The following is a 221819-nucleotide window of genomic DNA, read 5'->3' as shown; positions in this document are numbered from 1 at the left end:
GGACATGGAGGCGCTGACTCGCGCGGCGGAGGAGGCCGCGCCGGACGTCATCATCCATCTCGCCGCGCAGGCGGGCGTGCGCTACTCGCTGCAAAATCCGCGCGCCTATGTCGACGCCAATCTCGTCGGCGCCTTCAACGTCATGGAGATCGCGCGACTGCTGAAGCCGCGGCATTTTCTCTGGGCCTCGACAAGCTCGGTCTATGGCGCGAGCCCTACCGTGCCATTTCACGAGAGCGATCGAACCGATTTCCCTTTGACCCTTTACGCCGCGACGAAGAAAGCCGGCGAAGCGATGGCGCATTCCTATGCGCATCTGTGGTCGATCCCGACGACGATGTTTCGCTTCTTCACCGTCTACGGCCCGTGGGGCCGACCGGACATGGCGCCGTTGAAGTTCGTCGACGCCATCGAGAACGACCGTGTCGTCGACATCTATAATCATGGCGACATGTCGCGAGACTTCACCTATGTCGCAGACCTCGTCGAAGGCGTCGTGCGGTTGATCGACTGCGTTCCCCAGCGCGATTCAGGCGACGATAGCGTGTCGCCTGTGGCGCCGTATCGCGTCGTGAACATTGGGCGCGGCGCGCCGGTGCAGCTTCTCGACTTTATCGAGACGATCGAACGAGCGCTCGGCAAAAAGGCCAAGCGCAACTATCTCGACATGCAGCCCGGAGACGTGCCGCGCACCTTCGCCAGCGCCGATCTCTTAGAGCGGTTGACCGGCTATCGCCCGCAGACGTCGCTTGAGGAAGGCGTCGCGGCGCTCGTCGAGTGGTATCGCGATTATCGCCGCGTTCACGGAGAATTGGCGTTCTGAACGGCGGCCGCGACGCTCGGCGTGGCGGCCTTCCAGTCGCCGCAGCGCGTCTGTTACTTCTTGTTGGCTGAGAGAAAGCTGTGCGCGGAGTCTTCGTCGAAGACCGGCGTGATGTGATTGACGTTGAGGTCCGTCCAGGACTGGAAGAGCTTGCCGAGGTCGGCGATGTCGTTGGCTTCGACGATGCTCCAGCCCTCGAGCAGCGTGACGGAAAGCCAGTTTCCGACGACTTTCATACCGTTCGGGGCGGCGTCGCCGAATTTCTGAAAGCGCTTGAGAACCTCGTCGCGACGTTCGGGCGTCATCTCATAATAGATCGCAAACAACATCGGCGTTTCTCCCTGCGGATTGGAAAGCGAAAGATGACTCAGAGCGCTTTTTTAAGATTTGCGGCTGGCCGCGCTCGAGGCTGCCTCAATTCGAAATTCCATACAAGGGCTCGGTCATTGCCGCGAGTCATTGCCTGAGCGGGCGCTTTCGCCCGCCGGCCGCATCGTCCTGTGCGTGACGTCAGGGAAATTGCCCAAGTCCCTTCAGGCCAGCGTCCTTCTCGGGCCGCTGCGGCGCCTGTCATATTGGCGCGTCTTCACCGATGGAAGAGAGCGCACCATGTCGCAGTTTACCTTCAACGATGGCAATATTCCATGGAAGAGCCTTGAGGGAATCGATCATCTGCTTTTTTCGGTCCTGGATATCGACGATCGAAACGTCCTCCATGTGCTGTTCAAGTTTTCAGCCAATCAGCGGATCGTGCTTCACCGACATTGCGCGCTCAACAAGACCTTCGTCATTCAGGGAGAACATCGGCTCTATCACGCGAACGGCGAACTCAAAGACGCCAGGCCGGCGGGCAGTTACACCGTGAGCGCTCCCGCGGACGAGCCTCATCGAGAAGGCGGCGGCGATCAGGACGTCGTCGTGCTGTTCACCATCTACGATCGTGAAGGCCCGCTCTATGAGATTCTCGATGACGATTCAAATATTGTGGCGACGCTCTCGACGAGTGATTTCGTAAATTTTTACGATCGCAAACACTAGAGCGCTTCCCGATCACATGGATCATGTGTTCAGCGGCGCTACGAAAGCCACGCCGGCACATGATCCTGCGCAATGAGCGCGGCGACGCTTGGACGGGGACGGATCACCGCGAAGCGGTCGCCGTCAACCAGGACTTCCGGGACGAGAGGCCTCGTGTTGTAGGCGCCTGACTGCACGGCGCCATAGGCGCCGGCGGTCAGCACGCAGAGCAATTCGCCGGCGCGCGGCTCCATGATCTCGCGTCCATGCGCAAGATAGTCGCCCGTCTCACAGACAGGTCCGACGACGTCGGCGACGATTTTTTGCCGATCGGCGCTCTGGCGCACGGGGATGATGTCGTGCCACGCGTCGTAGAGCGTCGGACGGATGAGATCGTTCATGCCGGCGTCGACGATCACGAAGGTCTTGGCGTCGCCATGCTTCACGTAGATGACGCGCGTGACGAGTATGCCGGCGTTGCCGACGATGAGCCGTCCCGGCTCCAGCACCAGCTTGCAGCCGAGCCCGCCGAAATGCCGGCGCACGATCTCGGCGTATTTGTCGGGATGGTAGGACTGCGGATCGTCGCCATCACGATAGGGAATCCCCAGCCCGCCGCCGAGATCGACATGCGAGATATCGTGCCCGTCGGCGCGCAGGTCGCGCACGAGCTCGGCGAGCAGCGAAAAGGCCTCATCGAAGGGCGCGAGGTCGGTGAGCTGGGAGCCGATATGCACGTCGGCGCCGGCGAGTTCGATTCCCTTGAGCTTGGCGGCGAAGGCGTAGACTTCCCGCGCCCGCGACAGCGGCACGCCGAACTTGTTTTCGGCGAGGCCGGTGGAAATCTTCTTATGGGTGCGGGCGTCGACGTCCGGGTTGACGCGCAGCGACACGCGCGCCGCACGCCCCAGAGCGACTGCGGCTTGCGACAGGGCTTCGAGTTCGGGCTCCGACTCGACGTTGAAACAGAAGATTCCGGCGTCCAGCGCCGCCACGATCTCCTCGCGCGTCTTGCCGACGCCGGAAAAGGTGATTTTTTCAGGCGCGACGCCGGCGGCGAGCGCCCGCGCCAGCTCTCCGCCGGAGACCACGTCCATCCCCGCGCCCTCGCGTGCGAGGAGTCGCAGCACGGCCTGATTGGAGTTGGCCTTCACGGCGTAGCAGACAAGCGCGTCGAGGCCGGCGAAGGCCTGCGAAAACACCCGGTAGTGGCGTCGGATCGTCGCCGCGGAATAGCAATAGAAGGGCGTGCCCACCTCATCGGCGAGCGTCGCCACGGCGACCTCCTCGGCGTGGAGCGCGCCGTTTCGATAGTCGAAAAGATGCATCGGTTTACAGCAGCGGGTCGAGCGGGAAGGGATATTGCGCCGGGGGTCGATTGCCGATGGTGCCCGGAATCGGTGGCGGCGGGAGAGAGGTTTCAGGAGCGCCGGCCGCCGGTCGGGGCGCCCCGCGGGCCGCTCTCGCTTCCGCCTCCGCCCGCAGGATCGCCCCGCGCGCCTGCGTTTCGGGCGGCAGCTCCACAGGCCCGCGCCGGCCGCAAGCGCCGAGGCTCGCGGCGACGAGCGCCAGCGCAAGAACCGCCAAGGGGCGGCGGGTGAGGAGCGGCAATGGAGGCGTCACGGCGATTCGTCCCAGGGGAGAGCCGGCGCACTATAGCGATGAAGCAAAAAAAGGCGAGGGCGCAGGCGTGACGAAGATCGGCTTCTTTGCGGGCGAGCGAAAGTCAGGCGCGCACTTTGAAACGCCGCCGCGCGCAAGAGCCCGAGCTCTGCTGTTCCAAAGAAACGGGCGCGGAGCTAATGGTTGCCGTCGACGTGACCACAACTCAGCTGCGCTGGACGCGGCGCTCCAAGGAGCCAAATTAACCGAGAAAGCCCAAAAGCCGGGCCATCCGTCGGTGCGCCTTTACGATTTGGCGTCTGCGTGTTTAGGTCGAGCATGGCCAGTTTTCAGCGACTATTCGCGGCGCTTGCCGCGGCTGTTTTCGTGACGGTGGCCCCCGCAGGCGCCGCGGTGCGCGTCCGCATCGACCTTGCCGCGCAAAGGCTCGAAGCGGTCACGCCGGAGGGCGAGACGGTCAGGTGGAGCATCTCCAGCGGCCGCCGAGGATATGAAACGCCGGCCGGAACTTACAGCGTCATGCGCATGGAGGCCGATCATCATTCCGACGAATATGATCAGGCGCCGATGCCCTACGCGATCTTCTTTTCGCCGCGCGGCCTCGCCATTCACGGGAGCTATGAGCGCGGTTTGGGCCGTCCGCTCTCGCACGGCTGCGTGCGGCTCGCGGTTCCGAACGCGCGGCAACTCTTTGATTGGGTTGAAAAGCACGGTGCGACGATCGAAATCACCGGCGGCGCCCGCCGCGCGGCCGGCCGCCAGGAAGCCGAGCGCCAGGAGGCGGAGCGCCAGGAGGCGGAGCGCCCACGCATGACGCGGCGACCACGCCCGATTTACGAAGAGCCCTCATTCGGCTTCGGCATGGAGAGCTTCTCCCCTTATTAGGTCAGCCAGATACCGCAGCGCCTGGCGTTGCATCTGGGCAACACTCACGGATTGAATCGACATGGATGCTGCGGCGCGTTTGCGGGGCTGCTTATTAACGGGTAATGCTCGGATTTCTGGCGCTTGTTGTTGACGAGCAGAGTAGAGACATTGACGACATCCAAAACCCCCCTTCTCGACCGCATCGCCTCCCCCGAAGATCTGCGTAAGCTCCGTCCCAGCGAGCTCAAGCAGGTCGCGGAGGATTTGCGGCGCGAGACGATCGACGCCGTGTCTGTGACCGGCGGCCATCTTGGCGCGGGTCTTGGCGTCGTCGAGCTGACGGTCGCCCTGCACTATGTTTTCGATACGCCGCGGGACAAGGTGATCTGGGACGTCGGCCACCAGACCTATCCCCACAAGATCCTGACCGGCAGGCGCGACCGCATCCGCACGCTGCGCATGGGCGGCGGGCTGTCCGGCTTCACCAAGCGCGCCGAAAGCGAATATGACGCCTTCGGCGCCGGCCATTCCTCGACGTCGATCTCAGCGGGACTCGGCATGGCCGTGGCGCGGGATCTCGCCGACGGCGACAATCACGTCGTCGCGGTGATTGGCGACAGCTCGATGTCGGCCGGCATGGCCTATGAGGCGCTAAACAACGCCGGGGCGCTGCACTCTCGCCTGATCGTCATTCTGAACGACAATGACATGTCGATCGCTCCGCCCACGGGCGCCATGTCCGCCTATCTCGCCCGCCTCGTTTCGGGCGGCGCCTACCGCTCGATCCGCGAGGCCGCCAAACAGCTCGCAAGCCATTTGCCGCGCTTCATCTACGACAAGGCGCGCAAGGCCGAGGAGTTCTCGCGCAGCTTCATCACCGGCGGCACGATGTTTGAGGAGCTCGGCTTCTATTATGTCGGGCCGATCGACGGCCACAACCTCGACCATCTGCTGCCCGTGCTCAAGAACGTCCGCGACAAGGACGACGGACCCGTCCTGGTTCACGTCGTCACGCAGAAGGGCAAGGGATTTGGGCCGGCGGAGGAATCGGCCGACAAATGCCACGCCGTCAATAAATTCGACGTCGCGACGGGCATCCAGATCAAGCCCAAGGCCAATGCGCCGACCTATACGAATATTTTCGCCAAGGCGCTGATCGCCGAAGCTGAACATGACGACAAGATCGTCGCCATCACCGCGGCGATGCCATCCGGCACCGGCCTCGACATTTTCGGCAAGGTCTTCCCGCATCGCACCTTCGACGTGGCGATCGCCGAGCAGCACGCCGTCACCTTCGCCGCGGGCCTCGCCTGCGAGGGCTATAAGCCCTTCTGCGCGCTGTATTCGACCTTCCTGCAGCGCGGCTACGATCAGGTCGTCCACGATGTGGCGATCCAGAATCTGCCGGTGCGCTTCGCCATCGACCGCGCCGGCCTCGTCGGCGCCGATGGTCCGACGCATGCGGGCGCCTTCGATCTCGCCTATCTCGGCTGCCTGCCGGGTTTCGTCATCATGGCGCCCTCCGACGAGGGCGAGTTGATGCATATGGTGGCGACGGCGGCCGCCTATGACGACGGCCCGAGCGCTTTCCGCTATCCGCGCGGCGAGGGCCTCGGCGTCGAGCTGCCGGAACGCGGCGAAATTCTCGAACTCGGCAAGGGCCGTATCCTGCGCGAAGGCTCGAAGGTCGCGATCCTCTCGCTCGGCACGCGGCTCGCGGACTCCCTAAAGGCGGCGGCGGAGCTCGAAAGTTACGGCGTCTCGACCACCGTCGCGGACGCCCGCTTCGCCAAGCCCATCGACCGTGACCTGCTGCGCCGGCTCGCCGCCAATCACGAGGCGCTTATCGTCGTCGAAGAAGGATCTATCGGCGGTTTTGGCTCGCAGGTCTTTCAGGCGCTTTCCGAAGATGGGTTGCTGGACGGCATGCGCGGCGCGTTCAAGTTCCGCAGCATGACTCTGCCGGACGCCTATATCGACCATGACAAGCATGAGTTGATGATCGCCAAGGCGATGCTCGACAGCAAGGCGATCGTCGGCAAGGCTCTGGAGCTGCTGGGCGACGAAAAGGCCGCGGCGCGGGTGATGATCGCCTAAGGCGCGTTGTCAAATCACCCCGATTGTCACTGACAGCCCGCCAACGCGGCGCGTCCGCCGGCGCGATGAATTCATCGAGATCGCTCGCGGGTCAGATCTCCCGCAATAATGCTTACGCCTGTGGAGGCGACTGTGAGTCCGGCGGAGCCTCCCGCATGACGTGCGAGCGCTCACGCCCTTGGGAAGGTTAGGGGTCGCGCCGTCGCCAAAAATTATGTGCAATGAATTGAAACACTTACCGCGCAGCAAAGGCGCAGCAATTTGCGCCGTGAGGAGTTTTTGTGCAGCAATTGCTGCGCAGCAATTTCCATCTCGCAATTCGTGGCGTCAAGGCGATTTCGTCGCGTAGAATGATTACGCGCTCATCCGGTCGCCTGCGGCTCCTTGCGGGAGAGGATCGCGCCCAGGGTCCGTGAGAAACCGATGATTTTCGTCGCCTCCGCCGCCGACGCGCCCGCGACGCCCGGGGCCTATGCGCTGGCGTTGCGACTCGACGCGCCGCTCGACGTTCGCGTCGGGAAGATCTTGGCGACGCTTGCCGCCGGCGATTATCTCTATTGCGGTTCGGCGCGCGGCTCCGGCGGATTGCGGGCGAGATTGGCGCGACACATGCGACCGCAAAAACGGACCCACTGGCATATTGACCAGCTCACCGCTGGGGCGAGCCTGCTCGGCGCCTTTGTCGAGGAACAGGGCGACGAATGCGCCCTCAACGCCGCGCTCGCCAATCTGCCAATCCCGGTCGCCGGCTTCGGCAGTTCGGATTGCCGCCGCTGCGCCGCGCATTTGCGATTCTGGCCGGAAGGCGCGGCCCTTCCTTCCCGGTGGGAAAATGCTAGGAAGGCGGCCCACCTCTCCCTCGAGGGGGGAGGTCGCGCGGCGTAGCCGCGCGGGAGGGGGCGGATTCCCCGATCGCGGCGGCTCACCGCACCCCGCGCTTCGGCGCGACCCCGGCCCTAAAGGGGAGAGCGGCGCGCGCATCGGAACAGGTCTGGGATGTCAAAAGAAGAAAACAAAACCAAAGTCGAAGCGCGCACGCCGCGCGGGCTCGCCGACCGCGAGGCCGGCGAACTCGCCGCCACGGGCCGGATGCTCGACGTCATCCGCGAGGTCTATGAGCTCTACGGTTTCGAAGCGCTCGAGACGCCGGCGATCGAATACACCGACGCGCTCGGCAAGTTCCTGCCCGATCAGGATCGGCCCAATGAGGGCGTCTTTTCCTTTCAGGACGACGACGAGCAATGGCTGTCGCTGCGCTACGACCTGACCGCGCCGCTGGCGCGTTTCGTCGCGCAGAATTTCGACCGGCTGCCAAAGCCCTATCGATCCTATCGCGTTGGCCATGTCTACCGGAACGAGAAGCCGGGGCCGGGGCGGTTTCGTCAGTTCATGCAGTTCGACGCCGATACGGTCGGCTCCGCCTCGCCGGCCGCCGACGCCGAGATCTGCATGATGGCCGCGGACGCCATGGAGCGCTTAGGGATCGCGCGCGGCGATTACGTCATCAAGATCAACAGCCGCAAGGTGCTCGACGGCGTGATGCAGTCGATCGGCCTTGCCGGCGAGGAGAACGCGGGCCGCCGCCTCGTCGTGCTGCGCGCCATCGACAAGCTCGACCGGCTGGGCCCCAACGGCGTCCGGCAGTTGCTGGGCGAGGGCCGCAAGGACGACAGCGGGGATTTCACCAAGGGAGCGGGGCTTCCTCTGCCGGCGATCGACACGATCCTGTCCTTCAGCCTCGGTGGGCAATATCGGGACGGCGCGCCGCCTTTCGATCTCTTCGGCCTGCTCGGCAAGAGCGAAGTCGGCGCTCAGGGCGCCGAGGAGCTTCTGGAAATCGAGGATCTCGCGCGCGACGCTGGCTTTGGGCCGGATCGCATCCGCATCGACCCCTCCGTCGTGCGCGGCCTTGAATATTACACCGGCCCCGTTTTCGAGGCCGACCTCACCTTTGAAACGAAAGACGAGAAGGGAAATCCCGTGCGCTTCGGCTCCGTGGGGGGCGGGGGACGCTACGACGGTCTCGTCGGGCGTTTCAGATCGGAAAATACGCCGGCGACCGGCTTCTCGATCGGCGTTTCAAGGCTCTTCGCGGCCTTAAAGCTCATCGGCAGCCCCATCGTCTCGGCGCGTCCGCATGTTGGCCCGGTGGTGGTGCTGGTGCTCGATCGCGACAGGCTCGCCGACTATCAGCGGATGGCGGCGCAGCTGCGGGGCGCCGGGATCGCCGCAGAAATCTATCTCGGCGCGGCCGGCATGAAGGCGCAGATGAAATACGCCGACCGGCGCAACAGCCCGCTTGCGATCATCCAGGGCTCCGACGAAAAGGCGCGAGGGGAAGTCACCATCAAGGATCTCGTCGCCGGCGCGAAGGCCGCCGCCAATATCGCCACCAACGAGCAATGGAAGGCGCTTCGCCCCGCCCAATACGCCGTGCCGGAAGCCGAACTGGTCGAAGAGGTCCAAAAGGCGCTCAAGGAACAAATTTAGCCTGCGGCGAAGCTGATCATTGCCAGGCGCGCAGCCGCGTATAGTTTTGCGAAGGGATAGAGGAGCAAACGCAGATGAATGGCGACACGCCCAAATCAATCGTCCATCCCACCGATCTCTCCTTCGCAAGCCAGGACGCCTTTGCACATGCGCTGCGCATCGCCGTGACCTGTAAGAGCATGTTTCATATTCTGCACATCGAAGCGCCCGAGACCGAGGAGGACGATTGGAGCCGCTTTCCGCAGGTGCGCGAGATGCTGGCGCGCTGGAAGATGATTGCGCCCACCGCGACGCGTGAGGACGTCGCCGAGCAGCTCGGCGTTAAATTCGTCAAAGCGTCGGTTGAATCGGAGTCGCCCGTCGTCGGCGTCACCGCCTACGTCGAGCGGCACCTGTGCGATCTTCTTGTGATGATGACCCGGCCGCGCAGCGCTCTGGAGCGGCTGCTCGCCAGCTCAGTCGCGGAGGAAACGGCGCGCGAGACGCATGTGCCGGCGCTGTTCCTGCGCGAGGACCAGAAAGGCTTCGTCGACCGCGAGACGGGCGCCGTCTCGCTCAATACGGTGCTGATGCCGGTCGAGGCGACGGTCTCGCCGCTCGACGCCTTCCGCCACGTCGCGGCAGTCGCGCATTGTCTCAACCCGGCCGCCGACGTCATGCTGCTGCATGTCGGCGAAGATCTGCCGCTTTTTGAAGGGCTGCTGCCGCACATCGAGTTGCGCCGCGGCCCCGTCGTCGAAACCATTCTCTCCTACGCGAAGGAGATTAAGGCAGACATGATCGCCATGCCGACGCGTGGCAGAAAGGGCCTGCTGGAGGCGCTGCGCGGCTCGACGACGCAGCGTGTGCTGCACGAGGCGCCCTGTCCGCTGCTCGCGTCGCCGGTGAAATAATCGCCGACGTCGCCGCTTGCTCCCGACAGGCCGAAGGCCTGATCGGGACGCCAGAGTCGCGGTCCGAGTCTTGAGAGCCTATTCGGAAATGTCGCTCAACGCGCGAGCGCCGGGCCGCCGTCGCACCGGTTTTACAGCGAGCGCTGGAAATGCAGCACGCCGCCCTGCGCGCCCTTCAGGATGAGGTCGTCGCCCTTGGTGTCCCAATAGGGGCCCGAGAGCAGGACCGCCCAATAGTCGCGCTCGAAGGCGGCGAGCGGGCCTTCACATTTGCGTTCGTTGACCGCCGGCATGGTGCGGGGTCCGAGCCGGTTGGGGCCGATGATGAAGATGCCCGACCAGTTCTTGCAGCCCGAAAAACCGTTGGCGCGGCCCGTTGAATCGATCGAGATCCACATCTCCACCGGCGGCGCTTTGCCGTTGATCTCCTTGAGCACGAAATTCTGATTGTGCGGGAACGGCTGATAGCGCGGAAGTCCGCCCGTCTCTTTGTTTTCTTCTTCCGGCTGCTTCTGCTCCGCGCCCTGAGGCGGCTTGGCGCTCTTCGCGCTCTTGGCGTCGGTAGGCCCGGAGGCGAGCGCGACGGCGCAGAGCGAGGCGGCTAGGGCGAGCAAAATCCTGTTCATCGCGTCAATCATCCTCCCCATAAAGCGACCCGCGCCAGGCGGTCCCGGCCCGCGGCGCAGCGCCTTATAACATGCTCGGCAGGACGCGGTCAGGCGGGCGGTGGCCGTCCATGAAGGTTTTGATGTTGATGATCACTTTCTCGCCCATATCGATGCGGCCTTCGATCGTCGCCGAGCCCATATGCGGGAGCAGCGTGACTTTCCCGGCCTTGGCGAGCTTCAATAATTTGGGAGAGACGGCGGGTTCATGCTCGAAGACGTCGAGGCCGGCGCCGGCCATCTCATCCGCTTCAAGCATGCGCACCAGCGCGTTCTCGTCGACGATCTCGCCGCGCGCGGTGTTGATCAGAATGGCGTGCGGACGCAGATGCGCCAGCCTGCGGGCGGAGAGAAGGTGATAGGTGGCTGGCGTATGCGGACAGTGGATCGACACGACGTCGACTCGCGCCAGCATCTGGTCGAGCGACTCCCAATAGGTCGCCTCCAATTGCTCTTCGAGATCGGCCGAGACTCGCCGGCGATTATGGTAGTGGATTGAAAGTCCAAAGCTTTTCGCACGCCGCGCCAAGGCTTGGCCGATCCGGCCCATGCCGACGATGCCGAGCCTCTTGCCGGTGATCCGGTGGCCGAGCATCCAGGTCGGCGACCAGCCCGCCCAAGCGCCGTCGGGAATGGCGCTCGCGCCTTCGACGAGACGACGCGCCACCGAAAGGATCAGCGCCATCGTCATGTCGGCCGTGTCTTCGGTCAGAACGCCGGGCGTGTTGGTGACGGTGATGGAGCGATCGAGCGCCGAGGCGACGTCGATATTGTCGACGCCATTGCCGAAATTGGCGATCAGCTTCATTTGCTCGCCGGCCTGGGCGATCAGATGGGAATCGATACGGTCGGTGATGGTTGGCACCAGCACGTCGGCCGTGCGCATGGCCTCGACGAGTTCATCATGAGTGAGCGGCTTGTCGCTTTCGTTGAGGCGCGTGTCGAACAACTCGCACATGCGGGTTTCGATGACCTCGGGCAGCCGGCGCGACACGACAACGAGCGGCTTCTTTTTCGGCATATCCCTGGTCGTGCCTCCGCGTTTATGTTGTGTTGCAGCAGCGTTTCTGCGATTGCGCTATGAGCTTCGCCGCGTCGCCGCGGCGGATGAAAAGACGCCGGCGTGTTTCGCCGGCTTCAACCGGGTCTTAACGACGGTCAGCGACAAAACCAATACGCCTCCTCGGCGGACGCATTCGACTTCCTAGCAGATGACGGGCCAAAGACAAGCGAGCGATCAGTCCATCATGTCGCGAATAAATGCAGAATCTGAGCCAGTTTCGGCAGCTTTCTCAAACGCTCAGGAACTTTTCCAAAAGCGTCGCCGCGGGTTTTTCGCCGCGCTCGTCTGCGCGGTTTTTTGCGCAGCGCACGCCGGCGCTCAGGAGCCGCAGAAGGGCCCGGTGAGCGGCTTGCCCTTGCCCCGCTACGTCAGCCTCAAATCGGATCGGGTCAATGTTCGCGAGGGGCCGAGCAAGGAACATCCGACCCTCTGGATCTACGAACGCGCGGCGCTCCCCGTCGAGATCACCGCCGAATTCGAAACCTGGCGCAAGATCCGCGATTCCGAAGGCGCCGAAGGCTGGGTGTTGCACTCGCTGCTCTCTGGACGGCGCACCGCCTTGGTTGCGCCGTGGAAAAAGGAGCCACAACTGCTCGTCGCCGCCGATCATTCGACGCCCGCGGCCAAGCTCGGCCCCGGCGTCATCGGCAATTTGCGCAGTTGCGACGGCAAATGGTGCCGCATCGCCGGCAAGGGCTTTGACGGCTACATGGAGCAGGAAAATCTCTGGGGCGTCTATCCGGGCGAGAAATTCGAATAATCATGCGGAGGGGTCAGCCGGCAGACGGCTTTTAAGCGCTTCCAGCGCCGTCGAAATGGCGTCCCGACTGAAGGGCTTGGTGACGACCGGCGCATCGGCATGCGCCTCGAGCACGCCTTGCTCGCCATAACCCGTCACGAAGGCGAAGGGCTTACGCCGGCGCTCCAGGACGCCGGGGAGAACATGAGCCTTCTGGCCATTGAGGTTGATGTCGAGAAAGGCGAAATCGAAATCTTCGCTCGTCGCCTTTTGCAGGGCGTCCTGCACATTGCCCGCAGTGGCGACGACCCGCGCGCCAAGCTCCTCGAGGAACATCTCGAGGGCCATGGCGATGACCGCCTCGTCTTCCACGATGAGGATACGCGGTTCACTCATTTGAGCATTTCCACTGTGAGGGGGATGTCCATTGCGCATCGCAATCCTTCAGGCGGGAATTTGACCGAGACTTGAGCGCCTGCTTCGGAAGCGAGCGTCCTCTCGATCAATCGCATGCCAAATCCTTTATCGGACGGAGGGGAGATCGCCGGCCCGCCGTGCTCGCGCCAGACGAGATGGAGCATAGGCGTCCGGCGCGCCGAGTCGACGCCCCAGTCGACGGCGACCCGTCCGCTCGGCGCCGAGAGCGATCCGTATCTGACGGCGTTCGTGCACAATTCATGCAGCGTCATCGCCAGGGCCGCCGCGATGCGCGGGCAGACGTCGACAGGCGGTCCTGAAACGTCGAAATTCTCCTGGCCCGCAGGGGCGATGGCAGTACGCACGAGTTCGTCGACCTGCGCCTTCGTCCAGTTTTCACGGGTCAGCACGTCATGGACGGCGGCAAGCGCCAGCAAACGATTCTCAAAGAGCTCCACCGAATTCTGCTTCAACTCGCGCAACGAATGCAACGCGATCGAGTGAACCGTCGCCAGCGTATTTTTGACGCGATGGTTGAGCTCGTGGATCAGAAGCTGCAGGCGTTCGCGGTCGCGTTCCTGTTCGGTGACGTCGGTGTTCGTGCCGAACCAGCCGACGACGGCGCCGTTCTCGCGCAGCGGTTCGATGCGCGTCAGGAACGGTCGATAGAGCCCGTCGGCGCCCTTGAGCGGAAAAATCATCTGGAAGAATTCGCCGTGCTGGATCGCATGCGTCCAGCGCTCCAGCATTTTGGGCAGCACGTCCGGATGATGGACCGATTGCCAACCCCATCCCGCCATCTCCTCGGGAGTCGTGCCGGTATATTCGTACCACCGGTCATTGTACCAAAACACCCAGCCGTCCGGTCGCGCCATCCAAGCAAGATTCGGTATGGAATTGGCAAGCGCCTTGAACTGCGCGTAGGTGATCTCGGATTCCTGTTCGGTCGCCCGCTGCGACATTGCTCCTCGCCCCACCCTGGTTTTCGAAGAGATCTCTACGGCCCTGTGGGCGACGTCGAGCTGCTTCGAAATTTGTCGTCTTTAGATTATAGGGCGGGCTTAGGCGCGGCGAAGACGCACCACGACATCTACGCGTGCGACCCGCAAACCGTCGGGCGGCTGGGGAAGATCGGAGACCGAGACATTCGCGCCGGCGATGTCGTACAGCTCTCCGTCGTCTTCGAGGAGGAAATGATGGTGGTCGGCGGTGTTGGTGTCAAAATACACCCGGGCGCCGTCGACGGCGATCTCCCGCAGCAAGCCCGCCTGGGTGAATTGGTGAAGCGCGTTGTACACGGTCGCGAGCGACACGGAGAGATTGGCGGCGAGGGCTTCCTCATAGAGCCGCTCCGCCGTCACATGACGATCGCCGCTTTGACCAAACAGCAGCTCGCCGAGCGCCAGTCGCTGGCGGGTGGGCCGCAGCCCGGCGTCGCCCAGCAACTCTGCGACCGGCTTGCGGGGCGCAGAGTCTGGCGGAACGGTCGAAATTGGCTCGGCGTCCATTGCAGCGGCTCGCGGTTTTCTACTCTCGCGGTTTTCTCCATGGCATCATAGGGGGAATGGCGGGAAATTCAACGCCGCTCGGGCGTTGCGACCCTGCTTGCGACGGCGCTTCCGGCCCGGGCGAGGCTATGTTACGGATCGCTTCGCCCAAAGAGCGGCGCCGCTGGCGGCGCAAAAAGATAAGGGCGCGCCTTTTGAGGGCGCTTGGGGAGGATGGGCCTTCAAGGGCTCCAACGCGAGGAATAAGGGACGATGAGCGAAAGGCGCTCCTCATTCGGCTACGAGGATTTACTGGCGTGCGGCGAGGAGAAGCTGTTCGGCCCGGGAAATGCGCAGCTGCCGCTGCCGCCGATGCTGATGTTCGACCGGATCACCGAGATCTTCGAAGACGGCGGCGAGCACGGCAAAGGCTACATGCGCGCCGAACTCGACATTAAGCCGAGCCTCTGGTTCTTCGACTGCCATTTCAAGGGCAATCCGGTGATGCCCGGCTGCCTTGGGCTCGACGCGCTGTGGCAGATGGTCGGCTTCTATCTCGCCTGGCTCGACAATCCGGGACGCGGCATGGCGCTCGGCGTCGGCGAGGTGAAATTCAGCGGGCAAGTTCGCCCGACCGTGAAAAAGGTGACCTACGGCATCGACTTTAAGCGCGTCTTCAAGGGCAAGCTTGTGCTCGGCATCGCTGACGGCTGGGTCGCGGCCGACGGCGAGCGCATCTATGAGGCGAAGGATTTGAAGGTCGGGCTCGCCAAGGCCGAGGCGCCGGCCGCCGCCTGACGCGCACAGAAAAGGCGCGGGAAAGCGCCGCCAAGGAGTTGGACAATGAGACGAGTCGTCGTCACCGGCATGGGAATTGTGTCGTCGATCGGCAACACCACCCAGGAAGTGATCGCTTCGCTGCGCGAGGCGAAGTCGGGCATCTCGCGCGCGGATAAATACGCCGAACTCGGCTTCCGCTCGCAGGTCTACGGAATGCCGACGCTCGACCCCTCGACGATCGTCGATCGCCGCGCCATGCGCTTCCATGCGACCGGCACGGCGTGGAATCATGTCGCCATGGATCAGGCGATCGCCGACGCTGGCCTGACCGAAGCGGAAATCTCCAACGAGCGCACGGGAATCATTATGGGGTCCGGCGGCCCTTCGACCCACACGCTTGTCGAATCTGCCGATATCACACGCACCAAGGGTCCCAAACGCGTCGGTCCCTTCGCCGTGCCGAAAAGCATGTCTTCGACAGCTTCGGCGACGCTTGCGGTCTGGTTCAAGATCAAGGGCGTCAACTATTCGATCTCGTCCGCCTGCGCCACGTCCAATCACTGCATCGGCAACGCCTACGAACTGATTCAATACGGCAAGCAGGACATGATCTTCGCGGGCGGCTGCGAGGAGCTGGAGTGGGAGCTCTCGGTCCTTTTCGACGCCATGGGCGCGATGTCCTCCTCCTACAATGATCGGCCGGCGACGGCTTCGCGCGCCTATGACAAGAATCGCGACGGATTCGTCATCGCCGGCGGCGCCGGCGTGCTGGTGCTCGAAGAACTCGAACACGCCAAGGCGCGCGGCGCGAAGATCTACGGCGAGATCGCGGGCTACGGCGCGACCTCTGACGGCCATGACATGGTGGCGCCCTCGGGCGAGGGCGCGGTGCGCTGCATGCGGCAGGCGCTCGCGACGGTGAAATGCCCGATCGACTACATCAACCCCCACGCCACGGCGACCCCCGTCGGCGACGCCAAGGAAATCGAAGCGCTGCGCGAAGTGTTCGGCGTCGGCGACAAATGTCCGCCGATCGCCGCGACCAAATCCCTGACCGGCCATTCGCTCGGCGCGACGGGCGTGCAGGAGGCGATCTATTCCTTGTTGATGATGCAGAACGGCTTTATCTGCGAGAGCGCTAATATCGAAGAGCTCGATCCGGATTTCGCCGACATGCCCATCATGCGGGCGCGCCGCGACAATGTGAAGCTCGGCGCGGTGCTGTCCAACTCATTCGGCTTCGGCGGCACCAATGCGACATTGGTGTTCAAGCATCCAGACGCGTAAGTCCGCAACAGCGAGCGTCATGGCCGGGCTTGTCAATCGCCGATACGGCCGGCCCATAGCGTCCGTTCTTCTTCGCTCGTCTGCTATCTTCGATAGGCTTAGGCCCAAACTTTCGATCTCTCCTACGATGACAATCGCCATATGACAGTTTCAACCGGTTTCATGCAGGGTAAGCGCGGCCTCATCATGGGCGTCGCCAATGATCATTCGATCGCCTACGGCATCGCGCGCGTTCTTGCGCGCCACGGCGCGACGCTCGCATTCACCTATCAGGGCGAGGCGCTCGGCAAGCGCGTCAAGCCGCTCGCGCAGGAGCTCGGGTCGAACCTTGTGCTGCCGTGCGACGCCGAGGATATTTCGACGGTGGATCAGGTGTTCGCCCGTCTCGAATACGACTGGGGCGATATGGATTTTCTCGTCCACTCGATCGCCTATTCCGACAAAAGCGAATTGAAGGGACTCTACGCCGACACCTCGCGCGAGAATTTCATTCGCACGCTCGTCATTTCCTGTTTTTCCTTTACCGAAGCTGCGCGGCGCGCCGCGACGCTGATGAAGAACGGCGGATCGCTGCTGACAGTGAGCTTCGGCGGCGGCACGCATGTCATGCCGAATTACAACGTCATGGGCGTGGCGAAGGCGGCGCTCGATTCATCGGTGCGCTATCTTGCCGCCGACTTCGGCGATCGCGGCATTCGCGTCAATGCGCTGTCGCCTGGCCCGGTGCGCACCATGGCGGGCGCCGGCATCACGGGCGCGCGGGCAATGGGCGCCTTTCAAAAAAAGCATTGTCCATTGCGCCGGATGATCACGCTTGATGAAATCGGCGGCTCGGCGCTTTATTTGCTGTCGGAGCTGTCGGGCGGCGTGACGGGCGAAGTCCATCTTGTCGACGCCGGCTATAATATCATGTTGCAGCCGCGTCCCGAGGATCTCAACGGCGAGGAGTAAGGCAATGAGGATAGCGCTGTCTTTGGGCTTGGTCTTCATCGCGGCGCCGGCGATGGCCGCGAGCGCGGATCCGACGACCGGCGCGCAAATCGCCAAAGCCGAATGCGCCTCATGCCATGCGGTTGGCGCCGACGCAGAGGCCAAGAGCCCGGATCCCAAGGCCCCGCGCTTTATCGATGTCGCCAACATGCCTTCGACGACGGAACTGTCGCTCAAAGTTTTCCTGCGCTCTTCGCACAAGAACATGCCCAACATCATTCTCGCCCGAGAAGAGATCGACTCGCTGGCGAGCTATATTTTGGGGCTTGGCGGCAAATAGCCGCCAAGCCGGTCGCAAGCTATTCGCAGTAAATTATGCGGCCATTTTTTGTTTGGACATTCTGCGGCATTCTTCGGCGCAGCGACGGCATTCGTCGGCGCATTCCTTCATGTCCGGAATCGGATCGCACTCCTTGGCGCAGGTTTCGCAAGCCTCGGCGCAAAGCGCGCACATCTGTTTGGCCAGCGGCGAATTCATCAGCATCATTTGCGTGCTGTTGCGGCACATATCGGCGCAGGCGATCATCGCGCGGAAATGTTTGGGCTTCACATGCTCGCCGCCTTCCTCGAGGCAATGGGTCATCGCCATGCCGAAGCACATCTGATAACAGTTCAGGCAGGCGTCGATACAGGCCTGCATTTCCTTCGGGATCATGTGCATGATGGATCGTTCCTCTTACAGGCTTTCCGCCTCCCGCCTCCCCGCAGGCAGCTAGTTCACCGGCCTCGCAGGTCAAGATTTGCGCCTAAGGCGCAGGACGATCGGTCACGCTTCAGCCTTTGAGTAGCAGGCGCAGACTTGACGTCCGATCGCCGAGCGCCAACCTTTTGAGAGGCGCGCGCGACTGAGATCGTGCTAGTCATCGCCATGCCAGTCATCGCCATGACATGATCGAGGGATTGAACCGGATGACGCTTGCAAGACGACAAAGGCAAGCTTCAAGCGAGATGATGAGGGTTGTGCATTGAGGGCTCCGAGATCCGAGCGTTGGGCGCGAGGGCGGCGTGACCTCGCGCGATAACGACGTGTTCGAAGCCACGACGCCGGGGTTGCCCGTCGTGAGGCCACAAGCAAGCGGCGGATTTTTTGAGTCGCTGCGTGCGCGGCTGCCGCGAGGCGCGCTCAGTGCGCTGGGCGTGGCGGCCAGTCTCGCCGTCTTTGCGCTGGCCGCTTATATTCTGGGCCGAACGCTCTCAAGCCTCAGCTACGCCGATCTGCTGAACGCTTTTCGCGCGACCAGCGGCGCGCAGATTCTCGCGTCCTTGGCCCTTTCGGCGCTCTCCTATCTTTTTCTGACCGGTTACGACGTCGTCGCGCTCTATCATATGAGAACGCGTGCGCCTTACAGGGTCGCTGCGCTCGCCTCCTTCGCAAGCTACGCCATTTCGTTCAACCTTGGATTTCCCATCATCACCAGCGCGGCCGTGCGCTACTGGATCTACTCGCGCGTCGCGTTGAACGCGCTGCAAGTCGCCAACATCACCGTCTTCGCCGGCGTCACGTTCTGGCTTGGGATGACGCTGGTGATGGGCATAGGCTTCATCTATGGCGCGGACGCGCTCGAGACGCTGGACGGCTTGCCGGCTTTCCTTCACATCATTCCGGGCGTGCTCATACTTGCAGGCGTGCTCTTTTATTTCGCCTGGGTGACGGTTGATCGCCGCAGTATTCGACTTCGCGGCCACGCTCTCGAGCTGCCGGGTTTCGTCCCGACATTGGCGCAGTTCGCGCTTGGGGTCGCCGACCTGTGCTGCGCCGCTGGCGCGCTCTATGTGCTGCTTCCCGAGGGCGTCCCCCTGGACTTTGTGCCCTTCGTCGCGGTCTATGTCGTCGCCTGCATCCTGGGCGTGATCAGTCACGCTCCCGGCGGCATCGGCGTCTTCGAGGCGACGATGCTGCATGCTATTCCGGCGGCTTCGCATGAAAGCATTCTGGCGTCGCTGCTTCTGTTTCGCATAATCTATTACTTTCTTCCATTCGTCGTCGCGCTTGCGCTTCTGGGCGCCGACGAGGGCGCGCGCCGCTGGGGGACGCTGCGGGATGCGATCGCGCGCATCCTGGAAGAGCGTTCGAATTGAGCGGCGCCGGACCCGTCGCGGTGACGCTGTCAACCCAGCGGCTCAAATGGCGCGATCAGGCGATCGATCTCCTCGCGCCGATCATCAACGCACTCCCGGAGCCGATCTTCGTTATCGACTCCGAGACTCATGTCATCGCCGTCAACGCCGCGGCGCAGGCGCTCTCGCCGGCCATTCGGTCGGGCGAACCGCTCTCCCGCAGCCTTCGCTCGCCGGACATGCTCGACGCTGTGGCGCGCGTGCTCGCCGGAGGCGAGACGGAGAAGACCGTCTGGGTCGAACGTCTGCCGGTGGAATGCTGGTTTGAAGCGCATGTCGCGCCAATGCAAATCGAAGGGTTCGAGCCGGCCGCCGTCGTGAGCCTGCGCGATCTGACTGAATCCCGGCGCGTCGAGCGCATGCGCGTCGACTTTGTCGCCAACGCCAGCCACGAGTTGCGCACGCCGCTCGCTTCGCTGCTGGGTTTTGTCGAAACCTTGCAAGGTCCCGCGCGCGAGGACGCCGTCACCCGCAACAAATTCCTCGGCATCATGCGCGAGCAGGCGCAGCGGATGGCCCGCCTCGTCGACGATCTGCTGTCGCTCTCGCGCATCGAGCAGCACATGCATCTGCGGCCCGCCACGCCCGTCGATCTCACGCTGCTCGTCGCGCATATCGTCGACACGCTGTCACAGATGGCCGAAGACAGGGGCGTCGCCATCAATCTCGATCTGCAGCCGAACGTCGTCGCCCCTGGAGATCGGGACGAGCTTGCCCGGGTGATTGAGAATCTTGTCGAGAACGCCCTGAAATATGGGTGCGGCGACGACGGCGGCTGCAAGCCCATCGACATTTCGCTGGTCCGTAAGGGGACGCTCGTCGTTCTCTCGGTGCGCGATTATGGTCCGGGAGTCGCGCCGGAGCATATTCCGCGCCTGACGGAGCGATTCTACCGGGTCGACGCGGGCAAGAGCCGCGCCAAAGGCGGCACGGGACTTGGCCTCGCCATCGTCAAACATATCGTGCTGCGCCACCGCGGCCGGCTCGGGATCGAGTCCGCGCTTGGCGAGGGAACGCTGTTTCGCGTCATTCTGCCGGCGAGCGATTCAGCCTAATATATATAAGTATTTAAAATGTAAGTGTATTCACTGTCATCATACTGTAATATTTTCGTCACAAAAAGCTGTTGTCGGACCAGTAGTTTCTGCCGCGCGATGACGCGGGGCGCATCGCAAGTCCGTTCTCGAGCAAAAGAGACCTTCAAATGATCTCGACGATTTTCAGGCGCGGCGCTGGCGCGGCGCTGGCGCTCGCCGTCATGTGCGGCGCCGCCGCCGCCATCGACATTTCCGGCGCCGGCGCGACCTTCCCCTACCCGATCTACGCCAAATGGGCCGAGGCGTATCGGAAGGATACCGGCAATGGCCTTAACTATCAGTCCATCGGGTCGGGCGGCGGCATCAAGCAGGTCAAGGCGCGCACCGTCACGTTTGGCGCGTCGGACCAGCCGCTCAAGGCCGAGGAGCTTCAGGCGGCGGGTCTTGTTCAGTGGCCGCAAGTGATTGGCGGCATCGTGCCGGTGATCAATCTCGAAGGCGTCGCCGGCGGCGACCTCACGCTCGATGGCGCGACCGTCGCGAAAATTTTCCTCGGCGAAATCGCCAAATGGGACGATGCGGCGATCAAGAAGCTCAATCCGAAGGCGAAGCTGCCGTCGCAGCCGATCGTCGTCGTGCATCGCTCGGACGGTTCGGGAACGACTTTCAATTTCACGAACTATCTCTCGAAGGTTTCGCCCGACTGGAAGTCGAAGGTCGGCGAGAACACATCGGTCGAATGGCCGGTCGGCATCGGCGCCAAGGGTAATGAAGGCGTCGCCAACAACGTCGCCAACACCAAAGGCGCAATCGGCTATGTCGAATATGCCTACGCCAAGCAGAACAAGCTTACCTATACCAAGATGGTCAATAAGGACGGCAAGGTTGTCCCGCCGAGCATGGAGACTTTCCAGGCCGCGGCCGCCGGCGCCGACTGGTCGCATGCCGAGGGTTTCTACGAAATTCTGACGAATGAGCCGGGCGCCAAGGCGTGGCCGATAACGGCGGCGACCTTCATCTTGCTGCCCAAGGAGCCTAAGTCCGAAGCCGATGCGGCCGAGGCGCTCAAATTCTTCTCCTGGGCTTTCGCCAATGGCGGCAAGATGGCGGAGGAGCTCGACTATATTCCCATGCCGAAGCCGGTGGTCGAGCTCATCAAGAAGAGCTGGGCGAATGTAAAGAGCGCCGACGGCAAACCCCTGTCGCATTAGCCGGACGGCGCTGATCGCGAATAGATCCCGACGGCCGTTTCATGCTGTCGTCGGGAAGGTCATGACGCCGAGGAGCGGCGCCGGGAGCGGGTGAAATGCTGTCGATCGAGCCGAGCCGGCGTGAATTGAATGGAGCGGGCGACGTGTCAGATGTAGCTTTGGAGCAGCAAGCCTCGCGGTCTGCTATCATAGATCGCACGCGTGTGCTGGCGCGCATCGCGCTGGTCGATCGAGTGTTTTATCAGGTGACGCGCGCGGCGGCCGTCGTCGTGCTTATCATCCTGGGCGGCGTCATCGTCTCACTGGTCCACGGCTCCTGGCCGGCGATGCAGGCATATGGCTTTAGCTTCCTCACGTCCCAGGCCTGGAACCCGGTCACCGAGAACTTCGGCGCCGCGGCGGCGATATATGGGACGCTCGTCACATCAATCATCGCCATGGTGATCGCGGTGCCGGTCGGCCTCGGCGTCGCCACCTTCCTTACCGAGCTCGTCCGCATGCGTTGCGCCGGCCGATCGGCGTCGCGATCGAGCTTCTCGCCGGCATCCCCTCGATCATCTACGGGATCTGGGGCCTCTTCGTGCTGGCGCCTTTTCTGCAATCGCATGTGCAGCCGGCGCTGATATCGGCCTTTGGCGACATTCCGTTTTTCTCGACGCTCTTCGCCGGTCCGCCTTACGGCATCGGCATGCTGACGGCGGGCTTCATTCTTGCGATCATGGTGCTGCCCTTCATCGCCTCGATCTCCCGCGACGTCTTCGAGACCGTGCCGCCGGTGCTGAAAGAAGCGGCCTGGGGCATCGGCGCCACGACATGGGAAGTGATGCGCTATGTCGTCGTCCCTTACACGCGCGTCGGCGTGATTGGCGGCATGATGCTGGGCCTGGGCCGCGCGCTCGGCGAGACAATGGCCGTCACTTTCGTCATCGGCAACGCGCACAAGATTTCCGGATCGCTGCTCGCGCCCGGCACGACGATCTCGGCGACCATCGCCAATGAGTTTACCGAAGCGGTCGGCGATCTTTACACCTCGGCGCTGATCGAACTTGGCCTCATCCTCTTCGTCATCACCTTCTTCGTTCTCGCTCTGGCGCGTTACATGCTGATGCGCATCGAGCAGAAGTCGGCGTAAGAAAGAACGAGCTCATGTCGCTTTATGCTTCACGCCGCGGCGCCAACTCAGTCGCCACCACGCTGTGCTGGGTGGCCGCTGTGTTCGGCCTTTCCTGGCTGGCCTTGATCCTCGGCTCTCTCGTTTACGAGGGCGTGCGCGGTCTGTCGCCGGCGGTCTTCACCGAAATGACGCCGCCGCCCGGCAGCAAGGGCGGCCTTCTCAACGCCATCGCCGGATCGCTTGTCATGACGATCATCGGCGTCGCCATCGGCACGCCGCTCGGCATGCTGGCCGGCACTTACATGGCCGAATATGGACGCTATACGAAGCTGACGATGATCGTGCGCTTCATCAACGATATCCTGCTCAGCGCGCCATCGATCGTCATCGGCCTCTTCGTCTACACCATCTTGGTGCATCCGATGGGCCACTTCTCGGCGATCTCAGGCGCCGTGGCGCTGGCGCTGTTGGTCGTCCCTGTCGTCGTGCGAACCACCGAGGATATGCTGCTGCTTGTGCCCGGTTCGATGCGCGAGGCGGCTTCGGCGCTCGGCGCGCCCCGTGCGCATGTCGTTGCCAAGGTCGCCTATCGCGCCGCCAAGGCTGGACTGATCACCGGCGTGTTGCTCGCTGTGGCGCGCGTCTCTGGGGAGACGGCGCCGCTGCTCTTCACCGCGCTCAACAACCAGTTCTGGAGCAGCGACCTCACCGCGCCGATGGCCAGCCTGCCGGTCGTCATCTTTCAGTTCGCCCTGTCGCCCTACAAGGATTGGCAGCAGCTCGCCTGGACCGGCGCGCTGCTCATCACTGTCGCTGTTCTCGCTCTCTCGATCGCGGCCCGCGCGCTCAGCGCCGGGCGGAGGAACTCGAAATGAACGCCGCTGCTCAAATTGCTCAAGTAAAGGCGCCGCTGACCAAGGTTTCAATGCGGAATCTCGACTTCTTTTACGGCGAGTCGCGTTCGCTCAAAGACGTCACCATGCCCTTATACGCCAATAAGGTGACATCCTTCATCGGCCCCTCGGGCTGCGGCAAGTCCACGCTGCTGCGCGTCTTGAACCGCATGTATGATCTCTATCCCGGCCAGCGCGCCGAGGGAGAGGTGCTGCTCGACGGCGAGAATATTCTCGATCCGGCGATCGACATTAACGCCTTGCGCTCGCGCATCGGCATGGTGTTCCAAAAGCCGACGCCCTTTCCAATGTCGATCTATGAGAACATCGCGTTCGGCATTCGGCTATACGAGAAATTGCCGCGCGCCGATATGGACGCGCGCGTCGAAGGCGCGCTGCGCGGCGCCGCTCTTTGGGACGAGGTCAAGGACAAGCTTCACACCAGCGGTCTCGGCCTTTCAGGCGGACAGCAGCAGCGACTCTGCATCGCGCGCAGCGTCGCGGTGCAGCCGGAGATCATTCTGTTTGACGAACCTTGTTCGGCGCTCGATCCGATTTCGACGGCGAAGGTCGAGGAGCTAATAGACGAATTGGCCAGCCGCTACACCATAGCGATCGTCACCCACAACATGCAGCAGGCGGTGCGCGTCTCTGATTACACGGCGTTCATGTATCTCGGCGAGCTCGTCGAATTCGGCGAGACGGACGACGTGTTCAACAAGCCCCAAGCGAAGCGCACGCTCGACTACATCACCGGCCGTTTTGGCTAAACCCGCGATTCAAGGACGGCGCTCATGAGCGATCATACTGTTAAATCCTACGACCGGGACCTTGAAGCCCTGGGACGTCGCATCGCTGAAATGGGCGGCGTCGCGGAGAAAATGCTGGCGGAGGCGATGGACGCCTTGTCGACCTTCGACGTCGACCTCGCCCACCGCGTCGTCTCCAGCGATCCTCGTCTCGACGCGTTGCAGCGCGAAATCGAGGAGAACGCCATTCTCACCATCGCGCGCCGGCAGCCGCTTGCGGTCGATCTGCGTGAATGCATCGCCGCGATCCGCATTTCCGGCGACATCGAGCGCGTCGGCGATCTGGCCAAGAACATCGCCAAGCGAACGCTCAAGATCGTGTCGGAGGCGCGCGTGCCGCGCGCGATCGTCGGTTTGAAGTCGATGCACGAAATCGCCGCGATGCAGCTCAAGGACGCGCTGGACGCCTACGCCTTGCGCGACACCGAGCGGGCGCGCGCGGTCTGGCTGAACGATTCCGATCTCGACGCGCTGGAGGATTCTGTGTTCCGCGATCTCCTCACCTTCATGATGGAGGATCCGCGTAACATCTCCTTCTGCACGCATCTCCTGTTCTGCTCAAAGAATCTGGAGCGGATCGGCGATCACACGACCAACATCTCGGAGACGGTCGTTTATCTGGTCACCGGCGAAGCGATGCCCACGGAGCGGCCAAAAACGCGCGCTCCCGACTTCGGCGTGAAGGATGAGGCGGCGCAATGAGCGACGTGTCGTCCGCGGTCCTACAGCGGAGCGGGAAAAGCGATCGGGCGCCGCGAATCCTCGTCGTCGAGGATGAGACGTCGCTCGCGACGCTGCTCGTGTATAACCTTGAAGCGGAAGGTTATCAGGTCGAGCATGTCGACAATGGCGATGAAGCCGAGCTGCGGCTCGCCGAGTCGCCGCCCGATCTCGTCATTCTCGACTGGATGCTGCCGGGCGTTTCGGGACTTGAAATCTGCCGTCGCCTGCGGGCGCGGGACAGCGCCAGAGACATGCCGGTGATCATGCTGACCGCGCGCGGCGAGGAAGGCGAGCGCGTGCGCGGCCTTTCGGTCGGCGCCGATGATTATGTCGTCAAGCCGTTTTCGACTCCGGAGCTGATGGCGCGGGTGCGCGCGCTGCTGCGCCGGGCGCGGCCCGAGCGCGTGGCCTCACGGCTCACGCTCGGCGATATCGACCTCGACCGCGACACCCGTCGCGTGCGCCGATCCGGTCGCGAAATCCACCTCGGTCCGACCGAATTCCGGCTGCTCGAATATTTTATGGAGAAGCCCGGACGCGTGTTCACGCGGGCGCAGCTGCTCGACAGCGTCTGGGGCATGTCGGCGGAGATCGACGAGCGCACGGTCGACGTCCATGTCGGACGGCTCCGCAAGGCGCTGATCCGCGGCCGCGAGAAGGATCCGATCCGCACGGTGCGCGGCGCTGGCTATTCTTTCGACGAAACGTTCGGACACGAGTGACGTGTCCGACGCGGTTCACGCGTAACGCTGCGCCCTGAACTGATCGCGCGCGCGGCGGCGATCTTGCGCAGGCTGATAGGCGACGCGCGCGTGATAGGCGCAGTAGGGGCCGCCGCCGATCGTCGACTTGCCGCCGCAGAAGCGGAATTCCGCCGACGTGGGGTCGCCCATCGGCCAGCGGCACATGGATTCGCGGAGCTCCATGAGCGTGACGCGCTCCGATATCGGGATCACCACCTCTTCTTCAGGCGCACGCCGCGGCGCCGCCAGCGCATGCGGCGCGAAAGCGAGCGCCAGATTGCCGTGCGACGAGACGCCGTTCATGCGCGGGTGCGTCGGGCGAGGAGTCTTGGCGACGCGAGGCCGCTGCGCGCTCGCCGTCTTGGCGCGTTCGGCGAGTCCCAGACGATGGATCTTTCCGATCACAGCGTTGCGGGTGATGCCCGGTCCAAGTTCCGCCGCCACTTGGCTGGCGCTGAGACCATCGCTCCAAAGCTTGCGGAGCAGTTCGACGCGTTCGTCGGTCCATGACATTAGGCTTCTCCATTCTTTCGGGTCGAGCGCGGATCGGATTTTCTTCCGACCGCTGCGCAGGCCTGAAGCCCTGCGGCGATGTGATGCGCATCAACACTCGAGAGAACACGCCCAAACGAATTACGCGGGCGCTGACTAGAAACTTTCTGTTTACTTTGAATCATGCGCGAGTCGCGCTGGCAAGCGCGCGCTGGCGTTCTCAACAGGCTTTCCGCGAGACTGTTGCCCGCAGGACTCACCCTAGCGCGGCCGCGCCAGGCGGCTTTGACGCCAATATCGAACCGCGCCATGGATTTGACCGCGTCGGGCGGCGCGCATAAAATCCCGTCCTGAACTGCCGCCCTAAACGGGCGGCGCTTTGTTTTTTTAAGCCTCCTCTGGCCGGAGCCAGCGACGGGAGCATGGAGCAGGGCTTTTGACGTCAGCGCTTTATCCGACCTATCCGCGCGCCGATCTCGCATTCAAACATGGCGAAGGCGCGTGGCTGATTGCGGAAAACGGCGACCGCTATCTCGATTTTAGCGCGGGCGTCGCCGTACTGTCGCTCGGCCACAATCATCCGCATCTTGTCGAGACTTTGAAGCGCGCGGCGGAAGAGCCGTGGCATGTCTCCAATCTCTTTCGCATCCCGCAGGCCGAGCGGCTCGCGGAGCGGCTCTGCGACGCCACATTCGCCGATCTGGTCTTTTTCACCAATTCCGGCGCGGAAGCGGTGGAGTGCGCGATCAAGACGGCGCGGAAATTCCATGCGGTCAACGGACAGCCCGAACGCTATCGGCTGATCACTTTCGAAGGCGCCTTCCATGGCCGCACGCTCGCGACGATCGCCGCGGGCGGCAACGCGAAATATCTTGATGGGTTCGGGCCGCCCGTCGAGGGCTTCGATCAGGTTCCCTTTGGCGATTTTGACGCCGTCGAGGCGGCGATCACGCAGGAAACCGCGGGCGTCCTGCTCGAACCGATACAGGGAGAAGGCGGTCTAAGAGTCTTTTCGCCGTCGTTTCTGGCGCGGCTACGGGAGCTTTGCGACGCGCGCGGGCTACTGCTGGTGTTGGATGAAGTCCAATGCGGCGTCGGCCGCACCGGCAAATTCCTCGCCTGCGAACATGCCGGCGTCACGCCCGACATCGTGGCGCTCGCCAAGGGGCTGGGCGGCGGATTTCCGCTCGGCGCGTGCCTCGCGACGCGCGAGGCCGCCAAAGGCATGACGCTGGGCGCGCATGGCTCCACCTTCGGCGGCAATCCGCTGGCGACGGCGGTGGGCGGCGCCGTTCTCGACGTCGTGCTTGCGGAAGGCTTCATGGCGCGCGTCGCGCGGCTTGGCGCGCTGTTGCGCCAACGGCTGGCGGAGCTCGAGGACCGCTTTCCGTCGCTCATCGAAGAAATCCGCGGCGAAGGGCTGATGTTCGGCCTCAAGATGCGGATACCGAATGGCGACTTCGCCGCCGCCGCTCGCGCCGAAGGCCTGTTGACGGTGCTCGCCGGCGACAATGTCGTGCGCCTTTTGCCGCCGCTCATCATCGACGAGAGCGACGTCGCGGCGGCGGCGTCGCGCCTTTTCGCCGCATGCGCCCGACTCGCCGCGCCTATTGAAAAGCTCGGAGCTGCGTGATGACCGCCCATTCGCTGACGCGGCCGCGCAGCTTCCTCGATCTTTCCGATCACTCGGGCGAAGAGCTGCGCCATATTCTTAATCTCGCCAAGTCGCTCAAGGCGCGCCGCGTCAAAGGCGTCGAGGCGGCCGAACGACCGCTCGTCGGCAAATATCTCGGCATGGTGTTCGACAAGCCGTCGACCCGCACGCGCGTCTCCTTCGACATCGCGATGCGCGAACTCGGCGGCGAGACGATCATGTTGACCGGCGCCGAAATGCAGCTTGGCCGCGGCGAAACCATCGCCGATACGGCGCGCGTGCTCGCGCGGTTTCTCGACGCAATCATGGTGCGCATTCTTTCGCATCCAGATCTCATGGAGCTGGCGCGTTATGGCAATCTGCCGGTCATCAATGGACTCACCAAACAGTCGCATCCCTGCCAAGTGATGGCGGACGTGCTGACCTTCGAGGAGCATCTCGGTCCGATTGAAGGGCGCACGGTGGCCTGGAGCGGCGACGCCAATAATGTGCTTGCAAGCTGGGTGCATGCCGCCGGCCGCCTGGGCTTCACGATCAATGTGGCGACGCCGGCGGACTTTGCGCCCTCGGAAGATCTGGTCAGCTGGGCGAAAGCCAATGGCGCGAAGATGAATCTGACGCGCGACGCCTATGAGGCGGTGGACGGCGCCGACGCCGTCATCACCGACTGCTGGGTGTCGATGGGCGACGCGGACGAGGACCAGCGCCGCGCCGCGCTCGCGCCCTATCAGGTCGACTCGAAACTGATGCGCGCGGCCGCGAAAAATGCCGTCTTCATGCATTGTCTGCCGGCGCATCGCGGCGAGGAAGTCACCGCGGAAGTGATCGACGGACCGCAGTCGGTGGTCTTCGACGAAGCCGAGAACCGCCTTCACGCGCAGAAAGGCGTGCTGTGCTGGTGTCTCGCGCCGGGGCAGTTCTGATGCCGCAAGGCGGGGGCTCGGCGCCGAGCCGGCCAGTCGCGCTCCATTCCGAGGATGACCGGGTGCTGCCCTTCGCGGTCGAAGCGCTCGACCTGCGCGGCCGCGTCGTGCGTCTCGGCCCGACGGTCGATTCCATCCTGAGCCATTACGCCTATCCGCCGCAGGTCGCGCGCCTGCTCGGCGAAGCGGTGGCGCTCGCCGCGCTGCTAGGCTCGATTTTGGAATCGCACGGACGCTTTCAGCTGCAGACGCGCAGCGACGGCCCGGTCGACATGCTCGTCGTCGACTATGACGCGCCGGGGAAGCTGCGCGGCTTCGCCCGTTTCGACGCGGAGCGCGTCGCCCAAATACGCGACGCTTCGCCGGCGGCGCTGTTCGGGCGCGGTCATCTGGCGCTCACCATCGAACGCGAGGAAGACGCCGCGCGCTACCAGGGCGTGGTGCCGCTGGAGGGCGAGAGCCTCGCCGAGGCCGCGCATATCTATTTCCGGCAATCGGAGCAGATCCCGTCCTTCGTCAGACTCGCCGTCGCCGAAATCGTCACGCCGCAGGGCGCCAGTTGGCGCGCCGGCGGATTGCTGCTGCAATATTTGCCGCCCGGCGGCGCCCGCGCCCGCGATCTTCCGCCCGGCGACGCGCCGGACGGGGCGGAGGAGCCTCCCGAGGACGACAGCGACCATTGGACCGAAGGCCAGGCGCTCGCGGCGACTCTCGAAGATCACGAACTCGTCGATCCGGCGCTGTCGAGCGAGCGACTGCTCTATCGCCTTTTCCATGAGCGCGGCGTCAAGGTTTTCACCGAACGCGCGCTTGAGGAATTCTGCCGCTGTTCGAACGAGCGCATCGACAAGCTCTTGAGGAGCTTCTCGCCGCAAGAGCGCAGCGATATGATCGGCGACGACGGCCGCATCGGCGTCACCTGCGAATTCTGCGGCACGCTGCGCAGCTTCAATCCCGCCGATTTCGACTGATCAGCCGCCAAGCGCGAAGCCAATAGAATGTCCGCTGAGTTCATCTTTCCGCCGCCGCCCTTCCCAAGCGTCGCTATCGCGCAAGACGCGCGGCGATTTCCCGTGCGGCGGATCTTCTGCATCGCGCTGAACTATGCCGCCCACGCCCGCGAAATGGGAAAGGACCCCGCGAAGGGCGGCGATGCGGAGCCGCCGGTGTTCTTCTCCAAGCCCGCCGACGCGGTGGTCGAGAGCGGCGCGACGATTCCCTATCCGACGCTGACACATAATCTTCACCACGAGATCGAATTGGTTGCGGCGCTCGGAAAGGGCGGCGCAGATCTTCCCGCCGAGCGGGCGCTCGACTGCGTCTTCGGCTATGCCGCCGGCATCGACCTGACCCGGCGCGACCTGCAGACGGCGGCGCGCGGCGCCGGGCGGCCGTGGGACATGTCGAAAGGCTTCGACCATTCCGCCCCCATTGGCGCGATCAGCCCCGTCGCCGCCATCGGCCATCCGACGCGGGCGCGCATCGCGCTGTCCGTCAATGGCGTGCTACGACAGGCGGGCGACCTTAGCGATCTGATCTGGAGCGTGCCGGAAATCATCGCGGCGCTGTCGCGAAATGTCGCGCTTGCGCCCGGCGATCTCATCTTCACCGGCACGCCCTCGGGCGTCGGACCGCTCCTTCCCGGCGACATCGTCGACGGCGAGGTGGAACATGTCGGCTCTGTGGCCGTAAGCATCGGAAAATAAGCCCGGTTGCGCCGGGCAGGGAAACCCGGCTATTTGCAGAAGCGTGAAACGCCTTCGCGCGATCTTTCGCAACCGTGGTTGCGCCTCCACTAAGCCGCCGGCGCGCGAGGCCCTGGACATGCCGGTTAATCTCGACCCCGAAAACTGGGACGAATTTCGCGCCGAGAGCCACCGGGCGCTCGACATGATGCTCGACAATCTGCGCGATCTGCGCGAGCGCCCCGTCTGGATCGAGCCGAGCGAAGAGGCGCGGGCCCGCTTCAAACGCGACCTCCCGCAAGAAGGCCGCGAGTTCTCCGCCGTGCTCGAGGACTTCGACCGCTACATCAAGCCCTTCGCGACTGGCAATACGCATCCGATGTTCATGGGCTGGGCCCAGGGCGCCGGCACGCCGGCCGGCATGATCGCCGAAATGCTCGCCGCCGGCATGAATTCGAACTGCGGCGGTCGCAATCACATCGCCATCGATGTCGAGCGCCAGATCGCCGCCTGGATGGCGCAGGCCTTCGGCTTTCCGCCCGACGCGAGCGGCATTTTTGTCACCGGAACCTCGATCGCCAACTTCCTGTGCCTGCTCGTCGCGCGCGACCAGGCCTATGGCGAGAAGGACGTTCGGCTAAACGGGCTCTGCGCGCTTCCGGGCCAGCTCATCGCCTATGCGTCGCGCGAAGCGCATAATTGCGTGCGCCAGGCGATGGAGCTTGCCGGTCTCGGCGCGCGGCATCTGCGCCTCATTCCTTCGGACGAGCGGCGCGCGATGAAAGTGCGCGATCTTCGCCGCGCCATCGCCGCCGACCGCGCGGCGGGCTTCAGGCCGTTTCTGATCGTCGGCACCGCGGGCACGGTCGACACCGGCGCGATCGATCCGCTCGACCGGCTCGCTGACGTCGCGCACACCGAGGATTTGTGGTTCCATGTCGACGGGGCGTTCGGCGCGCTGGCGGCGCTCTCGCCGGCGCTCAAGCCGTTGGTCAAGGGACTGGAGCGCGCAGACAGCGTCGCCTTCGACTTCCATAAATGGCTGCACGTCCCCTATGACGCCGGCTTCTTCCTGGTGCGCGACAAGGCGGCGCATAAGCGCGCCTTCGCTGCCAACGCCGCTTATCTTACACGCGCGCCGCGCGGCCTCGCGGCGGGCGACACCTGGCCTTGCGATCTCGGTCCCGACCTGTCGCGCAGCTTTCGCGCGCTCAAGACCTGGTTCACCATCGAAACCTTCGGCGCCAAGCGTTTGGGCCAATGTATCGAGCAAACCTGCCGCATGGCGAAGCGGCTCGAGGCGTGGATCGCGCAATCGGACGCCTTCGCGCTGCGCGCGCCGGTGACGCTCAACATCGTCTGCTTCGGCGTCAAGGACGATGAGGATGGTTCGCTGGCGCGCGAAATCGTCATGGAGTTGCATGAGCGCGGCGAGGCGGCGCCGTCGCTGACGATCCTCGACGGGATTCCGGCGATCCGCGCGGCGATCATCAACCACCGGACCGAAGAGCGCGACATCGACGCCTTCACCGAGTTTCTCGACGCGGCGCTTCGCCGCGCCCGCAAGGAGCCGCATGATTTCGGCGCGCTGATCGAACCGCATGGACCGGGCAAGACCCGGCTTTCCGAGGATTGACCCACAAGCGTCGTAAGGCTGTTATCAATAGCCCTGTTCTTTCTTTGCGCCTTCCCATGAGCGCCGCCATGAGCATAGATCGCCTCGCACAAGCGCCGCGCGCCGACATTCCGGGATGTCTTTGGTTCGTGCGGTTCAACCACGCGGGCGAGGCCGAGCCCGGAACGGCCGAAGATTTCGCAAACCTCGGGGCGCCGCGCGAGGGATTCTTGTGGCTGCACATGGATCTCGCCGACGTGCGCTCGCGCCCGTTGCTGGCGCGAATCCCGGCGCTTTCCGAAGACGCGCGCGACTCGCTCTGCGATCCCATAGACCACCAGCATCTGGAATATTCGGAAGGAATCGTCAGCGGCGCATTGCTCGATTACGAGCGCGACCTCGGCGGAACGACCTCGCGCACCGACTATGTCCGCTTCGCCGCTGGCGCAAGCTTTTTCATCAGCGCGCGACGGCTGCCGATGGACAGCGTCGAGGCGGCGCACATCGCCATCAATCGCGGCGCGCGCCTCACCTCGCCGATTGATCTGTTCGAAATGCTGACGGATGCGCTGATCGACGGGCTGGCGCGTAAGGCCGCCGAACTTGGCGCGGCGTTCGATCGCGTCGAGGATCGCATCATCGATCAACGCGGTCGCCAGGCGCGGCCGGCGCTCAGCGCCGCGCGGCGCGACGCGGTACGTTTGGCGCGCCAGATCAGCGGCCTGTCGTCGACGGTGGCGCGCCTCGAAACGATCGAGGAGGAGGCCGACGAACAGCGGGACAATGATCTGCGCGACGCGGCGGCAAGGCTCGTTCAACACGCCGGCGCGCTGATGCAGGACGTGACGAGCCTTCAGGAGCGCGCCCGTCTCCTGCAAGACGAACTCAACGCGCTTCTGAGCTTGGAGACCAATGACCGGCTTTACGTGTTGACGTTGACGACGATGCTGCTGCTGCCGGCGACCTTCGTCACCGGCTATTTCGGCATGAACACCAAGAATCTGCTGTTCGCGGAGGACGAGAACGGCACGCTTTACGCGACGATTCTCTGCATCCTGGCCTCGGCGACGGCGCTTTTTCTGATGCGCCGCTGGGGACTCGCCGGCGCGCCGGAGAGCGAGGACCACAGGCCGGCCGCGCCGGAGCGTCGCGACGACCGGCCAGCGGACAGGAGTTTTTGACGTCGGCGTCGTGAGTTGCGGGTTTACAGGCGCGCGCGCGCCGCCTAATTTCCGCGCCGAATGGGGCGAAGCCCTCCGATAAAACCCGGGAAATCCATGCGCGCCGAACCGCTTGCGCTGAAAGCCGACATCGAGCAGTCCATCGGACTGCTGAGGAGGCATCTTTGACGTCGACGCCTCGCAACGGCGCCTCGCCGAACTGAACGTCCGGGCGGAAGACCCGGCGCTCTGGAACGATCCCGAAGCCGCTCAAAAACTGATGCGCGAGCGCACCCAGCTCGAAGAGCAGGTGGGGGCGCTCTCTAGCCTCGAGCGCGAGCTCGAAGATGCGCTAACGCTTGTCGAGCTTGGCGAGTCCGAGGGCGACGCGGCGACCGAAAAAGAGGGCGTCGAGGCGCTCAAAAGCATCCTGAAGCAGGCGCGCGCGCGCCAGACGGAGGCGCTGTTCGCCGGCGAAGCCGACGCCAATGACACCTATATCGAGGTTCATTCCGGCGCCGGCGGCACCGAGAGCCAGGATTGGGCGCGCATGCTGTTTCGCATGTATGCGCGCTGGGGAGAGCGTCACAAATTCCACGTCGAAGTGATCGAGGAGACGCCGGGCGAAGAGGCCGGCATCAAGTCCGGCACGCTGCTCGTCAAGGGACACAACGCCCATGGCTGGGCGAAGACCGAGTCCGGCGTGCATCGGCTGGTGCGGATCTCGCCATTCGACTCGAACGCCCGCCGCCACACCAGCTTCGCCTCGGTCTGGGTCTATCCGGTGGTCGACGATCGGATCGACGTGAACGTCAATGAGTCCGATTGTCGTATAGACACGTATAGATCGTCAGGCGCCGGCGGTCAGCACGTCAATACGACCGATTCGGCGATCCGCATCACCCATATTCCGACCGGCATCGTCGTCGCCTGTCAGGCGGAACGATCGCAGCACAAGAACCGCGCGACCGCCTGGAACATGCTGCGTGCGCGGCTCTACGAGCTGGAGCTGGAAAAGCGCGAGGCCGAGGCCAACAAGACTGCGGCCTCAAGGACCGAGATCGGCTGGGGACATCAGATCCGCAGCTATGTGCTGCAGCCCTATCAGCTGGTGAAGGATCTGCGCTCCGGATTCACGTCGGGGACGCCTTCCGACGTTCTCGACGGCGAGCTCGACGACTTCATGCAGGCCTCTCTCGCCCAGCGTATATACGGCGGTCCGGAGAGCGTCGAGGACGTCGAGTAGCTGCGCTCACGCCCATTTCTCAATCGCGAGGCCGGGGATATCGTCAAAATCCTCACTGTTCGCGGCGATCAGCGTGAGCCCGAGATCGAGCGCCTGCGCGGCGATCATTCGATCGAGCGTGCGGCGGCGTTTCGGATCGAGCTTGCGCAGCAGCGCGCCATAGGCGTCGGCGGCGCCGCGGTCGAAAGGCAGCACGTCCAAATTTTCGGCGAGGAGCGCGATGTTCTCCGCGAGCCGTCCGTTATTTTCGGCGGCGGCTGCGCCAAGCGTTTCGGCGAGACTGATGGCCGAGAGCGCCACGTCGCCGATTTCGAGCGCAGAGAGCCGATCGAGCACGCCCGGGAGGCCGAGCGCCGCGGCGATGACGATATTGGTGTCGAGGAGGTAGCGCGCCATAGCGCTAGCGGGCGTCGAACAGCCGCTTCGGCGGCTTGAACTCGGGGCGCCCGATCGGCGCTGGCGGCGGCGTGGCTTTGAGCCGCGTGACGAGTTCGGCCATATCAAGCCGCGCCGGCGTCACCACGAGACTTCCGCCTTGCCGCCGCACGACGACTTCGGCGCCTTCATCAAACGCGATTTCGCGCGGCAGCCGAACCGCCAGGCTGTTGCCCGATTTGAAAATGCGCGTGGAGCTCATGACATCAGTCTGCCAAGGAATTCATGCTCTGTCAATCTGAGTATATACATTGGGTCTCAGGGCCGCCGTTCTAAACCGGACCGCATTGATCGGCCATAAGGCTTCGTTGAGGCCCGGGAGTAGCCCATCGGTCGAAGGCTAACGGGCGACCTGCGCACCAGGGGCTGACTCGATTCCAACTCGACTGCAAGAGGTAGGCTCAGCGCCTGGCGACCGCATCTGCGCCCCCGCGAATCCTCTTGGCGCAACCGGGCTGAGGAAACTTAGTTTCATCATGCACACGGCGCGCGCTTGATCCCTCGGGCGAGCGCGTGCTATCTGCGACGCGCCACGCATGAGCCGCGGAGAGGTGGCTGAGTGGTTGAAAGCACCGCACTCGAAATGCGGCATACGGGCAACCGTATCGGGGGTTCAAATCCCTCCCTCTCCGCCAGACACAACGGTCATCAGTCGGGAAGAGCGCGGCCGAAGGGTTGGAGCGAACCGCGGATCGCTTCCACGCCCCGAAGGAGACGCGAGAACTGCCGCGCTCTCGTGTCTTGTACGGATACCCGTGTCTCAGCCACAGACGTAGCTCAACTCGCTATTTTCGATTTGAGCGGCGAGCCATGCGGCGCCTTTTTTTCTGTTCGTTTCAACCAGGTCGGACGCGCGGCTGAGTTCGGACTCGGAGAGTGAGATATTGCACGCCTTTGTGATCTGACGATTGATTTCTGCTTTACGCGCAGCCGGGGTCCGCTGTGCAAGAACCGCGTTTACGGCGGAGACAGTCGGCGGCTTTGCGATCGCGAGCGATGACATCGCAGTGAACGCGCAGCATGTGAAGATGACGATCTTTCGCATTTGGTTTTCCTCGTTACAGGCGCTTTTTCGCCCAATCCCCCGGTAGCTGACGCCCATGATCAAGATCCAGTGCCGGCTAGAAGACACGTCGTTGATCTGGTCGTTCTGGGGGGAATGTTAGAGGTTGGTTTTTCGCTTTGGATTAGCAAGCGTCGCGGAAGAAGAGCGCAGAACTTAAACTTGCTTTACAGCGGAGGTCGTTAAGTAGCGGCTCGGAAAATCAAAGCGACTGCAAAACGTCCGGGCCACCGCGCAAATCGTCTCGACGACGGCTGGCCTTGCAGACGATCAAGCGCTTTATGCCGCTGTTTTGATTTTCGTTTGGGCGGCGAGACGTCCGCACCCGTTGCAGATGTTCTTGCCGCGGGCGGCGCGTCTTCGTATTTTATAGCCAGATGCTGCGATGACGCGCGGGATATTTGCTGCATTGCTGACGCCAGGCCTTGCTAATGACTCGAAAATTCAGCGGCGGCGAGTTTGAAGCTTTAAGGGCGCTGCTGCTGGCGCTGGAGGATGTGCAGCGCTCGCCTCCAGAGCCGATCTTCGTCGCCGTCGGCGAGCTCGCGCAGATCCTGCACAGGTCGCGGCCAGAGATCCTTGCGGGGCTCGACACGCTCGCCGGCCTGAATTTCATCGAAGGTCCAGGAGTCTATCGCGAGCGCGACTGGCTGTTTCGCCGCCTGACGCGCCGCGGCGCGGCCCTGGCCGACTTGATCCGCGACCCCGACGATTGGCGCAGAGCGCTCGACGCCTATGCGCCATTCTTTGCGCGTTGACCCCATTCGGCCCGCACGCGCCGCCAGCGGGCCGCAGCCTCCCGGCGTCGCGCCTTGATCAGCTGCGCAAGCTCTGTGCGCCGCAGACTGAAGCGGTCGTTCGGCGCAAGCGCCATATAGCGCTCGGCGATTTCGGTGATGACGATATCGGGCTTCAGGCGCTTAACGAGCCGCCAATCGACATTGGCTGACCACACAAAGACGAGTTCGCGCGCCGTTTCGGCGAGCTGCGCCGTCAGACGGTCAGACCCGACGCCGGCGAAGGAATCGCCAAAAAGCAAAATCCGCACGTCATTCGGCGCCGCGTCGTTTCTGTAGATCGCATGCGCGCCGACATGGATGTCGCCGCCGTGAACGGGATCTTCGAGGATGCGCACGACCGCATTGGCGTAAATGCGTTGCGCGTCAGCGATCCAATCGATTTCGCGAATCTGCTCCCAGCGCGGCGGATCGAATTTGCCGCCGAGATCCATGATTTTATGAATCGTGTTGCAGGGCCGGTTGGTGAGTTCCGCATTCGGCGTCAGCTGCAGCGCCTCGCACAAGAGGCGATAGGCGAGCAGACTGCCGTCCGGCGTCCAATGCGTGTCGCTGCGCCAGTAGAGTTCGACCTCGTCGCGCCGCTCGCGCATCGGCCAAACGAGATCGACCCATCCGGCCGCGCGTGCAGCGCCTGCAAAGAGCTGTTGCAGGCGGATCGCTGGCGCGAGGTCGACATTGACGAGCGGCGTCGCTTGTTTGTGCCCGTAGATCGTCAGCTTTTCCGGAGCGACGAGATGGGCGTAGGCGACGCCGAGCCCGTCGCAACGATGCTTCCGTTCAATGATGGCGTCCCGCCATCGGCGCAGGTTGACGTCCGGCAGATGGCCGCCGTTGCGCTCATAGAGCGTCGTGACGAAATTGGTTCCGCCCGTGAGGAACAGCCATCCGTCGTGACCTTCGTGAACGATGAGTTCGGTCACGGCGCGGACGTCGTGATGGGGTTCGCCGTGGAGTCCGGCTCGGGCTTGCGCGCGTAAAGGATCGTCGCGGCGGCGAGTTCGAAAAGTTTCTCGCGAGGCAATTCCCGCGCCCATGGCTTTTCGAGCAGCGGGCCGGGATAGGCGATCAGATCTTCGACGCGCGTGCGCAGGAATTGTTTGCGCGCGCGGGGCGAAAGACCTTGCGACCAGGAGCGCAGCTGCCAGGCGATCGCCCAGATCGGGTGCGTCGGATTGGTGACCTCCTGCCGTTCGATCGTCAAATGCCCCTCGAAAAGCGTGCGCAGTCCTTCATGCGTCATATTGAAATAGTGATGCGGATAGCCGTGCAGCGGCTGAAGGAAGGGCACGCAGCATTTCAACCATCCGCCCGGCTTGAGCACACGCGCGATTTCGGCGGCGCAGCGAAACGGATCCTTCACATGCTCCAAGACCGCGATCGAGATGACGCCGTCGAAGGCGTCATCCTTGAAGGGCAGCCGATGCGCCAGGCCGACCACATCGGTCGTTGCGTAATCCATCATCTCGAAGTTGACGACATTGCTGTAATAGACCGGACGGTAGCCCGCGCCGACGTCGAGGATCAAGCCGTCGGCGTGGCGCTCGATCAGTTCGACTGTTTCATCGTCATAGCCGTTCTCGCTGATCGGCATATCCTCGGCGGCGTCTTGCGCCTGAAGCGAGGGTTCATCCGAAAACACGAATTTGCCCGAACCCGACAGCGGCGTTTCCGGGTCGAGCAGCAGCGGTCGCACCGCGCTGAGCTTTCGTGCGCGAATTGCAGGGATGTCGCTCATACGCAGCTGACACCGTCCCTGGGCGCGACCGAGCTGATCGAAATGCGCGCGGCCCGAGACGAGCTGACCGAGTTCGATCGCCTGTCGCACGTCCGGGTTCGCCGCCAGATAGCGCGCCTCGTCGAAATTCTCTGGCGTCGCGGGCTCGTCATCGGCGACCTTCTGCCGGCGGCCCTCAATATGGCCGAATTTTTTGAAATGCCGCCAGCCCGAGCAGATTTTGCCGAGGCGAACGGCCTCGGCGACGTCGGGGTTGACGGCGAGATAGGCCTTTTCGTCAAAGGTTTGCGGCGTCGGCGTCTCTTGCAGCGCCGCCACCTTAAAGGGATTATTCATGCAGACGGCGAAATGATACTCAATAGCCACCTCCGCGGGATTGTTAGCACAAGCGGCAGTACAGGAAAACACGCGATCTGCTTTTCAATCGATGCGTTCCGTGGCGAGGTAGGGGCGATGATGTGATCAAAAGAGTTTCGAAAACCACAATGCAATCTGGTCAGGGTGAGATCGCCAACGCGGGCGAGGCGCCAATCGTGGTCGAGGCGTTCTATCGCTACGGCTACAGGGGTCGCTCAATGCTCGCCATTCGCGCCCCTTTTGCGATGGGCGCGGACGGCGCCGACATCATTGGGCGCGCCATCGAAACAGGCGCGCGCCATTATGTCGTGGTCTCAATCGCGCGCCAGATCTCCGGGCCGATTCATTCAGGCGAACCGCTCGGCGTCGAGCTGCGCGCCAGCGACGCATGTGAAGAGTCATCGGGCTGAAGAATGACCAAAATTTTGGGGCTTGGGCACAGTCATATCGTGGCGATCGCCAAAGGCTGTTACGAGCTGCAGCACGAGGGCTTTCGGCTTGGCGGCGCGCCGCTCCTTTCGCGATTTCTCTATCTCTATGATCCCGAGATAACGCCGACCTTAGCGGAGGAGGGCTCAGCTTCGCGCCTCAATGCCCGCCTTCGCCAAATTATCGACGAGGAGCGGCCGGATGGCGTCGTATTGTCGGTCGGCGGCAATGAGCATATCGCTCTTTCGGTGACGCAGCCTAAAGAGCGCTTCGATTTTATTCTCGGCGCGGAGCCCGAACTCGATCTTGAACCAGGCGCCGAGGTGCTGCCCGAAGCCGCCATTCGCGAGACTTTGCGGGAAAAAATGGCGCAAACGCTTTCAACCATCGAAGCGATACGAAACGAAACGGCCGCGCCAATCGTTTGCCTTGAACCCCCGCCGCCCTTTCCAAATTCACGCATCTTGGAATGTCCGCAAGAGTTTTTTCGTAAATCATTCGATCCAAAAAAACTGTCGGGCGAGATGTTTCGCTATAAAATGTGGCGTACGCAGTCTACGCTTTATCGTGAAGTTTGCGCGCGCGCAGATATTCTTTTTGCGGCCGTTCCGGCGGAGTTCATCGCGCCGTCGGGCGTGTTGGCGGAAGTTGTTTGGGGCGCCGACGCCTCCCACGCGAACGCGCTCTTTGGCCGACGCATGATCCAAAGCGCCTCAGAGCTGATCGAGCCGCGGCTGAGGGATGGACGGCAATGAAGACGCATCCCTATTCGAAACGTCCCGACTATGCCCTGTGGCGCCGCGCGGTCGCGGATGTCGCGCCCGGCGAACTCGATCCCGTCGTGGAGGCGCCTTTCAGGCTGGGCCTTCGTGAAAAGATTGCAACCGCCGGGAGCTGTTTCGCTCAACACATCGGCCGTTATCTGAAGTCGAGCGGCTGCAATTATCTCATCACCGAGTCGCCGCATTGTTTCATCGGTCAGCAGGCTGCCGACGCCCTCAATTACGGACTCTACACGGCGCGCTACGGCAATATTTACACGAGCCGCCAGCTGCTGCAGCTTTTCGAGCGCGCCTATGGGCGGTTCACGCCAAAAGAGAACTACTGGCCGGAAGGCGCCGCGCATGTGATCGACCCGTTTCGGCCGCAAATTCAGCCCGGCGGATTCAACTCGATTCGCGAACTCGATTATGATCGGGAACGTCATTTCGAAGCGGTGCGCCGTGCGTTCGAGACGCTCGACGTCTTTGTGTTCACGCTCGGACTGACAGAACTCTGGCGTTCGCGCGAGGATGGCGCGGCCTTTCCGCTCTGCCCCGGCGTCGCGGGCGGCGATTACTCTCTCGCGCGACACGAATTCGTCAACCTTGGCGTCGATGACGTCGTCGCGGACATGACCGCCTTCATCGCGCGTCTGCGCGCCGTCAATCCTGGCGCGCGAGTCATTTTGACCGTCTCTCCCGTGCCGCTCGTCGCCACCGCCGAGCCGCGTCATGTGCTGATCTCCACGATGTATTCAAAATCGGCGCTGCGCGTCGCGTGCGATATGCTTTCGCGCGCGCTTGGTCAGGTCGCCTATTTTCCTTCTTATGAAATTGTCGCCGGCGGCTATGCGCCGACCGATTATTTCGCGCCAGACAGACGCAGCGTCACGCAGGAGGGCGTGGCGCATGTTATGCGCGTGTTTGAACGGCACTTCATTAAGCGCAGCGCCGCCGGCGAAGCCTTGCGCGGGGCGCTGCGCGCGTTCGCCCCGGCGCGCGCGGCCTCGACCGAAGATCCGATCGCCGCCGCGATGCGCCTCATGTGCGACGAGGAAGCCCTATCCCTGGAGCGAATCGAAGCATCGTCAAGCGACGCCGAGCAGGCGGAAGTGGAGCCGGCGCCGCAGAACGAGTCAGGAAAAGAATTTGCCCCGCAGGAGCCGCTCGCCGATGAGACCGAGCATGAGGCTAATGCCGCCGACCCACAGAATCAGGGACTTGTTGATTAGCTCGACATCGTAGCTCGTATAGTAAGCGGAGCGCCGCGCGGGCCCCATGGCCGCCTGAGCGCGCCCGCCGCAACCCGGGCTCGCGTCTTTGGCGGATCAGTTGGTCAGCGCCGGACTTTCGCGATAGAGCGACGGAAAAAGGCTCTTGAGATTTTCGACCTTCGGCAGGTCATTGTAGACGATGTAAGGCTGCGCGGGATGGCGAAGGAGATAGTCCTGATGATAGGCCTCCGCCGGATAGAACGCCTTCAGCGGTTCGAGCGTCGTGACGATCGGCGCCGAAAGGACCTTTGCCTTTGAAAGCTGCGCAATATAGTCGCGCGCAATCTTCTCCTGGTCGGCGTTCGCCACGAAAATCGCCGAACGATATTGCGCGCCTGCGTCGGGACCCTGGCGGTTAAGCTGCGTCGGATCATGCGCGACGGAAAAATAGACGCGCAGCAGTTCTCCAAGACTCACGGTCTTCGGATCGTAAGTGACTTCGACTGACTCCGCGTGGCCGGTGTCGCCACGCGAGACGTCTTCGTAACGCGCCGTCTCCTTCGCGCCGCCGGCATAGCCGGATACGGCGCGCGAGACGCCCTTGACGCGCTGAAACACGCCTTGCACGCCCCAAAAACAGCCGCCGGCGACGACGAGCTTCTGTTCCTGGCTGCTCGTGGCAGGCGGATCGTCGGCGGGCGCAGGCAGCACGAATGCGCGCTCGGCGGCGTCCCCGCGCAAGGGAGCGAAAATGATCAGCGCGGCGACGAGAGCAGCGGCGGTGAATCTCATGGCGATATCTCCTACGCTTGTCCGCGCCCGATGAAACGCAGCGCGACGCCGTTCATGCAGTAGCGCAGCCCCGTCGGCTTGGGTCCGTCGGTGAAGACATGGCCAAGATGCGCGTCGCAGCGCTTGCAGGAGACGGCGACGCGTCTCATGCCGAACGCCGTGTCGGCGCTTTCCACGACATTGGCCTTGGAAATCGGCGCAAAGAAGCTCGGCCAGCCAGTGCCCGACTCATACTTTGTTTTTGAGTCGAACAGCGCCGTATCGCAGCAGACGCAGCGATAGAGGCCGTCGGCGTGATTGTCCCAGTTGGGCCCGGTGAAGGCGCGCTCCGTGCCGTCCTTGCGCGTGACCTCGAAGGCGAGCGGCGACAGTTGCGTGCGCCATTCGGCATCGGTCTTGACGATTTTTTCCACGCGCGAAAGACCGAGGCTCCTGCCGTTCGGGTCGAATGTTTCGATCTCGACCATTTCGGCGGCGGCATGCGCCTTCCGAGCGAAGGCCAAAAAAACGGCGCTTGAGAGAAGGCTGCGACGGTCCACGATCGGCTCCTTTGGTCTCATGCTCATTCGTGCGCGCCTTGGAAAACGTTACGGCGCCGCGAAAAACTTTCTTCACCTGCGTCCGAAAAGCTTTTCGATGTCGGCGAGCTTCAGCTCAATATAGGTAGGCCGGCCGTGATTGCATTGAGCGGCCCCGGGCGTCGTTTCCATTTCGCGCAGCAGCGCATTCATCTCGGGCGCTGAAAGCCGCCTGCCGGCCCGCACGGAATGATGGCAGGCGCAGGTGGCGAGCACGTGATCGAGCCGGCGCGAAAGTCCGCGCGCGTCGCCTTCCTCCGCCAAGATGTCGGCGATGTCCTCCACGAGACGCTTGCAGTCCACTTCGCCGAGCAGCGCCGGGGTTTCGCGCACGAGCATGGCGCCGGGGCCGAAACGCTCAAGCGCCAGACCAAGCGCCGCAAGTTCGTCCAGCGCCGGCGCAAGCGCGTTCATGCGCGACTCGTCGAGTTCGACAACGGCGGGGATCAGCAGCATCTGTCGCGCGACGCCCGTTTCCTCGCGCTGGCGTTTGAGCTTCTCATAGACGATGCGCTCATGCGCCGCGTGTTGGTCGACGATGACGAGACCGTCCTGCGTCTGCGCGATGATGTAGGTTTCATGCAATTGAGCGCGCGCGGCGCCGAGCGGCGACTCGGGCTCCTGTGCCGGCGTCTCATACGCGCGCGAATCGGCCATCGGCGCGCCGGCCTCAAAAGCGGCTTGTGCCGATTCTTCGAAGCCGGCGGGCGCGTAAGGCGAGCGCGGTAGGCTCCAGTTCGTCGGCGCCGGCGCGCGATATTGGGCGCCATTGCCGCGCGCCAGAATGTCAATCGCCACACGCGCGCGCGTATCGGCGCTGCGATGACTCTTCTCGGCAAGCGCCTGCTTCAACGCGCCGACGACGAGGCCGCGCACGAGCCCCGGATCGGCGAAGCGCACTTCCGCTTTTGCCGGATGCACATTGACGTCGACGCTGCGCGGATCGCAGTCGATGAAGAGCGCGACGATGGGATGGCGGTCGGAACTCAGAAAATCGAGATAGGCGGCGCGAATGGCGCCGGCGAAGAGCTTGTCGCGCACCGGCCGTCCATTGACATAGACATATTGCATCTGGGCGTTGCCGCGACTGTAGGTCGGCAGGCCGGCAAGGCCCGAAAGCTTCACGCCTTCGCGTTCCGCTTCGAGCCGAAACGCGTTGGCGGCGAATTCTTCGCCAAGAATCTGGAAGATGCGCCGCGCGGAATCGTCGCCGCAGGCGGAATAGTCGAAGAGCGCGCCGCTGTCGGCGGACAGAGAGAACCGCGTCTGCGGATGGGCCATGGCGAGTCTCTTGACGACATCGACGATCGCCGCGGTTTCGGTGCGCTCGGTTTTGAGGAACTTGAGCCGCGCCGGCGTCGCGGCGAACAGCGCGCGCGCTTCGATCTTGGTGCCGCTCGGCCAGTTCGAGGCGGAGAGTCCGCGCTTCTCGCCGGCGTCGACCCGGATTGAACAGCCGTGCGGGGCGCCCATCGCCCGCGTTTCGATCGTCAGGTCCGCCACCGCCGCGATCGACGGCAGCGCCTCGCCGCGAAAGCCGAGGGTGACGATGCTGGTCAGATCGCCGTCGGGGATTTTCGACGTCGCATGGCGCTCGATCGCGAGCGCCAGGTCGCGCGCGTGCATGCCGCTGCCGTCGTCGATGACGCGAATGAGTCCCTTGCCGCCGTGTTCGACCGCGATGTCGATGCGCGTTGCGCCGGCGTCGAGCGCGTTCTCGACGAGCTCCTTGACGGCGGACGCCGGGCGCTCGACCACCTCGCCGGCGGCGATGCGATCGACGAGGATGGGATCGAGACGGCGAATCGGCATGGGTGAATGGGCTCAGGCGGCCAGGGTTCTGCAGATTATAGCGGCTTTGGCGGAACAATCGCTATGCAGACCCAGGAGCGGTGAGCGCGTCGGGGATCGAAGCCGAAGGCCGCCTCCCAAGGGCGGGGGGTTCGGTTCACCGCAGCCCGCCGTCACTTTCGGCGCGAGGATGCCCAAAGAAGCCTCTTGAAACTATACCCCTTGGGGGTATATAATAGCGCCATTGGCTAGGGAGCGGATTTGCGGATTTTCAAGACCAAATGGTTTGCACGGTTTGCGCGAAAGGAAAAGGTCGGAGATGCGCGTCTGCGCGAAGCAATCGGCCGTGCGGAGAAGGGCGGAATTGACGCCGCGCTTGGCGGCAACCTTATCAAGCAGCGGGTCGCGCGGGATGGCGGGGGCAGGTCGGGCGGATTCCGCACCATCATCGCCTACCGCGTGAACGAGCGAAGCATTTTTCTCTACGGCTTCCCCAAAAACGAGCGGGACAATATCGCCACGGGGGATTTGGAGATTTTGAAAAAGCTGGCGCGGCAATTCCTGCCAATGCGCGCAGCGGAGATTGAAAGGGCGATCGAAGAAGGCGAACTCATCGAGGTGGAACATGACGACTAAGGCGAAGAAGAAATTTCGCAGCACGATCGCGGAAGCGGCGCACGAAACCGCAAGCGGCCTGTGTCGCATTGGCCTCATCGACGCCAAGACGATGCGCGAATTTGATGCGGCGTGTCTCACCACGATTGAGCCGCTGACGGGCAAGCAAATCCTCGCGCTGCGCGAACGCGAAGGCGTGAGCCAAGGCGTGTTCGCCCGCGTGTTGAACGTAAAGCCGAAACTGGTGAGCGAATGGGAACGCGGCGAAAAGAAGCCAAGCGGCCCCTCGCTCAAGCTGCTCTCTCTCGTGAAAGCGCGCGGCCTTGAGGCGATAATTTGAATGCACAAGGTATAGCTTTTGCAAGTAAGTCACCCGCTAGGGCGCGCAACCAAAATAACTCTAACACCAAGCAAATCTGCCAGGTTTCGGAGGTCAAGCGGAAGCCGACGTTCTATAACTAGCATGGCCAATCCGTAGGGAATTTTGTTTTCTGCCTTAAGCTCAGCTCTCAACAGGGCTTGATACTTTACGCATTGATAAATTCCACGTTCAAGTTCTGCATCGGATGCATCTAAGGATTTGACCTCGACCGCAACGCATCCGTCCTTATGCTCAAACATCACATCAGCACGGTCGGACGAAGCAAAAAGCCACTCTGTCGAGCCCGGCTTAAAAGAAATCTTGCTCTTGACGATGTGAGGATTTTTTGCGACCCAATGCTTTAGCGCCTTATGCGCCTCGCTCTCCGGCCCAATTGCCCAGCCGCTCTTCCTAGGTTTTTTGGGAGTGTCATCTAGTTCAAGGCTCGGAATACAATCTTTAATTAGCTTAAGTTTGTAACGACGTAAAATTTGTTCCCAGTTTCGGAAGCGCCAAACTTCTTCCATCGTTTCTTCAGCCATTGCCCTGCGCTGAGCATCGCTTAAATGCCTTTCCGCACTTTTCGTCAGATAACTGGAAAGGTAATAGTCACATCCATCCCCTGGAATACCTTTGTCAGCATTCACAATAAGAGCATTGAGTGGTGGGATTTTTTCGCCCGTTTCCTTCTCCGTTTGGAGAAGCGCATCGCCGATTGCTCCAGCTGGAAATCGATACGCCGCATAATGCACGTGATGTAGCAAGCCGCGCCTTTGAAGTTCCGCGTCCAATTGCCCGTAAATAATCTTTTTTTCGTGTTGAGCGCATCAGACCAGCAACGGAATGCTTTTGCGCGCTGCATCCTCCGTCCACCGATTCCCTTCAAGAGCCACGGGAAGCGTCATGTCATCCTCCAGTTCGTTCGTAACGCAGCCTCGAAATCGCGCTCCGCGACACGTTGAACCGCCGTGCAAGGTCGGCCTCCGTCGCCTTGCCTATGGCAAGCTCGCGCAAAGCCTCCTCGCGCTGACGGCGGGCGAGCTTGGGCGGTTGCCCATGTGAACGCCCTGCGCCTTGGTCCGTCAAACCGAATAGCGCGCTTTAAACGACAACATCTCCCCTCCAAGTCCGCGCCGGCGAACTTCAGGACAGCGGCGCCAGCACCAGCGCCAAGTTCTCCACCGCCACGATTCTCGCCCGCGCGCCAGGCGCAAGGCTCTCGACCGGCGAATCTTGCGCAAGCCGCGCCTGCCATTCGACGCCCGACCAGAACACGACGCCATGCCTCTTCGTCACCTCATGCGTCGTCGTCAGTTCGCGCCCGATCAGATCGCTGCTCTTATCTTCTTCGATGTCGGCGTTTTGAAATCGCTGGAGCGGCTTCCTGCCGACGATCGCGATCAGCAGGCCGGCGCCGGCGACGATCGCCGCCGTTTCGACGAGCGACGGCCGCCAGCCGGTGGCGTAGAGAACCGCGCTGGTCAGTAGCGCGCCCACCGCGACGAACATCACCGGCGACAGGCCGATCACGACGATGTCGAGTCCCAGCAGGATGAGGCCGGCGATCAGGCTCGCATTGGCGGGATCGTAGAGGAATGTGGGCTCCATCTTTATTCCGCTTCCCGCCAGGGCTGCGCGCGGCGCTGCTGCGCCTCGTTCGACGCAGGGCCGGCGTTGACGGCCTTGAGCACCGCCATCGCCTTGGCGATCCAGCCGGCGGGGTCGGCGCCGTCGCCCATCAGCACCAGCGAATTGCCGGCCTTGGCGAGGCGGCCATATTGCTCGATGGCGCTTTTGGCGACTTCGAGCTGCACCGCCTGATCGCCGCCGACCTGGGTAATTTGCGTGCGCACGAGCTCGATCGCCTTCGCCTGGCCTTCGGCGCGCAGAATCGCCGCCTGTTTCTCGCCTTCGGCGCGGTTGATCTCGGATTGTTTCACGCCTTCCGATTCGAGCACGGTCGCCCGCTTGTCGCGCTCGGCCTTCATCTGCCGCTCCATCGACTGGCGCAGCGATTCGGGCATGGCGATGTCCTTGATCTCGTAGCGTGTGACATGCGCGCCCCAGAGCTGCGCCGCGTCTGACACTGCGCGCACGACGCGCTCGTTGATCTCGCTTCGGTTCTCGAAGGTCTTGTCGAGCTCCATCGAGCCGATGGCCGAGCGCATCGAGGTCTGCGCCAGATTGATGATGGCGCGGCGGATGTCCTGCGCGCCATAGGCGGCGTCCTTGGCGTTGACGATCTTGTAATAGAGAACGCCGTCGATCGTGACGGTGGCGTTGTCCTTGGTGATCGCGTCCTGCTCCGGCACGTCGATCACCTGTTCGCGCAGATCGAAGGTGTAGGCCACCCGTTCGACGATCGGCCAGACGAAATTGACGCCCGCGGTCAGCGATCGATTGTAGCGGCCCAGCCGCTCGATGACGAGCACGGTCTGCTGGCGCACGAAGCGCACCATCGTCGACAGCGCCAGCAGCGCGACATAGGCGAACCAGAACAGCGGATTTTGGAAGAGGCCGATCGGCAGGCCGAGGTTGAAGGAGCGGTCGATGATCAAGAGGCCGATTGCGGCGGCGCCGACGACAAAAAGTGCGAAACCCATGGAATGAACCCTCCGCGACAGGCGCGTTGAGAGAATGTTATCGAGCGACAGAGACACGGGCGCTCCTATTCATGCCGCAGGGGGTAGAGACCTTCCCGCGAAGGCGAGCCCTGGGCGCCCATCGACGTCTAGCGCGCCAGACACGCCGAAAAAGTGCGCCGGCGCATGTCTGCCTCGATGCTCAGCGCTGTCTCCACCAGCTCTCGAGCGTCGGACTGAACATCGGCGATGCATAGCGCGGCAATCGCGCCGGGCGCGCGATGTCGGTCGAATGCGCGAGCCATTGGTCGGACGCATGATACAGCGGGACAACGTAGAAGCCGGAAAGCAGCACGCGGTCGTATGCGCGAACGGCGGTGATGAAATCTTCGTGACTTGTCGCGGCCAGCAGGGCGGCGATGAGCGCGTCGATCGCGGACGAAGCGGCGCCGGCGAGGTTGAAAGAGGCTTCCTGGTTTGCGCTCGCAGACCCCCAGCGCATGCGCTGCTCGTTGCCGGGCGAGGCCGAGGCGAGCCATTGGCCGAGCATCATGTCGAAATCGAACTTCTGCCGCCGACGCTGATATTGCACCTCGTCGACGAGGCGCACGCGGGCGTCGACCCCGATGCGCTGCAGCGAGCCGGCATAGTTGAGCGCAAGCCGCTCCTGATTGCGGTCCTTGACCATGATCTCGAAGGAGACTGGCTCGCCGTCCTTGCGCAAAACGCCGTTTTCGATGCGGTAGCCGGCGCTCTCGAGCAGATCGAGCGCGCGCTTGGCCATCTCGCGGTCGCGGCCTGACCCGTCATTGACGGGCGGCCGCCAGCGGCCTTCCAGAATGTCTTCGCGCACGGCGTCCGGAAACGGCGCCAGCAAGGCGCGCTCGCCGGGGGAGGCCGGACGGCCAGAGGAGGACAATTCGGATTCGTCGAAGAAGCTTTTCGTGCGGGTGTAGAGGCCGGCGTAGAGATTCGTGTTGACCCATTCGAAGTCGAACATCATGCCGAGCGCTTCGCGCAGGCGGATGTCCTTGAACAGGGGACGGCGCGTGTTGAAGACGAATCCCTCCATGCCTTTGGGATTTTCGTTTTTCAGCGTCTCCTTCACCACGCGCCCTTCGGTGAGCGCCGGGAAGTCGTATCCGCTCGCCCAGCGGGTTGTGCTGGTTTCGTCGCGATAGTCGAGCAGGCCCGCCTTGAAGGCTTCAAAGAGCGAATTGCCGTCGCGGAAATATTGAATGTCGATCTCGTCGAAATTGTAGAATCCGCGCTGGCTCGGCAGGTCGGCGCCCCAATAGTCCTCATTGCGGCGCAGCAACAGGCGCGCGCCGACTTGCGCGTCTGCGATCACATAGGGGCCGGAGCCGACGGGTTTGGCGAGCGTCGCTTCGGAAAAGCGTTCGACGTCGGTCGCGTGTTTGGGCAGCACCGGCATGATCGCTAGAATGAGCGGCAGCTCCCGGTCGCCGACGCCTGAGAGGTCGTAATGGACGGTATGCGCGTCCGGCGCGTCGATCGATTTGACCAGCCCATAGGCGATTCGCTGCTGCGGCCGGCCCTTGGTCTTTAAGAGATCGAACGAGAACAGCACGTCTTCGGCGGTGATCGGCTTGCCGTCGGAAAAGCGCGCGCGCGTGTCGAGATGGAAGGTCACTTGCGAACGCGCCCGATCGACGTCGACCGACTGCGCGATCAGGCCATAGAGGGTGAAGGGTTCGTCTTGCGAGCGGGCCATCAGGCCTTGAAAAACATTCCCGACAAGCCCCTGCGCCGCGGTTCCCGATTTGAGATTGAACGGGTTGAGGCTGTCGAAGGTGCCGGCGAGGCCTACGCGAAGTTTGCCGCCCTTCTTCGCGCCCGGATCGGCGTATGGGAAGTGATGGAAATCGCTCGGCAAAGCGGGCGCGCCATGCATGGCGATCCCATGCGTCGGACAGGGCGCTTCGGCCGCCCGCGGGGTCGGCGCGGCGCCCCAAGCGGGCGCGGAGATAAGGAGCGAGAGGGCGAAGGCGAGCGCGCGGCGCCCCCGCATTCGCTGTTCGCCGCCGCCGCTGGCGGGGCGTCTTGCAGGAATCGGGTCAATCTTCATCGGCGGACCATAATCCAACGTCCCGTCGCAAGAAGCGAGTCGCGCTTAAGTTTTCGGCCATTTTTTTGCGAATGTTGTGGGCAAAAAGCGCCCACGCCAAGCATTGAGCGCTCTGTCCGGCTGGAATTTACTGCCGCGACCATGTAAGAGCGGTGCCGTCGCCTCGTCGGCGTCTCGCGATCGCGCTGGAACACGGGCTGGTCAAGTTCCATGGCGCTGTGGCGCGAAGGCGGCTCCCGTTATGACGCGATCTCGAAACTATCCGGAGCCGGAGAGCGCCGGCCAGCAGGACAATCGAAAGGAACTTCCGATGTCGACCCATATCTCGCGTTCTTGCGCGATCGCCCTTGCGGGAGCGTTGCTGTTCGTCGGCGGCGGCGCATTCGCTCAGCAGGCGCCCGCGGCCGGCGCAGCGCAGCAGCAACAGCAGCCTCAGGGGCCGATTGCCGCCGAACTCGTCGCGGTCCAGCCGGACTGGACCAAGGTCTGCGGCACTGATCCGCAGACCAAAAAGGAAATGTGCTACACGACGCGCGACTTCGGCGTGTCGGCGAAGGAGGGCGAGGCCCCCCAGCCGCTGCTCGCGCTCGCGATCTACGATCCCAAGGGCGACGATCAGAAGATCATCCGTCTACTGCTGCCACCGGGCCTCATGTTGAAACCCGGCTTCCGCTTTTCGATCGATAAGGGAGCGCCGGAAAGCGGCGCGTTCGAAATCTGCTTCCCGAATGGCTGCTTCGCCGAGGCGAAGGTCAAGAAGGCGGTCGTCGATGGCATGAAGAAGGCCGAAAAGATGACCGTGGTGGTTAAGAATCAGGCGAACGGCGAGGTCACCTTCTATCTGCCGCTCGCCAATTTCGGCAAAGCCTTCGACGGCCCCGCCGTCGACCCGAAGGTCCTCGAAGAGCAGCAAAAGAAGCTGCAGGAAGAGCTGCAGAAAAAGGCCGAGGAAGAGCGCAAGAAGCTCGAGGCCCAGAAGGGCGCCGCCACGTCGCCCGCGCCGGCCGCTTCCAAGAAGTAAGGGTTGTAAGAACCCCGAGAGCAAGACCCGCGCGGGACACTGTCCCCGCGGGTTTTTTTATGGCCACGGACACGCGCGCGAATTGCGCGTGGAGCGGCGTCGCGCTTCCGCCCACGTCTTTTCCGGGGAGGTTCGCCGAGTCGCGCACAACGGCAGCGTCACTTTGACGCGCGGCGATTAGCCAGTCTATATAGGCCGTCGGGCCATATCGATCGCAACCACCGGCGAGGTCAAAGCACGCATGTCTATCGCCATCGCTATGGTCCTGGTCGTCGTGGGTTCGATCCTGTTTCACGTGTTGAGTCCCTGGCGGGCGACGCCGATCGCGTCGAACTGGGGTTTCATCGACGACACGATGGGGCTGACCTTCCTTGTCACGGGGGCCGGATTCGTCGCGGTCATCCTGTTCATGGCGTATTGCCTCTATCGCTTTCGCCATGTGCCCGGCCGGCGCGCCGCCTATGAGCCGGAGAATCAGAAGCTCGAAGCCTGGCTAGGAATCGTCACGACGATCGCCGTCATCATTCTCCTCGCGCCCGGCCTGCTCGTCTGGGGCCAGTTCATCACCGTGCCTAAGGAAGCGATGGTGATCGAAGCGGTGGGCGTCCAGTGGAGCTGGAGTTTCCGCCTGCCGGGCGCCGACAATCAGCTCGGCTCGAGCGATGTGCGCTACATCGACACCACCAATTCCATGGGTTTGAGCCCGGCCGATCCGAAGGGGCAGGATGATCTGCTGATCGCCAGCAGCGAATTGCACCTGCCGATCGGCAAGCCGGTCAAGGTCCTGCTGCGCTCGATCGACGTCCTACATGACTTCTATGTCCCCGAGATCAGGGCGAAGATGGACCTCGTGCCGGGCGTCGTCACATATTTTTGGTTTACGCCGACCAAGATCGGCGAATATGAGATACTCTGCGCCGCCTATTGCGGCACAGGGCATCCGCAGATGCGCGGCAAGATGGTCATAGAGTCGGAGGCCGACTTCGAGACCTGGCGCACGGCGCAGCAGACGTTCGAGCAGTCGCGCAAGAGCGACGCGAGCCGAGACAAGCGGGCCTCTGCTCAATGACGCTCACTGATGCGAGTCGCGCTGCTTTGACATTCATCGCCGCTGACAGAGCGCCGCCGCGACGGGGCTCGATCAATCGCCGGAAGCGCGACAGGGGCGAAGGGAGGATCGTTCCATGACCGACGCCAGCGTACCCCAGAACGTCGCGCCGCCGCCGGCGGAGGTGCCGGACGTCGACCTCTATCACGCGCACAGCTGGATCACGAAGTATGTGTTCAGCCAGGACGCCAAGGTCATCGCCATTCAATACGCCGGCACGGCCATCACCGTCGGCATTTTGGCCCTGGTGCTGTCATGGGTGATTCGCCTGCAGCTCGCCTTTCCGGGGGCGATCCCTTTCATTGACGCCAATGTCTATTACCAGTCCGTGACCATGCATGGCATGATCATGGTCGTGTATATGCTCACCGCCATCTTTCTCGGCGGCTTCGGCAATTATCTCATTCCGCTGATGGTGGGCGCGAGGGACATGGTGTTCCCTTACGTCAATATGCTCAGCTACTGGGTCTATCTGATCGCGACCCTGGTTCTCGTCTCGAGCTATTTCTTCCCTGGGGGGCCGACCGGCGCCGGCTGGACCCTTTATCCGCCGCAATCGATCCTGACAGGCACGCCGGGCCACGAATACGGCATCATCCTGATGCTCGTTTCACTGATCCTCTTCATCGTCGGCTTCACGATGGGCGGATTGAATTACGTTGTGACGGTGCTGCAGGCGCGCACCCGCGGCATGACGCTGATGCGCATGCCGCTGACGGTTTGGGGGATTTTCGCCGCCGCCGTGATGGCGCTTCTCGCCTTCCCTGGCCTCTTCGTCGCCTGCCTCATGCTGCTCCTCGACCGCACGCTCGGCACGAGCTTCTTCATGCCGTCGCTCGTCGAACTCGGCGAGCGCAAGGACTATGTCGGCGGCAGCCCGATCCTGTTCCAGCACCTGTTCTGGTTCTTCGGTCATCCGGAGGTCTATATCGTCGCGCTGCCGGCCTTCGGCATCGTTTCCGATCTGATCAGCGTGCATGCGCGCAAGAACATCTTTGGCTACAAAATGATGGTCTGGGCCATCATCGCCATTGGCGTGCTCAGCATGGTGGTCTGGGGCCACCACATGTATATCAGCGGCATGGACCCGTGGTTCGGGTTCTTCTTCGCGGTGACGACGCTCGCGATCGCGGTGCCGACGGCGTTGAAGGTGTATAATTGGGTGCTGACCCTCTGGCACGCCGACATCCACTTCACGACGCCGATGCTGTTCGCGCTGGGGTTCCTTGTCACCTTCGTCAATGGCGGCATCACCGGCCTCTATCTCGGCAATGTCATCGTCGACGTGCCGCTGTCGGCGACGCTGTTCGTCGTCGCCCATTTCCACATGGTGATGGGCATCGCGCCGGTGCTCGTCATCTTTGGCGCCATCTATCATTGGTATCCGAAGATCACCGGCCGCATGATGGATGAGCGGCTCGGCAAGATTCACTTCTGGATCACCTTCCTTGGCGCCTATGCGATCTTCTTCCCCATGCACTATCTCGGCGTGCTCGGGATGCCGCGGCGCTTCTACGAGATGGGCGAAACCGCCTTCGTTCCCGCGTCGGCCGCCACGCTCAACATTGTGATCACGGTCATCGCGTTGGCGGTCGGTTTCGCGCAATCGATCTTCTTCTACAATCTGTTCAAGAGCCTGAAATATGGCGCGCCGGCCGGCGGCAATCCGTGGCGCGCCGCTTCGCTCGAATGGCAGACTCCCGAAACGCCGCCGGGCCACGGCAATTGGGGTCAGCAGCTCCCGGTCGTTTATCGTTGGCCTTACGCCTATAGCGTGCCCGGCGCTCCGGAGGACTATCTGCCGCAGAACGCGCCGCCGATGAGAGGAGAGCATTCGCCATGAGCGTCATGGGGCTCTTCTTCGTCTTTATCGCCACTGTTGCGGTCATATGGTTGGTGCGCCAGGGGGTGCTGGAGTCGCCCTGGCTCGAGGAAGGCGAGGTTGCGCATTATCGTCGCGCCGGCGGCGCCGCCGAGCCGCCGACGGCCGGGAGAGTCGGGCTAGCGGTCTTTCTCGCCGTCGCCGGCTGTCTGTTCTCTCTGCTCGCCGCCGCTTTTTTCATGCGCGGCGACGCGCCCGACTGGCAGATGCCGCCGATCCCCGGCGTTCTCTGGGTCAACACTTTTCTACTGGCCGCCAGCAGCGTCGCCCTGCAGATCGCGGTCTTTGCCGCTCGACGCGCTGACGCCGAGCGGGTCAAGACGGCGCTGCTTGTCGGAGCGGTAACGGCGGCTCTTTTCCTGATCGGCCAGATCTGGGCGTGGCGCGAACTTCTCGAGCTGCGATTCTTCGCCTCGAGCAACGCCGCCAACGCCTTCTTCTATCTGCTGACGGGCGTGCATGCGCTGCATCTCATTGGCGGTCTGGTGGCGCTTGCGCGGACGACAGACAAGGTGCGCGGCGCCGAGCGAATTACCAAGGAACTGACGACGAGCGTCGAGCTCTGCGCCATCTACTGGCATTTTCTGCTGTTCGTCTGGTTGCTGATGTTCGCCATGCTCATCGGCTGGGCCGATGGTTTCGGCGCCATCTGCCGGCGTCTGCTTTCGTAAAGGGAACGCGCTATGACGGCGGAGCCTGTCACGACTGAACATGTAACGACTGAGTCCACGCTGCGAAGCAGCCTGCATGGCATGGTCGCTGACTGGTCCTCGGATCAGCGCTCTTTCAAGAGCGCGTCCTGGGGCAAGGCGATGATGTGGATTTTCCTCGTCAGCGACACCTTCGTCTTCAGCTGCTTTCTGATTTCCTACATGACGGTGCGCATGTCCACGACGGTGGAATGGCCGCACCCGAGCGAAATCTTCGCGCTCGAGATCGGCGGCAAGAAGATCCCGCTCATCCTCATCGCCATCATGACGTTCGATCTCATCACGAGTTCGGGCACCATGGCGATGGCGGTCAACTTCGCCTATGCGCGCGAGCGCAGGAAGGCGGCGATTTTGATGCTGGTGACGGCGTTCTTTGGCGCCGCCTTCGTCGGCATGCAGGCCTTCGAATGGACCAAGCTCATTCACGAAGGCGTGCGGCCGTGGGGCAATCCCTTCGGCGCGGCGCAGTTCGGCTCGAGCTTCTTCATGATCACCGGCTTTCACGGCTTCCACGTGTCGATCGGCGTGATTTTCCTGCTCATCGTGGCGCGCGCCGTCTGGCGCGGAGATTATGACGTCGGACGGCGCGGCTTTTTCACGAGTCGCAAGGGCCGATACGAGATCGTCGAGATCATGGGCCTATACTGGCACTTCGTGGATCTTGTGTGGGTCTTCATCTTCGCATTCTTCTATCTGTGGTGACGTCTCCGACAGGGGGAAATGATGACGGTGACGACGGACGATACGACCCATAGCCATGTTCAAGTCGCGCAAGCGGCGCAGCCTGCGGCGCAGGCGCATGGCCAGCAGCATCCGATCAAGCTCTATCTTTTGGTGTGGGGACTGCTCTTCGTTCTGAGCGCCTGCTCCTATCTCGTCGATTATTTCGACTTTCAGGGCTATTTGCGCTGGTTCCTGATCATCGTGTTCATGCTGCTGAAAGCCGGGCTCATCGTCGCCGTCTTCATGCACATGGCGTGGGAGCGGCTGGCGCTGGTCGTCGCCATTCTGCTGCCGCCGCTGGCGGTGCTGGTTCTGATGGCGATGATGGCGTGGGAAGGCGACTACACCAATTATCTTCGCGTGATCTTTTTTGGCGCGTGACGCGGGCTCGCCCGCTCCGCCTGAATGAATCGCGCTGATCTCGGGCCGTCGGAGAATGGCAAATGCGAGAGCACGATCAGCGCGTAGCCAATAAGGCGATCCTCATCGTCCTTTCGGCGCTCTGCCTCGTCATGATCATTTTTCTCGGCGCCTGGACGCTCGTCGCGCATCTGCAATAGCGCGGGGGCTATTCCTCGAGCGCTCCCTCCTCATTGACCGCATGCGCCAGGCCGGCCGTCGTCACGAGCCCCGCGACGCTGACGACGACCATGAGGGCGACGACGCCCGTGAGTCCCCAGCCGGCCTGCAGTTGCGGCACCACGAAGGTGCCGAAAGTCGCGCCGACCTTGGCGCTCGCCGCCGCGAAGCCGCTCGCCGAGGCGCGAATGGTCGTCGGAAAAAGCGTCGGCGCGAGGGTGAACGTCGTGGCGTTGGGTCCGGCGTTCATCGCGAAATTGAACAGCATGAAGCCGCCAATGACGAAGGCGAGATGCGCATTCGCGCCATTGTCCGACATCGCGGCGAAGAGCAACAGCAGCATGCCAAGCCCCATGCCGCTGAATCCTGCGACCTGCATCGTGATTCGGCCAAAACGCGGAACGGCCCAGAGGCTCGCCACAAAGCCGATGATGAGAAAAGCGTCGACGATGGCGCTGCCTTCCGCGTCGGCGAAGTCGGCCGCGATCGAGCCCGCGTCGGCGGCGCCAAGATGCATGGCGCCGAGAATGACCGGCGTGAACAGGCCAACGCCGTAGGTGGCGACGTCCATCAGCATCCATGGGAGAGAGACGAGCATCGTGCGGGCGCGATAGGCCTTGCGGAACAGCGTCGAATAGCCGACGTCCTGCGCATTGGGCGCGGAAGCCCGCTTGGACGTTGCAAGGGCGACTGCTTCCGCGCCAAGGTTCTCGGGCCTCTCGCCGAACTCGACCGATAATGTCTTGAGCAGCGCCATCGCTTCGCCGATGCGTCCCTTCGTGACCAGCCAGCGCACGCTTTCCGGCGCCCATAGGCGCGCAGATAAGAAAAGCAACGCAATCATGCCGCTGGCGCCGAACAGCAGCCGCCAGTCTTCTGTTGACGGTCGCAGCTTCAATAAAGCGAGGCCGGCGAGAGCCGCCGCCGCCATGCCAACCGATTGCAGGGCGATCGTCGCGACGGTCATTCGATTGCGCGTCGCGCGCGGCATGAGTTCCGACACATAGGCGCCGCTCGTCGGAAAATCGATGCCGACGCCAACGCCAAGCAGGAACTGCGAGAGCAGGATGAAGCGCGCGTTCGGCGCGACCGCGCCGATAAAGCACGCGAGGGCGATGATCGCCATGTCGGCGATGAAGACGCGCTTGCGGCCGAATCTGTCCGCGCCGATGCCGCCGAGAGCGGACCCCGCGACCGCGCCGAGCACCAGCGCCGATCCAATCAGGCCGACGAAAAGCGGGCTGATCGGAAAGTCGCGCTTGAGCAGCGGCAGCGCGACGCCCAATCCGGATACCGAGAAGCCGTCCAGAAAGGCGCCGCCGCTCGCTGCCAGCCAATAGGCGTAATGACGCCATGTCATCGGCGCCTCGTCGAGCGCCGAAAAAATTGAGGTGGCGTGCGCCGGCGACGCCATCACCGAGCCTTGCTCCGTTCCTCTTCGTTCTTTGCCTGTTGATAAAGCTTGCGGATGTCTTCGATGTCGACGGAGGGCTTCGGCAGCTTCAGATTAAGATCGTCGAGCGTATCGGCGATGATGTTGGAAACCGCCAGATTGCGAAACCATTTGTGATTTGCCGGGATGACGAACCAGGGCGCTTGTTCGGTCGAGCAACGCGACAGGGCCGCCTCGAAGGCCTTGATGTAGTCGTCCCATTTTTCGCGCTCGGAATAGTCGCTGGCGCTGATCTTCCATTGGTTCGCCGGATCGTCGAGCCGCGCCTTGAAACGCTTGAGCTGTTCTTCTTTGGAGATGTAGAGAAAGAATTTCAGAATGGTCGTCTTGTTCTCGACGGCGAGGAGCTTTTCCCATTCGTTGATGAAGTCGTAGCGCGGCTTCCACACTTCTTTTGGCGCGAGCTTGTGCACGCGTACGACGAGCACGTCTTCGTAATGCGAGCGATTGAAGATCGAAACGTAGCCGCGCTGCGGCGCATGCGGATGGACGCGCCACAGAAAGTCGTGCGCCTGTTCTTCGGGAGTCGGCTGCTTGAACCCGGTCACCTGCACGCCCTGCGGGTCCATGGCGCTGATGACATGCCAGCAGGTGCCGTCCTTGCCGGCGCTGTCGATGCCCTGCAAGACGATCAGCAGAGAATGCGTGCGGTCGGCGTAAAGTTTGCGCTGCAGCTCGGTGATGCGCGTGAGATTGCGCTGCAATTCCTGCGCCGTTTGGGCGTCATTGGCGAAGTCCCCATGAAAACCCGGATCGAGCGATCCGAGATCGACGTGCGAACCGGGCTCGACGCGGAACCTTTTGACGAATTTCATGTGCTCCGCCTCCTTCGACCTGTCGCTCTTGTTCAACGGGCGAGAGCGACGTGGCTCGCAGTCAGGTTCTTGTCGCGCCGCCCAGCCAGACGCCAGTAGATAAACTTCACAATCTCGGCCACGACGACCCAGAGCAGACAGTAAAGCCACACGCCGACGATCGCCGCGCCGGGAACGGGGTCGACGCCGACTCCGTAAAGGCAGAGCAACACGGCGACGACCTGCGTCGCCGCGATCGCCCAGAAAAGTCTGGCGCTGGGATAAGGCGGCGCAAAAATCGCTTTTTTGGTGCGCACGCTGAAGAGCAGCAGATGGCCGCCGACGGCGAGCTGCAGAAACAGCAGAGTCTGGAGCTGGCCGGGATCAATCGGGATCATCGCCTGCAGCGACTCGTCGAGCGTCCAGCGCATGCCGATCAACAAAAACCCGAAAGTCTCGGCGACCGCGATCAGTCCCATCAGCGAAGCGAAAATGAAGATGCGGTGCATGTCCCATCTCACCGGCTGCGGCGCGACGGGGACATTGTCGTAGGCGATCGTCATGATCGGGATGTCGTCGAGGAGCGCGAGCGCGACGATCATGATGGCGGTGAGGGGCTGAAAGTCGAAAAACACGATCGACGCGACGACGACGATCATGATGTCGAGCGTCATCGCGATCCGATAGTAAATGTAGCTTTCGATGCGCTGAAAAATCTGTCGCGATACGCGGATCGCGTTGATAATGGTCGAAAGCCCCGGCGCCGTGAGGATCAACGCGGCGGCGCTTCGCGCCGCATCGGTCGCGCCGCTGACGGCGATGCCGCAATCGGCTTGTTTGAGCGCAGGCGCGTCATTCACGCCGTCGCCGGTCATCGCGACGATATGGCCGACCGACTGAAGCGCCTTGACGATCTCATATTTGTGTTCCGGGAACACTCTGCCGAATCCATCGGCCCGCTCCACCGCGTCAACGACGCTGCGCGGCAGAGCGCTCGCCTTGACGTCGCCTTTGAAGACATCGCTCGCGACGAGAAGATGCGAACCCATGCCAAGCTGGGCGGCGATCTCATCGCCGATGGCGACGTCATCGCCGGTCACCATCTTGACTTCCAGGCCGAGCCCGCGCGCCTCCGCGATTGTCGCCTTGGCGTCGGCGCGCGGCGGGTCCATCAGCGAGATGAGTCCAACCAGTTGCCACCGTGCGCCATCTTCCGACATGGCGACGCCCAGCGCGCGCTGGCCTTTGACGGCGAGCGCCGCCACCTCGTTCTGATAGCGCTGCAGAGTCTGCGAGTCGGGCCGCACCAGCGCGGATATCGCCTGAGGCGCGCCCTTGGCGTAATGTCGAACGCCGCCAGAGGCGTCGGCGACTGTCGAGATGGTGCGTTTGCTGACGGGATCGAACGGCGTGAACGCCTTCTGCTTGAAACTGTCGAGCGCATCATGCGCCGGCAGCGCCGCCATCACGGCGAGGTCGATCGCGTCTTCGCTGCTTTTTTGGGTCGCCAGCGCAGCGAAGAGCAACACGTCGTCGCTCTTGAAAGCGCCATAGGAAATGGCGCTTTGCACCGTGAGCTTGTTCATCGTCAGCGTGCCGGTCTTGTCGCTGCACAGCACGTCGACTCCGGCAAGCTCCTCGATTGCGTTCAGACGCGAAACAATGGCCTTCTGCAAGGAAAGCGTATAGGCGCCGATCGCCATCGTCACCGACATGACCGCCGGCAGCGCGACGGGGATCGATGCGATCAGCAGCACCAGCACATATTGGGCGATGGAGCCGACGCGATCCCAGCTCCAGTCGTCCGGCGCGATGACTTCCCGATAGAGCTGCGCGCCGACGAGGATCAGCGCCAGAAAAAATGCAAGCACGAGGAGAAAATCGCCAACCTCGGTCACCGCGCGCTGCGAATGCGAAACGGCGCCGGCGGCGCCGACCAGCTTCGCAGTGCGGCCGAAGAAGGTGCGGCCGCCCGTCGCCGTGACCACGCCAGTCATGGCGCCTTGTTTGGCGATTGCGCCCGCATAGGCGTCGTCGCCGATTTTCTTTGAGACGGGCAGCGATTCGCCGGTGAGCGCCGCCTGATCGCAACTCAAATAATCGCCTTCAATGAGCAGGAGATCGGCGGGGATGATCTGGCCCGCGGCGACGCTGACAATATCGCCCGGCGTCAGTTCGGCGGCGGGGATCGTCGTCCAGGCGCCGTCGCGCATCACGCGCGCGCGGGGCGCGAGGTTTTTCTTTAGGGCCGCGAGCGCGTTCGCCGCCTTGTTATCCTGCCAGAAGCCGACCACGGCGTTATAGAGAAGCAGACCCGCGACGACGCCGAAATCCGGCCAATCCCGCCGCACGGCGGAGATGACGGCGGCGGCTTCAATAAGGAACGGCAGCGGCCCCCAGAAATAGTTCAGCAGACGGCGCCACTTGCTTTCCGTCTTGTCCTCTAGCGCGTTTGGGCCGTATTCCGCGAGCCGCCGCGCCGCTTCGGCGGTAGTGAGGCCGCTCTCTGTCGTCTTCAGCGTCTCAAGTCGCTGCGAGATTTTGACCTGCGCCGGATCGAGGGAAAGCGCTGGCGAAGATTGGCCCGCCGGCGGTTTCGCGCTGACGTCCGGCATGCTTGCTCTCCCCATCACATAGCTAAAAAATATCCGAACCGAATCTTACGGCGTGATCCGAGTCACGCCAATAGATTCGCTCAAAAAGGCAAGCGCGAGTCTAAATTAACCGTGCACAGTCTATTCGGCGGCTGGGCACGCGGCGCCGTCGTTCGACGCGCCTATGGCGTTGTCCTTGACGATCTTGTCGGCGCGCGCCTTCGCATCTGCGAGATCCTTGTCATAGACGTCGGTCAGATATTCATTCGTCGTCGTCTTGACGATCGAGTGATTGGGCGATTGCAGCGGGCCGGACACATTAATCGAGGCGACCGTCGACAGGCCGGGACGCAAGGGTTGCTTCTCGAGTTCGTCCGCCCGCAAGGAGATACGCACCGGAATGCGCTGAACGATGCGAATGAAGTTGCCAGTCGCGTTATCTGAGGGCAGAGCCGCGAAAACGGCGCCGGAGCCCGGAACAAGTCCCGCAACTTCGCCATGGTAGATCTGTTCCGATCCATAGAGATCGACCTTGATGATCGCCGCCTGCCCGGGACGAACCCGAGCCATCCTGTTTTCCCACAAATTCGCTTCGACCCAGAGATGGTCGAGCGGCACGATGTTGAGAATGGCGTCGCCGGGGCGCACCCGCTTGCCGACCTGAACGCTGCGTTTGGCGACATAGCCGGTCGCTGGCGCCCGGATGTTCTGGCGCACGAACTCGACGTAAGCGTCATTGTATCGCGCCTTGGCGGCCTCGATGTCGGGATGGTTCATCCGCGTCACGCCGACGACGCGCGCCTCGACCGACTGATATTCCGCCTGCGCTTCTCGCAGATCGGCTTCCAGCGCGGCGAGCTGGTCCTCGGTATTCTGCAGCACCTGTCGCGAAGCGGCGCCGCTCAGCGTCGCCTCGCGGTATCTTGCGAGATCGTGGCGCGTTCTGTCGCGAAGCGCGGCGCGGGAAATGACCTTCTGGCAGACCTGGCGGCGCTGCGCGTAAAGCGCGCCGACGGAACGAACCGCGCGGCCGAGTTCGGCCTCCGCCTGCGCGAGCGCCGCTCTTGCGCGTTGGCCGTCGAGGCGAACGAGCACGTCGCCTTTCTTGACGAGCTGCGTTTCTTCCGCGAGCACGGCGGCCACGACTCCCGTCGCGTCCGCCTGAACCGGGATGATGTTGCCGGTGATGAAGGCGTTGTCCGTCGTCACCCAGTCGCGGTCGTAAAAATACCATCGCGAGAAAGCGATCAGCGCGCCGACAAGTACCGCCGCAATGACGATCTTGAGCAGAAATTCTCTGCGGGAGCGGATGCTTTTGCGGGACAGCGCCATTGAGGGGTTCGCGTTCTTCTGAAAGGACGTGGCGCGTTCAGCCGCCGCCAAGGGACTGGATCGTCTCGACGGCCGGCGTCAAAGGGTCGGTTTCGGGCGCCGGCTTCGGCGCGGCCAGCGGCGGACCATCGGCATAGCCGCCGCCCAGCGCCTGATACAAGTCGACGGCGGCGATCAGCCTGTCGCCTTCAAGCGCGCGCTGCGCGAAGCCGGACTCGAGAAGATCAACGCGCTCGGCGACGGTTTCGCGGCGATCCTTCATGCCGTCGCGCAGCCGCGATTGCGCGAGGTCATATTGCACACGCGCCGCGCGCAGGTAACGGCTTTGCGCCTCATATTCGGCGCGCGCGCGCTTGAGATTGGCGATGGCGTCGGCGACCTGCTGCGCCGCTTGCAGCAGCGTCTCATTATATGAGTCGACCGCCTGATCATAATCGGCGCGCTGAAACTCCAGATTGCCGCTGAGGCGGCCGCCCTGAAAAAGGGGCAGGCGCAGTACGGGCGAGATCGCGTAGCCGATCGCCGAGGGCGTGAAGAGATAGCCCGCGAGTTTGCTGATCTTCGTCGAGGTCACCGAGCCTTCGAAGCCGCCGGCGATCGCAAGATCGATCGAGGGAAGAAACATCGTTTTGGCGACGTGAACCCGGGCCGCCGCCGCCTCGGCGCGGCGCAGCGCAGCGGCGAGATCCGGACGATGCGCGAGCAGTTCAAGCGGCAGGCTTCGTGGCAGCGGCGGCGACGCGGGCGCTGGCGCGTTCCGGCCGGCGTAAAGGTCGCGCGCCGCGTCGGGTCCTTCGCCCATGAGCCGAGCGAGCGCATCCTTCTGCAGCGTCACCAGCGCCTGCGCCGCCGCTTCGCGCCGGACGGCGTTTTCGAATTCGGCGCGGGCGATCTGCACCCCGTCCAAGGAGTCGAGTCCGGTGCGATAGCGGGTTTCAGCAAGCGCAACCAAATCTCGGCGCAGACGCGTCAAAGCTCTCGCGACCTCGAGCTGGCGCGCCGCGGCGTAGCCGCGCAGATAGGCGCGCGCGACCGAGGCGGTCAGCAGCAGGCGCGCCTGCTCCAATTCGGCCTCCTGCGCCGCGGACTCGCCGATCGCCGAGTCGAGCAGAGCCCGGTTTTTCTGCCAGAAATCCAGCTCCCAGGTCAGCGCAAGCGGATTGATAAAGGCCATGGTCTTCTGCAATCCGCCCTGCGCCGGATTGTAGGAAGCCACAACGCCATGCAGCGGGTTGCGCGACTGCCGCATGCCGAAGGTCGCCTGGACTTCCGGCAGGAGCCTCGCGCCGGCGACCTGCACGATGGCGTCCGCGCCGCGGAGAGTGTCTTCCGCTTTCTTGAGGCTTTGATTGTCGCGCAACGCCTTGTCGATGACGCCGTCAAGCTCCGCGCTGCGGAAGGCGCGCCACCATTTTTCACGGGGCCAGGCCGTCTCGCCCGAGGCGGCGTTCAGCCCGGATCTGGCCAGCGTGCGCTCCATGGCCGGCGCGCCGAGAAATTGAGCGCGCTCTACCGGCGTCGTGGGCGCGCAGCCGGCGAGAAAAAGCGCGACCGGGGCTCCGCAGCACATCCATCGCCGCCGTGTCCCGAGCCGAATCACGCCGATGCCCGAGGCGGCTATGGCTGCGCTGCGGCCAGGGCGCAGGCGGCAACGGCGGCGAGGCGCACGACGGGGTGCGGGTTCTTTAAGCAACAGGACACTCCTACCCTGCGCCGACGATCTTAAGAACGCGGCGGCGAGTTCGCAGGAGTCATCAGCCTTTCGGCGGTTATCGGGGGAACCCCATCCCCATCCGTTAAAACTTAGTTTACGACTTAGCTACCGGTCAATAAGTCCAGAGGGCGACCTCGCGGGCTATCCCCAGAGCTCCCGCGCCGGCGGCATGAGAGTCGATCCCTCGTAGCACAGCCCAGGAACGCGGTCGCGGGCCAGAAGCAGAGGCCCGTCGAGGTCGACGAAGGAGGCCATCTGCCCCACCAGGACGGCCGGCGCCATCGCGAGAGACGAGCCCACCATGCAGCCGGCCATGATGGAAAAGCCCATCTCCTGCGCCGCGCGCGCCAATGCCAGCGCTTCGGTCAGGCCGCCAGTTTTGTCGAGCTTGACGTTGATCGCATCGTAGCGGCCCTTGAGCGGCGCGAGCGACGCGCGGTCATGCACGCTTTCGTCGGCGCAGATCGGCACGGGTCGAGGCATGGTCGCGAGAATGTCGTCCCTGCCCGCCGGCAGAGGCTGCTCAATGAGCGAGACGCCGTAATCGGCGCAGGCGGCGAGCTGGCGGGGAAGGGTTTCCGCCGCCCATGATTCGTTGGCGTCCACGATCAGGGTTGAGTTGGGAGCGCCTGCGCACACTGCGGCGAGGCGCGCTTCGTCGCCTTCGCCGGCGAGCTTGATCTTCAAGAGCGGCCGGTCGGCAGCCCTTTCCGCCGCGGCGCGCATTTGATCGGGCGCGCCGACCGAGATCGTGAAGGCCGTCACAAGCGGCGAGAGCGCCTCGAAGCCTGCCGAGATATGGGCCGGAACGCCCGAAAGCTTGGCTTCAAGATCCCAGAGGGCGCAATCGAGCGCGTTGCGCGCCGCCCCCGCCGGCAGCAGGCGCTGCAGGGCGGCGCGATCGGCGCCGGCTTCAAGAGCGTCGCGCGCGCCTTCAATTGTGGCGACAACGCTTTCGGCGCTTTCGCCATAACGGGCATAGGGCACGCATTCGCCCCGTCCGACGCCGCCGCCTTGAACCAAGGTCGCGGTCACGACCACGGCTTCGGTCTTGGCGCCCCGCGAAATCACAAAGCTGCCGGCGATCGGGTAACTCTGTATGGCTACAGATAGTTTTCGCTTCAAATCTCTCTCCGGCGCCCGCGTCGCGCGGCCGCGATGGCGCAGTGATGTGCGCCGACGCGCTTGCTGACGTCAATTCACGAAGTTATGACGTTTTTGCAAGAGGCGGCTTTGCAGAGGCGGCTTTGGAACAGGCGGCTTTACAAGCGGCGGCGCGCCGACCGGCGTCAGCGGCGCGCCACAATCTTCGGATAGGATGACGCGATCAATGAGCCGATCACTGACTCTAGCGCGGAACGAAGCCCGATGACCGTCGCGGCGATGCAGCGTCCGCCCAAGGTCGCGCGCCAATCCGCCGCGCAGGGCGTGCGCCTTGCGCTTTCGGGCGACTGGACGCTCATCGCCTCTCAGCGCCTGGAGGAGGAGGGGCGTCGAATTGTCGAGGAAGCGCGTCTCGACCGTACGATCGCCATCGATCTTTCGCAAGTCTCGCAACTCGACACGGCCGGCGCCTGGCTGATCAATCGCGCGCGGCATGATCTCGCGCGCCGCGACGTCGCGGTCACGCTCGAACATGTGCGGCCTGAATATTCGACGCTGCTCGATGAAACGCGTTACCGCGACTTTGCTGCGCCCTCGCGGCCGCGGTTCAATGTCTTCTTCGTTCTGCTCGCGGATTTCGGCGAATCCATCGTGGATGCGCTTCGCGAATTTTACCGCGGCGTCGGCTTTCTCGGCGAATTCGTCTCCTCGATGATCTATGTGGCCGCCAATCCGCGGCGGTTCAGGCTCACTTCGCTCGTCGCGCAAATCGAGCTGGTCGGCTTTCGCAGCGTCCCGATCATCGTGTTGATCAACATTCTGGTCGGCGGCATCGTCGCGCAACAGGGCATCTTTCAATTGCTCAAGTTCGGCGCGTCCAGCTACACGGTCAGCCTGATCGGCATTCTTGTCTTGCGCGAGCTCGGCGTGCTGCTCACCTCGATCATGATCGCCGGCCGTTCAGGCTCGGCGATCACCGCCGAACTCGGCTCGATGAAAATGCGCGAGGAGGTCGACGCGCTGCTGGTGATGGGACTTTCGCCCTTCGAGGTGCTGATCGCGCCGCGCGTGCTCGGTCTGGTGATCTCCCTGCCGATTTTGACCTTCGTCGCCGACATGGCGGCGCTCTTTGGCGGCATGCTCGTGGCTTGGTGGTATGGGGGGATCAGCCCCGCGGCGTTCGCGTCATTGCTCAAAGAGGCGATCGCGTTGCATACGTTTCTTGTCGGCATCATCAAGGCGCCCTTTATGGCGCTGGTGATTGGCCTCATCGCGTCGATGGACGGGCTCGCGACGCAGGGCTCCGCCGAATCGCTCGGCCGACAGGTCACGTCCTCGGTCGTGAAATCAATCTTCATGGTCATTGTGATGGATGGGGTGTTCGCCGTATTTTTTGCGGCGATCGACTATTGAGCGCGGCGATGACCAACGCCTCGGCTCACGCCAACGACGCCGCTCAACCGCGTCCGAATCGCGACGTCATTATCAGCGTGCGCGATCTCGTGGTCGGCTTTGGCGACAAAACCATCGTCAAAGGGCTTAATCTCGACGTCTACCGCGGCGAGGTGCTCGGCGTCGTCGGCGGCTCCGGCCAAGGAAAATCGGTTCTCACCCGCACGATCCTTGGTCTCACGCCCAAGCGGAGCGGCTCCGTTCAGGTTTTTGGACAGAATCGTGACATGCTGCCGCCGCTTGAGCGGCGCGCGTTGGAACAGCGATGGGGCGTGCTGTTTCAGAACGGCGCGCTGTTTTCGGGCCTGACGGTGAAACAGAATATTCAGATGCCGATGCGCGAAACGCGCGACCTGTCGGAACGACTGATGGACGAGCTGGCTTTGCTGAAGCTCGAGCTCGTTGGCCTCAATCCCGACGCCGCGGACAAATTTCCGTCAGAATTGTCGGGCGGCATGGTGAAGCGCGCGGCCCTGGCGCGCGCCTTGGCGCTTGATCCCGAGCTTGTGTTCCTGGACGAACCGACATCGGGGCTCGATCCGATCAGCGCCGCCGAATTCGACGCGCTGATCGGCACGCTGCAGCAGACCCTCGGGCTGACCGTGTTTATGGTGACGCACGATCTCGACAGCCTGTATTCTATTTGCGACAGGGTGGCGGCGCTCGCTGAAGGTCGGGTCATCGCCGCAGGGCCGCTGGAAACCTTGCTCGCATCCGACCACCCGTGGCTGAAGGCCTATTTCCACGGCGTGCGCGGCGGCAGACTGACTGCGGCGCGCGTTGAGCAGAAGGACGAACAATGGAAACCCGCGCCAACTACGCCCTGATCGGCGCTTTCACGCTGGCGGTCGCCTTCGCCGCCTTTCTTTTCGTCTACTGGTTTTCCGGTCCGAGCCAGCTTGGCCGGCAGGATACATTCCAGATTGTGTTCACCGAGGTTTCAGGGCTGAGCCGCGGGTCCTCGGTGCTGTTCAATGGCGTGAAGGTCGGCGAGGTCACGCATCTTGGGATTTCCGAACAAGATCCGAGCAAGGTCGATGTGCTCGTCAGGATCGACAGCAGAACGCCGGTCAAGACCGACACGCGCGCGCGTCTCGAGACGCGGGGCTTTACGGGCGTTTCCGACGTCCTACTGGTCGGCGGCACGCCCGGCGCCCCGCCTCTGACGGCGCAAGTCGGCCAGAAGTATCCCCAAATTCAGGCCGAGCGCTCCGAAATCCAAAATTTGCTCGTCAATGTTCAGAGCCTGTCGAAAAAGGCCGCCGAAGTCCTCACGAAACTCGACAAGCTCATAGACGATAATGGTCCGGCCATCACCGCGACGCTTAAAAACGCTGCAACGGTCAGCAAGACTTTCGCCGATAACTCCGCTTCGATCACGACTTTCATCCACGACGCGACGGACGTCGCACGATCGCTTAAACCGGCGGCGGCGCGGCTCGATCAGCTGCTTGCGGCCGGCGAAAGGACGATCAAGGCGATTGATCCCAAGCAGATCAAGGCGATCGCCGGCAATATCGCCGGGGCCTCGGAACGCATCAATCGTTTCGCCGCGACGGGGCTGCGCGAATATGGACAGCTCGCTGTGGATGGTCGCAAGGCCGTCGACACATTCGATCGCACGCTGCATTCGGTTGAGAAAAACCCATCACAATTCATCTTCGGGCCGTCCCAGTCCGTGCCGGAGTATCAAGGGCGTTAAATCAATCCAAAGCGTGGCTTTGAGCCAATGCGCGGATCGGATAGAAGAACGACGCGCTCGACGGGGCGCGCGGGCGAAATGGGGCGACGGGTCGGCATGAAACTGAAGGCGTCCGCTTCGACGCAACGCAAGGTCGCGCAGGCGACGGTGATCGTGTCGGTCGCGTTTCTCGTGTCGGCCTGCGCCCAGGCGACGCGCGAGACGTTCGATCTGACGACCGAGACGGGCGCTTTGCGAAGCGTCGCTTTGCGCAGCGGCCCCGCGGTCTACGTGCCTGAACCCGCTGCGCTCGCGCCGACCTCCTCGGATCGGATTGTGGTTCGCGCCGGCGATGACAGCGTGGCCATTCTTCCCGGCGTGCAGTGGTCCGATCCGATGCCGCGTCTTTTCCAGCGCCGCTTGATTGAAGCGCTGCAGCAGTGCGGTCTTTCAGCCTCTTCCAACTTTGGCGCGCAAACAAAACTGCAGACGGACGTGCGGCGCTTCGAGATCGACCTCGCTCGTAATCTCGCCATCATTGAAGTTTCCGTCCAACTGGTCGACTCGGGCGGCGGCCGGGCGAAGGCGGCGCGGATCTTTGTCGAAGAGGCGCCGGCGCCGGAACACACCGGCTCGCCAGCGGCGCGGGCGCTCAGCGACGCCGCGGCGCGTATCGCGCTGCGCATCGGCCAATGGACGCGCGCCCGGTTATAGCAACGCTGGCAGGGCGCAACCGCTCAGTCCGGGATCGAACCTTCCCACAGCATGATGTTCAGGCACGCGAGAAACGCGCCGCTTTGGGACGCCGCTTTAGTCGCGCTCGACCAGTCTTCCGCCTCGTCTCGCGTTAAGACGCCCGCGGACAAGCAATTCTCCGTCACGCGCGTGAGGTCGAAGATGATCTCCGCCGCGTCGAGACTTCTGACGACGAGAGCATGCGCCCTGCAGCCGATGTTTTCGACGCCGCACTTTTGGAGCAGAACGCCGATCTCTCGGCCGATGTAAGGATTGGCGAAAGACTTCTCCCATAGTCGCGCCATCTTCGCCCCGGTTTCGAGTTTCCCGTTGTAGACGAAATATGTTCCCCAATCGGGCTCGGCCACGACGATTCTGCCACCCTTGCGCGTCACCCGGACCATTTCGCGCAGCGCCTCGATGGGAGCGCTGATGTGCTGCAAGGAGCGATCGATTCGAACGCCATCGAACACGCGATCGCCGAAGGGGAGGCCGCGGGAGTCGCCGCCGACGAAAAGCGCATTGGGAAGCCCCCGCGCCCGCTCTCGCGCCAAGCCAAGAAAGCCATGCGACGAATCGAGCCCGAATACGTCGGCGCGTGGGAAGCGCCGCGCGAGTCCGATGACGTCGAAGCCGACGCCGCAGGCGACATCCAATATCTTACTGTTTCCGGATATTTGCAGCGCGTCCCAAGTCTCCTGCTTGTAGCGCTTGAAAAAAGGCGTTTCGTTCATGAAATCGAGGCACCCGGTCAGCTCAGACCGTAGCGCGCCATCGGCGTTCCGGAACCCTAAAGCGATGTCCGTCATCTGCGCGTCTCTTTCGGCGGTTGCCGCTGAATTGCATCGAATGTGGCCTACGGTCGCGCGCGTCGGGAGGGGCTAGCGCCGCAAACGGACGGGTGCTAACTGAACGGCGACAATTTGGGCAGCGCTGGCGGAGCAACCGCACGACGCGCGGAAGAATAGCGGCCCGTGGCTTTCCTGCTTCAAGCACAGTCGGGAGCGCCGCGAAAGTCGAGCATGCATGAGGAAGAGACAGGCGTCATGGCGAAGATGAGCTTTGAGGATGCGGCGACCCGCTATGGCGCGGAACCGGGGGGCGGCGCGCCGACAAAGGTCAAGATCACCTTCGTCGATTCCCAGGGTCAAGCCCGATCCGTCGAGGGCGAGGTCGGTTCGACCGTGATGGAGACAGCCCGACGCAACGACATTCCCGAGATCGCCGCGGAATGCGGCGGCGCCTGCGCTTGCGCCACCTGTCACGTCTATGTTGATGAAAAATGGGCCGAAAAAACCGGCAAGGCGTCGCAGATGGAGGAGGACATGCTCGACTTCGCCTTTGACGTGAAGCCGAATTCGCGGCTGTGCTGCCAGATCACCGTAAGGCCGGAACTCGACGGGCTGGTCTTAACGACCCCCGCCCAGCAGGGCTGACGCGCAATTTTTCCAGACTACGCCCCAGCGGGTTTGAATCTCTCGACAAATGCGATAGACGAACCGGCAGGGCGAATTTGACGCCGGCCGCCGCGCAAGACGCGCCCGCAGCGCCGGCCGACGGCGCACACGCGACGCAAACGGCGTCTTCGATCTTCCGCGTTTGAGGAATTAGTCGGGAATTGGCGATGAACCAGCTTAAAGAAGCCGCGATCGAAACCGATGTGGTCATTGTCGGCGCCGGCCCAGCGGGTCTTTTTTCGGTATTCGAACTTGGCCTGTTGGATATCAAGGCGCATGTCATCGACATTCTTCCGCGCGCCGGCGGCCAGTGCTCGGAGCTCTATCCCGAAAAGCCGATCTATGACATTCCCGGCCTGCCGGTCTGCACCGGCCAGGAGCTGACGGACAATCTCCTGAAGCAGATCGAGCCGTTTCACCCGACCTTTCACTTCAACGAAATGGTCGAGACGCTCGTGTCGCTGGGAACGGCCGAAAAGCCGGAATTCCGCCTCAGCACCGACGCGGGAAAAATATTTCACGCCAAGGTCGTCTTCATCGCCGCCGGCGGGGGATCGTTCCAGCCCAAGAAGCCGCCGATCCCGAAGATCGAGTCCTATGAGGGGACGTCGGTGTTTTACGCCGTGCGCCGCATGGAGGACTTCCGCGACAAGAACGTCGTCATCGTCGGCGGCGGCGACTCGGCGCTCGACTGGACGCTCAATCTGCAGCCGGTGGCGAAAAGCATCACGCTCGTCCATCGTCGCGATCAGTTCCGCGCCGCGCCGCATTCCGTCTCGGCGATGCAGGAGCTCGTCGCGGCGGGCAAGATCGACTTCAAGCTCGGCCAGATCACCGCGGTCGAAGGCGAGGATGGCGAACTCGCGGGCGCGATCCTCAAGGGCAATGACGGCGTCGTAGAGAAGCTCGCCTGCGAGCGCCTGATGCCGTTCTTCGGCCTCACCATGAAGCTGGGCCCCGTCGCCGATTGGGGGCTTCAGCTCAATGAAAACCTCATTCCCGTCGACACCGAGAAATTCGAAACGAGTCACCCCGGCATTTTCGCCGTCGGCGACATCAACTCTTATCCAGGCAAATTGAAGCTCATCCTTTCGGGCTTCCACGAGGTCGCGCTCGCCGCGCAGAAGGCCCATCGTTACGTCTATCCCGACAAGAAGCTTCTGTTCCAATACACGACGTCCTCGACCAATCTGCAAAAGAAGCTCGGGGTCTCCTGACGTCGGCCGACGCTGAGACGTCCGCCGCCGTCGTCGACGTGTTCTTCATCGACGTCGCGAATATCGTCGACGATGAATGGCCGAAGCTCGCTGCGCTTCTCGACGAAGCCGAAACAGCGCGGGCGGCGCGTTTCGCGTTCGAATCGGATCGCGACGCCTATGTCGCCGCGCATGCGCTGTTGCGCGCCAGCCTTTCCGGGCGCGCGAAAGGGACTGCGCCCGCCGCGTGGCAATTCGGCGTGACGCCGCACGGCAAGCCGTTCCTGCTGTCGCCGCTCACCAGCCTTGACGTGAGCCTGTCGCATACCCGGGGCATGGCCGCCGTGGCGATCGCGTCGGGACGCGACGTCGGCGTCGACGTCGAGTCGTTTCTCAGGCCGCGAGACGCCCTGAAGGTGGCGGAGCGTTTTTTTGCGCCCGAAGAGGCGGCGGTCGTGCGCGCCCAATCCGATCCAGAGTCGCAGAGCGAAGTTTTCTTTGCGATCTGGACTCTCAAGGAGGCTGTCCTGAAGGCCGACGGGCGGGGGTTGGCGGGCGGGCTCGACAGCTTTGTCGTCAACCTGTCGCCGCTCGCCGTTAGCAGCGATTCCGGCGACAGTTACGGCGTCGAGCAGTGGCGGCGCGCAGGTTTCTTCATCGCCGCGGCGGCGCGCGGCGACGACGTCAATTTCCGAATCGAGGAAACGCACGTGCCCGCGCTGATCCAGGCTGCCGATTCATTTGAAGCCTGAGCCCGGCGCGCTAGTTGTGTCGCGGGTTCTCCTGGCGCACGCATTGGAGGGGTTTATGACTGGCTTGTTGCTCATCGTTTTGTTCTACGGCGCCGCTTTGCTCGCACTGGCCGTTTACCTCCAGCCGAATAGTTTCGTGGTGCGGCGCGAGGCGGTCATCAATGCGCCGCCGCGCCAGGTTTTTGCCGCGATCAACGATCTGCGCAATTGGCAGTCTTGGTCACCCTGGGCGAAACTCGATCCAAACGCTGACATCCAATATGAGGGACCCGCAGCGGGCCCCGGCGCCGCCTTCGAATGGTCCGGCGACAGAAGTGTCGGCGCGGGGCGCATGACCATCGTCGACAGTCGACCGAGCGAGCGCGTGGATCTCAGGCTCGATATGCGCAAGCCCTTTGCGGCGGCTAATGACGTGACCTTTTTTCTCGTTCCTGACGGCGAACTGACGAAAGGTCGCTGGCTCGCGCGCACGCTGGGCTTGGGCGGCGACTCCGCGGCGCGCAAGACTCATGTCGTTTGGAGCATGTCCGGCAACGCCAGCCTCGCGAGCAGGGCGATGAACATCTTCGTCAGCCGCGACAAGATGATCGGTGATCAATTCGAGAAAGGCCTCGAAAATCTCGGCGCGCATCTCAGCAGTTAGCGTCAGGCCTTTGACCGCACCCGGCTCTTGCGTCGCGCGCTGCGAAACGCCATCTGGATGGCGGCCGCTAGATTCATAGCGCGCTCGGCGCGAAAAACCGGATTCCACTTTTTCGCAGCACTCTAGGCGCTCTCCGACTTCCGCGGCGCGACTCGCCGATTGATGCAGGTGATTGACTCGCATGACCGAAATGTTCGAGGCCGCTTTGGCGGCGCTGCGCCAGATCGTGACGCCGCCGTTCCGCGCGGTGCTGCTCAAGAGCCTCGGCATGACCTTCCTGTTGCTGGCGCTCGCCTGGGTGGGTCTCGATAAGCTCGCCATGTCCTTCGTGATGGTCGAGCATCCTTGGCTGCGGACGGCGCTGACCTATGCGACGGGCGCCGGACTGTTCTTCCTGATGGCGTTTCTCATCGCCCCCGTCTCCGTGCTGGTGTCCGGATTATTCCTCGACGATCTCGCCGATCACGTCGAAGCGGATCTCTATCCGCCGGGACAGCACGGTCGCGCCATTCCGGCGACCCAGGCGATTCTCATGGGACTGCGCTTCGCTGGAATTTCGGCGATCGTCAATTTCTTTGCGTTGCTGCTGCTCTTTGTGCCGGGAATAAACGCCGCGGCCTTCCTCCTGGCCAACGCCTATCTTTTCGGGCGCGAATATTTTCTCTTCGCCGCGACGCGCTTTCGTTCGCTGCAAGAGTCGGAGGCGTTGCGCCGTCGCCATGCGCTATGGCTCTTCGTCGCCGGACTGTTCATCGCCGTCTTCGTCGCGACGCCGGGGCTGAACGTGCTGACGCCGCTCTTTGCCGTCGCCTTCATGACCCGCATCCATCGGATGCTGCCGCCACAGCCGCGTGGTGAAACGACGCCGTCCGCCCGCGGGCCCTAGTTCAGAACGCGACGTCGTCAACGCGACGCGGATTCGCCTAGCCGCTGCGTCTGATACTGCCCGACCTTGCGGAAGCGATAGAGATAGGTCGGCACGATCGACTCGATCGATTGCGGATCGGCGACTCCGAGACCTTGAAGCGTGCGCGCGTCGGCCTTCGCCGCGTCGCTGACGACATTGTCGTGCTTGAGCAATTCGACCTGATCTCGCGTCATGCGCAGGAGCTTCGGGAAAAGGCCCAGCGACAGCTTGGTCATCATCTGCGTCACGCTGGCCATAAGCTTGCCGGTTCCGAAGGAGAGTTTCAGGACGCGGCGCTGGCGCTGCGTCACCTTCAGAACATAGTCGACGATCTCCGCGAAGCTTTTGACCTCCGGACCGCCGAGTTCATAAGCGACGCCCGGCTTGGCGCGGCCGGCGAGCGCGATCGCCACCGCGTCGGCGACGTCGCCGACATAGACCGGCTGGAATTTCGTCTCGGCGCCGACGATGGGCACGAACGGGAAGTAGCGCGCCATGGTGGCGAAGCGGTTGAAGAAGTCGTCTTCCGGCCCGAAAATCACTGAAGGGCGCAGGATGACCGTGGCAGGAACCTCCGCAAGCATGGCGGCTTCGCCTTCCGCCTTGCTTCGGCCATAGGCCGAACGCGACTGCGGATCGGCGCCGATGGCGGAAATATGCGCGACATTGTCGATGCCGGCCGTCTTTGCCGCTTCGGCGATCGTGCGTGCGCCGCCCGCCTGGACGCGCGAAAATTTCTGCGCGCCGGTTTCAGCAAGGATGCCGACAAGATTGACCACCGCCGAGGCGCCGCGCAGGGCCGCCGCAATCGACTCCGGACTGCGCACATTGGCCTGCACCGCCACGACCTGGCCGACGCGGCCGAGCGGCTGAAGAAAGAAGGCAAGGTCGGGCCGCCGGCAAGCGACGCGCACGCGCCAGCCGTCGCGCGCCAGCGCCCGGACGACGTAGCGGCCGACAAAGCCGGAGCCGCCGAACACCGTCACCACCCGTCCTTCGCCAATGGTCTGGTTATTGTCGCCGATCATTGCGATTTGCTCCGCTTGCGCCGCGCCGGCTCCCGCCGGAAAAATGGTCGCTATGGCTCTAGCGAAATTTGACGACGAAGGAAATGCGCGAGGCTGGCGCCGCCGCAACCTGGGCGGCCATGTGGTTTTGCATAAAGCGCGCATTGACACGAGGCGTCCGCTGCCCCTATGAGACGCGCTCTAAGCCCAGGTGGCGGAATTGGTAGACGCGCTGGTTTCAGGTACCAGTGGTGAAAGCCGTGGAGGTTCGAGTCCTCTCCTGGGCACCAAATCAAAGGCTATTATCGTCGATAATCATCTGAAATTAATGATAAATCAAAGAGTTTTATTGAAATAGCGGCCCGACGCCTTCGCAGGTATCCTGCCGATTGTTGGTTTATTCATTGGTATTGCGCTGATGCCCGCCGGTCAGACAAAAATCATCCTATTCGATCTCGATAAATCGGTAGCCGACGCCGGGCTCGGTCACGATGATTGTGGGCGTTGCGGGGTTTTCCTCTATCTTCGCCCGTAGCTGGCCGATGAATACGCGCAGATATTGGCTGTCGTTCTGATGCGCCGGTCCCCAAACCGCTTTCAAGATTTCTCGTTGCGTCAAAGGCCGGCCGGCGTGTCGCGCGAGAAAGGCGAGGAGCTCGAATTCCTTCGGCGTCAGTTTCACCGGCGCGCCGTTTTTTGCGACGCTTCGCTTATACAGATTTACGACGAGCCCGTTGGCGACGACGCGTTCGGATTCAGAGGTCGCTGTATCCTGGGAGTGACGTAAGGCCGTGCGCATGCGCGCCAGCAGCTCTCCCATCGCAAACGGCTTCTCGACATAGTCGTCGGCGCCTAGGTCGAGCGCTGCAATCTTCTCCGATTCACGATCGCGCGCCGAGAGAACAATCACCGGCGTTCGCGTGATGATTCGCAACTTCCGCAACACCTCCTTGCCGTCCATGTCGGGAAGACCGAGATCGAGGATGATGAGATCGGGTGAATTGGCCGATATGGCGGCCAGCGCCTCGCGGCCTGTCGCCGCTTCTATGACCTCGTAGCCGCTCGCCGTCAGCGACGGCCGCAACACGCGCTGTATTTGAGGTTCATCGTCAACGACAAGAACGCTCTCGCCGCTCATGCCGCAACACCCTGCTTCGACAGGCTTGCGGCAGGGAAGCGCATGATGATCCTTGTCCCGCGTCGCCGAACGGCAGGGCTCTGAGCGACGATGGTTCCGCCCATGGCCTTGACGAGTCCGCGACAGATCGAGAGTCCGAGCCCGGTTCCAGCCTTGCGGCCATCCACGCGCCCGCTCCGATAGAATTTTTCGAAGATGCGTTCGAGGTCCGCCGCCTTCACGCCAGGCCCTTCGTCCGTCACGGTGATGACCACGTCAGCGCCCTCCCGCCGCGCATGAATGATCACGCCGGTCGGGCCGCCATATTTATGCGCATTGTCGATCAAGTTGAACAATACCTGACCCAGGAGATTGGCGTCGCCTCGGATAGGCGGCAAGTCCGGCGCGATGCTGATTGACGTGTCTTTTCCGGAGAAAGTTTTTCGAGATCTTTCCAGCACGTTGCGGATGACGTCGGCCACATTGACGAGATCGCTGCGCGGCGACAGACCGCCGGACTCGATACGCGACATGTCCAGCAGATTGGCGATGAAGCGCGATAGACGTCCGGCCTCTTCCTCGATCGAGAGGAGAAGGTCTTTGCGATCTTCGGGCGAGAGCTGCTCGCCAAGCTCGCGGAGGCTCGTCACTGCGCCCGTGATCGAAGTGAGCGGCGTGCGGAGATCATGCGAGAGGGCGGACAGCAGAATCGTCCGCAGTTTTTCATTCTCTTCGAGAGCCGCCGCCTTGACCGAGTCGCCGACGAGCATCGATCGGTCGATCGCAATCGCCGTCTGTTCAATCAGCGCCGCAATCGTGCTTTCCGTCGCAGCCGAGAACGGTTCCTGAGGCGTCTGGGGCTCGATCCCGCAAACGGCGACGACGCCGCGCGCCGTCGTGAGAGGCCGGAATTGGAAACGCACATTCGGCAGCGTATCCGTCCGCCATCCGGCGGGCTCGGCTTTCTCCAGCGCCCATCGCGCGGCGGCGAGTTCGCCGGCGTCCATTTGATCGACCGGCGGCCAGGCGGCAGCCAGTCTCAAACCGGTCTCTTCCGGCATCAGCAGCACAACGCAGGATACGCCGCCGGCTTTCTGAATTTGAGAAGCCGACACCCAGAGAATGTCGTCGAGCGTCGTTATCGTCGAAAGCTTGCGAGAAAATTCAAACAGCGACTGCATCGCCTGAGACCGCTGGCGCATGTTCTGTGCGTAGTTGCGCATCTTGCTCGCGAGCATTGCCGTTATGACGGCGACGACCAGCGCGACAAGGAGCGAAAGAAATTCCTGCGGTTGGGAAATGGTGAGTTCGTAGCGCGGATTGAAAAAGAAAAAGTCGCAGGCGAGAAAGGAAAGAACCGCCGCCATGATCGCGGACCACATTCCCAAGCCGACGGCGCAAAGCACGACCGGAAGGAGGAAGATCACCGACGGATTGGCAAGACCGAGCCAGCGGTCGAGCACATATCCAACCATCACCGTAATCGTGACCGACACTGCGGCGCCGCCGACCCCGCGCCACGTCTCTGACAGGGTCGGCAATTTCGGCGCGCGTCTGGCTTGAAGCGCGCCATCCTCCTGGACGACGACGTGAACCGCGATATCCGTCGATTGCCGAAGAATTTCGTCGGTCAGGGAACGTCGCACGAGTCGGGCGAAGGGCCGAGCTGGCGAACGGCCGAGCACAATCTGCGTAATATTTTCGCGTCTTGCAAAACGGAGCACTTCGCCAGCGAGATCGTCTCCCGAGACGCGCTCGATCTCGGCGCCAAGCCGCTCCGCCAGCCGCAACGCTTGATCAACATTTCTCACGACCTCGGCGGATCGCTCCTCCTGGCCGGCGCGCTCGACATAAAGCGCGATCCATGTCGCGTTGAGGCCTGTCGCCAGTCGTGCGCCGGCGCGAACCACGGCCTCGGATTTCGCATCGCGGCCAACGCAAACCAGTAAGCGTTCCGCAGTCGCCCAGGGGCCTTCAATCGCTCCTTGGCGAAGGAAATCGACCATTTGGTCGTCGACGCGTTCGGCCGTTCGCCGCAGCGCAAGTTCACGCAAGGCGGTGAGATTGCGCGGCGTGAAAAAATTCTGCGTCGCGCGCTTCGCGGTCTCGGGAACATAGACCTTGCCGTCCTTAAGTCTCTGGAGCAGTTCGTCTGGCGTGACGTCGACGAGGATAACGTCCGCAGCCTTCTGCAGGACTCGATCCGGAACGGTCTCTCGCACCGCGACGCCGGTCACGCGGGAAACGACGTCGGCGAGGCTTTCAAGATGCTGAACGTTGAGCGTCGTCCAGACGTCGATGCCGGCGTCGAGCAGCTCTTCGACGTCCTGCCAGCGTTTGGGGTGCCGGCTATCGGGCGCGTTCGTGTGCGCGAGTTCGTCGATGAGGATGAGCTGAGGCTTTCGCGCCAGCGCCGCGTCTATGTCGAATTCCTCTATGATCCGACCGCGGTATTCGCATTTGCGACGTGGCAGCGTCTCAAGACCGTTGAGGAGCGCTTGCGTCTCAGAGCGCCCATGCGTTTCCGCTACGCCTACGACAACATCGACGCCCTCGGCCTTTGCCGTTTGCGCGCGCGCCAGCATCGCGTAGGTTTTTCCGACGCCGGGCGCGGCGCCAAGGAACACGCAAAGCTTCCCTTTGCTCTCCTTATCGCTCAGGGCAAGGAGGGCATCGGGGTCGGGTCGGCGGTCGAAGTCTCCGTCGTCGCGGGCCAAAGACGTCTACCTTCTCGGGCGTCACCTCTATTGTAAGCGATCAAGAGCCAAATTCAGCAAGAGCACATTTACACGCGGCTCGCCGATCACGCCAAGAACGCGCCCTTCGAGATTCGCTTCGACAACGGCGCGCACTTGCGATTCACTGAGATTGCGCGCCTTGGCGACGGCTCCCGCCTGCGCCAGCGCGAACTGCGGCGAAATATGTGGATCGAGGCCGGAGGCGGACGTCGTCGCGGCGTCGGCGGCGACGACGTCGACGCGGCCGGCGGCGAATTCCGCCTCAATCGTCGCATTGACGCGGTCGACAAGCTTCTTCGACGTCGGCCCGAGATTGGAGCCCATCGAGTTCGATGCGTTGTAGGGCGCGTCGATGGATTTCGAAGGATCAGCTGGGTCGGGGCCTGTCGTCGCCGAAGGCCGGCCGTGAAAATAGCGATCGGAGGCAAAGTTCTGTCCGATCAGCGCCGAGCCGATCACTGTTCCATCGCGTTCGATCACGCTTCCATTGGCCTGCGCCGGCAGGGCGAGTTGCGCAACGCCGGTGATCGCGAGCGGATAGACGATTCCGGTCAGCGCGGCGAAAAGAACGATCATGACGACCGCCGGACGAATTTGGGAGAGCATCTGAGGGCTCCTTATGCGAGATGAGCGGCCGAGACGGCGAGATCGATAAGCTTGATGCCGATGAAGGGCGCGATCAGACCGCCGAGTCCATAGATCAGCAGATTTCGTCGCAACAAAGCGGCGGCGCCCACGGGCCGGTACGGGACGCCCTTCAGCGCGAGCGGGATGAGCGCGATAATGATGAGCGCGTTGAAGATCACCGCCGAGAGGATGGCCGACTGCGGCGAGGCGAGCTTCATAATGTTGATCGCCTCCAGTTCGGGATAGGCGACGACAAACAGCGCCGGAATGATCGCGAAATATTTGGCGACGTCATTGGCGATCGAGAAGGTGGTCAGCGACCCGCGCGTCATCAGCAGCTGTTTGCCGATCGCGACGATCTCGATGAGTTTCGTCGGATCGCTGTCGAGGTCGACCATATTGCCGGCTTCGCGCGCCGCCTGGGTGCCGGTCTGCATGGCGACGCCAACGTCCGCTTGAGCGAGCGCCGGCGCGTCATTGGTGCCGTCGCCGCACATGGCGATCAGGCGGCCGCCCTGCTGCTCCTTACGGATATAGGCGAGTTTATCCTCGGGCTTGGCTTGCGCGATGAAGTCGTCGACTCCCGCTTCTCCGGCGATCGCCGCGGCGGTGATCGGATTGTCGCCGGTGACCATCACCGTTTTGATGCCCATGGCGCGCAAGGCGGCAAAGCGCGATTTGATGTCGGGCTTGATGATGTCTTTGAGATGAATGACGCCGAGCAGCCTGCCGTTTTCTGAAACGGCCAGAGGCGTGCCGCCGGCGCGCGAAATCCGTTCGACGGCGCGTTCGAAATCGACAGGAACGCACTTGACTTGCGCCGCGACGGCGTCGACGGCACCCTTGCGCAGCATACGTCCAGGAAGATCGACCCCCGAAATGCGCGTGTGCGCGGAAAAGGGAACGATCTGCGCTTCCTGGCCGAGGTCCGGCGTCGAAAAGCCAAGGGCGCTTTTCGCGAGAGCGACGATTGAGCGGCCCTCCGGCGTTTCATCCGCCAGCGAAGCAAGCAGAGCGGCTTCGCCAAACGCATGCTCCGAGACGCCCTCGACAGGAATGAACTCATCCGCCATGCGATTGCCGAAAGTGATCGTTCCGGTCTTGTCGAGAAGCAGCGTGTCGACGTCGCCCGCCGCCTCCACCGCGCGACCCGAGGTCGCGATGACGTTGAAGCGGATCAGCCGGTCCATGCCGGCGATGCCGATCGCCGACAAGAGTCCGCCGATCGTCGTTGGGATCAGGCAGACGAGCAGCGCGATCAGCACGGTGACCGAAATCGCCGCGCCAGAGTAGATCGCGAGCGGCCAAAGCGTCACGCAGACAATCAAGAAAATGATCGTCAGCCCGGACAGGAGAATCGACAGCGCGAGTTCGTTCGGCGTTTTCTGCCGCTGGGCGCCCTCGACGAGCGCGATCATCCGATCGATGAAGGTTGAACCCGGCGCGGCGGTAACCTTCACCTTGATCCAGTCGGAGAGAACCGTCGTGCCGCCGGTCACGGCTGAACGGTCGCCTCCCGCCTCGCGGATGACCGGCGCGGACTCGCCTGTGATCGCCGACTCGTTGACCGAGGCGACGCCTTCGATCACTTCGCCATCGCCGGGGATGAGGTCGCCCGCTTCGACCAGCACCACGTCGCCGAGCTTGAGATCGAGCGCCGACACGCCTTCATAGACGTCCTTCATCCCGCTCTTGTCTTGCGGATCAATCAATCGTTTGGCGTGCGAATCGCTGCGTGTCCTGCGCAAGGCGTCCGCCTGGGCCTTTCCGCGTCCCTCCGCCACCGCTTCGGCGAAATTGGCGAAGAGCACGGTGAACCACAGCCAGGCGGCGATCTGGCCAGAGAAAAAGGCGGCGCCGTTCTGCGCGAGGAGATCGCGCACATAGAACGCCGTGACCACCGCCGACACGGCTTCCGTGACGAAGATCACTGGATTGCGGGCAAGGCGTCTCGGATCGAGCTTCCTGAAGGCGTCGACGGCGGCGCGCTTTGTGATCGCGGCGTCGAACAGACCGGGAGCGGCCACTTTATGCGACATCTAACAAGCTCCTTAGAAGGTTTTTCCTGCAAGCAGCGCGAAATGCTCGACGATTGGGCCGAGCGCGAGCGCCGGAAAATATTGCAGCAGATAGAGGACGACGATGACGCCGAGCAGCAGGCCGATGAAGAGGGGCCCATGCGTGGGGAAGGTGCCGACTGAAGCAGCGCCCTTCTTTTTCGCAGCGAACGCGCCGGCGATCGCCAATACGGGAATGACGAAGGCGAAGCGTCCGAGCAGCATCGCGACGCCGAGCGTCGTGTTGTACCAAGGCGTATTGCCCGTCAGGCCTGCGAAAGCCGATCCGTTGTTATCCGTCGCCGAGGCGAATGCGTAAAGGATTTCGGAAAGCCCGTGCGGGCCGGCATTGTTGAGACTGGCGAGACCGGTCTGAAGCATGACCGAAACGCCGGTGAAGGCAAGAACGCTGAGCGGATAGATCAGCACCGCGAGCATCGCGAGCTTCATCTCGCGCGCCTCGATCTTCTTGCCGAGATATTCCGGCGTGCGGCCGACCATGAGGCCGGCGATGAAAACCGCGATGATCGCCAACACGAGAAACCCGTAGAGCCCGGCGCCGACGCCGCCCGGCGCGATGCTGCCCATCAGCATGTTGAACAAGGGAACGAGACCGCCGAGCGGCATGAACGAGTCATGCATGGCGTTGACGGCGCCGCAGCTCGTGCCCGTGGTCGACGCGGCAAATAGCGCGCTCATCGCAGGGCCGAAGCGCACCTCCTTGCCTTCCATATTGCCAGGCGAAGGATCGACGCCGATCTCCGTCAGCAACGGATTGCCGCCTGCCTCGGCCCAGTAAGCGACTGATACGCCCGCGACGAGCACGATCATCATCGTGATGGCGATCGCGCGACCTTGTCGATAGTCGAAGACCGCACGCCCAAAGGCGAAGGCCGTGGCGAAGGGGATGACAAGCAGAGCCCAGATTTCCAGCATGTTGGAAAGGGCGTTCGGGCTCTCGAAAGGATGCGCGGAATTGGCGTTGAAGAAGCCGCCGCCATTGGTGCCGAGCTCCTTGATCGCCTCCTGGCTGGCGACCGGGCCTATGGCGAGCATCTGCCTGGCGCCCTCCAGCGTCGTCGCTTCGACCGATCCCTGAAGCGTCTGCGGCACGCCGAGAGCGACGAGGGCGAGCGCGACGACGATCGAGAGCGGCAGGAGCACGTAAAGCGTCGAACGGGTGAGGTCGACCCAGAAATTGCCGACGGTCGGCGATTCGGCGCGCGAGAAACCGCGCACCAGCGCAAACGCCATCGCAAGGCCGGTGGCGGCGGATACGAAATTATGCACCGTGAGGCCGAGCATTTGCGTCAGGTGGCTCATCGTCGACTCGCCGCCGTAGTTTTGCCAATTGGTGTTGGTGACGAAGCTCATCGACGTGTTGAAGGCGAGGTCGGCGGGAACCCCGCTAAAGCCCTGAGGATTGAGCGGCAGATAGGCCTGGAGCCGCTGCAGGGCGTAGAGCGACGCAAATCCAACGACGCTGAAGGCCAGCATGGACATCGCGTAGGCAAGCCAGTTTTGCTCGCGCGCTGGATCAACGCCGGCGAGTCTGTAGAAGACGCGCTCAAGGGGCGAGAGCACGGGAGAGAGCAGGCTGCGCTCGCCCGCTAAGACGGTGGCTATGTAATTGCCGAGCGGAATAGCGGCGACAATAACGGCAAGCAGGACGATGGCGATTTGCGCCAGCCCAATGGAAGTCATGGCGAACGCCCGGCATATGCCGAGCCTCCCTTTAGAATTTTTCGGGATGGAGCAGCGTATAGGCGAGATAGGCGCCGAGAAGAACGGCGACGATCAGTCCGATGACAGGTTCAAACATGCGGTTCTCCTAAAGGCGCCCGCAGGCCCGCGCATAGGCGCCAACGACCGCAAACAGGAAAAGACCGAGGCCAACGTACAGAAGATCGAGCATGTGTTCCTCTCCACGCTTACTGGCGCCGTGAATCAATGCGCGCACGCCGCGCGCGCATCTCGTGAACCAGATTGTTCGCGATCACAAAGATAAAGGCCGCGACGCCTAGGCCTATGAGAGATAGAGGCATGAGCGCATCTCACTTTAATGTCGCGTTCTCGCCTTGATGCTTCGCCAAACGAGAACCACGAACCGCAATTTGCGCGCAAATGATGTAAAGGCGCTATTAGGATTTTAGGTCGTCGTTGGACTGCGCTCACATCTGTGTCGTCCGAACGGGCGCAAATGCATTAGCAAGCAGCTAAATGGCGCATACCAGGTGAATACCCTCACCGGCGCGCCGCTGCCGGCATCGACCATCAATTTCACCCTCGCGGCATTGAAGGGCGCGACGAAAAGGCCTTTCGACCGGATGCCCCAGTCTTCCCGAGGATACGCGTTGCGCCGGGAGCGGACCTTCCATTCGCGGCGAGAGGTCTGCTCGTCCTCCGTCGGCGGAAATCTCGGCCTCTTCTTCAGTCCGAAGGGGCGACGGCAGGATCGGCGCCCGCGACCCTATCACTCGACTGGCCCTTATCGATGCGGGCGACGAAGCTGATCGGTCATCGGCGCTTTCTTCTTCGTCTCGTTCATAGCGAGCCCTCTGAGGCGGCCGCGAGACAAGTTTCACATCCTCTCATTGCGTACTCATGTCCAAACACGGACGTCGGACGGAAGACGTTTAGAAGGCCGCGTCATCACGGCAAACGCGGCTACAAGGACGAAGCGGCTGTCGCTGTTGGCGGCAGAATGCAAATTTTTTCAGCGCTCGTTGCCGCCTCGCAAGCAAAGCGCGCCACGCGAATGGTTCCTCGTGAACGCTTCGCGAGCGCGCGCGTGCAAGGGCGAACCCCTGCAAAAGCCTGTCGTCCAAAGCGGCTCAGCGACGCGCGCCATACAGCTTCGCTGTAGGTGGCGCCGCGATTGCATCCGATGGCGCGAGGGCGTCGCTTGCGACGTCACCCGGCCCACAGAAGGGCCCCCAGCATCGCCGCTGTCCTGAACGTCTGCTTCGCAGGCGTTCAGGCAGCGGCTTTTTTCGTTTCTGGGCGCGCACAGGCGAGATGCAGATGAGGTTCGCGATGAAGAGAGCACAGCCCCAGCGATCGATGCGCCGACAGCCGCCATGGCGCGGCGCAAGATTGATAGTCGTGGCGGCCGTACTCGTGGCGACCGGCGCGAGCGCCGCGCCCCGCAAGAGCGCGCCGTCCGAGGCGACTGCGATACAACTTCAAGCGCCGCCGCCATCCCCGGCGCCGGCCGCGCCGCCTCCGCCGCCAGCGCCCATGGGCATGTTTGGCGTCGACATGCCGGCCGCCGGCAAACTCGTTCTCTCCATTACGCCCGTCTTCGCTAATCTGTCGGGCATCAAAATGGGAACGCGCACGGTCTCCAACGAATATATCGTCACGACGGTGCCGTTCTTTCTCAATCCCCGCCAAACCGTGCGCATCATCCCGCAAAATATCGCGGTCGCGACGCAAATTGTCGGCCTGAACTACGGCGTGACCAAAGATTTCGCAGTGGTTCTCACGGCCGGCATGATCGAGAAAAATCTCAACGCCCTAACCTTCAAGGGCGCGTCGGGCATTCTGCCGCTCGGCAGGAGTTTGCCGGGAACGACGAGCCTTGCCGACGTCACTCTATCGGGCGTCTATCGCATCTATCAGGACGACGTCCACCGCATCCAGCTCTCTCTTGGCGTCTCCTTGCCTGCCGGCAGCTACACGGCCACGTTCAAGGACTTTCTCCTGCCCGACGGAACCCGCCGCAACATCCGAGGGTTCTATGGCATGCAGCCCGGCACGGGCACGTTCGATTTCCTGCCGGGCATCGTCTATGCCGGCTATCTGGGACCCTGGTCATGGGGCCTCGGCTATCGCGGGCGCTTCCCTCTGGCCGCAAATTCACTGGACTATTCCTGGGACTACTTGCTCGAATATCGCCTGCGCTTTCCGCTCGGCCCGAATCCTTCCGGGGGCTACCGATGGGGCGATCTGCATGAATTCAACGCCTGGGGCGGCTACACCTGGACGCCCGGTCTCACCACAACTTTGCGCGTAAGCGGTTCGACGCAGGGCCCGATTCGCGGCTTCGATCCGGAAATCCGCGGCCCGGCCGTGCCGGCCAATCCGGCCTTCTATGGCGGCCAGCGGGTCGAAGTCTTCGGCGGCGCGACGATCAGCGGCAAATTTATCGGCTATGACAATGCAACGGTCGCGGTCGAGGCCGGTCTTCCCGTCTATCAGAATCTCAACGGTCCGCAGATCATGAAGAACTGGCAGGCGGGCATGTCGTTGCGCTTCAAGATATAACGTGCGTTGGTCGCGGCCCGGCGGGCGGATCGCGGAGACTGACGGCGATGCGCCGCCGCTGGCGCGACCCATACATGCGCTCACTGGACGCCGTGAATTGAAGATCGTCATTGTCGACGAAAGCCCCATCCGCTCGCTGATCCTCGAGGAGGGACTGCGTGAAGCCGGCTTCACAGAGGTCGAGCGCATCAGCGAGATGCACAATCTGCTGAAGCACATCTACGCCAGCGACCCCGACGTGATCCTGATTGATCTCGAGAATCCTTCGCGCGATACGCTTGAGCAAATGTTTCAGGTCAGTCGCGCGGTGCGTCGGCCGATCGCCATGTTTGTCGATCAGAGCGATACGGCGTCGATTCAGGCCTCGGTCGATGCTGGCGTCTCGGCCTATATCGTCGACGGGTTGAAAAAGGAGCGCATCAAATCGATCCTCGATCTGTGCGTGTCGCGGTTCAATGCCTTCTCTAAGCTTCGGGATGAACTCGAACAGGCCAAATCCGATCTTGAGGAGCGCAAGACGATCGAACGCGCCAAAGGCATATTGATGAAGGCGAAGAAGTTTTCCGAAGAAGACGCCTACAAATTGATGCGCGGCGCGGCCATGCGCGAAAACAAAAAGATTATCGAAATTGCACGCTCGGTCATCACTGCGGCGGAGATGTTTAAATGACCGGCGAGGCGCATGTGAAAATCGGGTTCATTCCGCTCGTCGACGCCGCCGCGCTGTTAATTGCCGTGCATAAGGGATTCGCCAAGGCGGAAGGTCTCGACGTCGAACTGATCCGCGAAGCGTCGTGGGCGAATATTAGAGACAAGCTCGCCATTGGCCGTTTCGATGCGGCGCATCTTCTGGCGCCGATGGCGGTCGCTTCCACGCTCGGACTGGGCCATGTGCGAGTCCCGCTTGTCGCGCCGATGAATCTCGCGATGAACGGCAATGCGATCGCGGTGTCCACGGCGCTTTATGCCGAACTCGCCGCGGAAGGCGAGGTCGCGCATCCGGCGCAAACCGCGCGCGCGCTCGCCAAGCTCGTCGCGCGGCGACGGGCCGAGGGACGTGAGCCCCTGACCTTCGGCATGACCTTTCCATTTTCCATGCACAATTATCAGCTGCGCTACTGGATGGCGGAAGGCGGCGTCGATCCGGATGAAGACCTGCGGCTGATCGCACTGCCGCCGCCCTACATGGTGGAAAATCTGGCGCGCGGTCAGCTCGACGGTTTTTGCGTCGGCGCGCCCTGGAGTTCTGTCGCGGTCGACGCCGGCGTTGGGGTCATTCTGCATTTCGGCTGCGAGATTTTCGCGTGCGCGCCCGAGAAAGTCCTCGCTCTGCGCGAGAGCTTCGCCAACGATAATCCTGATCTTGTTGCGGCGCTGATCCGCGCGCTCGACAGGGGGGCCGCCTTCGTCGACGAGCCGCAAGACCTAGGCGAGGTTTCGCACATTCTCTCGCGCCCTGAATATGTCGGCGTCGACGCCGAGATTATCGGGCGCGTGCTCACCGGCCATTTGCGCGTCAAGGCGCGCGACGAACGAAGCGACGCCAACTACCTGATCATTGGACGAGACGGCGCCATGCGGCCGGATCCACGGCAAGCCGAATGGGTCTATGCGCAGATGCTGCGCTGGGGGCAGACGCGCCATTCGCCAGAGATGGCCGATCGCGCGAAGAGCGTTCTGCGCCCAGATCTTTTCGACGCTGCGATCGGTGGGCCGCATGTTCAGCGCGAAATCGGGGCTTTTGCGGGACCCTCGTTCGACGACCGCAGCTATGAAGCTTATCTCGCCGGCTTCGATATCGGACAGCGCCTATGAGCGCTGAACCTCTGTTCAAAAGCGCCAGCCGTTAGGCGCCTCGCGCCTAAGCATTCGGCGCCGCAAAATCCCGCCGGCTGCCGTCGGTCAGCGCCAAACGCCCGCATTCCCGGGGAAAAACCACGCCGGGGCCTCTGGCCCGAAAAGTGCAATCACCCCATCGGTCAACGACGACCGCCGGTCCGCCGGAACGAGCCCAAAGTCGGGCTCCGTCACAGAAGCGATTTCGCAATTTGCGTCGCGCTTTGGTCGTCTTGCCCGTTTTCATCACCCGTAAGGCAAAGCGACCTGTGACCGGACCGTTCGGCCGTTCAGCAGAGTCGAAACATGACTGTATTGCAGGATTGCAGAAGTCGCGAAAAGCTTGTCATCGTCGGCGCCGGCATGGCGGCTACGCGTTTCGTCGAGGAGCTGACGAACCGGGCGCCGGGTCGATACGACATTCTCGTGATCGGAGACGAACCGCGACTTGCTTATAATCGCGTGCTGCTGTCTTCGGTGCTCGCCGGGGAATTGTCGGTCGATGACATCGAACTCAAGCCGGCACAATGGTGGCGCGTCGCCGGCGTCGAGGTTCTGAGCGGCCGCAAGGTCATCAAGATCGACGCCGCGGCGCGGCGTCTCATCCTCGATAATGGCGAGAGCGTCGACTACTCGAAACTCGTGCTCGCTACGGGTTCGCGCGCGGCAAGGCTGCCGATCGAAGGCGCTGATCTTCCGGGCGTTCATACGTTTCGCGACGTGCGGGACGTCGAGGCGCTGTCGCGGCTGGGAAAGGAGATGCGCGCGCTCGTCATCGGCGGCGGCCTTCTGGGACTGGAGGCGGCCTATGGCCTGGCGCGCCGCGGCGTCGACGTCACGCTCGCCCATGTCATGGATCGGCTGATGGAGCGCCAACTCGATGCGGCCGGCGCCGACATCCTGCGCCGCCTCGTCGAAGAGAAAGGCGTGCGCGTGCTTCTCAACGCCAATACGACGCGCATCAGCGGCTCTGGCCGAGTCGAGAATGTAGAGTTCGCGGACGGACAAAAGATTCCGGCCGACGCCGTGATTTTTGCCGTCGGCATTCAGGCCAACGCTGACCTCGCGCGACAGGCGGGTCTCGACGTCGGGCGGGGCGTGAAGGTCGACGATGGCTTGAAGACAAGCGAATCCGACGTTTTCGCCATCGGCGAGTGCGCCGAACATCACGGCGCTTGTTACGGGCTCGTCGAGCCGGCCTATGAGCAGGGGCGCGTGCTCGCCATGCGGCTCGCCGGACAAGGCGCCTCCTATGGCGGCAGCGTCGTCTCCACCAATTTAAAAGTGTCCGGCGTGCGCGTTTTCTCGGCCGGCGATTATCTCGGCGAAGGCGATGCGCGCCGTATCGTCTGCAAGGACCCGCGCATGGGTCTCTATCGCAAGCTTGTCGTGCGTGACGACAGGCTCGTTGGCGCGATCCTGATCGGGGATACGAGCGGCGCGGCCGATCTCCTCGATCTCATCCGTTCCGGCGCGAAAGTTTCATCTATGCGCGACGAATTGATGTTCGGCCCGCCGATGCAAGAGGCCGCCTGAAATGTCCGTCGATTTCACGCTCGACCAGAAGCGCTATCTCGAAGGCTTTGCAGCCGGCTTTTCCGCGCGCGGTGGACAAAAGGCGCCGCCCTCGCCAGCGCAGCCGATGGGGCCCGACGCCGCGCATTTATCTGCGCAGGACCGCGTCGTCGCGGTAGGCGGCAAGCTGACCGATCAGGAAAAATGGAAGCGCGAGGAGCATCCATTCGACGCCTGGCCGCGCCTTGTCGCTCAAGCGAAAGAGAACGCGCCGCCAAAGCCCGCCGACAATTTCCGTTGGCGCTATTACGGACTCTTCTATGTCGCGCCGGCGCAGGACTCCTATATGTGCCGGCTGCGCATTCCCAATGGCGCACTGACGCATTGGCAGTTCGCCGGGCTTGCGGATCTCGCGGAAAATTACGGCGGCGGCTATCTGCATGTGACCACGCGCGCCAATATCCAGATTCGCGAGATCGCGCCGAAAAACGCCACGAATATTTTGGAGGCGGTTCAGGATCTCGGACTCTGGAGCAAGGGCTCCGGCGCGGACAATATCCGCAACATCACCGGCACGCCGACCGCCGGCGTCGATCCGCAGGAGCTGATCGACACGCGCCCCTATGCGCGCGCCATGCATCATCACATCCTCAACGATCGCTCGCTTTACGGACTGCCGCGCAAGTTCAACATCGCCTTTGACGGCGCGGGATTGATCGGCGCGTTGGAAGACACCAATGACATCGGCTTTCAGGCCGTTGACGTGAACGATGCGCATGGTGTCGCGCCGGGCGTTTATTTCCGCCTCGCGCTCGGCGGCATTACTGGTCACAAGGACTTTGCGCGCGACACGGGCGTGATCGTGCCGCCGGACGAAGCGGTGGAGGTCGCCGACAAAATTTTGCGGGTCTTCATCGAGCATGGCGATCGCACCAACCGCGCCAAGGCGCGGCTCAAATATGTGCTCGACGCTTTCGGCTTCGACAAATTTCTCGCCGCCGTCGAAGAAAAACTGGGTCGCAAGCTGCTTCGCATCGGCACGGACGCGATCGCCACTCGCCCGCGTCAGGATCGCGCGGCGCATATCGGCGTGCATCCGCAAAAAGACACGGGACTCAATTGGATCGGCGTAATGTTGCCGGTCGGTCGTTTTACCCCCGAGCAGGCGCGCGGTCTCGCCGAGATCGCGCGCCAATTCGGCGACGGCGGCCTGCGTCTCACGGTCTGGCAGAATGTGCTGATCACGGGCGTTAGCGACACACAGATTGCCGAAGCTGTCGCGATGATCGAGGCGCTCGGTCTTTCGACGCAAGCCTCGCCGATTCGCGCCGGGCTCGTCGCCTGCACGGGCAGTTCAGGCTGCCGTTTCGCCGCCGCTGACACCAAGCGGCATGCGGAAGAAATCGCGGCGCACTGCGAAAACGCGTCGCCGGTCGACACGCCGATCAACATTCATCTCACCGGATGCCACCACTCATGCGCGCAGCATTACATCGGCGACATCGGACTGATCGGCGCGCGCGTGCCGGTGAATGACGAGGGCGACACGGTCGAGGGCTATCACATTCTCGTCGGCGGCGGCTTTGCGGAAGACGCGCGTATTGCCTCCGAACTTTATCAAAATGTGAAGGAGGAAAAGGCGCCGGAAATGGTGGCGAAAATACTCCGCGCCTATCGAAAGAACCGCGCGAACGCGGACGAAACCTTTGTCGGCTTCGCGCGCCGTCACGACATCGAGACGCTGCGCCGTCTTGTCAATGAGGAGAGCATGGCGTGACTCATCAGTCCTCCCCGCCTTTTCTCATTCCGCCGAACGCGCCTTTCACGCCCGAGCAGCGCGCCTGGCTCAGCGGTTTTTTTGCCGGCTTCGCCGCGCCCGATGACAGCTCGATCACGCCGCTCACGCCAGAAGCGAACGCCGCTGTAATGGCTGGCGCCGATAACGACGATGGCGAGGCGCCGTGGCATGACCAGACGCTGGCGCTCGAATCGCGCATGCAGCTTGCCCAAGGCCGTCCGCTGCGTCGCCGCCTGATGGCGGCCATGGCGCAACAGGACTGCGGCCAGTGCGGCTACATTTGCGAGACCTATGCGGAGGCTCTGGCCACTAGAAAGGAAGCGCGCCTCAATCTCTGCGCGCCCGGCGGCAAGGACACGGCGCGCATGCTGAAGGCGCTTGCGGCGGAGCTGGATCAGCCTTCGCCGGCGCCGGCCATTGTTGCGCAAGTTGAACCCACTAACGTTGCGGCGCCCGGCTGCTCGCGGGATAATCCGGCACGGGCGACGTTCGCTTCTCGCCGTCGGCTGAACAAGGACGGTTCGGAAAAAGACACCTGGCATATCGAGTTCGATCTCGGCGCCACCGAACTCAGCTACAAAGTTGGCGACAGCTTCGGCGTGTTTCCCAAAAATGATCTCGGCCTCGTCGACCAGATCATCGCCATGCTCGGCGCCTCGCATGTGACGCCGGTGCGCGACAAAACTCTTCGCGACGCCTTGCTCAGTGACGTTTCGCTGTCTCCGGCGCCTGATGCGCTTTTCGAGTTGATCTCCTTCATTACCGGCGGCGCGCAGCGCGAGAAGGCGCGTTTGCTGGCGCAGGGCAAAGATCCTGACGGCGACGCGGCAACGCTCGACGTGCTCTCCGTGCTGCAGAAATTTCCAGGCGCGCGGCCACATCCGGAAGCCTTTGTCGAAGCGCTGGAGCCGCTGCAGCCGCGCCTCTATTCCATCTCCTCCTCCCCCAAGGCGACGCCGGGACGCCTCTCGCTGACTGTCGACGCGGTTCGATATGTCGTCGGCAAGCGAAAGCGTCTTGGCGTCGCCTCGACCTCTCTGGCCGAACGCATCGCGCCAGGCGACAGCCTTCCGGTCTATGTGCAGTCGGCGCATGGCTTCGCGCTGCCAGACGATCCCACGACGCCGATCATCATGATCGGGCCTGGCACCGGCGTTGCGCCGTTTCGCGCTTTTCTGCAGGAGCGCGCGGCGACCTGCGCGCCCGGCAGGAACTGGCTCTTCTTTGGACACCAGCGTTCAGCCTGCGATTTCTTCTACGCCGACGAATTCGAAACGATGAAGGCGACAGGTCTGCTCACGCGTCTGTCGCTCGCCTGGTCGCGCGACGGCGCAGAAAAATTCTATGTGCAGGACCGCATGCGCCAGTCCGGGCGTGAATTATGGGCGTGGCTGGCGGAAGGCGCGCATTTTTACGTCTGCGGCGATGCGCAGCGCATGGCCAAGGATGTCGAACGCGCGCTTGTCGACGTCGTCGCCGAATTCGGCGCCCGCAACGCCGATGAAGCGGTCGCCTTCGTCGCGCAGCTCAAGAAGAGCGGGCGCTATCAACAGGACGTCTATTGAGGCCGCTCATGCTCGATGAAGTCCTGGCGCCGGCGGCGCTTGAAAATCTGCACAACAGCATCGCGCCTGTTCAGGCGACGACGACGCGCTCGACCTGCCCCTATTGCGGCGTCGGTTGCGGCGTGCTCGCGTCCGCAAATGGCGCCGACGTGATTGGCGATCCGGCGCATCCGGCAAATTTTGGGCGGCTCTGCTCAAAGGGATCGGCGCTTGGGGAAACGCTCGGGCTCGAAGGGCGCCTTCTCCATCCGATGCGCCGACAGGCCGACGGCGCCGTCGCGCGCGTGAGCTGGGATGCGGCGCTGGATGAAGCCGCGGACGGATTTCGCCGCATCGTCGATGAGCACGGTCCTGACGCCGTCGCGGTCTATCTCTCGGGGCAGTTGCTGACCGAAGATTATTACGTCGCCAACAAGCTGATGAAGGGCTTTATCGGCTCGGCCAATGTCGACACAAATTCGCGCCTGTGTATGGCCTCCACGGTCGCGGGCCACAAGCGCGCTTTCGGCGCCGACGTCGTGCCGGGCTGCTACGAAGACCTCGACCAAGCCGACCTCATCGTTCTCGTCGGCTCCAACGCCGCCTGGTGTCATCCAGTGCTCTTCCAGCGCATCATGCGCAACAAGGAGGAGCGCAACGCCAAGCTCGTCGTCATCGACACGCGCCGCACCCCGACGGCTGAAAGCGCCGACCTGTTTCTGCAAATCGCGCCGGGCGCGGATCAGGCGCTGTTTTGCGGCCTGCTTGTCTATCTCGCGAAGCTCGGCGCCTTCGACGATGATTACATCCGCCGTCTTACGACGGGGCTGACGCAGGCCCTGAAGGCCGCACAGACCATCGCGCCGTCGATTGAAGGGACTGCCGCGTCGACCGGACTGCGCGAGGTCGACATCGCGTCCTTCTTCGAATTATTCGCGCAGACGCCGCGCACGGTCACTTGCTTCTCGCAGGGCGTCAATCAGTCGGCGCAGGGGACCGACAAAGTCAACGCCATCATTAATTGTCACCTCGCGACGGGCCGAGTCGGCAAACCTGGCGCGTCGCCCTTCTCCCTGACCGGCCAGCCCAACGCCATGGGCGGGCGCGAAGTCGGCGGACTTGCGAATAGCCTCGCCGCGCATATGGGTTTTGAGATCGAAAGCATCGACCGCGTTCGCCGATTCTGGAATGCGCCACGAATGGCGACGCGCGAGGGGCTGAAGGCGGTGCAGATGTTTGACGCCATCGCGCGCGGCGACATCAAGGCGCTGTGGGTCGTCGGCACCAATCCGGCGGCGTCGCTTCCAAACGCCAACGCCGTGCGCGCCGCTCTCGGCAAGCTCGAACTCTTCATCGTCTCCGACAATGTGGCGTCGAACGACACGATCAATAGCGGCGCGCATTTGCTCCTGCCGGCGCAGGCGTGGGGCGAAAAGAGCGGCACGGTGACGAATTCGGAGCGCCGCATCTCGCGTCAGCGCGCTTTTCTACCCCCGCCGGGAGAGACTCGCGCCGACTGGTCGCTCTTCGCCGATGTCGCGCGACGCATGGGCTTTGCAGGCTTCGCCTATCGCTCATCTGCAGATGTTTTTCGCGAACACGCCGCGCTTTCGGCTTTCGAGAATGACGCAACGCGGGCCTTCGATATTGGCGGTCTCGCGCGCTTAAGCGACGCCCAATATGACGCGCTCGAGCCGACGCAGTGGCCGATTGATGAGGGCGACGGCAAGGGCCGAGCGCGCCTCTTCGCTGAAGGGGGCTTCATCTCGCAAGATGGACGCGCGAAATTCATTGCGCCGGCGAAGCCGAACTTGGCGACCACATTGACGAAGGACTTTCCGCTTCGGCTCAACACCGGCCGCATTCGCGAACAATGGCATACCATGACGCGCACTGGCGCGAGCCCTCGCCTTGCGCGGCATCTTCCTGAACCCTTTGTCGAGGTTCACCCGTCGGACGCTGAACACTTTGGCGTAGAAGACGGCGGTTTCGCCCGCGTCGCGACGCCGTATGGGAGTTGCGTCTTGCGCGCAGTGGCGACTGTAAGACAGCCTGCCGGGCATATTTTTGCGCCGATTCACTGGACCGATGAAACCGCCGCGGATGCGCGCATTGGCGCACTTGTCGCGCCCTGTGTCGATCCTTTCTCGGGACAGCCGGAATCGAAGGCGACGCCTGCCATCATCACGCCTCTGCGCTTCGCGCGCCAGGGCTTCCTCCTCTCGCGCGGCTCGATCACGTTGCCCGAGGGCGTATGGTGGGCGCGCGTCGCCGTCGCCAATGGCTACGGCTATCGCGTCGCCGCCGACCTGTCGGATGACGCCTGGACAGACGTCATCCGCACAGCTGCCGCGAGCGAAGACGTCATACAATTGATTGACGAAACCAAGAGTCTTCTCTCGGGGGCAGCCTTCGTCGGGGACCGCGCAACGCTCATCTGGGCTTTGTCTCCCGTTGCACAATCCTGGGACCTGGCGCTCGAACTCTTCGCCCGCGATCGTCTTGATCAGTCAGAACGGCTGTCGCTGTTGTCCGGTCGCTCGAGCCGACAACTGACGAATGACGGTCCGCTCGTCTGTTCATGCTTTAGCGTCGGCCAAAAGCAAATCGAAGCGGCAATTCAACAAGGCTGCTGCTCGGCGCTCGACGTCGGGAAGGCCACTCGCGCAGGCTCCAATTGCGGCTCCTGCCAACCGGAAATTCAACGTCTCATCAAGATTTCTCTCGCCGCCGAGTCTGCGATCGATTTCGCGCGAGAGGACAAGCCAAACATGAAAGAAGGAGCATCTGATGAAACTGTCGGATTTTAAAAAGGCCGGTCATTGGCCGACGTTGCTTGCGGCCTTCCTCTACTTTGATATCAGCTTCATGGCTTGGGTCTCACTCGGCCCGCTGATGATTTACATCACCAAAGGCATGCCGATTTCCGTCGAGGACAAACTCTCGCTCGTCGCGATTCCAGTTCTCGGCGGCGCCTTCTTTCGCGTTCCGCTCGGCCTCCTCGCCGACGCGATCGGCCCGAAGATGACGGGCATCCTCGCGCAGGCGATCGTGATGTTCGCGGTATCTCTGGTGTGCGTCTTTGGCCTGAGTAGTTCGATCGCCATCGCGCTTTTCGGTCTGTCTCTCGGGCTCGCCGGCGCGTCCTTCGCCGTCGCCCTGCCGCAGGCGGGCCGCTGGTATCCGCCGCAATATCAGGGCCTGGTGATGGGCATCGCCGGCGCCGGCAATATGGGGGTCGTGCTCGACACGCTTTTTGCGCCCTCGATCGCCGAGGCTTACGGTTGGCAGACCGTCTATGGCGTACTGCTCGCGCTGATGGTTTTGGTGCTGCTGATTTATTCGCTGGCCGCCAAGGACGCGCCCGGCGGCAAAACGACGATTGCTCTTGCCGACTACGGCAGAATGCTCGCGGACTCCGACAGCCGCTGGTTCATGTTTTTCTACTTCATCACCTTCGGCGGCTTCGTTGGTCTTGCTTCGGCGCTTCCGCTCTATTTCACGACGCAGTATCACGCCACGGGAGTCGCCGCGGGCCTCATGGTCGCGCTGATCGTCGCTTTCGGTTCGGGTTTCAGGCCCGTCGGCGGCTATATCGCGGACCGCATCGGCGGGGTGAAGACGTTGTGCTTCCTCTTCGTTCTCGTCTCCGCCTGCTATTTCGCCGTCGCCTTTCTGCCAGTGGGACCGGCCCCTGCGAAAGGCGTTGCGGGATGGGGTCTGATGCAGTTGCCGCCCGTCGCCTTTGCCGCGGTGGCGCTGTTCTCTGTTGGCGTGTTATCGCTCGGCATGGGCAATGGCGCGGTGTTTCAATTGCTGCCGCAGCGTTTTCGCCGGGAGATCGGCGCGATGACCGGCCTCGTCGGCGCCGCAGGCGGTTTTGGCGGATTTTTCCTCGCCAAGACGCTCGCCTACTCCAAAGGCGCGACGGGCGGCTTCACCGCCGGGTTCGTCTTCTTCGGTTTCCTTGCGCTGCTCGGCCTCGTCGGTTTGATCTTCGTGAAGACGCGTTGGCGCACGACCTGGGGCGCCGTTTCCGGCGCGCGAATCTGAGCTGAGGAACAGCCGTGTCGGTCCGCGTCGTTCATGATCTTCGAATCGAAGCGGGCTTTGCGACGCAAAAAGGCAGACGGCCTGACAACCAGGACTATGTCGCATTTTGCCTGGGTCCAGGCGGCGCCGGCGCCGTGCAGGGCGTCGTCGCCGCCATCGCCGATGGCGTTGGCGGCCACAAGGGCGGGCGCGCCGCGGCTGAGACTGCTGTGCGCACCTTCATCGATGGCTACTATGCGCAGCCGGAGACCTTGGGCGTCAGTCGCGCCGCCGCCCGCTCGCTCGAAGCGGCTAACAGCTGGATCGCGGCGCAGTCGAGAGTCGATCCTTCATTGGAAGGCATGGCGACGACGTTCAGCGCGCTGATCCTGTCGCGTCGAAACGCCTTCATCCTTCATGTCGGCGATACGCGCGTCTACCGACTGGCTGGCGCCAGCCTCGAGCGACTGACGAAAGACCACACGATCGGTCGCGGTGATTTCGCCCATGCGCTCCTTCGCGCGGTCGGCTTCGACGATGCGCTTTTGTTCGACCAAGGCATGCATAGTCTCAGTGTGCATGATCGATTTCTGCTGTGTTCGGACGGCGTTCATGGGGTGTTGCCAGACGCCAAGCTTCGTGCGCTGCTCGCCGAAAGGGGCGGGCCGCAGGAGACGTCGGAGAGAATCGTTCAGACGGCGCTCGAGGCGGGCAGCCACGACAATGTCACTGCGCTTGTCGTTGACGTCATCGATGTGCCGCCGGCCGACGAGCGCGCTTTGTCCCGCGCCTTCGCAGCCTTGCCGATTGGCGAGCTGCCGGCAATCGGAAATCTTGTCGACGAGTTTCGAATGGACGGCCTTCTTTCTGAAGGGCGCTACAGTCGGCTGATGCGGGCGACGGATACGCAGAACGGAAAAGCGGTCGTATTGAAGTTTCCGCATCCGCGCGTCGCCGATGACGCCGCCTACCGGCTCGCCTTCGTCAATGAAGCCTGGGTTGCGGCGCGGGTGAGAAGTCCGTTCATCGGCGAAGTCGTCGAACTGCTCCCGGGCAGACAAAGCCGGCTGTATTCGGTGATGCCATATTACGATGGCGAGACGCTGGAGGGGCGCCTGCGGCGCGAGCCGCGCATCGATCTTGCCGAAGGCGTTTCGATCGCGACGCGTTTGTCGCGCGCGATCGCGACCTTGCATCGCTGCGGCGTCATCCACCGCGACATCAAACCGGACAACGTCATTTTGCTCAAGGATGGCGGGCTGCGGCTCGTCGATCTCGGCGTTTGCCGCGCGCCGAACCTCGAGAATTTGCCGGAAGCGCATGCGCCCGGCACGCCGAGCTATATGGCGCCCGAGCTTTTCGACGGCGCCGTCGGCGACGAAGCGTCGGATCTCTATGCTTTCGGGGTCACCGTCTATCGTATGTTCGGCCGTTGTTACCCCTACGGCGAGATCGAGCCGTTCAGTAGACCGCGCTTCACAAAGCCGCTTCCGCTTTCCCTCAAGCGAGCCGACCTCCCCGCCTGGCTCGACGCCGCCATCGTCAAAGCGATCGCCGTCGCGCGCGAAGATCGTTTCGGCGATGTGCTGGAGTTCGCCTTCGAGCTTGAAAACGGCGCGGCGCGGGGGCAACCGCTGGCGCTGCGCAAAAAGTCTCTCTACGAACGCAATCCCCTCATCTTCTGGCAAACGCTCTGTTTGCTGCTGGCGCTCTTCCTGGCGGTCGCGCTTTTCTATCGCTAGCAGCGGCGTAGGGGATCTCCTTGAGCCGGGCGATTTCCGGCCTTCAGGGCTTGTGCGACGGCGCACAGCGCCAGCGCGCGTCTCTCCTTAACTTCTGATTAACGCAGAAAGGAGAACGTCATGGGACCGATGATCACGACAGGAATTTTTGGAGTCGTCGCTATCGCACTGGCCGCCGAAGCGCTCAACATCGCGATGGCCCTTGGCGAATTCAGTCACGTCGCCGCCTATAACGCGGGCCTCTTCTAAGCTTTGCAGTCGCACGGCGGCGTCTCTGGCTGACGCTCAGAACGCAATCGTTATCGATCACGGCCGAGCGTCGGGAAGAAGCCTTTGCCAACATGCCGGGCGGCGACGTCGCCCAGAAGATCGCGCCATATGCGATAGGGATCGTTGAAAACGCCTTCTCCAAGATCCCTATCGGCGAGAGCCGCAGCCAAACACGCCATGGCCTGAGGCAAATCGTGGGCATTCTCGAGATAGAGAAGCCGCGTTCCGACCGACTCTTCGCCCATCAACGACATGGCGGCTGCGATTTCAATATTGTCGCGGCGCCCAAAGGCCACGCCGCAAACGCAGACGAGACAGGTCTCCCAGACGGCAGGGTCGGTCTCGTCGATGAAACTGTGCAAGCCTCTGACGATGGACGCGTAGACCGCTTCTCCCACCGCGGTGATGATCTTTTCAAGTTCGACCTGAACCTTTTCGACAGCCTCCGGGAGTTCCGCCGGCGTCGCCATCTGACCTGCGGCCCAGTTGACTGAGAGCTGAAGCAGCTGGCCCAGAACGATTTGCGCGGGGGACACGAGTTCGGCGGGCAGCTCACGCGACAAACGCGACACGGCCTCCTCCAGCGCCTTATTCAGGCGTACCGCCGCAAGCCGTGCGGACTCGAGGTCCCTGCCGCGCACCAGGCGCGCCCAGGTTCCCTGGACGCCGATTACCGCATGCATCAGCGACTTGACCTGCGAAAGCCACGGCGTCGGCGGATAGGACTTTACTACCGCGCCATGCTCGATGCGCCAGATTTCGCCGGTCCCGATCAATGTAATCGCCGAGACCGGCGTCGATGCGAACACCTCGTCGCGATTTGCGCCGTAGAGCATTCGGAAGGTGGCGTTAATTTCGCTGAAAGGATCGCTCTGCATAGATTTCAGTCTCCCAATATCGGACATCCATCAACAAGACAGCGCTCATCGCATCGCGCGCCGCAATCCTCAGCGCCCAACCACTTCGCGCGGCCATGTAACATGGCGCCAGGGGCAATCCAAAAATTATTGAGGAAACGCCCAATGGCGCGGCGATCGCGACGTCGTCATTTCCAGAACGGGCGGGTCTGCTCGAGATCTCTCCAGAGCGCCTTGGCGCCGGTCCAGCCCAATTCGGCGCGCGCCTGACTCGCCCCGATCATCCAGCCGATGGCGCGCTGTACCGATGGATCTTCGGCGCCGGGGACGTCCGTTCCCGTGAACGTCGCTTTCAGCGTCGCGGCGTCGTTGAGATCGCCAAATACGGTCTGCAGCTTCTTAAGACGCTTCAAGAAAGGATCGATTCGTTTCGCCGGAAATAAGGAGCAGAAGAACTCGACGGCATAGCGCAGCTTTTTGAGCTCCTTGCGCAACTCGTGGCGCTGTTCCACGGTCAGCGTCTCAAGTCCCTGGGCATGCTTCGCTGTCTTCTTCCAGCGTTTGTTAAGAGATGCGCGCGCGAGCGTTGTAATCGGCGCCGCCAGCCGCTCGGTCTGGACGAAATCCTGAGGCACAAGCCAACCGCGCGTCTCCACGAAGCGTGCAAGATCGATGAGGAACGCCTGCACGCGCGCGCCGACAAGAAGCTTGCGCAGCTGCTCGCGCCGTTCTTTCGCCTGCCGCGCGACCACATCGGCGAGCGCCGAAAGTCCGGGCTCGTCGGGATGAGTTTCGGCTTCGCGCCGCGCCATGTCGTTCGCCACCACATCGAGATCCCTCAGGCTCCCGACTTCTTGTCCGAGCCAGCGCGCCTCGGCGTCAAGCCGCTTCATCTCGGGGCTTCGCAGCACGGCGGCATAGACCAAAAATGCGCTGCGCAACCGCCGCAGACCAACCCGCAGCTGGTGCGGCCCCTCGTCGTCGTCCAGCTGGCGAACGACGAGCACATTCGTGGCGATCTGATCGAGGCACTCGCGCAAGACGTCACGGGCCGCTTGCTCGGCGGTTTGCGCCGGGTCAAGCGCAAGGTTCTGAGCATTGCGGGGCGCAAGCGGCGAATCGATCCGTCCCTCTTGCGCCAACAAATAACCGCGCGCGGCCTTGGAAAGACGGGAGAATTGCAACCCGCCATCGGGAACCAGGATAAGCGCAATGTCGAACAGTCCGCTTGCCTTGCCTGCGAGGAGTTCGATTTCCAACTCGGAGAGTTCAGCAGATCGTTCGCCAGCCCGAACCTCGCCAATGTCGAGCGCGAGCTCGGCGCGCGTGCCGTCGGAGAGCATCAACTCGCTCGTCCTGCGCGTGATCACGGTCTCGCAAACGGTTTGAAGCGGAGCGCCGTTGACGCGGTCAACGATCTCCTCACGAATCGATGAATCCGAAATTGCATCGAGACACAGGCGTCCGCCAGGCGCCGGGTTCTCTAGCTCGCCGACCTGCGATAGGCCGCCGTGCAACGTCGCCCTGGTTTTTACGCCCTGAATCCACCGCCGCCCATCGCGCCTGAGCCTCAGCGCAATTCCCGCCTTGTTCAGTGCGTGGTCGGGCGTATCGAGATAAATGCTTCTGAGCGTTTTCGTTACGGGAGCGCCGTGAGCCAGCTTCGACGCCTTCAGGCGCGCCCAAATCTCGCTCGACATCTTCTTGTCCAGCAAGAGTTTTAGCTCGATCTCGCTCATGTGGGGAATATATCATTTTGTAGCGCGCGTAGCGCTCGGTCGGCGCTGCCTCGGCGGGGTCGGTCCGGAGCGACTATGGCTGTGTTTGGTCGGACCCTTTTCTCTGCTTCTTTTTCTTCAGCACGATCGTCAACTTATCGCCCCTTTTTGACACCTCTACAGATTTCAACAGGCTCTCTCCAAGAGAGATGCCGCCGCCGACAGCCTCAATCCACTGCTGCAAAATTTCCGCTTCGGTTTTCTCGGGATCTGTCATGCCATCCTCTTGAACCGGACGATTGATCACACGCCCAACTTATTCGCCTTACGAAGCAGAATGGCAACGTCATAAATGGCGAGAACCGCAGCTTGGTCCTCTTGTTGTCGGGTGACCGCAATAAAAGCGCCTGCCGTCAAATCTCGTATTGTCGCCTCGGGACAATCTTCACAAAGTTGAGCGACCAGCTTCTCGCCACGAAACCCTTCGGTGGCGCGGCGAACAAACCGCGCCGCAATTGAACGGCGTTCAGCGCTAAACATTCGTCGCAGGACCAAGTTTCGAACTCCGCTTCCCTTGTCATCGAAACATTGGTGACAACGTCGGGGTTGAACGGAGTTCCTGGATAGCATGTAGGCCCACCTATAAATACGCGAGCGTTCCGGCAAGCGTCGCCTGACGCCCAGGTTTTGAGCAGTTTGAGCAGGAGACGCCCTCCACGACCAAGAGGATTTTTCAGCTTTGGTTGGTAGCAACGCGCCTATTCGTAACGCTCTCTCAGCGCAGCAAAAAACCCCGCCGACTCGGCGCCGGCGGGGCGAAAATGTCCGAGTTTTGAAAGCCGCATCCCTATGGCCTGTCGGTTACGCTCTCGTGACAGGCGAGTTCCACCGTTCGCCAACTGGCGCGCCGCGGGGTCGATTGCCGCCGTGCGAGTCGGGCGCCGCCAGCGGCGCGCGCGAGGTCGTCCCTTTTTGGATTGGCCTTAGTTTGGCGCCTGCCAATTCGCGATCCGATCGCGACCTGCGGCTTTGGCGGCGTGCAACGCCTGGTCGGCGCGCTCGATCGATTGCTCGACGGGAACGGATGGGTCGAGGAGCGTAAGCCCGAAGGAAGCCGTTACCGTGAGCGGCAAATAGCCTTCGACGAAGAATTCTCTGTCCGACAAGCCCTTTCGCAACTGCTCTGCGATCGCGCGCCCCTGTTCCAGGTCCGCATCCGCGGCGCAGTAGAGGAACTTTTCGCCTCCAAAGCGAAAAAACTCATCATGGGGCCGCAAGTGGGACATCACGAATTCTGCGTATTGCACGAGAAATTCATCGCCGAGCGTGTGGCCGTATGTGTCGTTCACCTCCCTGAAGTGATCCAGGTCCATCATCGCGAGACATGTGGGTCTCGGCGCGAGAGCCTGCCGCTCGCTCAACGCCGTCAACATCGCGATATGGTTCCCCGCGCCTGTCAACGGATCACGATTACGAAGCGCATCCTCGAGTTCGTGCTTGATGGTCACTAATTGGGCGCGAACCTGCTTCAGGGCCGACAGGAATAATTCATAGTCGTCGAGAGGAATGGACCGGTGCTCCGACGCGGTTCGGAGCATGATTGCCGCGTGCCGGTGCATAAGCTCATGCGCGAGCAAAATCTGGGAAAAACTTGGGTGCGAACCCAGACGACCGGCGCCAGCGCCATGCAGCCATTGTCCGAGCGGCCACCTGTGGTTCGCATCTTCTCGGAAGTCCCGCTCGTCGGGAACCTGATCGCAAATGATCGTTCTGTTGAAATTCTCGTACCAGAGTTCGTGCTGAAACAGCGCCTGCCGGAGCTCATTCAGGGTCGTCCGCTTTTGCTCGCGGCTCAATTTCGAAAAGGGCATGGGGCACCGAAGTTTTCAGCGTTTCTTGCGCCATTTGTTCCGAGACAGAATATTCCATTTCAGTGTCACATTCTTGAGAAGTGACTGTCGCTTTCGCGGCTTCGCAACGAGCGGGGAGGCAACCAATTGATTCGGCGGCTCTGACGAGAGAACGGAGACAGCGGTCTCCAACGCTTGTTCAGGCGAACAGCCGCAGGCCGCGCGGGCGTGGCCATCAGCGTCCAAACAAGCCGCGCATCGCGGCAAATAATCCCTTCGACCGCTCCTGAGCCGGCGGCGCCTGCGCGAGGCTTTCGGCTTCGAGCCGGGCGGCGTCGCGTTCGACGCCGGCGCGCGCGACGAGCGCGGCGAGAGTCGGCGCTTCGTGCGGCGGCGCCCAGCCGCCAGCCCGCCGTATGTCAAGATAGGCGTCGAGCATGTCGGCGGCGTCCATCGCGCCAGCTTCCGCGAAATGCGCGCGCGCCCGCTCGACCGCGGCGGCGTCGACGATGAATCGCGCCGCCTTCGCCGCTTCGCGCCGGACGCCGTCGTCGATCGCCAGAGCGACCCGCGCCTCGCGTAATGCGGCGACATCCGGCTCCTTCAAGAGCGCGCGCATGAGCCGCGCTTCTTGCGTGGCGTCAACGCCCGCCGGCGCCATGCCTTGGGCGCCGCAGGCGTCGAGATAGCGGGCAAGCAGAGAAGGCGCGCTGCGCGCGGGGGCGGCGTCGGCGGAGAGGCGCGCGGACTGCGCAAATTCGCCGCCCTCCGCGATCCCCGCCGCAAGCGCGGGATCGGCGCAAAAGGCGCCATATCCGCCGAGTTGCTGCAAGCGCGCGCGGGCCGGCCCCGTCTCGCCGATGACGAGCGCTGTGAAGCTCGCTTGCGCCAAAGGCTCGAGCGCATCCCACAGGCCCGGCGGCTCAAAACGCGCAGCGACTTCCGCCCGCGCCAGAGCGCCGTTCAGCGAAGCGACAAACTTGTCGCGCCGGCCTTTCAGCCCGGCGGCGCGTTCGGCAACGGCGCGAGCGGCCGCGCCGGTCCCGGCGCGCGCGGCGTCGGCGGCGCGGCGCATGAGATCGTCAAGAAGTCCCTCGTCATCCGTGGCGCGGCGCGGCGCCAGCCCGTCGCCTTCGACTCGAAAAAGCCGCGCGAAGGCGGGGCCGCCGGGATCAACCGGCGCGATGCCGAGATCGCCGGGCCCTGCCGCCGGGCAAACAAGGCCGACGTCATCGCCAAGCGCTGCGCCGTAAAATTCGATTTCCGCGGTTTCGCCCATGCCGGGAGCGGCTTTCTCGCGGCTGCGGCGCAAGGCTATGCCATCGACTTCCGCCTCTTCAGGATCGACAAGGAGCGCCAAAAGATTGCCGACGACGACCGGCTCCGCCGTTTCCGCCGCGTCGGGGTGTTCATGCGGATCGCCTGTCGCCTGCCGCAGGTCGTCGAAGGTGAGCGGATCGACGGCCGGTTCTCCCGCCGACCGCTGCTCGAGCGTCCAGCCTTTCAGCCGCCGGCGCTGGTTCATCGCCAGCGCCACGCTGCATCGGCCGAGCAGCGTGGCGCTCTCTTCGATCGAATCGGGAATTCGCAGGCGAAGAATAATGCGCGGCGCGCCGGGTTCGCGCAGCCAATGCTCCATGATGGCGAAGGGCGCCTCGCGCGCGTCGGCGGCCGCTGACGATTCGAACGGCGCCGCCTCCAGGACGAGTCGGCTCTGATAGGCCGGGAAGATGCGGCGCGCCGGGGCGAGGCGGATGACGACGGCGTTATCGGCGCGTTCGACGACCCGGCGCTGGCCGATCGCCCATACCAATCGCGCGCCGGCCGCCGCGGTCTGCTCGCGCGACAGCCGTTCGACGTCGCCGCGCGCCGGAAACGCCGCCAGCCGAAAGGCGACGGGGTCGGCGCCGCCGGCGTCTGGCAGCAACGTTAGGAGCAGACGCCAGTCGCCGCCCTGCGGCAGGTCGCGCTCCGCTGAGAGCGCCAGGATGAGTTCGGCGCCATCGGCCGCGGTCAATCGCACGAATCGATGCTCAGGCGGCACATCAACGACAATGATGCGGGCGCGCCAGCGCGCGGCGCTGATGACGTCGACGAGGGTGGGCGCGTTCGTAAAGCGCTCGTCGCGCGCCGAGATGACCGTGAGTTCCGGCCGGACCGCCGCGCGTTCGGCGCCCTCAAACCAGCCGATGGCCAGTCGGCGCCGCCCATCCCAGTAATAGTCGAACTGCTCTCTCCACATTGACGGCCGCGCCCAAGCGTGAGGCATGGCGCCGTCGCCATGCGAAGCTGAAGTCGGCAGGAGCATATCCGCGCGCGCCGCAATCGCGCAATTCAGCGCCGTCACGCCCGCAGCGGCGCCAAATTCTTACGCAGCGCCATGACGTTGTTCCGCCACATAGTCCGCGTAAACGGCTGGAGCGCCGACCTCCGCCTTGGCAGGCCGCCTTCGCAATAAGGCTCACCTGCGCGGGCGTGAAGGCGCGATTTCAGGGCGGAGCGATAGCGAAAAGCGGGGCTTTGATGAAATTATTGATCACCGGGGGCGCGGGGTTCATTGGCTCGGCGGTTGCGCGCGCCGTCATCGGCAAGAGCGTCGATCAGATTCTCGTTCTCGACAAGCTCACCTATGCGGGAAATCTCGCCTCGCTGCGGCCCATCGCCGACAGTCCCCGTTTTTCCTTTCTTCAAGCTGATATTTGTGACGCGGTGGCAGTCGCGCGCGCCTTCGAGGATTTTCAGCCCGACGTCGTCATGCATCTTGCCGCCGAAAGCCATGTCGATCGCTCGATCGACGGGCCGGCCGCCTTCGTTGAAACCAATGTCGTCGGCACTTTCGTGATGCTGCGGGCGGCGCTGGACTATTGGCGGCTGCTCGACCGCGCCCGTGCGGGCGCCTTCCGCTTCCTGCATATCTCCACCGATGAGGTATTCGGGGCCCTCGGCGCGGAAGGCCTCTTCTGCGAAGACACGCCCTATGCTCCGACGTCGCCCTATTCGGCGTCGAAGGCGGGGTCGGATCATCTTGTGCGCGCCTGGCGCCACACATATGGTCTTCCGACGATCGTCACCAATTGCTCCAATAATTACGGTCCCTATCATTTTCCGGAGAAGCTCATTCCGCTCACCATCATCAACGCGATCGAGGAGAAGCCGCTGCCGGTCTACGGCCGCGGCGAGAATGTGCGCGACTGGCTTTATGTCGAGGACCACGCCTCGGCGCTGATGCGCGTGGCGCGGGAAGGCGAAGTCGGCGAATCCTATAACGTCGGCGGACGCAATGAATGGCGCAATATTGACGTGGTCGAAGCGATCTGCGGATTGATGGATGAATTCCGTCCGCGGCGCGCCGGATCGCATCGCGATCTCATCACCTTCGTCGCCGATCGGCCGGGACATGATCTGCGCTACGCCATCGACGCCTCCAAGATCGAGCGCGAACTCGGATGGCGGCCGGCCGAGCGGTTTGAAACTGGTCTTCGCAAAACCGTGCGCTGGTATCTCGACAATTCAGCTTGGTGGCAAGCGATTCGCTCGGGCACATATCGGGGCGAGCGTCTCGGCGTGCTTACCGAGCAAGATGAAGAAGCCGTCGCCTGACGGGCGACAGGGGGGCTGTTTGTTTGAAGATCTCGAGCTTTCGGGGCTGAAGCTCGTCACGCCTAAAAAATTCGGCGACGAGCGCGGCTTCTTTTGTGAAACGCACAACGAAAAGACCTGGGCGAACGCCGGATTGAATTTCGACTTCGTCCAGGACAATCACTCATTGTCCCGCGACGTCGGGACGGTGCGCGGTCTGCATTTCCAGACCGCGCCCTTCGCGCAGGACAAGCTCGTTCGCGTGGTCAGCGGCCGCATTCTCGACGTCGCCGTCGATCTACGGCGGTCTTCGCCGACGTTCGGGCGTCACGTCGTCGTCGAGCTTTCGAAAGAGAACTGGCGTCAGCTGCTCATTCCGATCGGTTTCGCGCATGGTTTTGTCACGCTCGAGCCCGATACGGAAGTCATCTACAAGGTGACGAATTTCTATTCGCCGCAGCATGATTGCGGCGTCGCCTGGGACGACCCTGACATCGGCATAGCGTGGCCGGCCGCCGCCGAAAGCGCCGTGCTGTCGGACAAGGATCGCAAATGGCCGCGGCTGCGCGATCTGACGGAAGTTTTCGCGTAGAGTGGGCAAGATGAAGCGCATCGCCGTCACGGGGCTCACCGGCCAGGTCGTCAGCTCGCTCATCGAGCGCGCGCCGAGAGGCGTCGAAATGCTGGCGCTCGGCCGTCCGCGCTTCGATCTCTCCTCCCGCGACATGGTTCTTGCGTCTTTGCGCAGCGTGCGCTGCGACGCCATCATCAACGCCGCCGCCTATACTCAGGTCGACAAGGCCGAGAGCGAGCCTGACGTGGCGATGCGCGTCAATGGCGCGGGCGCGGGCTTCGTCGCCGAAACCGCCGCCGAATTGAAGGTGCCGCTGCTGCATCTTTCGACCGACTATGTCTTCGACGGCGCGCTCGATCGTCCCTATCGCGAAGACGACGAACCCAGCCCGACCGGCGCCTATGGGCGCTCGAAGCTCGAAGGCGAAAGGCAGATTGCCGCTCGTTGCGAGAATTGCGCCGTTTTGCGCACCGCCTGGGTTTACAGTCCGTTTGGAACGAATTTCGTCAAGACGATGCTGCGTCTTGGCGAGACCCGTGAGGAAATCGGCGTCGTCGCCGACCAGATCGGCAATCCGACGAGCGCGCTCGACATCGCCGACGCGCTGCTCGCCATCGCCGAAAGGCTGGTCGACGATTCCGATCCGCGCCTGCGCGGCGTTTTCCACATGACCGGGCAGGGCGAAGCCAGCTGGGCGGACATGGCTGACGCGATCTTCTCCGCAGCGGAGACGAAAGGCCGCCGGCCGGTGCGCGTCAAACGCATCGCCACCGCAGACTATCCGACGCCGGCGCGTCGCCCGGCGAATTCAAGGCTCGACAACGCCAAGCTTGAAGCCAGCTACGGCATCGCGCTGCCGAAGTGGCGCGATTCCGTCAACGCCTGCGTCGCCCGATTAATTCCAAACTGAATAGGATTCTCATGCGCGGCATCATTCTCGCGGGAGGAAGCGGCACAAGGCTGCATCCGATGACGCTCGTCACGTCGAAGCAATTGCTCCCCGTCTACGACAAGCCGATGATCTATTACCCGCTCAGCACGCTAATGCTCGCCGGCGTGCGTGAGATCCTGATCATCACCACGCCGGAGGATCTGCTTTCCTTCAAGCGGCTGCTCGGGAGCGGCGCGCAATGGGGCCTGTCGCTGTCTTATGCCGTGCAGCCGCGGCCGGAGGGGCTGGCGCAGGCCTATCTCATCGGCGGCGAATTCGTCGATGGCGAACCATCGGTGCTCATCCTTGGCGACAATATCTTCTACGGCCATGGCCTGCCGGAAGTGCTAAGCGAATCGTCGCGCAGCTCGGCGGCGGTGTTCGCCTATCATGTGCGCGATCCGGAGCGTTACGGCGTCGTCGAATTCGATTCCGCCGGCCGCGCGATCTCGATCGAAGAAAAGCCGACGCGCCCACGATCGAATTGGGCGGTGACGGGCCTTTATTTCTACGATGAGCGCGCGCCGGAATTCGCGGCGCAACTGAAGCCTTCGCCGCGCGGCGAACTGGAGATCACCGATCTCAACCGCATCTATCTGGAGATCGGCGAACTGCAGGTCGCCCGACTTGGTCGCGGATTCGCCTGGCTCGACACCGGCACGCCCGAGGCGCTGATCGAAGCCAGCGAATATGTGCGCGCCATCGAGCAACGGCAGGGACAGCGCGTCGCCTGTCTCGAAGAGATCGCCTTCCGCGCCGGCTGGATCGACGCCGCGCAGGCGCGCGCCGCCTCGTCAAAACTCTCCAAAAGCGGCTATGGTCAATATATCTCGCAGGTGCTCGCCGAGATGGAGCGGGAGGTTTCGCCGGTCGCATAGAGCGGCGAAGCCGCGGCGCGCCGCAGCTCAGCGGCGACGGTTTTGGGATCGAAGCGACGCATCGCATCGGCCGGCGGCGCTGAGGGACGCTGACGCGCAACGATGGCGCCGACGAAAGGCTCCATTTTCGCGACAGTGTCCTCGATGAGATCCGCAAGCGATGTGGGATCGAGCCGCGCGGGCGAAACGATGTTGTCGAACCGGCGGCGCAAATCCTTCCCCGCGAAAGCGTTGGTGATCGTCGCGAGCCCGGCTTCGGCCATTTCGAGCGGCGGATAGCTCGGGTGGGGAGAGATCATCAGCGAAACGCCGACAAGCGCGCGGCTGAGATGGTCGGCGTAGTCATCGAGCCGGGCCTTCCCGCCGACGGTGGCGTTCTGCACCGGATAGAGCAGCGAGTCTGGAAAATCCTCGCCGAGAAAAATGATGTTCCAGCGGCTCGCCCGAATCGGATCGCGCTGCTGCCAGATGAAAAGCGCCGCGCAAATCAACTCAAAGGCGTTGCGCGCGACGGTTTCCCGACCGTAAACGAGCATCGTCGGCTCCCGCGCGACGTTTTGAAGCCGCTCGCCAATGCGTTCGTTGAGCTCGTAGGGAACATAGTAGGCGTCACGGAACCGATATTTCTGGGTCATGACCGAGAAGAGCTCTTCGGAGTTGACGATCGCGATCGTCTGATCGCCGTGATGATAGGTCGCTTCGGCAAGACTGGACTTTGAGCCGCGGCCATAGAAGTTCGGCTCGTCGTCCTGAATGAGGTAAATGAACGGACGCTCGCCGCCGAAATAGCGGGCCCGCTCGCGCTCCATGGCCAGTGCGAATTCCGCGGTCCACCAGGCGGTCGCGAAAAAAATGTCGTTGGCGCGCACGTTCAGCCTGCCGCCTTCCCGCTCATTGGCGTCGACGAGCGCAGCTCTTTCAGTATCGAGACTCGCCGCATAGGGAACCGGCGTATAGCCGGACAGCGTCGCATAGGCTTCGGGTTCGATATCCGCGTCGGTCACCACGATGCGCGCGTCGAAATCATCGCCGAGTTCGGCGAGCAACGCCGAGAAGAGCTTCATCGCGGTGGCGATTCCGCCGAAGGTCTGCTGCGGATTGACCGTCGGGGTCAGCAGCGTCAGGCGCGGCCGATCATTGCGCGACGGATAGGAGAGCAGAGGCCGCGTTTCGGCGATCGGGGTTGCATAGGCATGAAAATTGGAGTCGACGCATGCGAGCGCGGGTTGGAAGACCTTAAGCCGATGCTCCGCGAGGTCGTCGACGCTGTGCACGGGCAGCAGCGTATGGCCCATGGGATAGAGATCGCGCTGCGCGACTTTGAGCCATTCGAAGCCGCGCGATTCAGCAATCATCAGCAGAGAACGTTCGATCGCGTGCGCAAGGGTGCCGTCAACCTGTCCGCTCTCTGGCGGAAAGTCAGCAAAGTCGATGTCGAGGTCGAGCAGCGGTCGGATCGCGGCGGTCCTGCCCCAGAACATCGAGCCGGAGGGAAATTCGAGCGTGAGGTTCTTGTCGATCTCTATATTCATCCGCTTCAACAGATTGCGCGCCAGATCGTAGTCGTAGCCCCAATTCAAAATGCCGCGCAGTTCGAAAAGATGCTGCGGAAACACGACGCCGAGCCGCGGATCGTCGAACAGCGAGAGAATCGAGCGCACGATGCGCTCTGATCCGAGAAGATTGTCGATGAGATAGTCGCGCCAGCGCGCCAGCGCCTCACCGCCGTGGGGCGAGCGCTTGGTGTGAACGTGGATGAACAGCTCGTAATTGGCGTAGACGTCGCGAAACCCGAAGAATTTGGCGGCGATGTCGCGCCCGCGATTCGGGCAGATGCGCGTCAAAACCTTGCCCTTGCGCCAGCCGGCGCAGACCTCGTCGACCGCCCGCTTCTTTTCCTCGGTGTCCGTCGAGACGCAAAGATCCAGCGCGCCGGGAACGTTATGCAGCTTTTCGAGGACAAGCGGCAGCACGTCCGGATAGAAGGCGTGGACGATGGCGACGATCGAATGCGCGCGCTTCGGGCCCACGTCAAAGGCGAAAGGCGTCTCGAGCGCGAAATCCATTTCATTGACCGGACGGCGGGAGGGAACGACCCCATCCGGCTTGGTCAATTCATAAGTGTAGTAATAGCTGATCGCCGCCTGACGCAGCGGGTCGTTGATCGGATTGCGTCGCCGGCCAAGCGGCGGATCATATTGCGCGGCGATCTGGCGCAATACGGCGCCGCAGGCGGCGCGCAACCCCTGTTCGCGCAGGAAGCGCGGACCGTCCCGAAAAAGATCGCGCGGTGCGAGAAACACGCCGACCGGCGAATCGATCAGCTTCGCCAGTTCGCGCATCGCCGCGCCGTAAAGCGCCACGGCGCCGCGTGTGGTCAGGATAATGTAGCCATTGCGCAGATGGCGGCGCGCCCATTGCAGCCTGGTTTCGGATTTCTTTTCCGTCATGCGGGCGCCTTCCAGTCGAGCTTGGGCAATTCGTGGCGGTGGAAATTTACGAAAATTCAACCGTCTCCGGCTTAAACGAAAACCGTTTGTCTCGCCATGACTTAGCCAAAAATTCGGCGTAACCAAGGCCCGCGGCGCGCTAGGGGCTGCGCCGGGGGAATGTGACGGAACGCCACCGTCCGCCGCTCGGGAATCATGATCAAGCTTGACAATGTCTTTAAGTATTATCGCTCGCACGGCCACAGGAAGGTCGTGCTCGATCATGTCAGCCTCGATTTCGCCGCTGGCCGCAGCTACGGCATTCTCGGCGTCAATGGGGCCGGAAAGTCGACTCTGATGCGCCTCCTCGCAGGCACCGAGCTGCCCAACGGAGGGCGGGTCGTGCGCTCCTCGCGCGTCTCCTGGCCGCTGGGGTTTTCCGGCGGGCTGCACCCGATGCTCAGCGGACGCGAAAACGTGAAGTTCGTCGCGCGCGTGTACGGACAGGACGCGCGCAAGGTTATCGACTTTGTCGAGGACTTCGCCGAGATTGGCGCCTATATCGACGCCCCGATTCGCACCTATTCGTCCGGCATGATGGCGCGTCTCGCCTTTGGCCTGTCGCTCTCGATCGAATTCGACTGCTATCTCATCGACGAGGTCACCGCCGTTGGCGACGCGCGCTTCGCTGCGCGCTGCCAAGAGGAGTTCTCCAAGCGCCGGCGAACGGCGGACGTTATCATGGTGTCGCACGCCATGACGACCATTCAGCAATATTGCGATCGCGGCATGGTGCTGGCGGGCGGGCGAATGCACGTCTTCAACAGTGTCGACGACGCGATCGAACTTTATAAGAAGCTCAATGCCTGAAGCCGTTCACGCCCAGCAGCCGGAGATCACGGTCGCGCTCGCCGACCCCGAGCGGGGGCCGCTGAGCCCGCAGGACGCTAGCTTTAAGGCGAAGTCGATCTCGCGCGCGCTGCGCAGGGCCGCGAACAAATCCCGCGCGCCGACGAGCGTCATCGCTGGGGGCGGCGGCTTCCAGGCGCGACGCGGCGACCGCGCGTTTCGCCTCGGCGTCCTCGCCAGCTTCGCCGCCTTCGTCATTGCCCCGTTCCTCGTCGCCTCGATCTATTGGGGGCTGATCGCCAGCAAGCAATATGTGACCGAAACCAAATTTTCGCTACGCGCCGGCGAAGCGTCGAGTCTCGATCTCTTGAGCGGAGGCGCCATGGGTTCGCAGGCCTCTCAGCAGATGCAGGACGCGCAGGTTCTCGTCAATTTCATCCGGAGCCGCTCGATGGTCGAAGCGCTCGACCGGAAGGTCGGCTTGCGCGCCATGTTCTCGCGTTCCGGAGTCGACTATTTTTCGAGTTTCGATCCGGAAGACTCGGTTGAGGAGCTGGAAAAATACTGGAAACGGCGGATCGACGCGAGCCTCGACATGATGTCCGGCATCATTTCCGTCAATGTGCGCGCCTTCACGCCAAGCGATTCGCTCGCCATCGCACAGAACGTCACGGACCTTTCGGAACGGCTGGTTAACGAACTGTCAACGCGCTCCAGGCGCGATGCGCTGGCGCAGGCGCGCACGGAACTGACGCGCGCCGAAGAACAGTTGAAGAATGCGACTGGCTCCATGCGCGACGCGCGCAATACCGAGGGCGTGCTTGACGCGCCCGCTGCGGCGGAGGCGATCAACAAGCTCATCACCACGCTTCGGCTTGAACTCGCGGCGACGCAGGAAGATCTCGCGCTGCACAGCGACTCGGAGACGTCGGACTCGCCTCAAGCGCGCCTACTCACCGCGCGAGTTCAGAGCCTCAAGAGCCAGATTGACGAATATTCGACGCAAATCGCCGGCGGCGGCGAGAGGGGGGAGGGCTCTCTGGCGCAGCGTGCGGGCGTGCTTTCCATGCATCAAATCGAGCTTGATCTCGCCCGGCAAAGATACGCGCTCGCCGCATCGATGTTTGAAAACGCCCGAGTCGATCTCGAAACGCAGCGCGCCTATCTCGTCTCCTTCCTTCGCCCGACGCTTGCGGAAAAATCTCTCTATCCCCGGCGTTGGATCGAATGGGGCATTATTGTCGCGCCGGCGACGATCGGCTGGCTGGCGCTCGTCGCCGTGGCCTTCCTTGTCCGCGATCATATGGCCAAATAGCGGGCGAGGCAGCGGGGCCGAAACGCGGATCGACGGCGCTTATCCGTTGAGATGGAGCGATCGTGTTTTTCAATATTGACGCCGACGACGGCGCCGCCATTCGTGGTTGGCTCGCGCCGGACAATCCTTCCGCTGTTCCGAAGATCCTGGTCCGCAGACCGGGAGAAGAAGACGTTGAAATCTCGGCGACCATTCAGCGTCCGGACGTGCGCGACCTCGGCATTCACGCCACCGGTCTCGTTGGCTTTCTGATCGACGACAAGATGATCCAGGGGCTGCCGGGCGTTGAGGATATCGAACTGCTCGAAGCCGACACCGGAATTCTGATCTACCGGCGATTCAAGAAGGGACGGCACATCGAGCGCAAATTTTTTCTGTTCGACGGTTCGATTCGCCCCATCGAGAAATTGGGCGGACGGTCGAGAAATCTGTTCACGCTCACCTACCCGTCGACCGAGCGCTACGCCTTCGAGACCATGCTCGTGCTCATTAACAACAGTTTCAACAAATCAATCTTCATGTCGGGGCGCTCGAGCTTCCCACGCTACGCGCATTTTCTTTCCAATGCGAAATTCACTACAGCGGCGCTGTTGAGCGACCCCTTCGAGGAGCTGGCGCAGCGACTGGTGATCCTCAGCCTGATCCAGAAGTCGGATTCGACGCATATGCTGCCGCTGCTCTTCACCGGGCTGACGGCGTTGATCGATTTTGTTCGCGACCTGCCGCTCGAAGATCCGAAAGGCATCCTTGCGAAATTCCGGAATGTTTCCGATGAGGAGCGTGAGGCGCTCATAAGCCCGATGACGCGAATGTTCGGCTGCATCCCGGGCGAGACGCCGGAGCGCCGTCACGTCCCGGCGGCGCTCGAGAACCTGGCGTCGATGGAGCTCGTGGGCGTGCGCAGCCGCTTTCGTGATTTCAGCGCGTTGCTGGCCGGCATTCTCGGTCACGATCTCACCGGCGATTATGAGCCGGTGGTGCACCCTTCGATCAGCGCGCTGGCCGATCGGCTGTCGCGCATCAGCCTCGTCGCGGACCTTCTTGAAGCCGATTTGGCGCTCTATTCCTTCGCTGAGGAATCGGTTGTCTCCGCGCTCTCCGATGACGCCGACGTCGTCGCGCGGGACACTCAAACCATGTGATCGTCGATGCTCGCAACGATCAGCGAAATCGCCGCCCAGGCGACGAGCAGCGCGCAAAACAGCAGGATGGTGTTCGCCGTGGCTTTCGGGTAACTCGCAGATTCCGGCAACGTCGGCTCGACGATCGTGAGGAGATAGAGCTGCTGTTTTGCAAGTTCCTGCCGCGCGTGATGGTAGGAGGTCTGCGCGATCGAATAGAGTCTTTCAGCGAATTGCTCGTCGAGCTTCAGGCGCTCATAGGACGCGATCTGCGAGGAAACGGCGTCGGCCCCTTGCGGGTCCGTAAGCTTCTTCTTGAGCTCCGCGATCTGCTGGTCGATCGCCGCAAGACGCGTGCGTTGCAGCCGTTGGCTGGGCGCATCGCTGGAGAGCGACGAAGAAAATGTCGAAAGCGCGTTGACGATGTCCATGCGCTCCATGGTGAGCTTGGCCAACAGTTCGCCAATGCTTGTAGCGCGCGAACCCGGGTCGATGATGACGTTCTTGTTGCGGAACTGAAGCGTCTTCTCGCGCGCGTCGGCGAGCATCTGACGGGACAGCGTCACTTCGAGTTCGGCGCGGCTCAATGCGTCGGTGCGATTGCGCACGGTGATCTTGTTGACGAGTTCCTCGCTGAGCCTGACGATATCGCGCGCGACGTCGAGCGCGTCCTTGGGCTGGAATGCGTCGGTGCGCACGGTCAAAATGCCGGAAAGGGTGTCGACGCTGGCCGAAATATGACTCAGCCAATATTTCCAGACTTCTTCGGCGTTGGCGTTTCTGCCGAGCCGTGAAAAATAGTCGACGCCGGAGCCCGCAAACTTTTTCTCCATGTAGTCGCGGCCGCCGAGGTCGGCGACAATGGCCCGGCTTTTCACGTAATTGAGCACCATGAAGGCGTCCTGCGAGGCCGTACTGGAACCCCCACCCGTCAGCTTGGTGATCATCGACGCCGCGTCGGTCCCCGATTTTTTTTCATGTTGGGCGCGCACGGTCAGCCGCGTCTCGGCGACGTAGCGCTCCGACTGCCAGAAGCAGGCGTAAAGCCAGAACAGGAAAGTCGGCAGAACAACGGCGAAGATGAAGCTGCGTCCGAGCAGCCCGCCGCCCGCGTCCGCCCTGGCGGTCGCCAGTTTCTCCGCCATGCCCTCGAAGCTTTCGCGAATCAGCGTCGGCAGGCGGCTTGCGGCGTCCTTTGTCGTCAGCGGCGCGAGAATCTCCACCGCCTTGGTCGACGAGAAACGCGCCACGTTCTGCGCGGTGGCGATCACTTCTGACAGTTTAGGCGGTCTCGGAGCCCTATGCGTGCTCATCTACCCTCAAGTCGCTGACCTGTTCATGCGCTACGCATGTTAACTGAGGCTGAAACGCCTAAGCGCGCTGACGCGGCGTCGGTCCCTGGCGGCCCTATCACTCGGGCGGAGTAGACAGTTTTCCCGCGCCGCAAACTAAGCGGGTCGGGGCCCCCGTGCAAGCGACCAACGTCACGGTAAAGCTTCGCTATTAGTGTAAAGAGACAGCCCCGGATGGAAATGCGGATCGTCGCGAATGACGGCGCGCCAGCGTTCGTAAAACGCGCGGCGCTCCGTCTCGTAGACGCGCTGCAGACGAAGCGCGCCGCCGCCGCGGCTCGCCGACTGACGATGGATGAGAATCGTCTGCGTGTGGCAGATCGTGCGCCAGCCTCGCGCCGCCAGTCGCAGGCATAAGTCGACGTCGTTCAGCTCGACGGGAAGATTGATCTCATCGAAGCCTCCGACGGCGTCGAATTTGTCTCGTTCGATCATCATGCAGGCGCCGGTCACCGCCGAGACGTCGTGCGGCAAGACATTTCGGCTCATCCAGCCGCGATCGTCTTCGGTCACGCCGGCGCCGAAATGGCCTGCGACGCCGCCCATGCCGAGCAAGACGCCGACGTGCTGAACGCGGCCGCCGGGATAAAGGAGCTTCGCGCCCACAGCGCCGACATCCGGCGCCGACGCAAAAAAGAGCAGCCGTTCGATCCAGTCCGGCGTCACCATTTCGGTGTCGTTGTTGAGGAAAATCAGGTAGTCGCCGCGCCCGGCGACCGCGCCGGCGTTGCACAGGGCGGAGAAATTGAAGGCGCCTGACTTGCGAAGGACTTTGAGCCGGGGGTCCTGCGCTTGCAGCCCATGCAGCAGCGCCTGCGTGCGCGGCTCGACGCTGTCATTGTCGACGACAATGACGTCGAATTGTGGATAGAGACTCTTGCGCAGCAGGCTGTCGAGGCAGGGCGCGAGTAGATCGATGCGGTCGCGCGTCGGAATGACGATGGTCACCGCAGGCGGCGGGCCGCGAAATACAGCGTCGATCGTCGTTCGCCGCCCGCTCACGGCGCGCGCAAGGCTAAACAATGGCCGGCGCAGCGCGCCGACGTCGTCGTTTCCCGCGCGTGACAGCAGCCGGTCGATCAGTGCGTCGGCGCCGGCTTCGATCCAGCCGGATTCGCCCGCCAGGAGGCTTGCGCGAACGCAGGCCGCGCGGCCGACATAATTTTCAAAACGATGAAGCGTCGGGCTCCAGCCGGGTTTGTAGATCGGGCGCAAGGCGTCGCCTTCGCCGACGGTTTCATCCGCATAGGCGATGGCGTGCTGCGGATGTCGGGCGAAATGTTCGACAAAGCAGGCGCAGGCGTCGGGCGCCAGACGATCGCCGGCGATGAGCGGCAACACGAGATCGCCAGCATCGAACTGCGTCCCGTCTGTCGTTGTGACGAATGCGCAATGCGGATAGGTCTGATCTACGACGCTCGCGCGCGTCGTTTCGATGTCGCGCGGCGCCGCGCCGCAGGCGTCGACTAGCGCGACCACTCTCGGCGCTTTTGCCCAGTCGGTCCGAGGCCGGTCTATGCGAGGATCGCTCCCGCGCGTCCGCGCGGCGCGCCAGAACGGGTACGTCGACATCGGCGCGGCGCCGAGCGCCCAGCGCCAGTTGAGCTCCGCTTCCTCGGTGAGCCCGACCATATCGGCCGACAGCGCGAAGAACAGACGCTTGGGCGCCGCCGACGCTTTGCGCAGCGCCTCGACGCGGCCCAGCGGCCGCGCGCTCAATATGCGGAAGCTGAAGGGACCGGGACGATTCGTCGGGCTGATCCAGACCTCGGTCGTCTCGCGCGGAACACGCCCGATCCAAACGCCCACGCCTTCGCAGGGCGATGGCAGAATGTGCTCTTTGAATTCCTCGCCAATCCAAAATCGCAGGATGGGCCGCACCGGCGCGTCATAGAAGCTCGCCGCATAGCGAAGTTCGACGAATCTCCCAGGCGGAAATCCCTTCAAGCCGCAAAAGCGCAGCCAAGGCTCCTGCGACAGCGCAAGGAAACCGTCTTGCTCGCGCCGAACGTTGCGCGCGGGCTCCAGAAACATGGACTCGCTCGCAGCGTCTGACGGCGGCAAATTCAGCGCCCCCCTGTGGCGCACGCGCGCAAAGCATGAGAGTCGACGACGATTCCAGCGTCGGAAAACGAACGCGCTTCGATAATAATCTCCACAATGTCGCATTTGGCGGCCGCGCCCGAACGACCGGAAAAAAGAATTACATCAGACCCGGCGCGAAACTATGGGCGCATCGCCGCAAGGTCAACACGCGCGCTTTCGTGCGATTCTCGCAAAAGAAGATGTGAATTCAAAGACCGCGAGGGCCGGGCTTCTTACGCCTTTGCGTACGGCGATTGGTGCAGCCGAAACGGGACGCGACGCCCATTGTTGGAGTGCCGCGGGGGCAGGGGTCTCGCGTTTACTGTGTTTGTATTCGGGTTCCTAGTAAAAGCAGCGGTAAAGAACTAATTCATAGACCGAACGGGAGAATTGACATCGCGACTCGGACTCTGACCTTCGTTGGTAGGCGACGATCGGCTGAGCGACTGGTTTCAAGATTTCTTGATTTTTCGCCCTTCCCCTGCCATATAGGGCCGAACTTCATCTCATAACGATCATTCTCGGATGATCGCCGATTGAGAGTGGGGCCCTCCGGGGACCCGCTCTTTTTGCTTTGATCGTTCGAGAGCTTCAAGGACAGCGCTTGACGCAAAACGCCGCCGCCAGCACGACCTTTGACGAACCGCGTCTCATCAGTGAGACCGGCGTCGCCGCGCGCGTCGCGCATCTTGTAGAGCCGGTGCTGGGGCAGTTGGGCTACCGACTCGTGCGCGTGCGGCTCTTGCAGCAGAACGGACCCATTCTGCAGATCATGGCGGAGCGTCCGGACGGAACGATGACCGTTAATGATTGCGAGGCGGCGAGCCAGGCGCTGTCGCCCGAACTCGACGTCGCCGATCTCATCGCCAGCGAATATCGACTGGAGATTTCTTCTCCGGGCGTCGATCGTCCGCTGGTGCGTCTGTCGGATTTTCACCGCGCCATCGGTCATGAGGTGAAGATCGAACTGACCCATCCCGTGGCGAGCGGACGCAAGCGTTTTCGCGGCGTCATTCGCGGCGTCGAAGGCGAGGGACAAGGCGCGACGCTTGCGCTGGAGCGCACCGACGCGCGCTCGGATGAGGAAAAAGCCGTGTCGCTGCCGCTCGCCGATCTCGACGAAGGCCGGCTGGTGCTGACCGAGGCGCTCATTCGCGAGTCGCTGCGGGCTGGAAAGCTCCAGCAGACTGAAGAGACTCAGGAGGAGGCGGACGCGGAGGAACGTCCGCGCCGCGGACCGGGACGCTTTCGCGGCCCCGCGCAACAGAAGCAGAAACCGCTGGCTCCGGCCGGCGTGCAAACCCAGTTCAAGAAGGCCGGCGGCAAACCAAAGCCCTCCGGCCGTTCGAGGGGAGACTAACAATGGCCGTCAGCGCCAACCGACTTGAGATTTTGCAGATCGCCGAAGCCGTCGCGCGCGAAAAGTCGATCGACCGTTCGATCGTCATCGCGTCGATGGAGGACGCGCTGCAGAAGGCGGCGCGCTCGCGCTACGGCCAGGAAACCGAGGTGCGCGCCGAGATCAACGCCAAGACAGGCGAAGTTCGCTTCTCGCGGCTGCTGCTCGTCGTCGACGAGGTCGAAAACGACTCGACGCAGATTTCGCTCGCCGAAGCGCGCAAGCGCAATCCGGCGGCGCAGTCCGGCGACTGGATCTCGGAGACGCTGCCTCCTTTCGACTTCGGCCGCATCGCCGCGCAGTCTGCAAAGCAGATCATCGTGCAGAAAGTGCGCGAGGCCGAGCGCGACCGCCAGTATGAAGAATACAAGGATCGCATCGGCGAAATCGTCAACGGCGTGGTCAAGCGCGTCGAATACGGCAATGTCGTCATCGACCTTGGCCGCGGCGAAGCCATTATCCGCCGCGACGAGATGATCCCGCGCGAAATGTTCCGCCCGGGCGATCGAGCCCGCGCCTATGTCTACGATGTGCGCCGCGAGCAGCGGGGCCCGCAGATCTTCCTCTCGCGCACCCATCCGCAATTCATGGCGAAGCTGTTCAAGCAGGAAGTGCCGGAGATCTATGACGGCGTGATCGAGGTGAAGTCGGTGGCGCGTGATCCCGGTTCGCGCGCCAAGATCGCTGTGGTGTCGCGCGATTCCTCGATCGATCCGGTCGGCGCCTGCGTCGGCATGCGCGGCTCCCGCGTTCAGGCGGTCGTCGGCGAGCTGCAGGGCGAACGCATCGACATCATTCCCTGGTCCGCGGACGCCGCGACCTTCATCGTTAATGCGCTGCAGCCGGCGGAAGTGGTCAAGGTCGTCCTCGACGAGGACAGTTCACGCATCGAGGTCGTGGTGCCTGACGATCAGCTTTCGCTCGCGATCGGGCGGCGCGGCCAGAATGTGCGTCTCGCCTCACAGCTGACCGGCTGGGACATCGACATTCTCACGGAGGCCGAAGAGTCGGAGCGCCGGCAGAGGGAATTCGTCGAGCGCACGAAGTCGTTCATGAACGCCATCGACGTCGACGAGGTCGTTGGCCGGCTGCTGGCGTCCGAGGGCTTCCGTTCGGTCGAGGAGCTCGCCTATGTCGAACTTCCCGAACTCGCGACGATCGAGGGCTTCGACGAGGATACCGCCGCCGAAATCCAGAACCGCGCCAAGAACTATCTGGAGCGCATCGAGGCGGAGAACGAAGAGCGCCGCAAGGCGCTGGGCGTCGCCGACGACCTGCGCGAGATCGAGGGCCTGACGACCGCGATGATGGTGAAGCTCGGCGAGAACGACGTGAAGACGATGGAGGATTTCGCCGGCTGCGTGCCGGACGACCTCGTCGGCTGGAGCGAGAAGAAGGATGGCGAGACGGTCAAGCACGAGGGCTATTTCGAGGGCATTGACCTGTCGCGTGAAGAGGCTGAAGCGATGATCATGTTCGCGCGGGTGCGCGTGGGCTGGATCGAGGAGCCGGTGGCGCCGGCCGAGGTCGAGGCTGAAGCTCAGGCGGAAGGCGAATAGCGGATTGATCGAGGGCATGACGCGCGAGCCGCATGTTTCGGAGAGGACCTGCATCGTGACGCGCCAGAGCGGCGCGCCCGAGGCGATGATCCGCTTTGTGCGCGGGCCGGACGGCGCGCTCGCGCCCGACATCAAGGCGCGGCTTCCGGGCCGCGGCGTCTGGGTGACGGCGCGCGCCGACGTCGTTGCGCAGGCGGCGCAAAAGCGTCTGTTTGCGCGCGCGCTGAAGACACAGATCGACGCCGCGCCGCAATTGGCCGAGGACGTCGACCGATTGCTCGAAGCTGATTGTCTGCAGATGCTGTCGCTGGCCAATAAGGCGGGCGCCGTTGTTGCAGGCTTCGGCAAGGTCGCCGACGCCCTCGCGCAAGGTTCTGTCCGCGCGCTGATCGAAGCCCGCGACGGCGGCGAAGACGGCAAGCGCAAGCTTGCCCAAGCTGCCCGGCGCGCCGGGTCGACGACCCCCGTCATCGGCTTATTTTCGTCGCTGCAATTGGATTTGGCGTTGGGCCGCACAAATGTGATACATGCTGCCCTCGCCGGGAGCGGTCCCACGACGGCTTTCATCGGGCGATGCCGTCGACTCGCCGCCTATCGGGGCGTATGCATCGACGGCGCGACGGCGGCGGGCGACGAAAACGAGGCGAAGCCGAACGGCTGCGCAGACTGAAGTTAACGGGTCGTAGCGACCCAGGATTGGGAACTGGATGAGCGAAGGCGAGAACAGCGGCGACAAAACTCTGACCGTCGCGCCGTCGAAGACGTTGCACTTAAAGCAACGACCGGTCGAGCACGGCATGGTCCGTCAGAGCTTCTCCCATGGCCGCTCAAAAGTGGTCGTGGTCGAGAAGGTGAAGCGCCGCGCGCCCGGACACGTCGAGCCGGCGAAGCCGGCCGGCGCGACGGCCCCGATTGCGGAGCCGCCGGCGCCGCCGCCGAAGGCCGCGCCGAGATCCGAGACACAGCGTTCGGCGCCTGCGCCGCGCTCCGGCTCGGGCGTTGTGCTGCGCGCGTTGACCGATGAGGAGCGCGAGGCGCGCGCCCGCGCGCTCGTCGATGCGAAATCGCGCGAAGAGGACGATCGCCGCCGCGCGGAAATCGACGCCAAGGCGCGCAACGAACGCGAGGAGCGCGAGCACGCCGAGCGCGCCGCCGCCGACGCGCGCAAGCGCGAGGAAGAAGAGCGTCTCGCGCGCGAAGCCGAATCGAAACGCAAGTCTGAGGAAGAAGCGCGTCGCCGGCTGCCCGGTGACGCCGCCGGCGTTGCGGCGCCGCGCAGTTCCGTCGGGGCTGCCGCGCCTGGTCCGGCCGGCGCCCGCGCGCCCATTCGCACAGAGGGCGAAACCGCGGTGCGACGACCGCCCGTGCGCACCATCGGCGGCTTCACGCCGCCCGCGCCGCCGCGCCCGACCCCCTCTCGCGGCGGGGCCATGAAAGATCGCGGCCGGCTGACGGTCTCCACCGCCACGGCCGGAACCGACGAAGAACGGACGCGCTCCGTCGCCTCCTTCAAGCGCCGCCAGCAGCGGTTGTTCCGCGGCCAGGTGGAGCAGAAGGAAAAAGTTCTGCGTGAGGTGATCCTTCCCGAGACGATCACCATTCAGGAACTCGCGAACCGCATGTCGGAGCGCGCGGTCGACGTCATCCGCCTGCTGATGAAGCAGGGCGAGATGCACAAGATCAACGACGTCGTCGACGCTGATACGGCGCAGCTCGTCGCGGAAGAGATGGGCCACACGGTCAAGCGCGTCGCCGAATCCGACGTCGAGGAAGGCCTGTTCGACACGCCCGACGTCGACGTCGATCTCACGGCGCGGCCGCCTGTCGTCACGATCATGGGCCACGTCGACCACGGCAAGACGTCGTTGCTCGACGCCATTCGCCAGGCCAATGTCGTCTCCGGCGAAGCCGGCGGCATTACCCAGCATATCGGCGCCTATCAGGTGACGGCCCCCAACGGTCACGCCATCACCTTCATCGACACGCCCGGCCACGCCGCCTTTACGGCGATGCGCGCCCGCGGCGCCAAGGTCACGGACATTGTGGTGCTGGTCGTCGCGGCTGACGACGGCGTCATGCCGCAGACGATTGAGGCGATCAATCACGCCCGCGCCGCTCATGTCCCGCTGATCGTCGCCATCAACAAGATCGACAAGCCGGACGCCAAGCCTGAGCGGGTGCGCACCGAACTACTGCAGTATGAAGTGCAGGTCGAATCCATGGGCGGCGACACGCTCGAAGTCGAAGTCTCGGCGAAGCAGCAGACCAATCTCGACAAGCTGCTCGAGCTGATCGCGCTTCAGTCCGAGGTGCTTGACCTCAAGGCCAACGCCGATCGCGCCGCCGAAGGCACGGTCATCGAGGCGCGGCTCGACCGGGGTCGAGGGCCTGTGGCGACCATGCTGGTTCAGCGCGGCACGCTTCACGTGGGCGACATTGTCGTCGCCGGAACCCAATGGGGCCGCGTGCGCGCGCTGCTCGATGACAAGGGCGCCGCGCGTCCCGAAGCCGGCCCGAGTTTCCCTGTCGAGATTCTGGGTTTCAGCGGCACGCCGGAAGCCGGCGACCGCGTGGCCGTCGTCGAGTCGGAAGCCCGCGCCAGAGAGATCGCCGAATATCGCGAGCGGATGAAGCGTGACAAGATCGCCGCGCGCGGCGGTTCGGCGCGCGGTTCGCTTTCCGACATGATGAGCCAGCTCAAGACGGCGGGCCGCAAGGAATTCCCGCTCGTCATCAAGGGCGACGTGCAGGGCTCGGTCGAAGCTATCGCCGCGGCGCTCGAAAAGCTCGGCACCGAAGAGGTCGGGGCGCGCATCGTGCATGCCGGCGTCGGCGGCATCTCGGAATCCGATATTTCGCTCGCCGAAGCCTCCAACGCCGCGGTCATCGGCTTCAACGTGCGCGCGCACAAAGAGGCGCGCGACGCAGCGGAACGCGCCGGCATCGAGATTCGCTACTACAACATCATCTACAATCTCGTGGATGACGTGAAGGGCGCGATGTCCGGCCTGCTGGCGCCGACGCTGCGCGAAACCCTGCTGGGCAATGCAACGATCCTCGAGGTCTTCGATATTTCGAAGGTCGGCAAGGTCGCTGGCTGCCGCGTGACGGATGGCAATGTCGAGCGCGGCGCCAATGTGCGGCTCATCCGCGACAATGTCGTCGTGCATGAGGGCAAGCTCTCGACGCTCAAGCGCTTCAAGGACGAGGTCAAGGAAGTCGCCGCTGGACAGGAATGCGGCATGGCTTTCGAGAACTACCAGGACATGCGCGCCGGCGACGTCATCGAGTGCTATCGCGTCGAGGAAATCAAGCGAACGCTGTAAGCGGCGCTCGCCGCCGCGAAACGTCATGGCCGGGCGCGTCCCGGCCATCCTCGTCGCGCTGAGCCGCGCTACCTTCATTCATTACGCTTCATGCGCGGGATGTCCGCCACAGGCGCGGGCGTGAGACGACTGCAATTACCGGGTCCAAAATGTCCAGAGCTCATCACTCACAGGCCGGGGCGCCGTCGCAGCGCATGTTGCGCGTCGGCGAACTCGTTCGTCACGCCGCCGCGCGCCTGCTCACGCGCGGCGAAATCAGCGATCCGGTGCTCGAACAGCATGTCGTGACCGTTTCGCGGGTGAAGATGAGTCCCGATCTCAAGCTCGCGACGATTTACGTCGTTCCGCTTGGCGGCAAGGATGAGCCTGAGGTGCTCGCCGCGCTGGATCGCCACAAGCGATTTTTGCGCGGGGAGATCGTGCAAGAGGTGAATTTGAAGTTCGCGCCCGAAATCCGCTTTCGCATCGACGACACATTCGACAATGTGTCGCGCATCGACGCGCTGCTCAGTTCCGACCGTGTGAAGCGCGATCTCGCCGATGGCGACGACGCCAAAGAGGATGGCGTTGAGGAATGAGCAAAAAAAAATCGGACCGAGTCGTCGTGGACGGCTGGTTGGCGCTGGATAAGCCTGTCGGCCTGACGTCCACGCAGGCGGTGTCGCGCCTCAAGCGCATCTATAACGCCCAAAAGGCCGGCCATGCGGGCACGCTCGATCCGCTCGCGTCCGGCATTCTTCCCGTCGCCTTCGGAGAAGCGACCAAGACCGTGCCCTTCGTTCAGGACGGCGAGAAGGCCTATCGTTTCACCGTGCATTGGGGCGTCGAGACCGACACTGACGACGCCGACGGTCGGGGCGTGCGGGAGAGCGCTGTGCGGCCGGAGCGCGCCGCGATCGAAGTTCTGCTGCCGCAGTTCGTCGGCGAGATTTTGCAGACGCCGCCGCAGTTCTCGGCGATTAAAATCGCCGGCGAGCGCGCCTATGACATCGCCCGCGAGGGCGAGCTGGTCGATTTGAAGCCGCGCGTGGTCAAGATCCGCTCGCTGACGTTGATCGACGCGTCTCGCGACGACGCGACCTTCGTCATGGAATGCGGCAAGGGCGCCTATGTGCGCGCGATTGCGCGCGATCTCGGTCGGGTTTTGGGCTGTTTCGGCCATGTCACGGCGCTGAGACGCACCCGCGTCGGGCCTTTTGTCGAGGACGACGCCTATACGCTCGACGAGATCGAAAATCAGAACATGGCCGCAGAGGCGCTGCTGTCGGTCGAAGCCGGATTGGCCGAACTGCCTTGCGTCGTTGTCGATCGCGACATGGCGGCGCGGCTGCGGCGTGGCGGCTCGGTGATTTTGCGGGGCCGCGACGCGCCGCATGAGGGCATTGTCTACGCCGCTTGCGGCGGCGTGCCGGTCGCCTTCGGCGAAATCGTCCAGGGCGCGCTCGCGCCGGCGCGGGTGTTTAATCTTCCGTTCTGAGCCTATTCGACAATCGCGACGCAGCCGGACGATGCTGCGGGCAATTCGTCGGCAAGCCGATCCAGCGAGGACCGGCGCATTCGACGGCGAAGCCAGCCGCTATTTAGGGTTTTGATGGCGCGCGCCCAAAACCTCGGCCAGCGGCGCCTTTCGCGTGGTTTCGCGAAAGCGCATGAGATCATCAATCGCGCGATTAATCTCCGCCTGTTTGACGCCAGGTTCCGCCGCTCGGCCTGTGATGCGACGCGCCTGCCTCGTGATTTCTTCAGAAGTTCCGCCAGCGCGGGCCTGAGGGTGTTTTACATCTCGCATGATGCCTAATCTCGACGGGTTAGAACAACCCGTCAAATATTGTCCTCGACCGACCGGCAGTTGATCTTGTCACGGGAATCCTGTCCTATTCGCTTCGAGATTCGCCGCACATGACCCCTCCGCCCAAACTCCTCGTCTTCGACTCAGGCCTTGGCGGCCTCACGGTTTTCGCCGAGACCGTCAAGCTGCGCCCGCACGGGGATTATGTGTATTGCGCGGATGACGCCGGCTTCCCTTATGGGTCCTGGAAGGAGCCGGAGCTCGTCGAACGCGTGATGGAACTGATGGAGAGGCTGATCGCCGAGCACGCGCCGGACATCGTGGTCATCGCCTGCAACACCGCGTCGACGATCGTTCTGCCCTATTTGCGCGTGCATTGGCCGGCATTGCCTTTCGTCGGCACGGTGCCGGCGATCAAACCGGCGGCGGAGCGCACACGGTCAAGGATGATTTCCGTGCTCGGCACGCAGGGCACGGTGGCGCGCGACTATACGCAAAACCTGATCGAGCAATTCGCCGCACATTGCTCGGTGACGCTCGTCGGCTCGAAACGCTTGGCGGGTCTCGCTGAGAGCTACATGCATGGGGAAGGCGTGAGAGACGCGGACATCGGCGCCGAGATCGCACCCTGTTTCAAGGAAGAAGGCGGCAGGCGCACGGACGCCATCGTTCTCGCCTGCACGCATTATCCGCTGCTGATCGACGAGTTCAAACGTCTTGCGCCCTGGCCCGTCGAGTGGATCGACCCCGCGCCGGCGATCGCGCGGCGCGCGGATCAATTGCTTGGCGAGCGCTTCGGCGCGGACGCGCCGGGACGCCAGCCGGTCTCCCGTAGCATCATCTTCACGAGCGGCGCTCGTCCCCCGGCGCCGCTCGTCGCAGCGCTCGCGCGCTACGGCCTTGCGTGGACCGCTGTTGTCCCTACCGCCTAGTGCGGGGCGTGGTCGAGTTTCGCCAAAGCGCTAATGTTCCAGAAGGCGTTATGGTTTGTTCCGATCGGTCAATGTTTCGAGAAACGCGACGATGGCGTCGATGTCCTTTTCGGACAGCCGCGGCTTTTGCCCGGGCTTGCGATCGTAGGGAACCTCGTCGACGTTGACGTTTTCATGCGCGGACGCCGGCAGGTCGTCATATTTTTCCGGCTTGCCGCTTCGGTCTTTCGGGTACCAGTGACCAGGATCGGTGTCGCGCGTCGCGTAAAAGGCGACGACGTCGCGCAGCTTGTCGAAGACGCCATTGTGCAGATAGGGGCCGGTGACGGCGATGTTGCGCAAGGTCGGCACTTTGAAGGCGCCGCAGACGCTCTCGACCTTGAAGCCCGCGGGAGCGACTTCAGCGAGTCCCGGTAGCGCACACAGGCCGAGATCGGGAGCTGAATCAGCCTTCGCCGCGCTCGGAATCGCTCTGTTTCTTGGACCGCCGAGCGCGTCATAGGTGAAATCGGTGAAGAGCCAGTCCTGCGGATTGCGCGAATCCTCCTTGCCGGCGTGGCAGGCGAGGCAATTGCCCTTCTTGGGGTCCTTGAAGAGTTCGAAGCCCTTCTTCTCCAGCGCCGTCAACTGCGCTTGCCCGCGCAGATAATCGTCGAATTTGGACGCGAAGGGATGAAAGCGTGCGCTCGCCTCGAAGGCGACGACCGCTTGCGCGAGCTTCACGAAAGCGGCGTCCGGATCGGCGAAAACTTTGTCGCCATAGACCTGGCGGACAAGGTCGGCGTAGGCGCCGCCCTGCACCGTGTCGACGACGAAGCGCTTCGAAGGCGCGTTCATTTCGAGCGGATCGAGCATCGGACCTTCGACCTGGGCGAGGAGATCGTGTGCGCGGCCATCGAAAAACTGTCCGCCAGCCGGAATTTTTTCGATCTTGCCGGTTTCTTCGTCCTTATCGTCGATGAATTCGAAAGGCGGCGCGAAGGACGCATACATGATCGACGGCGTGTTGCGCTTGCCCAGAGACGTCGGCAGCGAGCCCCGCGCCACGGCAGCGACGTTCGAACCATTATTGCCTTGAAAGGCCGTCGCAGCGTCATGGCAGGAGGCGCAGGAGACGCCCGCCGGTCGCGACAGGCTCGCGTCCTCGAACACCCGCTTGCCGAGGAGTTCCAGCGCCGTCAGGCCGCGTTCGTCCGCCGCGCCGGCGCGAGGTGGCGCAGGCTGCGCGTGGAGCGGGGAGCCGAGCACTGCGAAGACGGCGCAAAGCGCGGCTTGGCGCGCCTTGCGTAGACAGGAAAGGGTCACTTGAGCAGCCCGTTGGAGAAGAAAGCGCGTTTCTCCGCGCCTTCCGAAACTTTAGGAATCGCGCGGCGCAAAGGTCAATTTCGTTAATTTGGATATCTTCCAGCAAGGCTGCGAATTTACGCCGCATGCCGCGCGCGCCAGCAGCAAGCTGCGCCGTCAACTCACATCCAACAGACTGAAATTAACCAGTTTTAATGTCCTCAAAGCAACCCGGCGCAGTACAGCCACATTTTAACGTTTGTCTGGGCGCGGATGGTGCGACCGCGCGCGACTCATCGCGGAGTTTTTTGGCGCGCGCCAATGAAAGGGTTCAGGCATGATGGATATCGGCGACGATAAGGAGCTGATGGCTGAATTTGCCGAGTTTAAGGAGCTGCTGCGCCGCGACCTCGGCCACGCCCCCGAGCCAACTGCTGCGCCGGCTCAGGGCTTCGAGCGCCCGCCAACGAATGCAGCGATCAATCCGGGTCCTTCTCCTCAAGCGCCGCGCGCAGAGGAAGCTTGGAGCGCGGTCCATGCGACCGACGAAGAATTCTACGACGAGCCGGAGGACGAACGCGAAGGCGGCCGTCGGGCCTTGTTCTTCGCGGCGGCCGCGGTGGTTATCGCCGGACTGGCCGCCCTGACCTGGGTCTTGGGGCCGTGGAGCGCGGTCGGGCCGAGCGAGGATCCGGCGCTGGCCACGGCGCCGCCTTTGGCCGCTCCGGAAGCCGCTGAACCCGTTCTCGGTAGCGCCGCGCCGCAACCGCAGGACGCCGCGCCGACGGATGAGACCGCCAAAGCGCCCGCGCTTGAGGAAAGCGCCACGGCGCCGGCCGAGCCTGCGGCGGCCGCGGAGCCCGCGTCTGGCGCGGACCTCCAGTCGGAGCCAGCGCCGTCGGCAGGCGCGGCGATGATGCCGACCAATCCGGCGGCTGCGCCGCTTGGCGCGACCATTCCTGTTCCCACCGGCGCCGCCGCTGCGCCGCAACTCGCGCCACTGCCCACGGCGCCGCTGCCCACGACGGCGACGGCGCCAACGCCCATGAGGGCGACGACGCCAATGACGGCGACAGCGCCGGCGGCTCCTGCGCCGTCATCGCCGCCGGCGGCGGTTCCGCCCAAAGCCGCGGCGCTGACGCCGCCGCAAGCGGCTGCGCCCGCCGCGCCGGTTTCAACGCCGCCGGCCGCCGCTGACCAAACGGTTGAAACGCCAAAGCCCGCGCCGCGCGCAAAGGTCGTGAAGCAGAAGAAGCCGGCGAAGCCGGTGGCCAGCCGACCCAAACCAGCCGCCGAGGCGCCGGTGGCCGTGGCGGCGCCTGAGCCGGCGCCGGTCGCGCCGCCTCCACCGCCCGCGAGCGACGGACCTTTCGGCTTCGTCAAGCGCTCGGTGAACTCGGTCGGATCGGCCATCGGCGGCCTCGTACGCTGACCTGAGAACGGCTCCATTCGAAACGCCGGCGCCAGCGCGTCGGCGTTTTTCTTTTGGCGAATGGATCAGCAGTGGCCTTTGCCAAACGCCATAGCCTGTGACTTTATCCAGGGCTGGGCGGGCGCGTCCGCCTCGAAGATCCTGGAGAGCTGAAGGCATGGCCAAACCCACTCAAGCTGACGCAGAGGCGGCCGTGCGGGTTCTCATCGAATGGGCGGGAGACGATCCTAGTCGCGAGGGTCTGATCGACACGCCGGAGCGTGTGGCGCGCTCCTACCGCGAGCTTTTCGCGGGCTATGGAGTCGATCCGCGCGACTACCTCAAGCGCACCTTCGACGAGGTCGGCGGCTATGACGAGCTCGTGGTCCTCAAGGACATTCGCGTCGTCAGCTTCTGCGAGCACCACATGTTGCCAGTGACCGGGCGCGCGCATGTCGGCTATCTGCCGAACAATCGCGTGGTCGGCATCTCCAAGCTCGCGCGCGTCGTGCATGGCTTCGCGCGAAGGCTGCAGATTCAGGAAAAGCTCACCGCCGAGATCGCCGAAGCGATCCAGGATATTCTGGAGCCGCAGGGCGTCGGCGTCGTCATCGAGGCGGAGCACAGCTGCATGACGCTGCGCGGCGTCAACACAACCGGCTCGCTCTTAACGACGAGCCGCCTGCTCGGCGTCATCCGCGACGACCCGCGCACCCGCGAGGAATTCCTCGGCATGGTGCACGGGAAGTAAATCGCGCGGAGCCTGTTCTAGGACAGCGCCGTCTTCAGCTCCGCCACAATCGCGTCGCCCATCTCTTTCGTTGAGACGGTCGAGGGCGCGTCGCCCTTGATGTCGGCCGTGCGCAGACCCTTCGCCAGCACATTGGCGATCGCCGCGTCGATCGCGTCGGCCGCCTTTGGCAGATCGAAGCTGTAACGCAGGGCCATGCCGAGCGAACCGATCATGGCGATCGGATTGGCGATGCCCTTGCCGGCGATGTCGGGCGCCGAACCATGGCACGGCTCATACATCGCGTGACGCTTGCCCGCTTCATTCGCGGCTCCAAGCGAGGCCGACGGCAACATGCCGAGCGAGCCGGTGAGCATCGCGGCTTCATCCGACAGCATGTCGCCGAAGAGATTGTCGGTGACGATCACGTCGAACTGTTTGGGCCAGCGCACGAGCTGCATGCCAAGCGCGTCGGCGAGCATATGTTCGAGCGTCACGTCGGCATATTCGCGCTTATGCAGCGCGGTGATGACTTCGCGCCACAGATAGCCCGATTTCATCACGTTCGACTTCTCGGAGGAGGTCACCTTGTTGCCGCGCTTGCGCGCCAGTTCGAAGGCGACCCGGCCGATGCGCTCGATCTCGTAGGTCTCGTAGACCTGCGTATCGACGGCGCGCTTCTGGCCATTGCCGAGATCGGTGATCTCCTTCGGCTCGCCGAAATAGACGCCGCCCGTCAATTCGCGCACGATCATGATGTCGAGACCGTCGACGATCTCGCGCTTCAAGGAAGAGGCGTCGGCCAGCGCCGGATAGCAGATCGCCGGACGCAGATTGGCGAAAAGCCCCAAGTCCTTGCGCAGTCGCAGGAGGCCGGCTTCGGGCCGCACGTCATAAGGCACGCCGTCCCATTTCGGCCCGCCGACGGCGGCGAGCAGCACGGCGTCGGCCTCATGCGCGCGTTTCATGTCGGCTTCGCTGATCGCTTGCTTATGCGCGTCATAGGCGGCGCCGCCGACGAGCCCCCGCTCGACCTCGAAGCTGGCGACGCCCGCTTCGTTCAGAACGGCGAGAACCTTCTCGGCCTCGGCGGAAATTTCCGGTCCGATGCCGTCGCCCGGCAGGAGCAGAAGCTTGTAAGCGGCCATGAATACCTCGTCGTCGGCTTTGAAACTCGCGTCGTGAATAGAGCGCGCGACAAGGCGACGCAACCGCACGAAATTTCATTTTGTCGTGCGACAATTCGCCTGCCGCGCCGCCCTTGCCGCAGCGCGTTAAGCCGTGCAGCTTGAAAAATGTCAAACGCAAGGGGGCTTCGCGCGAGACGCGTCAATCAATGAGCGACGTCCGCGGGAAGCGATGCGCAGGCTCTGCGCAGTTGGGAGACGCTTGAGATGAAGAGCTACACAACCATCGTGCATATCATGGCGCTTAGCCTGTTCGGCGCCCTCGCCGGCGCGGCGCCCGCCAAGGCTTTCTGCCTCGTCAATTGCGAGCCCAAGCCCGAGCACGCGAAGCAGGTCTTTGAAAATCTCATCAAGAAGAAATTCGACAAGGACGTCGTGATCGAGGACTTCAAGGTTACGCGCTTCTGGCCGCTCGATGTCGAAGGGGCCGGTCACGCCGGTTACGAGTTCTACTACACGGCGAAAGTGCGCTTCCCGAAGGGCGCCAATCTCGAGTGCAAGCCGGAGGGCGGCGCGAAACCCGGCTGCTCCGATAACACGAGCTATTATTCGACGACGATCCAGAACCAGATGATCAAGGACAAGCAATATATCGAGCCGGGCAGGGTCATCGACTTCAGTGACGAGACGCGATTCGACGAAGAAGGCTCGAAGTGGAAGGGCCAGGACGGCAATTTTTATTGAGCGGCGTCCGAGGCTCTCATTGATCGCGAGCCGCCCGGCTCGCGATTCTTCGTTTAGGCGGCTGATCGCACGGTCTTATCCCCTTCCGCGCGCGCGGCGCTTGGTGTAAAAGGCCGCCCAACGATTGCGCGTCGAGTTCGGCTCAGGCGCGGCTGGAAGGGTGCACATGCAGCAGGTCATTATCGCGATCCACCTGATGGTGGTGACGGCGCTCGTCATTCTGGTGCTTTATCAAAAGTCGGAGGGCGGCGCGCTCGGCATGGGCGGCGGCAGCGGCGTTTTCACCGGCCGCGGCCAGGCCAATGCGCTCACCCGCGCCACGGGCATCCTCGCGACGATCTTCTTTATCACCAGCATCGCGTTGACCGTGCTGCCGGCCTGGGAACGGCGCAGCGAGGGCGGCGACGACTGGACCAAGGCGCTTGATCCAGGATCGATCCAGATCAAGGAGCTTCCCAAGACCGAAGGCAAGGGCGGGCAGGCCGCGCCTGAAACGGCGCCCGAACCCGGCAAGGACAGCATTTTCGAGCAGCTCCAGCGCGCCCAGCAGAAGCGCCAGCAGAGCGCGCCCGTAGAGGCGCCGCCCGCCGTCGCGCCGCCACCGGCCGCAACCCCGCCAGCGACGACTCCGCCCGCCGCCGAGGCGCCGGCGCTGCGCCCGTCGCAGGAGCCCGCTCCGCAGGCTCCGGCCGCTGAAGCGCCGAAGCCTGTCGCGCCGCCTGCCGAAGCTCCCAAGGCGGATGTTCCCAAGCCGGAAGCGATTGCTCCCGCAGCGCCGCCGGCCGCCGAAGCGCCCAAGCCTGAAGCCTCGAAGCCTGACGCCTCGAAGACTGACGGCTTGAAGTGGGAAGCGCCGAAGACGGAGGCCCCGGCGACGACGGCTCCGCAGGCCCCGGCCGCGGAAGCCCCCAAGCCCGTCGCGCCGCCTGTCGAAGCCCCCAAGGCGGAAACTCCCAAGGTTGCGCCCGCCGCCGAAGCGCCGAAGCCTGACGCCTCGAAGAGTGACGGCTTGAAGTGGGAAGCGCCGAAGACGGAGGCTCCAGCCGCGCCGGCTCCGCAGGCTCCGGCCGCGGAAGCCCCGAAGCCCGCAGCGCCGGAAACCAAGCCCGCGCCTTCGACGATCTGGAAAGCGCCGACCCAGTAGCGGGCGTCAAATCCGCCATCCGATGATCTTGGCTGGGGGCAACCGCCCCCGGCCCGATAGAATCCGCTATTAGAATCGCTGGAAAGGCGTTAGGCGTTAGGTCCCATGGCGCGGTACATCTTCATCACCGGCGGCGTGGTCTCCTCACTTGGCAAGGGTTTGGCGTCGGCGGTGCTCGGCGCGCTGTTGCAGGCGCGCGGCTATACGGTCCGGTTGCGCAAGCTCGATCCGTATCTCAACGTCGATCCGGGCACGATGTCGCCCTATCAGCACGGCGAGGTCTTCGTCACCGACGACGGCGCGGAGACCGATCTCGACCTTGGACATTATGAGCGCTTCACCGGCCGCCCGGCCTCGAAGCAGGATAATGTCACCACCGGCCGCATCTACCAGGACATCATCAGCAAGGAGCGGCGCGGCGATTATCTCGGCGCGACGATCCAGGTCATTCCGCATGTGACCAACGCCATCAAGGAGTTCGTCGTTGATGGCAATGAGAACGTCGATTTCGCGCTGATCGAGATCGGCGGCACGGTCGGCGACATCGAGGGCCTGCCGTTCTTCGAGGCGATCCGCCAGCTCAAGAACGATCTGCCGCCGCATCACTGCATCTATATCCATTTGACGCTGCTGCCGTACATCCCGAGCGCCGGCGAGTTGAAGACCAAGCCGACGCAGCATTCGGTGAAAGAGCTGCGTTCGATCGGCATTCAGCCCGACATTCTGCTCTGCCGCACCGACCGCGAGATTCCGCGCGAGGAGCGTCGCAAACTCGGACTCTTCTGCAATGTGCGCGAACAGGCGGTGATCGAGGCGCGTGACGCCGCCAACATCTATGACGTGCCGCGCGCCTATCACTCGGCGGGGTTAGACGCGCAGGTGCTCGCCGCCTTCGGCATCGAGCCCGCGCCAAAGCCCGACATGAGCCGCTGGAACGCGGTGACGCAGCGCATCAACAATCCCGAGGGCGAAGTCACCATCGCGGTGGTGGGCAAATACACCGAGATGAAGGACGCCTATAAGAGCCTCATCGAGGCGCTGGCGCATGGCGGTCTCGCCAACCGCGTGAAGGTCAATCTCGACTGGATCGAATCGGAGATTTTCGAGAGCGCCGACCCGGCCGCGCATCTTGAACATGTGCACGGCATTCTCGTTCCGGGGGGCTTTGGCCAGCGCGGCGCCGAGGGCAAGATTTTGGCCGCGCGTTTCGCGCGCGAGCGCGGCGTTCCCTATTTCGGCATCTGCTTCGGCATGCAGATGGCGGTGATCGAGGCCGCCCGCGCGCTCGCCGGAATCGACAAGGCGAATTCGACGGAGTTCGGCCCCTGCGCCGAGCCGGTCGTCGGCCTGATGACCGAATGGCTCAAGGGCAACGAACTCGAAAAGCGCGGCGTCGGCGAGGGGCTCGGCGGCACCATGCGTCTTGGCGCTTTTCCGGCGCTGTTGAAGCCGGAGTCGCGCATCGCCGGCATTTACGGCGCGACGGAGATCTCCGAGCGCCACCGCCATCGCTATGAGGTGAATTTCGCCTATCGCGAGCGCTTAGAGGACTGCGGGCTGTTGTTCGCGGGCTCTTCGCCCGACGGCCTCTTGCCCGAGACGGTCGAAATCCCCGGCCACCCCTGGTTCATCGGCGTGCAATATCACCCCGAGTTGAAGTCGCGTCCCTTCGAGCCGCACCCGCTGTTCGCAAGTTTTATCGCGGCGGCGAAGGCGCAGAGCCGGTTGGTGTGACATAGCAGTTCCATTCGGCCGGAATGCGTTTCAGCCCCGTCATGGCCGGGCTTGTCCCGGCCATCCACGTTGGGACGATTCGTGAATGCTGCAAGGCTCGCGCAACGGCGCCACGTGGATGCCCGGCACAAGGCCGGGCATGACGCGGAGAGAATGCGCCTCTCGAAATGCGCCGCGATTGTTGCGCCGATCAGTTCGCCAAGTCCTCATATAAGTCGCGCCACTCGGGATTCATCTCGAGAATGAGCCGGACCTTCCACGTGCGCGGCCAATGCTTCATCGTCTTCTCGCGCTGGATCGCCGTGCGGATATCGTCGTGCGGTTCGTACCAGACGAGGCGCTTGAGGCCATAGAATTGTGTGAAGCCTCGACTGCGGCCCTCGCGGTGCTCGAAGGCGCGGCGCGCGAGATCGTTGGTGACGCCGAGGTAGAGCGTCCCATTGGGCTGATTGGTCATGATGTAAACCCAGCCGCCCCGCATCAGGGGATGGTGACGGCATCGCGTTAGAGAAACAACCCACCGTCATGGCCGGGCTTGTCCCGGCCATCCACGCCGTGAGGCTGCGCAAATGCTGCGGGGTTCGCGCAGCGGCGCCGCGTGGATGCCCGCGACAAGCGCGGGCATGACGCGGAGAGGATGCGCCTCGCGCCGATCGAGACTCGATGCGGTAAGTGGGCTTTAACGCGAGAAGTTGGTCGTGATCGGCGCAACCGTTCAGTTCGTCATGGCCGGGCTTGTCCCGGCCATCCACGTCTAGAGGTTACGCGAATGCTGCGAGGCTCGTGCGGACGGCGCCGCGTGGATGCCCGGCACAAGGCCGGGCATGACGCGGAGAGGATGCGATAAGTAGAGCAACAAAGAGGGCCTTTCCAACAGCGCTCACCTCACCCCAACTCACTACACCTACCTCACCTCACCTCATATTCCTCATCGATCGGCACGCCGAGCGCGGTGACGAGTCGGTTCGTTTCCGACGCCATGCCGACGATCGCCACCACTTCGCGATATTCCTCTTCGCTCATGCCCTTCGCGCGGGCGTTCGCCGTGTGCGAATGGATGCAATAGGGACAGGCATGGGCGATGGAGACGGCGATGTAGATCATCTCCTTGACCTTCGGCTCCAACACGCCCGGCCCCATCACCTCTTTCACGCTCTCCCAGGTGCGCTTCAGCGTCACGGGATCATGCGCGAGCGCGCGCCAGAAGTTATTGATGAAATCGCTTTTGCGCGTCGCGCGAATGTCGGCGAAGACGGCGTTCGCTTCGGGCGAGAGGTCTTCGTCGGTGAGCAGTCGAACCGTGGCCATGATTTTTTCCGTTTGATGCGAAGACAGCACGCGTCATTTGTTGGGAGGGTTGGCGGCGGCGGGCCATGTGCGGGGGCCCGGATTGACATGATAGTTCACGCCGCAGCCCGAAAGCGCCGAGGCGATCACGGCAAGCAATATCAATTTGACAAGCGTTGTTCGCATCTTCCTCTCCTGCGCCATTGACGTTCCGTTTTTGTCAGAAAAACCCCACACGCGCCCTTTGAATCGCTGCGTTTTCGGCTTGTGACAATGGCGCGTGTTTTGCTTCTCGCGGCGAGCGACACGCGCGCGTGCAGGGAGAAGAACGCAGGACGTCAGCGAGCCCGGCTCGCCCGAGTTTTCTGCCTCATTTCAAGGCGGTGCGCCAATTTGACCGAGCCGCGCCCAATTGACGCGCGATATGCTGCAGCGCACAATGTTCGCCATATGGCTGCGCTACACGATTCGACCGGCGGGGCGCGCGCCCGTCGAATTGTCCGCGCGGCGAGGAGGTCACAATGGAATCGGTCAAACAGTGGTTTCAGGACTGGTCGGACGCGTGTGAATACGCCAAGGAATGCGCCCCCGACTTTTCCTTCCTGTCGTCTTTCGCCTTTGGCGAACCCTATACGGCGCTCTTCAGCATCGCCGGCGTCTGCTGGCTGGTCTGGGCGCTCAATGAGCGCGCGATCAAGCGCAAAGCCGCACTCCTGCGGGCAAGGGCCGTAAAGGCGGAAAGCTGCGCGGAGTCGCGCGACGCCGCGCTGCGGGATATGACGCGGGCGCCCGTCGAAGACGACAAGAAAGAAAAGCTCGCGGCGTGATGCGGCGAAGCGCGCATTGAACGCGCCCAGCCGCGCGCTATCCTTGCGTTAGAGCGCTCTTCGTAAAGGGGCGCGTAACGGCTGTCGGGCTTGTGACCCAACTCCCGCGAGGATATGACGCCCGCATGACGCGGCTGCGCGCCGCAGCCGAGCGGCCTCGCCTGACGTCCAGAATTGATGAGAACGACGTTGGAAGGCGAGGGAGCATCATGAGCGAATTTTCCGTCGGCAACGGCGCCTGGGTATTGGTCGGAGACGGCCGCCGGGCGCTCTTTTTTCAAAACCATGGCGACGCCGAGCTCCTCGACCTTCGCGTCGTCGAGACGCGGGTCGACGACAATCCGCCGACGCATGAGCAGGGAACGGATCGTCCCGGCCGCAGCTTCGCGTCCTTCTCGCCGGGCCGAAGCGCCATGCAAAATACCGACTGGCATGAGCTGGAGGAGGAGCGCTTCGCCCGCGCCATGGCGGACCGCATCAATCAGGCGGCGGAATCAGGAGAATTGGACGCCATCGCCATTGTCGCGCCGCCAAAGGCGCTCGGCGAAATCCGCAAGGAGCTGTCCGTCAAGGCGCAGAGCAAGGTCGTCGGCGAACTCGCCAAGGACCTGACCCGCCATCCGCTCAAGGATATCGAAAAGGCGCTGACCCGCGGTTGAGAGGCAGGGGAAAGTTTTTGAGGCTTTCCCCTGCGCAGTCGGAGGCGATTCGTCCCAGCCCCGCCTCCGACGCTCGCCTCTTCAGCGAGCGTGGCCATAATGGCGCATTCCTCTCAAGAAATCAGTGCGGCTGCGCACAACGCGCGAAACTGTCGCAATTGAGCCGCAAAGATGAGGGACGGAGCGTGTTTGGCTTCGCCTGAGCGGCGACGCTGCGGATGAACACTTGAGTACAGGCGGCGTATGGGGCGCGGGCGGATTATCTTGGCGGCGCTTCTGGCGCTCGCGTTCAGCGCTTGTTCGAGCCGGCCGCACGGCACGCTTGTCGCGACGCATCAGGTTGCGCCTGGCGCCAGCGTCGTCGATCTTTTGGTCGTCACCACCAGACAGCCGAATGACTCCGAGCCCGGCGTCATGTTTTCGGGCGAACGCGGACACGGCGTTCATTTCGCCGATATCGCCGTCTCGATCCCGCCAGACGCCTCGCGCGCGGTCGGGGAAGTGCAGTGGCCGGATGGGCCGACTCCCAACCCGGCCATCCAATTCGCCACCGTGCGCGCCGAGGTACTGAGCAGGGAGGCGGCGCTCGCGGACTTCAACGCCCGCATCCGCAAGACGCCCAAGCGGCAGGTGCTTCTCTTCGTCCACGGCTTCAACACGCGTTTCGAGGAGGCGGTCTACCGCTTCGCGCAGATCGTCCACGACTCGCGCGCGGACGTCACGCCGGTGCTGTTCACCTGGCCGTCGCGCGGCCGGCTGCTGCAATATGGCTACGACCATGAGAGCGCCAGCTATTCGCGCGACGCCCTGGAGCTCGTGCTGCAGGCGCTGCAGCGTGACCGGGACGTCGGCGAGATCTCGATCCTCGCGCATTCCATGGGCAATTGGGTGACGCTGGAAGCGCTGCGCCAGATGGCGATCCGCAACGGTCAGATCGGATCGAAAATCCAGAACGTCATGCTCGCCTCGCCGGACGTCGATTTCGACGTCTTCCGGCGTCAGATCGCCGAGATCGGCGGCGTTCGACCTTCGATCTTTACGCTGTTCGCCTCGCGCGACGACGACGCGCTCGCGGCGTCCCGCCGCTTCTGGGGCAATACGCGTCTGGGCGCCGTCGATCCGAAGGCGTCCCCCTATCAGGAGGTCCTCGACCGGGATCGGGTGAAGGTCGTCGATCTGACGGGCATCGCCACCAGCGATCCTTTGGAGCATAGCAAGTTCGCGTCTTCTCCCCAGGTCGTGCGCTCCATCGGCGCCAGGCTGGCGCAGGGTCAGCCGCTAAGAGACGGACAGGCGGGCATCGGCGATCACCTTGGAATCGCGACCGCGGGGGCGGTTTCGGCGGTCGGCGGCGTGGCCGGGGCGGCGGTCGCTGCGCCCTTCGCCATTGTCGATCCGGCGACGCGCGAGAATTTGAGCGAACATCTGGGCGCCGCTGGTCAAAAGCTTGATCTGCAATATTAATTTAACACAGCTGTGAATTCGATGCGTCTGGTGGTCCTATTTTGGAGGGCTGTTGCCGCAATGTCACAGCCAGCGAGGCTGAAGCCCTTTAGGGTCGACAGCTCGCGACGATCACCCACGGGACTACAATAGCAATGTCATACAAGCGTCAGCTTCTCGCCGTTCTGGCGGTCGCCCTCGCTGCGTCTTCAGCGCGCGCCGAGGGTCCGACCTGGTGGAAGGCTCCGCTCTCGGAAAACCCCGGATCCAAGCGCGCCGTCGACGGCGTCAACGGCAAGCTTGAAGGTTTTGGCGGCGGCTCTGACTGGGTGGGCTTCGCGCGTTTGAACAACGCCTCGGCCGGCGGGATGGGGGCGATCACGGCCCCCGTCGGCGACCGTTTCGGCCTTCAGGTCGACGCGATCGCGGCGGCGCATCGCGGCTTCTTCGTGAGCGGCGGCGCCGGACACGCCTTCTGGCGCGATCCGAGCGTGGGCCTCCTCGGCGGCTATGGCGCGATCGCTCACGACAAGCGTCTCGACGACACGCGTTTCCGCGTCGGCGCTGAAAGCGCCTATTACTATGGACCGTTCTCGCTCTCCAGCATCGCCGGCTATGAGGAGAGCGCGGGCCATTTCTTCACGCCGCTGGGCTATGGACCCGGATATCTCGCCTATCAGTGGCAGCCGCGGCGCGGGCGCTTCTTCGACATGTTCGATATCAGCGTCTATCCGACCTACAACGTCAAAATATCGGTCGGCCATCGTTACGTCGGCGGGCGGCATGCGGCCGCGCTCAGCGGCGAGGCGCTCATCTGGAATCTCGGCCATTCCGCGATCACCGGCTTCATCGAAAGCCGCGTGGGCGAGAATGATTATAAGGCGGTCTGGGGCGGCATTCGCATCTATCTCGGCGAGAGCGACAAGACTCTCATCAGCCGACACCGCGAAGACGACCTGCCCAATTGGCTGAAGGACGACATGTTCGCATCTCAGAACAGCGTTCGCGTCGGCGCGACGCCCGTCTTTTTCCCGACCCTGCAGCAGCCTTGAAGCCGCCGCGCTGCGCCCGATATGCGGGACGCAGCGTGAGCAGGCGCGAGGAGGCGCTATGAGCAGCTCGACGTCTTTTTCGGATCGGCGGCCGTCGCGGCTCGTCTTAGGAGTCGCCGCCGCGGCGCCTGTGCTCGCCGCCGCGGTGCTCGGCAGTTTCGCGACGACGCCGAACATCCCTTGGTACGATACGCTCGCCAAGCCGCCGCTGAATCCGCCAAATTGGGTGTTTGGTCCTGCGTGGACCACCCTCTATGTTTTAATGGCCTACGCCTTTTACCGCATTCTACGGCTCGAGCCGGCGACGCCAGGCCGGCGCGCGGCGATCATCGTGTTCTTTGCGCAGCTGGTTCTGAACGCGGCTTGGTCCTTCGCCTTTTTCTATGCGCGAAGCCCACAGCTCGGCCTCCTCGTCATCTTGCCGATGGCGGCGCTCCTCGTCGCCACGATCGTCTTGTTCTGGCGGCTGGACCGTGTCGCGGGATACGCGCTGGCGCCCACCGCCTTCTGGGTGGCCTTCGCCACCTATCTCAACGCCGGGATTTTCGTCCTCAATTCCTAGAATGGCGCTGATCGCGCCGCGCTGACATAGGCGTCGGCGTCCTGCTGCAGCAGCAGCCGCTCCTTGACGAGCTTGTCGGCGATGACGCGCATCGTCGCGACGAAATAGGCGCGCGACCCGTAGCGCTCGACGAGCGCGGAACGAGAGTCGGCGTTCTTCTCGCGATCAACCTTCGTCGCCGCGAAGGGAATCGCCGCGCCCGCGACGCAGAGCGGTCCTTTCTTGTCCTTTTGCGTATTGAAGCCGGTGAAGGTGGCGATCGGCAGCGCCAGATCGGGCAGCCGCAGGCCCGGAACCTCATTGCCATCCGCGTCGATTTTCGGGACGCGGCGCGCGCCCTCGGGCGGCGCCGGCAGGGCGGGAATTTTCGGCCATTTCAGATCCTGCGAGGGCGTCAGATCGACGTCGAGCGGCGCGCGCGAGGCTGGCGGCGCGACGCCCTTGGCCGTCCACTCGTCGAGGGCGGCGAACAGCGCGCGCAGCGCGGGGGCCGAGGGGCGCGCGTTCACGGGCGCGGCGCAATTTGTCGTCGCGGTCAACGCGGCGATTCCGGCAAGATAGAAGCGACGGCCGTTCGGCGGCGCGGCTTTGGTGAACTCGACGCGCGGCTTCTCGCGCCAATAGGCGTCGGCGCCCCAACTCGCGATAAAGCGCGTCGGCGCGGCGGGCTCGCGGCTTGCGTCGTGGAGCAACAATCCGTCGAATGCGGACGAGGCGTCCGACATCGCATCGGCGTCCGAGCCCTGCGCGCGGCCGAGCACGCGCTTCATCTTGAGCGCGCCGCGAAGATGGCCGAGAACATCGCGCAGGGCCGGCGCTCGAGCTTTGTCGGGGAGCTTGCCAAGATCGAGCGACAGCACGGCGAGCCCGCGCTCGAGCGCCAGCGGCTTCAAATCGTCGCTCGGTTGCGTCTGGAGCAGAAGCGCCTTTGCGCCGCTTGGCGGCTTCGCCGGCTTCGAGAGCATTCCTTTGATGTCGTAAGACGTTCCGTCGAGCTTCACCGTCGCGTGAACCGCCTCGTTCGCGCCGTCGGGACGCGTCTCAAATTTCAGCAGTTCGGCATGCGCCGCGCCGACCAGCGCCAGCGACGCGACCAGCGCCAGGCTCCTAGTCCAAAGCGCGCGCGTCCTTTTCGATCCAGCGGGCGATCTTTCGAAGATCGGCGAGGAATCCTCGCCATGCCTCGCGCTTATCCGATTCATCCTTCAAGCGTAGCAGAGAGGAGGGGTGAACGGTCGCCAGGAATTGCACGCCGTCCCCAAGGTCAATGATGTCGCCACGCAGACGCGACACCGCCTCCGAGCGGCCGAGCGCGCCGCGGATCGCGGTCGCGCCGAGCGCCACGACCAGTCCTGGGCGGAGCAGCGCGCGTTCGCGATCGAGCCACCAGCGGCAGGCGTCGATCTCGCCGGCGTCGGGCTTCTTATGCAGACGGCGCTTGCCCCGCAGCTCGAATTTGAAATGTTTGACGGCGTTGGTGACGAAACATTTGTCGCGGGCGACACCGGCGCGCTCCAGCGCGATGTCGAGGAGCTTGCCGGAAGGTCCCACGAACGGTCGTCCCGACACATCTTCCACGTCACCCGGCTGCTCGCCGATCAGCAGCACGCGGGCGCGCGGCGGTCCTTCTCCGGGAACCACCTGCGTGGCGTTTTTGTAAAGCGGGCAGCGCGTGCAGACGGCTTCTTGCGCAGCGAGCGCCGAAAGCGAAGTGGCTTCGGCGAACAGGCCGACTGCAGGCGGAGACTTCGCTCGGAGAACGAATTCGGATTTCTCCACCTGTCCCTTCCTCCGCGTCGAGCGACGCCAAGAAGGTCGATATAGGCGACCCCGCCGCGCGGAAAAGCAGACTAGGAAAAAGGGCGCCGCGTCGCTAGGAAGCGTCTCGGGACATTGCGTCCCGAGCTGCCCCGATCACAGCGTCTTCAGATATTCAAGCAGCGCGCGCTTGTCCGTCTCGCTCAACGCCGTTCCGAAGTCGTGGCCGCAATGGCTGACGCCTGAGCCTCTGTTGCAATCCGTTTTCATCAGGAAGGTCGACTTCGGCTGCTCCGCGGCCAAGCCGACAGAAGCAATGTCATAGGCCGGCCCGACTTTGAAATCCGTGACGCGATCCTGTGGCGGCTTCAAGAGTTCGGCGAGCGACGGAACCGAGGCGTTGTGCAGATAGGGCGCCGCCGCCCATATGCCTTCGAGGACGCGCGATTCAAATTTGAGTTTGCCCGGCGTCTCGGGCGCGCGGCGGCAAGCCCATCGTCCTGCGCCCGGCGTGCCCGGCATCTTGTAGACGCCCTTTAGTTCTTCGACCAAGGGCCGCAGAAGCGCCAGCGCCACGTCGGCCCTTTGACGCTCGACCGAATTCACCGTGACAGGAATGAAGTGCTGCAGGATTGCGCCGCGCGCCGCGGTCGCCAGCACAGAGACGGGCGCGTCTGTTCTGCCAAGCGGCTCAGATACGAAAGGAATGAAGGCGCCCGTCAGCGCGCCGGTGTCGACCTTCCACTCCGGCGCGAAATATTGATATTCGCGCGCGTCGGTGCCGACGTCCTGAACGGGCGTGCACCAGGTGTCCGGATTGAGCAGACGCGGCTGTCCTCGATCGATCCCATGGCAATCGGCGCAACCGCCCTCTTCATAGGGACGCTCGTAGATGAGCCGTCCCTGGGCGACGAGCATCGTGTCCACGGGCCAGGGCCATTTCGGCGGGCCGATCCGCTCGACGAGACGCTCCAACTCGATCAGCCCTTTGAAGTCGACCGAATTGGACTTGACGTAATTGAAGCCCAGAAGATGGCTGGCGTCTTTCTCCGGGAAGAATTCGCCGAAGACGCCATAGACCTGTCCGACGTTTCTGGCCATGGCCAGAATGCGGTCGCCATTGTCGGCGAAGCCCGGCCACTGCGTATGATCCTGCCGCGGCGCGTTCCACAGGAACGGCGGGCGCACCGGCGCGTCCGCCTTCCGCATATTTCCCAAAATGATATGCGTCGGGCCGGGGCCGATATCGAGGCCGGTGACGCGGTTGAGGATCATGCCGACGGCGTCGATGCGTCCGGCGCCCCAGGGCCTGTCTTTGGGCAAGCCCGCCTCGGTGATGGCGTGGTGGCGCGCATACCAGAGATCGACTTCGGCGCGCAGCTTTGTCTCTTTTTGCGGATCGTAGCCGCTTCCGAGAAGGGCCTTGGCGAATTCCGAAAAGCCCGTCGCATCCGAGAGTACTTTGCCTACGGCCGTATCGAGATCGGCCCAAAGCGCGCCCATGTCGGCGAGCGCCGGCCCGCCGTCGATCCGATAGGCCTTGCCCTCGACCTCGATCTGCCGCGTATGGCAGGCGGCGCAGCTCGGTCCCAAGACGCCATCGGCGACGACGAAGCCGACCGGGAGCCCCGGCGTCGGACTCGCGGGGTTTGCCAGATAGCCGTAGCGGGCGAGTCCATCCGCAAGAAAGGGTTGGCCGTCAGCCTGCTTGAGCGCTCTGATCCAATCCCAGGGGATGAGGCGAGAGCCTTGGCTCGTACGGTAAAAGTCGTTCCAGGCCTTTTCGTCCCAAGGGCCGGCTCCCGGAATGGAAGAGGGCTGTTCGACGCGTTCCAAGGCCATGGAAGCCGGCGCGCTTGCGAACAGAATGGCGACAGTAAGCGCCGCGGAGCGGAATGTCTTGGTGATGCTCATCTTGCAATCTTCTCAATGAACGGCCGTTACAAATTCGCGTCAACGCCGATGCAAAAACGCCTGGGAACAGCGCATTGCGTTAGAGTCGACGATCGCCAATAGCGTGTCAATACTCCGAACTGATGACGCGCGTTAGAGTTTCGCCATGAAATTGGCGAAGGCGAGCGACCCCTCCGGCCATGGCCCGTGGCCGCTGTCGACATTGATATGTCCGGCGGCGCCGGCGTCGATGAAGCGCGCGCCGATATCCTGCGCGAGTTGGCGCGCGAAGAGCAGATCGGCGTAGGGATCGTCGCTGCTGCCGACCAGCGCCGCAGGGAACGGGAGCTTCGCGCGCGGTATCGGCAGAAAGGCGGAATCGACCGACGGCAATTCGCGGATCACCGCCTCCGAGGGCGGCGCGACAAGAAAGGCGCCGGCGATCTTATCGCCGACGCGCTGCGCCGCATGCAGAGCGGCGATGACGCCGAGCGAATGCGCGACGATCACCGCGGGCCGCGCGCTCGCGAGAACCTCTTGCGCGATCGTCTCTTCCCATTCGGCGCGGATCGGCTTCTCGAAGTCGCGCTGAGTTACGCGTCGCGCTGTCGACAGTTTCGCCTGCCAGCGCGTCTGCCAATGTTCGGGGCCGGAGTCGCTCCACCCCGGCACGATGAGAATGTCGGCTTCGGCGACGCGCATCAGGCGGTTTCACGCGCCACAAAGGCGCCGTTGAGCGCGTCCTCGATCAGCTTGCGCGTCTCGGCGACGCCGTAGAGCGCGATGAAGGAGCCAAAGCGCGGGCCCTTCTTCTCGCCGAGCAGCACTTCATACAGCATGTTGAAGAAGTCGTTGGAGACGCCGGGACGCTCGGGCGTTGCGCCCTTGGCGGCAAAATCCTGGTAGCGCGGCGCGGCGCGGCCGACATCGTAAAGCGCCGACTGAATCTCTTCCGCGCTGGCGCCGTCCATGCCACGCAGCGTCTCGTCGATCTTTTGCAGCACCTCGCGCTCGACCTCGTCGGCGGGGCGATAGGTTTTCGCGGGCTTCACGAAATCGCGGAAATAGGCGACGGCGTAGCCCACGAGCTTGTCGAGCCGCGGATGATTTTCGGGCGTCGCGGATCGCGCATAGTGGCGCAGAAAGCCCCAAAGCACGGCCGGATCTTCGGCGTTGGCGACGGCGGCGAGATTGAGCAGCATCGAGAAGGAGACGCTCACGCCCTTGGCGTCGCCCTCATGCGCCAGCGTCTCGGCCTGCGGCGGGTCTCCGGCGTGGATGTGCCAGACGGGATTGCCGAGGCGGTTCTTCCAGTCCTGGCGCGGATAGGCGTCGAGAAAATTCAGATAGTCGTCGACCGCGCGCGGGATCACGTCGAAATAGAGCCGCTTCGCCGCCGTGGGCTTTTGAAACATGAATTGCGCGAGGCTCTCGGGGCTGGCGTAGGTCAGCCATTCCTCGATCGTCAGGCCATTGCCCTTCGACTTCGAAATCTTCTGGCCCTTCTCGTCGAGGAAGAGTTCGTAGTTGAAGCCTTCCGGCGGGCGCCCGCCAAGCGCGCGCACGATCGCGCCGGACAGCTTCACCGAATCGATGAGGTCTTTGCCGGCCATCTCGTAATCGACGTCGAGCGCATACCAGCGCATCGCCCAATCGGGCTTCCACTGCAGCTTGCAATGGCCGCCGGTGACTGGCGTGGTGAAGGCCTCGCCCGTATCGGGGTCGGTCCAGGAGATCGTGCCGGCTTGCGCATCATAGCCCGTCAGCGCGACCTGCATGACGATGCCGGTCTTCGGATGGATCGGCAGGAAGGGCGAATAGGTCGCCGCGCGCTCCTCGCGAAAGCTCGGCAGCATGATCTTCATCACCGCGTCGTAGCGCGTGAGCATATGCTTCAAGGCGGCGTCGAAGCGGCCGCTCTGATAATATTCCGTCGACGACGCGAATTCATATTCGAAGCCGAAGGCGTCGAGGAAGGCGCGCAGCCGCGCATTATTATGCGCGCCGAAGCTCGAATGCGTGCCGAAAGGGTCGGGCACCTGCGTCAAAGGCTTGCCGAGATTGGCGGCGACGAGTTCCTTATTCGGGATGTTGTCGGGGACCTTGCGCAGCCCGTCCAAGTCGTCGGAGAAGGCGAGGAGGCGCGTCGCGATCCTGCCCTCGGTCATGACTTCGAACGCGCGGCGCACCATGCTGGTGCGCGCGACCTCGCCGAAGGTGCCGATATGCGGCAGGCCGGACGGGCCGTAGCCGGTCTCGAACAGCACGCTCTTCTGACCGCTCGCCTCGACCCGTTTGACCAGCTTTCGCGCCTCTTCGAACGGCCAGGCGGGCGAGACGCGCGCGGCTTCGACGAGTTCGGGCGACAAGAGGAGCGGTGCGGACATGGGGTGCGAACTGGCCAATCTGTAGCGGGAAGCGCGGCACAGTAGGGAGAGGGGCTCGGGGCGTCAACGAAGAAGGAGCAGTGTCAAAACAATCCGATTGAAGCAAGAAGAGGCGCGACTCCCTCCCCTTGACGGGGAGGGGGTTCGCGAAGCGAACCGGGTGGGGTGATTTCTCGAAGCGCGCAGCAGGTATCCCCCACCCGCTCGCCTTCGGCGAGCGACCTCCCCGCAAGGGGGAGGTATTTGCGCCCTTCTTTCGAAGGGGCTTTGGCTTGGATGGACAAGCGCGGTCATGGCGCTAAGCTCGACAGCGCATGTGATTCACCGATCTGGCTGGCGGGAAGGCCGAAGAGAGATGTGGCGGCGGAGGGAATGGAGCGGGCCGGCCTCCCCGAAAAGGCGACGCGCGCGAGCGCGCAGCCTAATCGCCGCGGCGGTCGCCAGCATCGCAGCCCTGGTCGCGACGATGGGCGCGCCGGCTTCCGCCGAAGACAGTCTCGTCTCGCTCGCCAAGCAGAAATCGCTGACCGATACGCCGGGCGGCCCCAAGGATGAGCTGCGCCGGCTCGGCGTCGACGTCAACGTTTGGGTCACCCAGTTCTTCCAGGGCATTCCCGCGGGCGCGATCGACCGGACGGCGCGCTACGGCGGCAAGATGGACATGTTTCTGCGCGTCGACGGCGAAAAGCTCGGCTTTTGGAAAGGGCTCAAGTTCAACGCGCAATATGAGCACTACTTCGGCCGCAATTTGAACCGGCAGGATCTCGCGCTGCTGCCGGTCAATGTCGCCCAGGCGTTCATCGAGCGCGACGGCTATCACTCGGCGCTGTCGATGACGCTCACGCAGGAGCTCAGCGAAGAACTTTCGGTGACGATCGGCAAGTTCAACATGCTGACGCTCGCCGCGCAGACGCCGCTCGTCGGCGGCGGCGGCATCGACACCTTCATGAACCGCGCCTTCGCGCTGCCCTCGACCGGCATCGGCGTCAGCTCGCCGGAAAGCGTCGCCGACCGTCTGATTATCGCGCCGCCCTATCTCTTGGGCGGCGTCGCCGCGCTCAAGACCAAATATTTCGACCTTAGGGTCATGGTCGCCGATCCGCGCAACGCTCAGCAGGCGCGGGTCATCACGCGGCCGTTCGAGCGCGGCGTCGGCGCCGGTCTGATGGCGACCGTCCCCGTCGAGATCGGCGGCCTCAACGGATTCCATACGTTGCGCTTCGCCTACAGCAATGCGCGCGGTTTCGACCTCGACGACATCGGCGAAACCCGAGCGTCGATCGCCCGGCTCCGGGGATTGACGAAAAAGGGCTTCTGGTTCGCCTCCTACGCCGTCCAGCAATATTTCGTGCAGAGCGCGACGGACCCCAAACTCGGCTGGGGTCTGTTCACGCTCGCGACGCTGTCGGACGGCAATCCCAATCCGGTCAGATGGAGCATGCTCGTCGGTCTCGCCGGCTACAATCTCATGACGGGTCGTGAGGACGATCGCTGGGGCGTCGGCTATTACCATTACGGACTGACCCAGCCGCTGATCTCCGGCCTGGCGGCGCGGCGGATCAATCGCCGCAGCGAAGGCGGCGTCGAGGCCTTCTATAATTTCGCAGTGACCCGATGGCTGCGGCTCTCGGGCGACGTTCAGATCATTGATCCGTGGAATCCACTGCGGGCGCGGGCGAGCTATCTCGGCCTGCGTTTGCAGACGATATTTTAGGAAAAAAGCGTCTCAAAAAGAAAAAGGCGAAGACGTCCGTTTCCGAACGATCCTCGCCTCAGGCCAGCCCCTTGGCCTAATCCGGGTGCGCGACTCTCGGCGTCAATTGGCGCAGGAGACGCTACGCATGTAACGGACGCGACCCCGCTCGTCAGCTTTCGGCGTGATGACGAGCGTGCAATCTTCATCCTCGGCGCCGTAAGCGCGCCCCACTCGGATTGCCGGTCCGTGCGCCAGCGGACGCATGCCGACGTCACTAAGGCTCACGGCGGCTTGGACGCCAGTGGCTGCGGACTGAATCTTCGGATCAGACGCTGAGGGCGCAGCTGCGACAGCAGCAACCGCGCAGATGGCGACTGTGAATCCGAGGACGATCCGGGACGTGCGGCTTGCGAAAGGGCTTTCGCGCGAAACGGCCATTAATAGGGCTCCCACAGGGTGATCGGGAATTCTTCCCTGGCTCGCTACTCGAACGATGCGAACCTGGACGCTTCCTCTTTTGCCGGGGAGAAACGCAGCGGCCCCGCTAATGGTTCCGCCGCAGTCATAAAATTTTAAGACTTCGCCTTAAATCCGCCCTATCGCTCTAGCCGGGCGATGAGGCTCGACGTGTCCCAGCGCCGCCCGCCCATTCTCTCCACCTCGGCGTAGAACTGGTCGACGAGCGCCGCGACAGGCAGCCGGGCGCCGTTGCGCCGCGCCTCGCCAAGGCAGATCGCAAGGTCCTTGCGCATCCATTCGACGGCGAAGCCGAAGTCGAATTTATTAGCCGCCATTGTTTTCGTGCGATTTTCCATCTGCCACGATTGCGCCGCGCCGTTCTTGAGCAGATCGACGACGCTCTCGGGTTCGAGGCCCGCCGCCTTGGCGAAATGCAGCGCCTCCGCCAAACTCTGGATCAGGCCGGCGATGGCGATCTGGTTGACCATTTTGGTGAGCTGCCCCGCGCCCGGCGGCCCCATCAGCCGGCAGGCCCGCGCGTAGCAGGCGATCACCGGCTCCGCTTTGGCGAAGCTGGAGGGATAGCCGCCGCACATGACGGTCAGCGCGCCCTTTTCCGCCCCGGCCTGCCCGCCGGAAATGGGCGCATCGATGAAGCCGAATCCGCGCTCGGCCGCCGCGGCGTGGAGCTCCCGTGCGACCTCCGCCGACGCCGTCGTATGGTCGACGAAGATTGCGCCCGCCGACATGCCCGCGAAGGCGCCGCCGTCGCCGATCGTCACCGCGCGCAAATCGTCGTCATTGCCGACGCAGGAAAAGACAAATTCCGCGCCGTTCGCCGTTTCGGCTGGAGTCGAGAATCTTTCGGCGCCGGGGAACTCGGCCACGAACTTCTCCGCCTTCGCCACGGTGCGATTATAGACGCGCACCTTGTGGCCGGCGCGATGAAGATGGCCGGCCATGGGGTAGCCCATGACGCCAAGGCCGATGAAAGCGACGGATGTGGGCTCCATCACTCAGCCGCCTGTCATGCTCATGTGGCGGGAGACGGCGGGCGCCGGCGCGGTTCGGTCGATGATGAAGTCGTGGCCCTTGGGCTTGCGCAGGATCGCAGCCTCGATCGCCTGATGCAGCAGCGCGTCGTCGGCGCTTTCGCGCAGCGGCGCGCGAAGGTCCGCCGCGTCCTCCTGGCCGAGGCACATATAAAGCGTCCCGGTGCAGGTGACGCGCACGCGATTGCAGCTCTCGCAGAAATTATGGGTGAGCGGCGTGATGAAGCCGATGCGCCCGCCGGTTTCGCGCGCACGCATGTAACGCGCGGGGCCGCCGGTGCGATAGTCGATCTCGTCGAGCGTGAAGGATTCGCTCAATCGATCGCGCACCTCCTGCATCGGCAGATATTGATCGGCGCGTTCCGGCCCATCGAGCTCGCCGAGCGGCATCACTTCGATGAAGGTCATGTCCATCCCGCTGTCGTGGGCGAAGCGCACGAGCTGTGTGACCTCGTCCTCGTTGACGCCTTTCAGCGCCACCGCGTTGAGCTTCACCTTGAGGCCGGCGGCGCGGGCGGCGGCGATGCCCGCCAGAACCTGCGCATGCGCGCCGGTGCGGGTCAGCGCCTTGAAACGATCGGGGTCGAGCGTGTCGAGAGAGACATTGACGCGCCGGACGCCGCAATCGGCGAGTTCGGCCGCGAAGCGCGCAAGCTGCGAGCCGTTGGTGGTGAGCGTCAGCTCCTCCAGCGCGCCCGAGACAAGGTGGCGCGACAGAGCGCGAAACAGCTTCATCACGTCGTGACGCACCAGCGGCTCGCCGCCGGTGATGCGCAGCCTCTTGGTTCCGCGCGCGACAAAGGCGGAGCACAGCCTGTCGAGCTCCTCGAGCGTCAGCAGGTCGCGCCGCGGCAGGAATTGCATATGTTCCGACATGCAATAGACGCAGCGGAAATCGCATCGATCGGTGACGGAGACGCGCAGATAGGAGATCGTCCGGCCGTATGGGTCGACAAGCGGCGCCGGCGCGGCGGCCGCGGGCGTCGCAATTGCAGGCCCTCTGGCGTGGGCGTTCATCCTTACCTCGAACCGGCGGAAATTCGGCGTCCTCCATATATTGCCGGAACGCGGTCGCGTGAAGCCCACCCGTCGGGTCGCCGAGGGCCGGGACGCCGAGGCCGGGCCAGGAGCAAGGAGAGGTCTGCAGCGGAATGTCGCCTCTTAGCGGCCGGCGCCCCAGCCGAAATCCCTGCCCAGCAAAGCATAGAGCTCTTCATTGTAGGGCCGGAAGAACTCGGCCAAATTCTCCCGAAGTCCGTCCTCGAGCGTTCCGGGGGGACCCGGATTTTGCTCCTCGATCACCAGCGGCTCGACGTTGGGAAGGCCGAGAAACGCGTAAATCTCCTTCGCGGTCGATCGCGGGTCGCGAAAAAATTCCGCCGCATCGACGATGAAAACGCGGTCTCTGCCGAATTTCTCGAACAGCAGGCGCAGAAAGGGCGCGTAGATGCTGTGGCGCAGATAGCCGGCGCGCGCGCCGGAAAACGCGTGCGGCTCCATGCCGCCGCCGCGTATCATCGCCTTTTCAGCTTCGATCAAGGTTTGAAGGTCCGGAAAGCCCTTCCAATGCGGGTCCTGCGACTTGCGGCTGATGAACCGCTTCTGATCCCACCGCCAATGCGAAAACGTCCGTTCAACCGGATCGCGCAGAACGCAGATGATCCGCATGTCTGGAAACATCGACTGCGCCAGAAATATCCAAAGTGGATTGGGCATCACCGGCGTGCAGTAGCCGGTGATCGCGCCGCCGTTGCGCCGCTCCGCCGCCCTTTGCGCCGCGAGGGTCGGGAAATGCGCCATGAGTTCGCGCATCGTCTCCGTGAAGGAGATTTCCTTCGACAGCGGCAGCACGACGTGCGGATGCTGGAAAATATAGGAGGAGAGGAAAGACGTCCCGGAGCGCACCGCGCCGATCGATGCGAAGGACGGCGCCATGCGTTCGCCGGAGCCGAGCGAACGCGCCCAGACCCGCCATTTTGGCGGATTGAAAAAATAATAGGAGCGGAATTGACGCTTGGCCCGAAGGGGCAGGGCATCCAAAATCCCGCTGGCCCGCGAGAGGCGGTTGAAGTCTTGGTAGGGGGCCTGGATCGTTTCGAGCCGCTTCGGATCAACCGCCAGGATCGGTTCTGACCGGAAAGGCGCGTGGAGTTCCGGCGAAAGCATGGACATTCGACCACTCTCCTTTGCGAAGACTTTTCTTGATGCAGGATGAGGCGGTGCGCCTAGCTTGCGTCGGCGAACGCAGCCGCGTGACTGCCGCTGGATTGGCGCGTGTCGAAACCGCGCACGCGTGCAAAACTCGCTTCGAGCGTTGCGAGCGGATCGGGACTTCGGCCGCGCGAGCGCCAGGCGATGTAGCCGTCGGGACGCACGAGAAGCGCGCCTTCAGGCGAAATGCGCAGGCGCGGCAGAAACAGCCCTTCGGGATCATCGACGTCGAAGCCGAGGCGGCAGACGCCAAGCGGCGCTTTCGAGCGCAGGGCGATGCGCCGCGCCGCCTCGATCCAGTCGCCGCCATCGGGGCCGGTAAAAAGCATGAAATCGCGTCCGATCAGATCGTGAGAGGAGATCGTCTCCTCGCCGCGCCGCAACCAGACATGCGCCAGACGCGTTCCCGGCGCGCCGCTCGGGCGAAGCGGATCTTCGACGCATGCGCCGTCGTCGAACTCATCAGCGACGATTGCGTCGGAGCGGTAGCGATAACCCATAGATGTTTCGAGAAGGCCGTATTCGTCTTTCCGAATGCGGATGTCCTGACGATCGGGCAGGAGGCGCTCGACGTAATTGGCGATCGACCGCGCGATCGCGATCCGCGCCACGGGCTTGCGCTCGATCGCATAGCTGTCGAGCAGCGTGGGCGCAGCCTCGCCCTTAACGACGAGCGCAAGTTTCCACGCCAGGTCGGCGGCGTCCTGGATCGCGGTCTGTCCGCCGAGCCCGCCGACGGGCGGCGTGATGTGCGCGCAGTCGCCCGCAAGGAATACGCGGCCAAAAGACATGCGATCGGCGAGGAGAGCGGCCATCTGCCAGGGTCGAATGTCGAGAATCTTTACTGCAAGATCGGCGACGCCAAGCGATTGGCGAACGAGCTCTTCGCATCGTTCTTCATCGAAATCGGACGCCTGATCGCGCGTGGAATCATATTCGATGTTGATCTGGCCGTGATTGGGCTCGTCGCAGGTGACGAAGGCGCCGCTGAACGCCGGATTGCGAAGATAATAGAGCGCAAATCCCCTGCCTGGCAGGATCGCGTCGAGATCGGCCTCGAACAGCACAGAAATCGTATCGGCGAGAACGCCGGGGCCTTCCATTCTGACGCCGCCCATATCGCGGATCGTACCGCCGGCGCCGTCGGCGGCGATCAGGTAGTCGGCAAAAACCGTCGTCTCTTGTCCCGACGCTTCATCGCACAGGATCGCTTCGACGCCGTCGTCCCGCTGCGAGAAGCGCTCTAGCGTCGTCGAAAATCTGATATCGGCGCCGTTCTCGCGGGCGAAGCGCAGCAGCACGGGTTCGACGCGATCCTGGCCGGCGGTGCATATTCTGCTGGGAGACACGGGCGTTGCGTCGAGCGAGATCTTAGTGACGAGCGTTTCGATCGGCGGGCTCGTGACCGACTCCGCGATGATGAGCGTGGACTCATTGGCGCCGGCGCGACTTGCCGCGAACAGCGCATCCTCCAAGCCGGGGACGACGCGCAGAACTTCCATGCTGCGGCGGTTGATCCCATGCGCTTTCGGCAGTCGCGACGTTGACGCGCGTCGCTCGACGAGACGGCAGGGGACGCCGCGCCATGCAAGCAGCGTCGCCGCAGACAGACCGGCATAGCCGGCGCCGACGATCAGAACCGGGACTCGCTCCACGCTCATTGCACATGTCCTTTGGAGGGCCACGAGACGCCAAGAGGCTCTTCGGGAGCTGATCGAAGTCCGCGCCAGAGCAAGAAAACAGCGACGATTTCAGGCCAGATCAGCGATTGATAGGCGATCTCGGGACGGTTGACGGAGAGACCGAACAGAATGAACAGCGGCGCGATGAGCCACTGCGCAAGCACATCGACGGAGGTCAGCTCTGCGAAGGCGCTCCGAGCGAGCGTTAGTCCTCGGACGATGCTTCCGATGAATCGGATGGGTATGGAAAGCGCCAAGCAGGCGACGAAAACGGACCACCAGGGTCCGTGTTGGCGGTAGAGAGCGTCCCCGATCCAATCGCGCCCCAATAGCAGCAAGACGGCGGCCGTCAGCGCGATTGGCGCGCCGACGCGCATCACCGGTGCAAGCGCTGGCGTCCAATCCTCGGGAGATTGCTTGGGAAGGTAAATGGCGAGATAGCGCATCAGCGTAATGAGTGGACCAAGAACGAACAGCATGAAGGTTTGCGCGGCCGCGTAGGAGTCGAGGCGTTGGCCGTTCGCGGCGTAATGCCAGGGGAGCGAAAAGAGCGTCAGCGAGAAGAGCATCGCCGCCTGCGGCGACAGCACCCGCAACGCTTCCCAGAAGGTTCCGCTCAGAAAGGAGCGCGCAAAGGCGAGTTCGGGAAGGCGCAATTTGCGCGCGCCATGCGCGTGCAGCCGACTCCATAACCAAAAGGACGAGGCGGCGGCGACGACGCAGCCCGCGAGAAAACAGCCGGTAAAACCCAATCCGAGGGTCTGCATGAAGAGGACGTTGGCGCCGGCTTTCGCTGGAATTTCCGCGAGCTTCCATGTGAGAACCGAGCCGCCGCGTCCGAGGGCGTGCAATAGGAATCCTTGCGTGTTCGATAGAACGCGGAAGGGCGCGCCGGCGACGAGCCAAAGGATCGGGGCGCCGATATAGGGAGCGGCGGCGGCGTCGCCCATCAGGGCGTCAAGGAAGATCGGATAGGCGACGAAGCCGAAAATCGCTGTCGCGACGCCAAGCGCGAGGGAAAGCGCGCAGGTCTTTTCGATCGCGTCGGCCGTCTCGCCCTTCTTTTGCGCATGGCCGAGCGCGACGGCGGCGACGGCCGCGGAAGCGATGGTGACCGCGACATCGAGCAGCGTGATGCGCATCAGAATCGCGTAGGCGCCCGACGCGCGGCCGCCCAATCGCGCAACCATGGCGAGATCGATCTGCATGATGAAGGCGGCTGCGGACGTGCTGGCGAACAGGAACCAGTATCCGCGCCACAGCGGCGCGCTTGTCATCGCGCGAGGCTCTGCCACCCCGGAAATATGTCGAGTTCAAAGCTCGGCAGCGTAAAGTAGCCGAAGAGGTCTGGCGGCGCCGGCAACGGCTCCTCGGGTTCGATAAGCTCGATCTCTCGTCCGAGGCGAACGTTGCGGCATTTCCAGCCGATGACGAGATCCGTCGTATCAGCGCATCCGATCACGATCCCGCGGCTTCGACCGCGATCGAGGATCGCCCACCGCGCGGCGGAGGCCGCCATGATCGACCGGAGATATTTGTCGTCCGCCAACAGCCGTTCCTTGAACGGCGATTGGCGCAGCCAAACATAGACCCAAAGATAATAGGACCAGTCGAAGGCGAGCTTCTTTTCTTCAGCCCAGGCCATGAAAGGCCGGAAAATCGACATGCCGTCCGGACCGGAAAGCTCCAGCAGTTCTGGGCAGATGTCGAAGAGGGTGTGCCAATAGATGCGCAGGCTCACGTCGATCCGCACGAACGCCTTGTGGTCCGCAGGATATTTTGCGTTCAGCTGCGGCGACATCAGCGCAGGGTAGAGGTCGCGATCAGTCCGACTAGGCAGTGAGAGCAAGGTCATGACGCGTTTCTTCTGGTTGGCCGAACAGATCGCGCAACGCCTTCAGATCGACGACGATATCGTCGAACTCGATCTGATCGTCGCGCTCATAGGTCATCGTCGCGCCCGACTTGTCGAAGACCGATCGAAAATTCTGGAGGAAGGCCAGCGTGTCCGGCGCCAGCGCCTCGGCATGGGTGTCGAGCGAAATGAAGGGCTCGATCAAGGACTGCCTATAGCCGGCGACGTGGAAATGCTGGGCTTTCGCGATCACGTTGCGCCAGGCCTCGAACGGCGTCCCGCAATTGCGATTGGCGCAGACGGCGTTGGAGGCGTCGAACAGCACGCCCGCGCCTGTTTCCTTCATGAGGCGCTCGAAGAAAGCGGGCGCTTCCAACCCGCCGTCCATGATGGACGGGTAATTCTCGAAATGAATGCGCTGTCCGACCATCTCCTGCCATTGCACGACCTTGTCGCGCACGGATTCATATTCGGCGGAATAATCGATTTCGCCTAAGTGAAAGAAGGCGCGCCCCTCGTGAGAAAAGCGCAGAATATGGTCGGAGACGTAAATCGGGTTCAGCGCGTCGATGTAATCTCGAAGCCGAGCGGCGAAATCGACGAGCGTCGGCCGATCGGCTTCGAGAAACTTCGAATACATAATGTGCAACCCGACTGGACAATCGAACGCCTTGGCTAATTCGTCTGGATCGACGCAGAAAAAATTGTCGATAAGAAATTCGCAATAATCGATGTGCCCTTCGCCGATCAGCCTCTGAGCCATGTCATAGGTGTCGCCGAGCGTGAAATTGAAGCCAAGTCGCATCTCTTTGTCGCCTTCGTCTTGACGCGCCGAACGTTATTTGCGCCGCTGGCCGGGGGGCCAACGGCGCAAACAAACCGTCCTTAGCCGTTGGTGGCGGCGCAGGTCGACGCGCAGCGGGCGCTGGCGCGGCCAATGACATTGAGGGTGATGCGCTTGGCGATACGGATGGTCATGAAGGCCTCCTGTTTTGATTTCGTCTGGAGAGACCAGACGGGCTCCGCAGAACGCGGGACCCGAATGGTATGACGAGCGAGGCCGCAAAAATCGGACAGCTTGGGACGAGAATTTTTTCGAGCCGTCGAGATTTTGATGTTTGGCGCGTTTCGAAGGCGCGGCGCGGGCGCTTCGACCGAGAACTCGCGCGGAGCGTTCTTTCCCCTGGTGCGTTGCGCCTCAATCTCAACGCTCGAAGGCGCGACCTCGAAGGCGCGATCGAAATGCTCGAGCGCTCGACCCAGGCTGCGGTGGACCGTTCTCAAGGAAACGCCGATTTCCTGCGCGATCTCGGAATGGCTGAAGCCCAGGATTCGGCTCATCAAGAATATCTGACGACAACATCGCGGCAATTGCATCAAGGCCGCTTGAACGTCAGACGCCAGGCCGAATGCGTCGAGGGCCGACGTGATACGCGTGTCCGTGGCGGGCGACTGGAACCATGCGCCGTCTTCGGCCAGCGCTCTGGCATGCGTTTTTTGCCTTCGAAGATTGTCGATCGCGAGCGTGCACGTCATCTTCGACACATAACCGCGCGCATTCGAAATCAGCTCGCCGCGGTCGCTCTCCAGCATTTTTAGATAGGCTTCCTGGACCAGGTCTTCGGCGTCTCCCGAGCCGATCACGCGGCGCGCCCGCGTTATCAGATCGCGATGATGGCTTCTAAATAGTCGGTCGATCGTCTCATGGTGCTTCTGCATCAGCGCCTCCCCGCTTGTCTCCAAGCGCGCCGATTATCCAAAACGCATCACGCCGAGCGGCCCCAGGGGCACCGGCGATGCGTGGTTTCGATCCGCAAACGTCATTGCTTTCGAACGCGCGGATGTACGGCCGTGTCTTTAGACGGGGGAGGCGCGCGCCGGCGGGGTCGCCGATCGCGTTCGGGAAACGGGATGGATGGGAAGAGCGAGAACGCTGAGTCGCGCCGTTGGAAAGGACAGGCGCGCAACCTGATCATAGACGCATAAGATCTGCGGCTGAGCGTCGCAGCACGCGATACAGTCAACGCAAGAGCCGCCGTGTTCGCCCGGCGCGTGAGGCGCCGCGGGAATCGCATCGCTTTTGCAGACGACGGCCCGGAACGCCAAAGAATGAGATTGAGCGCGCGCGGCGACAGACGAAACGCCAGCGACTTGCAGCAAGATCGCAACGAAAAGAATGACCCGAACGAGCATGGATTGCCGCCAACCATTGCCTACGGTGCGCGGATCATAGGCGCGAAACAATCTTGCGGCAATACGAAAACTCGTTATACGGCACGCGCATGGCGGAACGACGAGGGTCCGTGAGGCGAAGACGCGTTGACAAACGCAAGGGTCGGCGAGCCTGATTCACTGTTTTTCAAGCCGACACTGGATCCTCATTGCGGGCTAAAGACTCTGCGCGCTCCGCCCGCCGTCGCGCGCGCCATTTGGATTGATGTCGGGGCGAACGGCTTCTTCGCGCCCGTCAATTGAAAGACAAAGCGAAATTGCAAAGACTAAGTGTGGCTACAGCGCAACAGTTTAAATTATTGCAAAATTTTGGCGCTTACCGTCGTTGACAAGTTAATCCTCGTGCACTCAGAATTCGCCATGCGGCAAGACAAGCGAAAACTACTGCGGTTCATGCGTCCGATTGTGGCGGCCGCTGTCGCTTGTCTGCTGTTTCAGCAAACTTTGGGTCTTATTGTTTCTCACGGACGCCTTGGCGGCGATTTCGGCGCGTTCCTAAGCTCTCCCTTAGCGATGGCGAACGAGCTTTGCGCCGATCAAGCCAATGGCGACGGCAAGGCCCCGCATGTTCAGCACATGCATTGCATGGCTTGCTTTCTAAGCGACCGAAGCGACGACCTCGGAGCAAAGGTTCTCCTGTCCGCCGTCGTCCTCGTGCTGGCGCCCTTGTCTGAGGCTCGTCCTCTTTGGCCGGAAGAGCGCGATCTCGCGCCGCCGACCACCCAGTGGCCCAGAAACAGGCTCTCTCGCGCACCCCCGTCGCTTCTCTCCTAAGAGAGCGCGTTAGCGGTCGGCTGCCGGGTCTTCGACCCCTCATCGCCATTTCCCTCGCGTTGGATTTCCGCGCGCGCCTCTGACGCGCCGCCGCCGACACGCGTCGCGAACGCGTGCAGCCAACAAACATCTCAAAAATCGTGCTGACAGGAGAGGAATCATGCGCGCATTCACTCGTTTTACGGCCGTTATCGCCGGTGTCGCAGCCGTTGGCGGCGCGCAGGCGGCGGGTAAGGTCGATGGCGGCGACAGGCAGCAGATCGCGATACGCTTTGCGCTTGCGGCGGGCGATCAGCCGGTCGAATGCGGCCGCGACATCGCCGGGCTCGGAACCGGCGGGCAGCCGGCGCAGCTCCACGACGCCAGGTTCTACATCGCCGCGCCGGCGCTGATCGACGCCGCCGGCCACGAAGTCCCCATCGAACTGGAACAGAACGACTGGCAATACGCCAACCTCGCTCTGCTCGATTTCGAAAACAAGACCGGCAAATGCGTCGGCAGCGCCGACATCAACGACACGATCAAGGGATCGGCGCCGCGCGGCCGATACAAAGGGTTCAGCTTCGTCATCGGCGTCCCGAGCGTCATTCAGGACAAGGACGGCAAGGACGTTATTCTCAACCACTCGAATTTCGCCACCGCTCCCGCGCCGCTCGATCTTCAGTCGATGACGTGGAACTGGCAGGCCGGCCGCAAATTCATAAAAATCGAAGTTGATCCCGATGGCGGCGTGACCCGACCGCCGCCCCCAGCGAAAAACCCCGCCCTAGCCGCCAATGGCCCCGGCGCGCCCGCCGGCGACAAGACTGACGGCCCGCCGCCGATGGCGGACGCGCCGAAGACGGCGCCGCTGCGCGTCAACTCGGATGGGACGATCACCGTCTCGACCTGGATGCTGCACCTCGGTTCGACGGGCTGTCGCGGCGACGCGACGAAAGGCGAAATCACCTCCTGCGCCAATCCAAATCGCGTTCCCGTGAAACTCGCGTCCTTCGATCCCGCGCGGCAGCGCGTCGTGCTCGATTTGAAGCCGCTGTTCGCCGGCATCGATCTTGGCAAAGACCAGGGGTTTTCGACCGGCTGCATGAGCGGTCCGGCCGATCCGGAATGCACGCCGATGTTCGAAAATCTCGGGCTTCGGCTCAAGGAAACCGCACCCGACGCCAATGACGCCGGCCAGTCCTCCGGCGCGTCGACGAAGATTTTCCGCGCGGAGGTCACGAAATGAAGCGCGAAGCTCTCATTCTCCTCTTCGCTGCGAGTCTGATCGCAGGCGGGGCGCAAGGCGACCCCATCCCGAGCGCGGAGTCCTGGCGCTGGACTTTGCCCGACTTCATGCCGCCGCCACGGGTTCCCGCCGACAACGCAATGTCGGAGGCGCGCTTTCAGCTTGGGCGCAAACTCTTCTACGACCCGCGTCTGTCCGGAAACGGCAAGGAGAGCTGCGCCTCCTGCCATGAGCAACATCTGGCGTTTACCGATGGCCGCCCGGTCGCCGTCGGAGCGACAGGCCAGCATACGCCGCGCAATTCGCCCAGCATCGCCAACGCCGCCTGGCGCGCCACGCTCACCTGGGCGAATCCGGCGATGGTGACCCTGGAAAGGCAGATGGAAGGCCCGCTCTTTGGCGAAGAGCCGATCGAGATGGGCGTCAATGACAAGAACCGCAAAGAGATCCTCGCGCGTTTCGACAGTGACGCAGAGTATCGCCGCGACTTCGCGGCCGCCTTTCCCGGCGAGGCGGACTCGATCAGCTTCGGCAACGTCATCAAGGCGATCTCGGCCTTCGAGCGCGGCGTCGTCTCGGCGTCCTCGAAATATGATCTCTATCTTGAAGGCAAAGCGACGCTCTCTCCAGAAGAGACGCGCGGCAAGGATCTCTTCTTTGGCGAGAAGGCCGAGTGCCATCACTGCCACGGCAGCGTGAATTTCGACGATCAGTTCTATCACGCCAAAACGCGCGAGATCGAGACGCCGTTTCACAACACCGGCCTCTATGATCTCGACGGAAAGGGCGCCTATCCCGAGCCCAATCGCGGCGTTTTCGAGAACACGCATAATCCCGCCGAGATGGGCGCGTTTCGCGCGCCAAGCCTGCGCAATATCGCTGTCACCGCGCCTTACATGCATGACGGCAGCGTCGCGACGCTCGATGACGTGATCGACATTTACGCGGCCGGCGGACGCAATGTCACGAGCGGTCCACTCAAGGGCGACGGTCGCTACAACGCAAACAAAAGCGCGTTGATCGTTCCCATCGATCTGTCGCCTCAGGAAAAGAGCGATCTGATCGCCTTTCTGAAAACGCTGACCGACGAGTCGTTGCTGACATCTCCACGTTTCGCCGACCCCTGGAAACCGGCGTCGACGGCAAGCGGGCCATCGCGTGCGTCCTCCCATTGAGTTTCACCCCATCAGGAAAGCAAAGAAAATGAGCTCCCGGTCGAAATTGATGCACGGAGTCGCGCTCAGCGCCCTCGCGCTTTTCTCCTCTGCCTCCGTCGCGCACGCGCAGCAGGCGCTTCCGCAGATCACGATCGGCGCCGCACGGCGGCCACCGCCGGTCGCGACTCCGGCTGTGAGAGAGTCGACGGCGGGCGAAGCGGGAATCGCGCCCGGCTTTAATCCCGTTCGCGCGAAACTGCCGATCTACCGGGACCCGCCGGGGCAGACGGTGACGATCGTCAACACGAAATTCCTCAAGCCGACACCCCTGGCGGATGTCCGTAGGGTGTTGGAATACAGCCCCGGCGTCTCCGTACAGCAAGGCAACAATCCGCGCGATCTGTTGATTTCGATTCGCGGCTCCGGAAACCGTCTCGGCCCCGGGTTCCCGACCGGCATCCGCAACATCATGCTGTACGAAGACGGGTTCCCAATCACGACAGCCGACGGCAATGGCCGCACCGACCTGCTCGATCCGCACTCTTATACCGCCATCGACGTCTATCGCGGACCTTCGTCGGCGCTCTTCGGCAATTACGCCTATGGCGGCGCGCTCAATTTCCGCACCTTTTCCGGCGCCGAAATCGACGGCGTGCACACAGGTTCGGAATTTGGCAGCTTCGGCTATGTCAACAATTACGTTCGGGTCGGAAAGGCGGTGGTCGACAGCACGCTCGGCGCTTTCGATCTGTCGTTTTTCGCCTCCGACGCCAACAGCAGCGGCTATGCCCGCAATTCTTTCTCAGGCAAACAAGCCAAGCTCCTCGGCAGATGGGACGTGACCCCTACCGATCGTGTGATCGTGAAATATATCGCCAACAATTTGAGATCGGAGTTCATCAACCGAGAAAATATCAATGTCTTCAATCTCAATCCATTTCAACAAAACTATGGCTGCTCCATCGCAGTCCCTCTGAATCTCAACTTGTGCAACAATCTGAATGTGCCGGCGAATGGCATATCCGGGGCGCTTACTCGCCAAAGCGTTTGGCAGCTTGGCACTCATCAAAACTCTCTCAGACAGATCGCCGGCGTTCAGTTCGAGCATGACTTCGACAACGCCACCACTTGGCGATCGCAATTTACGTACGACTATCTCGATAACATCAGTGGAACCTGGCCGCCGCCGATCGTCGGACCGGGCGGCCAAGGCGGCCCGGTCGCCCTAAGGGGCCCAACGGTGGGCATCACCGCACAGACCGACGTGACCAGCCACACCGATCTGTTTGGCTTCCCGGCGACGCATTTTCTGCAGTTCTTCTATAGCAACGCCAAAACCACCAATCCGCTCTTTAATCAGATCGCCAATACCTGGTACAGCGGCGCAATCGGCGCGCAGGTCGGCAAGCTGGATTACTATACGTCAAACATCGGTCTGCGCGCGCGTGAAGAGATTGCGCTCGCGCCGGGCCTGACTGGCGTCATCGGGTTCAGCGCCAATTGGAATCGCGTTTGGGGCGTCAGCACCGCCTATAACTATCCCGCCAATCTGGCGCCCAGATTTCCGACCCAGGTCGCCGTTGACAATGATTATTGGAACACGGCGCCGGAAGCGTCGCTCACCTATCGCTATAACCCCGAGTGGCAGGTGCGGGCGCGCTATGCGACGGGCTACAGCACCCCGACATTCGTGTTCCTCACCAGCACGCGAAACGGAATCGGACAAAATCCTTTGAAGGCTCAGACCAATATGGGCGTCGATCTCGGCATTGATTGGACCCCGAGCCCTGAGCTCAATTTCAGCGTGACCGGTTTCAACGAATGGCATCGCAATGAAATTCTGACATTGAACAACGCGCTCGTCAGCTATTCGCAAAATATTCCTTCCTCTCTTCACCGCGGCGTCGAACTCAACGCCGATTGGCGGCCCTTCGACGGATGGCGGCTGATCGCGGCCTATACGTTCAACAATCAGTTCTTCACCAATTACTGGGACGATCTCGGGACCGTCGCGGGGCGAGCCGTCTTATATAATCGCGCCGGCAACCGAATTCCCAACGTGGCGCCGCATACTGTGACGATGCGTCTTGGGTATGATCAGCCCTACGGCGACCTTTCGGGTCTCGGCGCTTACGCGGAATATGTTTTCAAAAGCAATTATACGATCGACAACGCCAATTTCACCACTCTGCCGAGCTACAGTCTGATCAATCTTAACGCGCACTATAACCACGACATAGACAACTTCTATGTCAAGAATATCGAGCTCTTTTTCGAGGTCTCGAACGTCTTCAATCGAACCTATGTCGCCGGCGCATTCGTGGTGGCCAACACGCTCCTTGCCGGCCCGATACAAACGCCGCTGGTCTGGCCGACAGGCGGCCTGGTGACGGCGCAAGGCGCCGGCATCCTCGCCGGCCAGCCGCGCGCCTTCGCCGGAGGCATCAAACTCAAGTTCTGAGGTGATCAGGCGTCGCCCCGTTCATTTGGGGCGACGCCGCCCGCCAGGCGCGCGCCATCGGCGAAGCGCGATCAGCAATTTTTTCGAATGGGACATTGCCCGGGCCGAATAGTTTCAGATCCGCCGATCTGGCGAAGGAGGCGATCAATGCTTCGCGCTGGCCACGCAGTCGGACGCATGATCGGCGCCGCGAGGCTCGCGGCGTTGATCCATGTCATCGCGGTCCTGCCGCCGATTCCGTCGCTTGCCGATAATCCTCTGCAAGCTTTCGCCACGCATGGCCTTGCGCTTTATGGCGACCCGGCGCTGCGCAAGGATTTCGATCATCTTCCCTATGCCAATCCCGAGGCGCCGAAAGGCGGGAGGCTTCGGCTCGGCCAGCGCGGCGGATTTGCGAGTCTCAATCCATTCAACGCGAGATTTGGAGACGCGCCGCAACTCATCATCGGCAATGTGCTGCAAAGTCTAATGGTGCGTTCGCAGGACGAACCCTATTCCTTCTATCCGCTGATCGCCGAATCCGTCGAACTCGACGAAGCGCGCCAACGCGTCACATTTCACATCGATCCTCGGGCGCGCTTTTCCGACACGACGCCCATCCTCGCGTCGGACGTTCTATTTTCCTTTGAATTACTCAAGTCGAAAGGTCGACCGAACCATCGTGCGATTTTTGCGTTGGTGAAGTCCGCCGTGGCGCTCGACGACCATACCGTGCGTTTCGATCTGACTGGCGTGCAGGATCGCGAAGCGCCGCTCATTCTCGCCGCGATGCCGGTTCTGTCGAAGAGAACCACGAAAGTTGAGCGCTTCGATGATCTCGATATGACGATTCCTCTCGGCTCAGGCCCTTATGTGATCTCGGAAGCGAAAGCCGGCGCGCGTCTGGTTCTGCGGCGTGATCCCGACTACTGGGCCCGCGACATACCGAGCCAGCGGGGTTTCTATAATTTCGACGAGATCGACGTCGATTATTATCGCGACGGCGCGGCGCTGTTTGAGGCGCTGAAGGCGGGCCTCCTCGACTATCGCGAGGAGACGAGCGCCGCCCGTTGGTCGACGGGCTATGATTTCCCTGCCGTTCGCAATGGCGTCATTGTGAAAGAAACCCTGCGGCCCGGCCGCCCGACGGGAATGGAAGGCTTCGTCTTCAATCTGCGCAAGGGCATTTTCCGCGACGTGCGGCTGCGCGAAGCGATCGCCATGATGTATGACTTCGAATGGATCAACGCCAATTTCTACAGCGGACTATACGTCCGCACGGAAAGCTACTTCGGCGAATCGGATTATTCTTCGGTCGGGCGTCCCGCAAGCGCGGCCGAGCGCGCTTTGCTTTCGAAGTATCCCGGCGCCGTTCGCGACGATGTTCTTGAAGGCCGCTGGCGACCTGTTCAGCATGATGGTTCGGGCCGCGATCGCACGGTCGCGAAGCGCGCGCAAGCGCTTCTCGCCGAAGCCGGCTTTGGCGTCGTCGAGGCGCGTCTAGAGAAGAACGGCGTTCCCGTCGTCTTCGAGATCATGATCCGCGACCGCGACGAAGAGCGGCTTGCGCTCAATTTCGCCGCCGCGCTGAAGCGCATCGGGATCGAAGCCAATCCGCGCGTCTACGACGAAGTCCAATACCAGCGCCGGCGTCAGCGCTTCGAATATGACATGATGATCGGGCAATGGCTGGCGTACGCCGTTCCCGGTCAGGAACAGATGCACCGGTGGAGCGCCGCGAGCCTCGACCGGGAAGATTCGCTCAATCTCGCAGGGGCGGCCTCGCCCGCGCTCGACGCGGCGATCGACACTCTGCTCGCGTCCCGGACGAAGGCGGACAGCATTTCGGCGGCGCGGGCGCTTGATCGCATCCTGCTCTCCGGATTCTATTTCGTGCCTCTGCAGCACGTGAACGCCATCTGGTGCGCGCATAGCGCGGCGATTCGCCATCCTGCGCATACGCCGCTTTTTCCGATGTTCCCTTACGGCTTCACTTTGGAGAACTGGTGGAGCGAGAAAGATCGCCCTCAGTGAGGATCATGTTGGCGCTCTTCGCGCGAAGACGATAGAAATCTTTGGCGACGGCCGGAGCTCGGCCCGCAAATCGCCTCGCACCAACAAAGGTCCTGGAGACGCACATGGGGCAGGAGCCCTGGCCGATCGAACTGCGCCTCTCGGAAGGCGGACGGATGCTGAACGTCTCCTTCGACGACGGCGCGCAATTCGCGCTCAGCGCCGAGCTGTTGCGCACGCAAAGTCCGAGCGCCGAAGTGCAGGGCCATTCTGCGAAGGAGCGCAAGACCGTCGGCGGCAAGCGCAATGTCACGATCATCGCGGTCGCGCCGGTCGGCAATTACGCCGTGCGGCTCGACTTCGACGACATGCACCGCACTGGGATCTACACGTGGCGCTATCTGCGCGAGCTTGGCGAGACGGCGCCGGAGCGGTTCTCGTCCTATCTGGAAGAGCTTGCAGCAAAGGGGCTGGATCGCGACCGGCCTGGAGAAAAATAGTCCTTCAAAAAATAGTCCTGCAAAATGAAACGGCCGACGCGAGCGCCGGCCGTTCAAATGCTTGCTGCAGAGACTTACCGTGTCACGACGACTCGGGTGCCGATCTTGACCCGGTTGTAGAGGTCGACCACGTCGTCATTGGTCATCCGGATGCAGCCCGACGACACGGCCTGGCCGATGGTCCAGGGCTCGTTGGAGCCGTGGATGCGGTACAGCGTGCCGGAGAGATACATGGCGCGCGCGCCGAGCGGATTGTTGAGGCCGCCCTCCATGTGCCGCGGCAGGTCGGGGCGGCGACGCAGCATTTGCGCCGGCGGCGTCCAATCGGGCCACTCGCGCTTGTGGGCGACGAAACGGGTGCCGGCCCATTCGAAGCCGGGGCGGCCGACGCCGACGCCGTAGCGAATCGCTTGGCCGTTGCCGAGCACATAATAAAGTCGACGCTCATTGGTGGCGATGATCACCGTGCCGGGCGCATATCTGGCGTCGAAGGCGACGGTCTCGCGCGGAACGGCGACCGCCTGCGGGCGGCCGTCGCTGGTTTGCGGGGCGAAGGAGCCGCCGCCGAAGAGCGCGCTGAAAGGGTCGACGACCGGCGCCGGCGCGGGGGCCGGCTGCGGGGCAGGGCTGCGCGCGGATGCTGGAGACCAAAGGGCGCCGAGCGCGCCGAATGCGCAAATCAGTGCAAAAGCAAGACGCCGCATGGTTTTCCCTTGTCCAAGTGTGGGCTGACGTCGCGCCGCCGCGAAATTGCGACGCAGACGCCCTGATGATTAGTCCCGCAGGCCGCTTGCGCAAGCAAGCGCGCCGACGCGCGAAACGCAGGACAAGCGGCGTTTTCTTGCGGCATAGTGGCAGACTTGCAACACTGCCCGCCGCGCCGACTCAGAATTTAAGCGTCGTCGCCTGCTTCACGCCGGGCAGGTTTTTCAGGGCGGCGAGCGCCTGCGGCGGCAGTTCGCCGTCGATGGCGACGAGCGCGACCGCGCCGCCGCCGGGCCTGTCGCGGCCTAGCGCGAACGTGGCGATATTGACCTCGGCTTCGCCGAGCACGCCGGCGAATTTGCCAATGAATCCAGGCCTGTCTTCATTTGTCAGATAGATCATCGACGGCGCGAATTCGGCGTCGACGCCAATGTCGCCGATGCCGACAATACGCGGCTTGCCGTCGTGGAATACCGTACCCGAAACGCAAATTTCGCCCTGCGCGGTATGCGCGCTGAGCGTGACTAGGGATTCATAGTCGCCTTGCGCCTCGCGGGTGATCTCCTCAATGGCCAAGCCGCGCTCTTTTGCGAGGATCGGCGCCGACACCGGATTGACGTCTTCGAGAATGGGTCGAAGCAGCCCCGAGATCGCGGCCGCCGAGATCGGCCTGGTCTTCTGCAACGCGACGGCGCCTTCGTAGACGATCGACAATGTGTCGACGCCGGCGACGGCGACCTGACCCACGAAGAGACCGAGCTTTTCGGCGAGTTCGACGAAGGGCTTCAGCCGCGGCGCCTCTTCGGCGCTGATCGAGGGAAAATTCACGGCGTTGGCGATCGCGCCTCTGGTGAGGTAATCCGCCATCTGCTCGGCGATCTGCAGCGCGACCTTTTCTTGCGCCTCGCTCGTCGAGGCGCCGAGATGCGGCGTGCAGACAACGTGCGGATGCCCGAACAATGGGTTTTCCGTCGCCGGCTCCTGCGCGAACACGTCGAAGGCGGCGCCGGCGACATGGCCGTCGTCGAGGGCCTTGCGCAGCGCGTCTTCGTCGACCAGCCCGCCGCGCGCGCAATTGATGATGCGCACGCCCTTGCATGTCTTGGCGAGGTTTTCCGCCGAGAGGATATTCTTCGTCTGCGGCGTGAGCGGCGTATGCAACGTGATGAAATCGGCTCTCGCCAAGAGTTCTTCGAGGTCCACTTTTTCGACGCCAAGCTCACTGGCGCGCTCTTGGGTGAGATAAGGGTCGAAGGCGATCACGCGCATCTTCAGGCCGAGCGCGCGTTCGGCGACATTCGCGCCGACATTGCCGCAGCCGACGACGCCGAGCGTCTTGCCGGTGATCTCGACGCCCATGAAGCGGTTCTTTTCCCATTTGCCGGCCTGGGTCGAGGCGTCGGCGGCGGGAATTTCGCGGGCCAAGGCGAACATCAGCGCGATCGCGTGTTCGGCGGTGGTGATGGAATTGCCGAAGGGCGTGTTCATGACGATGACGCCGCGCGCGGTGGCGGCGGCGACGTCGACATTGTCGACGCCGATGCCGGCGCGGCCGACGACCTTGAGCCGTGGCGCCCGCGCAAAGATGTCGGCGGTCACCTTCGTCGCTGAACGGATCGCGAGTCCGTCATAGTCGGCGATCGCGGCGGCAAGCTTGTCCTTGTCTTTTCCCAGCGTCGGTTCGAAATCGACATCCAGTCCGCGCAGGCGGAAAATCTGTGCGGCGGCCGGCGAAAGAGAATCTGAGATGAGAACGCGCGGCGGCATGGCGGGTCCGTTTGTTATCTTGCCGGCGGAGTTTTTTCCGCTTGTTGCATCTCAGGAGGCAGTCCGAGAAGCATGAATTTGAATTCGGGATTGTCTCGCGAATGCGAGGGTTCGATGTCGGCGCGGATCGCCCGTACGAGAAGATTAAACAGCCGATCATGCTCGGCGGAGCTTCGCTTATCGTTTTTGTATGAAATCTCCTCCTGAAACGTCCTCAGTGCGTTAAGAACGTTTATCGGAGCTATCAAAGACATTGCATTCACGGCGTCAGTATATGGACGCATTGCGTCTGCGGTACAACGACCTTCTGTTATGGCCGACAGAGTGGCCACAAATTGCTGATAATGCGCAAGTTTTAGTCTGCGCCAATCTGCTTCGTGTTCGCGTCTACGCGTCAGAACGTTTGTTACCACAACGGCGATGAGCGCGGTCACCGCTGATACTACCGTCGTGATCAAAAGGTTCATTTGGGCGAACGGCCATAGTCTGGTTCGTCGAGTTCGGGACGTTCCTGCATTGATGGTTGCTCGCGTCCGTCAGCTAAGAAGTCGTCGGAAAAAGTTCCGGCAATGGCGTCGAGCCACGACCAATTCTTTAGCGCACCTTTATCCTGTGGCGAGTCTGATTTTTTATTCATGCCTGCTTCCCGCTGTTTCACGAAAGCGTTTCGGGTATCTCACCCCGCTTGCGCGGCGTCGGCGCAAGCCTGCGCATAGGCCCAGTCGAGCCATTTGGTCAGCAGCGCCACGTCGGCGGTTTCCACCGTCGCGCCGCACCAGATGCGAAAGCCCGGCGGCGCGTCGCGATAGGCGCCAAAATCATAGCCGGCGCCCTCGCTTTCAATCATCGCCGCCATCTTCTTGGCGAGTATCGCTTGCGCGTCTGTGTCTTTTGCGGCGCTCTCCGCGGAGAAGATCAGGCAGACGCTGGTGTTGGAGCGGGTCGCGGGGTCCTTGGCGAGGAAGTCGACCCAGGGCGTCTTTCCAACCCAGTCGCCAACCGCCTGCGCATTGGCGTTCGAGCGCGCAAACAGCGCCTCAAGCCCGCCGATCGATTGCGCCCAGGACAGCGCGTCGAGATAATCCTCGACCGCGAGAAGCGAGGGCGTGTTGATCGTCTCGCCCTGGAAAATCCCTTCGTTCAGCTTGCCTTTTTTGGTCAGCCGGAAAATTTTGGGCATCGGCCAGGGCGGCGCATAGCTCTCGAGACGCTCGACGGCGCGCGGCGAGAGAATCAGCATGCCATGCGCGGCCTCGCCGCCGAGAACCTTTTGCCAGCTATAGGTCGTCACATCGAGCTTGGCGAAGTCGAGCGGCTGCGCGAAGGCCGCCGACGTCGCGTCGCAAATCGTCAGGCCCTTGCGATCCGCCGCAATGAAGTCGGCGTTGGGCGCGCGCACGCCCGACGTCGTGCCGTTCCAGGCGAAGACGACGTCATTGTCGAAGTCGATTTGCGACAGATCCGGCAATTCGCCATAGGGCGCGGCGAGGCTTCGCGCCTTTTCGATCTTCAACTGGTTCAAGACATCATTGACCCAGTCTTTCGAGAAGCTCTCCCAAGCGACGACATCGACCCCCCTGGGGCCGAGAAGCGACCAGAGCGCGATTTCCACGGCGCCGGTGTCGGAGGCTGGCACGATGCCGATGCGGTAATCGGCGGGAACACGCAGGATCTCCCGCGTCAGCGCGATGGCCTGCGCCAGCTTCTCCTTGCCGGCCTTCGAGCGATGGGAGCGGCCGAGCGCCGCGCCGGCGAGATTTGCAAGCGCCCATCCCGGGCGCTTGGCGCAGGGGCCGGAGGAAAAGCTGGGATTAGCCGGCTTGGCGGCGGGTTTCGCCATTTTGTCGGCGGCGGCCATGATGCAGCCCTCTCCATTGCGGCGCGGCGCCGCCGCCGTCCGCGCTACGCGCTGCCCAGCCGACCGTCAAGAGCCGCTGGCTTCAGCCGCGCGCGGCGGGAGCCATGTGGGGGAGCCATGAGGTTGGCGCGATTTTCTCGTACCAGCTTGCGCGGCGTCGCTTGAAGAAACGCCGGGGACCGGGGAGAGCGATGATGTCGGAGATTAATGAAGCGCCTAATGAAGAAGAATGCCGGTATTTTCTTTCCTACTCCGGGGTTCGGTTGCCATTGAAGCTCCTTGGGCCGCTCGAGGCGAGCGAGCTTAAGAACCGCAATACGTATTTTCGCGCGACTTATGACGCCGAGGGCAGGATCGTCAGTTGCGAGAAGCTCGTTTATGGCGAGGTGGAGCTGCGCCACGATTACGCCTATGACGCCGGCGGCGCGCTGGCGCGCGCCCGCATCGCCATGGGCGAGGACGTCTCCGAGATCGACTGCGGCGCTGACGGCGTCCCGCTGCGCAGTTGATGGCCTTAGACGGGCGCGGCTTCGTGCGGCGTTTTGGCGCTGATCGCCAGCGCGTGGACGCGGTCGGCCAACTCGTCGGAGAGAAGCGCATTGACGAGACGGTGCCGCTCGATCAAGCTCTTGCCCTCGAAAGCCGCGCTCACCACCTCCACTCTGAAGTGGGTTTCGCCGTCGGGATGGTGATGCCCATGCCCCGCGTGGCTGTGCGATTCGTCGATCACGTTGAGCGCCGCCGGCGCAAGGGCTTGGGTGAGTTTCTGTGCGATGCGCGTCTTGACGACGCCTTTACCCTGATCCGTCATGTTTATCTCCGGTTCGATCGCCGATTTAGCACATTGGCGCTTGGTTGCGCTTGCGGCGCGCTGCGGCGCCATCATAATGGAATGAAATGGACCTGAATTCGCCCCTCTTCGACCGCATCCGAACTAAGCGCCAGCCGCGCGAAACTCGGCGCGAGACCGTGACGCGGTGCGATTCTCCCGGCTGTGAGGCGGAGGGCGTCCACCGCGCGCCAATGGGCCGGCTGCGTGAGGGGCAGTATCTCTGCTTCTGCCTCGAACATGTCCGGGAATACAACGCCACATACAATTATTTCAACGGCATGGATGACGCTTCAGTCGCCCGCTACATGAAGGACGCGACGGTCGGGCACCGGCCGACCTGGTCCATGGGGACGAAGCGCGGACAGGCGGGCTTTCGCGAGGACACGATGACGGCGGCCGATCCGCTTGGCGTCTATCGCCAGCGCTTTCGCCGTCCGCACCCCGCCGCCGCCCGCCGCGCGCCGCAGCATTCGCCTGTCACGATCAGGGCGTTCGTCGCCATGGGGCTTGAGGAGACGGCGGACGCGGTGGCGATCCGCGCGCGCTACAAGGAGCTCGTCAAGCGCCATCATCCCGACGCGAATGGCGGCGACCGCTCCCGCGAGGAAAAATTGCGGGAAATCATCCATGCCTATAAGACGCTGAGGGCCGCTCGCCTGGTCTGAGCGCTCGTCGCGCGCGCAAAGCTTTCCGCGGCGGCGCAGACATATTCGGCGCAATCATGCGGGGACGAAACGGTCCGCGCAAGGAGGACGCATTTTGGTCGCTGCAGAATACGCCGCAACGGGCCTCGACGGCACGCCGGACATGAAGATCTCGGTGCGCCAGGTGTTCGGAATCGACTCCGATATGGAGGTTCCCGCCTTTTCCGAGCGCAACGAACATGTGCCGGACCTCGACCCGGACTACCTCTTCGATCGGCAGACGACGCTCGCCATTCTCGCCGGCTTCGCCAGGAATCGGCGCGTGATGGTGACCGGCTATCACGGCACGGGAAAGTCGACGCATATCGAGCAGGTGGCGGCGCGGCTCAACTGGCCCTTCGTGCGTGTCAATCTCGACAGCCACATCTCGCGCATCGACCTTGTCGGCAAGGACGCCATCGTCCTGAAGGACGGCAAGCAGGTCACCGAGTTTCGCGACGGCATCCTGCCTTGGGCGGTGCAGCACTGCGTCGCTTTGTGTTTCGACGAATATGACGCCGGGCGGCCCGACGTGATGTTCGTGATCCAGCGCGTGCTCGAAGTCTCCGGCCGCCTGACGCTGCTCGATCAGAACCGCGTCATCCGGCCGCATCCGGCATTCCGTCTGTTCGCGACCGCCAATACCGTCGGGCTCGGCGACACGTCGGGCCTCTACCACGGCACGCAGCAGATCAACCAGGCGCAGATGGACCGCTGGTCGATCGTCGCGACGCTGAATTACCTGCCGCATGACGCCGAGACCAATATCGTGCTCGCCAAGGCGAAATCCTATGGCGCCACGAAGGAAGGCCGGGACATCGCCAATAAAATGGTGCGGGTCGCCGACCTCACCCGCAACGCCTTCATGGCTGGCGACCTTTCGACGGTGATGAGTCCCCGCACCGTGATCACCTGGGCGGAGAACGCCGAGATTTTCGGCGACATCGGCTTCGCCTTCCGGATGACCTTTTTGAACAAATGCGACGAACTCGAGCGTCCGCTCGTCGCCGAATTCTATCAGCGCTGCTTCGGCAAGGAGCTGCCGGAAAGCGCCGTGAATGTGGTGATGACATAAAGAGGCGTTGCTTGGCTCCCTGCCTCCCCCGCTGAAGCGGGAGAGGGGGCCGGCGGCGTTACGCGCAATCTCTTGTGAAACGCGCAGTCTTTTCCACTCCCGCGAAGCGGGGAGGGCCGGGGGTGGGGGCATGACGGCGCTCAACCGAGTAGCCGCTTGATTGGAAATGCCGACGCCAAGCTCGAAAGGCTCACCGACACGTCGCGGGCGCGCAAGCATGAGCCCCGCATGCGGAACGAAAATTGCTCGCGTCAGGGACGAATCTATGTAACGCGAGGGGTTCATGCCGCTTTACGCCTATGTCTGCGACGCCTGCGCGGCGGAATTCGAACTGCTGGTGCGCGGATCTGACGTGCCAGCCTGTCCCGCCTGTGGAAGCGAGAAATTGCAACAGCAGGTTTCCCGCATCTCCAAGGAAATCAAATATCCCGCGATCGCGAAATCCTGGCGCCGGCGCGCCGCGGCGGAAGGCGATCTGTCGAACTTCAGCAAGGCCGAACGCAAATTGTAAGCTTTCCGCCAATCGGACCCTTCGACTTGCGGCCTTGCGCGCCCGCGCGCATATAGTTCCGTCATGTCAGCCCCGACAAACCGACGGCCCGCCTCGCCCAAGGAGGCGCCGCAGGAGCCGTTCAAGCGCGCCGTCGCCGGCGCCATGCGCGCCATGGCGCGCTCGCCAGCGCTTGAGGTGAATTTCGCCCCGGAGCGGCCTTCGCTCATTGCCGGGGCCGATGGGGCGAAGGCGCGGCTGACGGAGCCGCCGCGTAAGCTGAACGTAAAGGACGCCGCGATTCTGCGCGGCCAGGCGGATTCCCTGGCGCTGCGCCTCGCCTGTCACGATGACGCGCTGCATCGGCGCTATGCGCCGGAGCCGGTGGCCGCGCGCGCCGCCTTTGACGCCTTGGAGCAGGCGCGCTGCGAATCGATCGGCGCGATGCGGATGCCCGGCGTCGCCGCGAATATCGGCGCGATGCTCGACGACCGCTATCAGCGCAGCCACGCCGATCAAATCGAAGGCCGCGACGATGCGCCGCTCGAAGACGCGCTGGCGCTGCTCGCGCGCCAACGCCTGACGGGACTCAATCCCCCGCAACACGCGCAGAAAATCGTCGAGCTGTGGCGCGACACTCTCGAAGAGCGCGCCGGCGCGGATCTCGACCGGCTGACCGGGGCGGTGGAAGACCAGAAGCTTTTCGCCCAGATCGTGCGCGAGCTGCTTTCGCATCTCGATATGGCGAGCGGCGAAGCGCCGGACGAGACGCAGTCCGACGAGGAAAGCGAGGACGCGCCGCAAAATCCCGATCAGAGCGAGACCGACGATCGGGACGACGAAGAGTCGAAAAGCGCCGCCGAGATGGATACGGCGCTCGCGGCGGAAGACGCCGAGCAGGAAGGCGAAAGCGACTCCGCGGAAGCGCCCTATGGCGAGACCGAGCGAGAGGCCGACGCCGGAGACGCCGAAGAGGCCGCCGAGGCGCGTCACCCGGCGACGAACGCCGCCGAGCGCGCCGGCGCCGATTATCATGCTTACACCACCCGCTTCGACGAGATCATTCGCGCCGAGGAGCTCTGCGACGTCGAGGAGCTGGATCGGCTGCGTGCCTATCTCGACAAGCAGCTGCTGCATCTCTCCTCCGTGGTGGGACGGCTGGCCAATCGGCTGCAGCGCCGGCTGATGGCGCAACAGAGCCGTTCCTGGGAGTTCGACCTCGAGGAAGGCATGCTTGATCCCGCGCGACTGCCGCGGATCATCATCGATCCCCAGCAGCCGCTCTCGTTCAAGCGCGAAAAGGACATGGACTTTCGCGACACGGTGGTGACGCTGCTTCTGGATAATTCCGGCTCGATGCGCGGGCGCCCGATCACGGTCGCCGCCACCTGCGCCGACATTCTGGCGCGCACGCTGGAGCGCTGCGGCGTCAAGGTCGAGATCCTCGGCTTCACCACCCGCGCCTGGAAGGGCGGCCAGTCTCGCGAGGCCTGGATCGCTGAAGGGAAGTCGGCCAATCCCGGACGCCTCAACGACATCCGCCACATCATCTATAAGGCCGCCGACGCGCCCTGGCGCCGCGCCAGACGCAACCTCGGCCTGATGATGCGGGAAGGGCTGTTGAAGGAGAATATCGACGGCGAAGCCCTCGATTGGGCGCATCGCCGATTGCTCGCGCGCACCGAGCAGAGGCGCATCCTGATGATGATCTCGGACGGCGCGCCGGTCGACGATTCGACGCTTTCGGTTAACGCCGGCAACTATCTCGAACGGCACCTGCGCCAAATCATCCACGAGATCGAGAGCATGTCGCCGGTCGAACTCATCGCCATCGGCATCGGCCATGACGTCACCCGCTACTACAGGCGCGCGGTGACGATCGTCGACGCCGAGGAGTTGGGCGGCGCCATGACCGAAAAACTCGCCGAACTGTTCAGCGAAAGCGCCGCGCCCGCGCCGCCAGCGACCCAGCGCCGCACCCGGGCGCCGGTCGCCGCCGCGCGTCGGTGACAGAGCCGGCGCTTCAGCTTTTTTTAACGATACTGCAACGATTCGCCGTCTCGGGCGTTTTCTATGCGGGCGCGTCTTTTGCTGAGCCAAAGGCAGCGGCCCCGTGTGGAATGTAAGGGGATCGTGATGGCGTTCATCAACTGGCAGGACAAGGCGGCTCCGAGAGAACCGAGCGAAACGCAGCGCTTTTTGTGCGTTACGAGCGTTCTCGCGCTTGCGACGCTGCCGTTCGCGCTATGCGCGGCGCTGACGATTTGGGGCTCCTGACGGTCTAGCCACGCAGTCGCTGCAAGGTGCCGGCCGCGTATGATGCCCCGAGCCACGAGCAGGCGATCCTTTCTGCGAGGCGCAAGCCTTGGCCTCGCAGCTCTCTCCTCGTTTGATGGACGGAGCGCGTTCTCGGCGGAAGGCGCGAGACTGGGGTTCTCCAATGGCGACCGGCCCCTCGTGCGCTACCCCGGAAAGCGGGCGCTGATAGAGCAGACCGTCAGGCCGCCTCAGCTCGAAACTCCTTTCTCCGTTTACGACGAAGGCGTGCTGACGCCCAACGACGCCTTTTTCGTCCGTTACCACCTCGCCGGCGTCCCGCTCAGCATTGATCCGGAAGCGTTTCGCCTGGAGGTGCGGGGCCATGTCGAGACGCCGCTGTCGCTCTCGCTTGCAGCGCTCAAGCGCGACTTCGACCCGATCGAGATCGTCGCCGTCAATCAATGTTCCGGCAATAGCCGCGGCTTCGTCGAGCCGCGCGTCGGCGGCGGACAATTTGGCCATGGCGCGATGGGCAACGCCCGCTGGCGCGGGGTGTCGCTCAAAACTCTGCTCGAAAAGGCCGCACCGAAGCCGGGCGCCCTGTCCGTCGCCTTCAACGGGCTCGACGCGCCAGTGGCGCCGGAGACGCCGGATTTCGTCAAGGCGCTCGACCTCGGCCATGCCGGCGACGGCGAAGTGATGCTCGCTTACGCCATGAATGGCGAAGACCTGCCATGGCTCAACGGCTTCCCATTGCGGCTGGTGGTTCCCGGCTGTTACGGCACCTATTGGGTGAAGCATCTCAACGATATCGAAGTGCTCGACAGCGATTTTAGCGGCTTCTGGATGTCGAGCGCCTATCGCATCCCCGACAATGACTGCGTCTGCGTCACGCCGGGCGCGCCAAAGGGGGCGACGCGGCCGATCAAGCGGCTCAATGTCCGCAGCTTCGTGACGCGGCCGGCCGAAGACGCGAAGGTCGCGGCGCATGTCGCCTTCGAAGTCAGGGGCATCGCCTTCGACGGCGGCCATGGGATCGAAGCCGTGCTGCTCTCAGCCGACGACGGCGCGAACTGGACCGCGGCTCGGCTCGGCGAGGATCTCGGCCGCTATTCCTTCCGCGAATGGCGGACCGAATTGTCGCTGCGGCCCGGCGTGCATCATTTGAAATCCCGCGCCGTCAATCGCGCCGGCCAGTCGCAGCCCTTGGCGCCCTTATGGAATCACGCCGGCTATATGCGGCACGTGGTGGAGACGGTTCGGATAGAGGCGGTCTAACGAAAACATGCCGCGCTTTCGCAAAACGCTCATCCTGGTGGCGACGGCCGCGTCACTCGCGCCGGCGCTCGGCGCCGCCGAGACACTGACCTATTCGCTGCCGGAAGAGACGGCGGCGCTGCGCGCCGGACCAGGACAGGAAACCGCCCAGAGCAATTGCGCCGTCTGTCACTCCGTCGACTATATCGAGCGCCAGCCGCCCAAGATGGGCCGGGGTTTCTGGGAAGGCGTCGTCAAGAAGATGATCGCGTCCTACCATGCGCAGATCGACGAGCCCGACGCAGCCGCGATCGTCGATTATCTCGCCGCGACCTATTGAGCGCGGCCTTGAGCAGGTTCCGAAAAAGTTGACAGACTTTTTCGATGAGAACCTGCTCCAATGATTTTGAGAAATTCCTTATCGATCACATTGTTCGATGTGATCGGGAAGCGCTCTATGACGCCTCGCCGATCGGCCATTGGCCCTTGTAGACGCCGCCCTTGTTGTCATGCGCTTCGACGCGGATCGTCTTCGCGCCATTCGGCGCATAGGTGAAGCGGAAGGTCGGGTCTTCCGAGAGCGAAATGCCGCCTTCCATCTTGAAGATCGGCGTCTCGCCCTGAAAGACTTCGACCTGGTCGATGAAATGCGCGGGGAGATAGGCGCGCGAGACCGGGTCCATCTGCATGCCGGAGGCGTTGGGATGGCGGATCATGATCTGCGCTTCGCGCTTTGCCGGATCGGCGCTCTTGAACTCGCGATATTTCATCTTGCCGATATTGGCGACCGCCTCGTCCTGATCCTTGACGGCGGGCGCCGAACAGCCGCCCGAGGCTTTGACGAATTTGGCGTCGGCGCGAAGCTTGCCGTCGCTCGTCTCCGCCACCGCATGGACGTTGCTGTAGGAATTCACCCGCACGCGGGTTTCGATGAAGCCGACCGCCGACTTGTCGCCAAGTGTGAAGGCCGCGGCCATCGGCATCGGGTTCTGGTCGATGACCAGCGTAGCGACCTTGATCTGCGTCGGATCGGCGAAGCGCATGGTCATCGGCACGATCGCCGCGTCCTCGGCCCGCGCCGGCGCGTCGAGCGTAACGACGCCGTCAGCCGCCGCGATCGGGCGGCTGTGGAAAATATCGACGACGAGTTCCGGCCAGGGGTCGGGCGCGGTTTGGGCGAGCGCCGCGGTCGCAAGGAGAGCGAAGAGGGCGCCGGCGGCGGAACGGGCTGCTGTGTTCATATCCGGCATCCTCCAAACAAATCCGTGATTGCGAGCGTAGCGAAGCAATTCATCGAAAGGCGCCCCCGGCTCTGGATTGCTGCGTCGCCGCGCCCCTCGCAATGACGGCAAGAGCGCTGATCTATTGGCAAGAATAAGCGCGAACCCCGCTCGCCGTCACGTGACAAAGTCATGCTCACGGCCCCTCCCACTCCAGCTCGGCGAATCCCGCCGTGGCGTTGCGGGCATTGTAATCGTCGAAGAGCCGCCATTTCTCCCGCTCCTCGGTCCCGGCGGTTTTCGCGGCGGCGGCGACCCCCTCGCCCTTCTTGATCGCGGCCCGGAGGTCGGTGGTCAGCCGCATCAGATAAGCGCGCTGGTCTTCCAGCGCCTTCGGCCAGGGCGCAGGGACGGGCCCGTGCCCGGCGACGACCTGCGTCGCCTTGATCGCCGCGAGCCTGTCGGCGACGTCGAGGAAGCCGAGCAGGCTCCCGTCGACGACCGGCACATGCTGGAGAAAGAGCAGATCGCCGGAAAAGAGCACGCCGCTCTTCGGATCGAGAATGGTGAGGTCGCATTCGCTGTGCGCCGTGCGCCATGCTTGCAGCACGATCTCGCGATGGCCGAGATCGAGCGTCAGCGTCTGGTCGACGGTCTTCGTAGGGGGCACGATCGTCACGCCGTCGAGCGCGTCGCCCATCTGCGCGCGAAAGGCCGAAAGATAATGCGGGCCGCGGGCGGCGAGCGCGCGCGGCAGATTTTTGTGTCCGACGAAGGTCGCGCCGGTCTCGACGAAGGCGCCATTGCCGAATGTGTGGTCGGGATGGGCGTGGGTGTTGATGACGTAGCGAATGGGCTTTTGCGTCTTTTCGCGCAGCGCCGCGAGGAAGGCGCGGCCTTCGATCAGGCTGCCGCCGGTATCGATCACCGCGACCGCTTCGTCCCCCACGATGGCGCCGAGATTGGCGATGTCGCCCATATTTTCCCGGGTCATGAGGGAAGTTTCGCCCTGATGCGCATAAACCCCGGGGGCGATTTCGCTTAAGGAGAAGGCGCGGGCGGGATACCCGGCGACGAGCGGCGCGAGCGCCGCGACAAGCGCCAGCATGCGACGCAACATGTTGTTCGCCTTAACTGTTTCATGGGCAGGCCGATGCGCCGCATCGCACGGCCGCGCCATTGTTTTTTGCGATTGCGATTCAAGAGCTAGCGACATATTATCCCGCCGTTTCCGAGTTAAAAGACGTCTTCCGGACGGGAACCGGGAGCTTCTCGCCGCTGGCGGACGTTTTGTCCCGCCGGCATGAGACATAAACGGAAATCGCCTTCCCAATGTCGAGGCGCCTAGGAGGCACGACGTCGGCGGCGGCGCATAAAAATGCGCCCCGGGCGTCGTCAGGAGGAAAAGCTCATGCATAAACTGTTGTTGTCGACTTCGGTGGCCGTACTCGCGCTCGCCGGCGCGGCGAAGGCCGACGATTTGCAGACCCTGCAGAAAGACCCCAAGCAGTGGGTGATGCCGACGGGTGACTACGGCAACCTGCGCCATTCCGCTCTTAAGCAGATCACGACCGAGAACGTCGGCAAGCTCGCGCCGGCGTGGCAGTTCTCCACCGGCGTTCTGCGCGGCCATGAAGGCGCGCCGCTCGTCATCGGCGACGTCATGTATCTGCATACGCCGTTCCCCAACAACGTCTATGCGCTCGACCTGAAGGATCCGGACCACAAGATCCTCTGGAAGTATGAGCCCAAGCAAGATCCGTCGGTCGTGCCGGTGATGTGCTGCGACACGGTCAACCGCGGTCTCGCCTATGGCGACGGCAAGATTTTCCTGGCGCAGGCCGACACCACGCTCGTCGCGCTCGACGCCAAATCCGGCAAGCTCCTCTGGTCGGTCAAGAACGGCGATCCCTCCAAGGGCCAGACTTCGACCGCGGCGCCGCATGTCTTCAAGGACAAGGTGTTCGTGGGCATCGCCGGCGGCGAATTCGGCGTGCGGGGCCACATCACGGCCTATGACGTGAAGACCGGCCAGCAGGTGTGGCGCGGCTATTCGATGGGCCCCGACGCCGACACGCTCATCGAGCCGGGCAAGACCACCCATCTCGGCAAGCCTGTCGAGAAGGACTCAGGCATCTCGACCTGGGAAGGCGAGCAGTGGAAGATCGGCGGCGGCACCACCTGGGGCTGGTACAGCTACGATCCGGACCTCAATCTCGTCTACTACGGCTCGGGCAATCCCTCGACCTGGAACCCCAAGCAGCGTCCGGGCGACAATCGCTGGTCGATGACGATCTGGGCGCGCGACCTCGACACCGGCAAGGCGAAGTGGGTTTACCAGATGACGCCCCACGACGAGTGGGACTATGACGGCATCAACGAGATGATTCTCGCCGACCAGGACATGGGCGGCCAGAAGCGCAAGACTCTCGTCCACTTCGACCGCAACGGCTTCGGCTATACGCTTGACCGCGTCACCGGCGAACTGCTGGTCGCCGAGAAATTTGATCCGGCGGTGAACTGGGCGACCAAGGTCGACATGGACAAGTCGTCCAAGACCTATGGCCGTCCGCTCGGCGTGGCGAAATATTCGACCGAGCAGAATGGCGAAGACGTCAATACGCAATATGTCTGCCCGGCGGCGCTTGGCTCCAAGGACCAGCAGCCGGCGAGCTACGACGCGACGACGGGACTGTTCCTGGTTCCGACCAACCATGTCTGCATGGACTATGAGCCGTTCCGCGTGAGCTATACGGCGGGCCAGCCCTACGTCGGCGCGACGCTGGAAATGTTCCCGGCGGGCAAGGACAAGGGCGAGACCCACACCGGCAACTTCATCGCCTGGGACGCCAAGGTCGGCAAGATCGTCTGGTCCAATAAGGAGCAGTTCTCGGTCTGGGGCGGCGCGACGTCGACGGACGGCGGCATCACCTTCTATGGCACGCTCGAGGGCTATCTGAAGGCCGTCGACACGAAGACCGGCAAGGAGCTCTATAAGTACAAGACTCCGTCGGGAATCATCGGCAACGTCACCACCTATGAGTCCGGCGGCAAGCAGTATGTCGCGGTGCTCTCTGGCGTTGGCGGCTGGGCCGGCATCGGCTTGGCGGCTGGCCTCTCGAAGAGCAACGAGGGACTCGGCGCCGTGGGCAACTACGCGTCGCTGGCCAACTATACGGCTCTTGGCGGCGTCTTGACTGTCTTCGCTCTGCCGAACTAAGCGAGACGCGAAGCAATTAAAAGCCGGCGCTCGGCGCACCGTCAAGGTGCCGCCGAGCGTCGGCGTTTACACTGTGTGGGAAGAAAAGAGACCAAGGAGAGAGGTAATGAGATCGTCGCTTGCCGGAGCGTTAGCTCTGGGCGTCATCATGTGCGTGGGGACCTCCGCAATGGCCGAGGCGCCGGGAGACCCCAAGGCCGTCAAATCGACCGACGGCAAATATCTCGACGCCAAAGGCGACCCCACCTACAACGTCGGTCCCGACGGCAAGGTGGACTGGTACACCTTCTCCGGCTATCGCCGCTATCACGCGGAATGCCACGTCTGCCACGGCCCCAATGGCGGCGGCTCAACCTACGCGCCGGCGCTCAAGGATTCGGTGAAGCGGTTCGACTATGCCGAGTTCGCCGGCATCGTCATCGGCGGACGCCAGAACGGCAACAGCGTTATGCCGGCCTTCGCCGAAAACAAGAACGCCTCCTGCTACATCGACGATCTCTATGTCTATCTGCGCGCCCTCTCGACCGGCGCCATCGAGCCCGGCCGTCCGGGCAAGAAGGAAGACCGCCCGGAGGCCTTCGCCAAGGCCGAGACCGAGTGCATGAATCAGAAGTAAGAGCGTCGATACGATCGCATGATCCGCTTCACGCATCGGCGCGGTTTTTCCGCGCTGCTCTCGACGGGCTGGGCCGCCGCAATCCTCTTTGTGGCGGCCCCCGCCTCGGCGCAGCATATGGGGCCCGACGCCGGCGCCAAGGGCGACGATAATCAGGGTTCGATCGAACTCGTCGATCCCAAGACGCTGCGGGTGTGCGCCGATCCGAACAATCTTCCCTTTTCAAACGAAAAGGGCGAAGGCTTCGAGAACAGGATCGCCGAATTCCTCGCGAAGAGGCTCGGCAAGGATCTCGCCTATACCTATTATCCGGGCGCCACGGGCTTTGTGCGCAATACGCTTAACGCGCATCTTTGCGACGTCATCCTCGGCATGCCGCAGGGCAATGACCTCGTGCAGACCACCAATCCCTATTACCGGACGACCTACGCCATCGTGACCCGGGCGGGCTCGGAGCTTGACGGCGTCAAGACGCTCGACGATCCCCGTCTGAAAGATAAGCCGCATCGCATCGGCCTTGTCGCCAACACGCCCCCGGGCAATGTGCTGGCGATGAATGGTCTGATGGCGTCGGTGAAGCCCTATGCGCTGATGGTCGACACGCGCGTCGAATCCTCCGGCGCGGCGATGATGCATGATCTTGAAAAGGGCGAGATCGACGTCGCGCTGCTGTGGGGTCCGATCGCCGGCTACTACGCCAAACAATCGAGCGTGAAGCTCAATGTCACCCCTCTGCCGGAGACGCCCGGCGCCCGCATGGCCTTCCGGATCGGTTTCGGGGTTCGCCATTCCGATCAGAACTGGAAGCGCGAACTCAATACGCTGATCGCCCAAAACAAGAACGAGCTGGAGCGCATCCTTCGCGATTTTGAAGTCCCGTTGCTCGATGAGTCGGGACATGCGATCACGGCTCCGTGATGAGTCTGGCGAAACATTTGGCGAGCGGCCTTCTCGCGCTCTGCGCGGCGGTCGCGCTTTACGCCGCGCCCGCTTTCGCCCAAGCGCCGCCGGAGCCGGAAGGCTACCGCCTCGACAATTATCACGCGCCGACGCCGGCGACGCTCAAGGGCGCGACCGTCCTCGACACCCCGCAGGCGTTTGAACTGTGGAGCGGCAAGAAAGCGGTTTTCATCGACGCGCTTTCGCGGCCGCCAAAGCCGGAAGGCCTGCCGAAGAATGCGGTGTGGCGCGATCCGAAGCGCTTCGACATTCCCGGCAGCATCTGGCTTCCCGACACCGGGTTTGGAGAACTCTCCGAACCGATGGCGCGCTATTTCGAGCAAGGCGTGGCGCGCGCAAGCGGCGGCGACAAATCGAAGCCGCTCGTCTTTTATTGCCGCACCAATTGCTGGGCGTCCTGGAACGCCGCGAAACGCGCGCTCACCCTCGGCTATACGCATGTGCTGTGGTATCCGCCCGGCGCCGACGCCTGGGAGCAGGCGGGCCATCCGCTCGAGGAGCGCCAGCCCGAGCCGCGCGAGTAGGGCGCGATTTCAATTTAGGCTGGGGTCTTTCCCGACGCTTTGCGTGAGCGAAGCGATCGGGAATCCAGAGCAAGGCCAGCGCTCACTCACACTTCTGGATTCCCGGTCAGGCCGTGGGCCTGCCGGGAATGACACGCAAACCAGTGGATCAATGGGGTCCGCCCCTCACTCCATCGCCTGCTGGATGGCGCGCGCGAGCGTTCCAAAACGTTGCTCGATCAGCGCCGGGCTTTCGCACACATAGCCGACCATGCGCCGCTGCTCCTCGAAGAGGCGCAGCCGCCACTGCACGGCTTCACTCGCCTTTTTCATCGCTTCGGGGTCCAGGGGCTTTTGATCCTGAAGTTCGCGCAGCGTCTGCGTCTCCTGGCGCGCCGTCTCCGCCATGGCTTTCAGCCGCCGGCCAAAACGATCGAGACCGTTGACCAGGTCGCGCCGCTCGTCATTCATGCGCTCATAGACGCCGGCGAAAAGCGTCGTCAGGCGCTCCTTGCGCTTGTCGCCCGCCGATTTGGCGAATTGCGCGATAAGCGTCTCCGCTTCGTCCATCTGCGTGCGTCGCTGCGCGAGGCGCGTGACGAGATCGGCGATCGTCGCATCATCGCGCCAATGTTTCATAGCGGCGTCGAGCGGCGGACCGGCCCAGACGCCCCCGACCGCGAGCTCGGGCACGCGCACCTGTCGGCACGGCCAATCTGGCTGGCTTTGTTGGGGCGGCGCCTGCGCCGCAGCGGCGTCGGCGAAAACGAGCAAGAAAAGCGCAAGACGCAGGCTAAGATGAATCATGAGGCTCGCCGGACGTCGCGGGATCGCGACGCGCTATAATGCCCCATGCAGATCATCCCCGTCATCGATATTCGCAACGGCGCGGTCATGCGCGCGCGCGCCGGCGACCGCGACAGCTACAAGCCAATCTCTACGCCGCTTGCGTCGACAAGCGCGCCGGCCGATGTTGTCGCCGCTTTCCTGACGCTTCATCCATTCGAGAAAATCTATATCGCGGATCTCGACGCGATCGAGGGTCGCGGCGACAACCGCCGCGAGATCGCCGCGTTGACAGAGCGATTTCCATCGCTTCGCTTTATGGTCGACGCCGGCGCCGCGTCCTGCGACTGGCGCGGCGCAGCGCGCGTCGATTGTGTGATCGGCAGCGAATGCCTGCGCGACGGCGACTCCCTGCATGTCGCCAAGCATGACCCCAATGTCGTTCTGTCGCTCGATTTTCGCGACGAGTTTTTTTTGGGTCCCGATGCGCTGGACGAATGCCCCAAGCTGTGGCCGCGTCAGATCATCGTCATGACGCTTACGCGCGTCGGCGTCGGCGCGGGTCCCGATTTTGCGCGGGTTTCGCAAATCATTGAGCGTGCGGGCGATCGGCGCGTCTTTGCCGCCGGCGGCGTTCGCGACGCGGACGATCTTGAACGGCTTGAGGCGATCGGCGCCGCTGGCGCGCTTGTCGCGACGGCGCTGCACGACGGCGCTCTGACGCGCGCCGATCTCGATCGTTTTGCGTGGGCGCACAAAAAAAAAGGGAGCCCTGAGGCTCCCTTGGCAAGCGAACCGCCAAAGATCAGTTGGCGGCGAAAGGATGTTTCGCGGTGACGCGGGCCGACAACACGCTGCGCGCGCTCGGATCGCCCTTCATCGCGCGGGCGATGGCTTCCTTCGTCGCGGTGTAGTTGAAGTCCTGAATCTTCTGATCGTCGTTGGCGTCCCAATGGATGAACACGCCGACGCAGATGAAGAGATCATCCGCCTGGCTCATCGGAATGACGCCCTCGGCCAGGCTGTCGGCGACCGCTTTGGCGACGCCATATTGCGCCGGGCCGAACATCTGAACCGCCTGCTTGGCGTTCTTGATGGTCACCTTGTTGAACATCATCGTATAGGGCTTCACCAACAGGTTCGGCGCGACGACCGCGAGCAGCGTCGTAAAGCCGTCCTTGTTGTTGACGAGGCCGTTGGCGAAGGCCTTCTCGGCGGCGGAGCCGCGCGGACCCATGATCAGGTCGATGTGCGCGACCTCATTGCCGTCGCCGACGAGCGATTCGCCGACGCTGGTCTTGCCGGTGCTCGACGTGAAGCCGGATGACGGCTTCGGAAAAAGCGCGCCCAGTATTTTCTCAAAGAACGAAGCCATAATCCATCCCTTCCGGTGCGTTCGCGTCCCTGCGGCGTCTTCGACTTTGCGCGCGCGGAATGCCCCTATTGCTCGTTGCGTCTCCCCTCAGGGAAGACGAAATTTCTGCTGGCGGCCGCCCCCGCGCGCCAGACTTTAGAACTCTGCGGCGTCATCGTTTTGCAGCGTCGATGCTTGGCCGCTTAAGCGGCGGCGTCGGTCGGCTGCGAGCGCGGCGGCGGGGAGCGTTCGGCTCCCCGCTGCGCATGTTCCTACGCGGATCAGTTCGGCGCGAAGGGGTGCTTGGCTTCGTTGCGCTTGGCGACGACTTCCGAAGCCTTCGGCTCGCCCTTGACGGCGCGCGCGATCGCTTCCTTCGTCGCGGTATAATTGTAGTCCTGGATCTTCTTGTCGTCCGAAGCGTCCCAGTGAATGAACACGCCGACCGCAATAAAGATGTCGTCGGCTTCGTCGACCGGGATCACGCCCTCGGCGACCGAATCCGCAACCGCCTTGGCGACGCCATGCTGCGCCGGGCCGAACATCTGCACGGCCTGCTTGGCGCCCTTGATCGTCACCTTGTTGAAGAGGATCGTGTTGGGCTTGCACAGCAGGTTCGGCGCGACGACCGCGAGCAGCGTCGTGAAGCCGTCCTTGTTGTTGACGAGCGCATTGGCGAAAGCGAGCTCGGCCGCCGAGCCGCGCGGACCCATGATCAGGTCGATATGCGCAACTTCATTGCCGTCGCCGACCAGCGACTCGCCGACCAGCATTTTGTTGATTAAAGCCATGTGTTCCTCCCAGAATTCCTCATGATCGCGCGCGCCATTCGGCCCCGAGCGACTCTATCCCCTCTTCGGCGCCGAGCGAAAAAGCCCGATCCGACCGGTGGTCAGATAGCCGCGAGTCCATCCCGCGCGCGGCGGACTCAACCATTTTTGCGCGGCCTTGCCAAGATGGCCCCAAGATAATCGGCGAAAAGAACCGCGACGGTCAGATCGGCGCTTGTGCCGGGATTCAACCCACGCTGTTTGAGCGCGCGATCGAAGTCCAACGCCAGTTCGAACGCCGCCGCGCGGCCGTTGGCGCTCTTGAGACTCTTTGCAAAACGCGCCGCCTCGCCGCGGACCGCCTCGGCGGCGGCGAGCCCATGTTTGCGCGTAATATGGCTATCCGGAAAAGCGGCGAGAAAAGCCGCATAGACGGCGAGCGTTCCGAGCGGCGCATCGGCGCTTTGCGCGCGCGCCTCCGCGAGGGTATTAAGGCCAAGGTCGAAAATATCAACAAAGCCATTGGCGTATTGCCAGGCGATGCGGTCTCGGTCGGCGGCGGCCCGCATCGCTTCAAGGAGAGTCGTTTGCGCCGGCGCATGGACGTCATGCTGCGGCGCATCTCCAAGCCCCGCCGGCCGCGCGTGGGCGATGGCGTGAAAGGCGTCGTCGGCGTCGCTGATGTCGAGCGCCTGCAGCACGCGCCCGGTCTCCTGGCGCAGATCGGCGCTTTGTGCGGTCGCGGCGGCCTGGGCCAGCGGCGCGCAGAGCAAGATAATGCCGAGATTGGTGTTCTGCCCGACTCGCGCCTGCGTCGCCTCGACCGCGCCGGCGATGCGCGCGCCAACGGTCGATTGCGCCGCTGCGATGAAGGGCGCGGCGGCTTTGGCGCTGGCGAGGAAATCCCCCGTGGTCATGCCATGGCCGTCGGCGAAGACATGGACGTTGCCGGGTTTGGGCGCCTGCAGCTCCGCTTCGCAGGCGGCGATAAAGCCGGTCGCGATCTCCTGCGGGTCGGCCGCGAAATTCGCCACGTCAGCCGCGAAGTCGCATGCGCGTCATTTGCGCAAGCGCGTCGGCCGTGACTCTGTCGGCGATCGAGAAGGGCGTCACCCGCTGCAGTCCGCTCCAGCCCGCCATGCTGTTGACTTCAAGAATAAGCGGCGCGCCCCGGTCATCATTGATGATGTCGACGCCGGCGAAGTCGACGCCGAGCGCCGCGGCGGCGGCGAGCGCGATCTCCGCCTCCCGCACTGAGGGCTCGACGGCGACTGGTTTCGCCCCTTGCCGCACATTGGTGATCCAATGGCTCGAGCGCCGGCGCATGGCGGCGATGATGTCGCCGCCCGAGACGAGAATGCGCATGTCTTCGAAGGGCGGCCGCGCCGGGCCGACGAAGTGCTGGAGATAAAACACCCCGCGCGCGTCCTGAAGCGACGGCAGGTCGCTTTCGTCTTCGATCAATCGCAGACCCCAGCCCTGCGCCCCGAAAAGCGGCTTCATCACGAGGGGGCCCTTGGCGCATTCGCGCCGCGCGATGGCGCGCGCCTGCGCGAGAGTCTGCGCCGCGAAAGTCTGCGGCGTCGGCAGTCCGGCCTGCGCCAGAAGAAAGCTAGACATGGATTTATCGGTGCAGCGTTCGATCGCGCGCGCGCTGTTGAGCACTGGAACGCCGAGCGCCTCCAGGGCGTGCAGGACGCCAAGCCGCATGGTGATCGCTTCCAGCGACCCGTCGCCGATGGCGCGAACGATGGCGAGATCGGGCAGGTCGCGAAATCCGGGGATGATGAGGCCCTGGGCGCGGCCCGTCTCGATCTTGCAGGCGGAGAGCCGCGCGGCGACGGCCGTTGCGCCCTGCCTGCGCAAGGCGCGGAGCGTGCGGATCACATGCCAGTCGAGCTTGTCGGTGAAGACCGCCACGCGCGGCGGCGGCCCTCTATCCTCACTCAAAGGAGCGGTGGGGTCGGATCTATCGAGCAGGTCGAACGCAGTCACAAAACGCCCCGGCGATCACCCGCCAAACGATTTATCCAAGAGCGCCAGATTGATCTCGCCGGCGCGGAAGGTTTCGCCGGTCTCGACCGCCGTCACCAGCGCTTCGGCCGGCGAAAACAGGCTGCCGTCGATCTTATAGAAGTCGCCCTTATACGCCTTGAAGATTTCGGCGAACGGCCGGCCGTAGTCGCGCGAGGTGTCGCTCGGCAGCTTTTCGGCGAGCTCCTTGGCGGCGGCGGCCGAGCCCTTCACGAAAAGATGCGCGCGCCCCGCATAAATGATCGCGTCATTGGTGCGGCCCATCGCCTGCACGAAGTCGGGGTGGGGCGGCGAGAGCGGCGCCGTCGCGACGCCGTCGATAATGTCGTCGAGCGGAAAATGCAGCTCATGCGCCTTGTGCAACGCGACTTCGAGCACCCGGCCGACCACCTGAACGCCGCCGGCGAGCGACTGCGTCGGCGCATAAATGAAGGCGACTTTGTCCGGCGTCACGCCTGAGCGCGCGGCGACCTTTTCCACGACTTCCTTGGGCGGGGGCGAAGCGCTTTCGAGGACGATGGTGACGCGGTCGGCGAGATCGCGATACGTCAGCTCGTCGAACAGCTTTTCGGCCCGCGCCTGGGCGCGCCCTGGGCCCGACCCGAGAGCGAAGAATTTCTCGTGGCTCAGGCTCCAGCCGGCGTATTGGCTGGCGAGGCAGGCAACGACCGGATCGGCGCTGGTCACGGTCAGCCAGAACGGCCATTTGGGCGCGGCGGGCGCGTGGGAGAGTGTGACGCGCCCAAGTCCGCCCATGCAGATTTCGGTGAGCAGCAGGCCGGCCTCAATGCCGCCCGGGACCTTGGAGCCGGCGTCGATCAGCAGTTCGCCGAGACTGCCGCGCTCGACGGCGATCCGATATTTCGCCGCGCCGGCGACGAGACGGTCGACCAGCGCGCCCGCGAGAGCGTTGACGCTTTCGGTCGTACGACCGCTGATGTTCAGGCTTCCGCTCACGTGTGGCCCTTCCCTTCTTTCGCTCTGTGGCGCTGTCCACCCTTGCCCGGCCGTTCTAAGCATAAGCCTGCAGCCGGTTCGAGCCCTGAACTTATAGAGCTTTCCGCCGAAACGAAAGCCGAGCCGCGTCGCAGCGTGTCGCGGACGCGAACCGCTTGGCCATGAAGTTTGAGGTCGAATGTCACAAAATTTCAATCTTTGTGGGTTTATTAAGGCAACCAATCTGCTGATGAAGCGTTGAGCATCGCCTGTGTGTTTCCGCACATCAAACGAGCGTTTTGCGTGTAGACTGGACAGGACGGTATATTTCTTCGCTGAAGGAAGACGAAATGGACGTGCAGCCGATTGAACGGAACGTCGCCCCGCGCACGGCCGGAAACCTTGCGTTGACCGACGTGTTTTACGTCGTCATCGCCATTGCGGTCATTCTCTTCGGCAATATGGCCTTGGTCCGCGCCATGGATGTCGCGCTCGATTCCCTGGTCAGATAGGCGGAGCCGAGCGGCTGCGAGCGGGTTGATGAAGGTCGGCGGGCGAAGCGCAATAGTCAGGCATGCTCGTTCCGGTGGTTGCAGCAATTTGTGACCGTACGTTCCGGGAGCGTCGTCTACGAAGGACCGGCCCCGCGCAGCTTCTCAGCACCCGTTCGATTTAAAAGCTCGTCACCCCGCACTTATTTGATTCCGCGCCGGGCCTGTGACCAGCTGCGATACGCGCCCGGCGTCATTCCCGAATAGCGCCGAAAGGCGCGGCGAAAGCTCGTCTCGTCGGCATAGCCCGACGCGGCGGCGAGCTGCTTGACCGAATTGCGCGTCGTCTCGAGCAGCGTGCGCGCCGTGTCAAATCGAAGGCGATCGAGAAAATGCTTGGGCGGTTCACCGGTGGCTTCTTTCAGCCGGCGGTGAAGCGTTCGCTCGGAAACGCCCAGCGCGCGCGCCAGTTCAATCGTCGTCAGTTGCGCGTCGCCGGCTTGACGGACAATGTGTTCGGCTTCCAACAGGAGCGGATTCGAGGCCGAGAGATGTCCCGGCGGAATATAGATCGCCTGAGTCGAGGGAGCCGTATCGACGACAGTGAAATCCGCTGCCGTTTTCGCCGCCTCGGGTCCGAGCAGGGCGCGGATGATATGCAGCGACAGATCAATCCAGGACAAAGGGCCGCCCGCCGTAACGATGCGGCCGTCTTCGATGAGCGATGCGCCCCAGGCCGCGTCCGCGCGCGGGTAGCGCGTTTTGAGTTCGTTGTGACGCCACCAGGTGGTCGTGCAGCGGCGACCGTCCAGCAGACCAGCTTCGCCGAGCAGGAAAACGCCATTGCAGGAGCCCGCGACGATCGCGCCTAAGGCATGCTGGCGACGAAGCCATGCGGCCGCCGCGCCGATCGCTGGAAACGGCGGCAGCGCGTGGCCGCCATCGCAGACATAGCCTGGCACGATGATCGCCGCGCAGCCGTCGACTTCGTCGAAACGCGCCTCGACCTCGTAGCGCCTGCCGGCGCCGTCGCGAATGGGAAGCCCGTCGTGACTGACGGCGATGACGCGATACGGTTCGGGCGCGCCCTTCTTTGCGAGCATCGTGCGGCTCAGAGTCAGCATATCAGCCGCGCCGACGAAGCCGAGGCCCAAACAATTTTCGTAGCCGAGAATCACGATCTGCATCTCGCAGAATCCTCATGGCGAATTTTGCATCAATATCGGCAAATCCGCTGTCTGACTCTGCAAGGGTAATGGCAAATTCGCCACGCTGTAAAGCGTCGCCCGGCGCGCGACGCTGAAAGCCGACCGAAAACGTCACCGTCGTTTTTCGGTTGAACCAAGGAGTGGGAAAATGAGCGTAACCACGCAATCGGCAGCAGGCGCGATGGATCGCGCCCAGCCGATCGTCGAATTGAAGGGAATGTGGATCGGGCTTGCGGTGCTTAACGGCTTCTATCTCGTCGTGCGCATCTACGAGCAGATTTACGGCTGGCGGGCCGGACTCGATTCATTCGCGCCGGAGTTCCAAACCTACTGGATGAGCATTCTGTGGACCGAAATTCCGCTTGAACTCATCTCAGGCGTCGGCCTCGCCGGCTGGCTCTGGAAGACGCGCGTTCGCGACATGTCGAGCGTCACGCCGCGGCAGGAAATGAAAGCCATCGTCGATAATGCCGCATGGCTCGTGGTCTATGCGGCGGCGATCTATTGGGGCGCGTCCTTCTTCACGGAGCAGGACGGCACCTGGCACATGACGGTGATACGCGACACCGACTTCACCCCGTCGCACATCATCGAATTCTATATGAGCTACCCGATCTATTCGATTCTGGCGATCGGTTGCTTCTTCCATGCGAAGACGCGAATCCCCTACTTCGCGAAGGGCTATTCGGTGGCGTATCTGATCGTCTCGATCGGACCCTTCATGATCATCCCCAACGTCGGCCTGAATGAGTGGGGCCACACCTTCTGGTTCATGGAAGAGCTGTTCGTTGCGCCGCTGCATTGGGGCTTTGTGTTCTTCGGCTGGATGGCGCTCGGCGTGTTCGGAGTCGTGATCCAGCTCCTGCTGAACATCCATCGCGCGTCATCGGCAAGGACGGCGTCGAGCTGCTGACGGGCGCGTAAGGCTCAAGATTCCCGCGCCGCGGCCGCGTTCGGACCTCCTGACGAACGACGGCGCGGCGCGGGAGGAATGCGAAAAATCTCCCAGGATCGAACTCAATTCGTCGCCTCTCGTCGCCTCTCGTCGCCTTCGGCGGCGGGAGGCGATGGACGGCAGGCCCAAAAATGCGGCATTCTTGATTTTCGAGACACGCTGTCGAAGCCGAGTGGGGAAATGTTCAGAATTAGGCTCTTCTTCATTCTCCTCGCGGCGATCGGCTTGATCGCCCGCGCGGACGCACAGGCGGTGCGCAGGGATTCCGCCAAGGCGTTCCAGAAAGTTCGGGAATGCTCGGCCCAGATGGGCCCGAACGTCATCACCTTCCGCTTCTATCAGCCGACGCAATCGCGAGATCAGTTCTGCGAGGACGTTCCCGAAACCGGATCGACGACCATCGTGGTCGACACGATGCAGGACGAATTGCGCGATATGATGGTGGAGATCCGAATCATTGAGGCGGCGCCGAATGGCGACGACGAATCAGCGCCGAACGAAGCCTACTTACCGCCCGCGCAGTTCCAAACCGGCGTCATTCAGCTCGAACATGATTTCAAGGAAAAAGGCGACTATGTCGCGCTCGTGCGGGCGCGCAGCGAGGACGGTCGCAAAGAATATAACGCGCGTTTTGCATTCTCGGTCGGCGAAGAGTTTTTACGCGCCTGGACCGCGGTCGCCATTGCGACCGTCGTGGCGCTCGCTCTCGGCGCAGGCTGGTATGCGAACGCCTTCGGCAAGCGAGCGTCGCAAAAGAGAAGGCCGCGTAACGCGTGAGAGCGGCGCGTTCTCGCCTTCGTGGCGAAAGCCCGCGCGTCCAAGCCTACGCTGCGCCTGGCTCCTCGAAGGACAAGGTCGCCCCCGCCGCCACGGGCGTCGCGCCAGCGGCCAAGGCGTCGCCGAGACGGTCGAGACGGATCATGGCGAGACCTTCTCCGTCTTGTCGCGAGCCTGTGACGCCGATTTCAACGTCGCCGGCGCGGATCGCTTCGCCCGGCCCGGGCGCGTCGCCTTGCGCGCGATATTTCGCGACCCGCCGGCGCACCAGGCCGCGATGCTTCATCCGCGACACCACCTCCTGGCCGACAAAACAGCCCTTCTTGAAATCGATCCCGGCGAGGAGATCCATGTTGGCCTCGTGTGGAAAGGTTGCGCCATAGTCGAAATCGACGCCCCCGAGCGGCACGCCGGCATGAATGCGCCGGGCCTCGTAGGCGCTCCGCCCGTCCTGCGTCGGTATCTTGCCTTTTGCCGCGATGGCGCGGAATCCAAGCGGGCCGCGCGGATCGGCGGCGATGACGACGGCCTCGACCTTCGGCGCTTCGGTCTGGTCGGGAAAGGCGATCGCTTCGAGGTCGCCGCTGCGGTTCGTCACCGTCACTTTCGAACGCAACTTGTAAATGTTCAGACGTTTTTCGAGATCGGCGGCAAGGGCGAGCGGACAGTCAAGCAGATAGCCTCCTTCGCCCGCGGCAAAGACCAGAAAATCGAACAAAATCTTGCCCTGCGGCGTCAGCAGCGCGGCGTAGCGCGCCTCGTCCGGCTTGAGCGAGGCGACGTCGTTGGTCACCAGATTATGCAGGAACTTGCCTGCGTCTTCGCCCGCAACCTCGATGATTGCGCGGTCATCGAGCAGAATCGCCGTCGTCATGTCTCTCTTCCGCCTCCGCCGCCAGCTGCTTGAGTCTCGCGCGCCTTTGGCGCATTAGCAACAAAACTCCACCCCGCGACGACATCGCAAGCGAGGCGCCACTCATGCCGCAGGTTTTCGACGTCATCCTCTCCGGCGGCGCGCTCGTCAATCAGGACGGGGAGGGCGCGCGCGACGTCGGTCTTCGTGACGGCAAGATCGCCGAGATCGGCGATCTGTCTCGCGCCTCCGCCGGTGAGACGATCGACTGTCGTGGCCTGCATATTCTGCCCGGCGTCATCGACAGCCAGGTGCATTTCCGCGAGCCCGGCGCGCCGCACAAGGAAGACCTTGAGTCGGGATCGCGCGGCGCGGTTCTGGGCGGCGTCGTCGGCGTCTTCGACATGCCCAACACCAATCCGCTGACGACAGGCGAAGCCGAGCTTGCCGACAAGGTGGCGCGCGCGAGCGGGCGCATGCATTGCGATTTCGCCTTCTGGGTCGGCGGCACGCATGAGAACGCCGCGCATCTGAGCGAGTTGGAGCGTTTGCCTGGCGCGGCCGGGATCAAAGTGTTCATGGGTTCCTCGACCGGCTCGCTGCTCATCGCCGACGACGCTGGCATCGCGGACGTGCTGTCGCATACGCGTCGGCGCGCCGCCTTTCACAGCGAAGACGAAGACCGGCTGAATCTGCGCAAGTCCCTGCGCATCGCCGGCGATCCGTCGTCGCATCCGGTCTGGCGCGACGTCGAGACGGCGGTGCGCTCGACGCGTCGGCTCATGAACATCGCGCGCGAGAAGGGCGCCCTCGTGCATGTGCTGCACGTGACGACCGAAGAAGAGATCGCGCTGCTCTCCGAGCATAAGGACATCGCCAGCGTCGAAGTAACTCCGCATCATTTGACGATGGACGCGAGCGACTATGCGCGGATTGGCACGCTGGCGCAGATGAATCCGCCGGTGCGCGAGGCGCGCCACCGCGAAGCCCTCTGGCGCGGCGTCGCGCAAGGCGTCGTCGACGTGCTGGGCTCCGATCATGCGCCGCATACGCTCGAAGAGAAGGCCAAGCCTTATCCCAATAGTCCCTCAGGGATGACAGGCGTGCAGACGCTCGTTCCGCTGCTGCTCGACCACGTCAACGCCGGTCGATTGACCTTGCAGCGCTTCGTCGACCTGACGAGCGCCGGTCCGGCGCGGCTCTTCGGCATCGCCGGCAAGGGGCGCGCCGCGGTCGGCTATGACGCCGATCTCACCATCGTCGACATGAAGCGCCGCGAGACGATCCGCAATTCCTGGATCGCCTCGCGCGTCGGTTGGACGCCCTATGACGGCAAGGAAGTCGTCGGCTGGCCCGTCGGGACGTTCGTGCGCGGCGCCAAGGTCATGTGGGAAGGCGAACTCGTAGCGCCTTCACGAGGCGCGCCAATGCGCTTTTGGGCCGCGCTCTAACGCTTCCTTTTGCAAAGTTTGGGCGTGCGCGCGGAACATTGCGACCTCGCGCGCGGTTAGTCGCTCATTCCCGATTGGCGCAAGAGGAGATGAGCCATGCCGCAGGGAGACAAGTCGGCCTATACCGACAAGCAGAAACGCAAAGTCGAGCACATCGAAGAAGGCTACGAGAAGCGCGGCGTGTCCGAGACAGAAGCCGAGCGCCGCGCCTGGGCGACGGTCAACAAGGACGATGGCGGCGGCAAGAAATCGGGATCCGGCCGCGGCGCCAAGACGGGCAATTCGGCGGCGCACAAGGGCGGCAAGATCGGCGGTGAAGCTTCCGCGTCGCGTCCTGCTTCAGAACGCTCGGCTTCCGCCAAGAAGGCCGCCGCAACGCGCAAACGCAACGAAGAGCGCGCCAGCTAGCGCGAATCCAAAAGCCACAGGAGAACGCGATGACCGCGCAGAACGACGAGCAGCCGAAGAATGAAGGCGAAGGCAGTCGCACCGCCGCCAAACAGTATAATGACGCGACACGGAAATTCGTCGAAAGCGGCAAGGTCGACAAGGCGGCGAAAGACGCTGAGCAGGCGATCGAAGGCGACGAAGCGGAAGAGCTGAAGCGCGCCGAAGACGAGGGTCGCTCGCACGCCGCGCCGCATGAGCAGGAGCGCGAAATCTAAATTGATGTTTGCAGCCGGCGGTCGCGTTCAACCTGCCGAACGGCTCTCCAATCCCGAAATCCCGACGCGGCGATTGCCGCCGCGTCGTCTCCCAAGGCTTCGGCGAACTTAGTCTTCGCTCCAGAAGTAGTGCCAAACGCCGTCCGACCCGATGCCGATGCGCGTCGCGCGCGGCTTTCCTTCGGCATTTGAGCGTATAAGATCGGCGAAACGCACGCAGCGCCACCTCGCGCGCGCCTCGTCCTCATTGGCCGCTGCCTGCGGATGGCGCGCGAAGGCCGGCCATTCATAGAGCGTCGTGGGCCCGCGCACGATCTTGACGAAGGGCTGCGCAAGAATCGAGCGGATGAGCGAAATCGTTTCTTGCCCCTTGCGATCGAAGGAAAGCGTCTTCAAAATCTCGATGGGATCGGTTCCGGCCTTGAAGGCGCCGCTCTTGGCGAACAGCGGGCGCGTCTCGTTCCAGTCGATCGGAATGCGGAGCGCCTCGACATCCCCGGTCTCGGTCGCGGCAAGAATCTTGTCGCGGATCCTGGCGACAGGCGCGGGCAGCAGCGCGAGATCGCCGATCGGGGGCGAAATGACGTCGCCAGTGACGTCACCCTTGGGTTTGCGGATCATCCAGCATGTTAGCGCGCTCCGCCCTTGATGCGCCAATGCGCTGAATTTGACCATTTTCCTACGGCCAAGATTGTCTGCCCGTAACGAAACCGCCATTGTTATCGGCGCGCTCTCGGAGAATAAATGGACGAGCTTCAGCACCAGAATACGCCCACGGGGAACACGACCTCGCCGCGTCTCGAGGGGATGCTGCGCCGGTCGGCGCTTGCGCTCATCGCCGAGCGCGTCTGGCGGGCCGGCTTGGCGCTCGCCACGATTCTCCTGTTCTTTCTGGCGCTGTCCTGGCTTGGCCTTTGGCAGGCTGCGCCGCTCGAGGCGCGCATCGGCGGCGTGGCGCTCTTTGGGTTCGCCGCGCTCTATGTCGTCGCGCGGGAGTCTGCGCGCGGCTTGCCGCATCGCGCAGCCGCGCTCGAACGGCTGGACCGCGGCGCCGACGCCGCGCTGCGTCCTGCTTCGTCGCTCGAGGATCGGCTCGCCAGTCCGAACCCCGACGCGGCGGTCGAGGCGCTCTGGGCGCTGCATCGCCAGCGCCTGGAGGCGGCGCTGGCGCAGACCCCCATCGAGGCGCCGCATCCGCGCGTGCCCCAGCGCGACCCCTATGCGCTGCGGGCGCTGGCGCTCGTCGCGGCGGTTGCGGCCGGATTCATGGCGGGCGATGAAAAGCGCGCGCGAATCGCCGCCGCATTTGACTGGCGCACGTCCGCGAGCTTCGGGATGACCGCGCGCGTCGACGCCTGGCTCGAACCGCCCGCCTATACGGGGCGTCCGCCGATCGTGCTGGCAAGGGAGAGCGACGCGCCCATCGAGGCGCCGGTCAATTCGATGTTGCGCATCCGTCCCCCAGACTCTGGCGTATCCGTCTCCGGCGGACTGGTCGCCGCGCAGACCTCCGTCGAAGAGGCGCAAAAGGGCGCGTCGAAAGAGCAGGCGTTCAAACTCTCTCGCGCGGCGCGCGTGTCGCTTTCGGACGGTCGGCGTTTCGATCTCGCGGCGATCCAGGACAAGCCGCCGACCATCGCGCTGACGGAAAAGCCGCGCAACAATGTTCGGGGCTCGATGACGCTCGCGTTCCGCGCCACGGACGATTACGGCGTCGTCGGCGCCGAAGCGGTCTTTAGCGGCCCGCCCAGCGCGCGACGCGCGCTCTACGAGCCGCCGCGTCTTGCGCTCGCTTTGCCGCCGGGCGGCGGCGGTCAGGGCGAGGCCAAGGCGACAATCGATCTCGCCGACAGTCCTTTCGGCGGCGCGAAGCTCGCGATGCGCCTCGTCGCCAAGGACGCCGCGGACAATGAAGGCGCTTCTGAATCGATCGACGTGACTCTGCCGCAGCGTCGCTTCGTCAAGCCGCTCGCGCGCGCGCTCGCCGAACAGAGGCGCATCCTTGCGCTCGATCCGGATTCGCGCTCAAGCGTTCGCGCGGCGCTCGAGGCGCTGTCGATCGCGCCCGAAGCCTTCGATACGCCTGCCGCCGTCCATCTCGGACTCCGCGAGGCGCGCCGCGGTCTTGAGGGTCCGCGTAGCGACGACGAGTTGCGCGGCGTCTGTGACATGCTGTGGGCGATGGCGCTCGGCCTGGAAGAGGGCGACACCTCTCAAGCGGAGCGCGAACTGCGCGCGGCGGAGCGCGAATTGAAGGATGCGATCGCGCGCGGCGACAGCGAGCAGGACATCGCCAGTCGCGCCGAGGAGCTTCGCGCCGCGCTCGATAAATTCCTCCAGCAGCTTGGCAGCCGGTTGCCGCCGGAAGGTTCGCCGCGCCAGGAGTCGGAGGGCGGCGCCGACATCGTCACGCCGGACGATTTGCAGGCGATGCTCGACGAGATGGACCGAGCCATGAAATCGGGCGACATGGCGCAAGCGCAAAGGCTCCTTGAGGAACTCCAGGACATTCTCGAAAATGCGCAGACGTCGCAGGGCGCGGGCCAGCGTGGCGGGCGCGGGCGCGAAATGGCGCGCGCGCTCAACGAGCTCGATCAGCTGTCGCGCGAAGAGCAGCAATTGCGCGACGACACCTTCCAGGGGATGAACGCGCCGAGCGACATGGAGACGCGCGGCGCGCGCGGCCATCGTCAGAAGGGCCAGCCGCAGCACGAGGAACTCAGCGACGAACGCCAACGCCAGCAGGCGCTTCGCGAGCGGCTTGAGCGCCAGCAGGACGCGCTGCGCGAGGGCGGCGTCGAAGCCGCCGAGGAACTCGACGACGCGCGCCGCGCGATGAAGGAGGCGGAAGACGCGCTCGGCAAGTCCGGCGAAGGCGGCGCCAGGGCGGTGGACGCGCAAGGGCGCGCCGTGCAGGCGTTGCGCAAGGGCGCCGACAGGCTGGCGCAGCAGATGCGCGGCGAGGGCGACCAAAGCGCCGAAGAAGAGGGCGGAAGCCCTGGCAGGCGCGGCCGCCGCGGCAAGGGCCGCGATCCGCTCGGGCGGGCGCCCGGCGACGGCAATCGTCCCGACGCCTATGGGAAATATGATCCGCTCGGCCTGCCGCCGGCGCAGCGCGCCCATCGCGTGCAGGAAGAGCTGCGCCGCAGGCTCGGTCAGCCTGAACGCGCGCAGGAAGAGCTCGATTATCTGCAGCGCCTGCTGCGGCGATAAACGCCTTGCCCGCGGGCGCGCGCTTCTCTACAGCGCACCGGGTAGGGAGAAGCGCCGCTCATGCCAAGTTATTCAAATCTGTTGGTCATTGTCGCCGTCGGGGCGGTGATTCTCGTCGTCGTCGCCGGTTTCATCAATATGTTTCGCGGCGGCGAGGGCGCGCCGGCCCGCTCGCAGAAGCTGATGCGCTGGCGCGTCGGTTTGCAATTGCTGGCGCTTCTCATCGTGCTCGGCGTGCTTTACGCGCGAGGCCGCTGGTAAGCGGCCGCTTCACTTGGCTACGCGCTTATGCAGCCAGTCGACGATCAGCGGATCGTCGACCCCGCCCGTCACCGTCACGACGCCGCCGTCGGGGGCGACGAGCGCCGTGAACGGCAGTTCTCCGCGCCAGGCGCTGTCCGCTTCGAAATAGAGCTTTTCGACAAAGTCGTCGGCGAATCCGTAATGATCCGCGCCCGAAAGCCCGACCTTCTCGAGGCGCGCTTGCGCGCGGGCGCGATCTTCGTCGCTGTCGGTGTTGACGAAGACGATGTCGAATCCCTTTTTCTCGGCGGCGATCTTCGCCCATTGCGGCAGTTCCACGAGGCAGGGCGGACAGGTCACCGACCAGAAATGCACGATGAGCGGCCTGCCGGCGTGAGCCTTGGTCAATTGCCCGAACGCGCCTCGGCCGTATGGCTTGAAGTCCATGGCGAAGGCGCCTCCTCCTGCAAGGAGGGCGAAGGCGAGGGCGAGAGACATGAGGCGCATGCGGCGAAGACCCACTAAACTTTTATAGTTCTTGTCATTCCCAGCAGGCCGCAGGCCCGACCGGGAATCGAGAGTGATAAAGCTGGCGCCGTCGATCGTTTCTGGATTGCCGATCACGCGCGGCGCGCGCGTCGCCAATGACAAAGCAGCGCCCATCCGAATTGGCGTCACTGCGGCGCCGCTGCGCTTTTTTCGTCTCGCGGCAGCGGCATCAGGCGATAGCCTTCCTTATGCGTCAACCACGACAAATACGCCGCGCCATTATGGGCGATGAGTTCGGGATGGTCGGAGGCGTCCAAGGTCTGCGCCACGACGCGCGTCGCGCTCCAGCTCTTGCCGTTGTCGCGCGACATTTGCATGGCGATGGTCGTCGTCGTGCCGTCGAATTCCTTCCAGACGCGATACAGGCGGCCCTTGGCCGCGACCAGCGTCGGATGTCCGGCGGCGCGTGCGTCGTCGCCGAATTTCTCCGGCTCCGAGAAGCTTTTGCCTTCGTCGAGGCTGCGCGCGTAATAGAGCCCCTGGCGCTTCTTGCCCTTGGTGAACCAGACCACATGCCAATCGCCGGCGGCGTCGATCGCGATCGATGGTCCATGATGCGGGCAGCTATTGATCGCCCAGTCGTCGTCCGAAACGCGCGTCGCCGTCGCTTGCGCGGCGTCCGCAGAGAGTTTCGCGACCATATGGTCGCGAACATTGCCATCTAGCACCTGTCGCCAGGCGAAGACCGGCGTTCCATCTTTGTCGAGCGCGCCTGACATGCGGCAGCATTCGCAGGCGTGATCGATGAGGATCGACTTGCCTTTGAAGGTCTTGCCGCCGTCGTCCGAATAGGCGAAGGCGACGCCGCTGCCGAGAAACTCCTTGCCTTCGGCCTTGGCTTTGAGCGCATGCGTCTTGTCGAGCCAACCGGCGTAGATGCGCCCCTTGCGATTGACGACGATGCTGTCGAAGCGCTGGCCGCCCTCAGCCAGAAGCGCCTGCGGCGCTGTAAACGTCTTGCCGCCGTCGGTCGAGCGAGCGGTGAAGATCGTGCCGATCATCTGCTTGTCGGGCCGGGTCGTATAGCTCGCGAGCAGCGTTCCGTCTTTGAGCGCGATGATTTTCGGACGCGCGTCGCCATGCGCGTCGATCACGCCGTCGCCGATCGTGGCGATCGCGGTCGGCGCGGAGAACGTCGCGCCATTATCCGAAGAGGCGGCCGCGTAAAGGCTCTTGCCGACGGAGAAGGCGACCCACAGTCGTCCGTCCTTCGCAAAGGCGGGAACGGCGGTCGCCGCGCAGTCGACCTTCGCGTCGGCGCAGGCGGCGGCGGGATGGTGACTCATCGCGGCCGGCGGCGTCGATTGAGTCGGCGTCGCCGCGTCCTTAGGAGCGTCTGCTGACGGCGCGCCTTGTTCCGCGCTTGCGGCGCCCGAGGCCGCGAACGCCATTAGGGCAAGAGCTAAACGCTTCATTGTTCCTCCCGATCTCATCTGTGTAGCGGCGCCGTCATCTAAAGTTGAACGATTGTTCGGCTACAAAGCCGCCACCGGGTGGCGGCGGCGCGCGTAAGCCGGAAACGATCTCTTCCGCCTTCCTGGCGTGCACGTCGCTGCTCGCCTCCAAGACTCTAAACTTTTGCACACTGCCCGACGAATCAATCTCGAACCGAACGCGCACAAAGCCCCGAGCAGGACGTCGGAGGTCCATTCGGAAGCGTTGCGCGGACCTGTCGAGAAAGGTGCGCGCGCGCAAAATTTGCGAAACGCGGGCTACGTAAGCGGCGCGCGCAGCCTCGCGATCCGATTCTGCGCGTGCTGGCGTCGTTCCCACTCCAGCGACGAGGGAGGCAAAAGCCCACGTTAGCGGGAGAAGGCGACGCATTTTTCTTCCTTGCGTTTCATCCTTCCCTCCAATCTTGGCTCAGCCGCAGAGCCGACGTCGCGCGCCTGTCATGCGCGCGCGACTTCGCTAGTGAAATCTGAAACTCTGCACGCCGTCGTAGGAGCCGCCGGGCGGCGGCGGCGCCCGCAGGCCCGAGACGATGGAGCGCGCCAATTCGCCGTGCCGTGGCGTCGACGCTGAAACGACGGCGACGCTATTGGGCGCGCCTGCAGCGCCAAGACGAAAGCGAACGACGGCGCTTCCTTCGCCGAGACTTGTCGTGCCCGGCGAGCGCGCCCGAATGAGCTGACCGAGCTTGCGCAGATAGGCGCTGTTGTCGGCGTGTTTCTTTTTATCGGCCGCCTTCTCGGACTTCTCGTCCCGCGCGGCCTTGGGTTTCTGTTCGCGCCCGGCGTCGGTCTTCTCCTCGCGCTTTTCGGTCTTTTCCTCGGATTTCGTATCCTTGCTGTCCTCGCGCTTCGGTTCGGCGACTTCTTCAGTTTTTGGCTTTTGCGCCTCATCGATCGCGCGCGCCGGTCCGCTCGCGCCAAGCGCGCAGGCGAACGCCAATGCAGAAAGACTCAATGTCAGTCGAGAAATGCGCCGCATTTTCTTCTCCTTCGATAAATATGCGCGGGCCTCTTGCGCATGGATTCAATTCAGCCAGGGACCGAAAGTTTTGAACGGCGCGACCGACTCATTTCGGCGTTGCACGGAACTTGAACGTTTGTCCCACATCCATCGATCCGCCCGGCGGTGGGGGCGCTTCGACGCTCGACAGGATCTTCGTCACCGTCTCGGCGAGGGCGGGGCTGGTCGTCTTATCGATCGTCACCTTGTCGATCTTGCCTTGCGCATTGACGTGAAAGCTGGCCGTCACCTCGCCGTCGCCGGCAGGACTTTCCGTGGGCGTTCGCTTGGCGATCGCCGTGTAGAGCACGCCGAGGAACTTGCTCTCTGACATCGCCGGAGCCGCGGAAGGCGCGGCCGCTCCTTGCGTCGTCGCGGGCGCGGCGGGCTTTGGCGCAGCGGCGCGCGCCGGCGCTGGGGTTTGTGTTGGCGCTGCGGTTCGTGCTGGCGCCGGCGCCGCGGGCGCGGCCGTCATGGGCGCCGGCGGCGCGGGCGCGGGCTTGGCATCCTCGGCATGCGCGGCGCAAGCGGCGAGCGCCGCGCCGATGGTAAGCAGTCGCGCGAGCATCATCAGGCCCCCAATGTCCGGAACGATCTTAGGCGGCGGGCGCGAGCGTCCGCCGCCGTTCGCGTCAATGGAAGGCGAAAGCCTGGCTCACGAAGGCCGAGCTGCACATGCCGGGTCCGCGTGCGGAGGACACGATCCGCCGCGCGAGCGCCGCATGCGCCGGAGTCGATCCCGAAGCCGAGATGCCCGACAGACCGCCGCCCGCATTGACGTGGAACGTCACGCTCGCGCTGCCAGGACCAAGGCTGGTGTTGCCTGGCGTATGTCGGCGAAGCGCTGCGGCGATATGGGCAAGACACGTCGCCTGCGATGCGCCCGAATTCCCGGCCTGTCCCTCGGGCGCGCCGTAGCGTCGACGCGCCTGCGCCTCCTGACGTTGCTGCGCGCGCTGGACCTGTTGCTGCTCGACCTTCTTCTTGACCTTGTCGACGTCTTCCTTCTTGGCGGGCAAGGGCACCGCGTCTGGCGCCATCACCACCGGCGGCGGAAGCGCGATGTCAGGCTCCTCGACCGCTTCGGGCGGCGGCGTGTCGTCGGCCTCGGCGACTTCCTCCTGCTCGAAGAAGTCGCCTTCCGGCACGAGGTCCATGCTCACAGAGTCGAGCGACACCGCCGTTGGCTTCGCCGAATAGGCGAGTATGCCGAAGACCATGACATGCGCCGCGATGACGAGGACGGTCGTCACCGAGCGCAGCCAGGAGGGCTTGACCGGCTCCGGACCCGAAGGCGGGTTGTCGCCCTCTCGCGCCATGCCTTGCGGACTTAGCGCGAAATCGGTCATTTCAGCGCTCCCGCGGGCGCCGCCGGAGCTTGCGCGGGCAGGGCGCCCGCGGCAGGCGCGGCGCGGCCGGGCGAGGCTTTGATGCCTGCGCCGGTCTTGCTGCGCGAATTGGTCATGATCGCGATATGGGTGATGCCGTTCGTCGCAAGCTTATCCATCACCGCGACCACCTCGCCATAAACCGCTTCCGTGTCGCCGCGGATATGAACGACGCGCGATTGGTCGTCGCCCATCATCACCTTGATGCCGTCGATGAGCGCCTCCGCTGAGAGCTCGTCCGCGCCAAGCGCGATCTTGCCCTCCTTGCCCACCGTCACGACGATCGGGTCTTTTTGGTTGATCGGCATCGCGGCGCTCGCCTGCGGCAGATTCACCTTGACGCCCTTGGCGAGCAATGGCGCGGTGATCATGAAAATGATCAGCAGCACGAGCATGACGTCGACGAGCGGCGTCACATTGATATCGGCGAGCGGCTGATAAAGGCCTTCGGTTGCGCTCTGGCGCTGGCGTGAGGGCATGCCCATTATGCAGCCTCCCGCTCACGACGCGCGCGCGTCTGATGGCCGCTGCACATCAGCAGCGCCTCGTCTTCAATGTAGTGCGCGACTTGCTGTCCGACGCGCGCGAAGGCGGCGCCGATGCGGTTGTAGCCGACCGAGGCGGGGATGGCGGCGGCAAGTCCGTAGGCCGTGGCCGCAAGCGCTTCAGCGATGCCCGGCGCGACGACCGCGAGGCTCGTGTCCTGCGATTGAGCGATACCGGCGAAGCTCGTCATGATGCCCCACACCGTGCCGAAGAGGCCGACGAAAGGCGCGACCGATGAGATGACGGCGAGATTGGGCAGGCCACCCTCCGCCTTGGTCAGGAACTCGCGCGCCGCGCGGCTCATATGGTCGGCGATGCGCGCGCGCTTGTCGCCAATCGTCTCGTCCGGGAGATCGAGCGCAAAAGCTTCACGGCCCGCTTCGGCGACGGGCGCGAGAACGCCAACGTCTCCGCCCAAACGCGCCGAACGCGCGGATTTGGCGATGCGGGTGACGGCCACCACGCCTTCGACGATGAGCACCCACGTCCAGATCGACGCGAGCAGCAGCAGGGCCATGACGGCCTTTCCGACAGGACCGGCGTTGAGGAACATGGCGAGAGGGGAAAGCGTGTTGTAATCCATTTTCACTCACTCGTTTCATTGGACGCGCTTGCGGCGATCGCGCAGGCGAAGCGTCAGTTTTTGTTTTGTTATATCTTCGCGAGACGAGAGGCCGCAAAGCGGCGAAAGCCCGCAGTTAGACTCCTGCGCGGCGCATTGGAGTCTAAAGCAAATTCAGGAAATATGAATCGAGGGTGGGGCGCGCGCGCCATTCGCGCCATTCGCTGCGAAACTCTCGGGCGGCTGCGTGGCGACGGCGCAATGCCAAATTTCAGAAGGGCGCTCTGCGGCGGTCCGCATCGCCGAAGCGACGCGCTCTGGAAGAACGGCGTGGCCTGCATGGGCGGTCAGGCAACAATCCGGACAGCTACGCGTAGAATGCGTTGGCGAGCCGTCGCGCTGCGTCGACCCCCCCTTCTGCGCGGCGGTTGCGTGAAGACTTGCAACATAAGCGGCATGATCGCAGGCGATTCCGCCTTGGTCCGCGAATGCGTGCGCCGGCCGCGTCGCGCCCGATAAAAGAAGTGAGAACATCAGCGCGCAAGCGGCCGCGACGGCAAATGCCGCACGGAATTCCCGACGCATGGCGCGCAACTGTGACATAAATGTCTCTTAGTTGATTTTTTAACCTTTGACAACGCGCGCAGGCTTGGAAAGTCTCGGTTTACCGGTTCATGTGCGATTACGGCGTCGCTAAAGTTAATGACGTCGAATTCGCAAGAGCCTATGCGCATTCGCCAACTCCTCGCTCTCCTCGCTCTCCTTGCGCTCGTCGCGAGGCTCGTATCGCCTTGCGAGGCGATGGCGTCGAGATCCGTTGACGCGCCGAACGCGCCGATCGCCAAGTGCCATTTGCTGGCGAACACATCGCCTATGGCGCAGGGCGGTTCCGATCAAGCGCCTCTGGACAACGCGGACCGCGACGATTGCTCTTGCGCGCTCTGCCAGATCGGCTGGAGCGCGCCGCCGGCGGACGCCGTTTTTGCGATCCGTGGCGTCGAACTCAATCTTGCGCCGCGGGCGCCGCCGACACAGGCGTTTGTCCCGTCGCGGCCAAACCGCAGCGCCCCTCCGCGCGGACCTCCTTCCTTCACCTGATCTGCCGAACGTTGCGACGGCGAAAGCCGTTCAGGTCAGTCGCGCCGCCTTGACCGGCGCTAGAAGGAAGAATCCCATGTCTCGCTACTCGCTCCTGCGCGGCGTTTCGGTCGGCGCTCTCACCGTCCTTGCGCTTTCCGAATTTTGGGCCGCCCCTGCCGCCGCGCAGCAGTCGCTGCCGACCATCGACGTCGGCGGTCAGCGCCGCGGCGTCCCGCGTGGGACTCAACGCATCGCAGGCCCTGCGACCGGCACAAACCTGGCTCCGAGCCCGTCCGCAGCGCCTTCGCCGCCATCGATATGGGCGGCGACGCTTCCCGACGGCAAGCCGGCCTTTGTTCAGAAGTGGCAATTGCCCAACACGGTCGCGAGCGTCACGCGTCAACAGATCGACCGTAAAATCAACATCGTCGACACGGAAGACGCGGTCAGATACATGCCGAGCCTGTTCGTGCGCAAACGCAACAGCGGCGACACTCAGGCGGTTTTGCAGACTCGCACTTGGGGCGTCGGCTCCTCGGCGCGCAGCCTCGTTTACGCCGACGATCTGCTGCTGACGGCGCTCATCGGCAACGACAATACGATTGGCGCGCCGCGCTGGGGTCTCGTCGCGCCGGAGGAAATCGAGCGCGTCGATTTTCTCTACGGACCGTTCGCGGCGCAGTACCCCGGCAACTCGCTTGGCGGCGTGTTGAAAATCACGACGCGCATGCCCGAAAAGCTCGAAGTCTCGGTCAGGAACACCACGACGATCCAGGATTTCTCCCAGTGGGGAACGTCGAGAGGCTTCGTCAATAACGTCTCGAGCTTCTTTATCGGCGATAAGGTCGGCGACTTCCTCTGGACGGTCTCCGGCAACTGGCAGCGTGGATCGCAGCAGCCGCTCACCTATGTCACGACGCCGAATTTTTACCCCGGCGGCTATCTGGCGACGAACGTCTATGGCACCACGTTCGCCAACGTCATCGGCTCGACAGGCAATCTCGCTAACGATCAGATCAATGCGAAACTGAAATTCGCCTACGACTTCACCAACACGATCCGCGGCACTTACACATTCGGCTTCTGGTCCAATGATGGTCAGTCTTATCCCGAGAACTACCTTACTGCGGGCAATGCCCCCTTATGGGGCGTGACGACCACGGGGCGCGGCCTGAGCAACGCCATTTTGCAGAATTTCGCGACGCAGGGCCGTTACCGGATCCAGGAAAAGATCATGGTCAACGCCGCGGCGGTGCGCTCCAACAGCGGCGGTCCGTTCGACTTCGAAGTTTCGGCCTCCAATTTTACCTATCTGCAGTCCGATCAGATCTCGCCCTGGTCAGCCGCCGTGCCCTTTGGCGGCTACACGCAGACTGGCCGCGATACGGTCTTCACCGGCACCTATTGGACGCTCTTCGACGCGAAGGGCATCGTGCGGCCGCCAGAAGGAATTTTACAGGGCCACGACATCTCCTTCGGCGTGCACGGCGATCAGTTTCACCTGAACAATCCGGTCTGGCTGACGTCGAACTGGACCGGGGGGACGGACGCGAGCACCGGCGCCGCAGTGACGATCGCTCAGGGCACGACGCGCACGCAGGCGCTGTGGTTCCAGGACGCTTTCTTCATTACGCCGGATCTGAAGTTCACGGCCGGTCTTCGCGGCGAGCACTGGCAGGCGTCGGACGGCTACAATCAGGCGGCGGGCGTCAACAATTTCGGGACCGCGCTGACAGGCTCGACCCTCTCCTGGCTGCCGATCTACCAGCCCAATCTCTACAGCACCCGCTTCTCGCCCAAAGGATCGCTCGAATACAGGTTCGATGATGATTGGCGCGCCGTCGGCTCGATCGGCATGGCGAACCGCTTTCCGACCGTGCGCGAACTCTACAATCTCGCGACCGTCGGCGTTAATGGCGTCGCCACCAACCCAAATCCCAATTTGCGTCCCGAGTCGGCGCTCAGCAAAGAGCTGATGATCGAGCGCCGGCTCGGACCGGATGGAACCGCACGCGTCTCCTTTTTCGACGAAGAAGTGCGCGACGCCATTATCAACCAGCTGGTCTCCGTGCCCGGGTCAGCCGCGCAGCTGGTGCAAACGCCGACCAATGTTCAGCGCATCCGCAACAGCGGCGTCGAAGTGGCGTTTCAGAAGGACAATTTCTACTTCAAGGGGCTTGAGGTGCTCGGCAGCGCCACCTGGCTCAATGCGCGCGTCATCTCCGATCCGACCTGGGCGCCAAGCACGTCGAATTTCGAGTTCCCCTGGGCGACGTCGGTGGCGGGCAAGACTGTGCCGAACGTTCCTGAATGGCGCGGAACGCTCGCCTTTACCTATCGGCCGGACGATCACTGGGCATTCACGGTGGCGGGCAGGTATCAGAGCAAGCTGTGGCGCACCTTGGCGAACAATGACCGAGCCTACGGAATCTATTTCGCCTTCGATCCGTTCTTCGTCGTCGACACCAAGATCCATTACAAATGGAACGAACGGTTCTCCGCCGATTTCGGCGTCGATAATATCGGCAACTATCGATACTTCCTGTTCCATCCGTTCCCGCAAAGAACCTTCTATGTCTCCGGACGCTATCAGTTCGGCGAGACCAAGGGGGAGCCAGGCCTGTTCTACACGGGCAATGAAGGCGGCTGGCCGGACGTGGGCGCCTGGTTCCAGCCGGTCGCCTGGAACTGGTGAGGCTCGGGTCGCGAAGTGGGAGGCGCACGCTTTGCGCACCCCCCAGCGCAGGGCGGTTTCCAAACGCCGTCGTGACAAATAAAAAGCCCGGGAGGAACTCCCGGGCTTTTTGTTTTGGCGTCGTTGAAGAGACTTAATGCGCCAGCGACTTGACGATCGACTCGACGGTCTTCTTCGCGTCGCCGAACAGCATCATCGTGTTGGCTCTGAAGAACAGCTCGTTCTCGACGCCGGCGTAGCCCGACCCCATGCCGCGTTTCAGGAATAGAACCGTCTTCGCCTTTTCGACGTCGAGAATCGGCATCCCGTAGATCGCGGACGTCTTGTCGGTCTTGGCGGCGGGGTTTGTCACGTCGTTGGCGCCGATGACGAAGGCCACGTCCGCCTGTCCGAATTCGGAGTTGATGTCCTCGAGTTCGAACACTTCGTCATAGGGCACATTGGCCTCGGCGAGCAGCACGTTCATATGGCCCGGCATGCGGCCCGCGACCGGATGGATGGCGTATTTGATGTCGACGCCTTCCTTCTTGAGTATGTCGGCCATTTCGCGCAGCGCATGCTGCGCCTGCGCGACAGCCATGCCGTAGCCCGGCACGATGATGATCTTGCCGGCGTTCTGCATGATGTAGGCGGCGTCTTCCGCCGAGCCCTGCTTGACGTTGCGCGTCTCCTTGCCGCCGGCGGGCCCGGCCACCTCGCCGCCGAAGCCGCCGAGAATGACGGAGATGAAGCTGCGGTTCATCCCCTTGCACATGATGTAGGAGAGGATCGCGCCCGACGAGCCGACAAGCGCGCCGGTGATGATCAGCGCGAGATTGCCCAGCGTGAAGCCGATGCCCGCCGCCGCCCAACCCGAATAGGAGTTGAGCATGGAGACGACCACCGGCATGTCGGCGCCGCCGATCGGAATGATCAGCGTCACGCCCAGCGCGAAGGAGGCGAGAATCAGCAGAAGCAGCCAGACGCCGCTCTGCGTGCCGACGAAGAGCGCCGTCAGCGCCAGCAGGGAGACGCCGAGCATGATGTTGATGGTATGGCGTTCCGGCAGCAGGATCGGCTTGCCGGTCATGCGCTCGGAAAGTTTTAGGAAGGCGATGATCGATCCGGTGAAGGTGATCGCCCCGATGGCCGCGCCGAGCGACATTTCGACGAGGCTGCCGGCGTGAATCTCGTTGGCGTCGCCGATGCCGAAGGCGCGCGGCGCGAAAAAGGCGCCGGCCGCGACAAGCACCGCCGCCAAGCCGACCAGCGCGTGGAAGCCCGCGACAAGTTCGGGCATCTTCGTCATCGGAACGCGCTGGGCGATGAAAGCGCCCGCGCCGCCGCCGATGGCGACGCCGATCACGATCATCAGCAGACCGCCGAATGAGGGGAAATGCGTCAGCAGCGTCGTCGCCACGGCGATCGCCATGCCGATCATGCCGTAGCGATTGCCCTCGCGAGAGGTGGCGGGCGAGGAGAGGCCGCGCAGCGCGAAGATGAACAGCACGCCTGCGACGAGATAGAGAAGGGCTGCGATATTGGCGCTCATGGCGTCAGCCCTTCTTCTTGTACATGGAGAGCATGCGTTCGGTGACGAGGAAGCCGCCGAAGATGTTCACGCTGGCGAGAATGACCGCGATGAAACCGAAGGCGTTCGCCCACCAAGAGCCAGAAGCCTCGGCGGCGGTCATGCCTTCGACGCCCGCCGCGAGCAGCGCGCCGACGATGATGACGGACGAAATCGCGTTGGTCACCGACATCAGCGGCGTATGCAGCGCCGGCGTCACCGACCAGACGACGTAATAGCCGACGAACACCGCCATGGCGAAGATCGCCACGCGGAAGACGAAAGGATCAATGGCGCCGCCGGCGAGCCCATGCGCCGCCGCCGCCGCGGCCGTATGTGCGAGTTCGTCCGAATAGTGTTGCGCCTGTTCGGCCAGGTGGCGGGCGGCCTCGGCCGCCGCCTGCGCCTTCTCGAGCAATTGTTGCGTAGAGTCGGTCATCGCTTAACGCCCCTTAGTTTGATATGCGCGCAGGCGGCTATTTAAAACGCTCGTCGACCACGGCGCCGTCGCGGGTCAGCGCGGTCGCCTTCACCAGTTCGTCGTCCCAATTGATGGCGAGCTGCTTGGTGTCCTTCGAGACGAGCGTCTCGACGAAGGCCAGCAGATTTTTGGCGTAGAGGCTCGACGCCGTCGACGCCATGCGGCCGGCGAGGTTGAGCGCGCCAAGGATCTTCACGCCGTTGTCGACCACCGTTTCGCCGGGCTTGGTCAATTCGCAATTGCCGCCGCGCTCGGCCGCAAGATCGACGATGACCGAGCCAGGCCGCATGGAGCGCACCATCTCCGCCGAGATGAGCTTGGGCGCCGGCCGGCCGGGGATCAGCGCCGTGGTGATGACGATGTCCTGCTTGGCGATGTGCGCAGCGACGAGTTCGGCCTGCGCCTTTTGATATTCAGGCGACATCTCCTTGGCGTAACCGCCGGAGGTCTCGGCCTGTTTGAACTCTTCGTTCTCGACGGCGATGAATTTCGCGCCGAGCGATTCGACCTGCTCCTTCGTCGCCGGCCGCACGTCGGTGGCGGTGACGATCGCACCCATGCGCCGCGCCGTGGCGATCGCCTGCAGACCGGCGACGCCGACGCCCATTATAAAAACTTTCGCCGCCGGGACGGTTCCGGCGGCGGTCATCATCATCGGAAAGGAGCGGACATATTCGGCCATCGCGTCAATAACGGCGCGATAGCCGGCGAGATTGGCTTGGGACGACAGCACGTCCATGGTTTGCGCGCGCGTGATGCGCGGCATGAGCTCCATGGCGAAGGCGATCGCGCCGCTCTTGGCGAGATCGGCAAGCTGAGCCCCCGCGCCAAATGGATCCATGATCGCGATCACCGCGAGATTGGATTTTGCGCCGGCAAGCTCCGCCGCCGAAGGACGGCGCACGCGCAGCGCGACGTCGGCGCCGGTTAGCGCGGCCGCCGCGTTATCGGCGATCGTCGCGCCGGCGGCGGCGTAGTCGCTGTCGGAGAAGCCGGCGGCGGCGCCCGCACGGGCCTCGACCACGACGTCGGCGCCCAGCCCGATGAATTTCTTGATGGTCTCGGGTGTCGCCGCGACGCGCGGCTCGGATTTATCCGTTTCAGCCAATACGGCGATGCGCATAACGAACTCCGGTTGTAGAAAAACCGTCGCCGCCAGCGTCGCCGACAGCGGAAAAAGCGGAGGCTCTGAACCTAGCGGGCGACGAAGAAAAACAGCAGCAGCAGCAGAACCGCAGTGCTTGCCGCGCCGATCTTCAGCAGCAACAAGAATGTGTTGTAGGTCCTTAGATGCTCGGCCCAGTCGCCGTTCGACTCCGCCGGCGTGCGCAAGCTCGCCATTTCGCTTCCTCCCGATTCTGCTGACGCGCGCGTGACCCCGCGTGCAAAGCCGATGCTAAACGAGCGGAAGCCAGAGGGCAACGGCCTGAAGCTTTTGTAGCCTGCGGCGCCCCGACGCGCGCACGGCAAGCGCGGCCGAACTTGAACGCGGACCTTTCGGGAGCTCAGGCTCGTCTCCGCCTGCATGGGGAACATTCGCGCACCGGCGGCGTTCCACTGCACGCCTGCGGCCCGCGGGCTTCCCCCACATCGCAAAACCGGAGCGGGACGATGGGTCTCTTTTCCAAAGACATCAAGACGATCGACGATCTGTTCGTGCACACGCTGCGCGACATCTACTATGCCGAAAACCAGATCCTGAAAGCGCTGCCCGATATGGTCGAGAAGGCCTCCGATCCACAGCTGCGGGAAGCGTTCGAGCAGCACCTTGGCGAAACGGAAAATCAGGTGCGCCGGCTCGAGAAAGTGTTTCAGCTGCATGGCGTGGCTCCCAAGGGCATCAACTGCCCGGCGATCGACGGCATCCTCGAAGAGGCCGACGAAATTTCCGGCGAAACCGCTGACAATGAAGTGCTCGACGCGGCGTTGATCGCGAGCGCGCAGGCGGTCGAGCATTATGAGATCACGCGCTACGGCACGCTGATCGCCTGGGCGAAGGAGCTGGGCCGGGAGGACTGCGCGCAGCTTCTGTCGGAGACGCTCGCCGAAGAAAAGAACGCTGACAAAAAACTCTCGTCGCTCGCCGAAGGGCGGATCAACCGCAAGGCCGCCTAACGGAGGGTCGCGAATAGGAGCAGCGGCGTCGTCCTCGGGCGGCGCCGCTGACGCGAAAATGAATGAGACTTCAAAGAAGCCGCTCGCCGTGGTGACGGGGGCCTCCTCGGGGATCGCACGAACTCGCCTTGATCTGCGCTCAGCGCGGCTTCGATCTGGTGATCGCGGCCGATCGCCCCGAAATTCATGGAGCCGCCGTGGTTTCGGGAGCTTGGCGCGCATGTGACCGAGGTCGAAACCGACCTCTCCACAACGGACGGCGTCGACCGGTTATGCGCCGCAGCTGATGGGCGCCCGATCGCCGCGCTTCTCGCCAACGCCGGGCACGGATTGGGTCGCGGCTTTCTCGATCAAGACTTCTCGGCAGAGCGGCATGTGCTGGACACGAATGTCACCGGCACGATTTACCTGCTTCACAAGGTCGCCCGGGACATGCGGGCGCGGGGCGCCGGACGCATTCTGGTCACGGGCTCGATCGCCGGCTTCATTCCGGGGTCGTATCAGGCCGTGTACAACGCGACGAAGTCGTTTCTCAACAGCTTCTGCTTCGCGCTGCGCGAGGAACTTGAAGATTCAGGCGTCACCGTCACTTGCCTGATGCCGGGAGTGACCGCGACCGATTTCTTCGAGCGCGCGGATCTGATGGACACGAAGGTCGGACGGTCCGAAAAAGCGTCCGCGCAAGAAGTGGCGATGGATGGTTTCGAGGCGATGATGCGCGGCGACGCAGAGATCATCAGCGGCTGGCGCAACAAATTGCAGGTTGCGTCGGCGAACATCACTCCGGCGCAGATACTCGCGAAGAAACATGCGCAGATCACCGCGCCGGGCACGGCAGGTCAGTAGCCGCTCGATGAGGCCTGCACGCAAAAAAGCCCCGGATTTTCGCCCGGGGCTTTGTTTTGGTCGCGGAGTGCGCAGACTTTAGAAGTCCATGCCGCCCATGCCGCCGCCGCCCGGCATGGCCGGGGGGCCTTCCTTCTTCGGCGCTTCGGTGATCGTCGCCTCGGTGGTGATGATCAGACCGGCGATCGAAGCGGCGTCCTGCAGCGCGGTGCGCACGACCTTGGTCGGGTCGATGATGCCGAGCTTCATCAGATCGCCATACTCGCCCTTCTGCGCGTCGAAGCCGTAGCCGTATTCGGTGGCTTCGAGCAGCTTGCCGACCACCACGGCGCCGTCGCCGCCGGCGTTGTCGACGATCTGGCGCGCCGGCGCCTGGATCGCCTTGCGGACGATGTCGACGCCGGTCTGCTGATCAGGATTGCCGACCTTGACGCCGTCGAGCGCCTTGATGGCGCGCAGCAGCGCCACGCCGCCGCCAGGCGACACGCCTTCCTCGACCGCCGCGCGGGTGGCGTTGAGGGCGTCGTCGACGCGATCCTTCTTCTCTTTCACTTCGACCTCGGTCGCGCCGCCGACGCGGATCACCGCGACGCCGCCAGCGAGCTTCGCGAGACGCTCCTGGAGCTTTTCGCGGTCGTAGTCCGAGGTCGTCTCCTCGATCTGTCCTTTGATCTGGGAGATGCGCGCCTCGATGTCCTTCTTCTCGCCGGCGCCGTCGATGATCGTCGTGTTCTCCTTCTCGATGCGCACGCGCTTGGCGCGGCCGAGCATGGCGAGCGTGACGTTCTCGAGCTTGATGCCGAGGTCCTCGGCGATCAACTCGCCGCCGGTGAGGATGGCGATGTCTTCGAGCATCGCCTTGCGGCGGTCGCCAAAGCCAGGCGCCTTGACGGCGGCGATCTTCAGGCCGCCGCGCAGCTTGTTGACGACGAGGGTCGCGAGCGCCTCGCCTTCGATGTCCTCAGCGACGATGAGCAGCGGCTTGCCGGTCTGCACCACCGCTTCGAGGATCGGCAGCAGCGGCTGCAGCGTCGACAGCTTCTTCTCGTGGATGAGAATGTAGGGTTCGTCGAGCTCGGCGATCATCTTCTCGGCGTTGGTGATGAAGTAGGGCGAGAGATAGCCGCGATCGAACTGCATGCCTTCGACGATGTCGGTCTCGGTCTCGAGGCTCTTCGCCTCCTCGACCGTGATCACGCCTTCATTGCCGACCTTCTGCATCGCCTTGGCGATTTCTTCGCCGATGAAGCTGTCGCCATTCGCCGAAATCGTGCCGACCTGGGCGATCTCGTCGTTCGAGGTGACCTTCTTCGAATGCAGCTTGAGATCGGCGACGATGGCTTCCACGGCGAGATCGACGCCGCGCTTCAGATCCATCGGGTTGAGTCCGGCGGCGACCGCCTTGGAGCCTTCGCGGGCGATCGAAGCGGCGAGAACCGTCGCCGTCGTCGTGCCGTCGCCAGCGATGTCGTTCTGCTTGGAGGCGACTTCGCGGACGAGCTGGGCGCCGAGATTTTCGAACCTGTCGGCAAGTTCGATTTCCTTGGCGACGGTGACGCCGTCCTTGCTGATGCGCGGCGCGCCGAAGGACTTTTCAATGACGACGTTGCGGCCCTTGGGGCCGAGCGTCACCTTGACGGCGTTGTTGAGGATTTCGACGCCGCGCAGAATGCGGTCTCGGGCGTCAGTGGAGAAACGGACGTCTTTTGCAGCCATTTACAATTCTCCTGGGGGTTGGAAGCGAACGGCGGCGTCGAGTCAGTCGACGATGCCGAGGATGTCGCTTTCCTTCATGATGAGCAGGTCGTCGCCGTCGATCTTGACTTCGGTGCCGGACCATTTGCCGAAGAGCACGCGGTCGCCGGACTTGACGTCCAGCGGGTTCAGCTTGCCGTTTTCGTCGCGAGCGCCGGGGCCCACGGAAATGACCTTGCCCTCTTGCGGCTTCTCTTTCGCGGTGTCCGGAATGATGATGCCGCCTTTGGTTTTTTCCTCGCCTTCGAGTCGCTTGACCACGACGCGGTCGTGGAGGGGACGGAACGTCATTGTTAATCTTTCCTTTTCTGACCTGACGGGTTCGGCCCGCCAAAAAGGGATATGCGAAGGCTTGTTGGCACTCGCGTGAGATGAGTGCCAGCAGGCGCCACACAGATATGGGGGAGGCCATTCTCTGTCAAGTTGGGGACAGGCGTAGAATTTCAGTTCTGTCGCCGTTCAGCTACAGCGCGGCCTAAGGGTTGATCTTAGGCATTAGGCGGGTCGGCGCCGCGCCTGGCGGAGCGGCGGCTATGTTTCTGCGCGGACCGCTATAGCGTTGACAGGACTTAATAAAATAGAAATCATAAGCATCCATCTAAATTGTAGCGTCGTCGTCAGCGTCGTGCGTCTTGGCGGCCGGCTCAATCGCCGTCCATCGTCTGCCGAAGCCTGGGGCGCCGCATGCGCAAGACGCTTTCCGCATTTATTTCAGTGACGGCTATTTTAGTGACGGCTCTCCTGGCCGCCGGCGCCGCCAAGGCCGACGATCCGGCGCCGCTCGTCTTGAAAGCGCCGCCGCCACTATTGGCGGCTTCGCCGTGGCGCGTGGAATTTGGGACCCGCTACTGGTTCAGTTCGGGCAACCATAAATACGATTACTACGACGCCCAGGTCCCCGGACTTTTGATTTCACGTCTCACCTTCGGCGATTTGACCGGGCATTCAGCCGAGACCTTCTTTCGCGTCGACCACGAGAGCGGCGTCTTCCTTAAAGGTTTTCTCGGCGGCGGGACTCTTGCGAGCGGCAAGCTAAATGACGAGGATACCGTCGCCGCGACCAAGGGCCCCTATAGCAATACTGTCCATGTCCAGAGCGGCGGCTCACTCAAATATGTCACCGTCGATCTGGGCTATAATGTCGTGGAGACCAGATTGCCGACCGGCCAGCCGGTCAGGATCGGTCCTTTCGTTGGCTATAATAATTTCCATGAGCGGATGAATTCATTCGGCTGTGCGCAAATTCTCGCCGGCACGGAGTTTTGCTCGACCGATCCGCCGAACAGGGTTCCTTACCCGACGAGTCTGGACGGGCTCGATTTCGACGTTGCTTGGAACTCGCTGCGGGTCGGCGTCGGCGGCGAGATCGAACTCGTGCCGGGCCTGCGCGCATCGCTCGAAGCGGCCTGGATACATAGCTGGTTGTGGAACACCGACTATCACAATTTTCGTCCCGAAATCCGAGGCGCGCAACAGTCGGGCAAGGGGGACGGTTTTCAGCTCGAAGGCCTCATCGCCTATGATCTGACGTCGCGTTTCAGCGTGGGCGTCGGCGGCCGCTATTGGCAGTTCAGCGCGCCAGGCAAGGACCATGGCGAGCGCCTCTTCAACAACGTGACCAGGCCGATCTACTCATTTTCGCAGCGCTATGGCTTTTTCTTGCAGGCGGGCTACCGCTTTGGCGGGCCTGACGATCCGACCGGCGCTGGAAATTTCGGGCCGTTCTTCGGCAGGGCGGAAGCCGAGCCGCATGAATGGCGCGGCGTCTATCTCGGCAGCCATGTCGGCTATGGTTTCGGCGCGGCGAAAGACACGACTCTCGCGGCGCGCTCGCCGGAAGCGGCGATCCTCCAGACGGAATTCAAGGCGCCCTTCGCGCAGCGTTCGGACATCGCGGGCTTCGTCGGCGGCGGGCAGATCGGCTATAACTGGCGCTTGCATCCGCTCCTCGTCGCGGGTCTCGAGACCGATTTCGCCTACGCCAATATTGGGGGCTCGTTCGGCGCTTCCGTCGACTTCGGCGACCGTCGGAATTTCGCCACTAGCACCAAGCGGCTGCTCGAGTCGCTCGGGACCGTGCGCGGGCGCTTCGGGATTCTGCCGCGCGACGACGTGATGCTCTACGTCACCGGCGGCTTCGCCTATGGCCAGGTCTCGGCGCTTGGGGCGCTCGGCGACGGCAACAAGTTCTGCGCGCTCGACTTCTATTGCTCGGCCGGCGCATATTCCGGCTTCGCGACGGGCTGGACCGCCGGCGCGGGGCTCGAATACGCCGTCGCCCGCAACTGGAGCCTCAAGGCCGAATGGCTCTACGTCGATCTGGGCCGGCAGAGCTATCAGATCAACGCCTTCGGCGGCTCCGTTCTGGATGGGTTTCCCGCAAATTTCGCCGCCTCGAGCGCCAGTGCGACTCATCTTATCCGCACCGGCCTTAATTACCGGATCGACTGGCGCGAGCCGGCTGGACCGGTGATCGTCGCCCAGTGATCGCCTGATCGGCGCATGAGCGGGGAGCGCTTTCTTTTTCGCATTGATCCGGCTTAATGCTGCGTTGGCGTCATGGAGATCACGCTTGTCTGGCAGACTTTCCCCTCGCGTGCTCGGCCTTGCCGCGGCGCTCGCCGCTCTGGCGTTCGACCAGGCGCATAAATTCTGGATGCTGAATATATTTGACGTCGCCGCCCGGCCGCCGATGAGCCTTGCGCCGTTCCTCGACATCGTATTGTCCTGGAACTACGGCGTCTCCTATTCGCTGTTTCCTGCCCACGAAACCTTAACCCGCCTCGCGCTCTTGACCATGCAGGGCGCGATCATCGCCGGACTGGCGATCTGGATGGTGCGCACGCAGAGCCGCGCGACGGCTGTGGCGCTCGGGCTGATTATCGGCGGCGCGCTCGGCAACGCCGCCGACCGCATCACGCGGGGGGCGGTCGCCGATTTCTTCTACCTGCACACCAGCCTGCCCGTCGGACCTCTGGCTAACTACGTGTTTAATCTCGCCGATGTCTTCATTACGGCGGGCGTCGCGCTGCTGGTCATTGAGGGGTTTTTCCTGCCCCAGGAGCGGCGCGCCGAGACCTGAACGCGCTCTGGTCGAGCGTGGCCCAGCCTTCGCCACTAAATCGCCAATAAGTCGCGTCCATGTAGCCGCATATAACCGGAGCCCGAATGGAGTCCGAAAGATGAAGCTTGCTCAGTCGCAGCGCTGCGCCCTTTGCGCTCTCGCCGGTCTCGCGGCGGTCCAGGCCGCACCAGCTTTAGCCGGCGACGATAAAACCACATGGTCGGCGATGATGGAGATGGTCGGCGCGTCTTCGGACGAGGGCGTCGGCAAAATCGATTATAGCGAACGGCCCAAGCTCGTTTTGCCGCCGAGCGCCGGCGACCTCCCGGCGCCGCGCGAGCGGGGCGCCCGGTCGGGCGAATGGCCAACCGAACTTTCATCGGAGCGCCGCCGTAACGCCGATCGCTACGCGCGCGTTCCCGACGCGCCGCCCGAAGAAAAAAAGAAAGGCCTTCTCGAACGCATCCGCGGTCCGCGTCCAACAGCGGCGCCTGGAACCGACGATGAGCCGGGCTTCCTGCAACGCGTGCTCACGTCGCGCACTCGTAACGCTGCTGCCGAGCCAGACGTGGCGCCGCGCCGGATGCTCGTCGAACCCCCGGATGGGTATCGCCAACCCACGAAGGACTTGAGCAGTTATAACAACGAGAAGTCCGGCAAGAGCTGGTGGAATCCGTTAAGTTGGGGCGCTGGTGGCGGCACCGACGCCGATCCCGTCGCCCAGACCGGCAATCCGAACGCGCCAAGTACAGTCGCCCGTTCAAGCGGCGGCGGCCTGTCGAGCATGATGCCGAGCTTCCTGAGAGGTTCTGACAAGAATTAAATTACGGCCTATATAGGAGAAACCACTCTCCGAGACGCGGCCGCCGCCGCGGGAAAGGCCGTTCATGTCATTTGAGACGAAGGCGTCAGCCGTTTCGCTTGCGCCAGGGGCAGCCGCGCCGGGGCCTGCGCGCGCGAGCATTACGAGCTTCACGCTTGGGAACGGCATGGAGGTCGTCGTCATCCCGGACGCGCGAACGCCCGTCGTCACGCATATGGTCTGGTACAAAAACGGCGCCGCCGACGACCCGCTCGGCCAGTCGGGCATCGCGCATTTTCTTGAACATCTGATGTTCAAGGGCACGGCGGAGCATCCGCAGGGCGAGTTCTCGAATCTTGTCGCGGAACTCGGCGGCCAGGAGAACGCCTTCACCAGCTACGATTACACGGCCTATTTCCAGCGCATCGGCAAGGAGCATCTCGCCACGCTGATGGCGTTCGAGGCCGATCGCATGCGCAATCTGGTTCTGACCGACGAGGTCGTCGATCCGGAACGCGACGTGGTGCTTGAGGAGCGCCGCATGCGCACCGACAGCGATCCGTCGGCGCAGCTCGACGAGGCGGTACAGGCGGCGCTCTTCGCCCATCATCCCTACGGCATCCCGATCATCGGCTGGAATCACGAGATCGAGGGGCTCGGTCGCGCGCATGCGCTCGCCTATTACCAACGCTTCTATACGCCGGAAAACGCCATCCTGATCGTCGCCGGCGACGTCGAGGCCGACGAGGTCGAACGTCTCGCCAAGGACACCTACGGCAAGGTTCCCGCGCAGGCCGCGCCGCCGCGGCGCGCCCGCGCGCAGGAGCCGCCGCACCGCGCCCACCGTCTGGTGACGCTGCGCGATGAGAAAGTCGAGCAGCCGGCGCATGAGCAGGTCTATCTCGTGCCGTCCTACAGCACTGCGAAGCCCGGCGAAGCCGAGGCGCTGGAGACGCTCGCTTATATGCTCGGCGGCGGACCAACGAGCGCGCTCTATGACACGCTGGTCGTCGAAGAGCAGGTCGCGGTCGGCGCCGGCGCATATTACATGGGCTCCGCCGTCGACGACACGCGGCTTTGGGTCTATGCGACGCCCGCGCCGGACGTTTCGCTCCAGGACCTCGACGTCGCGATCGATCGCGTGCTGCGACGTTTCGCTGAGGAGCCGATTGACGCGGAGCATTTGCAGCGCGCCAAGACCCGGCTGATCGCCGACGCCATCTACGCGCAGGATAGCCAGGCCTCGCTTGCCCGCTGGTATGGCGAGGCGCTGGCCACCGGCCTCACCATCGACGACGTCGTCGCCTGGCCCGAGCGCATGGAGAAGGTGACAGCCGAGGACGTGCAAAACGCCGCGCGCAAATGGCTCGACAAGCGCAGGGCCGTCACGGGCTTTCTGCTTCCGGCCTGAGACGGCGATCGCGTCAGGTTGTCGGCATAAAGCCGACGCCTGACTCGACTGCCCAAAACCTACCGCCGACCTCCGTTAGGAACTGAAATGACCGCTCACGCGCCCATCGTCACCATCGCCTCCCGCGCCGAACATGTGCAGCGGATCACGACGCCGGCCGGCCTTGAGGCCTGGCTCGTGGAAAGCCACGCCGTGCCGCTCGTCGCGCTCGAATTCGCGATCCTCGGGGGCGCGTCGCAGGATCCTCGCGAGAAGCCCGGACTGGCGACGCTGCTCGCGGCGACGCTCGATGAAGGCGCCGGCCCTTATGACGCGCGCGGCTTCCATCGCGCCATCGACGATCTCGCGATTCATATTGGCTTTGGCGCCGATCGCGACGCGATCTCTGGCCATTTGCAGACTCTCTCTCGCAATGTCGACAAGGCGTTCGGCCTCTTGAAGCTCGCGCTCAACGATGCGCGGCTCGAAGCCGGCGACGTCGCGCGCGTGCGCAGCCAACTCGCCGCGGAATTGAAGCGCGACGCCAATGACCCCGACTCGATGGCGTCGAAAGCCTTCCGCGAAGCGGCCTTCCCGAACCATCCCTATGGGCGCCCGGTGCGCGGCGATCTTGCGTCGATCGACACGCTCACGCGCGAAGACCTCATCGCCCTGCGCGAACGGCTCATCGCGAGACGCGATCTCAAGATCGGCGTCGTCGGCGCGATCGACGCGACGACGCTCTCGGATCTGCTCGACGCGACGTTCGGCGGGCTGGCGCTGCAAAACGATCTCGCGCCCGTCCCGGAGATTGAAGTCGCCAATG

At 63.4% G+C, this 221819-nt stretch carries 214 protein-coding genes, 2 tRNA genes, 3 pseudogenes and 1 riboswitch (2 of these 220 cut by a window edge); of the genes and pseudogenes, 125 read left to right on the top strand and 94 right to left on the bottom strand.

Going from position 1 to position 221819, the window contains the following annotated elements; all coding sequences use genetic code 11:
- Nucleotides 1-823, top strand: partial view of an NAD-dependent epimerase/dehydratase family protein gene (locus A3OO_RS0102715; RefSeq protein ID WP_018406294.1) — the 3' portion only. Its footprint begins 188 nt before the window's first position; the window shows 823 of its 1011 coding nt (coding positions 189-1011); the start codon falls outside the window, past its left edge; it ends in the stop codon at nt 821-823.
- Between the two features lie 53 nt (nt 824-876).
- Here A3OO_RS0102715 and A3OO_RS0102710 read toward each other — a convergent pair whose 3' ends face one another.
- Nucleotides 877-1152: a DUF3303 domain-containing protein gene (locus tag A3OO_RS0102710; RefSeq protein ID WP_018406293.1), complete on the bottom strand. Its 276-nt coding sequence runs from the start codon at nt 1150-1152 to the stop codon at nt 877-879.
- 280 nt (nt 1153-1432) lie between these two features.
- Between A3OO_RS0102710 and A3OO_RS0102700 the strand changes: the two genes are divergently transcribed.
- Nucleotides 1433-1861, top strand: a complete 429-nt coding sequence (locus A3OO_RS0102700; protein ID WP_026222631.1) for a cupin domain-containing protein — start codon at nt 1433-1435, stop codon at nt 1859-1861.
- A 38-nt stretch (nt 1862-1899) separates the two neighbouring features.
- On the opposite strand, the gene lysA is transcribed toward A3OO_RS0102700, so the two are convergent.
- Nucleotides 1900-3168 carry a diaminopimelate decarboxylase gene (gene lysA, locus A3OO_RS0102695; protein ID WP_018406291.1) on the bottom strand — a complete coding sequence of 423 codons (1269 nt, stop codon included), beginning with the start codon at nt 3166-3168 and terminating at the stop codon, nt 1900-1902.
- 4 nt (nt 3169-3172) lie between these two features.
- On the bottom strand, nt 3173-3463 hold the full coding sequence (gene lptM / locus A3OO_RS0102690; protein ID WP_040573350.1) for an LPS translocon maturation chaperone LptM: 291 nt from the start codon (nt 3461-3463) through the stop codon (nt 3173-3175).
- 303 nt (nt 3464-3766) lie between these two features.
- On the opposite strand from lptM, the gene A3OO_RS0102680 reads away from it, so the two are divergent.
- The 5 genes from A3OO_RS0102680 to A3OO_RS0102660 all read left to right on the top strand — a co-directional run bounded on the left by A3OO_RS0102680 (nt 3767) and on the right by A3OO_RS0102660 (nt 9810).
- Entirely contained in the window at nt 3767-4348 is a 582-nt protein-coding gene (locus A3OO_RS0102680; protein WP_245257087.1) for a L,D-transpeptidase, read from the top strand.
- 150 nt (nt 4349-4498) lie between these two features.
- A complete protein-coding gene (gene dxs, locus A3OO_RS0102675) occupies nt 4499-6427 on the top strand; it encodes a 1-deoxy-D-xylulose-5-phosphate synthase (protein ID WP_018406287.1) in 1929 nt (642 codons plus the stop codon).
- Between the two features lie 423 nt (nt 6428-6850).
- Nucleotides 6851-7312: a GIY-YIG nuclease family protein gene (locus A3OO_RS0102670; protein WP_018406286.1), complete on the top strand. Its 462-nt coding sequence runs from the start codon at nt 6851-6853 to the stop codon at nt 7310-7312.
- A gap of 111 nt (nt 7313-7423) precedes the next feature.
- Nucleotides 7424-8917 (top strand): histidine--tRNA ligase, encoded by a 1494-nt coding sequence (hisS, locus tag A3OO_RS0102665; RefSeq protein WP_018406285.1) that lies wholly within the window; start codon nt 7424-7426, stop codon nt 8915-8917.
- A gap of 74 nt (nt 8918-8991) precedes the next feature.
- Nucleotides 8992-9810, top strand: coding sequence for a universal stress protein (locus tag A3OO_RS0102660; RefSeq protein ID WP_018406284.1), 819 nt, complete (start codon nt 8992-8994; stop codon nt 9808-9810).
- Nucleotides 9811-9941: 131 nt separating this feature from the next.
- Here A3OO_RS0102660 and A3OO_RS0102655 read toward each other — a convergent pair whose 3' ends face one another.
- Entirely contained in the window at nt 9942-10436 is a 495-nt protein-coding gene (locus tag A3OO_RS0102655; RefSeq protein WP_196404716.1) for an META domain-containing protein, read from the bottom strand.
- 64 nt (nt 10437-10500) lie between these two features.
- The gene (locus A3OO_RS0102650; RefSeq protein ID WP_018406282.1) at nt 10501-11496 is read right to left on the bottom strand and encodes a 2-hydroxyacid dehydrogenase; all 996 of its coding nucleotides are present in this window, start codon (nt 11494-11496) and stop codon (nt 10501-10503) included.
- Between the two features lie 190 nt (nt 11497-11686).
- Between A3OO_RS0102650 and A3OO_RS21000 the strand changes: the two genes are divergently transcribed.
- The gene (locus A3OO_RS21000) at nt 11687-12298 is read left to right on the top strand and encodes an SH3 domain-containing protein (protein WP_018406280.1); all 612 of its coding nucleotides are present in this window, start codon (nt 11687-11689) and stop codon (nt 12296-12298) included.
- Here A3OO_RS21000 and A3OO_RS0102635 read toward each other — a convergent pair whose 3' ends face one another.
- From A3OO_RS0102635 to irrA, 3 genes are all read right to left on the bottom strand, one after another.
- Nucleotides 12299-12673 carry a response regulator gene (locus A3OO_RS0102635; RefSeq protein WP_018406279.1) on the bottom strand — a complete coding sequence of 125 codons (375 nt, stop codon included), beginning with the start codon at nt 12671-12673 and terminating at the stop codon, nt 12299-12301. It lies immediately after the preceding gene.
- The gene (locus A3OO_RS0102630) at nt 12670-13656 is read right to left on the bottom strand and encodes a sensor histidine kinase (protein WP_018406278.1); all 987 of its coding nucleotides are present in this window, start codon (nt 13654-13656) and stop codon (nt 12670-12672) included. The genes A3OO_RS0102635 and A3OO_RS0102630 overlap by 4 nt, the downstream gene beginning before the upstream one ends.
- A 99-nt stretch (nt 13657-13755) precedes the next feature.
- Entirely contained in the window at nt 13756-14202 is a 447-nt protein-coding gene (irrA, locus tag A3OO_RS0102625; protein ID WP_018406277.1) for an iron response transcriptional regulator IrrA, read from the bottom strand.
- A 252-nt stretch (nt 14203-14454) separates the two neighbouring features.
- On the opposite strand from irrA, the gene fabA reads away from it, so the two are divergent.
- The 4 genes from fabA to A3OO_RS0102605 all read left to right on the top strand — a co-directional run bounded on the left by fabA (nt 14455) and on the right by A3OO_RS0102605 (nt 17518).
- Nucleotides 14455-14979 (top strand): 3-hydroxyacyl-[acyl-carrier-protein] dehydratase FabA, encoded by a 525-nt coding sequence (fabA, locus tag A3OO_RS0102620; RefSeq protein WP_018406276.1) that lies wholly within the window; start codon nt 14455-14457, stop codon nt 14977-14979.
- 45 nt (nt 14980-15024) lie between these two features.
- The gene (fabB, locus tag A3OO_RS0102615) at nt 15025-16248 is read left to right on the top strand and encodes a beta-ketoacyl-ACP synthase I (protein ID WP_018406275.1); all 1224 of its coding nucleotides are present in this window, start codon (nt 15025-15027) and stop codon (nt 16246-16248) included.
- Nucleotides 16249-16389: 141 nt separating this feature from the next.
- Nucleotides 16390-17199, top strand: coding sequence for an enoyl-ACP reductase FabI (gene fabI / locus A3OO_RS0102610; RefSeq protein ID WP_026222629.1), 810 nt, complete (start codon nt 16390-16392; stop codon nt 17197-17199).
- 4 nt (nt 17200-17203) lie between these two features.
- Nucleotides 17204-17518, top strand: coding sequence for a c-type cytochrome (locus tag A3OO_RS0102605; RefSeq protein ID WP_026222628.1), 315 nt, complete (start codon nt 17204-17206; stop codon nt 17516-17518).
- Nucleotides 17519-17551: 33 nt separating this feature from the next.
- Here A3OO_RS0102605 and A3OO_RS0102600 read toward each other — a convergent pair whose 3' ends face one another.
- Entirely contained in the window at nt 17552-17899 is a 348-nt protein-coding gene (locus tag A3OO_RS0102600) for a four-helix bundle copper-binding protein (protein WP_026222627.1), read from the bottom strand.
- A 344-nt stretch (nt 17900-18243) separates the two neighbouring features.
- Between A3OO_RS0102600 and A3OO_RS0102595 the strand changes: the two genes are divergently transcribed.
- The 8 genes and pseudogenes from A3OO_RS0102595 to phoB all read left to right on the top strand — a co-directional run bounded on the left by A3OO_RS0102595 (nt 18244) and on the right by phoB (nt 25865).
- Entirely contained in the window at nt 18244-19317 is a 1074-nt protein-coding gene (locus A3OO_RS0102595; protein WP_018406271.1) for a lysylphosphatidylglycerol synthase domain-containing protein, read from the top strand.
- Nucleotides 19314-20411 carry an ATP-binding protein gene (locus A3OO_RS0102590; RefSeq protein ID WP_018406270.1) on the top strand — a complete coding sequence of 366 codons (1098 nt, stop codon included), beginning with the start codon at nt 19314-19316 and terminating at the stop codon, nt 20409-20411. Before A3OO_RS0102595 ends, A3OO_RS0102590 begins: the two co-directional genes overlap by 4 nt.
- 149 nt (nt 20412-20560) lie before the next feature.
- A complete protein-coding gene (gene pstS, locus A3OO_RS0102585; RefSeq protein WP_018406269.1) occupies nt 20561-21604 on the top strand; it encodes a phosphate ABC transporter substrate-binding protein PstS in 1044 nt (347 codons plus the stop codon).
- 143 nt (nt 21605-21747) lie between these two features.
- Nucleotides 21748-22736: pseudogene (gene pstC / locus A3OO_RS20995) on the top strand (phosphate ABC transporter permease subunit PstC).
- 14 nt (nt 22737-22750) lie between these two features.
- Nucleotides 22751-23593 carry a phosphate ABC transporter permease PstA gene (pstA, locus tag A3OO_RS0102575; protein ID WP_018406266.1) on the top strand — a complete coding sequence of 281 codons (843 nt, stop codon included), beginning with the start codon at nt 22751-22753 and terminating at the stop codon, nt 23591-23593.
- Nucleotides 23590-24381 carry a phosphate ABC transporter ATP-binding protein PstB gene (gene pstB / locus A3OO_RS0102570; protein ID WP_018406265.1) on the top strand — a complete coding sequence of 264 codons (792 nt, stop codon included), beginning with the start codon at nt 23590-23592 and terminating at the stop codon, nt 24379-24381. The genes pstA and pstB overlap by 4 nt, the downstream gene beginning before the upstream one ends.
- Nucleotides 24382-24405: 24 nt before the next feature.
- Nucleotides 24406-25122 carry a phosphate signaling complex protein PhoU gene (gene phoU / locus A3OO_RS0102565; RefSeq protein ID WP_026222626.1) on the top strand — a complete coding sequence of 239 codons (717 nt, stop codon included), beginning with the start codon at nt 24406-24408 and terminating at the stop codon, nt 25120-25122.
- Nucleotides 25119-25865, top strand: coding sequence for a phosphate regulon transcriptional regulator PhoB (gene phoB, locus A3OO_RS0102560; protein WP_018406263.1), 747 nt, complete (start codon nt 25119-25121; stop codon nt 25863-25865). Before phoU ends, phoB begins: the two co-directional genes overlap by 4 nt.
- 15 nt (nt 25866-25880) lie before the next feature.
- Here phoB and A3OO_RS0102555 read toward each other — a convergent pair whose 3' ends face one another.
- On the bottom strand, nt 25881-26399 hold the full coding sequence (locus A3OO_RS0102555) for a GcrA family cell cycle regulator (protein ID WP_018406262.1): 519 nt from the start codon (nt 26397-26399) through the stop codon (nt 25881-25883).
- A 415-nt stretch (nt 26400-26814) separates the two neighbouring features.
- On the opposite strand from A3OO_RS0102555, the gene A3OO_RS0102545 reads away from it, so the two are divergent.
- From A3OO_RS0102545 to prfB, 7 genes are all read left to right on the top strand, one after another.
- Nucleotides 26815-28011, top strand: a complete 1197-nt coding sequence (locus tag A3OO_RS0102545; protein ID WP_018406260.1) for an aspartate aminotransferase family protein — start codon at nt 26815-26817, stop codon at nt 28009-28011.
- Nucleotides 28011-28955, top strand: a complete 945-nt coding sequence (gene argF / locus A3OO_RS0102540; RefSeq protein ID WP_018406259.1) for an ornithine carbamoyltransferase — start codon at nt 28011-28013, stop codon at nt 28953-28955. Before A3OO_RS0102545 ends, argF begins: the two co-directional genes overlap by 1 nt.
- Nucleotides 28955-29926, top strand: a complete 972-nt coding sequence (locus A3OO_RS0102535) for an Hsp33 family molecular chaperone (protein ID WP_018406258.1) — start codon at nt 28955-28957, stop codon at nt 29924-29926. Before argF ends, A3OO_RS0102535 begins: the two co-directional genes overlap by 1 nt.
- Before the next feature lie 27 nt (nt 29927-29953).
- Nucleotides 29954-30661 (top strand): fumarylacetoacetate hydrolase family protein, encoded by a 708-nt coding sequence (locus A3OO_RS0102530; protein WP_018406257.1) that lies wholly within the window; start codon nt 29954-29956, stop codon nt 30659-30661.
- Nucleotides 30662-30779: 118 nt separating this feature from the next.
- On the top strand, nt 30780-32276 hold the full coding sequence (locus A3OO_RS0102525; RefSeq protein WP_040573572.1) for a pyridoxal phosphate-dependent decarboxylase family protein: 1497 nt from the start codon (nt 30780-30782) through the stop codon (nt 32274-32276).
- Nucleotides 32277-32344: 68 nt separating this feature from the next.
- Nucleotides 32345-33436: a CorA family divalent cation transporter gene (locus A3OO_RS0102520; RefSeq protein ID WP_040573571.1), complete on the top strand. Its 1092-nt coding sequence runs from the start codon at nt 32345-32347 to the stop codon at nt 33434-33436.
- Between the two features lie 96 nt (nt 33437-33532).
- Nucleotides 33533-34661 (top strand): peptide chain release factor 2 gene (gene prfB / locus A3OO_RS0102515; protein ID WP_156824733.1). Its coding sequence is split into 2 segments (ribosomal slippage): nt 33533-33601 and nt 33603-34661, totalling 1128 coding nucleotides; the frame shifts between segments, so codons are not numbered across the junction.
- Between the two features lie 6 nt (nt 34662-34667).
- Here the strand turns inward: prfB and A3OO_RS0102510 are convergent.
- Complete coding sequence (locus tag A3OO_RS0102510) at nt 34668-35057, bottom strand: PIN domain-containing protein (RefSeq protein ID WP_018406253.1); 390 nt, start codon at nt 35055-35057, stop codon at nt 34668-34670.
- Between the two features lie 4 nt (nt 35058-35061).
- Nucleotides 35062-35298, bottom strand: a complete 237-nt coding sequence (locus tag A3OO_RS0102505) for an antitoxin (RefSeq protein ID WP_018406252.1) — start codon at nt 35296-35298, stop codon at nt 35062-35064.
- Nucleotides 35299-35641: 343 nt separating this feature from the next.
- Between A3OO_RS0102505 and A3OO_RS0102500 the strand changes: the two genes are divergently transcribed.
- Nucleotides 35642-35731, top strand: a tRNA-Ser gene (locus tag A3OO_RS0102500).
- 125 nt (nt 35732-35856) lie between these two features.
- Here A3OO_RS0102500 and A3OO_RS0102495 read toward each other — a convergent pair.
- Complete coding sequence (locus A3OO_RS0102495) at nt 35857-36198, bottom strand: hypothetical protein (RefSeq protein ID WP_245257086.1); 342 nt, start codon at nt 36196-36198, stop codon at nt 35857-35859.
- 392 nt (nt 36199-36590) lie between these two features.
- On the opposite strand from A3OO_RS0102495, the gene A3OO_RS0102490 reads away from it, so the two are divergent.
- Nucleotides 36591-36917 carry a hypothetical protein gene (locus A3OO_RS0102490; protein WP_018406250.1) on the top strand — a complete coding sequence of 109 codons (327 nt, stop codon included), beginning with the start codon at nt 36591-36593 and terminating at the stop codon, nt 36915-36917.
- Here A3OO_RS0102490 and A3OO_RS0102485 read toward each other — a convergent pair.
- Both A3OO_RS0102485 and A3OO_RS0102480 read right to left on the bottom strand, forming a co-directional pair.
- Nucleotides 36893-37879: an alginate O-acetyltransferase AlgX-related protein gene (locus A3OO_RS0102485; protein ID WP_018406249.1), complete on the bottom strand. Its 987-nt coding sequence runs from the start codon at nt 37877-37879 to the stop codon at nt 36893-36895. The genes A3OO_RS0102490 and A3OO_RS0102485 overlap by 25 nt on opposite strands.
- Entirely contained in the window at nt 37876-39030 is a 1155-nt protein-coding gene (locus A3OO_RS0102480) for a class I SAM-dependent methyltransferase (RefSeq protein WP_018406248.1), read from the bottom strand. Before A3OO_RS0102480 ends, A3OO_RS0102485 begins: the two co-directional genes overlap by 4 nt.
- Nucleotides 39031-39179: 149 nt before the next feature.
- Here A3OO_RS0102480 and A3OO_RS0102475 point away from each other — a divergent pair, with 149 nt between their 5' ends.
- Genes A3OO_RS0102475 through A3OO_RS0102465 form a run of 3 tightly spaced genes read left to right on the top strand, consistent with a single transcriptional unit; the run spans nt 39180 to nt 41473 of the window.
- Entirely contained in the window at nt 39180-39461 is a 282-nt protein-coding gene (locus tag A3OO_RS0102475) for a hypothetical protein (protein WP_018406247.1), read from the top strand.
- A gap of 3 nt (nt 39462-39464) precedes the next feature.
- On the top strand, nt 39465-40235 hold the full coding sequence (locus tag A3OO_RS0102470; protein WP_018406246.1) for an SGNH/GDSL hydrolase family protein: 771 nt from the start codon (nt 39465-39467) through the stop codon (nt 40233-40235).
- Nucleotides 40232-41473, top strand: coding sequence for a GSCFA domain-containing protein (locus A3OO_RS0102465; RefSeq protein WP_018406245.1), 1242 nt, complete (start codon nt 40232-40234; stop codon nt 41471-41473). Before A3OO_RS0102470 ends, A3OO_RS0102465 begins: the two co-directional genes overlap by 4 nt.
- 96 nt (nt 41474-41569) lie before the next feature.
- On the opposite strand, the gene msrA is transcribed toward A3OO_RS0102465, so the two are convergent.
- The 3 genes from msrA to mutL are packed head-to-tail and all read right to left on the bottom strand — an operon-like array spanning nt 41570 to nt 44637.
- A complete protein-coding gene (msrA, locus tag A3OO_RS0102460; protein ID WP_018406244.1) occupies nt 41570-42247 on the bottom strand; it encodes a peptide-methionine (S)-S-oxide reductase MsrA in 678 nt (225 codons plus the stop codon).
- 11 nt (nt 42248-42258) lie between these two features.
- Nucleotides 42259-42813 carry a peptide-methionine (R)-S-oxide reductase MsrB gene (msrB, locus tag A3OO_RS0102455; protein ID WP_018406243.1) on the bottom strand — a complete coding sequence of 185 codons (555 nt, stop codon included), beginning with the start codon at nt 42811-42813 and terminating at the stop codon, nt 42259-42261.
- Between the two features lie 45 nt (nt 42814-42858).
- Nucleotides 42859-44637 carry a DNA mismatch repair endonuclease MutL gene (gene mutL / locus A3OO_RS0102450; protein ID WP_018406242.1) on the bottom strand — a complete coding sequence of 593 codons (1779 nt, stop codon included), beginning with the start codon at nt 44635-44637 and terminating at the stop codon, nt 42859-42861.
- 240 nt (nt 44638-44877) lie between these two features.
- Here mutL and A3OO_RS0102445 point away from each other — a divergent pair, with 240 nt between their 5' ends.
- Both A3OO_RS0102445 and A3OO_RS0102440 read left to right on the top strand, forming a co-directional pair.
- A complete protein-coding gene (locus A3OO_RS0102445; protein WP_018406241.1) occupies nt 44878-45252 on the top strand; it encodes a type II toxin-antitoxin system RelE/ParE family toxin in 375 nt (124 codons plus the stop codon).
- A complete protein-coding gene (locus A3OO_RS0102440) occupies nt 45242-45571 on the top strand; it encodes a helix-turn-helix domain-containing protein (RefSeq protein WP_018406240.1) in 330 nt (109 codons plus the stop codon). The genes A3OO_RS0102445 and A3OO_RS0102440 overlap by 11 nt, the downstream gene beginning before the upstream one ends.
- A 29-nt stretch (nt 45572-45600) precedes the next feature.
- Here the strand turns inward: A3OO_RS0102440 and A3OO_RS0102435 are convergent, their stop codons facing one another.
- From A3OO_RS0102435 to A3OO_RS0102410, 4 genes are all read right to left on the bottom strand, one after another.
- Nucleotides 45601-46383, bottom strand: a complete 783-nt coding sequence (locus tag A3OO_RS0102435) for a hypothetical protein (RefSeq protein WP_198008742.1) — start codon at nt 46381-46383, stop codon at nt 45601-45603.
- Nucleotides 46384-46735: 352 nt separating this feature from the next.
- Nucleotides 46736-47200 (bottom strand): NfeD family protein, encoded by a 465-nt coding sequence (locus A3OO_RS0102420; RefSeq protein ID WP_018406237.1) that lies wholly within the window; start codon nt 47198-47200, stop codon nt 46736-46738.
- 2 nt (nt 47201-47202) lie between these two features.
- A complete protein-coding gene (locus A3OO_RS0102415) occupies nt 47203-48195 on the bottom strand; it encodes an SPFH domain-containing protein (RefSeq protein WP_018406236.1) in 993 nt (330 codons plus the stop codon).
- Nucleotides 48196-48376: 181 nt separating this feature from the next.
- A complete protein-coding gene (locus A3OO_RS0102410) occupies nt 48377-50206 on the bottom strand; it encodes an extracellular solute-binding protein (protein ID WP_026222622.1) in 1830 nt (609 codons plus the stop codon).
- Between the two features lie 367 nt (nt 50207-50573).
- Here A3OO_RS0102410 and A3OO_RS0102405 point away from each other — a divergent pair, with 367 nt between their 5' ends.
- The 6 genes from A3OO_RS0102405 to A3OO_RS0102380 all read left to right on the top strand — a co-directional run bounded on the left by A3OO_RS0102405 (nt 50574) and on the right by A3OO_RS0102380 (nt 56088).
- A complete protein-coding gene (locus A3OO_RS0102405; protein WP_040573560.1) occupies nt 50574-51284 on the top strand; it encodes an invasion associated locus B family protein in 711 nt (236 codons plus the stop codon).
- A 241-nt stretch (nt 51285-51525) separates the two neighbouring features.
- Entirely contained in the window at nt 51526-52353 is an 828-nt protein-coding gene (locus tag A3OO_RS0102400; RefSeq protein WP_026222621.1) for a cytochrome c oxidase subunit II, read from the top strand.
- A gap of 115 nt (nt 52354-52468) precedes the next feature.
- On the top strand, nt 52469-54235 hold the full coding sequence (locus A3OO_RS0102395) for a cytochrome c oxidase subunit I (RefSeq protein ID WP_018406232.1): 1767 nt from the start codon (nt 52469-52471) through the stop codon (nt 54233-54235).
- Nucleotides 54232-54945, top strand: coding sequence for a cytochrome c oxidase subunit 3 (locus A3OO_RS0102390; protein WP_018406231.1), 714 nt, complete (start codon nt 54232-54234; stop codon nt 54943-54945). The genes A3OO_RS0102395 and A3OO_RS0102390 overlap by 4 nt, the downstream gene beginning before the upstream one ends.
- A gap of 81 nt (nt 54946-55026) precedes the next feature.
- Nucleotides 55027-55686 (top strand): heme-copper oxidase subunit III family protein, encoded by a 660-nt coding sequence (locus tag A3OO_RS0102385; protein WP_018406230.1) that lies wholly within the window; start codon nt 55027-55029, stop codon nt 55684-55686.
- 18 nt (nt 55687-55704) lie between these two features.
- The gene (locus A3OO_RS0102380; protein ID WP_018406229.1) at nt 55705-56088 is read left to right on the top strand and encodes a cytochrome C oxidase subunit IV family protein; all 384 of its coding nucleotides are present in this window, start codon (nt 55705-55707) and stop codon (nt 56086-56088) included.
- Nucleotides 56089-56275: 187 nt separating this feature from the next.
- On the opposite strand, the gene A3OO_RS0102370 is transcribed toward A3OO_RS0102380, so the two are convergent.
- The 6 genes from A3OO_RS0102370 to dgcA all read right to left on the bottom strand — a co-directional run bounded on the left by A3OO_RS0102370 (nt 56276) and on the right by dgcA (nt 65298).
- Nucleotides 56276-57700, bottom strand: coding sequence for an MFS transporter (locus A3OO_RS0102370; RefSeq protein ID WP_018406227.1), 1425 nt, complete (start codon nt 57698-57700; stop codon nt 56276-56278).
- Entirely contained in the window at nt 57700-58554 is an 855-nt protein-coding gene (locus A3OO_RS0102365; RefSeq protein WP_026222618.1) for a polyphosphate kinase 2 family protein, read from the bottom strand. The genes A3OO_RS0102370 and A3OO_RS0102365 overlap by 1 nt, the downstream gene beginning before the upstream one ends.
- Nucleotides 58555-58586: 32 nt before the next feature.
- Entirely contained in the window at nt 58587-61148 is a 2562-nt protein-coding gene (locus A3OO_RS0102360) for a plasma-membrane proton-efflux P-type ATPase (protein WP_018406225.1), read from the bottom strand.
- Between the two features lie 120 nt (nt 61149-61268).
- Nucleotides 61269-62459, bottom strand: coding sequence for an HlyD family efflux transporter periplasmic adaptor subunit (locus A3OO_RS0102355; RefSeq protein ID WP_026222617.1), 1191 nt, complete (start codon nt 62457-62459; stop codon nt 61269-61271).
- 37 nt (nt 62460-62496) lie between these two features.
- Nucleotides 62497-64029 carry an efflux transporter outer membrane subunit gene (locus A3OO_RS0102350; protein WP_018406223.1) on the bottom strand — a complete coding sequence of 511 codons (1533 nt, stop codon included), beginning with the start codon at nt 64027-64029 and terminating at the stop codon, nt 62497-62499.
- A gap of 168 nt (nt 64030-64197) precedes the next feature.
- Nucleotides 64198-64259, bottom strand: a riboswitch (Fluoride riboswitch).
- A gap of 55 nt (nt 64260-64314) precedes the next feature.
- On the bottom strand, nt 64315-65298 hold the full coding sequence (gene dgcA, locus A3OO_RS0102345; RefSeq protein WP_026222615.1) for an N-acetyl-D-Glu racemase DgcA: 984 nt from the start codon (nt 65296-65298) through the stop codon (nt 64315-64317).
- A gap of 243 nt (nt 65299-65541) precedes the next feature.
- On the opposite strand from dgcA, the gene A3OO_RS0102335 reads away from it, so the two are divergent.
- The 4 genes from A3OO_RS0102335 (at nt 65542) to A3OO_RS0102315 (ending at nt 69124) form a co-directional block, all read left to right on the top strand.
- Entirely contained in the window at nt 65542-66690 is a 1149-nt protein-coding gene (locus A3OO_RS0102335) for an ABC transporter permease (RefSeq protein ID WP_040573348.1), read from the top strand.
- Nucleotides 66691-66698: 8 nt separating this feature from the next.
- A complete protein-coding gene (locus A3OO_RS0102330; protein ID WP_040573559.1) occupies nt 66699-67556 on the top strand; it encodes an ABC transporter ATP-binding protein in 858 nt (285 codons plus the stop codon).
- Complete coding sequence (locus A3OO_RS0102325) at nt 67529-68431, top strand: MlaD family protein (RefSeq protein ID WP_018406218.1); 903 nt, start codon at nt 67529-67531, stop codon at nt 68429-68431. Before A3OO_RS0102330 ends, A3OO_RS0102325 begins: the two co-directional genes overlap by 28 nt.
- A gap of 96 nt (nt 68432-68527) precedes the next feature.
- Nucleotides 68528-69124 (top strand): ABC-type transport auxiliary lipoprotein family protein, encoded by a 597-nt coding sequence (locus A3OO_RS0102315; protein WP_018406216.1) that lies wholly within the window; start codon nt 68528-68530, stop codon nt 69122-69124.
- 23 nt (nt 69125-69147) lie between these two features.
- On the opposite strand, the gene A3OO_RS0102310 is transcribed toward A3OO_RS0102315, so the two are convergent.
- The gene (locus A3OO_RS0102310) at nt 69148-69954 is read right to left on the bottom strand and encodes a methyltransferase domain-containing protein (RefSeq protein WP_026222614.1); all 807 of its coding nucleotides are present in this window, start codon (nt 69952-69954) and stop codon (nt 69148-69150) included.
- A 237-nt stretch (nt 69955-70191) separates the two neighbouring features.
- Between A3OO_RS0102310 and A3OO_RS0102305 the strand changes: the two genes are divergently transcribed.
- From A3OO_RS0102305 to A3OO_RS0102280, 5 genes are all read left to right on the top strand, one after another.
- On the top strand, nt 70192-70581 hold the full coding sequence (locus A3OO_RS0102305) for a 2Fe-2S iron-sulfur cluster-binding protein (protein ID WP_210330768.1): 390 nt from the start codon (nt 70192-70194) through the stop codon (nt 70579-70581).
- A 188-nt stretch (nt 70582-70769) separates the two neighbouring features.
- Nucleotides 70770-71819 carry an NAD(P)/FAD-dependent oxidoreductase gene (locus A3OO_RS0102295; RefSeq protein ID WP_018406212.1) on the top strand — a complete coding sequence of 350 codons (1050 nt, stop codon included), beginning with the start codon at nt 70770-70772 and terminating at the stop codon, nt 71817-71819.
- Between the two features lie 38 nt (nt 71820-71857).
- Complete coding sequence (locus A3OO_RS20985) at nt 71858-72550, top strand: 4'-phosphopantetheinyl transferase family protein (RefSeq protein ID WP_018406211.1); 693 nt, start codon at nt 71858-71860, stop codon at nt 72548-72550.
- A gap of 55 nt (nt 72551-72605) precedes the next feature.
- Nucleotides 72606-73193, top strand: a complete 588-nt coding sequence (locus A3OO_RS0102285) for an SRPBCC family protein (protein WP_018406210.1) — start codon at nt 72606-72608, stop codon at nt 73191-73193.
- A gap of 181 nt (nt 73194-73374) precedes the next feature.
- Complete coding sequence (locus A3OO_RS0102280; protein WP_018406209.1) at nt 73375-74079, top strand: sulfate transporter family protein; 705 nt, start codon at nt 73375-73377, stop codon at nt 74077-74079.
- Nucleotides 74080-74096: 17 nt separating this feature from the next.
- On the opposite strand, the gene A3OO_RS0102275 is transcribed toward A3OO_RS0102280, so the two are convergent.
- Nucleotides 74097-75128 (bottom strand): complex I NDUFA9 subunit family protein, encoded by a 1032-nt coding sequence (locus A3OO_RS0102275; protein WP_018406208.1) that lies wholly within the window; start codon nt 75126-75128, stop codon nt 74097-74099.
- A gap of 184 nt (nt 75129-75312) precedes the next feature.
- On the opposite strand from A3OO_RS0102275, the gene A3OO_RS0102265 reads away from it, so the two are divergent.
- Nucleotides 75313-75397, top strand: a tRNA-Leu gene (locus A3OO_RS0102265).
- Nucleotides 75398-75552: 155 nt separating this feature from the next.
- Here A3OO_RS0102265 and A3OO_RS0102260 read toward each other — a convergent pair.
- Genes A3OO_RS0102260 through kdpA form a run of 5 tightly spaced genes read right to left on the bottom strand, consistent with a single transcriptional unit; the run spans nt 75553 to nt 83350 of the window.
- The gene (locus tag A3OO_RS0102260) at nt 75553-76245 is read right to left on the bottom strand and encodes a response regulator (protein WP_018406206.1); all 693 of its coding nucleotides are present in this window, start codon (nt 76243-76245) and stop codon (nt 75553-75555) included.
- Entirely contained in the window at nt 76242-78941 is a 2700-nt protein-coding gene (locus tag A3OO_RS0102255) for a sensor histidine kinase (protein WP_018406205.1), read from the bottom strand. The genes A3OO_RS0102260 and A3OO_RS0102255 overlap by 4 nt, the downstream gene beginning before the upstream one ends.
- A gap of 27 nt (nt 78942-78968) precedes the next feature.
- Entirely contained in the window at nt 78969-79568 is a 600-nt protein-coding gene (gene kdpC / locus A3OO_RS0102250) for a potassium-transporting ATPase subunit KdpC (RefSeq protein ID WP_018406204.1), read from the bottom strand.
- Between the two features lie 11 nt (nt 79569-79579).
- On the bottom strand, nt 79580-81628 hold the full coding sequence (gene kdpB, locus A3OO_RS0102245; RefSeq protein WP_018406203.1) for a potassium-transporting ATPase subunit KdpB: 2049 nt from the start codon (nt 81626-81628) through the stop codon (nt 79580-79582).
- A gap of 12 nt (nt 81629-81640) precedes the next feature.
- On the bottom strand, nt 81641-83350 hold the full coding sequence (gene kdpA / locus A3OO_RS0102240) for a potassium-transporting ATPase subunit KdpA (protein WP_018406202.1): 1710 nt from the start codon (nt 83348-83350) through the stop codon (nt 81641-81643).
- On the opposite strand from kdpA, the gene A3OO_RS24170 reads away from it, so the two are divergent.
- The 11 genes from A3OO_RS24170 (at nt 83340) to A3OO_RS24515 (ending at nt 98631) form a co-directional block, all read left to right on the top strand.
- Complete coding sequence (locus tag A3OO_RS24170) at nt 83340-83654, top strand: hypothetical protein (protein WP_245257085.1); 315 nt, start codon at nt 83340-83342, stop codon at nt 83652-83654. The two genes, kdpA and A3OO_RS24170, sit on opposite strands and share 11 nt — an antisense overlap.
- Nucleotides 83655-84709: 1055 nt before the next feature.
- Nucleotides 84710-85915 carry a hypothetical protein gene (locus A3OO_RS0102215; RefSeq protein WP_018406199.1) on the top strand — a complete coding sequence of 402 codons (1206 nt, stop codon included), beginning with the start codon at nt 84710-84712 and terminating at the stop codon, nt 85913-85915.
- A 97-nt stretch (nt 85916-86012) separates the two neighbouring features.
- Nucleotides 86013-86585 (top strand): ANTAR domain-containing response regulator, encoded by a 573-nt coding sequence (locus tag A3OO_RS0102210; RefSeq protein ID WP_026222611.1) that lies wholly within the window; start codon nt 86013-86015, stop codon nt 86583-86585.
- Entirely contained in the window at nt 86582-87730 is a 1149-nt protein-coding gene (locus A3OO_RS0102205) for a CmpA/NrtA family ABC transporter substrate-binding protein (protein ID WP_018406197.1), read from the top strand. The genes A3OO_RS0102210 and A3OO_RS0102205 overlap by 4 nt, the downstream gene beginning before the upstream one ends.
- 327 nt (nt 87731-88057) lie before the next feature.
- Nucleotides 88058-89287: an NAD(P)/FAD-dependent oxidoreductase gene (locus A3OO_RS20980; RefSeq protein ID WP_018406196.1), complete on the top strand. Its 1230-nt coding sequence runs from the start codon at nt 88058-88060 to the stop codon at nt 89285-89287.
- 1 nt (nt 89288) lies between these two features.
- Nucleotides 89289-91043 (top strand): NirA family protein, encoded by a 1755-nt coding sequence (locus tag A3OO_RS0102195; RefSeq protein WP_018406195.1) that lies wholly within the window; start codon nt 89289-89291, stop codon nt 91041-91043.
- Nucleotides 91040-92629 (top strand): sulfite reductase subunit alpha, encoded by a 1590-nt coding sequence (locus A3OO_RS0102190; RefSeq protein ID WP_018406194.1) that lies wholly within the window; start codon nt 91040-91042, stop codon nt 92627-92629. The genes A3OO_RS0102195 and A3OO_RS0102190 overlap by 4 nt, the downstream gene beginning before the upstream one ends.
- 8 nt (nt 92630-92637) lie before the next feature.
- Nucleotides 92638-95418 (top strand): nitrate reductase, encoded by a 2781-nt coding sequence (locus A3OO_RS0102185; protein WP_018406193.1) that lies wholly within the window; start codon nt 92638-92640, stop codon nt 95416-95418.
- Nucleotides 95399-96661, top strand: a complete 1263-nt coding sequence (locus A3OO_RS0102180) for an MFS transporter (RefSeq protein ID WP_018406192.1) — start codon at nt 95399-95401, stop codon at nt 96659-96661. The genes A3OO_RS0102185 and A3OO_RS0102180 overlap by 20 nt, the downstream gene beginning before the upstream one ends.
- Before the next feature lie 14 nt (nt 96662-96675).
- Complete coding sequence (locus A3OO_RS0102175; RefSeq protein ID WP_018406191.1) at nt 96676-98382, top strand: bifunctional protein-serine/threonine kinase/phosphatase; 1707 nt, start codon at nt 96676-96678, stop codon at nt 98380-98382.
- A gap of 120 nt (nt 98383-98502) precedes the next feature.
- The gene (locus A3OO_RS24515) at nt 98503-98631 is read left to right on the top strand and encodes a hypothetical protein (protein ID WP_018406190.1); all 129 of its coding nucleotides are present in this window, start codon (nt 98503-98505) and stop codon (nt 98629-98631) included.
- A 50-nt stretch (nt 98632-98681) separates the two neighbouring features.
- Here the strand turns inward: A3OO_RS24515 and A3OO_RS0102165 are convergent, their stop codons facing one another.
- From A3OO_RS0102165 to A3OO_RS0102145, 5 genes are all read right to left on the bottom strand, one after another.
- A complete protein-coding gene (locus tag A3OO_RS0102165; protein ID WP_245257083.1) occupies nt 98682-99530 on the bottom strand; it encodes a hypothetical protein in 849 nt (282 codons plus the stop codon).
- A 167-nt stretch (nt 99531-99697) separates the two neighbouring features.
- On the bottom strand, nt 99698-101248 hold the full coding sequence (locus tag A3OO_RS0102160) for a CYTH and CHAD domain-containing protein (protein ID WP_018406188.1): 1551 nt from the start codon (nt 101246-101248) through the stop codon (nt 99698-99700).
- 73 nt (nt 101249-101321) lie between these two features.
- Nucleotides 101322-101504: a hypothetical protein gene (locus A3OO_RS0102155; protein ID WP_156824729.1), complete on the bottom strand. Its 183-nt coding sequence runs from the start codon at nt 101502-101504 to the stop codon at nt 101322-101324.
- 26 nt (nt 101505-101530) lie between these two features.
- Nucleotides 101531-101767, bottom strand: coding sequence for a hypothetical protein (locus A3OO_RS0102150; RefSeq protein WP_018406186.1), 237 nt, complete (start codon nt 101765-101767; stop codon nt 101531-101533).
- Nucleotides 101768-102210: 443 nt separating this feature from the next.
- Nucleotides 102211-102825, bottom strand: a complete 615-nt coding sequence (locus tag A3OO_RS0102145) for a diguanylate cyclase (protein ID WP_245257082.1) — start codon at nt 102823-102825, stop codon at nt 102211-102213.
- Nucleotides 102826-102834: 9 nt separating this feature from the next.
- On the opposite strand from A3OO_RS0102145, the gene A3OO_RS24750 reads away from it, so the two are divergent.
- A complete protein-coding gene (locus A3OO_RS24750; protein WP_245257081.1) occupies nt 102835-103182 on the top strand; it encodes a hypothetical protein in 348 nt (115 codons plus the stop codon).
- Nucleotides 103183-103312: 130 nt separating this feature from the next.
- Here the strand turns inward: A3OO_RS24750 and A3OO_RS0102135 are convergent, their stop codons facing one another.
- Nucleotides 103313-105346: a hypothetical protein gene (locus tag A3OO_RS0102135; RefSeq protein ID WP_198008740.1), complete on the bottom strand. Its 2034-nt coding sequence runs from the start codon at nt 105344-105346 to the stop codon at nt 103313-103315.
- A gap of 254 nt (nt 105347-105600) precedes the next feature.
- Between A3OO_RS0102135 and rfbB the strand changes: the two genes are divergently transcribed.
- From rfbB to rfbA, 4 genes are read left to right on the top strand one after another with little or no spacing between them, the layout of a single operon-like run.
- Nucleotides 105601-106677 carry a dTDP-glucose 4,6-dehydratase gene (gene rfbB / locus A3OO_RS0102130; RefSeq protein WP_026222609.1) on the top strand — a complete coding sequence of 359 codons (1077 nt, stop codon included), beginning with the start codon at nt 105601-105603 and terminating at the stop codon, nt 106675-106677.
- The gene (gene rfbC, locus A3OO_RS0102125; protein ID WP_018406182.1) at nt 106658-107248 is read left to right on the top strand and encodes a dTDP-4-dehydrorhamnose 3,5-epimerase; all 591 of its coding nucleotides are present in this window, start codon (nt 106658-106660) and stop codon (nt 107246-107248) included. The genes rfbB and rfbC overlap by 20 nt, the downstream gene beginning before the upstream one ends.
- Nucleotides 107249-107258: 10 nt before the next feature.
- Nucleotides 107259-108140 (top strand): dTDP-4-dehydrorhamnose reductase, encoded by an 882-nt coding sequence (gene rfbD / locus A3OO_RS0102120; RefSeq protein ID WP_018406181.1) that lies wholly within the window; start codon nt 107259-107261, stop codon nt 108138-108140.
- An 11-nt stretch (nt 108141-108151) separates the two neighbouring features.
- Entirely contained in the window at nt 108152-109039 is an 888-nt protein-coding gene (rfbA, locus tag A3OO_RS0102115; RefSeq protein ID WP_018406180.1) for a glucose-1-phosphate thymidylyltransferase RfbA, read from the top strand.
- Here the strand turns inward: rfbA and A3OO_RS0102110 are convergent.
- A complete protein-coding gene (locus A3OO_RS0102110) occupies nt 108982-111489 on the bottom strand; it encodes a rhamnosyltransferase WsaF family glycosyltransferase (protein ID WP_018406179.1) in 2508 nt (835 codons plus the stop codon). The two genes, rfbA and A3OO_RS0102110, sit on opposite strands and share 58 nt — an antisense overlap.
- Before the next feature lie 195 nt (nt 111490-111684).
- On the opposite strand from A3OO_RS0102110, the gene A3OO_RS0102105 reads away from it, so the two are divergent.
- The 3 genes from A3OO_RS0102105 (at nt 111685) to A3OO_RS0102095 (ending at nt 114774) form a co-directional block, all read left to right on the top strand.
- Nucleotides 111685-112338, top strand: coding sequence for an ABC transporter ATP-binding protein (locus tag A3OO_RS0102105; RefSeq protein ID WP_018406178.1), 654 nt, complete (start codon nt 111685-111687; stop codon nt 112336-112338).
- Entirely contained in the window at nt 112331-113632 is a 1302-nt protein-coding gene (locus tag A3OO_RS0102100) for a KpsE/RkpR family capsule polysaccharide export protein (protein WP_018406177.1), read from the top strand. Before A3OO_RS0102105 ends, A3OO_RS0102100 begins: the two co-directional genes overlap by 8 nt.
- A gap of 62 nt (nt 113633-113694) precedes the next feature.
- On the top strand, nt 113695-114774 hold the full coding sequence (locus A3OO_RS0102095) for a hypothetical protein (protein WP_018406176.1): 1080 nt from the start codon (nt 113695-113697) through the stop codon (nt 114772-114774).
- On the opposite strand, the gene A3OO_RS0102090 is transcribed toward A3OO_RS0102095, so the two are convergent.
- Nucleotides 114762-116066 (bottom strand): KpsE/RkpR family capsule polysaccharide export protein, encoded by a 1305-nt coding sequence (locus A3OO_RS0102090; RefSeq protein ID WP_156824728.1) that lies wholly within the window; start codon nt 116064-116066, stop codon nt 114762-114764. The genes A3OO_RS0102095 and A3OO_RS0102090 overlap by 13 nt on opposite strands.
- Before the next feature lie 171 nt (nt 116067-116237).
- Nucleotides 116238-118139, bottom strand: coding sequence for a glycosyltransferase family 2 protein (locus tag A3OO_RS0102085; protein WP_018406174.1), 1902 nt, complete (start codon nt 118137-118139; stop codon nt 116238-116240).
- A 65-nt stretch (nt 118140-118204) separates the two neighbouring features.
- Between A3OO_RS0102085 and A3OO_RS23930 the strand changes: the two genes are divergently transcribed.
- The 9 genes from A3OO_RS23930 (at nt 118205) to murI (ending at nt 127195) form a co-directional block, all read left to right on the top strand.
- Nucleotides 118205-118396, top strand: coding sequence for a hypothetical protein (locus A3OO_RS23930; RefSeq protein ID WP_018406173.1), 192 nt, complete (start codon nt 118205-118207; stop codon nt 118394-118396).
- 398 nt (nt 118397-118794) lie between these two features.
- Entirely contained in the window at nt 118795-119550 is a 756-nt protein-coding gene (gene rimP / locus A3OO_RS0102075) for a ribosome maturation factor RimP (RefSeq protein ID WP_026222606.1), read from the top strand.
- Between the two features lie 2 nt (nt 119551-119552).
- Nucleotides 119553-121148: a transcription termination factor NusA gene (nusA, locus tag A3OO_RS0102070; protein WP_018406171.1), complete on the top strand. Its 1596-nt coding sequence runs from the start codon at nt 119553-119555 to the stop codon at nt 121146-121148.
- 16 nt (nt 121149-121164) lie between these two features.
- Nucleotides 121165-121818: an RNA-binding protein gene (locus tag A3OO_RS0102065; protein WP_239753746.1), complete on the top strand. Its 654-nt coding sequence runs from the start codon at nt 121165-121167 to the stop codon at nt 121816-121818.
- A gap of 37 nt (nt 121819-121855) precedes the next feature.
- On the top strand, nt 121856-124474 hold the full coding sequence (gene infB / locus A3OO_RS0102060) for a translation initiation factor IF-2 (protein WP_018406169.1): 2619 nt from the start codon (nt 121856-121858) through the stop codon (nt 124472-124474).
- A 149-nt stretch (nt 124475-124623) separates the two neighbouring features.
- The gene (rbfA, locus tag A3OO_RS0102055; RefSeq protein ID WP_026222605.1) at nt 124624-125052 is read left to right on the top strand and encodes a 30S ribosome-binding factor RbfA; all 429 of its coding nucleotides are present in this window, start codon (nt 124624-124626) and stop codon (nt 125050-125052) included.
- Nucleotides 125049-125951, top strand: coding sequence for a tRNA pseudouridine(55) synthase TruB (gene truB / locus A3OO_RS0102050; protein WP_018406167.1), 903 nt, complete (start codon nt 125049-125051; stop codon nt 125949-125951). The genes rbfA and truB overlap by 4 nt, the downstream gene beginning before the upstream one ends.
- Nucleotides 125952-126065: 114 nt before the next feature.
- Nucleotides 126066-126272, top strand: coding sequence for a hypothetical protein (locus A3OO_RS0102045; protein ID WP_018406166.1), 207 nt, complete (start codon nt 126066-126068; stop codon nt 126270-126272).
- 101 nt (nt 126273-126373) lie between these two features.
- Complete coding sequence (gene murI, locus A3OO_RS0102040) at nt 126374-127195, top strand: glutamate racemase (RefSeq protein ID WP_018406165.1); 822 nt, start codon at nt 126374-126376, stop codon at nt 127193-127195.
- 48 nt (nt 127196-127243) lie between these two features.
- Here the strand turns inward: murI and A3OO_RS0102035 are convergent, their stop codons facing one another.
- A complete protein-coding gene (locus tag A3OO_RS0102035) occupies nt 127244-128500 on the bottom strand; it encodes a cytochrome-c peroxidase (RefSeq protein ID WP_018406164.1) in 1257 nt (418 codons plus the stop codon).
- A 316-nt stretch (nt 128501-128816) separates the two neighbouring features.
- Between A3OO_RS0102035 and A3OO_RS0102030 the strand changes: the two genes are divergently transcribed.
- On the top strand, nt 128817-129911 hold the full coding sequence (locus A3OO_RS0102030) for a hypothetical protein (protein WP_245257080.1): 1095 nt from the start codon (nt 128817-128819) through the stop codon (nt 129909-129911).
- A 157-nt stretch (nt 129912-130068) separates the two neighbouring features.
- Nucleotides 130069-130641 carry a GTP cyclohydrolase I FolE gene (folE, locus tag A3OO_RS0102020; RefSeq protein WP_018406161.1) on the top strand — a complete coding sequence of 191 codons (573 nt, stop codon included), beginning with the start codon at nt 130069-130071 and terminating at the stop codon, nt 130639-130641.
- A gap of 17 nt (nt 130642-130658) precedes the next feature.
- Here the strand turns inward: folE and leuB are convergent, their stop codons facing one another.
- Nucleotides 130659-131768: a 3-isopropylmalate dehydrogenase gene (gene leuB, locus A3OO_RS0102015; RefSeq protein ID WP_026222604.1), complete on the bottom strand. Its 1110-nt coding sequence runs from the start codon at nt 131766-131768 to the stop codon at nt 130659-130661.
- A gap of 246 nt (nt 131769-132014) precedes the next feature.
- Between leuB and A3OO_RS0102010 the strand changes: the two genes are divergently transcribed.
- From A3OO_RS0102010 to A3OO_RS0102000, 3 genes are all read left to right on the top strand, one after another.
- Entirely contained in the window at nt 132015-132491 is a 477-nt protein-coding gene (locus A3OO_RS0102010) for a hypothetical protein (protein ID WP_018406159.1), read from the top strand.
- A 166-nt stretch (nt 132492-132657) separates the two neighbouring features.
- A complete protein-coding gene (gene secG / locus A3OO_RS24510) occupies nt 132658-133635 on the top strand; it encodes a preprotein translocase subunit SecG (RefSeq protein WP_018406158.1) in 978 nt (325 codons plus the stop codon).
- Nucleotides 133636-133740: 105 nt separating this feature from the next.
- Entirely contained in the window at nt 133741-135369 is a 1629-nt protein-coding gene (locus tag A3OO_RS0102000) for a CTP synthase (RefSeq protein ID WP_018406157.1), read from the top strand.
- Nucleotides 135370-135559: 190 nt separating this feature from the next.
- Here A3OO_RS0102000 and A3OO_RS0101995 read toward each other — a convergent pair whose 3' ends face one another.
- The 3 genes from A3OO_RS0101995 to A3OO_RS24505 form a co-directional block, all read right to left on the bottom strand.
- The gene (locus A3OO_RS0101995) at nt 135560-135850 is read right to left on the bottom strand and encodes a GIY-YIG nuclease family protein (protein WP_018406156.1); all 291 of its coding nucleotides are present in this window, start codon (nt 135848-135850) and stop codon (nt 135560-135562) included.
- Between the two features lie 428 nt (nt 135851-136278).
- A complete protein-coding gene (locus A3OO_RS0101990; protein ID WP_026222603.1) occupies nt 136279-136677 on the bottom strand; it encodes a carboxymuconolactone decarboxylase family protein in 399 nt (132 codons plus the stop codon).
- A 33-nt stretch (nt 136678-136710) separates the two neighbouring features.
- Nucleotides 136711-136842, bottom strand: a complete 132-nt coding sequence (locus A3OO_RS24505; RefSeq protein WP_280642569.1) for a hypothetical protein — start codon at nt 136840-136842, stop codon at nt 136711-136713.
- Between the two features lie 335 nt (nt 136843-137177).
- On the opposite strand from A3OO_RS24505, the gene A3OO_RS0101980 reads away from it, so the two are divergent.
- From A3OO_RS0101980 to A3OO_RS0101960, 5 genes are all read left to right on the top strand, one after another.
- On the top strand, nt 137178-137483 hold the full coding sequence (locus A3OO_RS0101980; protein ID WP_018406153.1) for a hypothetical protein: 306 nt from the start codon (nt 137178-137180) through the stop codon (nt 137481-137483).
- A gap of 209 nt (nt 137484-137692) precedes the next feature.
- A complete protein-coding gene (locus A3OO_RS0101975) occupies nt 137693-138142 on the top strand; it encodes a baeRF12 domain-containing protein (protein ID WP_026222602.1) in 450 nt (149 codons plus the stop codon).
- Between the two features lie 243 nt (nt 138143-138385).
- Nucleotides 138386-139606, top strand: a complete 1221-nt coding sequence (locus A3OO_RS0101970) for an alpha/beta hydrolase (protein WP_018406151.1) — start codon at nt 138386-138388, stop codon at nt 139604-139606.
- Between the two features lie 134 nt (nt 139607-139740).
- Nucleotides 139741-140637 carry a hypothetical protein gene (locus tag A3OO_RS0101965; RefSeq protein WP_018406150.1) on the top strand — a complete coding sequence of 299 codons (897 nt, stop codon included), beginning with the start codon at nt 139741-139743 and terminating at the stop codon, nt 140635-140637.
- A 58-nt stretch (nt 140638-140695) separates the two neighbouring features.
- A complete protein-coding gene (locus A3OO_RS0101960; protein WP_018406149.1) occupies nt 140696-141199 on the top strand; it encodes a TspO/MBR family protein in 504 nt (167 codons plus the stop codon).
- On the opposite strand, the gene A3OO_RS0101955 is transcribed toward A3OO_RS0101960, so the two are convergent.
- The 5 genes from A3OO_RS0101955 to A3OO_RS0101935 all read right to left on the bottom strand — a co-directional run bounded on the left by A3OO_RS0101955 (nt 141196) and on the right by A3OO_RS0101935 (nt 147237).
- Nucleotides 141196-142401 carry an alpha/beta hydrolase domain-containing protein gene (locus tag A3OO_RS0101955; RefSeq protein WP_018406148.1) on the bottom strand — a complete coding sequence of 402 codons (1206 nt, stop codon included), beginning with the start codon at nt 142399-142401 and terminating at the stop codon, nt 141196-141198. The two genes, A3OO_RS0101960 and A3OO_RS0101955, sit on opposite strands and share 4 nt — an antisense overlap.
- A complete protein-coding gene (locus A3OO_RS0101950; protein WP_018406147.1) occupies nt 142307-142978 on the bottom strand; it encodes a UdgX family uracil-DNA binding protein in 672 nt (223 codons plus the stop codon). Before A3OO_RS0101950 ends, A3OO_RS0101955 begins: the two co-directional genes overlap by 95 nt.
- A 135-nt stretch (nt 142979-143113) precedes the next feature.
- A complete protein-coding gene (locus tag A3OO_RS0101945) occupies nt 143114-144871 on the bottom strand; it encodes a di-heme-cytochrome C peroxidase (RefSeq protein WP_018406146.1) in 1758 nt (585 codons plus the stop codon).
- A gap of 132 nt (nt 144872-145003) precedes the next feature.
- Entirely contained in the window at nt 145004-145552 is a 549-nt protein-coding gene (locus tag A3OO_RS0101940) for an RBBP9/YdeN family alpha/beta hydrolase (protein WP_018406145.1), read from the bottom strand.
- Nucleotides 145552-147237, bottom strand: coding sequence for a lysine--tRNA ligase (locus tag A3OO_RS0101935; RefSeq protein WP_018406144.1), 1686 nt, complete (start codon nt 147235-147237; stop codon nt 145552-145554). The genes A3OO_RS0101940 and A3OO_RS0101935 overlap by 1 nt, the downstream gene beginning before the upstream one ends.
- A 466-nt stretch (nt 147238-147703) precedes the next feature.
- Here A3OO_RS0101935 and A3OO_RS0101930 point away from each other — a divergent pair, with 466 nt between their 5' ends.
- The gene (locus A3OO_RS0101930; RefSeq protein ID WP_018406143.1) at nt 147704-148951 is read left to right on the top strand and encodes a carbohydrate porin; all 1248 of its coding nucleotides are present in this window, start codon (nt 147704-147706) and stop codon (nt 148949-148951) included.
- A gap of 102 nt (nt 148952-149053) precedes the next feature.
- Here A3OO_RS0101930 and A3OO_RS24155 read toward each other — a convergent pair whose 3' ends face one another.
- From A3OO_RS24155 to A3OO_RS0101885, 9 genes are all read right to left on the bottom strand, one after another.
- A complete protein-coding gene (locus A3OO_RS24155; protein WP_245257077.1) occupies nt 149054-149218 on the bottom strand; it encodes a hypothetical protein in 165 nt (54 codons plus the stop codon).
- Nucleotides 149219-149529: 311 nt separating this feature from the next.
- Nucleotides 149530-150405: an NAD(P)-dependent oxidoreductase gene (locus A3OO_RS0101920; RefSeq protein ID WP_018406141.1), complete on the bottom strand. Its 876-nt coding sequence runs from the start codon at nt 150403-150405 to the stop codon at nt 149530-149532.
- Nucleotides 150406-150408: 3 nt separating this feature from the next.
- Complete coding sequence (moaA, locus tag A3OO_RS0101915; RefSeq protein WP_018406140.1) at nt 150409-151461, bottom strand: GTP 3',8-cyclase MoaA; 1053 nt, start codon at nt 151459-151461, stop codon at nt 150409-150411.
- 144 nt (nt 151462-151605) lie between these two features.
- The gene (locus A3OO_RS0101910) at nt 151606-152616 is read right to left on the bottom strand and encodes a sulfotransferase family protein (protein WP_018406139.1); all 1011 of its coding nucleotides are present in this window, start codon (nt 152614-152616) and stop codon (nt 151606-151608) included.
- Between the two features lie 53 nt (nt 152617-152669).
- The gene (mbnF, locus tag A3OO_RS20975; protein ID WP_018406138.1) at nt 152670-154316 is read right to left on the bottom strand and encodes a methanobactin biosynthesis FAD monooxygenase MbnF; all 1647 of its coding nucleotides are present in this window, start codon (nt 154314-154316) and stop codon (nt 152670-152672) included.
- Nucleotides 154313-155614 (bottom strand): polysaccharide biosynthesis protein, encoded by a 1302-nt coding sequence (gene mbnM / locus A3OO_RS0101900; protein ID WP_018406137.1) that lies wholly within the window; start codon nt 155612-155614, stop codon nt 154313-154315. Before mbnM ends, mbnF begins: the two co-directional genes overlap by 4 nt.
- Nucleotides 155611-156192, bottom strand: coding sequence for a methanobactin biosynthesis protein MbnC (gene mbnC / locus A3OO_RS0101895; protein ID WP_026222598.1), 582 nt, complete (start codon nt 156190-156192; stop codon nt 155611-155613). Before mbnC ends, mbnM begins: the two co-directional genes overlap by 4 nt.
- Entirely contained in the window at nt 156170-156997 is an 828-nt protein-coding gene (gene mbnB / locus A3OO_RS0101890; protein WP_018406135.1) for a methanobactin biosynthesis protein MbnB, read from the bottom strand. Before mbnB ends, mbnC begins: the two co-directional genes overlap by 23 nt.
- Before the next feature lie 80 nt (nt 156998-157077).
- Nucleotides 157078-157911 (bottom strand): methanobactin precursor domain-containing sigma factor, encoded by an 834-nt coding sequence (locus A3OO_RS0101885; RefSeq protein ID WP_040573549.1) that lies wholly within the window; start codon nt 157909-157911, stop codon nt 157078-157080.
- A gap of 783 nt (nt 157912-158694) precedes the next feature.
- On the opposite strand from A3OO_RS0101885, the gene A3OO_RS0101870 reads away from it, so the two are divergent.
- The 6 genes from A3OO_RS0101870 (at nt 158695) to A3OO_RS0101840 (ending at nt 166536) form a co-directional block, all read left to right on the top strand.
- Nucleotides 158695-159198, top strand: a complete 504-nt coding sequence (locus A3OO_RS0101870) for a hypothetical protein (protein WP_245257076.1) — start codon at nt 158695-158697, stop codon at nt 159196-159198.
- Nucleotides 159199-159358: 160 nt separating this feature from the next.
- Nucleotides 159359-160426 (top strand): MbnP family copper-binding protein, encoded by a 1068-nt coding sequence (locus A3OO_RS0101865; protein ID WP_018406130.1) that lies wholly within the window; start codon nt 159359-159361, stop codon nt 160424-160426.
- Nucleotides 160423-161601, top strand: coding sequence for a methanobactin export MATE transporter MbnM (locus tag A3OO_RS0101860; RefSeq protein WP_018406129.1), 1179 nt, complete (start codon nt 160423-160425; stop codon nt 161599-161601). Before A3OO_RS0101865 ends, A3OO_RS0101860 begins: the two co-directional genes overlap by 4 nt.
- 28 nt (nt 161602-161629) lie before the next feature.
- Nucleotides 161630-164044, top strand: coding sequence for a TonB-dependent receptor family protein (locus A3OO_RS0101855; protein ID WP_026222597.1), 2415 nt, complete (start codon nt 161630-161632; stop codon nt 164042-164044).
- A 147-nt stretch (nt 164045-164191) separates the two neighbouring features.
- On the top strand, nt 164192-166057 hold the full coding sequence (locus A3OO_RS0101845; RefSeq protein WP_018406126.1) for an extracellular solute-binding protein: 1866 nt from the start codon (nt 164192-164194) through the stop codon (nt 166055-166057).
- Between the two features lie 104 nt (nt 166058-166161).
- Nucleotides 166162-166536 (top strand): gamma-butyrobetaine hydroxylase family protein, encoded by a 375-nt coding sequence (locus tag A3OO_RS0101840; RefSeq protein ID WP_018406125.1) that lies wholly within the window; start codon nt 166162-166164, stop codon nt 166534-166536.
- A gap of 74 nt (nt 166537-166610) precedes the next feature.
- On the opposite strand, the gene A3OO_RS0101835 is transcribed toward A3OO_RS0101840, so the two are convergent.
- The 5 genes from A3OO_RS0101835 to A3OO_RS0101820 all read right to left on the bottom strand — a co-directional run bounded on the left by A3OO_RS0101835 (nt 166611) and on the right by A3OO_RS0101820 (nt 170866).
- The gene (locus A3OO_RS0101835; protein ID WP_018406124.1) at nt 166611-167240 is read right to left on the bottom strand and encodes a L,D-transpeptidase; all 630 of its coding nucleotides are present in this window, start codon (nt 167238-167240) and stop codon (nt 166611-166613) included.
- Between the two features lie 181 nt (nt 167241-167421).
- Nucleotides 167422-169008: a phosphoglycerate dehydrogenase gene (serA, locus tag A3OO_RS0101830; protein ID WP_018406123.1), complete on the bottom strand. Its 1587-nt coding sequence runs from the start codon at nt 169006-169008 to the stop codon at nt 167422-167424.
- Between the two features lie 14 nt (nt 169009-169022).
- Nucleotides 169023-169475 (bottom strand): hypothetical protein, encoded by a 453-nt coding sequence (locus A3OO_RS23410; protein ID WP_156824727.1) that lies wholly within the window; start codon nt 169473-169475, stop codon nt 169023-169025.
- On the bottom strand, nt 169472-169645 hold the full coding sequence (locus A3OO_RS23405) for an AbrB/MazE/SpoVT family DNA-binding domain-containing protein (protein ID WP_156824726.1): 174 nt from the start codon (nt 169643-169645) through the stop codon (nt 169472-169474). Before A3OO_RS23405 ends, A3OO_RS23410 begins: the two co-directional genes overlap by 4 nt.
- A 39-nt stretch (nt 169646-169684) precedes the next feature.
- On the bottom strand, nt 169685-170866 hold the full coding sequence (locus A3OO_RS0101820; protein ID WP_018406121.1) for a phosphoserine transaminase: 1182 nt from the start codon (nt 170864-170866) through the stop codon (nt 169685-169687).
- Between the two features lie 191 nt (nt 170867-171057).
- On the opposite strand from A3OO_RS0101820, the gene A3OO_RS0101815 reads away from it, so the two are divergent.
- Nucleotides 171058-171375 (top strand): DUF6156 family protein, encoded by a 318-nt coding sequence (locus tag A3OO_RS0101815; RefSeq protein ID WP_018406120.1) that lies wholly within the window; start codon nt 171058-171060, stop codon nt 171373-171375.
- A gap of 5 nt (nt 171376-171380) precedes the next feature.
- Here A3OO_RS0101815 and A3OO_RS0101810 read toward each other — a convergent pair whose 3' ends face one another.
- Nucleotides 171381-171677 (bottom strand): BolA family protein, encoded by a 297-nt coding sequence (locus A3OO_RS0101810; RefSeq protein ID WP_026222596.1) that lies wholly within the window; start codon nt 171675-171677, stop codon nt 171381-171383.
- Nucleotides 171678-171763: 86 nt separating this feature from the next.
- On the opposite strand from A3OO_RS0101810, the gene A3OO_RS0101805 reads away from it, so the two are divergent.
- From A3OO_RS0101805 to sorB, 7 genes are all read left to right on the top strand, one after another.
- A complete protein-coding gene (locus A3OO_RS0101805) occupies nt 171764-172363 on the top strand; it encodes a J domain-containing protein (RefSeq protein WP_018406118.1) in 600 nt (199 codons plus the stop codon).
- Nucleotides 172364-172505: 142 nt separating this feature from the next.
- Nucleotides 172506-173456 (top strand): cobaltochelatase subunit CobS, encoded by a 951-nt coding sequence (gene cobS / locus A3OO_RS0101800; protein ID WP_192879556.1) that lies wholly within the window; start codon nt 172506-172508, stop codon nt 173454-173456.
- Nucleotides 173457-173739: 283 nt separating this feature from the next.
- Nucleotides 173740-173967: an FmdB family zinc ribbon protein gene (locus A3OO_RS0101795; protein WP_018406116.1), complete on the top strand. Its 228-nt coding sequence runs from the start codon at nt 173740-173742 to the stop codon at nt 173965-173967.
- 63 nt (nt 173968-174030) lie between these two features.
- The gene (cobT, locus tag A3OO_RS0101790) at nt 174031-175956 is read left to right on the top strand and encodes a cobaltochelatase subunit CobT (RefSeq protein ID WP_018406115.1); all 1926 of its coding nucleotides are present in this window, start codon (nt 174031-174033) and stop codon (nt 175954-175956) included.
- Nucleotides 175957-176082: 126 nt separating this feature from the next.
- Complete coding sequence (locus tag A3OO_RS23925; RefSeq protein ID WP_198008739.1) at nt 176083-176223, top strand: hypothetical protein; 141 nt, start codon at nt 176083-176085, stop codon at nt 176221-176223.
- A 42-nt stretch (nt 176224-176265) separates the two neighbouring features.
- Nucleotides 176266-177483 (top strand): SorA family sulfite dehydrogenase catalytic subunit, encoded by a 1218-nt coding sequence (gene sorA, locus A3OO_RS0101780; protein ID WP_425338970.1) that lies wholly within the window; start codon nt 176266-176268, stop codon nt 177481-177483.
- 7 nt (nt 177484-177490) lie between these two features.
- Nucleotides 177491-177802, top strand: a complete 312-nt coding sequence (gene sorB, locus A3OO_RS0101775; protein WP_018406112.1) for a SorB family sulfite dehydrogenase c-type cytochrome subunit — start codon at nt 177491-177493, stop codon at nt 177800-177802.
- 115 nt (nt 177803-177917) lie between these two features.
- On the opposite strand, the gene A3OO_RS0101770 is transcribed toward sorB, so the two are convergent.
- Together A3OO_RS0101770 and A3OO_RS0101765 are read right to left on the bottom strand one after the other, a co-directional pair.
- On the bottom strand, nt 177918-178712 hold the full coding sequence (locus A3OO_RS0101770) for a quinoprotein dehydrogenase-associated SoxYZ-like carrier (RefSeq protein ID WP_018406111.1): 795 nt from the start codon (nt 178710-178712) through the stop codon (nt 177918-177920).
- Between the two features lie 166 nt (nt 178713-178878).
- Complete coding sequence (locus A3OO_RS0101765; RefSeq protein WP_026222593.1) at nt 178879-179802, bottom strand: quinoprotein relay system zinc metallohydrolase 2; 924 nt, start codon at nt 179800-179802, stop codon at nt 178879-178881.
- A 291-nt stretch (nt 179803-180093) separates the two neighbouring features.
- On the opposite strand from A3OO_RS0101765, the gene xoxF5 reads away from it, so the two are divergent.
- The 4 genes from xoxF5 (at nt 180094) to A3OO_RS0101740 (ending at nt 184002) form a co-directional block, all read left to right on the top strand.
- On the top strand, nt 180094-181902 hold the full coding sequence (gene xoxF5, locus A3OO_RS0101755; RefSeq protein WP_026222592.1) for a lanthanide-dependent methanol dehydrogenase XoxF5: 1809 nt from the start codon (nt 180094-180096) through the stop codon (nt 181900-181902).
- A gap of 148 nt (nt 181903-182050) precedes the next feature.
- The gene (locus A3OO_RS0101750; RefSeq protein ID WP_026222591.1) at nt 182051-182518 is read left to right on the top strand and encodes a c-type cytochrome, methanol metabolism-related; all 468 of its coding nucleotides are present in this window, start codon (nt 182051-182053) and stop codon (nt 182516-182518) included.
- Nucleotides 182519-182536: 18 nt separating this feature from the next.
- Nucleotides 182537-183436 (top strand): substrate-binding domain-containing protein, encoded by a 900-nt coding sequence (locus A3OO_RS0101745; protein WP_018406106.1) that lies wholly within the window; start codon nt 182537-182539, stop codon nt 183434-183436.
- On the top strand, nt 183436-184002 hold the full coding sequence (locus tag A3OO_RS0101740; protein ID WP_018406105.1) for a PQQ-dependent catabolism-associated CXXCW motif protein: 567 nt from the start codon (nt 183436-183438) through the stop codon (nt 184000-184002). The genes A3OO_RS0101745 and A3OO_RS0101740 overlap by 1 nt, the downstream gene beginning before the upstream one ends.
- 165 nt (nt 184003-184167) lie before the next feature.
- Here A3OO_RS0101740 and A3OO_RS0101735 read toward each other — a convergent pair whose 3' ends face one another.
- Complete coding sequence (locus tag A3OO_RS0101735; RefSeq protein ID WP_018406104.1) at nt 184168-184788, bottom strand: hypothetical protein; 621 nt, start codon at nt 184786-184788, stop codon at nt 184168-184170.
- 45 nt (nt 184789-184833) lie between these two features.
- Between A3OO_RS0101735 and A3OO_RS0101730 the strand changes: the two genes are divergently transcribed.
- Complete coding sequence (locus tag A3OO_RS0101730; RefSeq protein WP_018406103.1) at nt 184834-185604, top strand: HisA/HisF-related TIM barrel protein; 771 nt, start codon at nt 184834-184836, stop codon at nt 185602-185604.
- Here the strand turns inward: A3OO_RS0101730 and fae (A3OO_RS0101725) are convergent.
- From fae (A3OO_RS0101725) to mch, 5 genes are all read right to left on the bottom strand, one after another.
- On the bottom strand, nt 185573-186142 hold the full coding sequence (gene fae / locus A3OO_RS0101725; protein WP_018406102.1) for a formaldehyde-activating enzyme: 570 nt from the start codon (nt 186140-186142) through the stop codon (nt 185573-185575). The genes A3OO_RS0101730 and fae (A3OO_RS0101725) overlap by 32 nt on opposite strands.
- Before the next feature lie 260 nt (nt 186143-186402).
- The gene (gene fae / locus A3OO_RS0101720) at nt 186403-186912 is read right to left on the bottom strand and encodes a formaldehyde-activating enzyme (protein ID WP_018406101.1); all 510 of its coding nucleotides are present in this window, start codon (nt 186910-186912) and stop codon (nt 186403-186405) included.
- A 137-nt stretch (nt 186913-187049) separates the two neighbouring features.
- Nucleotides 187050-187925 (bottom strand): triphosphoribosyl-dephospho-CoA synthase, encoded by an 876-nt coding sequence (locus A3OO_RS0101715; protein ID WP_018406100.1) that lies wholly within the window; start codon nt 187923-187925, stop codon nt 187050-187052.
- Nucleotide 187926: 1 nt separating this feature from the next.
- Complete coding sequence (locus tag A3OO_RS0101710) at nt 187927-188811, bottom strand: ATP-grasp domain-containing protein (protein ID WP_018406099.1); 885 nt, start codon at nt 188809-188811, stop codon at nt 187927-187929.
- Between the two features lie 90 nt (nt 188812-188901).
- Nucleotides 188902-189882 (bottom strand): methenyltetrahydromethanopterin cyclohydrolase, encoded by a 981-nt coding sequence (gene mch, locus A3OO_RS0101705; RefSeq protein WP_018406098.1) that lies wholly within the window; start codon nt 189880-189882, stop codon nt 188902-188904.
- Between the two features lie 329 nt (nt 189883-190211).
- On the opposite strand from mch, the gene A3OO_RS23400 reads away from it, so the two are divergent.
- On the top strand, nt 190212-190373 hold the full coding sequence (locus tag A3OO_RS23400; RefSeq protein WP_018406097.1) for a hypothetical protein: 162 nt from the start codon (nt 190212-190214) through the stop codon (nt 190371-190373).
- A 182-nt stretch (nt 190374-190555) separates the two neighbouring features.
- Here A3OO_RS23400 and A3OO_RS0101695 read toward each other — a convergent pair whose 3' ends face one another.
- On the bottom strand, nt 190556-191539 hold the full coding sequence (locus A3OO_RS0101695) for a GlxA family transcriptional regulator (protein WP_018406096.1): 984 nt from the start codon (nt 191537-191539) through the stop codon (nt 190556-190558).
- Nucleotides 191540-191708: 169 nt separating this feature from the next.
- Between A3OO_RS0101695 and amoC the strand changes: the two are divergent.
- Together amoC and A3OO_RS0101685 are read left to right on the top strand one after the other, a co-directional pair.
- Nucleotides 191709-192484: pseudogene (gene amoC / locus A3OO_RS20970) on the top strand (bacterial ammonia monooxygenase, subunit AmoC).
- A 211-nt stretch (nt 192485-192695) separates the two neighbouring features.
- Complete coding sequence (locus tag A3OO_RS0101685) at nt 192696-193292, top strand: hypothetical protein (RefSeq protein WP_040573543.1); 597 nt, start codon at nt 192696-192698, stop codon at nt 193290-193292.
- 46 nt (nt 193293-193338) lie between these two features.
- On the opposite strand, the gene ygfZ is transcribed toward A3OO_RS0101685, so the two are convergent.
- Complete coding sequence (gene ygfZ, locus A3OO_RS0101680) at nt 193339-194166, bottom strand: CAF17-like 4Fe-4S cluster assembly/insertion protein YgfZ (RefSeq protein ID WP_018406094.1); 828 nt, start codon at nt 194164-194166, stop codon at nt 193339-193341.
- Nucleotides 194167-194270: 104 nt separating this feature from the next.
- On the opposite strand from ygfZ, the gene A3OO_RS0101675 reads away from it, so the two are divergent.
- From A3OO_RS0101675 to A3OO_RS0101665, 3 genes are all read left to right on the top strand, one after another.
- The gene (locus tag A3OO_RS0101675; protein WP_018406093.1) at nt 194271-195596 is read left to right on the top strand and encodes a dihydroorotase; all 1326 of its coding nucleotides are present in this window, start codon (nt 194271-194273) and stop codon (nt 195594-195596) included.
- Between the two features lie 96 nt (nt 195597-195692).
- A complete protein-coding gene (locus A3OO_RS0101670; protein ID WP_018406092.1) occupies nt 195693-196004 on the top strand; it encodes a hypothetical protein in 312 nt (103 codons plus the stop codon).
- Between the two features lie 29 nt (nt 196005-196033).
- Nucleotides 196034-196261, top strand: a complete 228-nt coding sequence (locus A3OO_RS0101665) for a hypothetical protein (RefSeq protein WP_018406091.1) — start codon at nt 196034-196036, stop codon at nt 196259-196261.
- Between the two features lie 108 nt (nt 196262-196369).
- Here the strand turns inward: A3OO_RS0101665 and A3OO_RS0101660 are convergent, their stop codons facing one another.
- Nucleotides 196370-196936, bottom strand: coding sequence for a hypothetical protein (locus A3OO_RS0101660; protein WP_245257075.1), 567 nt, complete (start codon nt 196934-196936; stop codon nt 196370-196372).
- A 69-nt stretch (nt 196937-197005) separates the two neighbouring features.
- On the opposite strand from A3OO_RS0101660, the gene A3OO_RS0101655 reads away from it, so the two are divergent.
- Both A3OO_RS0101655 and A3OO_RS0101650 read left to right on the top strand, forming a co-directional pair.
- Entirely contained in the window at nt 197006-199474 is a 2469-nt protein-coding gene (locus A3OO_RS0101655) for a TIGR02302 family protein (RefSeq protein ID WP_018406089.1), read from the top strand.
- A 60-nt stretch (nt 199475-199534) separates the two neighbouring features.
- Nucleotides 199535-199735: a twin transmembrane helix small protein gene (locus tag A3OO_RS0101650; RefSeq protein ID WP_018406088.1), complete on the top strand. Its 201-nt coding sequence runs from the start codon at nt 199535-199537 to the stop codon at nt 199733-199735.
- Nucleotides 199736-199744: 9 nt separating this feature from the next.
- Here A3OO_RS0101650 and A3OO_RS24150 read toward each other — a convergent pair whose 3' ends face one another.
- From A3OO_RS24150 to A3OO_RS0101615, 8 genes are all read right to left on the bottom strand, one after another.
- Nucleotides 199745-200164, bottom strand: a complete 420-nt coding sequence (locus A3OO_RS24150) for a TlpA family protein disulfide reductase (RefSeq protein WP_245257074.1) — start codon at nt 200162-200164, stop codon at nt 199745-199747.
- 227 nt (nt 200165-200391) lie between these two features.
- Nucleotides 200392-201681, bottom strand: a complete 1290-nt coding sequence (locus tag A3OO_RS0101640; RefSeq protein ID WP_026222587.1) for a sialidase family protein — start codon at nt 201679-201681, stop codon at nt 200392-200394.
- Nucleotides 201682-201715: 34 nt separating this feature from the next.
- Nucleotides 201716-201916, bottom strand: a complete 201-nt coding sequence (locus A3OO_RS24745; protein WP_198008737.1) for a TonB family protein — start codon at nt 201914-201916, stop codon at nt 201716-201718.
- 261 nt (nt 201917-202177) lie between these two features.
- The gene (locus A3OO_RS0101635; RefSeq protein ID WP_051080337.1) at nt 202178-202699 is read right to left on the bottom strand and encodes a hypothetical protein; all 522 of its coding nucleotides are present in this window, start codon (nt 202697-202699) and stop codon (nt 202178-202180) included.
- Between the two features lie 88 nt (nt 202700-202787).
- A complete protein-coding gene (locus A3OO_RS0101630; RefSeq protein ID WP_018406084.1) occupies nt 202788-203291 on the bottom strand; it encodes an energy transducer TonB family protein in 504 nt (167 codons plus the stop codon).
- A gap of 61 nt (nt 203292-203352) precedes the next feature.
- Complete coding sequence (locus A3OO_RS0101625; protein ID WP_018406083.1) at nt 203353-204069, bottom strand: hypothetical protein; 717 nt, start codon at nt 204067-204069, stop codon at nt 203353-203355.
- Entirely contained in the window at nt 204066-204593 is a 528-nt protein-coding gene (locus tag A3OO_RS0101620) for an ExbD/TolR family protein (RefSeq protein WP_018406082.1), read from the bottom strand. The genes A3OO_RS0101625 and A3OO_RS0101620 overlap by 4 nt, the downstream gene beginning before the upstream one ends.
- Nucleotides 204593-205237 (bottom strand): MotA/TolQ/ExbB proton channel family protein, encoded by a 645-nt coding sequence (locus tag A3OO_RS0101615; protein WP_018406081.1) that lies wholly within the window; start codon nt 205235-205237, stop codon nt 204593-204595. The genes A3OO_RS0101620 and A3OO_RS0101615 overlap by 1 nt, the downstream gene beginning before the upstream one ends.
- Nucleotides 205238-205942: 705 nt before the next feature.
- On the opposite strand from A3OO_RS0101615, the gene A3OO_RS0101605 reads away from it, so the two are divergent.
- A complete protein-coding gene (locus A3OO_RS0101605) occupies nt 205943-206314 on the top strand; it encodes a hypothetical protein (RefSeq protein ID WP_156824887.1) in 372 nt (123 codons plus the stop codon).
- Nucleotides 206315-206390: 76 nt separating this feature from the next.
- On the top strand, nt 206391-208991 hold the full coding sequence (locus tag A3OO_RS0101600; RefSeq protein WP_018406078.1) for a TonB-dependent receptor: 2601 nt from the start codon (nt 206391-206393) through the stop codon (nt 208989-208991).
- A 133-nt stretch (nt 208992-209124) separates the two neighbouring features.
- On the opposite strand, the gene A3OO_RS0101595 is transcribed toward A3OO_RS0101600, so the two are convergent.
- The 4 genes from A3OO_RS0101595 to A3OO_RS0101580 all read right to left on the bottom strand — a co-directional run bounded on the left by A3OO_RS0101595 (nt 209125) and on the right by A3OO_RS0101580 (nt 212362).
- Nucleotides 209125-210522, bottom strand: a complete 1398-nt coding sequence (locus A3OO_RS0101595; RefSeq protein ID WP_018406077.1) for an NAD(P)(+) transhydrogenase (Re/Si-specific) subunit beta — start codon at nt 210520-210522, stop codon at nt 209125-209127.
- 4 nt (nt 210523-210526) lie between these two features.
- Entirely contained in the window at nt 210527-210979 is a 453-nt protein-coding gene (locus A3OO_RS0101590) for an NAD(P) transhydrogenase subunit alpha part 2 (protein WP_018406076.1), read from the bottom strand.
- 37 nt (nt 210980-211016) lie between these two features.
- Entirely contained in the window at nt 211017-212144 is a 1128-nt protein-coding gene (locus A3OO_RS0101585; protein WP_018406075.1) for a Re/Si-specific NAD(P)(+) transhydrogenase subunit alpha, read from the bottom strand.
- Nucleotides 212145-212215: 71 nt separating this feature from the next.
- Complete coding sequence (locus A3OO_RS0101580; RefSeq protein WP_014890813.1) at nt 212216-212362, bottom strand: aa3-type cytochrome c oxidase subunit IV; 147 nt, start codon at nt 212360-212362, stop codon at nt 212216-212218.
- Between the two features lie 270 nt (nt 212363-212632).
- Here A3OO_RS0101580 and A3OO_RS0101575 point away from each other — a divergent pair, with 270 nt between their 5' ends.
- Together A3OO_RS0101575 and A3OO_RS20965 are read left to right on the top strand one after the other, a co-directional pair.
- The gene (locus A3OO_RS0101575) at nt 212633-213136 is read left to right on the top strand and encodes a YciE/YciF ferroxidase family protein (RefSeq protein ID WP_018406073.1); all 504 of its coding nucleotides are present in this window, start codon (nt 212633-212635) and stop codon (nt 213134-213136) included.
- A 58-nt stretch (nt 213137-213194) separates the two neighbouring features.
- Nucleotides 213195-213982: pseudogene (locus A3OO_RS20965) on the top strand (SDR family NAD(P)-dependent oxidoreductase).
- Nucleotides 213983-214060: 78 nt separating this feature from the next.
- Here the strand turns inward: A3OO_RS20965 and groL are convergent.
- Nucleotides 214061-215698 (bottom strand): chaperonin GroEL, encoded by a 1638-nt coding sequence (gene groL, locus A3OO_RS0101565; RefSeq protein ID WP_018406071.1) that lies wholly within the window; start codon nt 215696-215698, stop codon nt 214061-214063.
- 42 nt (nt 215699-215740) lie between these two features.
- Nucleotides 215741-216028 (bottom strand): co-chaperone GroES, encoded by a 288-nt coding sequence (gene groES / locus A3OO_RS0101560; RefSeq protein WP_014890807.1) that lies wholly within the window; start codon nt 216026-216028, stop codon nt 215741-215743.
- Between the two features lie 438 nt (nt 216029-216466).
- Here groES and A3OO_RS22495 point away from each other — a divergent pair, with 438 nt between their 5' ends.
- From A3OO_RS22495 to A3OO_RS0101535, 5 genes are all read left to right on the top strand, one after another.
- The gene (locus A3OO_RS22495) at nt 216467-218224 is read left to right on the top strand and encodes an outer membrane protein (RefSeq protein WP_198008735.1); all 1758 of its coding nucleotides are present in this window, start codon (nt 216467-216469) and stop codon (nt 218222-218224) included.
- An 85-nt stretch (nt 218225-218309) separates the two neighbouring features.
- A complete protein-coding gene (gene lspA, locus A3OO_RS0101550; RefSeq protein ID WP_040573344.1) occupies nt 218310-218819 on the top strand; it encodes a signal peptidase II in 510 nt (169 codons plus the stop codon).
- A gap of 100 nt (nt 218820-218919) precedes the next feature.
- Complete coding sequence (locus A3OO_RS0101545) at nt 218920-219624, top strand: hypothetical protein (RefSeq protein ID WP_018406068.1); 705 nt, start codon at nt 218920-218922, stop codon at nt 219622-219624.
- Between the two features lie 64 nt (nt 219625-219688).
- Nucleotides 219689-221014, top strand: a complete 1326-nt coding sequence (locus A3OO_RS0101540) for a M16 family metallopeptidase (RefSeq protein ID WP_018406067.1) — start codon at nt 219689-219691, stop codon at nt 221012-221014.
- Nucleotides 221015-221101: 87 nt separating this feature from the next.
- A protein-coding gene (locus A3OO_RS0101535) for a M16 family metallopeptidase (RefSeq protein WP_018406066.1) crosses the window boundary here: on the top strand, nt 221102-221819 show its 5' portion. Its footprint extends 566 nt past the window's final position; 718 of the gene's 1284 nt are visible here — the first part of the coding sequence; its start codon is at nt 221102-221104; the stop codon falls past the right edge of the window.

It is taken from the genome of Methylocystis rosea SV97 (assembly GCF_000372845.1).
Classification (GTDB): domain Bacteria; phylum Pseudomonadota; class Alphaproteobacteria; order Rhizobiales; family Beijerinckiaceae; genus Methylocystis; species Methylocystis rosea.
The sequence above is the reverse complement of the archived record's forward strand: the minus strand, read 5'-3'. Positions and strand labels throughout refer to the sequence as shown.

Bases quoted from the DNA above. Each gene is read 5' to 3' on its own strand.
- A3OO_RS0102710 (WP_018406293.1), bottom strand. From the start codon at position 1,152: ATGTTGTTTGCGATCTATTATGAGATGACGCCCGAACGTCGCGACGAG.
- A3OO_RS0102700 (WP_026222631.1), top strand. From the start codon at position 1,433: ATGTCGCAGTTTACCTTCAACGATGGCAATATTCCATGGAAGAGCCTT.
- lysA (WP_018406291.1), bottom strand. From the start codon at position 3,168: ATGCATCTTTTCGACTATCGAAACGGCGCGCTCCACGCCGAGGAGGTC.
- A3OO_RS0102670 (WP_018406286.1), top strand. From the start codon at position 6,851: ATGATTTTCGTCGCCTCCGCCGCCGACGCGCCCGCGACGCCCGGGGCC.
- hisS (WP_018406285.1), top strand. From the start codon at position 7,424: ATGTCAAAAGAAGAAAACAAAACCAAAGTCGAAGCGCGCACGCCGCGC.
- A3OO_RS0102660 (WP_018406284.1), top strand. From the start codon at position 8,992: ATGAATGGCGACACGCCCAAATCAATCGTCCATCCCACCGATCTCTCC.
- A3OO_RS0102655 (WP_196404716.1), bottom strand. From the start codon at position 10,436: ATGAACAGGATTTTGCTCGCCCTAGCCGCCTCGCTCTGCGCCGTCGCG.
- A3OO_RS0102650 (WP_018406282.1), bottom strand. From the start codon at position 11,496: ATGCCGAAAAAGAAGCCGCTCGTTGTCGTGTCGCGCCGGCTGCCCGAG.
- A3OO_RS21000 (WP_018406280.1), top strand. From the start codon at position 11,687: ATGACGGGCCAAAGACAAGCGAGCGATCAGTCCATCATGTCGCGAATA.
- A3OO_RS0102635 (WP_018406279.1), bottom strand. From the start codon at position 12,673: ATGAGTGAACCGCGTATCCTCATCGTGGAAGACGAGGCGGTCATCGCC.
- A3OO_RS0102630 (WP_018406278.1), bottom strand. From the start codon at position 13,656: ATGTCGCAGCGGGCGACCGAACAGGAATCCGAGATCACCTACGCGCAG.
- irrA (WP_018406277.1), bottom strand. From the start codon at position 14,202: ATGGACGCCGAGCCAATTTCGACCGTTCCGCCAGACTCTGCGCCCCGC.
- fabA (WP_018406276.1), top strand. From the start codon at position 14,455: ATGAGCGAAAGGCGCTCCTCATTCGGCTACGAGGATTTACTGGCGTGC.
- fabB (WP_018406275.1), top strand. From the start codon at position 15,025: ATGAGACGAGTCGTCGTCACCGGCATGGGAATTGTGTCGTCGATCGGC.
- fabI (WP_026222629.1), top strand. From the start codon at position 16,390: ATGACAGTTTCAACCGGTTTCATGCAGGGTAAGCGCGGCCTCATCATG.
- A3OO_RS0102605 (WP_026222628.1), top strand. From the start codon at position 17,204: ATGAGGATAGCGCTGTCTTTGGGCTTGGTCTTCATCGCGGCGCCGGCG.
- A3OO_RS0102600 (WP_026222627.1), bottom strand. From the start codon at position 17,899: ATGCACATGATCCCGAAGGAAATGCAGGCCTGTATCGACGCCTGCCTG.
- pstS (WP_018406269.1), top strand. From the start codon at position 20,561: ATGATCTCGACGATTTTCAGGCGCGGCGCTGGCGCGGCGCTGGCGCTC.
- pstA (WP_018406266.1), top strand. From the start codon at position 22,751: ATGTCGCTTTATGCTTCACGCCGCGGCGCCAACTCAGTCGCCACCACG.
- pstB (WP_018406265.1), top strand. From the start codon at position 23,590: ATGAACGCCGCTGCTCAAATTGCTCAAGTAAAGGCGCCGCTGACCAAG.
- phoU (WP_026222626.1), top strand. From the start codon at position 24,406: ATGAGCGATCATACTGTTAAATCCTACGACCGGGACCTTGAAGCCCTG.
- phoB (WP_018406263.1), top strand. From the start codon at position 25,119: ATGAGCGACGTGTCGTCCGCGGTCCTACAGCGGAGCGGGAAAAGCGAT.
- A3OO_RS0102555 (WP_018406262.1), bottom strand. From the start codon at position 26,399: ATGTCATGGACCGACGAACGCGTCGAACTGCTCCGCAAGCTTTGGAGC.
- argF (WP_018406259.1), top strand. From the start codon at position 28,011: ATGACCGCCCATTCGCTGACGCGGCCGCGCAGCTTCCTCGATCTTTCC.
- A3OO_RS0102535 (WP_018406258.1), top strand. From the start codon at position 28,955: ATGCCGCAAGGCGGGGGCTCGGCGCCGAGCCGGCCAGTCGCGCTCCAT.
- A3OO_RS0102530 (WP_018406257.1), top strand. From the start codon at position 29,954: ATGTCCGCTGAGTTCATCTTTCCGCCGCCGCCCTTCCCAAGCGTCGCT.
- A3OO_RS0102525 (WP_040573572.1), top strand. From the start codon at position 30,780: ATGCCGGTTAATCTCGACCCCGAAAACTGGGACGAATTTCGCGCCGAG.
- A3OO_RS0102520 (WP_040573571.1), top strand. From the start codon at position 32,345: ATGAGCATAGATCGCCTCGCACAAGCGCCGCGCGCCGACATTCCGGGA.
- A3OO_RS0102510 (WP_018406253.1), bottom strand. From the start codon at position 35,057: ATGGCGCGCTACCTCCTCGACACCAATATCGTCATCGCCGCGGCGCTC.
- A3OO_RS0102505 (WP_018406252.1), bottom strand. From the start codon at position 35,298: ATGAGCTCCACGCGCATTTTCAAATCGGGCAACAGCCTGGCGGTTCGG.
- A3OO_RS0102495 (WP_245257086.1), bottom strand. From the start codon at position 36,198: ATGGGCGTCAGCTACCGGGGGATTGGGCGAAAAAGCGCCTGTAACGAG.
- A3OO_RS0102490 (WP_018406250.1), top strand. From the start codon at position 36,591: ATGACTCGAAAATTCAGCGGCGGCGAGTTTGAAGCTTTAAGGGCGCTG.
- A3OO_RS0102480 (WP_018406248.1), bottom strand. From the start codon at position 39,030: ATGAATAATCCCTTTAAGGTGGCGGCGCTGCAAGAGACGCCGACGCCG.
- A3OO_RS0102475 (WP_018406247.1), top strand. From the start codon at position 39,180: ATGCAATCTGGTCAGGGTGAGATCGCCAACGCGGGCGAGGCGCCAATC.
- A3OO_RS0102470 (WP_018406246.1), top strand. From the start codon at position 39,465: ATGACCAAAATTTTGGGGCTTGGGCACAGTCATATCGTGGCGATCGCC.
- A3OO_RS0102465 (WP_018406245.1), top strand. From the start codon at position 40,232: ATGAAGACGCATCCCTATTCGAAACGTCCCGACTATGCCCTGTGGCGC.
- msrA (WP_018406244.1), bottom strand. From the start codon at position 42,247: ATGAGATTCACCGCCGCTGCTCTCGTCGCCGCGCTGATCATTTTCGCT.
- msrB (WP_018406243.1), bottom strand. From the start codon at position 42,813: ATGAGCATGAGACCAAAGGAGCCGATCGTGGACCGTCGCAGCCTTCTC.
- mutL (WP_018406242.1), bottom strand. From the start codon at position 44,637: ATGCCGATTCGCCGTCTCGATCCCATCCTCGTCGATCGCATCGCCGCC.
- A3OO_RS0102440 (WP_018406240.1), top strand. From the start codon at position 45,242: ATGACGACTAAGGCGAAGAAGAAATTTCGCAGCACGATCGCGGAAGCG.
- A3OO_RS0102420 (WP_018406237.1), bottom strand. From the start codon at position 47,200: ATGGAGCCCACATTCCTCTACGATCCCGCCAATGCGAGCCTGATCGCC.
- A3OO_RS0102415 (WP_018406236.1), bottom strand. From the start codon at position 48,195: ATGGGTTTCGCACTTTTTGTCGTCGGCGCCGCCGCAATCGGCCTCTTG.
- A3OO_RS0102410 (WP_026222622.1), bottom strand. From the start codon at position 50,206: ATGCGGGGGCGCCGCGCGCTCGCCTTCGCCCTCTCGCTCCTTATCTCC.
- A3OO_RS0102405 (WP_040573560.1), top strand. From the start codon at position 50,574: ATGTCGACCCATATCTCGCGTTCTTGCGCGATCGCCCTTGCGGGAGCG.
- A3OO_RS0102400 (WP_026222621.1), top strand. From the start codon at position 51,526: ATGTCTATCGCCATCGCTATGGTCCTGGTCGTCGTGGGTTCGATCCTG.
- A3OO_RS0102395 (WP_018406232.1), top strand. From the start codon at position 52,469: ATGACCGACGCCAGCGTACCCCAGAACGTCGCGCCGCCGCCGGCGGAG.
- A3OO_RS0102390 (WP_018406231.1), top strand. From the start codon at position 54,232: ATGAGCGTCATGGGGCTCTTCTTCGTCTTTATCGCCACTGTTGCGGTC.
- A3OO_RS0102385 (WP_018406230.1), top strand. From the start codon at position 55,027: ATGGTCGCTGACTGGTCCTCGGATCAGCGCTCTTTCAAGAGCGCGTCC.
- A3OO_RS0102380 (WP_018406229.1), top strand. From the start codon at position 55,705: ATGATGACGGTGACGACGGACGATACGACCCATAGCCATGTTCAAGTC.
- A3OO_RS0102370 (WP_018406227.1), bottom strand. From the start codon at position 57,700: ATGGCGTCGCCGGCGCACGCCACCTCAATTTTTTCGGCGCTCGACGAG.
- A3OO_RS0102365 (WP_026222618.1), bottom strand. From the start codon at position 58,554: ATGAAATTCGTCAAAAGGTTCCGCGTCGAGCCCGGTTCGCACGTCGAT.
- A3OO_RS0102360 (WP_018406225.1), bottom strand. From the start codon at position 61,148: ATGCCGGACGTCAGCGCGAAACCGCCGGCGGGCCAATCTTCGCCAGCG.
- A3OO_RS0102355 (WP_026222617.1), bottom strand. From the start codon at position 62,459: ATGGCGCTGTCCCGCAAAAGCATCCGCTCCCGCAGAGAATTTCTGCTC.
- A3OO_RS0102350 (WP_018406223.1), bottom strand. From the start codon at position 64,029: ATGTGCTGCGGAGCCCCGGTCGCGCTTTTTCTCGCCGGCTGCGCGCCC.
- A3OO_RS0102335 (WP_040573348.1), top strand. From the start codon at position 65,542: ATGACCGTCGCGGCGATGCAGCGTCCGCCCAAGGTCGCGCGCCAATCC.
- A3OO_RS0102330 (WP_040573559.1), top strand. From the start codon at position 66,699: ATGACCAACGCCTCGGCTCACGCCAACGACGCCGCTCAACCGCGTCCG.
- A3OO_RS0102325 (WP_018406218.1), top strand. From the start codon at position 67,529: ATGGAAACCCGCGCCAACTACGCCCTGATCGGCGCTTTCACGCTGGCG.
- A3OO_RS0102315 (WP_018406216.1), top strand. From the start codon at position 68,528: ATGAAACTGAAGGCGTCCGCTTCGACGCAACGCAAGGTCGCGCAGGCG.
- A3OO_RS0102310 (WP_026222614.1), bottom strand. From the start codon at position 69,954: ATGACGGACATCGCTTTAGGGTTCCGGAACGCCGATGGCGCGCTACGG.
- A3OO_RS0102305 (WP_210330768.1), top strand. From the start codon at position 70,192: ATGGCGAAGATGAGCTTTGAGGATGCGGCGACCCGCTATGGCGCGGAA.
- A3OO_RS0102295 (WP_018406212.1), top strand. From the start codon at position 70,770: ATGAACCAGCTTAAAGAAGCCGCGATCGAAACCGATGTGGTCATTGTC.
- A3OO_RS0102285 (WP_018406210.1), top strand. From the start codon at position 72,606: ATGACTGGCTTGTTGCTCATCGTTTTGTTCTACGGCGCCGCTTTGCTC.
- A3OO_RS0102280 (WP_018406209.1), top strand. From the start codon at position 73,375: ATGACCGAAATGTTCGAGGCCGCTTTGGCGGCGCTGCGCCAGATCGTG.
- A3OO_RS0102275 (WP_018406208.1), bottom strand. From the start codon at position 75,128: ATGATCGGCGACAATAACCAGACCATTGGCGAAGGACGGGTGGTGACG.
- A3OO_RS0102260 (WP_018406206.1), bottom strand. From the start codon at position 76,245: ATGAGCGGCGAGAGCGTTCTTGTCGTTGACGATGAACCTCAAATACAG.
- kdpC (WP_018406204.1), bottom strand. From the start codon at position 79,568: ATGCTCTCCCAAATTCGTCCGGCGGTCGTCATGATCGTTCTTTTCGCC.
- kdpB (WP_018406203.1), bottom strand. From the start codon at position 81,628: ATGTCGCATAAAGTGGCCGCTCCCGGTCTGTTCGACGCCGCGATCACA.
- A3OO_RS24170 (WP_245257085.1), top strand. From the start codon at position 83,340: ATGGAAGTCATGGCGAACGCCCGGCATATGCCGAGCCTCCCTTTAGAA.
- kdpA (WP_018406202.1), bottom strand. From the start codon at position 83,350: ATGACTTCCATTGGGCTGGCGCAAATCGCCATCGTCCTGCTTGCCGTT.
- A3OO_RS0102215 (WP_018406199.1), top strand. From the start codon at position 84,710: ATGCGCCGACAGCCGCCATGGCGCGGCGCAAGATTGATAGTCGTGGCG.
- A3OO_RS0102205 (WP_018406197.1), top strand. From the start codon at position 86,582: ATGACCGGCGAGGCGCATGTGAAAATCGGGTTCATTCCGCTCGTCGAC.
- A3OO_RS20980 (WP_018406196.1), top strand. From the start codon at position 88,058: ATGACTGTATTGCAGGATTGCAGAAGTCGCGAAAAGCTTGTCATCGTC.
- A3OO_RS0102195 (WP_018406195.1), top strand. From the start codon at position 89,289: ATGTCCGTCGATTTCACGCTCGACCAGAAGCGCTATCTCGAAGGCTTT.
- A3OO_RS0102185 (WP_018406193.1), top strand. From the start codon at position 92,638: ATGCTCGATGAAGTCCTGGCGCCGGCGGCGCTTGAAAATCTGCACAAC.
- A3OO_RS0102180 (WP_018406192.1), top strand. From the start codon at position 95,399: ATGAAACTGTCGGATTTTAAAAAGGCCGGTCATTGGCCGACGTTGCTT.
- A3OO_RS24515 (WP_018406190.1), top strand. From the start codon at position 98,503: ATGGGACCGATGATCACGACAGGAATTTTTGGAGTCGTCGCTATCGCA.
- A3OO_RS0102165 (WP_245257083.1), bottom strand. From the start codon at position 99,530: ATGCAGAGCGATCCTTTCAGCGAAATTAACGCCACCTTCCGAATGCTC.
- A3OO_RS0102160 (WP_018406188.1), bottom strand. From the start codon at position 101,248: ATGAGCGAGATCGAGCTAAAACTCTTGCTGGACAAGAAGATGTCGAGC.
- A3OO_RS0102155 (WP_156824729.1), bottom strand. From the start codon at position 101,504: ATGACAGATCCCGAGAAAACCGAAGCGGAAATTTTGCAGCAGTGGATT.
- A3OO_RS0102150 (WP_018406186.1), bottom strand. From the start codon at position 101,767: ATGTTTAGCGCTGAACGCCGTTCAATTGCGGCGCGGTTTGTTCGCCGC.
- A3OO_RS0102145 (WP_245257082.1), bottom strand. From the start codon at position 102,825: ATGCTCCGAACCGCGTCGGAGCACCGGTCCATTCCTCTCGACGACTAT.
- A3OO_RS0102135 (WP_198008740.1), bottom strand. From the start codon at position 105,346: ATGCCTCACGCTTGGGCGCGGCCGTCAATGTGGAGAGAGCAGTTCGAC.
- rfbB (WP_026222609.1), top strand. From the start codon at position 105,601: ATGAAATTATTGATCACCGGGGGCGCGGGGTTCATTGGCTCGGCGGTT.
- rfbC (WP_018406182.1), top strand. From the start codon at position 106,658: ATGAAGAAGCCGTCGCCTGACGGGCGACAGGGGGGCTGTTTGTTTGAA.
- rfbD (WP_018406181.1), top strand. From the start codon at position 107,259: ATGAAGCGCATCGCCGTCACGGGGCTCACCGGCCAGGTCGTCAGCTCG.
- rfbA (WP_018406180.1), top strand. From the start codon at position 108,152: ATGCGCGGCATCATTCTCGCGGGAGGAAGCGGCACAAGGCTGCATCCG.
- A3OO_RS0102110 (WP_018406179.1), bottom strand. From the start codon at position 111,489: ATGACGGAAAAGAAATCCGAAACCAGGCTGCAATGGGCGCGCCGCCAT.
- A3OO_RS0102105 (WP_018406178.1), top strand. From the start codon at position 111,685: ATGATCAAGCTTGACAATGTCTTTAAGTATTATCGCTCGCACGGCCAC.
- A3OO_RS0102100 (WP_018406177.1), top strand. From the start codon at position 112,331: ATGCCTGAAGCCGTTCACGCCCAGCAGCCGGAGATCACGGTCGCGCTC.
- A3OO_RS0102090 (WP_156824728.1), bottom strand. From the start codon at position 116,066: ATGAGCACGCATAGGGCTCCGAGACCGCCTAAACTGTCAGAAGTGATC.
- A3OO_RS0102085 (WP_018406174.1), bottom strand. From the start codon at position 118,139: ATGTTTCTGGAGCCCGCGCGCAACGTTCGGCGCGAGCAAGACGGTTTC.
- A3OO_RS23930 (WP_018406173.1), top strand. From the start codon at position 118,205: ATGAGAGTCGACGACGATTCCAGCGTCGGAAAACGAACGCGCTTCGAT.
- nusA (WP_018406171.1), top strand. From the start codon at position 119,553: ATGGCCGTCAGCGCCAACCGACTTGAGATTTTGCAGATCGCCGAAGCC.
- A3OO_RS0102065 (WP_239753746.1), top strand. From the start codon at position 121,165: ATGACGCGCGAGCCGCATGTTTCGGAGAGGACCTGCATCGTGACGCGC.
- infB (WP_018406169.1), top strand. From the start codon at position 121,856: ATGAGCGAAGGCGAGAACAGCGGCGACAAAACTCTGACCGTCGCGCCG.
- rbfA (WP_026222605.1), top strand. From the start codon at position 124,624: ATGTCCAGAGCTCATCACTCACAGGCCGGGGCGCCGTCGCAGCGCATG.
- truB (WP_018406167.1), top strand. From the start codon at position 125,049: ATGAGCAAAAAAAAATCGGACCGAGTCGTCGTGGACGGCTGGTTGGCG.
- A3OO_RS0102045 (WP_018406166.1), top strand. From the start codon at position 126,066: ATGGCGCGCGCCCAAAACCTCGGCCAGCGGCGCCTTTCGCGTGGTTTC.
- murI (WP_018406165.1), top strand. From the start codon at position 126,374: ATGACCCCTCCGCCCAAACTCCTCGTCTTCGACTCAGGCCTTGGCGGC.
- A3OO_RS0102030 (WP_245257080.1), top strand. From the start codon at position 128,817: ATGATGGATATCGGCGACGATAAGGAGCTGATGGCTGAATTTGCCGAG.
- folE (WP_018406161.1), top strand. From the start codon at position 130,069: ATGGCCAAACCCACTCAAGCTGACGCAGAGGCGGCCGTGCGGGTTCTC.
- leuB (WP_026222604.1), bottom strand. From the start codon at position 131,768: ATGGCCGCTTACAAGCTTCTGCTCCTGCCGGGCGACGGCATCGGACCG.
- A3OO_RS0102010 (WP_018406159.1), top strand. From the start codon at position 132,015: ATGAAGAGCTACACAACCATCGTGCATATCATGGCGCTTAGCCTGTTC.
- secG (WP_018406158.1), top strand. From the start codon at position 132,658: ATGCAGCAGGTCATTATCGCGATCCACCTGATGGTGGTGACGGCGCTC.
- A3OO_RS0102000 (WP_018406157.1), top strand. From the start codon at position 133,741: ATGGCGCGGTACATCTTCATCACCGGCGGCGTGGTCTCCTCACTTGGC.
- A3OO_RS0101995 (WP_018406156.1), bottom strand. From the start codon at position 135,850: ATGCGGGGCGGCTGGGTTTACATCATGACCAATCAGCCCAATGGGACG.
- A3OO_RS0101990 (WP_026222603.1), bottom strand. From the start codon at position 136,677: ATGGCCACGGTTCGACTGCTCACCGACGAAGACCTCTCGCCCGAAGCG.
- A3OO_RS24505 (WP_280642569.1), bottom strand. From the start codon at position 136,842: ATGCGAACAACGCTTGTCAAATTGATATTGCTTGCCGTGATCGCCTCG.
- A3OO_RS0101980 (WP_018406153.1), top strand. From the start codon at position 137,178: ATGGAATCGGTCAAACAGTGGTTTCAGGACTGGTCGGACGCGTGTGAA.
- A3OO_RS0101975 (WP_026222602.1), top strand. From the start codon at position 137,693: ATGAGCGAATTTTCCGTCGGCAACGGCGCCTGGGTATTGGTCGGAGAC.
- A3OO_RS0101970 (WP_018406151.1), top strand. From the start codon at position 138,386: ATGGGGCGCGGGCGGATTATCTTGGCGGCGCTTCTGGCGCTCGCGTTC.
- A3OO_RS0101965 (WP_018406150.1), top strand. From the start codon at position 139,741: ATGTCATACAAGCGTCAGCTTCTCGCCGTTCTGGCGGTCGCCCTCGCT.
- A3OO_RS0101960 (WP_018406149.1), top strand. From the start codon at position 140,696: ATGAGCAGCTCGACGTCTTTTTCGGATCGGCGGCCGTCGCGGCTCGTC.
- A3OO_RS0101955 (WP_018406148.1), bottom strand. From the start codon at position 142,401: ATGAATCGGATAAGCGCGAGGCATGGCGAGGATTCCTCGCCGATCTTC.
- A3OO_RS0101945 (WP_018406146.1), bottom strand. From the start codon at position 144,871: ATGAGCATCACCAAGACATTCCGCTCCGCGGCGCTTACTGTCGCCATT.
- A3OO_RS0101940 (WP_018406145.1), bottom strand. From the start codon at position 145,552: ATGCGCGTCGCCGAAGCCGACATTCTCATCGTGCCGGGGTGGAGCGAC.
- A3OO_RS0101935 (WP_018406144.1), bottom strand. From the start codon at position 147,237: ATGTCCGCACCGCTCCTCTTGTCGCCCGAACTCGTCGAAGCCGCGCGC.
- A3OO_RS0101930 (WP_018406143.1), top strand. From the start codon at position 147,704: ATGGGCGCGCCGGCTTCCGCCGAAGACAGTCTCGTCTCGCTCGCCAAG.
- A3OO_RS0101920 (WP_018406141.1), bottom strand. From the start codon at position 150,405: ATGGAGCCCACATCCGTCGCTTTCATCGGCCTTGGCGTCATGGGCTAC.
- moaA (WP_018406140.1), bottom strand. From the start codon at position 151,461: ATGAACGCCCACGCCAGAGGGCCTGCAATTGCGACGCCCGCGGCCGCC.
- A3OO_RS0101910 (WP_018406139.1), bottom strand. From the start codon at position 152,616: ATGTCCATGCTTTCGCCGGAACTCCACGCGCCTTTCCGGTCAGAACCG.
- mbnF (WP_018406138.1), bottom strand. From the start codon at position 154,316: ATGAGCGTGGAGCGAGTCCCGGTTCTGATCGTCGGCGCCGGCTATGCC.
- mbnM (WP_018406137.1), bottom strand. From the start codon at position 155,614: ATGACAAGCGCGCCGCTGTGGCGCGGATACTGGTTCCTGTTCGCCAGC.
- mbnC (WP_026222598.1), bottom strand. From the start codon at position 156,192: ATGACCTTGCTCTCACTGCCTAGTCGGACTGATCGCGACCTCTACCCT.
- mbnB (WP_018406135.1), bottom strand. From the start codon at position 156,997: ATGCGACTTGGCTTCAATTTCACGCTCGGCGACACCTATGACATGGCT.
- A3OO_RS0101885 (WP_040573549.1), bottom strand. From the start codon at position 157,911: ATGCAGAAGCACCATGAGACGATCGACCGACTATTTAGAAGCCATCAT.
- A3OO_RS0101865 (WP_018406130.1), top strand. From the start codon at position 159,359: ATGCGCGCATTCACTCGTTTTACGGCCGTTATCGCCGGTGTCGCAGCC.
- A3OO_RS0101860 (WP_018406129.1), top strand. From the start codon at position 160,423: ATGAAGCGCGAAGCTCTCATTCTCCTCTTCGCTGCGAGTCTGATCGCA.
- A3OO_RS0101855 (WP_026222597.1), top strand. From the start codon at position 161,630: ATGAGCTCCCGGTCGAAATTGATGCACGGAGTCGCGCTCAGCGCCCTC.
- A3OO_RS0101845 (WP_018406126.1), top strand. From the start codon at position 164,192: ATGCTTCGCGCTGGCCACGCAGTCGGACGCATGATCGGCGCCGCGAGG.
- A3OO_RS0101840 (WP_018406125.1), top strand. From the start codon at position 166,162: ATGGGGCAGGAGCCCTGGCCGATCGAACTGCGCCTCTCGGAAGGCGGA.
- A3OO_RS0101835 (WP_018406124.1), bottom strand. From the start codon at position 167,240: ATGCGGCGTCTTGCTTTTGCACTGATTTGCGCATTCGGCGCGCTCGGC.
- serA (WP_018406123.1), bottom strand. From the start codon at position 169,008: ATGCCGCCGCGCGTTCTCATCTCAGATTCTCTTTCGCCGGCCGCCGCA.
- A3OO_RS23410 (WP_156824727.1), bottom strand. From the start codon at position 169,475: ATGAACCTTTTGATCACGACGGTAGTATCAGCGGTGACCGCGCTCATC.
- A3OO_RS23405 (WP_156824726.1), bottom strand. From the start codon at position 169,645: ATGAATAAAAAATCAGACTCGCCACAGGATAAAGGTGCGCTAAAGAAT.
- A3OO_RS0101820 (WP_018406121.1), bottom strand. From the start codon at position 170,866: ATGGCCGCCGCCGACAAAATGGCGAAACCCGCCGCCAAGCCGGCTAAT.
- A3OO_RS0101815 (WP_018406120.1), top strand. From the start codon at position 171,058: ATGATGTCGGAGATTAATGAAGCGCCTAATGAAGAAGAATGCCGGTAT.
- A3OO_RS0101810 (WP_026222596.1), bottom strand. From the start codon at position 171,677: ATGACGGATCAGGGTAAAGGCGTCGTCAAGACGCGCATCGCACAGAAA.
- A3OO_RS0101805 (WP_018406118.1), top strand. From the start codon at position 171,764: ATGGACCTGAATTCGCCCCTCTTCGACCGCATCCGAACTAAGCGCCAG.
- cobS (WP_192879556.1), top strand. From the start codon at position 172,506: ATGAAGATCTCGGTGCGCCAGGTGTTCGGAATCGACTCCGATATGGAG.
- A3OO_RS0101795 (WP_018406116.1), top strand. From the start codon at position 173,740: ATGCCGCTTTACGCCTATGTCTGCGACGCCTGCGCGGCGGAATTCGAA.
- cobT (WP_018406115.1), top strand. From the start codon at position 174,031: ATGTCAGCCCCGACAAACCGACGGCCCGCCTCGCCCAAGGAGGCGCCG.
- A3OO_RS23925 (WP_198008739.1), top strand. From the start codon at position 176,083: ATGGCGTTCATCAACTGGCAGGACAAGGCGGCTCCGAGAGAACCGAGC.
- sorA (WP_425338970.1), top strand. From the start codon at position 176,266: ATGCCCCGAGCCACGAGCAGGCGATCCTTTCTGCGAGGCGCAAGCCTT.
- sorB (WP_018406112.1), top strand. From the start codon at position 177,491: ATGCCGCGCTTTCGCAAAACGCTCATCCTGGTGGCGACGGCCGCGTCA.
- A3OO_RS0101770 (WP_018406111.1), bottom strand. From the start codon at position 178,712: ATGCCGGATATGAACACAGCAGCCCGTTCCGCCGCCGGCGCCCTCTTC.
- A3OO_RS0101765 (WP_026222593.1), bottom strand. From the start codon at position 179,802: ATGTTGCGTCGCATGCTGGCGCTTGTCGCGGCGCTCGCGCCGCTCGTC.
- xoxF5 (WP_026222592.1), top strand. From the start codon at position 180,094: ATGCATAAACTGTTGTTGTCGACTTCGGTGGCCGTACTCGCGCTCGCC.
- A3OO_RS0101750 (WP_026222591.1), top strand. From the start codon at position 182,051: ATGTGCGTGGGGACCTCCGCAATGGCCGAGGCGCCGGGAGACCCCAAG.
- A3OO_RS0101745 (WP_018406106.1), top strand. From the start codon at position 182,537: ATGATCCGCTTCACGCATCGGCGCGGTTTTTCCGCGCTGCTCTCGACG.
- A3OO_RS0101740 (WP_018406105.1), top strand. From the start codon at position 183,436: ATGAGTCTGGCGAAACATTTGGCGAGCGGCCTTCTCGCGCTCTGCGCG.
- A3OO_RS0101735 (WP_018406104.1), bottom strand. From the start codon at position 184,788: ATGATTCATCTTAGCCTGCGTCTTGCGCTTTTCTTGCTCGTTTTCGCC.
- A3OO_RS0101730 (WP_018406103.1), top strand. From the start codon at position 184,834: ATGCAGATCATCCCCGTCATCGATATTCGCAACGGCGCGGTCATGCGC.
- fae (WP_018406102.1), bottom strand. From the start codon at position 186,142: ATGGCTTCGTTCTTTGAGAAAATACTGGGCGCGCTTTTTCCGAAGCCG.
- fae (WP_018406101.1), bottom strand. From the start codon at position 186,912: ATGGCTTTAATCAACAAAATGCTGGTCGGCGAGTCGCTGGTCGGCGAC.
- A3OO_RS23400 (WP_018406097.1), top strand. From the start codon at position 190,212: ATGGACGTGCAGCCGATTGAACGGAACGTCGCCCCGCGCACGGCCGGA.
- A3OO_RS0101695 (WP_018406096.1), bottom strand. From the start codon at position 191,539: ATGCAGATCGTGATTCTCGGCTACGAAAATTGTTTGGGCCTCGGCTTC.
- A3OO_RS0101685 (WP_040573543.1), top strand. From the start codon at position 192,696: ATGTTCAGAATTAGGCTCTTCTTCATTCTCCTCGCGGCGATCGGCTTG.
- ygfZ (WP_018406094.1), bottom strand. From the start codon at position 194,166: ATGACGACGGCGATTCTGCTCGATGACCGCGCAATCATCGAGGTTGCG.
- A3OO_RS0101675 (WP_018406093.1), top strand. From the start codon at position 194,271: ATGCCGCAGGTTTTCGACGTCATCCTCTCCGGCGGCGCGCTCGTCAAT.
- A3OO_RS0101670 (WP_018406092.1), top strand. From the start codon at position 195,693: ATGCCGCAGGGAGACAAGTCGGCCTATACCGACAAGCAGAAACGCAAA.
- A3OO_RS0101665 (WP_018406091.1), top strand. From the start codon at position 196,034: ATGACCGCGCAGAACGACGAGCAGCCGAAGAATGAAGGCGAAGGCAGT.
- A3OO_RS0101660 (WP_245257075.1), bottom strand. From the start codon at position 196,936: ATGGTCAAATTCAGCGCATTGGCGCATCAAGGGCGGAGCGCGCTAACA.
- A3OO_RS0101655 (WP_018406089.1), top strand. From the start codon at position 197,006: ATGGACGAGCTTCAGCACCAGAATACGCCCACGGGGAACACGACCTCG.
- A3OO_RS0101650 (WP_018406088.1), top strand. From the start codon at position 199,535: ATGCCAAGTTATTCAAATCTGTTGGTCATTGTCGCCGTCGGGGCGGTG.
- A3OO_RS24150 (WP_245257074.1), bottom strand. From the start codon at position 200,164: ATGGACTTCAAGCCATACGGCCGAGGCGCGTTCGGGCAATTGACCAAG.
- A3OO_RS0101640 (WP_026222587.1), bottom strand. From the start codon at position 201,681: ATGAAGCGTTTAGCTCTTGCCCTAATGGCGTTCGCGGCCTCGGGCGCC.
- A3OO_RS24745 (WP_198008737.1), bottom strand. From the start codon at position 201,916: ATGGACCTCCGACGTCCTGCTCGGGGCTTTGTGCGCGTTCGGTTCGAG.
- A3OO_RS0101635 (WP_051080337.1), bottom strand. From the start codon at position 202,699: ATGCGGCGCATTTCTCGACTGACATTGAGTCTTTCTGCATTGGCGTTC.
- A3OO_RS0101630 (WP_018406084.1), bottom strand. From the start codon at position 203,291: ATGATGCTCGCGCGACTGCTTACCATCGGCGCGGCGCTCGCCGCTTGC.
- A3OO_RS0101625 (WP_018406083.1), bottom strand. From the start codon at position 204,069: ATGACCGATTTCGCGCTAAGTCCGCAAGGCATGGCGCGAGAGGGCGAC.
- A3OO_RS0101620 (WP_018406082.1), bottom strand. From the start codon at position 204,593: ATGGGCATGCCCTCACGCCAGCGCCAGAGCGCAACCGAAGGCCTTTAT.
- A3OO_RS0101615 (WP_018406081.1), bottom strand. From the start codon at position 205,237: ATGGATTACAACACGCTTTCCCCTCTCGCCATGTTCCTCAACGCCGGT.
- A3OO_RS0101605 (WP_156824887.1), top strand. From the start codon at position 205,943: ATGCGCATTCGCCAACTCCTCGCTCTCCTCGCTCTCCTTGCGCTCGTC.
- A3OO_RS0101600 (WP_018406078.1), top strand. From the start codon at position 206,391: ATGTCTCGCTACTCGCTCCTGCGCGGCGTTTCGGTCGGCGCTCTCACC.
- A3OO_RS0101595 (WP_018406077.1), bottom strand. From the start codon at position 210,522: ATGAGCGCCAATATCGCAGCCCTTCTCTATCTCGTCGCAGGCGTGCTG.
- A3OO_RS0101590 (WP_018406076.1), bottom strand. From the start codon at position 210,979: ATGACCGACTCTACGCAACAATTGCTCGAGAAGGCGCAGGCGGCGGCC.
- A3OO_RS0101585 (WP_018406075.1), bottom strand. From the start codon at position 212,144: ATGCGCATCGCCGTATTGGCTGAAACGGATAAATCCGAGCCGCGCGTC.
- A3OO_RS0101580 (WP_014890813.1), bottom strand. From the start codon at position 212,362: ATGGCGAGCTTGCGCACGCCGGCGGAGTCGAACGGCGACTGGGCCGAG.
- A3OO_RS0101575 (WP_018406073.1), top strand. From the start codon at position 212,633: ATGGGTCTCTTTTCCAAAGACATCAAGACGATCGACGATCTGTTCGTG.
- groL (WP_018406071.1), bottom strand. From the start codon at position 215,698: ATGGCTGCAAAAGACGTCCGTTTCTCCACTGACGCCCGAGACCGCATT.
- groES (WP_014890807.1), bottom strand. From the start codon at position 216,028: ATGACGTTCCGTCCCCTCCACGACCGCGTCGTGGTCAAGCGACTCGAA.
- A3OO_RS0101545 (WP_018406068.1), top strand. From the start codon at position 218,920: ATGAAGCTTGCTCAGTCGCAGCGCTGCGCCCTTTGCGCTCTCGCCGGT.
- A3OO_RS0101540 (WP_018406067.1), top strand. From the start codon at position 219,689: ATGTCATTTGAGACGAAGGCGTCAGCCGTTTCGCTTGCGCCAGGGGCA.